Annotated in this window: 148 protein-coding genes, 16 tRNA genes, 1 rRNA gene and 2 pseudogenes; 41 read left to right on the forward strand and 126 right to left on the reverse strand. The window is 47.6% G+C overall.

Going from position 1 to position 182,126, the window contains the following annotated elements:
- Positions 1-127: 127 nt before the first annotated feature.
- The 9 genes from AC50X8_RS09845 to AC50X8_RS09885 form a co-directional block, all read right to left on the reverse strand.
- Positions 128-490 (reverse strand): hypothetical protein, encoded by a 363-nt coding sequence (locus tag AC50X8_RS09845; RefSeq protein WP_494879562.1) that lies wholly within the window; start codon positions 488-490, stop codon positions 128-130.
- Between the two features lie 16 nt (positions 491-506).
- Complete coding sequence (locus AC50X8_RS09850) at positions 507-836, reverse strand: hypothetical protein (RefSeq protein WP_494879564.1); 330 nt, start codon at positions 834-836, stop codon at positions 507-509.
- 136 nt (positions 837-972) lie between these two features.
- On the reverse strand, positions 973-2,043 hold the full coding sequence (gene bglB, locus AC50X8_RS09855; RefSeq protein ID WP_494879566.1) for a beta-galactosidase BglB: 1,071 nt from the start codon (positions 2,041-2,043) through the stop codon (positions 973-975).
- A 35-nt stretch (positions 2,044-2,078) separates the two neighbouring features.
- Entirely contained in the window at positions 2,079-4,634 is a 2,556-nt protein-coding gene (locus tag AC50X8_RS09860; RefSeq protein ID WP_494879568.1) for a hypothetical protein, read from the reverse strand.
- A gap of 5 nt (positions 4,635-4,639) precedes the next feature.
- A complete protein-coding gene (locus tag AC50X8_RS09865; protein ID WP_056041127.1) occupies positions 4,640-5,464 on the reverse strand; it encodes a carbohydrate ABC transporter permease in 825 nt (274 codons plus the stop codon).
- Entirely contained in the window at positions 5,464-6,369 is a 906-nt protein-coding gene (locus AC50X8_RS09870; RefSeq protein ID WP_494879570.1) for a carbohydrate ABC transporter permease, read from the reverse strand. Before AC50X8_RS09870 ends, AC50X8_RS09865 begins: the two co-directional genes overlap by 1 nt.
- A 96-nt stretch (positions 6,370-6,465) precedes the next feature.
- Positions 6,466-7,758, reverse strand: a complete 1,293-nt coding sequence (locus tag AC50X8_RS09875; RefSeq protein ID WP_494879572.1) for an ABC transporter substrate-binding protein — start codon at positions 7,756-7,758, stop codon at positions 6,466-6,468.
- Positions 7,759-7,795: 37 nt separating this feature from the next.
- The gene (locus tag AC50X8_RS09880) at positions 7,796-8,662 is read right to left on the reverse strand and encodes an AraC family transcriptional regulator (protein WP_056041471.1); all 867 of its coding nucleotides are present in this window, start codon (positions 8,660-8,662) and stop codon (positions 7,796-7,798) included.
- A gap of 247 nt (positions 8,663-8,909) precedes the next feature.
- The gene (locus AC50X8_RS09885) at positions 8,910-9,827 is read right to left on the reverse strand and encodes a ketopantoate reductase family protein (protein ID WP_494863312.1); all 918 of its coding nucleotides are present in this window, start codon (positions 9,825-9,827) and stop codon (positions 8,910-8,912) included.
- Positions 9,828-9,979: 152 nt separating this feature from the next.
- On the opposite strand from AC50X8_RS09885, the gene AC50X8_RS09890 reads away from it, so the two are divergent.
- Positions 9,980-10,534 (forward strand): TetR/AcrR family transcriptional regulator, encoded by a 555-nt coding sequence (locus AC50X8_RS09890; protein WP_056041116.1) that lies wholly within the window; start codon positions 9,980-9,982, stop codon positions 10,532-10,534.
- Positions 10,535-10,692: 158 nt separating this feature from the next.
- Here AC50X8_RS09890 and AC50X8_RS09895 read toward each other — a convergent pair whose 3' ends face one another.
- The 7 genes from AC50X8_RS09895 to AC50X8_RS09925 all read right to left on the reverse strand — a co-directional run bounded on the left by AC50X8_RS09895 (position 10,693) and on the right by AC50X8_RS09925 (position 14,671).
- Positions 10,693-11,094 carry a hypothetical protein gene (locus tag AC50X8_RS09895; RefSeq protein WP_494879573.1) on the reverse strand — a complete coding sequence of 134 codons (402 nt, stop codon included), beginning with the start codon at positions 11,092-11,094 and terminating at the stop codon, positions 10,693-10,695.
- A gap of 143 nt (positions 11,095-11,237) precedes the next feature.
- A complete protein-coding gene (locus tag AC50X8_RS09900) occupies positions 11,238-11,471 on the reverse strand; it encodes a pentapeptide repeat-containing protein (protein ID WP_056041105.1) in 234 nt (77 codons plus the stop codon).
- 198 nt (positions 11,472-11,669) lie between these two features.
- The gene (locus AC50X8_RS09905; protein WP_494879575.1) at positions 11,670-12,101 is read right to left on the reverse strand and encodes a hypothetical protein; all 432 of its coding nucleotides are present in this window, start codon (positions 12,099-12,101) and stop codon (positions 11,670-11,672) included.
- Positions 12,102-12,201: 100 nt separating this feature from the next.
- Entirely contained in the window at positions 12,202-12,552 is a 351-nt protein-coding gene (locus AC50X8_RS09910) for a hypothetical protein (protein ID WP_155973473.1), read from the reverse strand.
- 344 nt (positions 12,553-12,896) lie between these two features.
- Positions 12,897-13,430 (reverse strand): DUF2716 domain-containing protein, encoded by a 534-nt coding sequence (locus tag AC50X8_RS09915; RefSeq protein ID WP_494879577.1) that lies wholly within the window; start codon positions 13,428-13,430, stop codon positions 12,897-12,899.
- A 78-nt stretch (positions 13,431-13,508) separates the two neighbouring features.
- On the reverse strand, positions 13,509-14,189 hold the full coding sequence (locus tag AC50X8_RS09920) for a class I SAM-dependent methyltransferase (protein ID WP_056041098.1): 681 nt from the start codon (positions 14,187-14,189) through the stop codon (positions 13,509-13,511).
- A gap of 17 nt (positions 14,190-14,206) precedes the next feature.
- Positions 14,207-14,671, reverse strand: coding sequence for a hypothetical protein (locus tag AC50X8_RS09925; RefSeq protein ID WP_056041097.1), 465 nt, complete (start codon positions 14,669-14,671; stop codon positions 14,207-14,209).
- A 930-nt stretch (positions 14,672-15,601) separates the two neighbouring features.
- On the opposite strand from AC50X8_RS09925, the gene AC50X8_RS09930 reads away from it, so the two are divergent.
- On the forward strand, positions 15,602-17,056 hold the full coding sequence (locus AC50X8_RS09930) for a glycosyl hydrolase family 28 protein (protein ID WP_494863337.1): 1,455 nt from the start codon (positions 15,602-15,604) through the stop codon (positions 17,054-17,056).
- A 107-nt stretch (positions 17,057-17,163) separates the two neighbouring features.
- On the opposite strand, the gene AC50X8_RS09935 is transcribed toward AC50X8_RS09930, so the two are convergent.
- The 6 genes from AC50X8_RS09935 to AC50X8_RS09960 all read right to left on the reverse strand — a co-directional run bounded on the left by AC50X8_RS09935 (position 17,164) and on the right by AC50X8_RS09960 (position 26,318).
- On the reverse strand, positions 17,164-18,816 hold the full coding sequence (locus AC50X8_RS09935; protein WP_494879578.1) for an extracellular solute-binding protein: 1,653 nt from the start codon (positions 18,814-18,816) through the stop codon (positions 17,164-17,166).
- Positions 18,817-18,883: 67 nt separating this feature from the next.
- Positions 18,884-19,765 carry a carbohydrate ABC transporter permease gene (locus AC50X8_RS09940; RefSeq protein ID WP_430153717.1) on the reverse strand — a complete coding sequence of 294 codons (882 nt, stop codon included), beginning with the start codon at positions 19,763-19,765 and terminating at the stop codon, positions 18,884-18,886.
- A 29-nt stretch (positions 19,766-19,794) separates the two neighbouring features.
- Entirely contained in the window at positions 19,795-20,766 is a 972-nt protein-coding gene (locus AC50X8_RS09945; protein ID WP_494879579.1) for an ABC transporter permease, read from the reverse strand.
- 210 nt (positions 20,767-20,976) lie between these two features.
- Positions 20,977-22,590 (reverse strand): extracellular solute-binding protein, encoded by a 1,614-nt coding sequence (locus AC50X8_RS09950; protein ID WP_494879581.1) that lies wholly within the window; start codon positions 22,588-22,590, stop codon positions 20,977-20,979.
- A 38-nt stretch (positions 22,591-22,628) separates the two neighbouring features.
- The gene (locus AC50X8_RS09955; RefSeq protein ID WP_494879582.1) at positions 22,629-24,980 is read right to left on the reverse strand and encodes an AraC family transcriptional regulator; all 2,352 of its coding nucleotides are present in this window, start codon (positions 24,978-24,980) and stop codon (positions 22,629-22,631) included.
- 168 nt (positions 24,981-25,148) lie between these two features.
- On the reverse strand, positions 25,149-26,318 hold the full coding sequence (locus AC50X8_RS09960; RefSeq protein WP_494879583.1) for an MFS transporter: 1,170 nt from the start codon (positions 26,316-26,318) through the stop codon (positions 25,149-25,151).
- A 165-nt stretch (positions 26,319-26,483) separates the two neighbouring features.
- On the opposite strand from AC50X8_RS09960, the gene AC50X8_RS09965 reads away from it, so the two are divergent.
- A complete protein-coding gene (locus AC50X8_RS09965) occupies positions 26,484-27,224 on the forward strand; it encodes a MerR family transcriptional regulator (protein ID WP_494863345.1) in 741 nt (246 codons plus the stop codon).
- A 141-nt stretch (positions 27,225-27,365) separates the two neighbouring features.
- Here AC50X8_RS09965 and gnpA read toward each other — a convergent pair whose 3' ends face one another.
- The gene (gnpA, locus tag AC50X8_RS09970) at positions 27,366-29,531 is read right to left on the reverse strand and encodes a 1,3-beta-galactosyl-N-acetylhexosamine phosphorylase (RefSeq protein WP_494879585.1); all 2,166 of its coding nucleotides are present in this window, start codon (positions 29,529-29,531) and stop codon (positions 27,366-27,368) included.
- Positions 29,532-29,543: 12 nt separating this feature from the next.
- The gene (locus AC50X8_RS09975) at positions 29,544-30,563 is read right to left on the reverse strand and encodes a glycoside hydrolase family 88/105 protein (protein WP_056041078.1); all 1,020 of its coding nucleotides are present in this window, start codon (positions 30,561-30,563) and stop codon (positions 29,544-29,546) included.
- 210 nt (positions 30,564-30,773) lie between these two features.
- On the opposite strand from AC50X8_RS09975, the gene AC50X8_RS09980 reads away from it, so the two are divergent.
- Both AC50X8_RS09980 and AC50X8_RS09985 read left to right on the forward strand, forming a co-directional pair.
- Positions 30,774-31,736, forward strand: coding sequence for a helix-turn-helix domain-containing protein (locus tag AC50X8_RS09980; RefSeq protein WP_494879587.1), 963 nt, complete (start codon positions 30,774-30,776; stop codon positions 31,734-31,736).
- Between the two features lie 126 nt (positions 31,737-31,862).
- The gene (locus AC50X8_RS09985; protein WP_494879589.1) at positions 31,863-32,222 is read left to right on the forward strand and encodes a winged helix-turn-helix transcriptional regulator; all 360 of its coding nucleotides are present in this window, start codon (positions 31,863-31,865) and stop codon (positions 32,220-32,222) included.
- A 114-nt stretch (positions 32,223-32,336) separates the two neighbouring features.
- On the opposite strand, the gene AC50X8_RS09990 is transcribed toward AC50X8_RS09985, so the two are convergent.
- From AC50X8_RS09990 to AC50X8_RS10020, 7 genes are all read right to left on the reverse strand, one after another.
- The gene (locus tag AC50X8_RS09990) at positions 32,337-33,512 is read right to left on the reverse strand and encodes an MFS transporter (RefSeq protein ID WP_494879592.1); all 1,176 of its coding nucleotides are present in this window, start codon (positions 33,510-33,512) and stop codon (positions 32,337-32,339) included.
- Between the two features lie 331 nt (positions 33,513-33,843).
- On the reverse strand, positions 33,844-36,492 hold the full coding sequence (locus tag AC50X8_RS09995; protein ID WP_494879595.1) for a glycosylhydrolase-like jelly roll fold domain-containing protein: 2,649 nt from the start codon (positions 36,490-36,492) through the stop codon (positions 33,844-33,846).
- A gap of 57 nt (positions 36,493-36,549) precedes the next feature.
- Positions 36,550-38,121: a type 2 periplasmic-binding domain-containing protein gene (locus tag AC50X8_RS10000; protein ID WP_056041052.1), complete on the reverse strand. Its 1,572-nt coding sequence runs from the start codon at positions 38,119-38,121 to the stop codon at positions 36,550-36,552.
- Between the two features lie 65 nt (positions 38,122-38,186).
- A complete protein-coding gene (locus AC50X8_RS10005; protein ID WP_056041051.1) occupies positions 38,187-39,056 on the reverse strand; it encodes a carbohydrate ABC transporter permease in 870 nt (289 codons plus the stop codon).
- A gap of 2 nt (positions 39,057-39,058) precedes the next feature.
- Positions 39,059-39,964 carry an ABC transporter permease gene (locus tag AC50X8_RS10010; RefSeq protein ID WP_056041050.1) on the reverse strand — a complete coding sequence of 302 codons (906 nt, stop codon included), beginning with the start codon at positions 39,962-39,964 and terminating at the stop codon, positions 39,059-39,061.
- 151 nt (positions 39,965-40,115) lie between these two features.
- A complete protein-coding gene (locus AC50X8_RS10015) occupies positions 40,116-41,699 on the reverse strand; it encodes a helix-turn-helix domain-containing protein (protein WP_494879597.1) in 1,584 nt (527 codons plus the stop codon).
- A gap of 41 nt (positions 41,700-41,740) precedes the next feature.
- Complete coding sequence (locus AC50X8_RS10020) at positions 41,741-43,510, reverse strand: cache domain-containing sensor histidine kinase (RefSeq protein WP_494879599.1); 1,770 nt, start codon at positions 43,508-43,510, stop codon at positions 41,741-41,743.
- Between the two features lie 429 nt (positions 43,511-43,939).
- Here AC50X8_RS10020 and AC50X8_RS10025 point away from each other — a divergent pair, with 429 nt between their 5' ends.
- Entirely contained in the window at positions 43,940-44,515 is a 576-nt protein-coding gene (locus AC50X8_RS10025) for a chloramphenicol phosphotransferase CPT family protein (RefSeq protein ID WP_056041045.1), read from the forward strand.
- 54 nt (positions 44,516-44,569) lie between these two features.
- Here the strand turns inward: AC50X8_RS10025 and AC50X8_RS10030 are convergent, their stop codons facing one another.
- Positions 44,570-45,691 carry an NADH-dependent flavin oxidoreductase gene (locus AC50X8_RS10030; protein ID WP_056041464.1) on the reverse strand — a complete coding sequence of 374 codons (1,122 nt, stop codon included), beginning with the start codon at positions 45,689-45,691 and terminating at the stop codon, positions 44,570-44,572.
- 229 nt (positions 45,692-45,920) lie between these two features.
- On the opposite strand from AC50X8_RS10030, the gene AC50X8_RS10035 reads away from it, so the two are divergent.
- On the forward strand, positions 45,921-46,352 hold the full coding sequence (locus AC50X8_RS10035; RefSeq protein ID WP_056041044.1) for a MerR family transcriptional regulator: 432 nt from the start codon (positions 45,921-45,923) through the stop codon (positions 46,350-46,352).
- Positions 46,353-46,608: 256 nt separating this feature from the next.
- On the opposite strand, the gene AC50X8_RS10040 is transcribed toward AC50X8_RS10035, so the two are convergent.
- Positions 46,609-46,968, reverse strand: a complete 360-nt coding sequence (locus AC50X8_RS10040) for a hypothetical protein (protein WP_056041042.1) — start codon at positions 46,966-46,968, stop codon at positions 46,609-46,611.
- 661 nt (positions 46,969-47,629) lie between these two features.
- Between AC50X8_RS10040 and AC50X8_RS10045 the strand changes: the two genes are divergently transcribed.
- Entirely contained in the window at positions 47,630-47,866 is a 237-nt protein-coding gene (locus tag AC50X8_RS10045; RefSeq protein WP_494863366.1) for an RNA chaperone Hfq, read from the forward strand.
- An 806-nt stretch (positions 47,867-48,672) separates the two neighbouring features.
- Positions 48,673-50,943 carry a 5-methyltetrahydropteroyltriglutamate--homocysteine S-methyltransferase gene (gene metE / locus AC50X8_RS10050; protein ID WP_494879600.1) on the forward strand — a complete coding sequence of 757 codons (2,271 nt, stop codon included), beginning with the start codon at positions 48,673-48,675 and terminating at the stop codon, positions 50,941-50,943.
- Between the two features lie 20 nt (positions 50,944-50,963).
- Here metE and AC50X8_RS10055 read toward each other — a convergent pair whose 3' ends face one another.
- Together AC50X8_RS10055 and AC50X8_RS10060 are read right to left on the reverse strand one after the other, a co-directional pair.
- The gene (locus AC50X8_RS10055; RefSeq protein ID WP_056041035.1) at positions 50,964-51,905 is read right to left on the reverse strand and encodes a LysR family transcriptional regulator; all 942 of its coding nucleotides are present in this window, start codon (positions 51,903-51,905) and stop codon (positions 50,964-50,966) included.
- Positions 51,906-52,982: 1,077 nt separating this feature from the next.
- The gene (locus AC50X8_RS10060) at positions 52,983-57,818 is read right to left on the reverse strand and encodes a leucine-rich repeat protein (RefSeq protein WP_494879603.1); all 4,836 of its coding nucleotides are present in this window, start codon (positions 57,816-57,818) and stop codon (positions 52,983-52,985) included.
- 717 nt (positions 57,819-58,535) lie between these two features.
- Between AC50X8_RS10060 and AC50X8_RS10065 the strand changes: the two are divergent.
- Positions 58,536-59,291 (forward strand): annotated as a pseudogene (locus AC50X8_RS10065) (IS5 family transposase).
- 137 nt (positions 59,292-59,428) lie between these two features.
- Here the strand turns inward: AC50X8_RS10065 and AC50X8_RS10070 are convergent.
- On the reverse strand, positions 59,429-60,046 hold the full coding sequence (locus tag AC50X8_RS10070) for a TetR/AcrR family transcriptional regulator (RefSeq protein WP_056041024.1): 618 nt from the start codon (positions 60,044-60,046) through the stop codon (positions 59,429-59,431).
- Between the two features lie 395 nt (positions 60,047-60,441).
- On the opposite strand from AC50X8_RS10070, the gene AC50X8_RS10075 reads away from it, so the two are divergent.
- Both AC50X8_RS10075 and AC50X8_RS10080 read left to right on the forward strand, forming a co-directional pair.
- Entirely contained in the window at positions 60,442-61,374 is a 933-nt protein-coding gene (locus tag AC50X8_RS10075) for an alpha/beta hydrolase family protein (RefSeq protein ID WP_494863377.1), read from the forward strand.
- A gap of 170 nt (positions 61,375-61,544) precedes the next feature.
- Positions 61,545-62,642 (forward strand): annotated as a pseudogene (locus AC50X8_RS10080) (DHA2 family efflux MFS transporter permease subunit).
- Between the two features lie 207 nt (positions 62,643-62,849).
- On the opposite strand, the gene AC50X8_RS10085 reads toward AC50X8_RS10080, so the two are convergent.
- The 3 genes from AC50X8_RS10085 to AC50X8_RS10095 all read right to left on the reverse strand — a co-directional run bounded on the left by AC50X8_RS10085 (position 62,850) and on the right by AC50X8_RS10095 (position 65,048).
- Entirely contained in the window at positions 62,850-63,233 is a 384-nt protein-coding gene (locus tag AC50X8_RS10085) for a helix-turn-helix domain-containing protein (RefSeq protein WP_494879604.1), read from the reverse strand.
- Positions 63,234-63,521: 288 nt separating this feature from the next.
- Complete coding sequence (locus AC50X8_RS10090; protein ID WP_056041016.1) at positions 63,522-64,373, reverse strand: TrmH family RNA methyltransferase; 852 nt, start codon at positions 64,371-64,373, stop codon at positions 63,522-63,524.
- A 9-nt stretch (positions 64,374-64,382) separates the two neighbouring features.
- Positions 64,383-65,048 (reverse strand): potassium channel family protein, encoded by a 666-nt coding sequence (locus AC50X8_RS10095; RefSeq protein ID WP_056041014.1) that lies wholly within the window; start codon positions 65,046-65,048, stop codon positions 64,383-64,385.
- Between the two features lie 141 nt (positions 65,049-65,189).
- Between AC50X8_RS10095 and sspI the strand changes: the two genes are divergently transcribed.
- The gene (gene sspI, locus AC50X8_RS10100; RefSeq protein WP_081419058.1) at positions 65,190-65,474 is read left to right on the forward strand and encodes a small acid-soluble spore protein SspI; all 285 of its coding nucleotides are present in this window, start codon (positions 65,190-65,192) and stop codon (positions 65,472-65,474) included.
- Between the two features lie 6 nt (positions 65,475-65,480).
- On the opposite strand, the gene AC50X8_RS10105 is transcribed toward sspI, so the two are convergent.
- From AC50X8_RS10105 to AC50X8_RS10150, 10 genes are all read right to left on the reverse strand, one after another.
- Positions 65,481-66,740, reverse strand: coding sequence for an alpha-D-ribose 1-methylphosphonate 5-triphosphate diphosphatase (locus AC50X8_RS10105; RefSeq protein WP_494879605.1), 1,260 nt, complete (start codon positions 66,738-66,740; stop codon positions 65,481-65,483).
- A gap of 248 nt (positions 66,741-66,988) precedes the next feature.
- Positions 66,989-68,092: a M24 family metallopeptidase gene (locus tag AC50X8_RS10110; RefSeq protein WP_494879606.1), complete on the reverse strand. Its 1,104-nt coding sequence runs from the start codon at positions 68,090-68,092 to the stop codon at positions 66,989-66,991.
- A 245-nt stretch (positions 68,093-68,337) separates the two neighbouring features.
- A complete protein-coding gene (locus AC50X8_RS10115) occupies positions 68,338-69,441 on the reverse strand; it encodes a Gfo/Idh/MocA family protein (RefSeq protein WP_056041008.1) in 1,104 nt (367 codons plus the stop codon).
- Complete coding sequence (locus AC50X8_RS10120; RefSeq protein WP_494879608.1) at positions 69,434-70,135, reverse strand: ThuA domain-containing protein; 702 nt, start codon at positions 70,133-70,135, stop codon at positions 69,434-69,436. The genes AC50X8_RS10115 and AC50X8_RS10120 overlap by 8 nt, the downstream gene beginning before the upstream one ends.
- A gap of 18 nt (positions 70,136-70,153) precedes the next feature.
- Positions 70,154-71,320, reverse strand: a complete 1,167-nt coding sequence (locus tag AC50X8_RS10125; protein WP_056041004.1) for a Gfo/Idh/MocA family protein — start codon at positions 71,318-71,320, stop codon at positions 70,154-70,156.
- A gap of 20 nt (positions 71,321-71,340) precedes the next feature.
- Positions 71,341-72,369: a LacI family DNA-binding transcriptional regulator gene (locus AC50X8_RS10130; RefSeq protein ID WP_494879610.1), complete on the reverse strand. Its 1,029-nt coding sequence runs from the start codon at positions 72,367-72,369 to the stop codon at positions 71,341-71,343.
- 184 nt (positions 72,370-72,553) lie between these two features.
- On the reverse strand, positions 72,554-72,883 hold the full coding sequence (locus AC50X8_RS10135; RefSeq protein ID WP_056040999.1) for a hypothetical protein: 330 nt from the start codon (positions 72,881-72,883) through the stop codon (positions 72,554-72,556).
- A gap of 269 nt (positions 72,884-73,152) precedes the next feature.
- Complete coding sequence (locus tag AC50X8_RS10140; protein WP_056040997.1) at positions 73,153-74,739, reverse strand: peptide chain release factor 3; 1,587 nt, start codon at positions 74,737-74,739, stop codon at positions 73,153-73,155.
- Positions 74,740-74,886: 147 nt separating this feature from the next.
- On the reverse strand, positions 74,887-76,443 hold the full coding sequence (gene zwf, locus AC50X8_RS10145) for a glucose-6-phosphate dehydrogenase (RefSeq protein ID WP_056040996.1): 1,557 nt from the start codon (positions 76,441-76,443) through the stop codon (positions 74,887-74,889).
- Between the two features lie 143 nt (positions 76,444-76,586).
- Complete coding sequence (locus AC50X8_RS10150; protein WP_056040994.1) at positions 76,587-77,357, reverse strand: YwmB family TATA-box binding protein; 771 nt, start codon at positions 77,355-77,357, stop codon at positions 76,587-76,589.
- A gap of 311 nt (positions 77,358-77,668) precedes the next feature.
- On the opposite strand from AC50X8_RS10150, the gene AC50X8_RS10155 reads away from it, so the two are divergent.
- Positions 77,669-78,049, forward strand: coding sequence for a hypothetical protein (locus AC50X8_RS10155; RefSeq protein ID WP_494879614.1), 381 nt, complete (start codon positions 77,669-77,671; stop codon positions 78,047-78,049).
- Positions 78,050-78,140: 91 nt separating this feature from the next.
- Positions 78,141-78,824, forward strand: coding sequence for a hypothetical protein (locus tag AC50X8_RS10160; protein ID WP_099518984.1), 684 nt, complete (start codon positions 78,141-78,143; stop codon positions 78,822-78,824).
- A gap of 38 nt (positions 78,825-78,862) precedes the next feature.
- On the opposite strand, the gene AC50X8_RS10165 is transcribed toward AC50X8_RS10160, so the two are convergent.
- From AC50X8_RS10165 to AC50X8_RS10215, 11 genes are all read right to left on the reverse strand, one after another.
- On the reverse strand, positions 78,863-79,522 hold the full coding sequence (locus AC50X8_RS10165; RefSeq protein WP_056040989.1) for a response regulator: 660 nt from the start codon (positions 79,520-79,522) through the stop codon (positions 78,863-78,865).
- A 40-nt stretch (positions 79,523-79,562) separates the two neighbouring features.
- Entirely contained in the window at positions 79,563-80,648 is a 1,086-nt protein-coding gene (locus tag AC50X8_RS10170) for a sensor histidine kinase (RefSeq protein ID WP_494879618.1), read from the reverse strand.
- 79 nt (positions 80,649-80,727) lie between these two features.
- A complete protein-coding gene (locus AC50X8_RS10175) occupies positions 80,728-81,420 on the reverse strand; it encodes a PspA/IM30 family protein (protein ID WP_056040988.1) in 693 nt (230 codons plus the stop codon).
- A 2-nt stretch (positions 81,421-81,422) separates the two neighbouring features.
- Positions 81,423-81,920: a PspC domain-containing protein gene (locus AC50X8_RS10180; RefSeq protein ID WP_063892659.1), complete on the reverse strand. Its 498-nt coding sequence runs from the start codon at positions 81,918-81,920 to the stop codon at positions 81,423-81,425.
- A gap of 5 nt (positions 81,921-81,925) precedes the next feature.
- Positions 81,926-82,600 (reverse strand): PspA/IM30 family protein, encoded by a 675-nt coding sequence (locus AC50X8_RS10185; protein ID WP_046232873.1) that lies wholly within the window; start codon positions 82,598-82,600, stop codon positions 81,926-81,928.
- A gap of 33 nt (positions 82,601-82,633) precedes the next feature.
- A complete protein-coding gene (locus AC50X8_RS10190; RefSeq protein WP_056040985.1) occupies positions 82,634-82,930 on the reverse strand; it encodes a LiaF transmembrane domain-containing protein in 297 nt (98 codons plus the stop codon).
- Between the two features lie 413 nt (positions 82,931-83,343).
- On the reverse strand, positions 83,344-84,912 hold the full coding sequence (locus AC50X8_RS10195; RefSeq protein ID WP_494879619.1) for an ABC transporter substrate-binding protein: 1,569 nt from the start codon (positions 84,910-84,912) through the stop codon (positions 83,344-83,346).
- An 85-nt stretch (positions 84,913-84,997) separates the two neighbouring features.
- Positions 84,998-85,927, reverse strand: coding sequence for a carbohydrate ABC transporter permease (locus AC50X8_RS10200; protein WP_056040981.1), 930 nt, complete (start codon positions 85,925-85,927; stop codon positions 84,998-85,000).
- 32 nt (positions 85,928-85,959) lie between these two features.
- Complete coding sequence (locus AC50X8_RS10205) at positions 85,960-86,856, reverse strand: ABC transporter permease (RefSeq protein WP_494879620.1); 897 nt, start codon at positions 86,854-86,856, stop codon at positions 85,960-85,962.
- 120 nt (positions 86,857-86,976) lie between these two features.
- Positions 86,977-88,584 (reverse strand): helix-turn-helix domain-containing protein, encoded by a 1,608-nt coding sequence (locus tag AC50X8_RS10210; protein ID WP_056040977.1) that lies wholly within the window; start codon positions 88,582-88,584, stop codon positions 86,977-86,979.
- On the reverse strand, positions 88,577-90,340 hold the full coding sequence (locus AC50X8_RS10215; RefSeq protein ID WP_494879622.1) for a sensor histidine kinase: 1,764 nt from the start codon (positions 90,338-90,340) through the stop codon (positions 88,577-88,579). The genes AC50X8_RS10210 and AC50X8_RS10215 overlap by 8 nt, the downstream gene beginning before the upstream one ends.
- A gap of 280 nt (positions 90,341-90,620) precedes the next feature.
- Here AC50X8_RS10215 and AC50X8_RS10220 point away from each other — a divergent pair, with 280 nt between their 5' ends.
- Positions 90,621-92,132, forward strand: a complete 1,512-nt coding sequence (locus AC50X8_RS10220) for a methyl-accepting chemotaxis protein (protein ID WP_494879623.1) — start codon at positions 90,621-90,623, stop codon at positions 92,130-92,132.
- Positions 92,133-92,232: 100 nt separating this feature from the next.
- Here the strand turns inward: AC50X8_RS10220 and AC50X8_RS10225 are convergent, their stop codons facing one another.
- Positions 92,233-92,721: a SitI3 family protein gene (locus AC50X8_RS10225; RefSeq protein WP_494879624.1), complete on the reverse strand. Its 489-nt coding sequence runs from the start codon at positions 92,719-92,721 to the stop codon at positions 92,233-92,235.
- A gap of 209 nt (positions 92,722-92,930) precedes the next feature.
- On the opposite strand from AC50X8_RS10225, the gene AC50X8_RS10230 reads away from it, so the two are divergent.
- Positions 92,931-93,968 (forward strand): NAD(P)/FAD-dependent oxidoreductase, encoded by a 1,038-nt coding sequence (locus AC50X8_RS10230; protein WP_099518978.1) that lies wholly within the window; start codon positions 92,931-92,933, stop codon positions 93,966-93,968.
- Between the two features lie 109 nt (positions 93,969-94,077).
- Here the strand turns inward: AC50X8_RS10230 and AC50X8_RS10235 are convergent, their stop codons facing one another.
- Positions 94,078-94,455 carry a VOC family protein gene (locus AC50X8_RS10235; protein ID WP_494863408.1) on the reverse strand — a complete coding sequence of 126 codons (378 nt, stop codon included), beginning with the start codon at positions 94,453-94,455 and terminating at the stop codon, positions 94,078-94,080.
- Positions 94,456-94,662: 207 nt separating this feature from the next.
- On the opposite strand from AC50X8_RS10235, the gene AC50X8_RS10240 reads away from it, so the two are divergent.
- Entirely contained in the window at positions 94,663-95,148 is a 486-nt protein-coding gene (locus AC50X8_RS10240; protein ID WP_494863410.1) for an RNA polymerase sigma factor, read from the forward strand.
- Positions 95,148-95,819 (forward strand): zf-HC2 domain-containing protein, encoded by a 672-nt coding sequence (locus AC50X8_RS10245; protein WP_494863412.1) that lies wholly within the window; start codon positions 95,148-95,150, stop codon positions 95,817-95,819. The genes AC50X8_RS10240 and AC50X8_RS10245 overlap by 1 nt, the downstream gene beginning before the upstream one ends.
- A 165-nt stretch (positions 95,820-95,984) precedes the next feature.
- Here AC50X8_RS10245 and AC50X8_RS10250 read toward each other — a convergent pair whose 3' ends face one another.
- From AC50X8_RS10250 to AC50X8_RS10320, 15 genes are all read right to left on the reverse strand, one after another.
- On the reverse strand, positions 95,985-96,965 hold the full coding sequence (locus AC50X8_RS10250) for a cell wall hydrolase (protein WP_494879626.1): 981 nt from the start codon (positions 96,963-96,965) through the stop codon (positions 95,985-95,987).
- Between the two features lie 194 nt (positions 96,966-97,159).
- The gene (locus AC50X8_RS10255; protein WP_494879628.1) at positions 97,160-100,498 is read right to left on the reverse strand and encodes an ATP-binding protein; all 3,339 of its coding nucleotides are present in this window, start codon (positions 100,496-100,498) and stop codon (positions 97,160-97,162) included.
- 131 nt (positions 100,499-100,629) lie between these two features.
- Positions 100,630-101,622 (reverse strand): ABC transporter substrate-binding protein, encoded by a 993-nt coding sequence (locus AC50X8_RS10260; protein WP_494879630.1) that lies wholly within the window; start codon positions 101,620-101,622, stop codon positions 100,630-100,632.
- On the reverse strand, positions 101,619-101,843 hold the full coding sequence (locus AC50X8_RS10265) for a hypothetical protein (protein ID WP_056040954.1): 225 nt from the start codon (positions 101,841-101,843) through the stop codon (positions 101,619-101,621). Before AC50X8_RS10265 ends, AC50X8_RS10260 begins: the two co-directional genes overlap by 4 nt.
- A gap of 50 nt (positions 101,844-101,893) precedes the next feature.
- On the reverse strand, positions 101,894-102,625 hold the full coding sequence (locus AC50X8_RS10270; RefSeq protein WP_494879632.1) for an SDR family oxidoreductase: 732 nt from the start codon (positions 102,623-102,625) through the stop codon (positions 101,894-101,896).
- Between the two features lie 30 nt (positions 102,626-102,655).
- A complete protein-coding gene (locus AC50X8_RS10275; protein ID WP_494879634.1) occupies positions 102,656-103,399 on the reverse strand; it encodes an SDR family oxidoreductase in 744 nt (247 codons plus the stop codon).
- Positions 103,396-103,701, reverse strand: coding sequence for a phosphopantetheine-binding protein (locus tag AC50X8_RS10280; protein ID WP_056040947.1), 306 nt, complete (start codon positions 103,699-103,701; stop codon positions 103,396-103,398). Before AC50X8_RS10280 ends, AC50X8_RS10275 begins: the two co-directional genes overlap by 4 nt.
- A 67-nt stretch (positions 103,702-103,768) precedes the next feature.
- Positions 103,769-106,204 carry a beta-ketoacyl synthase N-terminal-like domain-containing protein gene (locus AC50X8_RS10285; protein WP_494879636.1) on the reverse strand — a complete coding sequence of 812 codons (2,436 nt, stop codon included), beginning with the start codon at positions 106,202-106,204 and terminating at the stop codon, positions 103,769-103,771.
- 18 nt (positions 106,205-106,222) lie between these two features.
- Positions 106,223-107,113: a GNAT family N-acetyltransferase gene (locus AC50X8_RS10290; protein WP_494879641.1), complete on the reverse strand. Its 891-nt coding sequence runs from the start codon at positions 107,111-107,113 to the stop codon at positions 106,223-106,225.
- Positions 107,100-108,350, reverse strand: a complete 1,251-nt coding sequence (locus tag AC50X8_RS10295) for a dicarboxylate/amino acid:cation symporter (RefSeq protein WP_494879644.1) — start codon at positions 108,348-108,350, stop codon at positions 107,100-107,102. Before AC50X8_RS10295 ends, AC50X8_RS10290 begins: the two co-directional genes overlap by 14 nt.
- A 195-nt stretch (positions 108,351-108,545) precedes the next feature.
- Positions 108,546-108,929: a hypothetical protein gene (locus AC50X8_RS10300; protein ID WP_056040939.1), complete on the reverse strand. Its 384-nt coding sequence runs from the start codon at positions 108,927-108,929 to the stop codon at positions 108,546-108,548.
- A gap of 102 nt (positions 108,930-109,031) precedes the next feature.
- Complete coding sequence (locus tag AC50X8_RS10305) at positions 109,032-111,950, reverse strand: NHLP bacteriocin export ABC transporter permease/ATPase subunit (RefSeq protein ID WP_494879646.1); 2,919 nt, start codon at positions 111,948-111,950, stop codon at positions 109,032-109,034.
- Between the two features lie 26 nt (positions 111,951-111,976).
- The gene (locus tag AC50X8_RS10310; RefSeq protein ID WP_494879647.1) at positions 111,977-114,133 is read right to left on the reverse strand and encodes an NHLP family bacteriocin export ABC transporter peptidase/permease/ATPase subunit; all 2,157 of its coding nucleotides are present in this window, start codon (positions 114,131-114,133) and stop codon (positions 111,977-111,979) included.
- 196 nt (positions 114,134-114,329) lie between these two features.
- Positions 114,330-115,289 (reverse strand): NHLP bacteriocin system secretion protein, encoded by a 960-nt coding sequence (locus AC50X8_RS10315; RefSeq protein WP_494879649.1) that lies wholly within the window; start codon positions 115,287-115,289, stop codon positions 114,330-114,332.
- A 42-nt stretch (positions 115,290-115,331) separates the two neighbouring features.
- Positions 115,332-116,522: an ABC transporter substrate-binding protein gene (locus AC50X8_RS10320; protein ID WP_494879651.1), complete on the reverse strand. Its 1,191-nt coding sequence runs from the start codon at positions 116,520-116,522 to the stop codon at positions 115,332-115,334.
- A gap of 282 nt (positions 116,523-116,804) precedes the next feature.
- Between AC50X8_RS10320 and AC50X8_RS10325 the strand changes: the two genes are divergently transcribed.
- The 5 genes from AC50X8_RS10325 to AC50X8_RS10345 all read left to right on the forward strand — a co-directional run bounded on the left by AC50X8_RS10325 (position 116,805) and on the right by AC50X8_RS10345 (position 120,933).
- On the forward strand, positions 116,805-117,524 hold the full coding sequence (locus tag AC50X8_RS10325; RefSeq protein WP_494863443.1) for a response regulator transcription factor: 720 nt from the start codon (positions 116,805-116,807) through the stop codon (positions 117,522-117,524).
- Between the two features lie 154 nt (positions 117,525-117,678).
- On the forward strand, positions 117,679-118,386 hold the full coding sequence (locus tag AC50X8_RS10330) for a glycosyltransferase family 2 protein (protein WP_494879653.1): 708 nt from the start codon (positions 117,679-117,681) through the stop codon (positions 118,384-118,386).
- An 8-nt stretch (positions 118,387-118,394) separates the two neighbouring features.
- Positions 118,395-119,450 carry a glycosyltransferase family 2 protein gene (locus AC50X8_RS10335; RefSeq protein WP_494879655.1) on the forward strand — a complete coding sequence of 352 codons (1,056 nt, stop codon included), beginning with the start codon at positions 118,395-118,397 and terminating at the stop codon, positions 119,448-119,450.
- Between the two features lie 63 nt (positions 119,451-119,513).
- Positions 119,514-119,834 carry an S-layer homology domain-containing protein gene (locus AC50X8_RS10340; protein ID WP_494879656.1) on the forward strand — a complete coding sequence of 107 codons (321 nt, stop codon included), beginning with the start codon at positions 119,514-119,516 and terminating at the stop codon, positions 119,832-119,834.
- A gap of 79 nt (positions 119,835-119,913) precedes the next feature.
- A complete protein-coding gene (locus tag AC50X8_RS10345; protein ID WP_494879657.1) occupies positions 119,914-120,933 on the forward strand; it encodes an S-layer homology domain-containing protein in 1,020 nt (339 codons plus the stop codon).
- Between the two features lie 102 nt (positions 120,934-121,035).
- On the opposite strand, the gene AC50X8_RS10350 is transcribed toward AC50X8_RS10345, so the two are convergent.
- The gene (locus AC50X8_RS10350) at positions 121,036-125,535 is read right to left on the reverse strand and encodes an invasin domain 3-containing protein (protein WP_494879659.1); all 4,500 of its coding nucleotides are present in this window, start codon (positions 125,533-125,535) and stop codon (positions 121,036-121,038) included.
- A 27-nt stretch (positions 125,536-125,562) separates the two neighbouring features.
- The gene (locus AC50X8_RS10355; RefSeq protein WP_494879661.1) at positions 125,563-125,760 is read right to left on the reverse strand and encodes a hypothetical protein; all 198 of its coding nucleotides are present in this window, start codon (positions 125,758-125,760) and stop codon (positions 125,563-125,565) included.
- 147 nt (positions 125,761-125,907) lie between these two features.
- Here AC50X8_RS10355 and AC50X8_RS10360 point away from each other — a divergent pair, with 147 nt between their 5' ends.
- The 3 genes from AC50X8_RS10360 to AC50X8_RS10370 are packed head-to-tail and all read left to right on the forward strand — an operon-like array spanning position 125,908 to position 131,299.
- Positions 125,908-130,389, forward strand: coding sequence for an AAA family ATPase (locus tag AC50X8_RS10360; RefSeq protein WP_494879662.1), 4,482 nt, complete (start codon positions 125,908-125,910; stop codon positions 130,387-130,389).
- Positions 130,390-130,448: 59 nt separating this feature from the next.
- On the forward strand, positions 130,449-131,045 hold the full coding sequence (locus tag AC50X8_RS10365; RefSeq protein ID WP_494879664.1) for an alpha/beta fold hydrolase: 597 nt from the start codon (positions 130,449-130,451) through the stop codon (positions 131,043-131,045).
- A gap of 17 nt (positions 131,046-131,062) precedes the next feature.
- On the forward strand, positions 131,063-131,299 hold the full coding sequence (locus AC50X8_RS10370) for an alpha/beta fold hydrolase (RefSeq protein WP_494879665.1): 237 nt from the start codon (positions 131,063-131,065) through the stop codon (positions 131,297-131,299).
- Between the two features lie 87 nt (positions 131,300-131,386).
- Here AC50X8_RS10370 and AC50X8_RS10375 read toward each other — a convergent pair whose 3' ends face one another.
- The 13 genes from AC50X8_RS10375 to AC50X8_RS10435 all read right to left on the reverse strand — a co-directional run bounded on the left by AC50X8_RS10375 (position 131,387) and on the right by AC50X8_RS10435 (position 148,768).
- Positions 131,387-132,394 carry a FecCD family ABC transporter permease gene (locus tag AC50X8_RS10375; RefSeq protein ID WP_494879667.1) on the reverse strand — a complete coding sequence of 336 codons (1,008 nt, stop codon included), beginning with the start codon at positions 132,392-132,394 and terminating at the stop codon, positions 131,387-131,389.
- A complete protein-coding gene (locus AC50X8_RS10380; protein ID WP_056040923.1) occupies positions 132,391-133,398 on the reverse strand; it encodes a FecCD family ABC transporter permease in 1,008 nt (335 codons plus the stop codon). Before AC50X8_RS10380 ends, AC50X8_RS10375 begins: the two co-directional genes overlap by 4 nt.
- Positions 133,399-133,431: 33 nt before the next feature.
- Positions 133,432-134,409 carry an iron-hydroxamate ABC transporter substrate-binding protein gene (locus tag AC50X8_RS10385; RefSeq protein WP_494879669.1) on the reverse strand — a complete coding sequence of 326 codons (978 nt, stop codon included), beginning with the start codon at positions 134,407-134,409 and terminating at the stop codon, positions 133,432-133,434.
- Between the two features lie 312 nt (positions 134,410-134,721).
- Positions 134,722-136,377 carry a helix-turn-helix domain-containing protein gene (locus AC50X8_RS10390; RefSeq protein WP_494879671.1) on the reverse strand — a complete coding sequence of 552 codons (1,656 nt, stop codon included), beginning with the start codon at positions 136,375-136,377 and terminating at the stop codon, positions 134,722-134,724.
- Between the two features lie 214 nt (positions 136,378-136,591).
- Positions 136,592-137,188 (reverse strand): 4Fe-4S single cluster domain-containing protein, encoded by a 597-nt coding sequence (locus tag AC50X8_RS10395; protein WP_494879673.1) that lies wholly within the window; start codon positions 137,186-137,188, stop codon positions 136,592-136,594.
- 79 nt (positions 137,189-137,267) lie between these two features.
- Positions 137,268-138,272, reverse strand: coding sequence for a helix-hairpin-helix domain-containing protein (locus AC50X8_RS10400; protein WP_494879674.1), 1,005 nt, complete (start codon positions 138,270-138,272; stop codon positions 137,268-137,270).
- 97 nt (positions 138,273-138,369) lie between these two features.
- Positions 138,370-139,113, reverse strand: a complete 744-nt coding sequence (locus AC50X8_RS10405) for a hypothetical protein (protein WP_494879675.1) — start codon at positions 139,111-139,113, stop codon at positions 138,370-138,372.
- Positions 139,114-139,124: 11 nt separating this feature from the next.
- Positions 139,125-139,349 carry a DUF2997 domain-containing protein gene (locus tag AC50X8_RS10410; protein ID WP_494879676.1) on the reverse strand — a complete coding sequence of 75 codons (225 nt, stop codon included), beginning with the start codon at positions 139,347-139,349 and terminating at the stop codon, positions 139,125-139,127.
- 27 nt (positions 139,350-139,376) lie between these two features.
- A complete protein-coding gene (locus tag AC50X8_RS10415; protein WP_494879677.1) occupies positions 139,377-141,041 on the reverse strand; it encodes an AAA family ATPase in 1,665 nt (554 codons plus the stop codon).
- Positions 141,042-141,331: 290 nt separating this feature from the next.
- Positions 141,332-144,802 carry an S-layer homology domain-containing protein gene (locus tag AC50X8_RS10420; RefSeq protein ID WP_494879678.1) on the reverse strand — a complete coding sequence of 1,157 codons (3,471 nt, stop codon included), beginning with the start codon at positions 144,800-144,802 and terminating at the stop codon, positions 141,332-141,334.
- A 206-nt stretch (positions 144,803-145,008) separates the two neighbouring features.
- Positions 145,009-146,187 (reverse strand): Ger(x)C family spore germination protein, encoded by a 1,179-nt coding sequence (locus AC50X8_RS10425; protein ID WP_494879679.1) that lies wholly within the window; start codon positions 146,185-146,187, stop codon positions 145,009-145,011.
- The gene (locus AC50X8_RS10430; protein WP_494879680.1) at positions 146,162-147,280 is read right to left on the reverse strand and encodes a GerAB/ArcD/ProY family transporter; all 1,119 of its coding nucleotides are present in this window, start codon (positions 147,278-147,280) and stop codon (positions 146,162-146,164) included. Before AC50X8_RS10430 ends, AC50X8_RS10425 begins: the two co-directional genes overlap by 26 nt.
- Before the next feature lie 18 nt (positions 147,281-147,298).
- Positions 147,299-148,768 carry a spore germination protein gene (locus AC50X8_RS10435; protein ID WP_494879681.1) on the reverse strand — a complete coding sequence of 490 codons (1,470 nt, stop codon included), beginning with the start codon at positions 148,766-148,768 and terminating at the stop codon, positions 147,299-147,301.
- A 201-nt stretch (positions 148,769-148,969) separates the two neighbouring features.
- Here AC50X8_RS10435 and AC50X8_RS10440 point away from each other — a divergent pair, with 201 nt between their 5' ends.
- Entirely contained in the window at positions 148,970-149,086 is a 117-nt protein-coding gene (locus tag AC50X8_RS10440; protein WP_081419046.1) for a ribosomal protein L7/L12, read from the forward strand.
- Between the two features lie 127 nt (positions 149,087-149,213).
- On the forward strand, positions 149,214-150,674 hold the full coding sequence (locus tag AC50X8_RS10445; protein WP_494879682.1) for an MFS transporter: 1,461 nt from the start codon (positions 149,214-149,216) through the stop codon (positions 150,672-150,674).
- 131 nt (positions 150,675-150,805) lie between these two features.
- On the opposite strand, the gene AC50X8_RS10450 is transcribed toward AC50X8_RS10445, so the two are convergent.
- The 4 genes from AC50X8_RS10450 to AC50X8_RS10465 form a co-directional block, all read right to left on the reverse strand.
- Positions 150,806-151,858 (reverse strand): NAD(P)/FAD-dependent oxidoreductase, encoded by a 1,053-nt coding sequence (locus AC50X8_RS10450; RefSeq protein ID WP_494879683.1) that lies wholly within the window; start codon positions 151,856-151,858, stop codon positions 150,806-150,808.
- Entirely contained in the window at positions 151,855-152,844 is a 990-nt protein-coding gene (locus AC50X8_RS10455; RefSeq protein WP_056040904.1) for an ABC transporter substrate-binding protein, read from the reverse strand. Before AC50X8_RS10455 ends, AC50X8_RS10450 begins: the two co-directional genes overlap by 4 nt.
- Positions 152,845-152,970: 126 nt before the next feature.
- Entirely contained in the window at positions 152,971-154,584 is a 1,614-nt protein-coding gene (locus AC50X8_RS10460; protein ID WP_494879684.1) for an AraC family transcriptional regulator, read from the reverse strand.
- A gap of 84 nt (positions 154,585-154,668) precedes the next feature.
- Positions 154,669-155,580 (reverse strand): NAD(P)-dependent alcohol dehydrogenase, encoded by a 912-nt coding sequence (locus AC50X8_RS10465; RefSeq protein ID WP_056041449.1) that lies wholly within the window; start codon positions 155,578-155,580, stop codon positions 154,669-154,671.
- A gap of 236 nt (positions 155,581-155,816) precedes the next feature.
- Between AC50X8_RS10465 and AC50X8_RS10470 the strand changes: the two genes are divergently transcribed.
- Genes AC50X8_RS10470 through AC50X8_RS10485 form a run of 4 tightly spaced genes read left to right on the forward strand, consistent with a single transcriptional unit; the run spans position 155,817 to position 158,366 of the window.
- Positions 155,817-156,263, forward strand: coding sequence for a MarR family winged helix-turn-helix transcriptional regulator (locus AC50X8_RS10470; RefSeq protein ID WP_494879685.1), 447 nt, complete (start codon positions 155,817-155,819; stop codon positions 156,261-156,263).
- A gap of 57 nt (positions 156,264-156,320) precedes the next feature.
- On the forward strand, positions 156,321-157,133 hold the full coding sequence (locus tag AC50X8_RS10475) for an NAD(P)H-binding protein (RefSeq protein WP_494879686.1): 813 nt from the start codon (positions 156,321-156,323) through the stop codon (positions 157,131-157,133).
- Between the two features lie 54 nt (positions 157,134-157,187).
- Entirely contained in the window at positions 157,188-157,769 is a 582-nt protein-coding gene (locus tag AC50X8_RS10480) for a Crp/Fnr family transcriptional regulator (protein WP_494879687.1), read from the forward strand.
- A gap of 57 nt (positions 157,770-157,826) precedes the next feature.
- Positions 157,827-158,366 (forward strand): SDR family oxidoreductase, encoded by a 540-nt coding sequence (locus AC50X8_RS10485; protein ID WP_056040898.1) that lies wholly within the window; start codon positions 157,827-157,829, stop codon positions 158,364-158,366.
- A gap of 164 nt (positions 158,367-158,530) precedes the next feature.
- Here the strand turns inward: AC50X8_RS10485 and AC50X8_RS10490 are convergent, their stop codons facing one another.
- Positions 158,531-161,281 carry a winged helix-turn-helix domain-containing protein gene (locus AC50X8_RS10490; RefSeq protein WP_494879688.1) on the reverse strand — a complete coding sequence of 917 codons (2,751 nt, stop codon included), beginning with the start codon at positions 161,279-161,281 and terminating at the stop codon, positions 158,531-158,533.
- A 215-nt stretch (positions 161,282-161,496) separates the two neighbouring features.
- On the opposite strand from AC50X8_RS10490, the gene AC50X8_RS10495 reads away from it, so the two are divergent.
- A complete protein-coding gene (locus AC50X8_RS10495) occupies positions 161,497-162,486 on the forward strand; it encodes an aldo/keto reductase family protein (RefSeq protein ID WP_494879689.1) in 990 nt (329 codons plus the stop codon).
- 47 nt (positions 162,487-162,533) lie between these two features.
- Here the strand turns inward: AC50X8_RS10495 and AC50X8_RS10500 are convergent, their stop codons facing one another.
- Positions 162,534-163,475: a helix-turn-helix transcriptional regulator gene (locus AC50X8_RS10500; protein WP_056040895.1), complete on the reverse strand. Its 942-nt coding sequence runs from the start codon at positions 163,473-163,475 to the stop codon at positions 162,534-162,536.
- Between the two features lie 108 nt (positions 163,476-163,583).
- Between AC50X8_RS10500 and AC50X8_RS10505 the strand changes: the two genes are divergently transcribed.
- On the forward strand, positions 163,584-164,399 hold the full coding sequence (locus AC50X8_RS10505; RefSeq protein ID WP_056040894.1) for an alpha/beta fold hydrolase: 816 nt from the start codon (positions 163,584-163,586) through the stop codon (positions 164,397-164,399).
- 13 nt (positions 164,400-164,412) lie between these two features.
- Here AC50X8_RS10505 and AC50X8_RS10510 read toward each other — a convergent pair whose 3' ends face one another.
- Positions 164,413-165,312 (reverse strand): LysR substrate-binding domain-containing protein, encoded by a 900-nt coding sequence (locus AC50X8_RS10510; protein ID WP_056040893.1) that lies wholly within the window; start codon positions 165,310-165,312, stop codon positions 164,413-164,415.
- A gap of 226 nt (positions 165,313-165,538) precedes the next feature.
- Here AC50X8_RS10510 and AC50X8_RS10515 point away from each other — a divergent pair, with 226 nt between their 5' ends.
- Positions 165,539-166,357 carry an arylamine N-acetyltransferase family protein gene (locus AC50X8_RS10515; RefSeq protein WP_056040892.1) on the forward strand — a complete coding sequence of 273 codons (819 nt, stop codon included), beginning with the start codon at positions 165,539-165,541 and terminating at the stop codon, positions 166,355-166,357.
- A 200-nt stretch (positions 166,358-166,557) separates the two neighbouring features.
- The gene (locus AC50X8_RS10520) at positions 166,558-167,205 is read left to right on the forward strand and encodes a hypothetical protein (RefSeq protein WP_056040891.1); all 648 of its coding nucleotides are present in this window, start codon (positions 166,558-166,560) and stop codon (positions 167,203-167,205) included.
- A 561-nt stretch (positions 167,206-167,766) separates the two neighbouring features.
- Here the strand turns inward: AC50X8_RS10520 and AC50X8_RS10525 are convergent.
- Both AC50X8_RS10525 and AC50X8_RS10530 read right to left on the reverse strand, forming a co-directional pair.
- On the reverse strand, positions 167,767-168,639 hold the full coding sequence (locus tag AC50X8_RS10525; protein ID WP_494879698.1) for a sugar phosphate isomerase/epimerase family protein: 873 nt from the start codon (positions 168,637-168,639) through the stop codon (positions 167,767-167,769).
- The gene (locus tag AC50X8_RS10530; RefSeq protein ID WP_494879690.1) at positions 168,617-169,426 is read right to left on the reverse strand and encodes a phytanoyl-CoA dioxygenase family protein; all 810 of its coding nucleotides are present in this window, start codon (positions 169,424-169,426) and stop codon (positions 168,617-168,619) included. Before AC50X8_RS10530 ends, AC50X8_RS10525 begins: the two co-directional genes overlap by 23 nt.
- 292 nt (positions 169,427-169,718) lie before the next feature.
- Here AC50X8_RS10530 and AC50X8_RS10535 point away from each other — a divergent pair, with 292 nt between their 5' ends.
- From AC50X8_RS10535 to AC50X8_RS10550, 4 genes are all read left to right on the forward strand, one after another.
- On the forward strand, positions 169,719-170,552 hold the full coding sequence (locus AC50X8_RS10535) for a helix-turn-helix domain-containing protein (protein ID WP_494879691.1): 834 nt from the start codon (positions 169,719-169,721) through the stop codon (positions 170,550-170,552).
- Positions 170,553-170,606: 54 nt separating this feature from the next.
- Positions 170,607-171,239, forward strand: coding sequence for a hypothetical protein (locus AC50X8_RS10540; RefSeq protein ID WP_494879692.1), 633 nt, complete (start codon positions 170,607-170,609; stop codon positions 171,237-171,239).
- An 84-nt stretch (positions 171,240-171,323) separates the two neighbouring features.
- The gene (locus AC50X8_RS10545; protein ID WP_494863488.1) at positions 171,324-171,995 is read left to right on the forward strand and encodes a nitroreductase family protein; all 672 of its coding nucleotides are present in this window, start codon (positions 171,324-171,326) and stop codon (positions 171,993-171,995) included.
- Between the two features lie 112 nt (positions 171,996-172,107).
- Positions 172,108-173,091, forward strand: a complete 984-nt coding sequence (locus AC50X8_RS10550; protein ID WP_056040883.1) for an aldo/keto reductase — start codon at positions 172,108-172,110, stop codon at positions 173,089-173,091.
- Here AC50X8_RS10550 and AC50X8_RS10555 read toward each other — a convergent pair.
- The 25 genes from AC50X8_RS10555 to AC50X8_RS10675 all read right to left on the reverse strand — a co-directional run.
- Positions 173,072-173,296 carry a hypothetical protein gene (locus AC50X8_RS10555; protein ID WP_494879693.1) on the reverse strand — a complete coding sequence of 75 codons (225 nt, stop codon included), beginning with the start codon at positions 173,294-173,296 and terminating at the stop codon, positions 173,072-173,074. The genes AC50X8_RS10550 and AC50X8_RS10555 overlap by 20 nt on opposite strands.
- A gap of 17 nt (positions 173,297-173,313) precedes the next feature.
- Positions 173,314-174,072 (reverse strand): Lrp/AsnC family transcriptional regulator, encoded by a 759-nt coding sequence (locus tag AC50X8_RS10560; RefSeq protein WP_494879694.1) that lies wholly within the window; start codon positions 174,070-174,072, stop codon positions 173,314-173,316.
- A gap of 66 nt (positions 174,073-174,138) precedes the next feature.
- On the reverse strand, positions 174,139-175,701 hold the full coding sequence (locus AC50X8_RS10565; RefSeq protein WP_327204949.1) for an ABC1 kinase family protein: 1,563 nt from the start codon (positions 175,699-175,701) through the stop codon (positions 174,139-174,141).
- 126 nt (positions 175,702-175,827) lie between these two features.
- Complete coding sequence (locus AC50X8_RS10570) at positions 175,828-176,130, reverse strand: phasin family protein (RefSeq protein WP_056040878.1); 303 nt, start codon at positions 176,128-176,130, stop codon at positions 175,828-175,830.
- A 295-nt stretch (positions 176,131-176,425) separates the two neighbouring features.
- Positions 176,426-177,178 carry an alpha/beta hydrolase fold domain-containing protein gene (locus tag AC50X8_RS10575; RefSeq protein ID WP_494863495.1) on the reverse strand — a complete coding sequence of 251 codons (753 nt, stop codon included), beginning with the start codon at positions 177,176-177,178 and terminating at the stop codon, positions 176,426-176,428.
- Between the two features lie 217 nt (positions 177,179-177,395).
- On the reverse strand, positions 177,396-178,322 hold the full coding sequence (locus AC50X8_RS10580) for a hypothetical protein (protein ID WP_494863497.1): 927 nt from the start codon (positions 178,320-178,322) through the stop codon (positions 177,396-177,398).
- A gap of 134 nt (positions 178,323-178,456) precedes the next feature.
- Positions 178,457-179,164, reverse strand: coding sequence for a DUF4352 domain-containing protein (locus AC50X8_RS10585; protein ID WP_494879695.1), 708 nt, complete (start codon positions 179,162-179,164; stop codon positions 178,457-178,459).
- Positions 179,165-179,596: 432 nt separating this feature from the next.
- Positions 179,597-180,196: a tyrosine-type recombinase/integrase gene (locus AC50X8_RS10590; RefSeq protein WP_494863501.1), complete on the reverse strand. Its 600-nt coding sequence runs from the start codon at positions 180,194-180,196 to the stop codon at positions 179,597-179,599.
- A 185-nt stretch (positions 180,197-180,381) separates the two neighbouring features.
- Positions 180,382-180,460, reverse strand: a tRNA-Leu gene (locus tag AC50X8_RS10595).
- A gap of 14 nt (positions 180,461-180,474) precedes the next feature.
- Positions 180,475-180,551 (reverse strand) — tRNA-Arg (locus AC50X8_RS10600).
- Positions 180,552-180,565: 14 nt separating this feature from the next.
- Positions 180,566-180,639, reverse strand: a tRNA-Cys gene (locus AC50X8_RS10605).
- A 7-nt stretch (positions 180,640-180,646) separates the two neighbouring features.
- Positions 180,647-180,721: transfer RNA gene (locus tag AC50X8_RS10610), tRNA-Gly, on the reverse strand.
- Positions 180,722-180,728: 7 nt separating this feature from the next.
- Positions 180,729-180,803 (reverse strand) — tRNA-Gln (locus tag AC50X8_RS10615).
- Between the two features lie 31 nt (positions 180,804-180,834).
- A tRNA-His gene (locus AC50X8_RS10620) sits at positions 180,835-180,910 on the reverse strand.
- 24 nt (positions 180,911-180,934) lie between these two features.
- A tRNA-Trp gene (locus tag AC50X8_RS10625) sits at positions 180,935-181,008 on the reverse strand.
- 9 nt (positions 181,009-181,017) lie between these two features.
- Positions 181,018-181,101 (reverse strand) — tRNA-Tyr (locus AC50X8_RS10630).
- A gap of 5 nt (positions 181,102-181,106) precedes the next feature.
- Positions 181,107-181,182 (reverse strand) — tRNA-Thr (locus AC50X8_RS10635).
- Positions 181,183-181,215: 33 nt separating this feature from the next.
- A tRNA-Phe gene (locus AC50X8_RS10640) sits at positions 181,216-181,291 on the reverse strand.
- 12 nt (positions 181,292-181,303) lie between these two features.
- Positions 181,304-181,380 (reverse strand) — tRNA-Asp (locus AC50X8_RS10645).
- Positions 181,381-181,415: 35 nt separating this feature from the next.
- Positions 181,416-181,492 (reverse strand) — tRNA-Met (locus AC50X8_RS10650).
- Positions 181,493-181,509: 17 nt separating this feature from the next.
- Positions 181,510-181,585 (reverse strand) — tRNA-Val (locus tag AC50X8_RS10655).
- A 71-nt stretch (positions 181,586-181,656) separates the two neighbouring features.
- Positions 181,657-181,731, reverse strand: a tRNA-Glu gene (locus AC50X8_RS10660).
- Positions 181,732-181,766: 35 nt separating this feature from the next.
- Positions 181,767-181,857, reverse strand: a tRNA-Ser gene (locus AC50X8_RS10665).
- Between the two features lie 4 nt (positions 181,858-181,861).
- A tRNA-Asn gene (locus AC50X8_RS10670) sits at positions 181,862-181,937 on the reverse strand.
- Between the two features lie 79 nt (positions 181,938-182,016).
- Positions 182,017-182,126, reverse strand: a 23S ribosomal RNA gene (locus tag AC50X8_RS10675); the annotation flags it as partial.

Raw genomic sequence — 182,126 nt, forward strand, 5'->3', positions numbered from 1 at the left:
ATGAAGTGAACATAGGAATCAAGCTTATTGTTTCCCGAATTATCTAATCGCAATTCAGCTTCATCGAATACCTCCAATACTCATGAATTTTAATCAATTGCGATTACGTTCTTGTTATTTACGAAAATTAATTAATACTCCATTCACTAATCCTGTTATATGAATACTTTAAAGAACGCTCATATTGAACTTGGCCATAATAAACTCTTACTTCCAGTTTTTCTGAAATTATTGTTCCTATTTCATCAATTGATTTATTTGTATTCTTTATTGCAAGGATCACCGGACATTCATATTCTCCTTGTTCCCAATTATGTTCTCTTGCAATATTAAAATAATATTTCGTATTTTGATCCGTTTGGGATTCACACCACTCCCATGTATCTTCATAATCCCGGTAATATTCAGGTAACGCTAGAGCAGTTTGAAGTAACTCCGTTATATCATTTAATTCCTTTTTAATAAAAAACCAAAATTGATTTTCTCTCATATTTTAATCACCTATTTCATTCATTGTCATTTTTGTGTTTATACCATTCCATAATCCTATTAAGAGTTTCATCAACTTTCTTCTGAAATCTCTCAACATATTCATCTTTTATTTCATTGGGATCAGACCCATACCATTCATAGCAATTAATTAATAGAGGACGGATTTCATTCAATTTATTTCCACAAAGTAAATTTTGCAATTCACTTGTTAAATTATCATGTTCATCTTCAGGGGCCCCACCCTTAATAAGTCCCAAGGGATCGTAGCTGTTTATTATTTCTCGTAGCTCTAAAAAATCAATTAGGTATTCTTTTGATTTATTCTTCTTTGGATTCTTATTCATTTTTTAATCACCTGGGCAATAAGTCATATATGAAATTTCGTCCCCATGACTTGGAATAATATTACTATAAAATCACACAAAAGGGGAGAATACAGGAACTTTCATTCCCATATCCTCCCCACAAGAGGCCTTGCTATTATTCGGCACCAGCAGCGTTCAATCCCTCTATCAGGATGAACAAAGCAAGCGCCTGTCCATAGCCCATCGGGCTAAGTGGAATGTCCTTATAGAACTGGGCATTCGTGCCGACAGGAGTTCCGTAGGACACCTGCTGTACAATTCCTTTTTCATCAATGTGCCGCAATACAGCTTCAAGTGCCTTCAAGCCTGTCTGACGATAGGCCTCATCCACGTAGCCATACCGGATTCCCTTGAGAATGCCGTAGCCAAACGCTGCTGTAGCCGAGGCTTCTTTGTAAGAGTCCGGATCATCCAGTACAGTGTGCCACATGCCATCCGCTTCCTGAAGCTTGCTCAGTGCTCTGATTTGAGCGGTCGCCGTATCCAGCAAATAGGCTTTCAGCCCTTCTTCTAGCGGCACAATATTAAGGAAATCAATAACTCCCGCCGTGTACCACGCATTGCCTCTGCCCCAATGGACAGCACCATAATTATGATTTTCGTTAAAATCCCAACCGTGATAGAATAATCCGGTTTTCTTATTATACAAATATTTGATATGCACAAGGAACTGTCGCTTGGCTTCTTCTACAAACTCAGGTTTGTTAAAGTAAACCCCTGCCTTCGCCAAAAATAGAACCGTCATGAAAAGGGTATCTATTAAAATTTGGCCATCATTGGCATCTCCAGTTATCATATGCTGAAATGCACCATCTCCCGTGCGAAGCAGCCCCTTCATAATCCAGCCGCTCCATTCCTCACAAACACGTTCATATTCCTTGTTCCCGGTAATCTCACAGAGCGAAATCAGCGTAAGGAGCGGGGCACATGTATTCACATTTTTTTCTGGCAATCCTTCCATCAGCCTGGCATTGTACCATGACTCCAGAAATTCCAGCACCTTGGCATCCTTCGTTGCCTCATAAAGCTGAAGAAAGCCATATAGACCGACACCTTGCGGCCATTCCCATAAGTGAATATCAATCAGTCCGATTGGAAACTGCTCATCCATTGCCGTGTTTTCCATGGACTCCATCGCATGGGATACCTTGCTTATTTTCTCCAGCAGCATCGTTCTGTTCAGCATGTTCGTATTCGCTCCTTTGCTTTGTTGCCCCAGGCTCAGTTCCCCATGTCCAGCAGCTGCAATTGTCCTCTCACGCCATAACCGCCGTGTATGATTTCCTCTCCTTCTATAAGGAAAGGCTTATCCATCCCCCATTGCATTTGACCATATATCGGGTCTGCTAGGGTAAGCGATAAGGTTTGACTGTCGAATTGCGGGCTTGCAGCTAACATTTGGTTTTTGAAATGGCTGAAACTACCGAACTGCTGCTCGCTGCCTGCCCTTATAATCCAGGCGTTGCGCAAGCCGTGCGAAATGAGCTCACGCTCTTTCGTCACCCCAGCTGTCTCCATAGCTGCCCCATTTGCCGCATAGATGGCTGCATATCCTTTATCCAGACGGGCAAAATGCCAGTTCCCCTCCCTTGTCCATTCCGTAAAGGAATAGGAAGGAAAATAAGCATGTGTCCAATCTGAGCTTCGATTAGTCGGAATGTCAAAAATCATGAGCGCTATGCTCTCATGCTGAACGACGTCGGGCAATATTCCATTGCCTGCCCAAAAACAAGGCCTGCCGTCTCCATGCTTATAGATTTCTGCCGGATGATTCACCCAAATTTGCGCCTCAGGAGACAATGATAAATGATTGACATGCTCCTGATAGCCTTGTTTGCCTGGACGAAACCGAATAATGGAAGATAAAGTGTACTCCGCAGTGCGATAGTGATAGAGCTGGGCATAACCGCCCTTGCCCTGCTGATTGGTGAACACTAATTGCTGATTTTCCCCGAGCAGCAGATGCTCCTGGTACGCTGCCGGTGGCATATAATCCGATAAACACAAGGCGACATTGCTAATTGAATAATTGTTTACATTGCCGACTCCATATCCAATCCAGCACATGGAGGTCGTTCCCGCTGCATAATGGCCCAACAATTCCTTCTCATAGCTGCGGCCGAAGGTTGTCGTCATCACTCCTCGATGCATTTGGACGGTAATATAATAGAATAAGAGGTCCATTGCCTGTTTCGCTTGTTCCCGGAGCCGGTCACTATGGGCAAATTCATAAATATGCAGCAGCCCTACCGCATCAATAGGAATATAGGCGCTGGAATTCCATTCTGCCAGTCCTTCGTCAAAAAAGCGCTCGAACCATAACGCAAGCCTCTGCTCTGCTTTTTGGCGGTGCACTTCACCGGATTCCCCGCTGTTGCCAAACGTTTCTTCCTCGAACAGCTGGCCCGCCAGCAGCTCATTGGTATGAAACAATAGGGCATGGTTTTCACTGAAAAACCACATCACATCATCGCCCGGCTCATCAATCCAATAGCGATAACCCAGAATGCTTGCTTTTACCCGATCCCAGAACGATTCGGTAAACAAACCGCTATTTCGCTCATCTCTCCAGAGGCGGAATAGCCCGACCAGGTAGAAGTCACTGCAATCCTTCCGCTGTTCTATCCCTTCCACCCCATCCAGCAAAATCTTCTCTGCTGTCTGGAGATCGCCTCCTGTTTTCAGCATGGCGATGGCCTTATGTATATTAGGACTCCCCTTCTCGGCCATACAGCGCAGAGCGAGAGATTTTCGAGCTTCTATATCCGCAGCCTTCTGAGCAGCCTCGTCATAGGCAGTATCATAGGATTGACAACCAAATTTCTTCGTCAGTACAACGTTTGAAACGGAAATGGTTAATGTGAAATAAACGTAATGATGGCCGATTTCATTCGTATGTGCCAAGGTCAGATCAGCTGCACCTTCAGCAATGCGTATCGTTTTATTTTCCGTCCCATCAAAAAAATTGCCATACAGTATATCTGCCTCTGTAACGATGTCAGGAAAGGGGAGCGGGAGCCGCAGCTTGATCTCCTCCCCTTTAAAAATATCCGAAGGAAAATAAGCCTGTTCAAGAGCTTGCTCTGCCGATTGCACAAGCTGCACCAGATCGGGAGCGATAGGCAAGGAAATAGCCAATTCCTCGCCGCCTTGATATTCCACTGCGAAAGCATACATCGTATCCCGTTCGGCAAGATCCTCCCAGCAGGCATAAATTTCATTGATTCCGGCCACAAGCTCTGCTTCAACGACGATTTCCTGCTCCTTGTTCCGGGTGAGCGGGGCAAAGTCTGCCACCAGCTGTCCATTAATCCACAGCGCCAAGCTGCCGTAGGTTCTCACCCGTAACGAGGCAGTATGGCTAGCAGGCGATACAAGCCGTGTAGCCGCATAGCTGCGAAGATGGGTCGGGACGAACCAAAATCCTGATTTCTCCACCCTCGGATTATTCCATGGCGAATACAGCTCCCAAGACCTCTCACCCTCTATTCCCTGCAGTCTGTCTCCTGGCATTGGAAACTTGCTCCATTGATCGAAGAAGCGACCCGGGGGCTGTATTCTCCGATTGTCTACAAATTCCTTGCGGCAAGGATTTTCATGAATGGCAAAACCCTCTATGAGCCAATCATTAATATCCCCCTCCATCGTTGTTGGAACAAATTTAACAGGCTTCGTGTAAATTCCGCTAATCAACCAATGATTAATCATTTGATTTTGCCCTAATTTCATGGGCTTATAATACAAGGCGTCAATTCCGCCAATTATGGTGTCAGACATTCTAATCATCCTTTCATACCTGAAGTAATCATGCCGCTAACAAAATAGCGCTGGAAAACGATAAAAACGACAAGCACTGGAATCATCGTGATGACGGACATGGCAAGCAAGCTTCCCCAATCCACGCTGTATTCTCCTATAAAATTAGACAGTGCCAGCTGGATCGTGTATTTAGCTGGATCACTAATTGCAATGAGCGGCCATAGGAAATCATCCCATCTCCACATAAAGGAGAAGATCGCCAGCACGGCAAGAATAGGCTTAGCCATGGGAAGAATAATGCTCCAGTAAATTTTCCACTCTCCTGCTCCATCCATCCGTGCAGCTTCCAGCAGCTCATCCGGTACCGTCAGCAAATACTGCCGCATCAGGAACACCCCTGTCGGGGTAGCCGCAGGCGGGATAATAATCGCAAGCATGCTGTTATACATGCCAAGTGCGCTCAGCACCTTGAATATCGGAATCATAATGACCTCGATTGGAATCATCAGGGTGGAGATAAAACCGATCAAAATGATAGAGCTCCCGCGAAAGCGGTACTTGGCCAATGCAAAGCCTGCCATGGAATTGATCAGCAGCAGGAGCAGCGTTGAAGTGAGCGTCACGATCGTACTATTTTTGAAATACAAGCCAAAATCGCCTTTGCTGAACGCCTCCTTGAAATGCTCGAAGGTTACCGGCTGCGGCCATAGTTTTGGAGGATAACTGTACAAATCGCTATTCGTTTTTAGAGCAGAAATGACGACCCATAATACCGGCAGCAGCCAAAATAATGCTGCTACACTTAACAGACTGTAGATGGCGATTTTGGTTAGAGGCCTAAGCTCCATTAGACAGCACCCCCTTTGGAAATACGGAATTGCAGGGCAGAAAACCCGCCGATAATGACAAATAACATCACGGACATCGCACTAGCCAAGCCAAGCTCCTGCTTCGTAAAGCCAATCTCATAAATGTATTGAACAATATAGGTCGTTTCTTTGCCCGGCCCGCCGCCTGTAAGCGCAAACATAAGCGGGAACGCTTTGAACGCATCAATCAGAGACAGCATGAATACGAGCAAACTAGTTGGCTTCAAGAGCGGGAGTGTAATATGGCGGAACACCTTTAGTCCCGTTGCCCCGTCCAATCGAGCAGCCTCATAATAATCCGTAGGTATCGCCTGCAAGCCCGCTATGAAAATGACCATGAAAAAGCCGGCCCGTGACCATACCGTCGCGATAATAACAGCCGCATTGGCCCAGAATGGCGAGGTTAAAAAGCCGACCGGCTCCACTCCGATCAGAGTAAGCATGTGGTTCAAAATGCCAAATGAATCTCCAAAAATCCACTTCCAGGTCAAACCTACTATGATAAAAGAAATCATCGTCGGCCAATAAAATATGGCTCTGAACAAGCCGCGCATTTTAATCTCACGCGCAAGCAGCATCGCAATGCCTAATGCCACTGCATAAATGAGCGGAACAACAATCGCCGCATAAATCCCCGTTCGTCCTATCGTCGACCAAAATTCCTTATCCCCAATAATTTTGATATAGTTGCCGAGTCCATTGAACTTCATTGGATTCAAGCCATCATAAACATGGAAAGAATAAAACAAGCCCAATAAGGAGGGAATTACGATAAAAACACCAAATATCAGGAGGTTGGGAAGAATAAACAGATAAGGAGCAATGGCGAGCTTCCTCGTCTGTCCTGTCTGCTTTTTACGGTTTAAACTTTGACCTCCGCTCATCTGCTTGCCCCTTCCATATGAATAAAATGAAAGGGCGGCCTGACAGAAATCGGTCCGCCACCCCTTTAGTAATACGATTTGTAGCCTTAGGCTCGCCTACTGGCTTCCAATAGCCTCGTTAATCAGCTTGGCTGTCTTGTCCATTGCTTCCTGAGCAGTTGCTTTATCCGACAGAACGTCAATAATATTATTTTTTAAGTCCGTCGAAATTTTGGAGATAAGCGTCTGTCTGGACCAGTCATTGGCTGCAAGCGGCGAAGTATTTTTGAGTTCATCCGAGAAGACCTCATACATTTCCTTGCCAAACTCATAATCCAGCACAGAGCTGTCCTTGCGAGGACTCATAAACAGTGACTCTTGATTATATTTAGAATTCACTTCTTTGGACGTCAAATAGTTAATAAAGGCTGCTGCCTCCTGCTCATTGCCACTGCCTTTGAAAGCCATAAGGAATTTCCCGCCTGGCACCGAGGAACGTTGTGTTCCTTTCGGCATATAGGTAACTCCCCATTCAAAATCAGTAATGTCCTTGTAATTGCTAATCATCCAGTTGCCAGCCCAGTGGGCAGCTACCGTCCCGGAACGGAACAAATTGTTAGGATTCTCCCCGCCGAGCCATACGGATTCCGGCATGATCCCATCCTTATGAAGCTGCTTAAAGAGCTCCATACTGCGAACTCCGGCTTCACTATTAATCGCTGCTGCGCTGCCATCTTCGGTCACAATGCTTCCGCCGTTCTGATACAGAAGGGTAGACCATCTATGCGGTGTGACATCCCAAACCATGCCATATCTTGCTCCGCCTTTGGCCATAACCTCTTTCAGTGCAGCGATATACTCATCCCACGTCCACACTTCCTCTGGGGAAGTCGGTACTTTGACGCCCGCTTTATCAAATAAGGTTTTGTTATAAATCAGCCCATTCGCTGTTACATCCATCGGGGCAGCGATCAGCTTGTCGTTAATCACATAATAAGGCTTAAGCGAATCAATAAATTGACCCTCGAACTGATCGGCACTTTCCACGTAAGGGGCAAGATCCACTGCCTGATTAGCGAACGATCCCGTATCCGTGATCCGACTCAGAGCAGGCGGCTTGCCGCCAGATATCATCGTTTTCAATTTTGTTTGAAGATCCTTGAAGCCGACTTCAATCAGATTGATTTTGACATTGGTATTGGACTGCTCGTATTCTTTAATAATCCCCTTGATGACTTCTCCTTCGTTCCCATCAGAGAACCACAAGAAATCTAGAGTAGCCTGCTTGGCCCCTCCGGTGCTATCGGTATTGACCGTGCTATTATCGGTATTGCCGCAAGCAGATAGCATAATGAGTGACATAATCAAAACCAGGCTAAAGCTGAGCTTGAAGTTCGTTCTTCGTTTCATACAAACATCTCCTTTGAAATGATTAATGAATTTCGCTTTAGTTAAGCACTTTATTTTTTCGGAATAGCTGTGGCGATGCACCAACATATTGTTTAAAAGCTCTACTAAAATATTCTGGTGTGTTGAAGCCCAGCGTTTCTGATATGGACAAAATCGGCTCATCCGTAGACAGCAGCAGCTTTTTGGCCTCAGCCACCCGTTTTCGTATCACGTAATTGCTCACTGTGTATCCCGTCGTCTCTTTAAAAGAGTGGCAAATGTAATATTTATTCAAATGAAGCATCTTGGACAGCTCATCCAAAGAAACATTTTCTGTATAATTTTGGTTCAAATAGTTAAGAACCCGGCTCACGCTTGTTTGCTTCTGAGTAGAAGATGGAATCTCATTCACCGACTGCTCCATTTTCATTTTCCGGTAGATACGCAGCAGCAATTGAGTCAGGCTCATTTTGACCATCATTTTATATCCTGTATTTCTGGCTTCCATCTCCTCCTTGATTCCTTTGAAAATGCTTTTGATCTGTTCACGCTCCTCCAAGGACCAGTGCACCAACAATCCATTAGGATGACGAAAGATAGACATCAGATTTTCGAGTTGGCTAACGCTGAGCATGTCCAAAAGCAACAATTCTGTAAAATTGACGAAGCTTCGCTTGTATACGATTTCTCTTGAGGGATTAATCCGGTGCGGCACCGCCCCTCTGAATACAAACATATCCCCAGGCGAAGGCTTATAGATTCGATCTCCGATTAAGAAGGTCGCATCCCCCTGTATAAAATAATGAATTTCATAACCGTTATGAGTATGAATAGGCCATTCATCCTGAAAATTATCCGCTTCTGACCGCACATAAACTTCATTTTCCTCCAAAGCAACATTCGTCGGGGTGTGGATGGATAGCACCAATAACTATCTCCCTTCTATGAATAGAATCAGCAATATTGATCAATAATTAAAAATGATAGCGCTTTATATTGAATTGTATCATAGTCATTTAAATAGAATCAGGACTATATTGCTGTATTGTTGATCAGAATTGTTGAAAATAATAATTAATGATTTCACAAATAAAAAGAAGACCGCATGCACAGCCCAGAGGCTGATCATGCGATCTATTAGGGAATGGTCAAATTTGACAATCCAATATCTGTTATCGTTCATATGGTGTGGATTCATTTTGACTTAAAAACTTCATTAAGTCGTTATTCAACTGTACAATTTCGTTGTTTGCATTACTCGCATAATCCGGCAACATCATATCCTTTACCATGTTCGTCCGTAACCATATCATAAAGAAAAAATCCAAAATCCAATCCGGACATCTAAGCAAAATTTTAATTTTAGACGGATCAAACGTAACACCAGCTTTTTGTACAGCCCTTAAATTCGCTTTCAGCGTGTATGTTATTTGATGTGCCGTTTTTCTGGTTCTAGCTGTTTTGGGGTCAATGATCTTATTATCACTTTTCAAAAAACTAAGCATTGCAATATCCGTTACGGCATGAGTTATTAAATACGCACTTATATCCTTATTTATTTCGTAAGGAAGTTTTGCTATTCTGAATAATCTTGCGAGTTTTTCTATACGTTCTGTCACTGCGCCATTAATTTCTCCGAACCTCGTAGCCGCTAATAACTTTGGTGGAATTCGAGCGTACAATATTCCATCTTTAATCTGTCCCCCAACGCCGGGGAAGCCTGGTAAAAGTCTATCCCCTACAATATCCATCCATGAAGAAAATCCAATTGGATTACTAATCATTGTAACAATATTTTTGCTTTGATTGTCTTTTAGTGCTAACAACGCTGATTCGGATCGATCGTAACGAACGGTAACGAAAATAAAATCATAAATATCACCATTTTCAAGCTCATCAATGACATTTACTTTTATAGATTTGACCACACCTTTTTCATTATATTTCAGGCCATTTTCTTTCAATGTATTAAATCGATTAGAACGTGCTAACATAGTAACGTCAAGCCCTGCTTCAATGAATTTAATTGCGTATATGCTCCCTATAACACCTGCACCAAAAATTAAAATTCTATTTTGTTTTACTGACATAAAAATCACCCCTATTTTTTAACCATTTTTTCTTGAATATCAGACAACATGTTGTATGATATAATCATAAATCTTTATGATGCCTTCATCAAACATCAGTTTTTTATGATTTGTCGGATGATATTCTTGTTCCCAATAGGAGACTAAAAAAAATGAAAAAGCAGCCCCAAATAACGGAAAAAACAAGACAAGTGTTTATAGATGTTTTTTGTGAGTTATATAGTCAAAAGCCTATTGAAAAAATCTCGATTCAAGAGATTGCGAATAAATCGGGATATAACCGCAGCACATTTTATCAATACTTTACTGATATTTACGATTTGTTAGACTTTGTTGAAAATGATTTATTGAACTACATAAAAGAAGAATTGGCTAATAATGAGCTTTCTACACATACTGCTGTTCAAAATCCGTTTCATTGCATGGAGAAAAGGGAGTATCTCTCGATTCTCAAAGCCCTCTTGGGCGATTATGGCAGTATTCGTTTTTTAGAACGCTTGAAAAGAGAAATCACCCTTGATAGCTTGGCATTAAACCTTCCGCAAAACAACGCCATAACGCCATACTTGATTGAGTTTCACATATCAACATCACTTTCTTTATTTCGTCTTTGGCTCCAGCGACAAAAGGATTTATCGCCAGAAGAATTTTTCGAGTTAGTGGAAAACCTATATACAAAGGGGGTAGCGCCATATTCTAAAAAATGAATCTACTTAGCCCATTCAATAAAATAACAGAGCAAAACCGCGTCAAAATAGTGGTCAGATCGTAGCGAGCGAGGAAAATTGATAGATGGGTGTCTGGTATTCCGCCATTATTAATGATCGTTTCTTCCCTTATGCTTACCAACATACACATCTTTCTTTTATGTTAACTTGTAATACTTACTGTAAAAATCAATTACTTTTTCTCTAGTCATGTAATCATCATTTGTTTCATATTGCTCTATGTATTCCAATATCTCTTTAGCTTTTGTCGTATTTAATTCTTTCAAAAAATGAATAGTCTCATTAAGTCCTGCACCCATTAGCAATTCTCCGTCAATATAGCAGCCTGCATCAAAATCTTTCATCTTAGCATTCCAGATTAGGAGAGTGTCCTCGGGATAACCAAAGGTAAAAAGCAAAATACAGAGCGTTTTCAAATACTCATGTTCTTCTGTATTAGAATCATTCGTTTCTTCGATTAGTAACGACCTAATTTCTTGTAAATTTTTTAGCTCTGGTTCTAACCCGAAGCGTTCTAATAAAATATCTTCCCTGTCCATCATAACCCTCCCCCGTATTTAGCCTATATCATTTTTTCTAAATCTTTTATTTCAAGAATCACGGAATGATAGTAATTTCCAACGAATCGTATGCTATCTCTCTTTGCCTTATTAAACACAGCCGAACATAACATATTTCCTGTTCATTCCGATTCTGTCAGATCCGCTTCCGTAAAATTACAGGTCTTCAGATTCGAATTTATAAATTTGCTGTTTTTTAAACTTGCATTTGAAAAATCAAGGGCAAATATGCACTCTATAAATGAGCATCCACTCAGATTATAGTTTTGAAGGCTCCCTTCTTCTACCTCTATCCCTGAAAAAGTCTTTTGACCAGCTTCAAGTAATTCTTTAAATTGATCGATAGTCAGTTCCATTTAAACAATCAACGCCTTTTGGGGTATATTTCTTGATACTTTTTAATCAGTGTCAGCCCTTTTTCACCAAACGTACTAGTTTAAACCCTGGTTGATTCAACTTCCATGCCAAAAGACGCTACCAGACCAAGAGCGAATGTCCACAGCGTGAATACTTTGTTAGCTTATGCTGTTGACCTCTTCATAAGCTAGCACTGATTAAATCCCTATTAAAGTAATAAATTCATTGATTTCAAGCTGAGATTCGATCCAATCAAGAAAATCTTTAAGCAATGAAATTATCTCATGCCTAATCATTTGAAACTCTTCTATTTTGCATGCTCTTAGAGTTCTTTCTTTATAGAATATTGAAATGTACTCTTCTAACTTTTCATCTTGATATTTGATTAAGAATTCATTTTGCTTCTTAACTTCATTCATAATTAATTTCCATTGACTTCTTTCTAAAACAAAACAGTTGAACGGTTCATATCCTTCGAAGCCCCTCTTTACTGCTACGACTATAAAACTGAAAGCATCATCGGTTAAGTATACTGACTCTGGCTTCAGATAACCACCACCAGTGTATCGTCTAGGAAATAGTTCAATGTAATTTAAATTTTCTAATTCATGTAATCTAAATAGCTTCATTGTAGTTACCCTCATGAGTAAATTATTTATTTGATAGTTTCTGATAGCGTTCGTGTAGTTACGACTCCAATAGATTTAAGGAACTAAATAGCATTCAAAATCATAACCTTTCTATATAATATCCATCACTTTCTACATGCTCATCAAATTCTTTATATATGGATTCAATGCTTGGAGCATCTTTTCCAAGACGAGATTCAAGTGACTCTAAAATATTGTTTAAATCCATATCACTAAATACATAATCCAGACCGAAATGATCTGGCAAATACACAATTTTTTCTTCTCTAAAATATTTTGCAAACTCGATACATATCTTTCTCAAAGTATCTCTCGTCTCTAAATGGGTTAAAAAATGATCCCAGTATCGATTTGCCCTAACACAACAAACCATATCTTTATTAAATGTAAGATCTATTAATCCATAGTCTATTTCAATATATTTCTCCATGAACACATTAATTTCTCCACTAGTTTCTCTTTCCTTTGTTTCAAAGTCATTTAAAAGATTTAAGTAAACAAAGCTATCTTTATTTTTAATATCTTGGTAAAGGGTCTTAAAATCTATATTTTGAGGAAATTGAATTAAAGCAGTAAAAATTACCCCATGAAATTACCTCCTAAATTGTTCACCACGATTGCATATAATTTTCTGAGATTCGCCACATCGAAAAACTTAGGGGATTGTTCGAATCTACATAGCTATCCAGCATACCGATTTCAGAAGCGAGATTAGTCTTGCAGATTATCAGGTTGAACCCGCTTCCTTGAAAATCTATTATAACTCTCCTGTTTTCAACCTTGTCTGATAACTTTATTAAATAATTTAGGTTTAATTCTTTCTACGGCCTTTAAAAATTCATTGCCAAAGATACAAATGGAATTCTCCCATGGGTGGCCTAAATACCCCCATGTCATAGTCTTGTTTAGGAAAAAATAATAGTCACCATTTGGATAAAGTGGTATAGGCCATTCACCCCATTCATTTTTTGTACTCTCTAAATGAGGGTTAAATAGATAAGAATCATGTTGCCAATCAAGTACATATATATATTCATACTCATCCGTGCATTCTAACATGGCATTGACAATACACTTTTCTAAATCCTTATAGCGAAATTCAAAACCATTACCATAAAGATGCGAAATATCATAAATAACAAACGGGCGTGGTGTAATAAATGTTGGTGAATTTTCTTTAAGGCCACCAGGCTTAAAATTGAAATCCTTAGAGAACTTATCCCAAACAACTCGATAAAGTTCCGAATCGAGTTCTATCCAATTTCCCAATGAAATCACCCACTTTGATAAACTTTCGACCTCTTGCATTTAACATGATTATTTTTATGAACCTAATAGTCTATGGTTTTAGAAAATGTCGCCATCTTCTTCAAGTAACTTACAACATTAAGGTTTGTTTGCTTTCCATATGTATTTATAATCTCGCAATCCAAGTTTTCCGTTAATTATATTCTGTTGAATCTTCAATTCTAGTTCCTTCTGTAATTCAGGCTTTGTATAATCTGGATTGCCGGGTATTCCTGAAATAAACTTAGCAAATTCAATCTCATTAGGGAAAAAGATAATCGCGCTATTAAACTCTTCGATTTCAATGTTTATGAATCCATTACTGTTTAATCTGTTTTTAACTGTGTCTAATGCTCCCGAGTGAATTCCGAATATCGCACCTCCAGAAAGAAGGATTCTACTATGATTTAATATAGAAGTTGGCCCTCTTCTGTCATAAATTAAATCAAATTGTTCATCCTTAAAAGGTAAGTCAGTTTTGGTCGTAGCATATACAAACCTTACATTATTCACTTTACTTTCTTCTGAAATTGTCTCAGCAATCTTTACCATTTCAACAGAGTTGTCAAATCCAATGATTGATTTAGCATGTCTCGACATCTTTAGTGTGAAATCCCCATGTCCGCACCCAGCATCTAAAACTGAATTAAAATTTGGCAACATGCCCCTCAGTCTCTCTTCAAAGATCTGTTCCGCTGAAATTCCTTCAATGGTAAATATCGCATTGTTTTTATAACCGCCATTTCTTCTAGCGATCATGTCGTACCACTCGGTGCCCATCGCTCAACCTCCCTGCGTTACTTCAATGAAATTCCAATCCCTATTTTATAAATATAATAACTATAAGAAGCTTCATGCTTCGTTCTTCCTATTACATAATCATTACTCATGATCAATTTCTTTAAAAGTTCAGGTACTTCAATATCCCATTCGATTTCTAATAGTTGTACTGGAAACTTACTATACGGATTTTTTGTATGCATAAATACTGCATCACTCGAACCAAATTCAGGATCAATATATATCCAAGCTTGAAAGTCGATTTCATTCCCGTCTGATTGTTCTTCAATTTGGTCTAACATATTTAAGTAATATTTAAAATGTCTCCTTCTATGCCTGATACTTTCATCCGTTATTCCTTTCCAGTCAAGGTGCATATGCCAGTGGTTATACCACGTTTCATCATCAAAATGAAATTGATGGGTAAAAATCAGTTTTTCTATCTTTCGATAATGCCGACGTAAACCACGGAATTTTTTCATATAATACCCCTCTATAATAACTGAACATTATGGTGTGCATTGGTTACATATGCTGCTGATTTCCAACTTCAGTAAATCATCATTACTCTCTTTTATTTTACTTTTTATCTCTGCCCTTGAGTACATGTTATATAATATATTCCTTATTTTCTTTTCATGTTTAATTTCACAACGGACTCCTAGTTTCACCATGTTATGCTGATCAGTGAAGTCATAATAAATATTGGTTATATAATTCCGTTATATCGAAACTTATATTTAGCTGTCTCATTAATTCTTCTAAAATAAACACCTCATATGTATCATCATTCAAATCAAAAAACGGTAGATATAAAGATTCTTAATTCCTTTCATTTTTTCATATAGTCAATTAATGGTTTTCTTAATTCCATATATGTTCGCACTTCCCCCCTCCTTCACCAATATTATTTACATGCTGAAGCTTGCTACTCAGTCCATCCATAAATCACCCTATTCAACATTATGAACTCCACTATTCATGTTGATTCGTAAGCCTAACTAAACACCCAATTTTATCCAATTTATCAAATAGCCCAATCGAATCCATTAATCCATGTATATAATAGATTACTAGCTGGAAAGGAGATGATTTGAATGGGATACGGATATGACAAAAAGAAAAAGGTTAAAGTAATTTTTGTTAAACCTGGTCAAAAAGTTCTTATTATCGGTAAGAAGCATTGGACAAAGAAAAATCATTGCTAAGCTTGTGGAGTGCTTGTTCATACAAGCGCTCTTACATACTCTTATATATAAACATCCCCATCCACTGTTCAACTCATCCTATAAATAATAAAACCCAAAATGATTAAAATTCATTGCTATCATTAACTTATGCAATTGTTAGCGGCCGCCCCATTATATTAACCTGAATACAGGCAATGACTATTTCGTATTTGGGAGGTACATATGAGTCAGACGATCATTTATCCAGCACCGGAAGGTGCCATTGGTTCAGATAACTATCGCGTTCGCGTACGGGAAATTGGAGGCGACTGGCAAGAGCTGTTCGTGTACGAAGTCAAGGTGGATATGCATAACGTTCGCAAAGCTTCCATGGCTTATTTTGATATGGAGGGCACGGTTGAGGTAGAAATCGACTGCTGCTTCACGCCTATAAGCAGCGTCATCGTACGCCCCCTATCGACAGGCATTCAGACTGAATATAGCAGCCATTCCATTCGCTTCACATTGGATCGACCTGAAAAGTTATCAATTGAGGTTAATGACGAGCGCTTCCGCAATTTGCATCTATTTGCCGGTAAGCCTGAGCTGGAGGCACCTAGGCCCGGAGATCCAGGCGTGCTCGTGCTGGAGAGAGCCGGGAAGCCCGCCATTCACCGAACAGAGGATATTTTAAAATTAGCCGAGACCCCGACAGCTGAGACGGGGCACGCGCCCGATGTCATTTATTTCGCTCCCGGTATGCATTATTTAGAAGAAACAATACTCCGCATTCCTTCAGGCAAAACAGTTTATATTGCCGGGGGTGCCATCGTTGTCGGCTCGCTCGTCTGCGAGCATGTTGAGAATGTAACCATTAGAGGAAGAGGCATCTTGGACCTGTCCGATTTCCATCGCTATTCGGCTTTCCGTGGCGTACGTATTGTATTCTCGCAAAAGATTCAGGTTGAGGGGCTTATTTTGCTCGATCCGCCCCATTACAGCATTTATATTGGAAAGTCCTCTCATATAAGCATTAGCAACTTCAAATCGTTCAGCACAAGAGGCTGGTCAGATGGCATCGATATGATGGCTAGCTCCGATATTGACATTGATGATGTTTTTCTGCGGACATCCGATGATTGCATCGCTATTTATGGCACTCGCTGGGATTATAAAGGAAATACGCGCCGCGTGCGTGTCCGCAATTCAGTGCTGTGGGCGGACGTCGCTCACCCGCTAATGATTGGGACCCATGGCGATCACCATCATGACGGAGATACGATTGAGGATATTACCTTTATGAATTTGGACATCCTTGAGCATCACGAGCCTCAAGAAAATTATTGGGGAGCGCTGGCCATTAATGCAGGAGATAAAAATATTGTTCGCCAAGTGCTGTACGATAATATCCGCGTCGAGCCATTCGAGCAAGGACAGCTGATTGACATTCGGGTCGTGCACAATGCTGATTATAATCCTGTACCTGGCAACCGTATCGAAAATATTACGTTCCGCAATGTCGCCTATAGTGGAGAGAATAGCAATCCCAATCGGATTTACGGTTTTGATGAACAAAGACCTGTCGAAAATATTACTTTTGTTAACCTCCGCATCAATAACCAATGGATTAGTGATGCTTCTAAGGGCCATTTTCGCATCAATGCATTTGCCAAGAACATTACGTTTTTGTCCGATTAATAGGAAACAGCCCCTTCGTCACCAAATGACGGAAGGGGCTGTTATTTGTGCTGCATTTCCCGTTACATCGAACATGTTGCCGCTATACGCAACATTGTTCCCTTTACTTATTTACCGCCTGCATCCAAATAAGCCTGCACTTGCTTGAGCACTTCCGCACGTACCGTTTCTAGTCCGGAATCGCGCATTTGTTTGTTTAAGCTTTGCGCCATTTCCAGCCAGTTTTTCTCGTATCCTACCTTGAGAATTTGCTCGACCTCATCAAATTTCGGCTTGATTTTGGCAAGCTCTGTCGCCACCGGCTTGGAATCGAAGATAAAGCCCGAAAGCGCAATTTGGAAGTAGTTTTTGTTATCAAGCGCATACTGCAAATAGTTCATCGTAGCCGGGTCCTGATCTGAATTCAGCCTCGATAAGCTCGGATTCCAGGTTAGCTCATACGGCTGGAATTGATATTTCGTCGTATTTGCCGTTGTTTTGTAGCCATTGTCGCCATCGGCTACCCAATGCTCGCCCTCAATGCCAAGCTCGAATAAATCATGATTGGCCTTGCTGCTGAACAGCCAATCAAAAAACTTCATTGTGCGATCAATATTTTTGGAGCTTGCCGGAATAACGACGCTGTTGTTCGCGCGGAAATCCGTACGAATAGCGCCTGGCTTCATATTGCGGACATCGTCGCTCTCATACACGAACGGCTCGATATCCAGCCCTGTACCGTATGCTTCTTGCAGCTTTTGACGATCTCTTGAAATGCCGCCAATCGTGCCTTCTCCAGCGCCGCCCTTATCTGAGACAACACCCGTTGCTGGAGCTAGAGCATCCTTGTTAATGTACTTGCTCCAGTCCACCCGCTTCTGGAAGTGGCCGTAAATCGAAGCATGCGTATTGAACGGCGCAGGGAAGCTCGCAAATTCCGAATCCGGATCACCCAATGTTGCGGCGCCGATAACCTTCTTGCCATCCTCCGACAGCGCGACACTGAATGGAATGCCTCCGGTAAAGGAATCGCTTCCAATCGCGGCTAGGCGAATATCGGTCCGCCCATTTTCGGATGGCGTGAACAGCTTATGAAAGCCTCGGCCTCCTAAGGCGAGTGGCGTATAGTCCGGCTTCTTTTCTTGAACCTGCTGAAGATAAACTTCTAATTCCTCCAACGTTGTAATCGGGCCGAGTCCCAATTCCTCGCGAATATCTTTGCGGATACTGATGACGTTAAGATCTGTATAGTAGTAAGTAAGCGGAATCGTATAAAGATGGCCATTAATTTTGTTCGCTTCAACGAACTCCGCAGGGAATGCCGCTTTCAGCCCTGGATATTCATCATTGTTAAAATATTGATCAAGCTCTGCATAATAGCCGAGGCTGACATGATTGTACAAATTCATCCACCCCGCATCAAACATGACGTCAACGGCTTCGCCTGTCGACATCTTCAATTGCATTTTTTGCCGATGATCCTGAGGCGTGTTGTATTCAAATTCAAGCTTCGTATTAAGCGAATCCTTGCTCACTTCTTCAAACTTAGCGAGAACCTTATCCAAATCCGCAGGCTTATCGCCGAATAGCATGAACTTCAAGGTCACCGGATCCGGTGCTGCCGCATCTGGGTTACTCGTACCTGCCGTCTCGCTGCTGCTTGGGGAAGGCTTCCCGCTCGCATTGCCGTTAGTTCCGGTGCTGCCGTTGTTTCCACTGCATGCCGCCATTAAAAATAGCACCATAACCAGCGTTGCCGCCATAAACATTTTTGCTTTCATTGTTTTTCCTCCCTTTTTTGTGCTGCTGAATCTATCTGCATCTATCTAAAATCATCCTGCGATGAGATTAGCCTTTGACTGAGCCAACGAGCAGCCCTTTTACAAAATATTTTTGCAAGAACGGATAGAGGAATATGATCGGGCCGATCGTCACGACTGTCGTTGCGAGCCTTGAGGTCAAAGTAGGGACAATATAGCCCGGAGCCGTTACGCCTGATGCAAGATTGTTGGCAAATGCCGCATTATCCAAAATTCGTTTAATCAAATATTGCAGCGGAAACAAATCTTCATTCGAAATGTAAAGCATCGCCTCAAACCATTTGTTCCAAAAGGCGAGCGCGTAGAACAGGCTGATCGTCGCAATAGCGGGCAAGGAGATCGGAATCATAATGCGGAACATAATATAAACATCATTGGCCCCGTCAATTTTGGCCGATTCGCCAATCGATTCATCAATGGAATTGAAGAAATTACGCATGAGGAACATATTCCATGGGTTAATAAGGGCGGGAATAATCAGCACCCAGATCGTATCCTTAAGCCCTAAATATTTGGAAATGAGCAGGTATGTAGCTACCAGACCGCCATGAAACAGCATCGTAAAAAAGACATAAAAGTTAATCGAATTGCGATATCTGAGCGATTTGACAGACAACGGGTAAGCAAGCGCACAGGTCACAATCATCGCCAATACGGTACCAACGACCGTCACAAAAATCGTAACGCCATAGGATTTATAAATTGTGCTGTCCTTAAGCAAAAGCTTATAAGCTTCTAGGGAAAATTCCTTCGGAAGCAGCGTAAATCCGTTTCTAATGATGGAGCCCTCCGTGGATAATGAACCGCTAATGACGGTCATAAACGGAATCAGGCATACGAGAGCAAATACCGTTATTCCGACATACATGAGCGATAGGAGCAGCCGGTCTCCAGCGCTTTCTTTTATCATGCTACGCCACACCTTTACTGATAGTTTTATTAGAAGAGCGCCGAATCAGGCGAAAATTTCCGTGCCAATTGGTTTACCGTTACGACCAGCACGAAGCCGACGATGGATTGAATGAGACCGACGGAGGCGGCCATGCTCACATTGCCCAAATCCACCAGTGCCCGATACACATAGGTGTCGATGACGTCGGTTGTCGGATAGAGCAGCGCATTTTTTCCTACGATCGCATAAATCATGCCGAAATCCCCGTAGAAAATGTTCCCCATGGCAAGCAGCAGCAGCAGCATGACCGTTGGCTTCACCATCGGCAGCGTAATATGGCGGATTTTGCCCCAGCGCGTGGCTCCGTCCATGGAAGCCGCTTCATAAATTTCCGGATTAATGCCCGATATCGTAGCCAGATACACGATTGAGCCAAAGCCTGCGGCATGCCACAGCTTGATGATGACGAGAATAAGCGGCCAATACGCAGCTGTGTTATAGAAGGCCAAGCCTTCTAAACCAAAATCCCTCAGAATTTGATTAATCAGCCCCTCTTTGTACAAGAGGAATGAGGTAGCAAAGGTCGCGACCACCGTCCAGGACAAAAAGTTCGGCAGGGTTACAATCGTTTGTGCGATCCGTTTAAAATATTTTCCTTTCAGCTCCGAGAAGATGATGGCGATGATTAATGAAGCAAGGGTGCCGAAGCCGATAAATAGGAAATTTAGAAACAGCGTATTAAAGACAACACGATACACATCGCTGGATTCCAGAAAAAACTGAAAGTTTTTAAAGCCAACGAATTCGCTTTTCAAAATCCCCTTTACCGGATTGTAATTTTGAAAGGCAATGACAATCCCGAACATCGGCAAATAGGAAAAGACAAACAACAGCAGAATGCCGGGCAGTGTTAACAAATACAGCAAATGATTTTTTCGAATCTCCTTAAAAAAAGAGGGCTTCTTGTTCAGTGTGATCCGCTTTATTGCTTGGTCTTGATGCGCTATGGAATTTTCCATGCTGAACCTCCTTTATCTGATTGTTGACTATGTAAGCTCCAACTGGCTCCTTTATTATTTCGTTTCGGGCTGTTCGAGGCTAGAATTCAATCTAGGGAAAACCATGTTTATTACCATTTATGAACTATCTAATCTCACTTTTTCTACCTAAAACGCACAAAAAAGGGCCGCCCCCGCCGTCATGAAATGACTTTGTGGGCTAGCCCTTATCTAGTGGCCACCGCTATCGATATATGCCTGTACCTGTTTTATAAACTCTGCCCGGATCTTCTCCAGTCCCAGCCTGCGAAGCTCGGCATTCAGCTTGCTTGCCTCTTCTCGCCAGCTCGGCTCAAGCCCGGCCTGCGTAATGAGATTAAAAGCATCGTAGCGCGGCTGCACTTTCGCGATTTCAATTTTCACCGGCTCGGGATTAAAGGTAAAGCCGCTTAAGGCTACCCGATAATAAGAATCCTCGCTCGCCTGATATTGCAAATATTGCAGCGTCTGCTCGTCATGATCAGCATTCAGACGGGATAATAACGGGTTAAGCGTCAATTCGTAGGCGGGAAACAAATAATCCTTCGCATACGGCGTCATCTCATACATATGGTCGCCCTTCTGGTTCCAGTGCAGCCCTTCAATACCTAGCTCGAATAGATCATGATTGGCCTCACTCTCGTACAGCCAATTCATAAATTTCATCGACTCCTCCTTATGCCTGGAAAAGATCGGGATGACGATATTATTCCACGCTTTATAGGAGGTTCCTATCGCCTTCGGCTGCATCGTGCGAGCCGCATCATTATAAACAAAAACCTCTAGATCCGCTTCCGGCACGGCTGCCTTCAGCCGCTGCTTGATTTTTGAAATGCCGCTTATGGCCCCTTCTCCCGCAGCCGCTTTCCCCGTAACGACCAGATCCTCTACATTGCTCAGCACATCCCTCGGAATGAAACGGCTGAATTCTACTCTCTTATCATTGTGGCTGTAGAAATAATCGGATTGATTAAACGGCGCAGGCAGCTTGGCGTAGTCCGCGTCTGGATCCCCTATTGTTGTTGCGCCTAAAACATGCTTGCCGTCGTCAGACAAAACTAAGTTAAATTCAACGCCCGTCCCATAAATCACATGAGGCACCGCTCGAAACCGGGTTTGCTTGTCATTAAAATTATAAAACATATCAAAAAATCCGCGATTGCCAATTCCAAACGGAATGATTTCCGGATTGTTTTGCTCAACCTTTTCCAAAAACACTTTGAACTGCTCCATGTTTTCAATCTGGGGCAGCCCGTATTTCTCCCTCAAATCCTTCCGAATGAAAATCGTGCCAAAATCCGCATAATTGCTCGTCAAAGGAATCGTATACAGGCGGCCATTGATCCGATTAGCATCCAAAACCGCTTGCGGGAACGCCTGCTTCAAGCCCGGGTACTTCTCATTCTGAAAGTAATCATCCAAGGGCTGGTAGTAGCCTTGTCCAATGTTTTGCTCCAAATTCATCCACGAAGCATCGAACAGCATATCAATCTGCTCGCCTGCCGCCATTTTCAATTTCATTTTCTGATTATAGGTATCGGCCATATCCCATGAAATGTCCAGCTTGATGTGAAGGGTATCTTTCGTTAAACGCTCGAATTCCGCCAAAATTTTGTCCATATCGGCTGGCTCGCTCCCAAAGAACATCACCTTTAAGGTGACGGGATCACCCGCTTTCTCTCCTTGCTTTGCTGTTGCATTCTTTAGGCTTTTGGCAGAGCTTCCTTGGCAGCCCGCTGCAAGAAGAAGACAGGCCAACACGAGTATAAGACCTAATCTATAATTTGATAAGTGACTTGCCTTCACGGCTAATCCCCCCATTCCACGCGAAATAAATGGCTGCATCAGCCCTCTTGCGTTTGGATATCCTTCAATTTATCGATTAATTGGTATTCCTTGCGAAAATGAATCGGCGACTTTCCGGTATACTTTTTAAACGCGGCATAAAAATGATTTTTACTAGTCAAGCCGATCATTTCACATATCGTTCCTGCCAAATGATCCGTTTCCAGCAACAGCTGCTTCGCCTTCTCAAATCGATAATCGGTCACATATTGGGTAATGGATTTGCCTGTGTGATCTTTAAATATTTTGCGGGCATAATTGGTAGATAAGCCTACTTGCTCCGCCAATCCTTCCACTGACAAATTCGGATTAGTATATTCCTGCTGAATGAGATCCGTAATGATCAAAACGACCTTCACGTTTTTCTGCGATGAATTTTGATCTCTCCGCTCCATGATTTGCCCACATACCGCCTGAAATTCGACTTCCATTTGTTCAATCGTTTCCTGCTTTCTTATTTTCTCCGGCAGGGCAGAGATGCCATTGTACATTAAATCCTCTTCGTTCAGCATGCCTTTGAAAATTCGGATCATGCTTCCGCATAGCTGGGACAGGAAAAACATAATTTCATCGTACGGATAACCCTTTAATTCATGAAAAAAATCGCCAATCGCCTGCTGGAGCTTCTCCCGCTCCCCCATCTTCAGACTGTCCGTTATCGCTTTCTCGAACGCGACAGGGTATTCATGCTCCTGCTGCTCATTAGCGCGAATAGCTTCAGACGTGATGAAAGCATGATGGCCGTAAATCAAACGATAACGGGACGCATGATAGGTCAAATTCCAGGAATGCGGAATTTCTTCTATCGTATGAACGACGCTGCCTACCGCAGCCGTCACACTGATTTTCAAATAAGAGGAAATGCTAGCCTGCACATCCTGAATCATTTTCAAAATAGCATGCTGCGTAATCTCGCTCTCGGATGACCAATGCAGCAGCATAACGATGCCATCATCCTGATCGTCAAACACAGCTGCTTGAAGCTGGCCTGCAATAATTTCCTCGGCAATATTCGCCGCAGCATACTTAATTAAGGACACATCCATTAAATCCATCCGTCCAAAATGCTGCTCGAAACCATCCAAGCGCAGCATGCACACCTGAAACCGGTCACCTTTAAAACGAATGCCCAGCTCTGAAAGCTGCTTGTCATGCACATGCGGAACGTACCCGCCTTTCACGACAAAGGTCAGCAGCTCCTTCCTTCTCGCAGGCTTATAACCCGAAATATTATGCTGCAAATCGCTCACTTTGCTTTCCAAATGCTGAAAGGATTTTGTTAAAAACTCATATTCATTAAGCTGTGCGCCATCACGCAGCTCTCCGAGAGAGGAGCCCACTCGTTTAATCAGCCGATGTATCGGGGTGTAGATTAAGCGAATAGAGAACAGCACCGTCAGCGCCGCAATCGCGATAAAAATAAAGGTCAGCCATACAATAAATTGCTTTAATTTATCTACCTTTGTGAGCAGGCTGTTTATTTCCGCCATGCCAATGAAGCTCCAGCCCAAAGAATCCGCTTTCATATATGAAATCAGATAGCTTTTGCCATCAATCTCTTCCCTCAATTCGCCTTTGTCGAATTTCGATTGAATCACTTTCTTAATATGCGCCTCGCTCCCCCAATTTTGGTTGATCAGGCTGGAATCAGAATGAGAGATAACGGTTCCTTCCTCGTTAATGATCATCGATTGAAGGGATTCATTGCCGATGCCCTTGGTGACTAGATTTTGCAGCGTCTGCTGGTCCAGATTTACAACAAACGTACTGTCCACGATTTCTTTGGTCGCATATTTGGAATAAACGAGCGAGATCAGGTTTTTATCTATTTTCAGATCCGATTTTAAGGCGACCAAATGGCGCGGTATAAAAATGCCCAGCTTGGACGTATTCGTATTTTTAATAATTTGGGTCATATCTTGATCATAAAAATCGTCTACGGTTTGCAGCATCGTCTCCGATGAGAAAACGGCATCATTTTCAAAATTATAAATATATATCGATTCAATTAAGGGGTTGGCTGCCTTTAAATCAATTAAATATTGATTAATTCGGTACGTATCCAAAACGGAGAATTGTTCCCCGTACAACCCGTTAATGATATGCTCATTGCCAATATAGACGGATGAAAAATAATGATAGGTCGATGAAAGCAGCACATTCGCCGTATTAAAGGATTGATTGTTCATCGTCTCCACCGAGTCGAAAATATCATCGGTCAAATTCCCGGTCACTTTATCGACGACAAGAAATGAAAAAATACCGATTAATATAAAACTGACGATTAAATAAGAGAAGATCATTTTTAACAACAACTTGCGCTGCTGCACGAATTGCTTTATCCCCCACATTGATTCCTTGCCCCCCTGCTTGCTCGATTCCAAAACTACGAATAATAATGATGATATCATGCACAGATAAGAGAAGGAACAAGCAGAGGGATGAACTTGAGGCCAGATCAGCCATGAATTTTAAAGAAAACTATGTAGGATGATGATATTTGCTGAATTAGTACTGCGTTATACAAGCTTATGCTTGTGAACTCTATTAACCATTTCTGAAGATGCAAACATAATACTAAACAGGATCAGCAAAATAATGGGTACCATGAACATACCGAATTGGCTTGCAATAATCCCCATTAATAATGGAATCAGAGTTGAACCCGTATAAGCGCTTGCCATTTCAAGTCCAATTACACTCGGAGAAGCTTTTTCCCCAAATCGTTCCGGTGTTGCATGAACAATACTAGGATAGATGGGTGCGCCACCTAGCCCTACTACAAACAAGGCTCCTGCAGCAACCCCGTATGGAACCGGTAAAATAAGAACCAGCAGTCCCGCGCAGCCAACTAATCCACCATATCTTATAAGGCTTTTACTTGATACATAAGTCGAGAGAAATCCTGAAAAGATACGTCCTATTATGATGCCAATATAAAATAAGGAGGACAGAGCCGCTGCTTTCCCAGGAGAAATCCCTTTACTAGCTATAAAAAAGGACGCCATCCATAGACCTGCGGCTGTTTCCGAGCCATTGTAACAAAGCATCGAAACCATGGACATTTTAACACCACGGATTCGCAAAGCCTCTCTGTTACTGACTGCTTTCTTTTCGTCGTCATTTCCTAGCTTTTTATTATCCAATATTCTCCACAAAGACAGCGATGCCAATAATATTACCACTATAACAGTAAGTAATATCGCTATCGTAACGTATCCTGCACGCCAGTCACCTCCATTATCAAGCGAAAATGACATAACAATAGGTCCCGACATGGCTCCAACTCCCCAGAAGCAATGCAGCCAGCTCATATGCTTGGCTTTGAAATGCAGCGCTACATAGTTACTTAATGCTGCATCTACAGAACCGGCGCCTAAGCCCAAAGGAATTGCAAGGAATATAAAGAATAAAAACTCGTTTGATAAAGAAAATCCAAATAAGGCGATCGTTGTTGATAGGATGCTGAATAAAGTTACCTTACCTGTGCCAAATCTATGCAACAATCTGCTTGCAAATAAACTGGATATAACCGTACAAAATGAGATCACTAACGATATATAACCTGCCATTTCTGTTCTGGCGCCAATATCGAGTTTCATAACTGACCAAGCACTGCCTAGCAAGGCGTCTGGCAATCCAAGACCTATAAATGCGAGATAAATAATAATTAGCAGTAACGTAACCATCGTTGCTCTCCCCCTGTGTTTCCTCTTTATCGATGCTTTACAAGTTCTCTAAGTAAATGCGCATATGAAAGTTTAGTTCTATTCGCCTTTCTAATATGCTACAATCAAAAATTATAAACTTTAAAGCAACTTTAAAGTCAATAACTTAAGTAAAGGAAATAATACATGGAACCATTAATAAAGATCAGCGATGTTTCGGAAGCTCTCGGTGTGCCTACATCAACTTTGAGGTTTTGGGATAAAGAGGGCCTGATTCGCTTTGAACGCAACGACGATAACAACTACCGGAATTTTTCATACCAAACGATGCTCGATATTTGTGATATTATTTTTTTCAGAAGTCTTGAGCTCCCCCTATCTACAATCAAAATCATCAATACCAAGAGTGCCGATGATTTAAACTTATTATTGAGAGAAACAAAGACTGAATTGGAACAGAAAATCGCCTATTTGCAGCAAGTGACCGAACGAATCGAAGCAAGAGAAAAAAAGCTCGAAAAATACCAGCATATGCAAGATCAACCACTACGCGTAATAAAAGCCAAGCTATCACCAGTCCGCTCTTTTAATTTTCAGGATAAAGAAATGGTGCAGTTGTATTTGGATGACCCTGGTCTATCGGCAGATATACTTGCTGGCCCTTTTAATGATTCAATGGTCTGCGGCATGTTTGTAGATTCAGAGGTGAAAAATATTATACGCGAAGGTGACGATGAAGAAAGAAATTATTTGCATGGATTGCTCTGGATGAACCGCGACAAACAAATGAATGCAGAGGAATTTTGGAGCACTTCACAACGTTTGGGGTACAAGCCAGGTCAGATTATTTGCAAATATCTTGTTTCAACCAAGGAAGAAGGACAAGAACTACGTAATTTTTTCGAAGCATGGCTAGAGATTGATTAATTCGTTTCCCTCTTGCCCGCATTACAGTCGTGCTACTCATGAGACGTGTATAGGAAGCAGAAAGCCGCTCCATTAGAGAGCGGCTTTCTGCATTTGATAACCTTTGACAGCCTTGCGGATTCATTAATTAATATTCTATGTTTATAAACCGCCAATCGTCATGATCGTCGTGTCATATGGAGCTAATTCAAGCGTCTGTTGTCCATATTCCGTATCAATTGTCGTGCTTTGAAGCTGATCGCTGTTGTTAATTACAACGAGTATTTTACTTTCCGGATAATATGCACACTCCGTATATAAGTTATCCGTCATGTATTTCGTTTCATTCAGCTCATTGCCGGCATAGCGGATCAGGTTCAGCAGCAATCGGGTATTTTCCAAGCTGAATTCGAACGAAGGAAGGTAGATTCCCTTGCCTTTGCCAAAAGCATGCGTAGACAGCGTGATTTGTCCGTCCGTTTCATGCGCAACCGCAGCTGACCCGTCGGTAAGATAGATGCCCTTCTTAGCTGCAATGCTAGCCCCAACAGGCACCAGTCCGTGCTCGTCACGAGCCTCGTAAGTCCATTTGCCATGAACGACTCTGGCGCCGGTATCCTCATCCAGACCGAGAATATGGGCCATTCTGAAAAAGCTGTCATACCCTTCAACCGCCGAAGGCTGGTTAACCCCGATAAACGTACCACCCTCATATACCCATTTGGTCAGCATGTCCACGCATTTGCTGTCGTTCCAGTGCTTTCCACCGCTCCATGCTGAACCGGCCGAGCCGGCATTAATCACCACATCATAGTCCTGTAGTTTTCCCTGGCGGATATCCTCAAAATCGATGAATCCGACCTCAACCGGCAAGCCAGATAACGCCTCATTGATATGAATCAGATCATGCATGTAGGTCTCATGGAAATGGCCGGACAAGGTCCACGATCGGAGCTTGCCCCAGCTGTGCAAAATCGCAACCTTCGTCTTGATCTGATACGGCTTGCCTTGCTGGTGCAGCTCTTTGATCTCCCTGAATTCATTGGCAATCTTCTCAATATAATCGCAGAATTCCGGGTAAGGCTCCACCAAATGCAAATATCCGCCCAATCCGATCCGATCAATTGGCTCTCTTAGCAGGGCGCGACGGATATTAATCCAGTACTTCTTGGCATCCAGCGTAGGATCGCCGCCCTCCATAAAGGTAGGCAGTCCGCCTAATCCGACCGGGAACAAATATGGATGCAGCCGGATTTCATGCGTGTCCACCTTTACCCCTGAACACATCCGTGCTTCATAACCCGAGAATACGCATTTGATCATGCCGTCGAAGCCAAACTCCGGAAAACGATCATTATATGGCTCCATGCCCACCCAGCTGTCATCATAGAAGACGTAAGCCAGCTTGCCATGCTTATGCACAATATCAATCAGCTGTTTGCTGAAGCCAATGACAAAATCATTAATAAATGCCATCCAGTCGAGCTTGCGCTGCTCCGCCGGAATATGACTGACGCGGTATTTGCCGCCATTTACAAAATCCTCGGCCGTCAGCGAATAACCATACTTTTTGGCGAACAGATCAAGCGCTTTGGCACTCACCGTGAAATCATAGGAGCCCCAATCCGAGAACAGATGGCGATTGCGCTCGCTGCTGCCCCAGATCCAGGCAAAATTATAAAATAAGGAGGTGAACCGGACTACCGTTGTTTCCTTATGCTGGGCGCACCAGTTTTCCATCCAGTCGAGCATATACTGCTGCGTTTCCAGATACATCGGATCAATCTGCATTAGATGCTCTTTGTCCCAGTTATTCGTGGTGTGATTGTACATGGAGATCTCTTCCCAGATCCGGTAGGCCATGAAGCTGACCGTGTATTTATGCCAAGGCACAATTCCGGTAAGCACCACATTCCCCGATTCGCGGTCATAATTCCACTGCTCTCTCGGAACCTCTTCCCCAGTCGTCCGGTCAACAATTTGCCAATATTTAAACGCCTCTTTGGAATCATTTACTCTGAACTGCTCAGCGAAAAAGTCCTCCATCAAATAAACGGATAAATAATCCTGCACCGCTACCTTCGGATTCGTTATTAAAAAACACTGCTGCAGCTTATCCAGATTTTGCGACGCCCACTCATTATGGTCTCTTACGATACAGATCGTCGAATAGATACCGTACCCTGCGTTAATAATCTCATCGGACAACTTCGTGCCGTCACTGTCACGAATGACATCGGCGCCCCAGCGCTCTGCTAATTCCAGAGTCAGTGCCTCATAACCAGCCTCACCCGGGAGGGTAAAGGCCCCCGTCGTTTTTTTCGACAAATGGATTCCCTCCTATTTGAGCATATCGGATAGAAAAGCGAGTGCTAAGCCTTGTCCCCAGCCCTGTGTCCAATCTTTTGGGATGTTGCGGTACCCTTCCCGGTCCTTCATGACTGCCGTTCCGCCAGATACAGAAAGTACCCGTCCATCCTCACTAATGTTTTCCATGATGCCTTTGAGGGCCTTCTGCACATATTTAGTGTGCAGCGGGTTGCCGTTATTGATCATCGCCGCCGCAATTCCGCTGGACGCAGATACCTCCTCATAGGATTCCACGTCATCGAGCAAGGTCCGCCACAAGCCGTTCTCCGTCTGCACTAGCTTCAGTGCGGCCAACTGATCCCGGAGCGAGCACTCCACGTCCATACACTGCGGATACAAATACCATTCCTTTAGCAGCGGCTTAACCTGCGACATCGTATAAGCACCCCAGGCATTTGCTCTCGCCCAGTAGAACCCAGACATATGATCCTGCTTCACATTATTGTAGCCATGGTACCAGAGGCCGGTGCTAGGGTTTTGCAGGTATTTAATATGCCAGTAATATTGATTCAGGGCATCCTGAATCATCGCCTGATCTTGCAGCTTGCTGCCTACCCGCAGCAGGAAAAATGCCGCCATAAACAGCGTGTCCGCCCAAGCCTGCTCCGGAAAATCGTTGGACACGGACACCGTATGCTGCAGCACATGATCTCCGAACCGCAGCGCACTATTTTGGAGATAATCCACCTTGCTCATCACAATATCCCAATATTTCTGGTTGCCGGTTTCTTCATACAACGTAATCAGCACATGGCCCATCGCACAGGTGTTGACCGTCCAGCTCGGCAAGCCCAGCTCAATATATTCATCCGCCCAACTGATAAGCGCATCCAAATACTCTTTATTTCCTGTTGCCTGGTAAGCTCTGGATACACCATAATAAGCTACTCCGCAAGGCCAGTCCCATGTTAAATCCATAGCTAGTGTTTTTCTCGTAACTTTGTCTATAACGCTTAAAATCTCTTCCCTGTCATAAGTAATTTGAAGCATATTAAATACCCCTCTCCTTCGCACATGTCTCCCAAAGGCGCCTGAGAGCCATCCGAGTTATTGTAAACGCTTTATAATCTCTATTGTAAGCATTAAAATAGTCTACATCTAAGCATATTCGTAGAAAAAATGTGCAATTTCGATCATTTATTTTTGTGCGCTCATTGAATTCGGCAGTGCTTTCACCTATAATCAACTCAAATTAACGTAATGGGAACGAGAGTGTGGAATATGCCTAGAAAAAAGAAGCCCGTCATCGAATACCGCCACTACAGCTTGCCGATCAACTTCCCTGTTCTGCTGTTAAGCGGGGAACGCTGGCGAATTTCGGATATCAAAAGCGAGCATCTTCATTTCCATAACCACTTGGAGATCGGTATTTGCCATTCGGATAGCGGCAGCATGGAGATCAAAGGAGAAACGGTACCTTTCAAGGCAGGCGATGTGACCTTCCTTCCCAGATATCTTCCCCACACCACGTATAGCTCGCCTAATGAAGCTAGTCTATGGTCCTATCTCTTTTTTTCACCGGAGGATCTGTTTCAGCAAACCTTTAAGAGTGCTTACAGCAGCTTCGAGCCGAACCTGTGGAGGGTCCAGGGAAAGCACTGTATTTTAAATAAGGAGCAGTATCCCAAAATCTATTCCCTTGCCACGTCGGTTGTAGAGGAATTGAAGCAGCAAAATCCGTACTATCAGGAAAGTGCCTACGGCTTATTGTTATCCCTTTACATAGAGCTCATTAGAATTCATTCCACGAATGAAATGCTGGCCGAACAAGAAACGGAGCAAGGTCTGAAGTGGGATTTTGTCATCTCTCCAGCACTGGAATATATCACGACAAACTATATGACCCCTATTACCATCGATTTTCTGGCCGATCTATGCCACTTAAGCACCACCCATTTCCGCAGAAAATTCCATGAAATCATGGGCAGCGCTCCTCTTGATTTTCTGAACAGCACCCGGATCGAAGAGGCCTGCAAGCTGTTGAAAAGCTCAGATTTTTCGATCCTTTCGATCTCCGAGCAGGTCGGCTTTCATTCCATTTCCAGCTTCAATCGCTGCTTCTCCAAGCTTATGGGAGCATCTCCAAAAGAATGGCGCAAAGGGGCGAAATCCGAAGCACAATCAGCAAAGGCGTCGATATTGGAATTTACGGGGTGGGTTTGAGGTGGTAGTAACAGGGGCAGGGTATCATGTGGTAAGCAGCATGATCCTTTCAATAAGAATGCATAATGATGTATTATAAAGTATGCATATTTATATCATATACTTACCAAAAGGAGAGTGTAGCTTGTGAGCGAAACCTATATTCCAACTGGCGTGAATCTAAAAGAAACTGGCTTTGGATACACGTTGTCCTTAATAGGCGGTAAATATAAAATGATCATTATGTATTGGCTGTCTGAAAATAAGGTAATGCGGTTTAATGAGCTGCAACGATCTATCGGTACCATTTCCTTTAAAACGCAAAGCATCATGTTAAAAGAGCTGGAGGCAGATGGGCTTATCATACGCAAGGAATATCCCCAAATACCTCCAAAAGTTGAATATTCATTATCTGAAAGTGGTCTTTCTCTCATTCCATTGTTAAATATGATGTGCGAGTGGGGGGAGAAAAACAGTTCGCCTGCTCTGGAGGCTGTACAGCGGTAGGCATAGTTGTTTTGTTTATATGACAAAGAAGTATCTCCTGAACAGGGAAATACTTCTTTTTTATAGCAGTCTTGCAGTTGGTTAAGCACCCCTCTTTTAGATATTAGTTTTTTTCTATATCTTTCTAAGTTCTGATGGAGTTTTAGAGCGGGTTACTCTTAAATATACCATAACGGTTGTTGCAGCGATGGCAATAACTGCAGCTCCAATCCAACTAATCAAAGCTAAGGAAGCTTGTTCCACGACAACGCCTCCAATTCCTGCACCAGCACCCATAGCAAGCTGTAAAACTGAAGTATTCATACTCACCATAATGCCTGAAGCAGCCGGAGCAAGCGTCATTAAGTGATATTGCTGAGTTGGACTTGTTGACCAAGCGGAGAGAGCCCAAAATATGAGTACAAGGAAAGCGATAGCAGGCCATTGGCCTGATAATGACAGTAGAACTAAGGCTACTGCATGCAGTACCATACTGACAAATAAAGTACGAGGGAATCCCCATTTATCTGTACTATAGCCGCCAAACTTTGAGCCGAATAAGCTGGCAATCCCGAAAGCGAATAAAGCAATGATGACTGTTTTACTGTTCATCCCTGTAACCGACAGCAGGAAGGGAGAAATGTAGGTGTAGACAATAGAATAACCAGAAATCCATAAGAAAGTGATCATTAGGGCTGCCATTATTTTCGGTTGCTTAATTAAAGCAAGCTGTTTGCGCAAGGGAACCGATTCATCGCCATTTGAGCGTGGGATGACTAAGAGTATAACGATCATCGCAAGAATACTAAGTGCACCGATTCCCCCGAAGATTAATCTCCAATCATAAACGGAAGCAATAACTCTGCCTAGCGGAACACCGATAATCAACGAGGTGCTAAAGCCCATAAGGAGCGTTGCAATTGCACTTCCTTGTTTATCAGGTGGAGTCATCTTGGTAGCGACAGTAAAGGAGGTTACAACGAATACTCCCATGCTTAGTGCAAGAATAACGCGTGAGACTATAAGAAATCCAAAGCCAGGTAAAACCACGGCGATAATATTTCCAATCACAAATACGCCAAGTGAATAAACTAAAAGCTTGCGCTGCTCCATTCGTGCTGTAAATGCGATAAGGAAAGGTGTTCCAAAAGCATAGGCGAGTGAAAAAACAGTAATGAGCTGACCAGCAGCAGCGACGGAGACATTAACGTCTCTTGCAACTGTGTCGAGAATCCCTGCTATGATATACTCGGATGTTCCAACCAAAAAGCTAACAGCAGCTAATAAATAAATTTTCCAGACATTTGACATAAAATTATCCCTCTTTCTTAATTTCAATATTTCCAGGCGTATAGAAATTATTTATTTCATGCTCTGAGTATAAAGATTGCACTATAAATATGTAAGTACGCACTTTTAGTACAGGTACTGTGTTAAAGGTTAGTGTCACCCTGAGCATATACACTAAATTAAGTTAACACCGTACCGGCATAACGATTGCTGAATCCATACTTTATGAATCTCAAAACCAATGAAAAGGGACCCCGGTTCAAAATTGATTTATTCGCGACAAAAAAGCAGAAGCCGCCTGTTATGCCAGGCGACTCCTGCTGCAAAAATATGGATTCCTTCATTAAATAAGTTAATCTTCTGACACATCCACCCGTACAGGCCCAATGAGCCCGCTCGGTTCCTGCTGCGAGAAAGCCGACAAGTAGTCGCGCTGGTCCTTCACGAGCGTATTCGTAACTTCAATGACAAGCTTATTTTTTCCTTTTTTCAGCAGACCGCCGATTTCTAGCTGGTAGGGTGGACATATACGCACGCCAGCTTGCTCTTCGTTTACCCATACTTCTGCCGTTTCATAGACTTCCCCAAGATTTAATAAGGCTTGATTCCAATGCTGCGTACATTCAAACACCGTTTCATAACGAAAGGTGCCGGAAAATCGCGGTAAATAATCTGGCTTGCTCATGTTTGTTAAAGCCGTCATTCTCCCCCATTCATTGAACGAAGGATAGTGCTCAGCATCAGCGGTGGAAATCGTCCATTCACCTGCTATATCCATTCCTGTTACGGTCCGCTGCTCTGGAAGCACGGTGAAGTCTCCAAGATCAGCCCCATGGAGAAGAACAATCGATTCATAGGGATGAAGCTCCAGCTGCACCGCTCCAGTCTCCCTGTTAGCCTTGCATTGAATCAACCGATTCAGAAAAGCATCATAGGCATATATTTCGCCTTGGACAGGCAACACAACTTCCGTAAAAATGCGTTGATGCGGGTGCTCGTTAAAAAACATGAATACAGCCAAATTTTCATGAACATAATGATAATTCCGTAGATATGGCTCGTAACTAGCAGCTTTCATATCGTAATACCCATCAGCCATTAATTGTTGGGCTAGTTGGTCTAATGCGACAAGCTTTACGTTCCGATGATGAGCAAGACTGGTTAGCTCGGCAGACACGTCACTGCCTTCGCTCGAGCGTGCAGGCCAGTCATCAATAAAGCGGACGGCAACACCTTGATCGGCGAACTGGACCAAACTCCGGATCATTGCCGCTGGCAGCGCCTCTGCATAAGGCACGATGAGGCAACGATAATCTTCCTGATTAATCAGCAGCCTGCTATCCTTTACACTCGCCGCCTCCACAAGAATATCAACGGGAACAACATCACAGTCGATCTGATTTTGCATCAATTGCTTGACTGGCTTATGAAAATACATCGCCTCCCCCGACCATTCGGCCTCAGCATGATAAACGACTGCTGCGGTCGCCACATGCCGCCCGCCTGAAATCAGGTGACTCATCCGATTCATATAATGATTCAGATGCTTATAATAGCGGTATTGCGGATTTTCCCCACCTGCATACAGATGCGGCGGGCAATCTGGATCCGGAAACGTTTTTTGACTGAATGCATGTGGAACAAAATAATTGACGCCACGAACGAGCATATGGTCAGTGAGCCATTTCATCAGCTTTAGCCCTTCTGCCCATCCATAGGCTCCATACAATTCGCACATCGTCCTTCCCTTTTTTTTCGGATCGATATGCCCCAGCGACACACCTAGCTTTGCGAGGCCATAGTGGAAAAATTCACTGTCTGTCTCCCCTGCCGGCCAGCGAAAAGACATTTCATCAAAGCCTGGAACGATCTGCCACAGCACCACATCGAGACCCGACATGTCCTGTCCCCAAAGCGAGCGGAAGAAGTGGCCTGCGCCGGAGCCAAGCCTTGCATGAACGTTGTTATCTTCCAGCACATGTCCAATGTATTCTACCCCGTGGGCTCTGCACCACTCTCCGATCTGGCTGCAGAAGCTTTCCCCGTAAAGCTTGCTGACGATATTCATATAAGCATACCGAACCATGCTCGACTTTTCCCCCGCCTCATGCCAGAGGAGATGCAGCTGCTTACGGTAATCCTCCCCCAACGCCTGTTCAAGCAGGGCCGGCATTTCATCGCTCCAAGGCAGGGAAACGCCTTGTTTTCCCAGCTTCGAATTGAAATCAAAGGTCGTCTTATCGTTGTAGAACCCGGGTTCATCTGAAAAAAATCCAGCAAAGGTATTTCCAAAATCTGCGTGATACCTATTGTAAAAAGCCTCATAAACCGTATCAAGCAAAATACGAACCGAATTCCGAACGAGCGGGTTTAGATAATCCTCCTGCGCCTTGCTGCCGCCATCCTTGTTTTCTGAAACGATGAATACCCGCCAATAGCCTTCAGGAATATCCCAGTACAGAATGCCGTCATGCACTAGCTCAGTTAAGTCTATGCATTCACTGGTTAACGTTTCATTGGTTGATGCTCGACGCACAGCGACTACGGAGGTGAGCTTGTTTTTGCCGGTCGCGTATTGGCTCTGCGAAATGGTGGGCCGAAGTCCGCTCATCAGTAATGTATCCAGCAGCAGAGAGGTGCCTTTGGCAGGACCGATGGTATCGATAAAACGTTCACCCAGGAACTTGCGATGAAGCTCCTCTGGAGCCTCCTTCACTTTGCCTGCCGCATGTCCGGTTGGAAAATGGTCGTCATCGAGCATCCACACCTTCATGTCGCGCTTTCGAGCTTCATCCATAATGATGTCCATGTCCGCCCACCACTTCGGCCCAAGGAAATCCGGATGAGGCCGTGCCTCTACACAAACAGCACCGATTCCAGCCTCATGAATACGTGCCATCTCTTCGCGAATCGCTTGCTCCTCCTCGCCATGCTGCCAGAGAAAGGGAAGGATATAATTATGTTCTCGACCCTCAAGCACTTCCTTCAAAAGATTGCTCATCCTAGCCTCCCTCCTGATTCAAAGCCTTTATCTTTAGTGGATTAATTTTTTACTGGATTACTTCTTTACTTTGGCATACCAGTCTCTGGCACGCTTCGTCACTTCTTCTCCACCCGATTTGTTCCACTTGTCTACGAATTCATCGAATTTGCTGATTGGGTATTGTCCAAGTATAATTTTGGCTGCATATTCCACGAACAGCGTCCGATTGTTAATATCCGGATAGCCCTCGTATACACTGGCAGACATGCCATCGCCGGCGATGACCTTGGCATATTTTTGAGCTTCCTGCATATTGCTAGTCACCTGATCGACGATCCACTTACTCTCTTCCGATGCGGTGCTTTCAAAAAGATCAATGGTAAAGTCAAGTGTCGACGAGCTTGAATATGGATTAAGAACTAGATTTTCCTGTGTACTCTTATCGTCCGGAAGCTTGACGGCTTTGCCGTCCTTCATTGTATAGTGCATGCCTTCCACACCGAGGTATAGCGCTTTAAAATTATTTTTGTCATACATATTGTTCAGCAGCTTTAAGGTAGCCATCAGTTTCTCTTCATCTTTATTGTTCTTCACGACCCATTGCGGGGGAGCAAATCTTTTCCCGGTGTAAAAGCCCTCATAACCTTCAACTTTAGGTACAGGGAGCACGGAAAATTCTGCTTTCACACCCGTATTTTTTTGCAGGTTTTCCAAATTGAGATTGAGCTGCTCCACCCAGTGGAAGTAGTTCCCGGCCTTATTGGACGTAATTTTCCCATCCCACTTTGCCTTGTCGTTCAGAAGCGTCTCCTTATCCAATAAGCCGTCCTTATACAGCTTGGCGATGAACTCTAAAGCGGCTTTCATATTCGGTGTTACGGCTGAATAAGTAAGCTCGCCATCGTACAGATCCCACTCCGGGTACCCTTCAAACATGGCCACACCGTACATCGCGAACAAGTGGTCCATCCAGCGAGCATCTTGACGGCCGCCAGTTGGAATCTCATCCTTCTGACCGTTGCCGTTAGGGTCCTGATCCCGGAACGCCTCAAGTACTTTGACGTACTCGTCTTGCGTTGTTGGCATCGGCAGGTTCAGCTTGTCGAGCCAATCCTGACGAATCATTCCCGCATATCTTCCGTAATCGACCGAGCCAGGGATGTAATAGATTTTCCCCTGACCGGTTGGATCATTGGCCTTGACAACATCCCACATTTCAGTTGGTATCGTTTCCCAAAGATTCGGGGCATATTTCGGCAATAGCTCTGTCAGGTCGGCAATTGCGCCATTTTTGGCCAAGCTGTCTTCCATGCCCTGTTGGGGAGTAAACAAATCTGGCATTTCGTTCGCCGCAATCTTCAAGTTCAGCTGATTCAGGTAATTCGTTCCACCGTTCCATTCCACATAAGGATGGATGACGCCTACGCCAAGCTTTTCCTTATAAAATTCATACAGCTGGCTGCCTTTGGTGATCGGCTTGTAACCGATGTTGGTGCCCCATACTTCAATATCGACTACCCCATCTGTACTGCTCGTTTGACTCTGGGCAGCATCATTCGAAGTGTTCGTGTTGCCGCCGCAGCCGTTTATAACCGTAACAGCCAAAATTCCCGCCGCTATCGTTAATCCCATTTTTTTAACGTTCATTTGTTTTCCCCCATATCTTTCCGTAATATGTTTAAGGCTGTTCGCCTAAAAACCTAAAAGGATGACTAGCCTTTTACCGAACCGATCATTGCCCCTTTAACAAAATACTTCTGTAAGAAAGGATACACCATAATGATCGGAAGGATAGCGAAGATAACCGTGGCCGCTCTTAAGGTTCGCTCGTTGTAGTTCAGATCAACCGTTGATGCAGCGCCCGCCATAATGACGTTATCGTCTGTAATAAACTGCCGAATCTTGATTTGCAGCGGAAACCAGTCGGTATTTTGCAGGAAAAGGAGCGGATGCTGGAACTGATTCCATAACACCACGCCGTAGAACAAAGCCAGTGTCGCAAGGACTGCTTTGGACAGTGGAAGCACCAATTGAAACAGCATCCGGAAATATCCACAGCCTTCAAGCAAGGCCGCTTCCTCCAGCTCCTTCGAAAATTGTTTAAAAAACGTTCTCATGATAATCAAATTAAAAGGATTCAGAATATGCGGTATGATGAGCACCAACGGATTATCATAAAGTCCTATGCCGCGAATCGTCAGGAAGTAAGGTACGATAGGGGCTTTGAAGATCATGGCGATTACGACGCTGATCATGATTACGGGCCCCCAGCGGAACTCCGACTTCGAAAGCGGGTAAGCAAGCAGCGCGGTCATCAGCAGCGCCAAAACCGTTCCAATCAACGTCGTGACCAGAGTTAGAAAAAACGATTTCCATAAGTCAGGACGATCGATAATATAACTCCACGAGTCGAAGGTAAACTGCTTCGGCCATAAGGTGACCAAATTCATATCCACAGCGTTTTTGGAGCTAAGCGAGGTAGATATGACAGACAACAGCGGGATGAGAGCTATGACGGACAGGAGGATGAGAACGATCGTAATGCCTGATACAAATATTTTTTCGCTTCTCGATTCGAACATGTCTACCAGAGCCCCCCATCCGATACTTTCTTCGACATTCGATTGAATATATACACCAGTATCAGTCCAATAATCGACTGGAATAATCCAACCGCCGTAGCGAAGCTGTACTGCGCTTGCTGAATGCCGGTCCGGAACACGTACGTATCCAGAATATCTCCTACGTTGTAGGTCATCGGGGTGATTAGATTATAGACCTGATCAAAGCCAAGATCCAAAAAGTTGCCGATTTCAAGCAGGAACAATACCAGTACGGTAGGCAGCAGCAGCGGGAATGTAATATGGCGAATTTGTCGGAATTTGGACGCCCCATCCATCATCGCGGATTCGTACAGTTGAGGGTCAATCGCACTGATCGCCGCTATATACACAACGGTTCCCCAGCCAGCATCCCTCCACATGGATGAAAGCACGTAAATGGGCCGGAAGTATTCGCTTTCCTGCATCGCCAGCAGAGGTTCAAAGCCGAACCAGCCGATAACGATGTTAAACAATCCGCTTAATGAAAAAAAATCGAAAACGATACCGGCAACGATAACCCAAGATAAAAAATGCGGAATATACAAAGCGGTCTGTATTCCTTTCTTGAGCGCCGATTTTCGAATTTCATTGATCATCAGCGCCAGAAGAACCGGCACCGGGAAAACCAGTGTGAGCTTGAGAAAACCTAATATCAGCGTGTTTCCGAACACTCGGGCAAAGTCAGGATGCTCCAGCAAAGTCTCAAAGTGCTTGAAGCCTACCCAAGGACTATCCATCAGCCCTTGAAACACCGAATAGTCCTTGAAGGCGATTACAGCACCAGCCAGTGGAATATATTTAAATATAATGAGAAAAACGATTCCCGGAATCGCCATCACATACAACGGCCAATACACCTTCATTCGATAAAATGCAACTTCTTTCAACTGATCACCCCCAATATCTCGTTGTTGTATTCGCTTACATGAATAATATACAACTAGGGGTTGTGTCTCTCAATTGGGCATTTTTAAGGATAAACAAGGGCATTTTTAAGGAAAATAGAAAACCACTCCTTCAGGGAGTGGCTAAATAAGGCTAGCTGCTTGGCAGCCGCTTGCGATATTCGCTTGGTTTGCAGCCCGTTAGTTTTTCAAAAAGCCGTGCAAAATGCTGCGTATCCGAGTAACCTACCCTTTGGCAAATTTCGTACACCTTTAAATCGGTTCTTTCAAGAAGCTCCTTTGCTTTACCGATGCGAATTCGGCTCAAAAAGCTTACATAGGTTTCTCCCGTCTTTTGTTTGAAAAACTGGCTTAAATAATAAGGGCTGATAAAAAAACGCGCAGACAAATCCGCAAGTGTAATCGGTTCATTATAATGGGCAGATACATATTCCTTCACCTCTGCAATAATATCCTTCTTCTTAGGTATGTTATGCTCCAGCTTGAACTCGATTATTTTTCTAATGGCTTGAACCATCCATTCCTCCAAGCATTCTAAGGTCCGAAATCGGGATATACCGTCCAATGACAAAATATGACGGCCCAAAAAATCATTTTGCTGCAGCTGCTGAAAGGACATTTTCCGAATGCTCGCTAACAGTATGTTCACACAATGCATCTGTAAATCAGCGGGGGTCATGCTTGGTTCGGAATCCATCAAGCGAAAAATATCGTGTATGATGCTTACACATTCCTTTTCATCCATGTTCTCAAGGGCCGCTTCCAGCTTGGCGATGCTCTCTTCTGGAACAGATTGAATCCTTCCTGACAGATTTGTAATATCAGTGAATGATATTACCGTGTTCGCTCCCTTGACGACTTTATAGCTTAGCGCATAGCGGGCTTCTTCAAAAGACTGGCTGATGCCAGCGGCCCTTTCCTGAATCGTTCCAACACCGATGGTCATAGAAAGCCCCAGCTTTAGGTTTACTTCCTCTTGGAGACGCTGCACCGCACGAAGCAGCTCCGTATAGCGGATAGGCCCTCCGTGAGCAACTACCACGGCAACCTGCGCACTTGTATAACGAAACCGATACACTCCGTCATACTGCTCAAGAGCCAGATCTATTTGACAGAGCACCTGCTGTAGACCGACTTCCTTTAGAGCATCGAATTTACGATCAAATTCAAGTACAAACCCCACGAACCCGTTTCCCTTTGTCGGGATTTGCGCCATTTCAAGCCACTCTTCCATAAGCTCCGTATTATCGCTGCCGACATCTAGGATATCCCGCAGAGCGTTCTCTTGAATAAGATGATGGACCTCCTGCTTCAAGTCAGCTACTTCCTGCCGCTTAGCCCGATCCGCACGAATCGCTTTCATGGCTTGATGAACGCAGCTTTGAAGCTCCTCTTCCTCGACCGGTTTATTGATATAGGCTTGTACGCCTAATTGCATACCTCTCCGTGCATATTCAAATTCAGCATATCCGCTTAAGAGAATAAATGTAGTCTGGCTGCCCTTGTCTTTCAGCCCTTTAATCATGTCGAGGCCGCTAACTTGAGGCATCCGAATATCCGTAATCACAATGTCCGGCTGCAATTCCTGAATTAAGCTTCCACCTTCCAAGCCATTATAGGCTACGCCGACCACTTCACATTCCGGGATATACCGGTTTATTAAGAGTTTGATGCCATCCACAATGCCTTTCTCGTCATCAACCAACACCAGCTTCATGCCAAAACCCCTCTCCTTCTATTTTGCTGCCGAACAATATCCTACCGTTTAGGAATTAATATTTCGACGATCGTTCCCCGATCAAGTCTCTGGCGAATCGTTAAATAATAATCAGCGCCATAATGGAGTTTAATACGCTCAGCTATATTTTTGAGGCCTATCCCGTTACCCTCCGATTCATCAGCTCCACCTAATTTATATTTGTCCGATTCAGCATACTCCAACAAGGCACGCAGCTCTTCTTGTTTCTCCAATGAAATACCGGCTGCATCATCCATTAACCGAATGAGCATTTCTCCTTCGTCCGTCCAGATGCCTTCAATCTCGATATTGATTATCCGGCTGTAGTCCTCAAATCCATGATTAATGCTATTTTCAACAATGGGCTGAAAAATGAGGGGAATGATGCTGCAATTCAGCATCTCTTCGGGCATTCTGATATCCAGTCTGAACCTATTATCGAATCGGATATTTTGCAGCTCTATATAGTTAGTGGTATATTCCAATTCATGCTTCACGCAGTGGTGCTTGCCTTCTTTGCTTAAAGCCAGCCGAAACATGCGCGCCAAAATTTTAATCATATTCGAGGTTTCCTCGTCCCCTTTAACGAGCGCCTTCATACGGATAGATTCCAACGTATTATAAAGGATGTGGGGATTGATCTGATTCTGGAGAGCCATGAATTTGGCCTGTCGCTGCTTGATCTCCGCAATATACACATCATTAATTAAGGTTCGAATCGTTATAATCATTTTGTTGTAGCTGTGCACCAAGCTGCCAATCTCATCGTTAGCCTGCTCTTTCTCTATGGGCAAATATTGGCCTACCTCTGCCTGCTTCATGCTTCTGCGGAGGGCTTTAATAGGCTTCGTAATCTTATAGCTCAAACTAAACGATATAAGAGTGATGACGAGACAGCTCATCAAAATGACCGACACCGTCACTCCCTTGATTTGATTGATGTTGTGGAGCAGCTTCGAGCGGGGAATTTCGGTTCTAATAAGCAAATTACCCTGCGTGGTGCTGCCCGTTAAAATAATGCTGTCATCGCTGCCATTATCCTGCAGAAGCTCTGTACCGGATTCAAGTACTTGCTGCCAGGATAAGCGGCCGCTGGCCGCATCGGAATGATAGACGATTTCATTTTGACTATTGCTTATGATGACGCTCATGCCGTATTTGTCCCGAGCCAAAACAAATTCATGATCAAGCCGCAGCAAAGTAAACGGGTCCAAATCTATGAGAAGAAGGCCTGCATAGGCTCCGTCCGAGCTGAACAATACCCGTCCGACCGTTACTACAGCTCCTGCCCCCTTATCCTCGTAATAAGAACGATCATGCAGCCCGGTAATAAAAAAAGTATCCTTTGTGCTGCTGAGCTGTTTATACCATTCACGGGACAACAAAATATCCTCTACCACTCTGCTAGTTGTAGTCGTATATTGATACACGTTAGTATCCCGGCTGATTAGCATCACGGTACTAATTTCTGGTTTGAGCAAGGCCACTCGCATTAATAGCCGCTGAACCTCCATTTTTTGAACGATTAATTCATCCATTGGCAAGCTTCGCTTATCTCCAATTCTGTAGATCAATTCATTGTCAACCAATACCGACTTGGTGACCTTGTCATATTCCCCCAGAAATTCGTTCAATGTCGTCTTGAGCTGCGACGTATAAAGAGAAGCAAATTCTTGAGAGGAATCCTCCAGCGCCCCCGCCGATTGACGAAATATGATAACGCTTACAAATACTAAAGGAATAACACAGGCCAGCAAATAGCCCATTAATAATTTGTATTGAAACCTCATGTTTTTTACTTTTAACCTTGCCCTTCGCATCCATCTCATATGCTCCATCCCCTAGCCCTTCCATGTCAAACACCTCGTCTAACTATTGTACATGCCGCGGTGCATAGACGCTACCGAAGAGCACCTGAACAAAAACTGGAACAGCTTTATATCCAATTACACGAAAATATACGTTAAAAATCGCAATTAATCAAAGGGGCATTTTTAGTTTTATGCAGGGGTATTTTTGTGGATTGGGCTGTAAAATCGGAAGGAGAAAGGTCTCTTTGGAGAAATACCAACTTTCAAATGGCGTATACGTTCTTTTATCAGTGATCGGAAATGGAATATAATGAGGTCGTAGCCTAAGCGATGGCGCGGGAGCAATGTGCTTTGTGAATATAACATTATCTGAAAAATACGCAAATCTTATATGTGAGGGTGATTCGTTTGAAGCAAGGAATCATTGTATTGATGAACGGAACTTCAAGTTCAGGAAAGACTAGTATTTCTATTGAACTGATGAATCAGAAAGAGATTCTTTTTCATCATTTATCAATAGATGATTTTATCAAGGATTTTTTTCGAAATAAATTTTCAGATATTGAACCTGCAAGAGAAGTAGATGAGCAAGTTATCGCACAAATCATGTTTGATCCCTTACTCTCAATGTACTATTCGACAATTAAATTGTTTTCAGAAATGGGCTTGAATGTAATAGTAGATACTGTAATCGACAATGACAAGCGGTTTAATGAGTCTCTTGATCTATTTTTCGACCAGCCTACGTTATTTATAGGTGTAATATGCTCGAAAGAAGAACTCATAAGAAGAGAGCAAGCAAGAGGAGATAGAAATATAGGACTAGCAGCTTCACAGTTCAGCAAAGTATATTGCATTAATGAATATGACCTCGAAGTAAATACAGAAGAAATGAATCCAATAGAATGTGCCGAAAAGATATTAAGTTTTATTAAGTCCAATAAGGAATACTCGGTATTTAAGAAATTAAGTAAAAGAAGCTAACGGATAGATTAGCTCAAGATAAATAAGAAAAGCAGCCCCTATGGGGCCACTTTTCTACTCAACGATATTAAACCATCCTGGCGCTGCTTGAATAACATTCCCAAGTTTTTCTGGAATATGAAGCTGGTCGAGTTTTGAAACGCTTAGTACGGAATCGACCTCAGCTTCACGTCCATTTTCAACCTTTTCAATCCAATCGGGGTTCATAATTAACGCATGCCCAATAGCGAATAACGGTAATCCTAATTCCATTGTTTTAAGAGCATCATCTGGTGAGATTATGGAACCGGCCGCCAACACAGGCACCTTACCGTTTACTCTTTCAAGAATCAATTCAAGCTTTGTTTTCTCATCTTGACTATCTATAGGCTTGGAAAACACATGATCTAATGAAGCATGTATATAATCTAAATTTTGTTCAACAAGGAAATCAATTAATTTATACGTGTCCTCCATACGTAATCCGTCCACTTTAGAGGATTCTTCAGGGGACAAACGATAGCCTAACATAAACGGTTTTGTAGCATGCTTTTCAATGACCTTTTTAATTTCTTCGATAATTGCCAATGGAAAACGCAATCGATTTTCAATGGTTCCTCCCCATTGGTCTGTCCTTTGATTGGTTGCAGGAGACCAGAAGTTTTGAATTAAAAATCCATGAGCCCCATGAATTTCGACGCCATCAAAGCCAGCTTCAATTGCTCTTCTCGTTGTATCGCCAAAAGCACGTATAGTCGACAGGATTTCCTCATGTGATAGCTCTCTTGTTTCTGCACTTGGGCCAAAAGGAGTAGCCTCCGGCTGATAGACACTCGCACTGACTGCATCCAATCCCGGCAAGGCTTTATCCCCTGCATGAAAAATCTGCAGCAAAGCAGGGGAACCTCCACTTTTGGCTGCATCCGCTAATTTTCGTAAACTTGGAATAAATTCATCGTTGTATCCAGCAAATTCATTCGTAAAACCTTGCCCATTAGGTGAAACATGAGTACAGCCAGTAATGACAAGCCCTACTCCATTTACTCTCTGTTTGTAATATTTCACCTCTTCATCTGAAATGGTAAGGTCGTCATTACTTGACCAAGTTGTCATAGGTGCCATAACGACTCTATTCTTGATTGTAATTCCGTTTCTGAACGTGAAGGATTCAAATAGCTTACTGTATTTTTGATTCATTTTAATAACCTCTCCATTCAATATTTTTCGACAGCGGCTTTGTCTAGTTGCTTTCCTACCTTTCTGGTCCATCGCCTCCTGTCATAAGTTCTGACTCAGTGTATTCTATTGACGTTAGGGCAAGTCAAGAATAAATTTTCATATGATTAAAACAAGATTTTTGGATTTTCAGAATTCTTTATGATATCTTTCTAGTTACAGTAACTGTAGCTAAAGGTGGGACAGATAAATGATGTATTCAATGAAATATGTAGTGGAGAAATTAAATATAACGGCAAAGACACTTAGATTTTATGAAGAGCAAGGAATACTGCCCAATGTATCTCGCAATGAGAACGGCCGCAGAGTTTATTCCGAACAACATCTAGATTGGGTTTCTTTTATTCGTTGTCTCAGAGAGACAGGAATGTCTCTTGCTAAGATAAAAGAATATAAGGATCTTTATGGAGCAGGAAATGCTACTTTCTTGGAAAGACAAGAAATGTTGGTGAAGCATAAATTGGAATTGCAGAAGAAAATGGAAGAAGACTTGAGGTGCTTGGAGGAAATAAACTATAAGATAGCCATGTATGAACTTCAGAAAGAAGAGGTTAGGAAAAATCCTAATCATAACTTTAAATGCCATGGTTTAGAGAATAAGGACGTGAACTCATATACTTAAGCTAACAGAGAACGTTAGCTGCACAACACAGCGGCATTCTATCGTGTAAAGTAGTCAATATAAAAAACAGTCCCGATTAAATATTGCTGCTCATCGGGACTGTTCAGGTTAGTTATTAAGTTGTCCTCGGGTCCCGCCGCCAATAGGCACAAAAAAAATCGTCGATAAAATTCTCCCCGACGCTCAACGCGGAGCTGCGCGTAGATTTGCGTGGTAGGGGGTTGTCATATAGAACATACTCAACAGCCAATGAACATTATGGTTTTAGCTTCGCAATAACAACGTAATAAGCAGATCTGGCTACGTTCGATGGATTCCATGCAGTGAAGAACCATGTGCTTTCTCCCGAGGAATAGTTATTGAGCAAATAACCTTGTTGTGTGCCAGTTAAAAACCAAGAACCACTAATAATGTTGTAGCTGTTTCCATTAACCGTATAGTTTCTAGAACTAAATGCAGGAATTGTCACTGGTGCAAAGGTAAACCGCGCAAAACCATCGCCAAGCTGCGTAATTCGAACGGCTTTTTTAATACTTACAACGAGACTTTTACGGCTTAAGATCTTCTTCCCCGACTTTAATGCTACCTTTTTGTTTCTCAAAGGTACTTTTCTCATAATCTATCATCTCCTTATTCAACATACTATAGATTATGAGATGAGAGATGATATGGAGTGGACGAAAGCATGATGTCAACTTGCTGAATTTTGATCCAATGGTCCGCCCAGCTTCAACATCCTGGAGATGTTCTGTACAGCAAAGCTAAGGTTATTGCTTCCTTGGCTCAAAGAAGCAAGAGAGATTTGTCAGTTAAACACGCTGAGTTACCCCTTTCACTGGCTTATCCAATACTGCTCCACCTTCTTTTGTTAGTGAGTATAAAGATAAAAACATACTTCAGTCCTAGTTGTACAAAAATAAGAATAAAATCGTTATTTCCCTACAACTCATGCTCGAACTATCCCCGTCGAATCCAAATACGGATTCGAGGTAAAATAAAGACTCCATTCACATATCGTTGCGTATATAGCCCAATGAATCATGAAACTTAAATCAATTGAGCTTACGATTTTGAACTATAATTTTGCCGTTAGTTCTTTAAAGCATAGCCCTGCATCAGCGGCAAAAAAATGTTTCAATCCTTAACAAAATTCTAAAAAAATAAAATACTTGATTTTCACCCTCTACTCATGCTGGTACTTGACAGGAGTGTGCTATATTAAAACAATCAACGTTCAAAAGTAATGAATTCTATATAAAGAGAGAGAGGAATTATTTATGAATAAAGCGTCTGTGCATACTGAATGCAGTCAAGATTGGCATCTTGATCACTTTGTGAAAAATGAGCTCGAATGCATGATCATCACAAAGAATGGCGTACATCTTAAAGGGGAAATTCAATTATTTGATAATTATGTTGTTTTAATTCGTGCATACAACGGGGTCCAGAGTGTGGTCTACAAACACGCAATATCTACAATCATGGCACAGCAACCAAATAAACAGGATGAATAAAGAATAACAGGAATTTGATCTTATTATTCAAATAACCAAGCTGCCGATTATAAATTATCATTTGATTGTAAACGCGAAAAACCCTGATAGATCAATGTTCTTGATCCTATCCGGGCATATTGTGAGTTATAACATCTTTTGAAACAAAAACAGCCCGTTTAAGGCTGTTTTTATATCATAAACTTGAGACAGTTTATATCGTTCGTTGAGATTAACCACTTAATTTTATATGAATTTCTGAGACAATACTTATTCTCTCTAAAAGACAGATTGAAAATCTTATTTCTAATTATTTTTTCTTTCTATTATTTATTTTGAAGATTGTCTTTCCAAGCTTATTCATGTATCTCTTTGTATTAGCATCATTAAATGAGATTTAATCATCATATCTTGTTTCATAGTCAAATAGTTTTAACCTGATGTTTTCAAATAGGATTACCTTTTCAATCTGTCGTCTTCTTTCCTTTTCGAGTTTTACTTGCACATCTCAATATTTCATAAAAACAGTATCCATTAAGGAATGCTGTTTTGGCCTCATATTCTTCCGCTCGTGCGCAAGTCGATCTTGTGCACGAGCGGGACTTTCAACTGCCGCGCGATCACATCGCCGCCTCCGCCGAACACCTTATGGCCGATATAGTTTGTTTATTGGACTTTTTTTACTTTTTAATCAATATATTGATTTAACAAACTTTTCGTTTTAGCCATAGTCAAAAACTATGCCAAGGCATAGTTTTTTTGTGTTTCCCGATAGCAGCTTCCGCGCTCTATACTAAAGCCAACATTTACTCAAGGAGCTGTTACAATTGAAAACATCCATTATCGGTTATCCACGTGTCGGCGCGCTCAGAGAGCTTAAATTCGCATCCGAAAAATACTTCAAAGGCGTACTTCCCGTCGAAGAACTGCAACAAACGGCGGCTCAGCTTAGATCGGCAAACTGGAAGCTTCAGCAGGAGAACGGCGTCGATTTCATTCCGTCCAACGATTTTTCCTTCTACGACGGACTGCTCGACACGGCTTGCTTGCTTGGGATCGTTCCGCAAAGATACCAAGAACTCGGCCTAAGCCCGCTGGAGACGTATTTCGCAATGGCGAGAGGCTATCAAGGCGAAAAAGGCGACGTTAAAGCGCTGGCAATGAAAAAATGGTTCAACACGAACTATCACTATATGGTTCCCGAAATCGATAACACGACCAGCATCCGTTTAGCCGGATCGAAGCTGTTCGACGAATTTACGGAAGCAAAACAGCTCGACATCGCAACCAAGCCTGTGCTAATCGGAGCATTCACCCTGCTCAAGCTCGCGAGATTCACCGGCTCGAAGAAAGCGAAGGATTTCGTGCCTGCGATTATCGAAGCTTATACGGCTGTCCTTAACCAATTGAACACTCTTGGCGCAGCATGGCTTCAACTGGATGAACCTGCACTGGTATCGGATTTGACTGCGGAAGATATCGCGCTGTTCACAGAGCTTTATAACGGTATCCTGTCCGCTAAAGGTAGCGTAAAAGTTGTCGCGCAAACGTATTTTGGAGACATTCGCGACTGCTATCAGGATCTTCAAGCGCTGCCGTTTGACGGGATCGGGATCGACTTCGTCGAGGGCAAGCAGTCTTTGGACCTCGTGCGCAAGCATGGCTTCGCAAATGACAAGGTGCTGTTCGCCGGCGTAATCAACGGCAAAAACATCTGGAAAAACCAATATAAGCAGACAATTGCCCTCGTTCACGAGATCGGCAAGCATGCAAGCCAAGTCGTGCTCGGCACTTCATGCTCGCTGCTTCATGTCCCATACACGATTAAGCACGAAACGAAGCTGACGGCGGCGAATAAGCAATATTTCGCGTTCGCGGAAGAAAAGCTGCGCGAGCTTGCAGAACTCAAGTCGATCCTGGAGCAAGCGAGCCATGAAGCATCCGCTTTTTATACGGAGAATGAGGAGCTGTTCCGTGCATCGCGCCTCACGAACGACAACTCGGTACAAAAGAGAGTGGCGGAATTGACGGACGCTGACTTCACGAGACTTCCTGCTTTCGCCGAGCGGGAAACGATTCAGAAAGCGAAATTCAATCTACCGCCGTTACCTACGACGACGATTGGTTCGTTCCCTCAGACGGCTGACGTCCGCGCGAACCGCGCAGCCTTCAAGAAAGGCAACATCACCGAGCAACAGTATAAGCAATTCAACTTTGACCGAATCGCAGAATGCATCGTGCAGCAGGAAGAAATCGGAATCGATGTCATTGTTCATGGCGAATACGAGCGAAACGACATGGTCGAATACTTTGGCGAATGCTTGGATGGCTTTATCTTCACTGAGAACGCTTGGGTGCAGTCTTACGGAACACGCTGCGTAAAACCCCCGGTTGTATGGGGCGACATTAGCCGCAGCAAGCCGATTACTGTAGAATACTCGGCGTTCGCTAAGAGCCGTACCAACAAGCTGGTCAAAGGCATGCTGACGGGTCCGGTAACGATCCTGAATTGGTCGTTCCCTCGCGAAGATATCAGCCTGAAGGAAAGCGCTCTTCAGATCGGTCTTGCGATTCGTGACGAAGTACTCGATCTCGAAGCCAACGACATCGAAATTATCCAGATCGACGAAGCCGCATTAAGAGAGAAGCTTCCGTTACGTCATTCCGACTGGCAGAGCGAGTACTTGAGCTGGGCGATTCCTGCCTTCAGACTCGTGCATAGCGGCGTCAAAGCCGAAACGCAAATTCATACTCATATGTGCTACAGCCAGTTCAACGATATCATTCGCGATATCGATGCTATGGACGCCGACGTCATTACGTTCGAAGCGTCGCGCTCAGACTTGGCCATCATCGACGCAATCAAAGAGTGCGGCTTCCGTACGGAAGTCGGCCCAGGCGTATACGACATCCATTCGCCTCGGATCCCAAGCGTCGAAGAGCTTAAACAAGGACTCGATCGCATGCTTGACAAGATAGAGGTCTCCAAGCTATGGGTTAACCCGGACTGCGGACTTAAAACTCGCGGTGTCACTGAAACGTGGGCCAGCTTGAAGAACCTTGTCCAAGCAGCCAAAGAAGTAAGAGCAACATTGTAATAACATACAAGAGGATGGGCTCAAGCGAGCTCATCCTCTTGTTTAATGATCGGATAGCCGAAATCCGTAATGACCGTTTTGAGCTTCAGAACGTAGGCGGCGGCCAGCTGGCTCAAACTCGCCTTCTGATTCACGATATAACCTACCTGTATGCTCTCGTCCGTACGAAGCCTTACGGATTTGATTTGCTCCCCGTTAAGATCCTTATTCAGTACGCCCGAGCTAATGGTATAGCCATTGAGTCCGATCAGCAGGTTGAATAGCGTGGCGCGGTCGCTGACCAGTATTTTCTTCTTGTACGTTCGGGTGCTGAGTATTTCTTCCGCGAAGTAAAAGGAATTATATTCGCCTTGCTCAAAGGCCAAACACGGGAAGTCATCCAAATCTTCGATGTCCAGCAGCTCCTTGGAGGCAAGTGGATGCTCCTCACTAATGAATACGTGCGCTTCCGCTTGGAACAGCGGATGAAATCGCAGCTCGTTGTCCTTTAATATCTTCTGAATCACCTTTCGGTTGAAGTCGCTCATATAGATGATTCCGAGCTCACTTCTCATATTCCGTACGTCTTCGATAATCTCGTGAGTGCGTGTTTCGCGTAACGTGCACTCGTACTCGTCCACATTAAGCTCCTTCAGCAGTCCGACGAAAGCCTGCACAGAGAAGGCGTAATGCTGTGTTGAGATCGAGAACAGCTTCTTCGAAGGCTTACGATTCATGTACCGCTGCTCGAGAAGCTCGGCTTGCTCCACGACTTGCCTAGCGTAGGATAAAAACTCCGCTCCGTCACTTGATAGTACGATTCCCTTGGACGATCGAAGGAAAATCTCAATACCGGCTTCCATCTCAATTTCTTTCACCGCGTTGGACAAGCTCGGCTGCGAAATAAACAGCCTCTTTGCCGCTTCGCTTATGGAACCGCTTCTAACGATGGTCAAAATATATTTTAATTGCTGCAAGGTCATTGGAATACTCCTTTAATCCAAAATTTAGCAAACTATCTCTGATACAGCAGAAAATTTTGATATTTACTCCCCACTAGATCGAGTACTTTTCATAACTTCCTTACATCGTAAACTGCCTATAAGAATAGAATATAGCATGATACCAATAAATTATACTTGGATATAGATTTAAGCTATAACCATGAAGGTCATGCCCCTTTTGTGAGTTGTAACTCACTTTGGCACTAAACTACTAGCTTTAAACGGCATTCTGTAACCTTCATTTGACACAAAATTTAATCATTTTTGGCACAAAGCGTTATTCTCTGTAATTAATTTCGGCACAATATTGGTGAAAAAAGCTTACACCTCCTAAATTATAAGTTTTTTTGTTGGCTGTCAGAAGCAAATTCTCTTGTAATTGTCTTATTTAAAGACCAATCGAGTACGTACTGTTCAGATAAAGAAAGTGAATGTGTTTCCTCTATGTGTGTTAAATACTGTTTTTTTCATCATGTGGTAAAATCCCACATGCCATAAGCATGGCTCTGCGACTCCAAGGATCTAACGTAGAGAATTGCTCCTTTATCTCTCTCCTCATGCCCCGCTGTTCTACCAAATGCTTTGAACTTTTTCGTAAAGCTGCCTACCGTGATACTCGATAAGACAGAGCAGATTGTCTCCGTTAAATACTTCAAAATCGAAAGGTACGGGTTTCTTGTAGAGGCAATCATCATATCTGTACTGACGAATGAAACTGAGCTGATGTTGAGGTGAGTCTCATTTAGAGCATGATTCAATCGCAATATAAAAACTTGGTAAGCCACCGTTATTTATGGAATGCATCATACAATCTTGATAAAACTTTGCACCATAATCTCCTCGCGCTTTTCAGTTTGAGCTATCTCTACTGCACTCGACTTATCATACTATTAATTGGAACTAAACTCCCGCTTGTTTGGAACGGATCAAGTTCTGGTCATCGCAAAATAACAAGAACTTGCTCCGAAACTACAACAGCCCGAAGATTTCGTGGATTTCATTTAGACCATTTTCTTGAGTATCTCGATTAATTGTGGATTGATTACTTTGCTTGATTTAATCGATAAAATGCACATATTGCAGGAACCTTTTCAGTATAACCGCTGCCTGCGCCCTCGTTACATACTCCCTTGGGGCAAAGCGTCCGTCTACCATCCCTTTCATAATGCCGTCTTCCGATGCTCGGACTACCGCAGCTTGCGCCCATGAAGAAATGGAGTCTCGGTCCGTGAAAGCATCCAGATGGCCTCCCTCTTGCCCTTCGCTACCGGTTCCATGGCTGGTGAAGGTTAAGGCGCCAGCAATCACTACGGCCATTTGCTCGCGGGTAATTGGGTCGTTAGGCGCAAAACGGCCGGCACCGATGCCGCTAATCAGCCCGCTATCCACCGCCGCATTTACTGCAGATGCATACCATGCGGATGCAAGGACATCCGCAAAACGATCACCGCCCTCGCTCTCCTTCACGGATAGCCCTAGCGCACGAACGAGCAAGGCTGAGAATTCCGCTCGTGTAATGGTTCCCTCTGAGTCAAAACGGTCGGCTGCCACACCGTTCACCAGCAGCTTGGACGCCAGATGCTCCACATCCGCTTTCGCCCAGTGTCCGGTTAAATCGGCGAACGTTCGGGCTTGCACATTTACGACTGTGTACAAGCTGTTATGTGGCACGTTCAGAATCGCTTCGTTAGTGCCGTCTGGACCGGTTCCCATCTTTGCCGGAACAAAAACGACGGTTCCGTTTTCCGGGATATACTGAACGGCAACCAGGTTACGGTTTGTGATCTCTCGGTCCAACTTAATGGTCCGGATCGAGTACGATCCGCCATAGTCGCTCACCTCCAACATTTGCCCGTTTGCTTCGACCATCACCTTGTAGTCAATGACGTCGGCGAAAACAGAAAAACCTTGGGAAACGCCGATCCGATCGATCTCTTGTCGAATATGCTCGCCAGCCAGCACCTGTATGATGTTTACGGTCAAATTCGATATTTCCGCGTCAAGACGCTCCGACAAGCCGATCAGATCGATCGCGCTTAACCGCAATTGGTAGCTAGAATCCTTCAACCTCACCTCAATAATTGTATTAGGATTAGCTTTGACCATATCCGCGATCCAGTCACCCTGAAACTGTGCCTGTACCGCTTGCTCCCGATTGCCGATTGTAATGCTGACAAACGGTTCCATCGCATCTTTCAGGAGTTCCAGCACTTGCTCCCTCGTCCGTTCGGGGAGGATGACTTGCTCGATCACCGTGCCGTCCGAACGCTTGACTTGTTTGATGTCGGATAGATCGACAAGAATTGTAATCCCGCCATTCGGATCTAACTTCACAGTCGTCCCCGATGTGACCGGTCGATTGCCGTTATCCGACGAAGACGGGGTGGATATCCCAGTAACAGTGATGGTTTTCACTACTTCATTGCCTGCTTCGTCTAGGGCATAAACGGTATAGTCGCCGTTGGCAGTAGTGGTGAATTGAGGTATGGCCAAAATATCGGTTCCTTTCGTTCCGCCGGCAAAATCAACCCCACTAAGACTTCCAGGCAGCCAACGGAGCTGTGTCAGCTCATTTCCCGCAGCTCCGCCGTACACGCTTGCCATCACACTGATCGCTTTACGTTCCGATCCGTTCGGCGCAACCGTCAGGGCAACTTCGGGCGGTATCGCCACGATACGTATTCCGTTCGCGTCCGGTGCTACGTAAGTTAGCGAAGCCGGGCGTCCGCTGGAGGTGCGAACGATGCTTGCACCGTTCGGGAGCTCCAATGATGCAGCAACTTTAATTCCGTCAACATCCGCGAGCCCAGCAGGAACTTCGAATTCGAAAGTAAGTTTTGTCACTGCCTCGCCGCGCACTCCCATATATGGGGCATATACCGTCTGAGTGGCGGAATTGTCTCCAACTATGATCGGAACGACCGGTGTCCCTATCACGGTTACTTCATATCCGTAAAATACCGTAAAGCGAAGCGTGTCGCTCGTTCCGTACAAATCATTGGCCGATGCGGTTAGCACCATCCCCACCCAAGCGGCTTCAAATACCGCCATAGCATCGTTCAAACTGACAATAGCTTCATCCAAACGAGTCTGAGATTGATTTTCCGCATCGTCGGCAATAGCCTGCGCTGCATCTATCGCGGTCTGCAGGGCAGCGCGGTCTCCTGCTGTAGTCTGCCCTACATCCGTACCTTCTGGATGATCCGTCAACGCCTGCTGCGCCGCCGTGATCGCCGCCCCCAGCGCCGTTGGAGCACCCGCTTGTATAACAGCGGTTTTAAAGACTTGAACCGCTGAATTTAACTGGTTAACAGCAGTATCCAGTTGATCCTGCGTGTAATTGCCCGCGTTATCGAGAATCTGCTGCGCCGCATCCATCGCAGTTTCGAGCGCGGTGCGAGTTCCTGCCGAAGTCTGCCCTACATCCGTACCTTGCGGATGATCCGTCAACGCCTGCTGCGCCGCCGTGATCGCCACGCCAAGCGCCGTCGGAATGCCCGTTTGAAGAACGGCGGCATTAAAGTTTTGAACCGCTGAATTTAACTGGTTAACTGCCGTATCCAGTTGATCCTGCGTGTAATTGCCCGCGTTATCAAGTATCTGCTGCGCCGCATTGGCTGCGGACTGCAATGCGGTGCGCGCCCCCGCTGACGCCTGCCCCACGTTCTCCCCTTGCGGATGATCCGTCAACGCCTGCTGCGCAACCGTGATCGCCACGCCCAGCGCCGTCGGAATGCCCGTTTGAAGAACGGCGGCATTAAAGACTTGAACCGCTGAATTTAACTGGTTAACTGCCGTATCCAGTTGATCCTGCGTGTAATTGCCTCCGTTATCAAGTATCTGCTGCGCCGCATTGGCTGCGGACTGCAGTGCGGTGCGCGTTCCCGCTGACACCTGCCCCACGTTCTCCCCTTGCGGATGATCCGTCAACGCCTGCTGCGCCGCCGCGATCGCCGCGTCCAGCGCCGTTGGAACACCCGCTTGTATAACAGCAGCATTAAAGACTTGAACCGCTGAATTTAATTGGTTAACAGCAGTATCCAGTTGATCCTGCGTGTAATTGCCTGCGTTATCGAGAATCTGCTGCGCCGCATCCATCGCAGTTTCGAGCGCGGTGCGAGTTCCTGCCGAAGTCTGCCCTACATCCGTACCTTGCGGATGATCCGTCAACGCCTGCTGCGCCGCTGTGATCGCCGCCCCCAGCGCCGTTGGAATGCCCGCTTGTATAACAGCGGCATTAAAGACTTGAACCGCTGAATTTAACTGGTTAACTGCCGTATCCAGTTGATCCTGCGTGTAATTGCCCGCGTTATCAAGTATCTGCTGCGCCGCATAGGACGCGGTCTGCAGTGCGGTGCGCGCCCCCGCTGACGCCTGCCCCACGTTCTCCCCTTGCGGATGATCCGTCAACGCCTGCTGCGCAACCGTGATCGCCACGCCAAGCGCCGTCTGAATGCCCGTTTGAAGAACGGCGGCATTAAAGACTTGAACCGCTGAATTTAACTGGTTAATAGCAGTATCCAGTTGATCCTGCGTGTAATTGCCTGCGTTATCGAGAATCTGCTGCGCCGCATTGGTTGCGGACTGCAGTGCGGTGCGCGTTCCCGCTGACACCTGCCCCACGTTCTCCCCTTGCGGATGATCCGTCAACGCCTGCTGCGCCGCCGTGATCGCCGCCCCCAGCGCCGTTGGAAAACCCGCTTGTATGACAGCAGCATTAAAGACTTGAACCGCTGAATTTAATTGGTTAACAGCAGTATCCAGTTGATCCTGCGTGTAATTGCCCGCGTTATTGAGAATCTGCTGTGCCGCATTGGTTGCGGACTGCAGTGCGGTGCGCGCCCCCACTGACGCCTGCCCCACGTTCTCCCCTTGCGGATGATCCGTCAACGCCTGCTGTGCCGCCGCGATCGCCGCTGCCAACGCCGCGGGATTGCCGGCCTGGACAATTTGCGCATTGAATGCCGCGATTGAAGAGGCCAGAGGAGTTGCGGCGTTAGCCAGGTCGGAGGCGATGGAGGCATTACCGATTCCGTCGATAAAAAGCATGGCTGCGTCATAGTCTGCCGATAAGTCGTTGTAGGCATTGGTCGAAACTTGTCCTACGCTGGTGCCTACCAGGTAACTTTTCAACAACGACTTGGCGCTAGAGACCGCTTGAAATAACGCCGTTCCGTCCACAAACGTATGTCCGTTGCTCGACGCATAAACGGCTACGGGAGAATTCGCAATTCCGAATATTTTCAGATTGCCCGGATTACCCGCAAATACACCTGTCCCAAAAGTTGTTGCATTGCCTAACACAGTTATGCTTGTTAAGTTGTTATTATAGAATGAACTACTGGCGACATTCGTTACGCTGGCCGGGATGACAAGTTTCGTAATGTGATTGGTGTCGAAAGCCCCGCCATTAATCGTCTTCAAATTTTCCGATAATTTAATCGATGTCAAATTATTCATATAAAAAGAATAGTTGCCGATCGTCGTCACACTATCTGGAAAAACGACTGTTGTAAGCGGATTGTTCTCGAATGCGCTGGCGCCGATCGTTAACAAACTGTCTGGAAGGTCTATGGAAGTGAGGCCAGTATAACGGAATCCATACGTTTGAATTACCTTCACGTTGTTCGGAATCACGACGCTCGTAATTTTAGGTTTGCCTGTACCGTATGTATCAAATGCTGATCTCCCAATTTCGGTTACCGTCGTACCCGCGTACTCAGCGGGAATAACCACATTCAGATCCGTACCCCTGTAGTCCGTGACCGTTGCGCCATTGGAACCGATTGTAAAAGTAAAATCGTTCTCAGCTGCATAAACAGGTAGAATCTGCGAGAATGAAGTCCCGAACGTAAATAATGCAATTAATAGACATAAGACTGATTTTTTCATGGTTTTTCTCCTTTACTATAACTTGAAGTGAGATGACGAAGAGTAGAAATTTGTCGGATGAGCGGGATAGGGATAGGTTTCTGCAACTGGATGGCAACTACATTTGATTATAAAGAAGGCTAATAAAAGAATAATGAAAAAATCAGCCAATTTCGCGCAGTATCAATACTTACGAGTTTTTGACGTTTTTGTAAAGTCGGTTTTGAAAAATGCCGTAATATCTAAAAGTGATATTGGAGGGTCTCTTGGGGTATTTTTGGCGAACGAACGAGAGGAAATCGGAGTCTGGATGGTCAGGCAAATTAGTGTCTCAACGAGGCGATGTGAAGCATACGGCAATCGGTTGCATGCTGTCGTCGATCCAGCCAACGCCAAATGACAAGAACTTGAGCGTATAACTAAAAAAGATCGTGATTTACGGACATTATTTAGAAAATATTCTTATCATCTGACAATGAGTCATGTGACTAGGTCAGGAATCTTTTTCTTTCCTCATGGAGGTAGAACAAGGAGCAAGATCACCGTGGATCTTGCTCCTTGTTTGTTGTGTTTTTGTCCGTTGAAAATAATATTATGTTGGTTATAAAAATATCCCGATGTACCAAGGCTTTAAGTCACATCGGGACTGACTAAGTTGTGACAAATTTACGTTCCTAGGACGTGTCTGAAAACTAAAGAACTTTGTGTTATGATTTGAGAAAAACGATTGGAGCATTAATCATGATACAAAGGCGGTATGAACTTAGCGATGAACAATGGGAACAAATTAAGGATATGTTCCCTCCCTATCAAACAGGACGTCCGTCAAAATTAAGCAATCGCATCATGTTTAATGCCATTCTTTGGATCGCTCGTAGCGGTGCTGCTTGGCGTGATTTGCCAGAAGAACGTTACGGTTCATGGAAAACAGTCTATAGTCGTTTCTGTAAATGGAGAGATACGATTACTTGTTGCTATCTTCCAAGCGCTTCAAGTAGAAGCGGATTTTGAAAACTTGAGCATTGATTCTACATCAGTTAAAGCCCATCAACACAGTGCCGGTGCTAAAAAAACGCAGAAGGACACGAAGTAAATCAGCACATTGGCATCATTCGTGGTGGAAAGACAACCAAACTTCATACTTTAGTCGATGGCTTAGGAAATCCCCTCGCTTTTCTTCTGACGGGTGGTCAAGTCTATGATTCCACTCCAGCGATAGATTTACTCCAAGAATTTAATATTACGGGAAGCCACATTCTTGGCGACAAAGCGTATGGCTCTGAAGCGATTCGGAATTGGATTACGGCCAGACAGGCATCCTATATCATTCCGCCTAAATCAAATAGTCGAAATCCATGGAAAGTGGATTGGTATTTGTACAAAGAACGACACTTAGTGGAGTGCTTTTTCAATAAAATCAAACATTTTCGCAATCTGACGCGGAAATGGTCAGGATCTAGCGTCGTAAGTTCGTTATGCTTGCGTAACTCTTAATCGAACTCTTTGTCCCCATGCTCGTCCGTACTCCCGTATCCCTTCATAGAGCGCATTAGCAAACCTTTACCGGTCAGGGGCCGTAAAGGTTCACTAATCAATTCATCGCAAACACAATCAAAAATCTTGTCGAGGTGTTAAAGGTTCGCACGGAAACGCAACCCATCGATGAGAAGAGAAACAATATTTTTTACATGCTCTATATCACCATTGTTGTTTACTGACGTACAAAGGCTCGCAACCGCCCACAACAATTCGTCTGGCGTAATTTCAGTACGTACTTCATTAGCAGTTGTTGCTCTTTCAATCAAAATCTTCAGAGCAGGGCTTAATTCCTCTACAAAACAGATAGGTAAAGTTTCGTATGCTGGATCGTTAGAATGTAGAGCTGCCGCGAGTCCACGTTTAGTCGCTATGAACTCCAAATAGCGCAACATCCATCGTTCCAGTGCCTCAACAGGTTTATATTTATCGGCTAAGTCTATCGCAGCATCTGCGCAAGCATCAATCTCCTGACGAAAAACAGCTTCAATTAAATCAGAGCGTTGTGGAAAATGACGGTAAACAGTTCCTACTCCAACGCCAGCCTTTTCCGCAATCTCTCGAACAGGAGCGTCTACCCCTGAAGTTGCAAACACTGTCATTGCTGTTTGGAGCAAAGCATTAATGTTGCGCTGTGCGTCGGCACGCACGTATCGAGTTGTTTGCTGTCGAGGCTCTAATCCATCACTTCGATCTTCCGTTTTATCGTTCATTTAAGTAATATCCCCCATTAGTAAGTTCTATATCCCAATAAATATAATATAACACTAAATTGACTGCACTGAATATTCTGATGTGCAACAGTCATGACCATTACTTCAAATAGTTTAAGAAATATTAATATATTCGAATTTGATAGTGATGAAGACCCACAAAGTGCCTTTCTCCACTTTTTTAATATTGTCGCATATTCAAAAACATCATGGGTAATAGAAACTCAATAATTAGTAACTATTTTTCATCAGAAGAGAATTTTCATAAACCTCTTGTAAACGGAACAATATTCCGTATATAATAGGAACGCAGTTCCGTTTATGCCCGACTATAGCAGAACAAAGGCGGATTCGCAAATATTAAAGATTAGAAGAGAAGGGAAGGAATATTTATTATGAAAATCAATATGAACGCACCCTCTACCATCGCCTCTGTGAAGTCGATAGTGCTAGAATCCCTAGGTCGTGGCGAGGATTTGTTAGTAAAAGTATCAGCGCCAACGACCGGTCGAGACTTACCTATCATTGTTTTCTCACATGGTTCTGGCTCATCGTTGGATGGTTACGGCCCCTTGGTTGACTTCTGGGCTGCACACGGCTTCGCGGTCATACAACCCACCCATCTCGACTCGAGGACAGCGGGTCTCCCTAAGGACGATCCCCGCATACCTGGGATCTGGCGTTCCCGAGTCGAAGACATGAAGCTGATTCTCGATCAGCTTGATCTTCTAGAATCTGCTGTTCCCGGTCTGAGCGGTCGCCTTGACCGAAGCCGCATCGCCACAGCCGGACACTCCTTCGGCGGCCAAACGGCGGGCAATCTTTTGGGTCTGCGAGTTCTCAACCCGAAGACCAAGAAGGAAGAGGACCTATCCGACTCGCGCATCAAAGCGGGTGTGCTGTTCGCCACCGCTGGGCAAGGTGGGGACAACCTGACACCGTTTGCGGCCGAGAAAATGCCGCACCTGAACGTGAGCTTCGAGCACATGACCACTCCTTCCCTTGTGATCATCGGGGACCAAGACTACATCCCGCAAAAGTATCAGCTGACCGTCCGCGGCCCGGAATGGATGGCAGACCCTTACTTCTTAAGCCCGGGAGCCGAGAGCCTGCTCACCCTCTTCGGTGCAGAACACTCACTTGGCGGAATCTCAGGTTACGAGGTTAAGGAAACAACGGATGAAAACCCAGAACAAGTCGCTTTGATCCAGCGGGTCACATGGGCTTATCTTCGTCATGCGCTCGATATTGAACATGACAGCTGGTCGGCAGTTAAAAAGTCCTTGTCAGAAGATAACAATCCAGTCGGTCGAATTGAATCCAAGTAAGTTCTAATAAGCCCTAGACTCGCTCCTTTACCAGCCTCTCACTGGCAAAGGAGCATAACTACTGTACGTCTATAATGTAAAGGATAATATACAGCAAGGGTGGCATGACATATATGGTAAATAAACGATCTGTCCAGCAAATCAATCGAATAGGCATCGTGGCAGTTCTCATGCTGGGAACGTTTATTGCAACTCTCAATCAAACGTTAATGACTACAGCGCTGCCACATCTCATGCAAAGTTTTCATATTACACAGAATACGGCGCAATGGCTAACCACGGCATTCATGTTAGTAAGTGGTATTATGATTCCGATAACAGCTTTTTTAATACAAAGATTCTCGACGCGATCATTATTTTTTACAGCTATGGGTCTCTTTGGGTTAGGTACTTTAATCTGTGCGACTGCTCCAGATTTCTCGTTCTTGTTGACTGGACGAATTGTCTAAGCTTTAGGCGCGGGTATTATCATGCCACTTCTATTTGTTATATTTCCAAAAGAACAACGGGGAACGGCTATGGGAATTTTCGGCCTCGTTATTGCATTTTCACCGGCAATTGGTCCATCCCTGTCCGGTTGGATTATTGACCATTATCAATGGAACGTGCTATTTGAAATCCTTTTACCGATTGTTCTATTCGTTTTGATTGCTGCTTATTTCATATTAAGGAATGTAACCGAAAGCACTTCTCCAAAGTTTGATATGTTGTCTATCATTTTATCTTCACTTGGCTTCGGTGGCTTGCTATACGGGTTTAGCATTGCGGGAACGGCTGGTTGGGGCAGTTACTCATTTATACTAACAATAATTGGTGCTTTGATCGTTCTAGTTTGGTTTATTATTCTACAATTAATATTAGAACGACCCATACTCGAGTTTAGAATATTCCAATACAAAGTATTTTCTTTGGCTATGACCCTTGTCGCTATTATTTTTATTGTTTTTATCGGTGGCATGACCATGCTACCTATCTACACACAAAAAATGCTGGGGTATTCCGCTTTGGAATCTGGATTGATGTTGATGCACGGCGGGATTGTCATGGGAATCCTGTCACCAGTCGCAGGAAGAATATATGACAGAGTTGGTCCTAAATGGCTTTCCATCTGCGGGCTAGGTATCGGAAATAAGTGCCCAGGTACTCCTGTTTATACGGTCAGCTCCATCGGCAAACACAATTTTAAGCCCTTTATAGTCGAATTCATTACCCAAAGTCTGGAATGTCTAATTTATTTATTTGATAGTGAACTCCCTCGTTCAGCATAGTTAGGCAATATTTAAACCTGCTCTTAAGACTATATTAACTTCATTATGCTTTAAATATAAGAAAAATAATTTTTTCCTAGTATATCCTCTAATGGAATACTTGACTGTGTTGTTGACGATTGATAAAAATTAATTTATGAACAGTAGTGCTTATATTTTCCTCTGAAGAAGTTAACAGCTGTCTTAAAACCGAGTCTACAAGGCAGATTAAAATTGCAATTTGTTATATTTATTAAGATCATTCACCTCTCTGCTCTTCATTAGTTTAAAATCGATGAAATCTAATATACTTCTTTGATCAATTATATTGAGCTTTCTATACATAGATAAAAGACTTCCTTCCTGTGCAGTAAGTGAAAATATGTTGTTCATCTCCTGTCGTTCATACGACTGTGAAGTTCCTTCAACTAACAACCAGTTCAAGTCAAAATCATATTTGGTTCTGATAGCAATTAAAGTATCGGCAGATGGTTTACTGATGCCTTTTTCTATCTCACTTAAATTACCCTGTGAGATTCCGAGGGCTGCTGAAAACTCAACTTGGCTTTGATTAAGTAATTTACGATAAGCTCTAATTTTTTCTCCGATCATAACAAGCTCACCCTTTCTTTACTGTTCCCCTAAACAATCGTGCAAAAACTAAATAAGCACCCGGATTGTCTCAATCTATAGTAAAAAAAATCATAGGGTCTAAAAAGGATATTTATTATCAATTATTTTCAAAATCCACAAAATCATTCACTAACAAAATGGCAGAAAACCCTTACGTATCAAGGACTTTTCTGCCACAAAGTTGTCTCACTATGATGTTATAAGAAGTCTCAAACTATCATATAATTAGTCTCAAAATATGTTATAACTCACAAATGACCTAGAAACTTAAGCATACCGTCTCTGCCTCATCGCCTCATGCAGCAGCACGGTTGCCGCCATCGCCACATTCAGCGATTCCGCCCGTCCGTGCATCGGAATAATGACCGTCTCATCGGCTGCCTCAAGCGAGCTTGCAGACAGCCCTTCCGACTCATTGCCGAGCAGCAGCCAAGTCGGTGCAGTCCAATCATACGAATAGCAAGTATGCGACGCTTCGAGGCTCGTCCCAACCAGCGCAAAGCCGCGATCCTGCGCCGCAGGCAGCAGCTCCGTCAAGTCCGCCTCTATAATCGGCAAATGAAATAGCGAGCCCATCGTGGAGCGCACCGTTTTCGGATTGTACAGATCAGCGCAGCCTTTGCCCAGCACGACGCCATTGGCTCCCACCGCATCCGCGCTGCGAATAATCGTCCCGACATTGCCAGGGTCCCTTACCCCATCCAGTACAACGACCAATCCGTTAGCTGAAAATAAAGCATCATCCGCTGCTTCCAGCTTGCGCACGACAGCAAAAACCGGCGGCGGCGTATCCGTCCCCGAGCATTTTGCCATAACCGGCCGCGCCGCCTGAATCCATTCGACGCTGGCACCTATTCCCGCACTCTCCGCAGCACTGCCCGCATATCCGCTTCCGCGGCCACCCTGCTCCGCCATCTTCCGCAGCTCCTCCGGCAAGCCGCGCTCCGCATCGTACATGACTGCTTCGATTGCCGCTCCAGCGGCGAAAGCTTCCTGCACCAAATGAACGCCTTCAATGATGAACTTGCCGAGGCGGTCGCGGTATTTTTTGTCCAGCAGGGAAGCCCACTGCTTGACACGGTCATTTTGAATCGAGGTTAAAAGGCTATGATTGTTCATATTTATTAGTCAACCTTCCGAATAGGCAATTTCTAAATTGGATAAGTCTGAATTTTTCCCTACAATAACTAAAATATCGATATCGCGAATGAGATCATCCGCATATGGCGCAATGTTCATATTTGAACCCGTCTTGATCGCCATAACGTTGCATTTGAACTTGGCGCGAATGTCGAGCTGCTTTAAGCTTTTGCCAATCATCGCTTCAGGCGCTTTAATTTCAATGATGCTGTAATCCTCGGAAATTTCAATGTAATCCAAAATGTTAGGCGAGATCAAATGATGCGCCACGCGCAGCCCCATATCCCGCTCTGGATATACAACCTTGTCTGCGCCGATTTTGCTAAGCACTTTGCCGTGCAGCTCATTTTGCGCCTTGACGATAATGACGCCAACACCCATATCCTTCAAGATGAGGGTTGTCAAAATACTCGACTGAATATCCTGCCCGATCGCCACGACCACGACATCAAAATTGCGAAGGCCCAGCGCCCGCATCGCTTCCTCGTCGGTGGAGTCGGCAATGACGGCATGCGTCACATGATTGACCGCGTCCTGTACGCGATCCTCGCTCGTATCAATCGCCAGCACCTCAAAGCCCATTTCGGTGAGCGATGATGCGACGCTAAGACCGAAGCGGCCTATGCCAATGACGGCGTATTGTTTTTTCGGCAAAACGCAACTCTCCCTTCCTTTATGTACGAAAATCTGCTATCGACCATTATAACACACGCACCCGTGCAGAATGAAAAAGTGCAGCTGCGGACATATTAATCAAGCACGCCAATTTGCAGGTTTTAAGGGACCTCGCTTACCATGCGCAGGACGACTGCGGTTGCGCGTAATAACGACGACTTGGAGGGAATCCGGTTGGATAATCTGGATTTGCGTCAAGCCATTATAAGGCGGGTACACGATAAGCCGCTCAATGAATTAACCGAAGTGATCGAAAGCTCGATTGGCAATGACGAGCGTGCGCTTCCCGGACTCGGCGTTTTGTTCGAAATGATTTGGAAGCAAATCGACGAGCAGGAACAAGCCCGTCTGGTAACAGCGCTGCATACGCAGCTAGCACGATTCGCCCAGCCCGCCACGAATTAAAATGCTTTAACGGGTCAACGCGGTATACACCGTTTTGCCGCCAACGATTGTCCGTTTGACCCATGGATGGCCTTCATAACGATCAACAATAACAAGGTCTGCCGCTTTGCCCCGTTCCAGCGAGCCAACTTCACTTGCTATACCCAGCGCTTCAGCTGGAGCGAGCGTAGCTGTGCGAACTGCTGCGGGCAAAGCGGCTATTCCTTCATCCGCCAGCTTAAAAATCGCATGCAGCAGCGCCGACGGATGATAATCTGAGCAAATGATGTCTGCCGCACCCACCCCAATCGCCTCAGCCGCCGATAGGTTTTTATCATGCGAGCCGCCGCGCACAATATTAGGCGCCCCTACACATACATGCAAGCCCTGCTGCACCGCATATAGAGCCGTTTCCAGCGTAATCGGAAATTCTGAAATACTGATGCCACAGCCCTTCAATTGATCGACTCGCTCGCTTGAATCATCATCATGCGAAGCGACCGATATGCCCCGCTGCACGGCCAGCTTCCCAAGCTCCTCTAATCCGGCCCAATCAATTTGGCGCCTATTTTCCATCAGCTCTGCTACGATGGCATTTACTTCATCGATGCTGACCGATTGATTTTTCATCACATAACGTTCGAACGAGCCTGGCTGCCTGTACTGCCCTTGGCCCGGCGAATGATCCATGAAGGACAAATAATCAATGGCACCTTCATCCACATAGCGCTTCACGATAGGCAAACCCGGCAAATACGAAATCTCGTATCTCAAATGAATTAGATTGCGCACGACAGAGCGCCGCTCGCGGTAGCTGCGAATGAGCTCCACCATCTGCGTCAGCAAATGCTCGCCCCTCAGACTAAGCCCAACGCCAAGCGATAACGAATGGTACATCGTCGTTATGCCATGCAGCGGAAGCTTGCGTTCAAATTCCAGCAGGGACATGCTTAGCGGGAACAGCGTATTTGGTCTGGGCTGCACCTCTTTTTCAATCGCATCACAGTGTATATCAATGAGTCCGGGCAGCACATAACAGCTATCCTCTTCAATGATTTCAAGCGCTGCGTAGCCGCTATTTCCTACACCTCGTCCATCATGTTCATGCTCACCAACATTTTCAGCAAAGTCGCCTTGCTGCGCTAGCCAGCTCTGTACCTGCTCTGCGCCAAGCAGCACTTCCTCTATGATGCCGTCCCTAACGATAACTGCCCCTTCCGCTACTGCATCCGGCAGCACGAGCTTCCCTTTAACCATCACAACCGATTGCCGCATCTCTGTCTTCATCTTGCACGCTCCCCTTTATAATTTTGCCAAAAATATAAAGTGATTATGTAGAAGCTACTAAGCTGTCAGACAAGCTTTATTAAAGCTTAACATACCATTTTTGCGTTCAATAACAAAGGGGTTGTCCCGTCCATATGCAAGATCAATTGCAAGATCAATCACCAGGTGAAAAATAACAAAAAACCTCCTGCCATTCAACATGGCAGGAGGTTCGTATAAATCGGTTCATACTCCGGCTGTATCGCAGATTACAAATGCTGAAGCTCCTTCGGAAAGCTCGTCAGCACCTGCGGCTTGCCATCATCAACGATATAAATATCGTCTTCGATGCGGACGCCGCCAACCCCCGGCACATAAACGCCCGGCTCTACGGTGAACAGCAGCCCCGTTTCAATCAGCGATTCATTGCTCCCGTGAACGGAAGGCAGCTCATGAATATCAATGCCGAAGCCATGCCCCACGCGGTGGGTGAAATATTCGCCATAGCCTCGTGAGGTAATGGCTTCGCGGGCAGCGCGATCGACTGCGGCAAGTGTCCTGCCAGCTTCTGCTGCCGCAATCCCTTGACGGTTCGCCGCCAGCACCGCATCATAAATACGCGCCTGCTCGGCTGTACCTTCACCGATCACAAAGGTGCGCGTAATGTCCGAGCAATAACCGCCCTTGTACACGCCCATATCAATGAGCAGAAAATCATTTTCCTTCAGCCGATATTCGCCCGACCGGCCATGCGGCAATGCGGAGCGAGCGCCGCCCAGCACACTCGTCTCAAATGCAGGCTTATCGCCGCCCAGCACCCGAAGCCGATATTCTATCTCGGCGTTCAGCTCAAGCTCCGATACGCCAACAGCCGCCTTGGCTGCCGCTTCCTGCAGCACCTTCTCCGCAATTACGACTGCGGCGCGCACAAGCTCGATTTCCTCCGGCGACTTGCGAAGGCGCAACCGCATCAGCAGCGGCTCCACATCCCGGAATGCGGCCTTAGGAAAAACTCCTGCCAGCTGTTCATAGGTTGCCACATTCAAGTGCCGCTTTTCTATGCCGATTGCAGCCGCACTATTATCCGCCTCTTTGCCCAGCAGCTCGTAGGCATTGTCCGTATCCGATATCGCGACCAGCTTCGATACCATCGCCGCCTCGCTCGCACTCTCCTGATCCAAAGCCGGGACAAACAGCGTATACGTCGACTCCTTCGGGTTAATGAGCAGTCCCATAAAACGCTCATGCGGGTCGCTATGAAAGCCCGTCAAATAAAAAATACTGCCCGGCGACGTAACGAGCGCAGCCTCGATTCCAGCAGCCGAAAGCTCGGCGATCAAGCTTGATTTTCTAAGCTCATAGGGGTTATACACGTTTCACTCTCCTCCTCCATCTAATGCACCAATTGCTAAATCCAATAGCTCTATCATACCTCAAATGAGCCTGAAACTGGAAGCGGACGATGCAAGACAAACGAGAGCCTTTTGTGAAAAATAGCGCGTTAACACCGGATAGCACCTCCCCCTTGCTAATCCAACGACCTGCATCTATAAGAAAAAGCCCGCCAACCCGCGATTTACGCGAATTAACGAGCCTGCTTCAACTGTCTATTGCCAGCCTATTTGTCCAGAGTATATTCCGCCAAACCGAGCGGAAATACCATTGGCTTCTCGCAGCTGCTTTGCATCACATAATGCTTGCCTTGCTCCGCCGCATCATGGAAGCCATGCATCGCTTCCAGCACATGGTAAGCAAGCTCGCCGTTTGCCCGGTGCTTGCGGCCCGTCAGAATGGCTTGCGCCATGTCGGCTGCGCCAATGCCTCTGCCATTTTCCGAATGGCCGTAAGCAAGTGGAATCGTCGACCATTCCGAAGCCCCGCCGCGGCGCAGCTTGATTTCCCCGCCGAAATTGTTCGGGTTCGTAACTTGAAGCGTGCCTTGGCTGCCGTACACCTCAATGAATGGCAGCGTGGAGCCGCCCTTCACATCAAAGCTAGTCAGCAGCGTCGCGATTGGCCCAGCGGCAAATTCCATAATGCCGGCCACATGCGTCGGCACTTCAACTTCAATTTTTTGCCCATGCTTCGGCGCGCTCGTAATCGTTCTCTCCGGGAAGGTAATGCGAGTCGAGCCCGTTACACGGGCAATCGGTCCTAGCATCGCAATTAGCGCCGTCAAATAATAAGGTCCCATATCGAACATGGGGCCGCCGCCTTGCTGGTAATAAAACTCGGGAGCCGGATGCCAGCTCTCATGTCCGCCGGACATCATAAAAGCGGTAGCGCCGATGGGCGTGCCAATCCAGCCGTCTTCAATAATTTTAATGCACGTCTGGAGTCCGCCGCCAAGGAACGTATCGGGCGCGCTGCCTACGAGCAGCCCTTTCGCCGCCGCCAGCTCCAGCACTTGCTTGCCCTCCTCGCGCGTAACCGCGAGCGGCTTCTCCACATACACATGCTTGCCAGCTTCCAGCGCCTGCAAGCACACTGGGGCATGCGCGGCTGGAATCGTTAGATTAATGACCAGCTGCACTTCCGGGTCCGCAAGCAGCTCAGCGACCGAGCAGCCGCGAATGCCATACTCCGCGCCTTTCTCCTTGGCGCGTTCTACATCGAGATCCGCACAAGCGACAATTTCCATGGAGCTGAATTTTGAACCATTTTCCAAATAAATACGGCTAATATTTCCTGTCCCGATGATCCCAACCTTGACTTTACTCATGTTTGCCTCCGTCTCTGCCTGCCGCAGCTGCTTTGCCTTCCGCACACCAGTTAAACCCGCGTCTCATCATTTCTTTAACAACTGGAATGTCTACAATATTAGCCTGGTGCCCAAGCGAATTATAGTAGACGCGGCCTACGCCCCAGCGCTTCGTCCAAGCGACCGGCATATCAACCGCTTTATTCAGCGCATGAGGACCGTCTGCAACGGGGAAGCGCGTCGTCGCCAGCACTTCAACCGCTGGGTCCACATGCATATAATACTGCTCGCTGCTTACTGTAAAATCCTCAATGCCATCGGTCAGCAGGCTGGACGTGTTGGTCACATTGACCACATATTCCACGCCGTCATTGCCGGGATGCGATACCCACTGGCCGCCCGTCATGAACTGCCATTCTACGCTTTCGCGGAAGGAGTCGCACATGCCGCCGTGGCAGCCGGCAAGGCCGACGCCGTTTTGAACCGCTTCGGACACATTTTTCAGCTGATCGCCCGTAATCTTTCCCATCGTCCATACCGGAACGATCAGGTCCAGCGCCTTCAGCTTCTCGCCATCCTCAAAAGCCTCCAGCGTATCCGAAACCTCAACCTCAAAGCCTTCTCCTGCAAGCACTGCTTCAAAAATAGCTGCTACCTCTTTAGGCTGATGTCCGTCCCAGCCGCCCCATACGATTAATGCCTTCGGTTTGCTCATCGTCTTATCGCATCTCCTCTATTTATACTCCGCCAGCTTCACCCAACGGCGCTCTGTAATGGACTGCTCAACTGCCTCTAGCACCTCTTGGCACCGAAGGCCATCGTGGAAATTCGGCACCGGTTGACGATCCTCGTGAATCGCCAGCATCAGCTCCTGCATTTCATGCGTGAACGTATGCTCATAGCCAATCGTATGTCCCGCCGGCCACCAGGCATCCATATAAGCATGAGCCGGATCGGTCGCCAGCACGCGGCGGAAGCCCTGAACGTCATCAGCATCGTCGGTAAAATAAACCTCCAGCTCATTCAGACGCTCGAAATCGAATTTGACACTGCCCTTGCTGCCGTTAATTTCGAAAGCATTGGTAGAGCGGTGACCTGCCGCGAAGCGCGTCGCTTCGAAGCTGCCGAGCGCACCATTTTCAAAACGAGTCATAAACAGCGTCGCATCATCCACCGTTACTTTGCCGCGAGCACCAGAAGCATCCCCTTTGGCGCTAAGCCCCGTCATTTCCGATGGCAGCGGGCGCTCCTTGATGAACGTTTCGCTCATGCCGATTACCTCGTCAAACTCGCCAACAAGGAAGCGCGCCAAGTCGATCAGATGAGCGCCAAGGTCGCCATGCGAGCCTGAGCCGGCGACTTCCTTCTGCAAGCGCCAGACGAGCGGGAATGAAGGATCAATGATCCAATCCTGAAGAAATACCGCACGGAAATGGTAGATTTCGCCCAATCGGCCATCGCTGACGAGCTTCTTCGCCAGCTGCACCGCTGGTGCAAACCGATAGTTAAAGCCAACCATATGCTTGATGCCAGCCTCTTCTGCCGCATCGAGCATTTCCTTCGCATCCGCTACATTGAGTGCCAGCGGCTTTTCGCAGAACAGATGCTTGCCAGCTGCGGCAGCCGCCAGCGCAATTTCCTTATGCGCATCGCTTGGCGCATTAATATCAATCACATCGATGTCGCTGCGTTCAATCAGCTTGCGCCAATCCGTCTCGGCGCTTTCCCAGCCGAACTGGCTTCTAGCTTGCTCCAGCGCCTCGGCGTTGCGCCCGCAAATCGCTTTCATCTCTGGCAGCGCTGGCGTCTTCGGAAAAAACATCGGCAAAGCCCGATAAGCATTGCTATGCGCTTTTCCCATAAACTTATAGCCGACCATTCCCACACGTACTTTCCCCATATCAATCTCCGCCTCCCGATTTATGAAGATGTTTCCCGCTTAATCAAATGCACAGGCAGCAGCCCTTCCTCCGTCTGCTCCAGCAATTCCTTCTCTGGAGCGAGCAGCCGCTGAGCTGCCCTTCTTCCCATTTCGTAAAAAGGTACCGCTACCGTCGTCAGCTTCGGGCTCACAATAACCGAGCCTTCCGAATCATCATAGCCGACGAGCTTCACATCAATCCCAGCCTCGATTCCATACGCGCGCAAGCCATCCATCAGGCCAATAGCCATCCGGTCATTAGCGGCAAAAACCGCATCCGCCTGGCCGCTGCGGATGAGCGCTGCGACAGCTTCCGCAGCTTCAACCCCACTCTTGCGGCTGTAATTGCCCAGCAGCGTCAATGACGGATCGTAAGCAAGTCCCGCATGTGCAAGCGCCTGCTTGTAGCCGGTCATTCGGTCCATACTGCTTGAAAACACATCTGGCCCATTGAGAAAAGCAATCCTTCGGCTCCCGCCGTCGATCAAATGCTTGACGGCCTCGTAGCTCCCCGCATGATGATCCGCATCGACGGACAAATATCCTTCCTCCGCGAATCGCTGGTTAACGAGGCAGAACGGATAACCCTTCTCCTGCAGCTCCGCAAGCGCTTTCTTCTCTTCCGGCACATTTTGAGCGCCGAGCACAATGCAGGCATCGATCTTCTGCGCCAGAAACAGCCTGGCATAATCACGCGAGCCGCTAGGCTCTCGAAAGATTAACAGCACATCATACCCATATTGCTTAGCCGCCTCGCCAATGCCGCTCAAAATTTCTGCAAAATAATACGTGGAAAACAAATGAACTTTAGGTACAAATGGCAAGATAACGCCCAAATTGCCGCTGCGGCTTCTAGCAAACTGCTGCGCCAGCGCACTTGGCACATAACCAAGCTGCTTTGCCGCATCCTCTACTCGAAGCCGAGTTTCTTCCCTGATAGGCCCAACCTTATTAAGCACTCTGGATACTGTGGCTTCGGATACGCCCGCAAGTGACGCAACTTCTTTTCTACTAACCAAAGCAAGCATCCTCCTGATTCTCAAGCAAATTCAATCAATGTACACGCGTACATTATTTCATGAAAGTGGAAGCTCGTCAATACTAAAAATAAAAGCATAAACAGCAAAGAGCAGTGCTGAACCCCGGAAGGCCTGCCCTGCTCTTTGCTGTTTGCTTCTTTGCTGTTCTCAACCGCTGCTTACAATGACTTCCTTAGAAGCTTGACGGCGGCGGAGGTGGCGAATACGACTGGTTGCGATCTGCCTTTGACGCACTAACAAGGAGCAAAACGCCTGTAATTAAATGCATGATCATGCCCACAATCGGAATAACCGCAATAACGGACGTCACAATACCCAAAATGCTGCCATGCTTATCGGCATTATGCTGCGAAGCCAGCACCAAGGTCACAATATGCAGAGCCAGCATTACAACTAACGGAATATAAGAAAGACCCATTACAATCAGGCCGCCCATAACTGGGACTCCTATAATAATTTCAAAAATTCCTGTAATCAACAATAACGTTTTTACATTGCTCATTTTCCTTCAACCCCCCACTTCGATGCAATCGTCACCATGCAAGGAAAACAAATACAAGCTTCCTTCTCATATACTCTCCTATTGTATTCCAATTCGACTAGGTTTGACAATGCTTTTCCACAAGGTGAAACGGCTGTCGCCGTCCTTTGGCGGTGCAGCGCGTTTCAGTCCGAGAAATATAAGCCATTAATAAGGGAGAAACTTATAAATGCTTATCTTTCAAAAAAAAACGCCAGAGCCGCTTGCCTGCCCTGGCGTTTCCAGCGCGATTAAGGCGCTGTTTCTAGAAATTTCGACGTAGGATTTTTGTCCATCGCCGTCCTCATCGCATATTCATTCTCGAACAAGACGACATAATTGCCCTTCTTATCTTGAACGAGCGTGGAGTTAATCCGGAATTTCGCCGGATCGATTTTGTCATCTACAATCCAGCGTGCAAACTGGAACGTCATGCGGTGCAACTGGATTTCGACGCCATACTCCGCACGCATCCGATATTCGAACACCTCAAACTGCAAGTGCCCAACGACGCCCAAAATCGTTTCATCAAAGCCGCCAACCGAACGGAACACCTGAATCGTGCCTTCCTCCGTCAGCTGGTCAACGCCTTTTTGATACTGCTTATGCTTCAAGGCATTTTTAACCGTTACTTTAGCAAAAATCTCTGGTGAGAACGTCGGCAGCTCATCAAATATGACTTCCGAGTTTTGCGACAGCGAATCGCCAATCCGGAAAATGCCCGGATCGAACAAGCCGATAATATCGCCCGGATAAGCCGTCTCCACTATGTCGCGATCCTGCGCCAAAAACTGCTGCGGCTGCGCCAGTTTAATATCTTTGCCCGCACGGACATGGCGAACGCTCATCCCACGCTCAAAGCGCCCGGAGCAAATGCGCAAAAAGGCAATCCGGTCGCGGTGGGCCGGGTTCATATTCGCTTGAATTTTAAAGACATAGCCCGAAAACTTCTCATTCGTCGGTTCAACCGGGCCGGATTTGCTCATGCGCTCTGTCGGTTTTGGCGCCAGCTCAAGGAAGTTATCCAGAAACGTTTGGACGCCGAAATTGTTAACCGCACTGCCGAAGAAAATCGGTGTCAGCTCGCCAGCGCGTACTTTCTCGATATCGAATTGATCGCCTGCTACATCAAGAAGCTCAAGATCCTGCACGAGTTGATCATGCAAATAGTCGCCTGCCATCTCGCGAATAATCGGATCGTTGTAATCATCCGTTTTCCGAACTTCAATCGTGCTGTGGTCATTGCCTTGGAACAGCTCGACCTGGTTTTTCATCCGGTCATAAACGCCGCAAAGCTCGCGGCCCATGCCAATCGGCCAGTTCATTGGAACCGAACGGATGCCAAGCACACGCTCCAGCTCCTCCATCAGTTCAAACGGACTTTGTCCTTCACGGTCCAGCTTGTTGATGAAGGTAAAAATCGGAATGCCGCGTTTACGGCAAACTTGGAACAGCTTGATCGTCTGGGCCTCGACACCTTTGGCAACGTCAATCAGCATGACCGCGCTATCCGCTGCTGTCAGCGTCCGGTACGTATCCTCACTGAAATCCTGGTGGCCAGGCGTATCCAAAATGTTGACCCGATGGCCGTCGTAATCGAATTGCATGACGCTGGAAGTAACGGAGATTCCACGCTGCTTCTCAATTTCCATCCAGTCGGAGGTCGCATGGCGGCTTGCTTTCCGCGCCTTAACGGAGCCTGCCAGACGAATAGCTCCTCCGAACAGGAGGAGCTTCTCGGTTAGCGTCGTTTTTCCCGCATCCGGGTGAGAGATAATCGCAAAGGTGCGGCGCTTATCGACTTCCAGCTGCAATTCATTGCTTAGCGTTTTGCTCATTGCTTGCCTTCCCTTCATTCATACAGCGCACGGCCTAAAGGCGGTGCGCTGTGGAATATCTTCATTTGAAATTATGCGAAATTGACGCCCAGCCTGCTGCTTGGAGACTGCGAAGAAATAAAGTACCGCTAATTTCCTCGCAGCTGCTTACTTGCCGCTGTTCGTAATCCAGATCACTTTGTCTTCGTCCTGTCCATTGACCGGCCACCAGTGGAAGCCATCCTCTGCAAGCAGCTTATCTGCCGCTTCCGGACCCCATGAGCCAGCAGAATAAGACCCAAGATCCTTTTTGTCCTCGCCCCATGCTTGAGCGATTTTGTCAACAAACTCCCATGCCTGCGCTACTTCATCCCAACGGGTGAAGTAAGTGGAATCGCCGCGCACCGCATCGTGGATCAGACGCTCATACGCTTCCGGCGTATTCAAGCCGATTTGGCAGCTTTGGCAAAATTCCATAGCCACGGGCTGTACCGAATTGTCGGCACCAGGTGTCTTGGCATTGACTTTAATATAAATGCCCTCCATCGGGTTAACCCGAATGACGAGCAAATTCGGCGCAAGATCATGACGCTGCGCGAACAAAACGTTTTGCGGCATCGACTTGAATTCAATAACAACCTCAGTCGTCTTCACCGGCAGGCGTTTGCCTGTACGGATATAGAACGGAACGCCAGCCCAACGGAAGTTGTCTACCGCTACTTTAGCAGCGAAATACGTTTCCGTCGTCGATTCCGGATTAACGGAATCCTCTTGGCGATAACCGGCCAATTCCTTGCCGCGAGCCGAGCCTTCGCTGTATTGGGCGCGAACGACGTTTTTGCGAACCTCATCGCTGGATTTGTAGTTGCGCAGCGAGCGCAGCACTTTCACCTTCTCATCGCGAATATCTTCGCCATGCAGACGGCTAGGCGGCTCCATTGCAATCATCGTGAGCATTTGGAGCATATGGTTTTGGCCCATGTCTCTTAATGCACCGGATTTGTCATAATAACCGCCGCGATCCTCTACGCCAACCGTTTCCGACAGCGTAATTTGCACATTGGCGATATGATTATTATTCCACAACGGCTCAAAAAATGCATTAGCAAAACGGATAACCTGAATATTTTGCACCATTTCTTTACCCAAGTAGTGGTCAATGCGGAAAATTTCCTCTTCCTTGAACACTTGGCTCAGCTGGTCATTCAGCTTTTGTGCGGATGGAAGATCGTAGCCGAAAGGCTTCTCAATAACGACGCGGCTCCAGCCTTTGCACTCAAGCAGCCCGCCGTCGCGCAGGTTGAAGGACACCGGTCCGAACAGCGCAGGCGCAAGTGCTAAGTAGAATAAGCGGTTGCCTGGAATATCAAATTTCGCTTCCAGCTGCTCCGAAAGCTTGCTCAGCTCGCGGAAGCCGTCCACCGTGTTAATATCCAGCGACATATATTCGAAATGCTCGGCAAAACGATTCCATAGCTCGGCATCATCCGCCTTGTAACGGCAAAATTCCACAATGGAATCATAAACGTCCGAACGGAACTGCTCGTTCGTGCGAGGTCTGCGGGCAAGGCCTACGACTGCAAATTTTTCAGACAATTTTCCTTCTTTATATAAGCTGAACAGGGCAGGGAACAATTTGCGCTTAGCTAAATCGCCTGTTGCTCCAAACAAATAATATACGGCGCCTTGCGGCGATAGCGTTTCGGGATTCGTATTTTGCTCCATATTCCTCATTCTTTCCTATGAATTTTTATACGTCTTTGCATGGTATGTAGTTTAACATATTAATCCTGAAACTGCTACGCAATCCACCATAAAAAAAACTAATAACGATCGTTATTTCTCCTGATTCCATCACAATATTTCATCTATTGCGAAGCGCTGTAATCTCCCGAAATCAGCGGGATTCCAATGACGACCTCCAGCTGTCCCGTATCCGTTCCTTTATGCACGGCAACCTGCATATTCGCCTCCTTGCCGCCAGTCTTTACAGAAGCTTTAAGCCCTCCAGTAAAAAAGCTTTCGCTCACCGTCCCGGCATCATCATACCGCTCCACCTGTTCAGCGGCTGCAAGCTGCGCAAGCCTCTCTGCAACATTATTATATTCTGTCAAGCCTCTGATGGTTATTCCTCCATCATAAGAAATATTTGTCCTTCTCATAGCAGACTCGATATGATCTATAGCTGAAAGCAGCTTATGCTGATCCGCTTGTTTGCTTGATTCGGTGGAAAAAAGCAGCAGCATCTGCTGTTTCCCTTCCCCGGCTGACGCCGTCACGCTCATAGACAGCTTGCCGCCTACTTCCGGCAGCAGCGTGCTCAGCTCCCCTTCCGCATCGCCCTCGTAGCGTGGAAACAGCTGCTCCCGCAGTTTAGCCGCCTCTCCGCTCGCATACCAGCGCAGCGTCCAGCCTGCTCCGGGCGCCCCGGACTTCAGCAGCCCATCGCTCCAGCTCCACATTTGCTTAACGTCATGCTGAAGCAAGCTGCCCTCCGCTTTCCCCTGCGTTGTCAGCTTGTCCTGATTAACGAGCGCCCATACCGCGCCAAAAAGCAATACCATTGCTGCTGCCAGCACGCCGATTCGGCTGCGCCGTTTTATTTTATCCGGTTCCGTGTACCTGTTCAGCTTTGCCATCGAACACATCAGCCTCCTTGGTCTACATAGCCTTCCAAATCATGGATAACGCTTCCATTTTACATGAAATTCCATGAAAGAACAGGAGCAATATATTTATTTTTGCTTGTGTTCCTTTGAGCCTCTAGCCTTACATTTCCGCTTGCCGCTTATTTAAAAACGCGATTGCTGTTTGAATTAGGCAGAAAAAGGTGAATTTACTGTAGATAGGCTGCTTTCTTCGCTCATCTGGGTAAACATCCATACACATCCGCCTGTAGGTGAATATACTGCTTGCAAAAGCATAAAGCCCAATAGGAGGTTACTCGTATATGGAACAAATTTATCCGCTTGAAGAAGGCGTCATATCGCGTTTTTGCGGAATGCCCGTTTGCATTGTGACCCATGACGGCGCAAGGCATTTCGGCGTGTTAAGCCACTGCCGAGGCGGCAAGCTTACGCTAAATGAACAACCGGGCGCACAGATGCTGGCCGAAGCCGAATCCCCTAAAGCCGATAAGGCCAAAGGCAAAAACAAAGGCAAAGCAGGCAAAGCAAGCAAAGCAAGCAAAACAGCCAAAGAAAAAGTCGCTCAAACCCAAGCTTATCCTTATGATCCCTACTATTATAATTACCCGGGGTATAACTGGCCGTATGGCGGCGCGTTCGCTATTGACCTTGCCCTAATTGCCTTTTTGTTCCTGCTCATTTAATAAGCCAGCTTTCGACAGCGATTTTCAGCAGTATTTGCAGCTGTCATCCTTTATGCTAACTACAGGAAACCGATTGAAGGAGGTTATTGAAATGTCCATCCGCCCTATCGAACGTACGAACCGGAGAGCCATCTTCGAGCCTATACAGCGCATCACGCCTTATGCCAGTTATCCCTACAGGGACATGGAGTTTCAACGGCCTCCCGAGCATGATTTTGACTGGAATGATCCTTATCGCGAAGCTGCCGGCCATGCGGCCGTCTGGCTCGAACAATATAGACAAGCCCACAAAGAGGTGCAAGTCATTGCACTCAAAATCCGCAATGATTTCAACGAGCGCTGCCTTGTCGAACAGCTGACGAAGCTGACGGGCGTCATGAATCGCCTGCAGCAAGCTTTTGTACAGGTAGCCCGCTACATTAAGCCATCGCTGTGGGATCGTGCGCAGCAGGCCATGAACCATCATGCGGCGGAGCTGGTTGGCTTTATACGGGACGACATCACAAGCCGCTGGATGCTGCGTCCTGCCATTGCCGCTTCCATCTACCGCGAGTACCCGCTGTCAGGCCAGCATTTGTATCGCCAGCTTCTAGGCCCCTACGGGCTAATGACGACGCTGCTGCAGGCCTTGTCGCTCGGCGGCGACGAAATCCGGACAACCGATCTCTTGAAAAATAGTGCCGAGCGTACGCAGCCATACGCCACTTACTACAGCTCGATGAAAATGCATTATCCGCTTCCCCCAAGCGGCCTGCTGCTGAACGATGAAGGCTAACCAATAACTTTCAAAAAAATAAGCAAGGAAATTGCCTCCTATTCGGCAATTCCTTGCTTATGTGCGTATATGGCAGCCTGTGTCCGGTCATCTACGTTAAGCTTATTGAAAATGTTCGTAATATGAAACTTCACGGTTTTCACCCCAATGAACAGCTCATCCGCGATTTCCTGATTCGACATCCCCTGTGCGACCCGCTTCAGCACATCCATCTCGCGGTCGGTCAAATCATCATGCAGCGGAGCTACGACGGGCTGCTTAGGCTGGCGCATGCGGCTCATCATCTTGGCCGCTACTTGCGATTCCAGTACCGATTGCCCGCGTGCGGCCGCACGGATCGCATCCGCTATTTCGTTTGCTCTAGATGTTTTCAATAAATAACTGAACGCACCCGCTTCAATGACCGGATACAGCTTGCTGTCATCGAGATAGCTCGTCAGAACGATGACCTTGCAATCCGGGTACAATTCCAGCAGCTTCGCTGTTGTCTCCACGCCATCCATGCCATCCATCACCAAATCCATCAGCACAACATCCGGCTTATACGATTGGGCCATACGAATACCGTCATACCCGTTGCTTGCTTCTCCGACTACTTCTATGCCTTCTTCCGTATCCAATACGGCAGCAAGGCCGATTCTCACCATCTCGTGATCATCTACCAGCAGCACTTTTACGGGTGCAGCTAATTGTTCCATCGACTCCACACGGCTCCCCCACTTTCGTCCTTTTCACTGTTTACCCATTTATATCCAGCGGCACCGTAATATGAATCAGTGTGCCCTCCCCAGGGCGTGATGACATATACAGCTTGCCGCGCAGCTCATTAACCCGCTCCTCCATCGTGAGCAAGCCATAGGAGGTTTTCTTCTTCTGCTCCAGATCAAAGCCCACACCGCTATCTTGCAGCAGCATGCATACGGCTCCATCCTCCCGATAAAGCTTTATGTTCATTGTATCCGCTTTGGCATGTCTAAGTGTATTGGACAATGCCTCCTGCGCAATGCGGAACAAATGATCCTCCGCCGCTGGCTTCATCGTTATGGAATCATCCAACGACAAATCAATCGTCATCGGCACTTTTTCCTTAAGCTCACCAACAAGCAGCGTCAGTGCTTGAGCGAGATTTTTCCCATCGAGGTGTACAGGCCGCAAATGGAGCAGCAGCGCTCTCATCTCCGACTGGGCCACGGAGGCCATCTCTTCAATCAGCTGCACCTGCCGGCGCGCCCGTTCCCAATCGCGCTCAATCGTCCGGCTGACCGCCGTCGCCGTCATCGAAATTGCGAATAACTGCTGGCTGACCGCATCATGAAGCTCGCGCGCAAGCCGCTGGCGTTCTTCAATAACTGCAGAAAATTTAACCTTCTCCGTCCATACATCATCCTGCTCTTCCCGTTGTATGCTTTCCGAGTGTTCATCATGCTCCGCCGAATCAATCGTCACCGGATAGCTGCGTTTGCGCTGCTGCTCGGTCAACCGCTTAATGACCTCACGCAGCTTCGAATTTTGCAAATAATTGTTCAAAGCAACAAGTGCCATTGCTGCTCCAGTAATCGCGAGCCCAATAACCGCCCATTTCGCCTGCAGCGTAAATAAATTCACATAACCGATGCCTTGCAGCATAATGACTGCGAGGCTAAGTATAATAAGAAGCCATAGGAGCGACTCCGTTAAGTTTTTGCGCCGATTGGCTGCATCCCGCCCATTGCGCTGGCCGCCCAGCTTCTGTTGATGATGGCCTGGGTATGGTAACGGCGGCCTTTGATCCTGTTGCTGCGGCGCAATAGGCTGATCTCCTTGCAAGGGCTTCTCTTCGGCCAACCTGCTCACTCCTTAAACGACAAGCAAGAAGGAGCAGACCGGTTGCCCGGTCCGCTCTCTTCTCATCCTGCGGGTTGTATTATTCCTGTGGTGCTTTATCGAGCTTCAGCTTGTTTTTGAGCGCATCCAGCTGCTCATCCACTTTAAGCTGTTTTTCGGCTTCTACTGCATTAAATGGTGCAGCCGTACCGCTGTAGGAATACGGTGTGCGCAATACATCCGCTTCCGCTTCCATTTGCAAAATTTTCTCTTCCATACGGTTGAAGCCTCTGGAAGCTGTACCTTTGTCAATTGTATTCGTAGTTGTCAATTGAGCAATATGCTTTTGCGCTTTTGCGACTTGAGCACGGGATGCCAGCTCATTGCGTTTGTTGCGAAGCTGATAAAACTCGTCTTTCAGCGCATGCAGCTGCTGAGTCAGCTCCTCTGCTTGCGATTTGGATTGAGCATACAGATCCGTGTACTCAATTACTTTTTGATCGAAGAACAATTTTTCTTCCAGCAATTTGCGGGCAAGCTGCTCTTGATCATTGCGGATTGCCGCTTCTGCTTTCGACTCACGGTCAGCCGTGCTGCGAACAGCTTCCTCCAAACGCTGCTTCATACGGCGCTCGTTGGCGATTTGCTTCGCTACTGTAACCTCTGCCGAATGAATTTCCGCTTCCATGTCACGCAGGTACTGATTGAGCATCACAACCGGATCCTCCATTTTGTCCAATACCTCATTCACCGATGCTTTCGTCATATCTTTCATTCTTTTGAAGATTCCCATAATTATAACTCTCCCTTCTCGTGTTTGGCTAATTTTGCGCGTAACTCATCGATTTCTTTACGAAGTGCCTTTTTCTCCAAATCCTCAAACATGCTGTCAAATTGCGACGAGGATGGGTTTGGTGGCGTCTGCCCAGTTTGACCGTTCCATTGCTGCTGTGGCCCTTTGGTGAACGAGCCTTGGAATTGCGAACCGAAGTTTTGGTTTCCACCAGCACCGCCGCTGCCATAACCGTAGCCATTGCCTTGCGATCCTTGACCGCCATTGCCGTAACCGTTGCCGAATCCATTTCCAAACCCGCCATTGTTATAATAAGGCGGCTCTTTCGGAACGACCAGACCAGCCAGTAAGTAGATAAAAATAACGATTCCGCTCGAGAATATGGTCACTACGATGAGTAAAATTCTGAGCAGTGTTGCATCTATATTGTAGGCTTCGGCAATCCCGCCGCATAAGCCGAATAGTTTGCTGTCTCGTGACGAACGGTATAGTTTCTTCAAATCAATCAGCCCTCCTTCTGCAGCTTCCTTTTGAGCTGCTCCAACTCTTGCTCGATTGCCGATTGAATCGAATGGCCTGCTTCAGTAGCGAACTCTCTGCCCATCCGGCGCAAATCATGCAGGCTCTTCGCTTCCAGCTCCATGTTGCTGATGCTGTCTTCGAGCCTTCTGAACATGCTGCCCGGCTGTGCGCCTTGCTCGCCAATTCCGCTAAACCTTGCATTCATTCGCTGCTGCAACCTTAGCGATTCCATTCTTGCTGCATAATATTCACGTCTATCATAAACCGATTGGTATTCACTGCGCATTTCACGAAGCTGTTCTTCAAGGCCGAGCGTATTCAACCTGCTTTGCTCGTACAAATCGCGGTATTGCGCTGCGCGCTCCTCGCTGCTTGCCTTCTCGTGAAGCGCCAGCCTTGCCAGCTGCTCCTCGCCTGCCTTCAAGGCAGTCATCGCTTGCTGTTCACGCTTTTCCTTCTGCTGCTCAGCTTGCAGCCATTGGATCTTCAAGTGGTTGGTGTGCCCTGTATATTGCTCATACAAGCGTTCCGCCTGCAAAATATCTTCCCTTGTCGACCAGAGAAACTGGTCAATCAGCTTAACGGGGTCCTCTGCTTTTTCCAATCGTTCATTTAGTGTGGCGACCGTGATGTCGCGAACTCTACGCATAATGCTCATTGGCTTCCCTCCTTAATCTCCATCTATATTTGATTAGTAACCGCGATAGCTGCTTTTTTTCAGAAGCGAAACGCCGTAAACGACGAGTCCAACAGCCAAGACCAGCAGGATCAAGCCTGAAAATTTTGAGAAAACACCGAGTGCACCGATCGTTATGAGAATGCCGCCGATCCATTTCTTATTGTTGCTCCAGCCAAGAACACCTAGGCCGATCAGAATGAAAGGGAACAGGAAGCCGATTAATCCACCAAGATGTACGCCGAGAAATTTGAGAACGATGAAGCTTCCTACTATCGCTAGGATAACACCAAGCAGTTTTTGATTTGCCATTTGTTTGTCACCGCCTTCCGTGTTGTGAATTGTGAAATGCCGCAAACCCAATCGTTTGTTAGTTCCTTGTACTTCTTGCTTTGTTTCGCTTGTTTCATTTGCTTCGTTTATTGCGGTGTTGCTTATGTACTTATTGTAGGTTGTTTTGCATGTTTCTAAAATGGACCTGCGGCTGTTTTTGCACTAGACCTTGGTCGGGGAGGCATGCCGTACCGCAGTCTTAGTGCGGTTTTTTATGTGAAAACAAGCGGGCAGCCCCCTCTACCTGAGGAGGCTGCCCGCTCGCTTGAATTACGTTGTCTACCGGTATTTTTTTAAATATAGGAAAGGATATCGTAACGCTATCCTTTCTCTATATTTCTCAGATTGAAACGCGCCGCGCCGCCAGAGGACGGCTTTCGGCCGTTTCACCTTTATTTGCTAGCTAAAAACTTGTCAAACTGGCTTTGCTTCTCAGCAATGATTTTCTCAATGCCTGCGGATTTCAGCTTCGCTGTATATTCCGGCAGTACTTTATCCACATCGACCGAACCTGTTTCGAGTGCCGTCAAATACTGTTTGTCGACGTTGACAACTGCGCCGATCTCCGCTTTCAGAGACTCGCCGTCAAAGACGAAGCCAAGGCCAGGAGAAACTTTGGCATTTTGGTTAAACTCTCTGAATTTTTCCCACTTGTTCGGGTCCTCAGTTTCCCATACATAGTTCAGGAACTGGCTGCCGAACATCCAAGCTGCGCCTGGGTTGTAGTTTTTCGTATTATCAGTGGACTTAATCACTTCATCGCTAACCTTCGTATAATGGTCATTCTCGATACCGAAGTTAAGCAGATTGTTGACATATTTGTCCGAGTGAAGCAAATTGATGAACATCATAGCGCGAGCAGGATCCTCCGAAGTGGAAGAAATACCTAGCATAGAGCCAGCTGTTTCCGAAGTCGCAATCGTCTTCGTGTTCAGTTCCAGCTGAGCAAGCTTGCCAGTCATTCCTGTCTGGTTCTCAAGCTCTTTATCTTTGCCTGGCTTCAGCGACGAAGTCATCGAGAATACATTGCCTGCTTTCATAGCATCGTAGTTCATCGTTTGGTTCGTTGCTGCGTCGCTGTTAATGTAGCCTTTTTTGAAATAGTCGCGAGTCAGCTTAAGCGTATCGACATAACGCGCTACATCATAGTTCGCTTTAACCGTCGTGCCATCTTCATCTTTCAAAATAATGCCCGGGATCGACGTATCGCCCAGCGCGTCATAATTGCCGAAATAATGCGAGTTGAACGTCTCGCCGTCTTTCAAATAAAGCGGAGTCAATTCCGGATGCTTCTCTTTTACAACTTTGTATACGTTGTCAAGATCAGCAATCGTTTTTACTGCCGTCATATCGATGCCAAGCTCATCGGCAATGTCTTTGCGGTAAATGATGCCGCCTTGCGCCGCAAGCTCTTTATTCGTTGGAACGCCATAGTTTTTGCCGTTGATTTTCGCGCCTTCCAAAAATACAGGATCAAGCGTTTTCAAAATATCTTGGCCATTTTCCTTGAGCAGATCGCCCAAATCGAGGAATGCGCCTTTTGCAACGTTAACGGCATGCTTATTCCATTGCGCGGTGAAAATAATATCAACCTTTTGGCGCGAAGCGATCATGAGATTGATTTTATCATCCCACGGACCCCAATCGATGGGCATTAAATCAATGGAAGCATTGATTTTATCCTTCAAATATTCATTCAGCTTCGCTTCCACTTTCGCTTCATCTGCCTGTGGTGCTCCTGTGTACACGAGTTTAATCGTATACGGCTCCAGGCCCGCAGCTCCATTGTCAGCTGGTGTTGCCGCCTCGGATGCAGCTGGGCTTGCCGCTGCTTCCCCTGCATTGCTTGGTGAAGCATTTCCATTCGTCGCACCACTGCCGCCGGAACAAGCATTCAGCAATAAAGCAAAAGTGAGCATCGTGGTGGTAACGCCAAGCACTCCCTTATTTGTTCTAATCATATCCCCATTGACCTCCCCAAAATGATAAATCTATGCTTGCACCGGCATTGATCCGGTAACAGCCCTTAGCAGGCAGAGCCTGCCGTCAGCCTTTTACAGCGCCGACGGTCAAACCCTTTACAAAATACTTCTGGAAGAACGGATAAGCGAATACGATCGGTCCAATACCCATAATCGCCATAGCCATACGCACCGTTTCATTCGGGAAGGAGACTTGGCCTCCCGCTGCGGCAATGGCCGATGCCGCGTTGCTGTTGCTCGCCAGAAACTGAATGTTGAGCAGCATTTTGTACATGAGATATTGGATGCTCAGCGTCTTGTCATCGGTAATAAAGACGAGGCTGAGGAACCAATCGTTCCAGTAGTTGACGGTGCTGAAAAGCGCAACGGTTGCCAGCACGGGCAGTGAAAGCGGCGTGACGATACGGAAGAAAATCAGCATCTCGCTCGCTCCGTCGATTTTGGCTGCTTCGAGAATGGCTACTGGAATCGTCGACTGGAAAAACGTGCGAATGACGAGCACGAAAAACGCAGAAACGAGCAGCGGCAGCACAAGTGCCCAAATGTTGTCCCTCAGATTCAGCATGTTCACGTAGACAAGATACCAAGGCACCAGCCCGCCGTTGAACAGCATCGTGAAGAAAATAAAGAAGGTGAAAAACTTGCGGTGCGGAAAGTCCGTCCGCGAAATCGGATACGCATACAGCGCCATAATAATGAGGCTGAGAATGGTACCGGCAATCGTTACGAAAATCGTAACGCCGTAAGAGCGCAAAATTTGCTGCCAATCGGTAAAGAGAAACTTATAAGCGGTAAAATCGATTTGACTTGGAATGAAGCTGTAGCCTTTCGTCAGCACATCCTGCTCATTCGATAGCGATACCATGACGATCAGAAGAATCGGCAGCAGACAAGCGATCGTATACAGCATAAAACCAATGTTGATGATCGTGTTCGCTGTAGGCGAAATCGCGTTGAACGGGTTCGAGCCCGATTTGCTCATTTCAGTTTGCATAAGGTTTGTTTCCTCCCATTTTTATCCATACTCTAAAACAATGCGCTGTCCTTGTCGACTCGGCGAACGAACCAGTTCGACAGGAATACGAGTATGAAGCCGACCAATGATTGATACAGCCCCGCTGCTGACGATAAGCCAATATCGCCCATTGCAATAAAGGTGCGGTAAACGTACGTGTCGATAACGTTCGTTACTGGGAACAAAGGACCCGACTCGCGCGGCACTTGGAAGAACAAACCGAAATCCGCATAAAATACCCGTCCAATTTGCAGCAGCGTTAGTACGATAATAGTTGGCATAAGCAGCGGAATCGTCACACTTTTGATTTGCTGCCATTTGCTGGCGCCGTCAATCGTTGCCGCTTCGTAATATTCGTCGTCAATGCCAATAATAGCCGCCAAATAAAGCACGGTGTAATAGCCGACATTTTTCCACGTATTAATAATTGGCAGCAGGAACGGCCATATTTTCGTCTCGAAATACCATTGAAGCGGCTCTAGTCCCAGCCATTTCATAATGGAGGTATTGACGAAGCCATGCGTATCATGCAGGAATCCGTATACCAAATAGCTGACTACGACCATCGATAAAAAATAAGCAAGGAAAATGACGGCTTGATGAAACTTAGCCATCAGCTTGTTTTTCATCTCATTGAGCATAATCGCAAATGCGACCGGCACAATCATATTCAGAATAATGAACGAAATGTTGTAAAGCAGCGTGTTTCTCGTAATAATCCAGGCGTCTGATGTTTTAAACAAATACTTGAAATTGTCGAACCAGACCCAAGGACTATTAATGATCCCATCAGTGTAATTGACGTTTTTGAATGCGATGACGGTTCCTAGCATCGGAATATAGTTGTTGAAAATCAAAAACAATACTCCGGGAGCCATCATGACATAGAAGATCCAATATCTTCTCATGTTGGTAGCGAGCGTCATATTTTCATCCTTTCTCCATCCCTCTCTATGTTTAAATTGTAATGAAAAACGGAGCCTCTCATCTATCGGCTCCGTGACTGTATTAACGCTATAATGACTTATTTAAATATGCTGCACCTTTTTGCGGTATTCCTGCGGGGTGAGACCCGTCTCTTTCTTAAACAGCTTGGAAAAATGGGAAAAGTTCGAATAGCCGATCATGACCGCAATATCGCTGATTTTCGTATTCGTCTTCTCCAGCTCTTCCCGGGCGCGGGCGATGCGCATTCTGACGAGATAATCTGTCAGCGAATGCCCCGTTTCCCGTCGAAACAGCCGGGACAAATACGCCGGATTCAAATAGACGGCTTCCGCCGCATGCTCGCGGCTGAACTGCTCATCCAAATGCTCCTCCATATAACGCTGCACCTTGGCTACGACCTGCGATACGTCCTTGCCCGCCGTTCCGGCATAGTCCGTTAGCTGCATGCATACTTGATGCGTCCAGCTGCGCATGCGCGGCAGCGACTTCATTACTTGCTCGCCCGCCTCCCATTCGCGCTTTGCGAATACGTCGGTTATAGCGACCCCCTGCTTGCTTAGCCACTGGAATACCATATTCATAAAGCCGAAATAAAACGAAGCCAGCTGCGTATAATCGCCGTTGTTGTGCTGCAAATGATCAAAATGCTCGTCAATGCGCAGCAGCAGTTCCGCTCGCTTGCCCGGTGCAAGCAGCATCGCCCAATCGGTGAAGGGCAGCGGCTGTGAAGCTGTCGATACGCTCGAAGTCTGAATGCTATGGCTGCTTTCGTGTATAACGGCGCAGGCCGCATTTACATTGCTGCGCTCCAGATCAAGCAGCCGCTGCACGCTGCCGCGAAGCTGCTGGGCCACCGTCGCGGCGCCGATATAGCAAGACAGCTGGCAATGCAGCAAGCCCCGTGCCTGCTGGATGAAATTTTTGCAGCGAGCAGCAATCGCCTGCTCGTCCTCCTCATTACTATAGAAGAGAGCGTACAAAATGCCGTTTCCGTCGTGCACAATATGCCCGGGCTTGCCGCCCAGCACGAGCTCGGCCGCGGCATTTTTCACCCCGTAGGTCATAATTTCCTCATCGCGCGCCGACCATTCCTCTCGCCAATGCTCGATGCTGATCAGCACCGCACGTATTTCACTATCCGCACGCAGCGGTATGCCGTACGTTTCCATCGAAGAATCCAGATGCACAGGGGCAGCCGAAACCCGGTAATGCAGCATATCCTGCCAAAAACGCTCAATAAGTGCTGGCCGCTGCTTGTTCCACTGCTCATAATAATGGCTGTAGGTGCTGCGGATTTCTTCAAGCTCCTCCAGCTCCACAACCTTCTCAATCGCGTTATGAATGCAGGTTTTCAGCACCTCATGATCGACCGGCTTCAGCAAATAATCGAAGCAATCCAGTTGCACCGCCTGCTGCGCGTATTTGAAATCGGCATGGCCTGTCAAAAACACGGTGACGGAGGATGGGGAATGCTCATTGACCCACTCCAATAGCTGAATGCCGTTCAAATCAGGCATATCAATATCCGACAGCACGATGTGCACCTTCTCCTGCAGCAGCACTTCTTTGGCTTCCTCCGCATCGCAGGCGGTAAACAGCTGACCTATCGGCACATCCGACCAATTAATGCCCTGCACTATGCCGCGAACGGCAATATCCTCATCATCTACTACTAGCAAATTATACATTCGAAATTAGCTCCTCTTCCCCTACCGGGAATCGAATGGTAACGGCAGCGCCGCCTTCTTCTACATTTTTGAACGTAATGGCTGCCCGTTCGCTATAAATTAATTGCAGCCGATGGATGACATTCATAATGCCGAGCCTGCTCGTCTCGCCTTCGATAAGCGGAATTTTGCGCTGCAGCTTGTCCAGCACCGGCTCCGAGAAGCCCGTTCCGTTATCGGTAATCGTCAAATAAAATCCGCCATCCTTTTGCGCCTCCACCCCAATATGTATGATGAATGGCTTGCGGCGGTTTTTGAACCCATGAATAATGGCATTTTCCACAAAAGGCTGCACCGTCAGCGCCGCGACCTTGTAGTTTCTCACAAATTCCGGCACGTCATATGTAAATTGCAGCTTGTCCGGGAAGCGCATTTTCTGAATCGTAATGTAATTGTCGATATGATCCAGCTCCTCGCTGAGCAAAATCATGTCGCGGTTTGACCGCATAATAAAGCGGAAATAATCGGCAAGATGCAGGGACATTTTTTTCACCGATTCCGTATCGCCAAGCGCCGCTAAATTATAAACAATGTTCAGGCTGTTCATATAAAAATGCGGGTTGATTTGCGCTTGAAGCTGCCGCAGCTCCCCCTGCTTGACGCGCAGCTGCTCCTCGTAAACGTCGATTTTGAGCGTCGTAATTTGCTCCGCCATTTTGTTGAAGGTGTTGCCGAGAAAAGCGAACTCCAGCGATTGCCCCGACTGCTTCGCCGCAAGGCGGACATCGAGCTGGCCGATGGCGATTTTTTTCATTCCGAGCATGAGCTCGCGCAGCGGCTTAAACAGCATATTTCGCATAAACAGCAAATAAATGCCCAGCAGCAGCAGAAAGCCAAACGGCGCAAGCAAAGCTGCATTTTGGAAAAAAATGAGGCTTTTCAGCAGCGTCTGCTCTGGAACCAGCACCCTATAGGAGATATTCGCCAAGCTGCTGTTGCGGTTCAACACCAAATACGATTGCTTCGTATCGGGATCGACGACCGAATTGAGCGACTCCTCCCCAGGAGCCAGTTGCCCATTCAGAAGCCGCGGCGCTTGCTCCGTCAGTGCCTGGGCGGACTGATCGCCTTCACGCAAATAAATGCCGTTGTTCCCGATGTCGCCATCGCTCCATTGAATCGCCAGCAGCCGCTCCAAATCCATCACCCGAATGATGCCGCCGACGTAAAGCCCATCTCTGACCTCAATAAAGTTAATGAGAAAATAATGCCCGGGAATACGTTCGTCGTATTTGACCTCCCACGTTTCGGGATCATTGAGTAGCGCTTGTCCTCCCTTCGTCAACTGCACCATATTTTGCTTAATGATTTGCCGCGCATCCTCATACACCGCATTGTCTGTGCCAAATATGATGTCATGATCGTGATAGACGAAAATGCTGTCCAGTAGGCTGTACACGCCAACGTCCCGGTTCAGCTTAGAATCGATCTGCACCTTGGTGAGCATATACCAGTCGCTGTCCATCGGAAACGAGGTGAGGAGGCCAACATCGGAATCCAGCACCGACATCTGGTACAAATATTCATTGATCTCTTCCAAGTTATGATCCATCTGCCCGCCAAAAATATCGAGCGTATTGCGATAAGTCTCCGAAACCTTCTCCCGCACAATTGTTTTCGCATACATATTGTTGATGAGCATGTATACGACAATAGGGAGCATAACGCCCATAAAGCCGATGATCAGCTTCGTTTTAATCGATTGCCCAAACCTCATAGGCCGAAATCCTCCCAAATTAATCTACTAATTACTCCTATATTACCATTGAAAGGCTTTTCTTTGAATCATAATCTATGAGTTTAGCAGCGGTCATTCTCCCTTCAAAGTGCCGTCTAGCGGACGGTTATCATTCGTTTTTGCCGTTTAGGAAAAAAGACGCAATTTAAACCTATGAAAGTTTGTCGAACGCTGTAGAAATATAGCATTTTAAGTGTTATCGTGGAGTTAACCTGGGACTTTATAAAAAAGTTTCGCAAATGAAAAGGGGGACAACCTTATGTTTCTCAAGGATGCTCAATCTAAGGCCATGACAGCCTTGCTAGAAGAAGCCAAAAAACGCTCCGAGCTATTTTCACAGCATGATTTTTCTCCATTTGCCCTGCCTGCTGTCCATTCAGACGCAACGAAAGCCATTGTACAGCATTTTAATGCCGCCCTTCAGATGGTGACCCAGCAGGCCGCAGATGCGGAGCTTCGTTTACAGCTTGTAACGGAGGCTATCCAAGTTGGACTATGGGATATGCAGGTCATTGCCGGAGATCCGGTCAATCCGAAAAACACGTTTATTTGGAGCGATGCGCTGCGCAAAATGCTAGGCTATCAGAATGAAGCTGATTTTCCGAATATACTGGACAGCTGGTCGTCCAAGCTGCACAAAGATGATCATGATTGGGTACTTGCTGCCTTTGCCGACCACTTGAACGATCGAACGGGGACAGTCCCTTACGATTTGGAATACCGTTTGCTGCTGAAAAATGGTCAATATCGCTGGTTCCGTGCAACGGGCACGACGGTAAGAGACTCGAAGGGTGTTCCGCTCCGCGTAGCTGGCGCTTTATTCGATATCCATGACAAGAAAATGAAGGATCAGGAAACAGCGGCTCTCGTTACGCGCTACGATCTGATTAACCGTGCCCTAGTCGAAGCCCCATGGGATATGACGGTTGTAGCTGGCGACGTGGTTAATCCAAATAATGAATTTTGGTGGTCGCCCCAATTCCGCAAAACGCTCGGCTTTCAAGACGAAAGTGATTTCCCTAACGTATTCAGCAGCTGGAGCAGCAGGCTTCATCCTGATGATGCGGAACGGACAATTAAAGGATTTGCGGACCATATGAACGATTACAGTGGTAAAACGCCATATGACCTGGACTATCGCCTAAAGTTAAAAAATGGCGAATATCGCTGGTTCCATGCAGGCGGCGAAACGATCCGGGACTCCAAAGGCGTTCCGCTTCGCGTTGCCGGCACGATTCGGGATATTACATATGAGAAAAATAAAGATGATGTCGTCAAGCTGTTGAATGAGAAAACCGAGCAGCTTTCGCAATCAATTATGGATATGGTCAAAGGCATTAACAATGTAACGACCCAGGCGCAGGAGCTCGCCGTTGCCCAAGAGCAATCGACCGAAGCAGCCAATCATGCCAAAAATAGTGCTGATGAGACGAAAAACATTTCTAATTTTATTAAAGAAATCGCAAATCAGACGAATCTATTGGGCCTCAATGCTGCGATTGAGGCAGCGCGTGCCGGAGAGCTCGGCCAAGGGTTCTCCGTCGTCGCCAATGAAGTGCGCAAGCTTGCCGTCCACAGCGCCGATGCAACGGTCAATATCGAAAACAGCTTGAACACGATGAAGGATTATATCGAGGAAATTCTCCAGCACATTCACAACATGGCCAGCTTAACGCAGACGCAGGCTGCCCTAACCGAGCAAGTCAACGCCTCCATGGATGAAATTAATGACATGTCGCAATCGCTGGTCGATATTGCGAAGACGTTGTAGGTACTGAGTCTTTAATGAAGAAAAAGACGATTGCCTCTCCTTTTTTAGAAGGGGCAATCGTCTTTCTTCTATTATAATAATTCAAACTTAATTGAACAGCTTATATATGCACCACAGCTCTAAACGGCTGGTACTCCATCGTACCAATAACAGCTTTCACGCTATCATGCTTCCAGAAGCCAAAATCATTATTGACGTAGAAGGCGTTATTTTTCCGATAAAAAATTTCTGAATCACTGAATGTCAGGAGGGCATCCGAGCCCGCCATATCAAGTAGGCTGAACACCATTTGGAGCATCAATTCGCAAGCCTCCGGCTCTGTATCGTACGAATTGTACAGCTTAAAGCTCACATGCTGCTGGTACATAAATTCGTCTTCCAAATAGTCGGAATCCCATCCAAATGACATATCGAGCGTATCGATAACCGTCATCGAAAACCCGATTCTTTCATTAAACTCATCCACCCGAAAACCACCCGCAAGCGGAACCAGTTGCTCGGTCACAAAACCCAGTTGCTTAAAAACCTTTGTCACCATCGACTGTGTCAATGACCGCTCCTCAAACATTAAGGAATATTGCAGTGCCATAAATTCCCCTCCGCCTTATTGATATCAGCATCCTACATGAATCATAGCAAATAGCTCTGAACGGATTCTGACCGGATACTGACCGGAGCGTTAATCGGAAAAATTTTCTTTTTTGCCATATGCCAATTGTTGACGCCCCCCTTATTCTCCTTTACTATAGAAAATAGTGAGTTGATAATGATTTTCATTATAATTGGAGGCTAGCTCAAATGTCTGAATCCTTGGAATTATTTGATGTAACGATTATTGGTGGAGGCCCTGCGGGCATGTACACTGCTTTCTATAGCGGAATGCGCGATTTGAAAACCAAGCTGATTGAAGCTCAAAATGAGCTTGGCGGCTTTCTGCACACATACCCGGAGAAAATGATTTGGGACGTCGGCGGCATTCCACCGATGCGTTGTGACAAGCTGATTGCTTGGCTGGAGCAGCAGGCGCGCACGTTTGACCCTACTCTCGTATTCAACCAAAAAATCGTCGGCGTCGTCAAGCAAGAGGATGGCAACTTCCTTCTTACCTCGACAACTGGCGAGCAGCATCTATCGCGTACGGTCATTGTGACCGTAGGCCGCGGCATTACGCAAATTCAGAAGCTTGATATTCAGGGTGCTGACCGCTACGAGGTGACGAATCTGCATTACACCATTCAAGAGCTGATCTCCTTCCGTGGAAAAAGAGTGCTGATCTCCGGTGGCGGCAATTCCGCCGTCGATTGGGCGAATGAGCTTACGGGCATTGGGGCAGAGGTTATCGTTATTCACCGCCGTGACCAATTCAAAGCGATGGAGAAGCATGTCGCGGATATGATGGCAACTGCTGATGTACGTACGCCTTATTTCGTCAGCCAGCTGAATGGGCAAGGGGAGACGATTCACAGCGTTACGATTACCCATGCCGAGACGGGCGAATCCGAGGTGCTTGATGTTGATGCGGTAGTCGTCAACCATGGCTATACGAGCGACTACGGCCCGATTGCAGAGTGGGGCATTGAGCTGGGCGAATGGGCAATCAACGTCAGCAACCGTCTGGCGACGAATGTGCCGGGCATTTTCGCAGCTGGCGACTGCGTCCATTATGACAGCAAGGTCAGGCTGATTGCCGGAACGTTTACCGATGCTGTGCTTGCCCTGAACAGCGCCAAACTGTACATGGAGCCGGAAGCGGATCAATACGCCTACGTGTCCTCCCATAATGTGCGCTTCAAAGAACGTAATAAGCAGCTGCATATCGCATCTATTAAAGCATAAAGCTGTCCATACCATAAACTGAATCATATTGTTTGCTCAGCCCCTATCCGGCTCGTTTCCCGGATAGGGGCTTTTGCGTATAGACGACTTCCTTCGGCTTATTGAATGCTTAGGAGAGCCACTCTAGAAACTCAAGGCGGTTGCCAAATGGATCGTTTAAATAGAAGCGTTTGACCCCTTCATCTGCCCTAGCCTCGTCGTCGATTACCTGGATATGATGCTGAAGCAAATGCTCGCGCAATTCATCTAGGCTCTGTACGTGAAAGGCAGGATGGGCTTTCGTTGCCGGAACAAAATCCCGCTGTACCCCAATGTGTACTTGATGGGTGCCGCATTCAAACCAGACCCCGCCACGTTTTTTCAGCATTTCCGGCTTTGGAATTTCCGTCCACCCCAATATGCCGTTAAAAAAGCTCCTTGCCTCTGTTTCGCAGCCTTCCGGAGCTGCCAGCTGAACATGATCAATACCATAGAAATGATAAGCCATATATTCCGCCTCCTGTTTCATATAGTGAAACATAGTTTCATTTTATGACTCTATTTTAAATCCATTCCCCATAAAAATCCAGCCTTTTTCACTTTGATGCAGTAAACTAAATTATCATAGCCATGCTTTCAATCGGTTTAAAAAATATTGCAGGGCATCTGTAACGAAATCCAATGTTCATGCACTTATAGGGTAGGAGGTGTAGAAATGGAAAGCATGGAGCAGCTCTATAGCACGTACGCGCAAACGGTTTATAAATATTTGTACAGCTTGACGCAAAATGCCGATTTGTCGGAGGAGCTGACGCAGGAGACCTTTTATCAAGCGATGAAGGGGATCCACAACTTTCGCGGCGATTGCAAAATGTCGGTCTGGTTATGCCAAATCGCTAAGCGCGCGTGGTATAGGGAGCTTAATAAAAACAAAAAGATGCCATCCGTTTCCTTGGATGCATGTGATATTCCTGTTTCTATGGGGCAGCAGGTCGAAGCAGATATTTTACATAAGGAAGATAAGCTCTCCTTGTTTCGCATGCTGCATCAATTGGATGCAACAACGAAAGAAGTGATGTACTTGCGGCTTTCCGGCGAATTAAGCTTTGCCGAGATCGGAGAAATTTTGGAAAAAAGCGAAGCTTGGGCCAGAGTAACCTTTTACCGGGGCAAGCAAAAAATGATGAAAGGGAGCGTATAATGGGACAACAATTAAATTGCCATATTGTGCAGGATTTGCTGCCCAACTATATCGAAGGGCTGACAAGCGAAGATACGAATGAAGCCATCCAACAGCATCTCGCTTCGTGCAGCGATTGCAGGCAGGTGCTCGACAGCATGATGACGGAGACCGAGGGCTTTCAGGCGGCCCCACAGAAACAGATCAATTTTCTAAAAAAAATCAAACGAAGACAATGGGTCATAGCTGGCATCAGCGTCTGTATTGCCGTTATTATTTTGCTGACAGCCCTCTATTTTTTTGGCATGAGGAATTTTGCTATAGCCAGCAAGGATATTGCCATCAGCGAAGTCTATCAAATGAAGGATGGCTCCATTCATTACCGAATGACAGCCAATGTGAATGGCTATCTAAGCAACGTAGGCGGACTAACCGATACCAATAGAGAAGTACACAAAATTAATGAGCGTAGGCGTTTCTTTTCTAAACAGGATAAAAAGCCTGAAATATTGCCCGAATATTGGTCTTCACTGGACAGCCCCGATCCTACGCAAGAGAAAACAATTATTTACTACGAAGGCAAGGACGAAAACGACCGTCTCATTATTTGGGAAAAAGGCATGGCTATTCCTAAAGCAACTGCCGAGCAAGAAGCTGACTATAAACGTATGAATCCCAAGCCGGCTTCCTAGGTCCATACAGCAAGGTGAAACGGCTGGCGCCTTCCTTTGGCGGCGCGGCGCGTTTCAGTCCGAGAAATATAGAGAAAGGATGGGAACATCATATCCTTTCCTATATTTCAAAAAAGTCCGTTACGGCTCACTACGCCATAACGGACTTCTCTATATGTGTCGTTCCTATTTTGCGAAGCTATGATTGCCGATTGTCGTAATGACTTCTAGGCTATCCCAGAACGCGCCTTGGGATATATTAGGGTTAAAGAAGTAGATGGCGTTTTGCACATTGTTTTTGCCGTTGAGCGCTTCCTTAGCTGCGCGCAGGGAGCCTTCATTGGGCTTGCTTTTATCAAGGAGGCCATTGTGGGCTGGCGGGAACTGTCTGCCGGAATAAATCACTTCACGAATCGTATTCGGAAAACGGGAGTCCTTCACTCTATTCAAAATAACATTCGCCAAGGCAAGCTGCCCTTGATACGACTCATAGCCTGATTCAACCATTGTAATCTTGGCAAGCAGCGTCAAATCTGCTTCTGTGAACGGGTCAGCTGCGTGATCGAAAATCGAAGGAATGACCACCTTCAGCTTCGTACCTGCTTTAAGCTTGGTCTTGCTATCCAGTCCGTTGCGCTTAAGCAGCTCCGACTTGCTGCTGCTCGTTTCCTTGCTAATCTCGTCTATACCGTATTTGTCTGTTACTACTGCTGGCTTCACAGTAGCAAGCTCAATATCGCCTGACTGTGCATTCACTTGCAAATCGGCATGCAGCATTTCGGCTAATTGGCGCAGGGACGCATACAGTCTACCTTCCTTGAAAACGGGAGCCGCATCCATCACATAGCGCTCATCGTTGAAATAGACAACAGGCACTTCGTTTCCGAGTACGATTTTATCATTCAATGCCGTGTTTATCGTTACTTCCTCATTGTCGCTATCCCAGCTCGACTTGGCACTGAACAATTCAGCGATGCGGGCCACAGGCACATACAATCTTCCATCCAGAATAAACGTAGAATCATTCAGCACTACTTGCTTGCCGTCGAGTTTAATCTTCGCGTCATCCGCGGCCGAAGCGCTTGCCAAGGGCCCGATGCATAGCAGAAGCATTCCCAAAACCATAGCGAATATTAGCCGTTTAACCGGCCTGCTTTCTTTAATCATACGTACCTCCCAGAATATTGTGGTCGTATTTCATTTGAAGAGATGACAGCAAACCGTCGCAACTCCTCAGTTAAAACACGGCCCTAGCTGGAGCAATCTCCCAGCATTCTTTCTCTGGGCAAAATTATAACACAGCTAAATAGGTCTGTAGGATTAACATTTTCACAGAAATAATAAAAAGCTTGTTCCACCCGCTATTCAAAAACGTACAGCGGAAGCGTGAAATAGAAGGTGCTTCCTACTCCCAGCGTGCTCTCCACATGAATTTCTCCCTCATGATAGTGGACGATTTCTTTGGCAATCGCAAGGCCAATTCCGCTCCCCTGAACCGCCTGCCGATCATGCTTTTCCCGAAAGAAGCGGTCAAATACAAACGGCAGCGACTCCTTCTGCATGCCTGCCCCATTATCCTGAACACGTATGGTGAGCTGGCCGACGGAATCGTCATCGCCTGCCCATTCTTCGATCGCACAATGTATGCGAATTTGCCCTTCCGCCCCCGTGTGCTGAATCGCATTAAACACAAGGTTGGTCAGCACCTGCGTAATTCGGTCCATATCCACAACTACATGGTATTCAGCCAATTTAGCCGAATCGAATGCCAGCTGAAAATCATATTGCAGCCCGGCGCGCACGACATCGAGCATGAATTTATCCTCGATTTTCGCCACCAGCTCCTGCAGCGTCATCATGAGAAAGATCATTTCGGATTTGCCTGATTCCAGCCGCGACAGCTCGAATAAATCATGGATTAAACGGTTTAGACCGAGCGCTTTGACCAAAACCATCTGTAAATATCTTTTTTTATCCGCTTCCTGCTCCACCAGTCCAGATACGATCGCCTCCACATAGCCTTGAATCGCCGTCATCGGCGTACGAAGCTCATGGGAAATATCGCTGAGCAGCCGCCTGCGTGACAGCTCCAGCCGGCTTAAATCTTTGTTTTTGCGCTCCAATTCCACCGTTCGCTCATGAATGCGATGCTCCAGATTCGTGTTCAGCTCGGAAAGCTGCTCGTTTAGCTCTGCAAGCTGCTGCGCATTCAGGCTCACTTCCTGAACGGACCTTTTTAACAGCAGCAGCGTACGAACGCGGCTTACGAGCTCATTGCGCCCAATCGGCTTCGAAATATAATCATTTGCTCCGGCGCTGAAGCAGGCCTTAATCGTATGATCCCTGCTGCTTGCTGTCATAATTAATATAGGCAGCTCAATTAAATTGTACTTTTCTCTAATCAGACCGCACAGCTCATAACCGGACATGCCAACCATCATTAAATCGGCAATAACCAAATCCACCTCATGCAGCTCATCCATGCGAGCCAGCACCTCAGCGCCGCTAGTCGCGGTCTCGAATACGCATGGCAGCGGTGCCAGCTGTTGAATGACCACTTGCAAATTCACTGGTTCATCATCCACAATAAGCACGCGATAAGGACGCTGTACAGACAGCTCTGCATCGCTTCTATCCCCTGCTGGAGCGTATAGGGATGCTGCCATCGATTCAGCATCACCCATGAGCGCCTGCCTGCCCGTCTCCTTCTGCGTCATCAACGTTCCAGCCGAACGATTTACCGGCTGATGAAAAATCGTGAAGCTGAATAGAGAGCCCTGCCCCACCTTCGACCATACTGTAATTTCCCCGCCATGCAGTTCGACAAGCTGCTTCGTAATTTTAAGTCCAAGACCTGCTCCCGTATCATCAATGGATTCAAGCTTCTCAAACGGATTGAAAATGATTTCAAACTTGTCTTCTGCTATGCCGATGCCGGTATCCTCGACGTGAATTTCCACATAGTCGCGGTAATGCTGTGCGCTTATCGTTACATATCCCGATGGCGTATACTTGATCGCATTGCCTATTAAATTAAACAAAATTTGCTGCATCCGGTTTTCATCGGCATAAATAGGCGGAAAATCCGTGCCAATTTGATTAAGGAGCACTAGATCTCTGCCCGTCACCAGCGGCTTGACGACGGTCAGCACAACCTGCGCCAGCTGATGCAAATCGATTTTTGCAATATGAAGGCGCATATCATTATTTTTTAATAGAGCGTAATCCAAAATATCATTAATCAAATAGGACATGCGCTGCCCGCTCGATACAATCATATTCAAATGCACACGCTGGCTGTCCTCCATCCGATCATGCATGCTGTAAAGCAGCGACTGCGCCAGCCCAATAATGCCGTTAAGCGGTGTACGAAGCTCATGAGAGGTGTTGGCCAAAAACTCATCCTTTACCTTATCCAGATCTAGCAAGCGGGCAGATAAGCGCTCATTCGTTTTAATGGCATTGGAAAATTTGATCGACACAATAATGGATAAGCAAATAATTAAAAACAGCAGCCCATATGGAAAATAGATGCCCGTTCTAATCGTGTCATTGCTCATCAAAATATCGTTGACGACCGTAATAAAAAAGACGACGGTGCCCGTCAACATCAAATTTGCGCCTGACAGCCTGCCAATGGCAGCCTTAAATACATACTGAATGAGCACAAAACCAATCCCAATCGCATAAACCTGCATGACAACGGCCAGCTTCGTAAATATTTGAACCGGCGTCACCACAATAAACAAGGTGAGCAGCATGCCTGGAATCCACAGTATATTGCGCATTCGTTTTGTCATTTGGCGTGGAAAGCTGTAATAGAAAAACAGCACAAACAGCGGGGCGCTCCCGAGAAAGCCTAAATATTCGATTTTCACTAAAACATTATCGTTTAAGCTTTGAAATAAGACGGATAACGTGTATTGGGATTGGGAGCTATTTTTCATAGCCAGCAAAATGCAAATGAGGCCAAAAAACAAAGATTCCCAATTTTTACGCAAGAGGATAAACAAAACGATGTGGTAGAGCCCCATAATGAGCATGCAGCCTATTAACATGCTTTCGAACACAAGCTTCTTTTTCATATACGAATGGAGGCTGTCGTATTCTCCCAAAGTTAAAGAAGCAAACAGGCCTGCTTTGCGCTGCGTGTAGTTGGACACTTGAATGACAATGTCTGCCTGCGTCTGTCCTACCTCCAACCGAAGTACTGACGGCATCATATACGGTGTCGCCTCTGCCTCGCTTCGACCAACAACTCCGCTTTCAGAAACGAGCCTCCCATTGATCCACATGCGGTGGGCGGAGGTTATCCCTTTAGCAACCAGGCCCAGCTCGGTGTCCGTCTTCGGCAATTTTATGACAAGATGATAGGTGGCATAGCCCTTGCTTGTGTGCTTTTGTCCGTCAACTTCATGCTTGCTCCATGAGCTGGGCACTTTTATGTAGCCAGCCTCGCCGACATTCCCCGCTGTAAAATCATCAGGCTCCAACAGCTGATTCCAGTAAAATTCCCACTCGCCGTCGAGCGAGCTGCCATTACCCGCAATCTGATCCTGTGCTGTAATCGACAGCTTCCCCCTGCTCGCTTCTGGTTTATCCTTATCCAAAGCAGAATTAAAAGTCATCAGTATGATGAATATAAATGCAGCCAGCGCTATCGGAACGAAAAAATAGAGGAAAGGCACACGTTTCTTCATGGAAGCTTCACCGCTGATTACCCCTTTTTATTACAAAATAAGATGGCAGGAGCAGTAACGCTCGCCTCTGCATCATACCATATCCTTTTTTTAGAATATAAGAATCTATAAGTTTCATACTTGTAATGGGCTTATATCTCAAAGTTTTCAAGCCGTTTTTGAATTTCCTTCTGCTCCATATGGAGATAGGTGTTAATCCACTGGTGGAGATGATAACGCTGCGGATCGACGGCAATGGCAATATCATCATCGTGATCATCCAATTGCACGAATTGCAGCTGGAGCGAATACGAAGGGTATTTTTTCAAATAACGGGAAATTTCAAAGGCATCATAAACGGCTGCTAGCACATCCCCTTGCCTTACGCCATCAAACAGCTCGGCCGAATTCGGATAGCTCGCCTGGCTTTGATTTGGAAAAAGCTCCTGGGCAAAGCCCGCATAAGAGGTGCCTCCGACAATGCCCACCTGCTCCCCGCGGCCTTGGATGAGGGCAAGCGGATCAGCAGCATCGCCTTTTTCAGTAATTGCGGCAAGCTGCATACGGTTAATCAACAGCGCTTGTTTCAAATTCAAATAGGCATCGGAAAATAATACCCGCTTCGCCCGCTCCAAGGTAATGCTCAGCTTGGAAACGCCGATATCCGCCTCCCCTTGGGATACTTGATTAATAACTTCATTGAATGAATCAGCTGTTCGTATAAATGCTGCTTGTACGCCAAGCTTAAGAGCGATGTCGTTTGCAAGCTCAACATCGCTTCCGCGGAGCACTCCCTGATCATCTACATAAAAAAACGGATAGCGGTCCTCCTGATAGAGGGCTACCCTCAGCTTGCCTCTGCTCAAAATGTCCCGGATGTCCTCCGGGTAAGTCTTTAATTGCTCCTCTGTGTAAACCGGAAGCTCCACTTTACTTCCAGCATTCTCCCCCACCTCCGCTTTAGCAGCCGGAACGGCAGAACTTGCGGGAGATGGGCTGAAGGCGGCTGGATTTGCTGCATGAGCTTGTTTTTCTGATTCCAATTGATAGGCCTGCTGTGACGTGCTTGCACATGATGCTGTAATAAAGCCTATTGCCAACACCAAAAACAAGCAGAAGGCCAAGCGATCGTATTTGCCGATCATTGCTGGCCATCCTCCCCTCCATGCGAAACTTGAGTTTTGCGAAAGCATACTGCGCATACGGTCATGTCATACACAGCGATACGAACATGGCAAAGCTTGCAGCGTGGAATCGAGACGGTCGCCAAGCCTCCAACTACCTCTTCCAGCTCCTCCTCCAACAGCTCATCAGCCTGCCCATTTTCCTTTTTCTGATCGTTCTCGGCCTGCTGCTGATCCCCCATATGCCCCGCCTCTTTCAAAGGTTACCTTAAGCCGCGTCCTCATATCCTTGCTAGAGAACAGACTGAATACCGTAACCCCATGTCGTATTTTGACCGCTCATGCCATGACCGTAATCAAGAAGCAGGCCGAGCCCGTGGGCGAGCTCTTCCAATTCCGGCACTGGCGGTTTTAATGCATAAATATCAAACGGCTTGCGATTACTTCGACCAGCGGCCGCTTGCTTCTCCCTGCGAAAATACCCAAATGTCAGCGCATTTACACTGACGCGAAACGGCGACAGCTCCTTGGCGAAGCTTTTGACAAAAGCGAGCGCTCCCTGGTTATATACCGGGGACGAAGGAAAGCCGTCGTAATGCAGCGAATCTGCCAGCATCGGCACGATGATCTGCCCCCGCTGCTTGCGGGCCATCACGCTTCCCGCCGCCCGGCTGTACAAAAACAGCTCGCTCAGAAGGCTGTAGCTTTTCAAGGCGAACTCGGCGGGATCATGCTGCAGCGCCTCCAGCTCGTCCACCCAATCATGGCCATGAATATACAGGTCAAGCCCTTGCATCTGCTCGGCTATGCCCGCAATAGCCGACTCGACTGCTTTCATTTGGACGTCCGGCGCAACAATCGTCTGACATTGTTCCTGCAACGGAGGCGGCAGCTCTGCCTTAAACTGCTCCGCCTGCTCAGGCGTCTGGAAGCTCGCCGCAACCCGGATGCCCCGCTGCAGCAAATATAGCGCTATCGCTGTGCCCGAAGCACTTTCGGCATGATGCAAAAATGCGGTTTTCATCATCAATTCCCCCTTCTAACCCAATCCAGCTTAACGCAAAAAGCCGCCATCTATCTTCAACGTTTGACCTGCATGATAGCTTGATAGAGGTCCCGCCAAATACATAACCGCTTCGGCTACCTCCTCAGCTGAGCCAAGCCTCCCGGCTGCCGTATGCTTTAAAAAATCAGCCATTTTCTCCGCTGGCACTCCTTGGGCCATTTCGGTCTCAATCATGCCTGGCGCAATAGCGCTAACTTGAATGTTTCGCGAGGCGTAAAGCCGGGCATACAGCTTCGTTAAGCCCATAATCGCGCCTTTGGAAGTGGCGTAATTCGTCTGGGCTTCGCGTCCGTAAATGCCGCTGACGGACACCATATTAATAATGGTGCCCTTCCCAAGGCGCAGCATATAGCTGACCGCCTCCTGCGAGCAGCAGCAGGTGCCGATAAAATTCGTATCCAGCACCTCATTCCACTGCTGCTCTTCCATAAATAACGCCATTTGATCATTCGTACGTCCTGCATTGTTGACCAGCACATCCAGACTGCCATACGTATCGAAAACGTCCTTCATTACATTTGCTACAAAATGATGATCGCTGACAGAGCCTTTGTACAAACTAATTCGTCCGCCAGCTTCCTCGGCATCGCCCCGCAGCTGCTCCGCCGCTTCATCATCCCGCACATAAATGCCGGCAACGACAGCTCCTTCTGCAAGGAATCGCAGGGCGATGGCCCGGCCAATGCCTCGTGTTACGCCAGTAATCAAAATGACGTGATCACGAAAGATCATGGCCCTTCGGTCCCCTTCTGCTGGCTGGCCATAATCAGCTCGGCTATGGACTGGACATTTTTCAAATGAATTTTTAATTCATCAGCTGGAATTTGCTCCACCATTACCCCGTACAATTCTTCCATGCCTACCATTACCTCGAACGCTTCTACCGAATCCAGGCCCAGCCCATCGCCGAATAAAATCAAATCGTCCGTAATTTCCTCCGCTGTAATATCCTCAAGCTTAAGCCTGTCAATTAACAGCTGTTGCTTAATCGTCTGTTTAATCGTTTCCATGTCTAAAATTTGCTCTACGCTCATACGTATGCGCCTCCTTGGTATTAAGCTTTTTTATAGCGTGAAAATAGCTGCCGCGTGCCAGTGCCTGTCAATCGTTCCATGCGCTTAGAACTGCCGCGCAGTAGCTGCCGTTGACCGTCGAGCTTATCGCTAACACATGCTGAAGCTGAGCCGTTTGCTGCGGCATACCCAGATGGGCATAGGCGCCGCTCGCCACTTCACTTGCGGCTTTGCCGCTCACAAGCTCCGCAGCCGCAGCAAGATGCAGCATCGAGCTGTAGGATTCGCCGAAGCCGGCGCATTCATTGAAGCTGATAATGGGCGGCGTCTGGCCATGGGCGGCCAATGAAGATAAAGCGCGATGCTCGCCTTCTGTTTCATCAGGCCTGCCGACCGTATTCAGCAAAATCAGGTCAAGCTGTGCCATGCCAATTTTCGCTTCATTTAATGCTTCGGTTACCGCATTGCAAAGCGTCGCTTCCTGCTGAGAAGCATTTGCCGCTGTTCCAAAGGCGGTGCCAAAGCCGCTTAATTCCGCATAAATGCCGGTCTGCCTTTGCCTCGCTTGCTCCAGATCACAAAGCACCATACAGACGCTGCCCTCTACCATCCGAAAACGGCTCGCCTGCAAGCCTTTCGCACGGTCAATGTTGCTCGACAGCGCCGAGCGTTCATCTCCCGCTCCAATAAGGCAGGAGGACAACGTACGCTCGCGGATTTTGCCAGCAGCATACAGCGCTGCCGTCAGGCCCTCATTTCCTCCCGTGCTGAATGAGCTGTTGAAGCCCAGCAGCTTCAGCTTCTCCGCCGTCTGCCCGGCAATTGAATTAATGACCGTATGCGGAAAATAAATGCTGCTCGCATATTCCGGCCCTTTCACAAATACCGACTCCAAATATTGCGAAATGCTATCTGTACTGCCCCGGGCTGTGCCAAAAATAAAGCCGAGCTCTTCCTTCTCCGCCTCGGTTATTTGCGCGTCCCCCAGTGCAGCAAGTGCTGCTCCGATCGTATTTTGCGACAGCTGATTCATTCGGCGCTCATATTTGCTTTTGTCATACTCCTTCAGGGAAAAAGAGAATGCGCCGACTGCTTCTGAGGAAGCGTCCTCTGCAAGCCCATTCAGGATGCTGCCCTGATGAATATGGCCGCCTCCAACAGCGCCAAGCCCGGTAATGACAACCCGCCGCTTGGCGAGCTGGGCTATGCTTTCCGTATGCAGTATCGCTGCTTCACTCAAATTATCCGTCCGCAGCACTAATGAAACGTTGTGTCCGCCAAAGGCGGCATTATTGCTGACGATATACTTTGGACGCATCGGGCGCATGCTGTGCTGAATAATATCCGCCTCTTCGCAGCCTTCGCGCGCCGTATCAAAATGCAGCGTTGCCGGCACATAGCCTTGCTTGATCGCATAAAGCGAAGTGACAAGCTCAAGGGCAGCAGCGGTACCTAGGCTGTGCCCAAAATACGCTTTGCTTGAGCTGACCGGAATGGTCAGCTGCTCGCCAAAGCTGCGTTTCAAACCGCTAATTTCCGCGCGGTCATTCGCCTGCGTTCCGGTGCCATGCGCGTTCACGTATTCAATATCCTGTTTGGCAACCTGCGCAAGGCTCAGGGCCATATCTACCGCCCGCTGCATCCCTGCGCCTTCCGGATGCGGAGCCGTCATATGATGGGCATCATTGCTCAGCCCATAGGCACATAGCTCCGCATAGATGGTCGCTCCGCGCGCAGCGGCGGCATCCATCCGCTCCAGCACGACAAATGCTGCGCCTTCGCCCAGATTAAGGCCAAAGCGGCTGCCAAACGGCGAGGATGGCAGCGGATTAAGCGCCCGGAGTACATTAAATCCGGCATATACACTATGCGACAGCGGATCTGAACCGCCTGCGAGCATGACATCGGCATATCCCCAGCGAATCATATCGCTGGCATAGCCGATTGCATTGCCACTAGCGGCACATGCCGTATTTAACGTCGCCACCGGTCCCTGTACGCCCAGCAGCCGCGCAGTATCATCCCCCTGCTGATAAAACGGATAATTAGCTGTATTTTCCTCATCCAGCGCCGACAAATCCCACTGCTTCTCCAGCGATAATATGCCGCCATTGCACGTTCCAAGCGCCAGCCCAATTCTTGAGGCTGGGATCTGATGATCAGCAGCAGTTGCAGTTGCAGCGACATCTGCTGCATCCACTACATCTGCTTGCACTGCGGCATCTCCTTGAGTAATGACAAGGCCGCTGTTATGGAGCGCCTGCTTCGCAGCCGCAATGGCATACCGCGCGCACCAGTCCATCGACTGATTCGCCGTATGTGCAAGTGCCGATTCCCGCCACGATTCTTCCAATTGTCCGGCAAGCGAGCTTAACAATGTGTCCGTCTTAAAACGGGTAACTGTCCCAATTCCTGTCTCTGACGCGAGCATTCGCTCAAAGACGGCCTGCGGCTCATTGCCCAGCGCGCACAATACGCCTATACCTGTTACCGCAATACGATGGGTGCGTTCATTGTCCTTCATGTTCATTCCCCCAAATCCCTACTTCAATGGCAAATAACTAATCCGCTTCTCGCTCGTCTTCCATGAATAAGGCGCAAGCCATTGCTGCGCGAGCTTCATCATGACAGGGGTCCCTCGGTTCACTGTAAAAATGCCGTAGGGAATGCCCGCTTCCAATTGAAGGCGGATCGACCTCGCCAGCATATGGAAAGCTAGACCTATCTGCTGATATTCCGGCGAAATGTATACCGCATCGTACAATATCGTCTCTTCGTTCAGCCGGTACGTCATCGACCAGCCCTTAATGCCCTGCTCCGAGCGTAACCCAAGGCTGTTGCATGGCTCCAAAGGCGCAAAAGTTTTGAACGGCGACAGGAAATCTGGAAATACAGCTGCCGCTGCTTCAATCGATTGCTTTAGTTCCTGTTCCTTCTTGTCTGCCCACAGAAACAGCTCCAGGCCGCTTGGCAAAGGCCGTTCCCGAAGCCAGCCTGCGCGTGCGATATCGCTATTAATATGGAAAACAACCGCTTCGCATAATGGCTGTGTCCAGCCTTCTTTTTGCAGCCATGCTTCTATCGACTCTGTAGAGGACTTTCCGGAATAATAGTAGGTTTCCAGGCTTTCGAGCTGCTTCTCAAGGCATAGGCTTCGCACTTCTCTCATCAGGAGTGAGGCGATTCCTTTCCTGCGCCATGGTTTTGCGACGAACAAGCATTGCAGCATCGCATGCCGCGCCCCAGCTCCTTCACGCAGTTCCAGCACAGCCAAACCAACCGGAGCATCTGCCACTTCCGCCCCAATGAGCATAAAGCGGCTTCGTCCCTCATCGCTCCTCGTACTCTGCTCCAATTGCAAATAAAGCCACTGAAACATGAGCGGCTTGTATTTCAAGCTGTCAGCAGGCGTTAATCTCTTAATCTTGTACATGAGGTTCCTTTCTCGCTGACAGAAGTGAAGCCGTTGCGCAATTAATCGAGACGTTGGCTGCCGTAATAATAGGGTCGATAATCGGGTTGATCGCCAGCAATAAAATGATCGTCACTTCAGCCGGAAGCTTCAGCATCCCTGCTATAATGGCGATCATGCCAATGGATACGACGCCCGGCGAACCTGCTCCTGCGATAGAAGTCAGCACAGCTCCGACCAGCACCAGCATCCACTGCATCATCGTAAAGTCGTATTCATACAATTGAGCGGTAAATGCAATGCCCAGCGTATAGACAAGCACCATGCTGTAACGGCACATAATCATGCCGATCGGTACAACCAGTTGAATCGCATGCGGCTGCAGCTGCAGCTCTTTGCTTAAAGCATGCATGCAGGATGGAACGGTAGCAATGCTGTTTCGCGTGCCAAATGCTAAAATAAGCGACTCCTTCAAAGCGCTGATGACCACCTTGACCGGCTGGCGCAATTGCATTGATAATGCGGCGACGGAGACGATAATTAAAACGACGCTAACGAGATAAAACATCATAATCAGCTTGAGCATGGCGGGCAAAATGTCCAAGTTCAACGTGGCAAACTGACCCGCCATCATGCAAAACAAAGCAAACGGCAGCGCGTACATCGACCAGGAAATCGCCTTTTGAAAAGCACGGAACAGCACATCCGCCAGCTGCAGCACATCTTCCCCTTGCCTCGTTCGCATCATGCCAACGGCTACGCCGACGATAACGGAGAAAAACAAAATTTGCAGCGTATTGTTTTCCATCAGTGCTGTAAAAATATTAGACGGGATCATATCGAGCAAAAACAGCAAAATCCCTTGCGATTTCTCTTCTTCCACTGGGGCTCCATTTGTACTGGAATCATTAACAATCGCACCCAACACCTGCTTCGATTGCTCGGGCAAGCCTGCCCCCGGATGTCCGATTTCCCCAAATACCAGCCCGAATACACCGGAAATGACGAGTGCAGCGGCATAGACGAGGCACATGCGTCCAATCGTTTTCATGGCGCCGCTTTTGATGAATAAGCTGCCGATGCTGGAAATAATGGCGGTCATCATAATCGGAATGACACACATTTTCAGGAAGGATAAATAAAGATCGCCGAAATCCGCTACAGAATGAGCGATACTTGGCGCATAGAGGCCAGTAGCTATACCCGACACCATGCACAGCATAATCATCCAGAAAGACTTGATCCATTTGAATGACAAAACAGACACAACCGACACACAAGCACCCTCTTGTTAGGCATTGCGACGAAGCAGCCTCCGCTGGAAACCGCGGGCAATCGCTGGCAAGCAGCTGTCCCTCTCATCGCTTCTCTATAAATTTGGAGTGACATCGTGCCTGAAAGGCGGATATCACTCCAATGCAAGCTCTATTTAAGTATGAAAGGAATAAAAGAATTAAGCATTTCTGATTTGGTCAGCTGTTGCATTACCGATATTTTCGCCAACGCGGATTGCTGTGTTAGCTGCATTTTCGGCAATCGAGCCTACGCCATTAAAGAAATCATTAGCTCCCGATTTGCTGCCGCCAGCAACGGATTCCAGTTCTGTTTCTGTCAGTTCATCAGCCGCGCCGCGTACTTCCGGCAGTACGATTGTCGCGTGGTAGCCAGTTGCATCAACGATGTTGATTTTAAATTCTTGTGGAACCTCATGTCCTGTTGCTGCTTTAATTGCTGCGTAGATGTCGCTTACTGCAAGCGCGCGGAATTCTGCATCCGAATTCGCTTTCGTGATTACTGCATTTACCGTATCCGTAACTTGCTGTTCATTCCAACTCATGATTTAATTCCTCCAATAAATGTAGTTTTGTTTCTTACAGGTATTAGAATAACAGCCCAGCTTCAATCTGCTCTCAACTCTCGTTCAATTTTAGTTCAATTGTTACGCCAATTGGCGGCTGGCAAGCTCCGCGAACAGGCCTTGCTGCTGCAGCAGCTCCTCATAAGTGCCGGATTGAATAATTCGCCCTTTATCAAACACATAAATGTGATCAGCCTGCGTAATCGTGCTCAAACGATGGGCAATGACGATCCTCGTCACCTGCAATTTGGTCAAGCTTTGGCTGACGATGCTTTGCGTCCGGTTGTCCAGCGCGCTCGTAGCCTCGTCAAAAAAGAGAATTTTCGGCCGCTTGGCGATCGCTCTCGCAATCATTAGGCGCTGGCGCTGCCCGCCGGAAAGCGTGCCCCCTCCTTCGGATATAACCGTATGCATCGCCATCGGCATGCTGCGGATATCGTCATCAAAGCCCGCCATCTCCGCTGCTTCCCAAGCATCCTGAAGCGTCAAATCGGAGGTGCCAATAATATTGGTGAAAATATCGCCGGACATCAGCTTGCTGTTTTGCAAAACAACGCCAAACTGGCTCCTCAGCAGCCCCACATCAAGCGAGCGCAAATCCTGTCCGTCAAAATAAACCGAGCCGCCTTGAGGCTGCTCAAAACCAAGCAATAGCCGCATAAGCGTGGACTTGCCGCAGCCGGAAGCACCGACGAAGGCGACATACTGCCCTGCTTTAATGTTCATCGACAGATCATTCAGCACAAGCGGCTGATCCTCAGCATAGCGAAACTGGATATGGCGAATTTCAATCGCCCCGCTCACTTCGCCCGGATCTTCCAGCTGATCATGCATTTCGGGCAGCGTCCTTAAAATCGGCTTCGCCCGCTCATACAGCGGCACGATATGCACGACCGACAGCAGCGCGGAAGCCATCGCCAGCATAACCATTAGAAAGCTGGAGAAGGCGGAGAAGAAAGCGATAAATTGTCCCGCCGACAGCGCGGAATTGCTGGAAACGACCAAATAAAACAACACCATGGAGGTGACCAAGGGGAAAAAGGATTGAAACACGCTGGAGTAGTTATCCAGCATTCTAACCTTGAAGGACAATTTCTTTTGCTCCGCAAACGCTCTTGCCCATAAGAAGAAAGCGCGGTTTTCCGCCGCCGCCATGCGAAATTTGCTAATGCCGTTCAGCAGCTGGAGCACCGTGCCGGAAATACGTCCTTGAATATCCAGCAGCCTGCGCTGGTAACGAATTTGCAGCAAGCCAATGGTAACCGTAAACGTCATGGAAATGAGCACAAGACCCCCGGCCACTAAAGCAAGACTCGGGCTGTAACGAAACAGCAGCGCATATTGAAAAATAGAAAATACACCCGTCAGCAGCGAGCCCAAAACCGCCCCTGATAAAAGCTGCCTGATCGTATTTATGCTGCTCGCTCTCGATGCCAAATCGCCCGCGGTATAGTTGCGGAAAAAGGATACCGGCAAATTCAGCAGCCGATCCCAAATCGCCGCTTGAATCGAGCTTTCTACCCGTCCCTCCATTCGCATCGAAGCGAGCGACCCCGCCAGCCGGAACAAGGCAATCGACAGGACGGCAGAGACGAGAATCAGCGCCATCTGGACGAGCGGTCCGCGATAAGATTCCGGTATAATCGTATCTACCAATATGCCGGTAGCAACCGGCAGCATAATGCCTAGCAAGCCGGCTAACGCACCCATGAGCAGAACCATAATGAGATCCCGCCGAATCGAATGATGCGTGCCAAACTGCAAAATGTCTTTTATGCCGAGCACACGAGCTGGAAACGTTCGATAAAACATATAAGCCATCGGCTCAAGGCCCGCCGCCATATCGGCATGAACGATGCCTTTTTCGCCGCTAAGCGGATTTTCCCACGTGTAGGAGCCGGCAGAAGCCGGAATCAGGGCAACGGGCTCGCGGGATAGTTCCATGAAAGCGACCAGCGGCCCATTATCCTCCTTCCACCATTCCCCTTTGAGCACGACCTTGCGGGAGCGGACGCCAGAAGCTTCGGCCATTTCCTGAATAGGCGAACGCTGCGACTGCTTCTTAAGCTTTCTGCCTACAGGTTTAATGACGATGCTGGCATATTCGCCGACGACGCGGCAGGCCATAAATAGCGGATCGGTTGAATGGAAAGCAGCAGCTCGCTGATCTTCCGGTCCTGTAACGGCAAGCAAGCGCTTGAGCGCATGATCCATTAGCGAATCGTCATGCTCTGTTCGCCGAAGCAGGCGTTCATGCTCCTGCAGCCGCTCCTTCGTCAACAGCACAGCCAAGCGGCTTGCGATTAATTGATGAAACGCATATAAACCTTGCAGCTGCTGATCATTTTGCAGCCATTCAAGCGTGCTCCGCAATTCGAGCTCCGCAGCCTGCTTCGTTTCCAGCCAGCTGGAGGAGGTCACGGGTATGTAATAGGGCTCCTCCGCTGTAATCGGATGTTCGGATACCCAGTAAACGACGCCGTCACGTATTTTCACCCATACCGTTTGCAGAGACCGCCAGGTTTGATCGGGTGCCAGCTCAAGGTGCTCGCTTTGCTCCAGCAGCTCAAACTCCGGCGGGGCATTCCGCACACTCAGCGCCGCTGACCAGCAGCCTACCCATTGATCAATTAAAGGGGCAAGCTGCCCATCACTCAGCCTGTATTCCGCCCTATGGCTCATGAATATATCCCGGTTCATTTGCGATACCTTCGTGCCCAAGGATGCTGTCAGCAGCAAGCCCGCTTTCTCTACCCCTGCATAATCCTCAAAACCGAATAGGAGAGCCCCTTCCTCCAAACTGAATAAATAGCGCCGCTTGTTTCTCGTCCCGCCATTTTCAAGCTCAAGGGTCACGGCGAAAATATCCACATAACCGGAATCGACGTACCATACATCATTTTGATCGGTTATTAGGATCGGTCTGTTGCCTTCCACCTCATGACAGGCACCGTATTCTTCAAAAAATGAATGCAGGTTGAATTTTATTGCTTCAGCCACTTTTCCACCTCCTTTTCGCACCATGTCTATTGATTTTGAATGAGACGGGTATAATAGCCATTTCGTTCCATGAGAGAAGTATGCGTGCCCCGTTCGATGATCTTTCCGCGCTCCAGTACAACGATTTCATCTGCGTCCCGAATCGTGCTGAGTCGGTGGGCCACCGTAATACAGGTCAAGCCTCTGCGCCTCAGACTATCGTCTACCTTTTTCTCCGTTGCCGGATCCAGCGCGCTTGTCGCCTCATCCAAAATAACAATCGATGGATTGCCAGCCAGCGCCCTTGCAATTTCCAGACGCTGGCGCTGCCCCCCGCTGAAATTGCCGCCATTTTCCGAAATCATATGCTCATAACCGCCGCTGCGCTCCGCAATATGATCATGGATCACCGCATCCTTTGCAGCCCGAACAACGTCTATCTCCGGTATGGTAGAATCCCAAAAGGTAATATTCTCTTTAATCGTTCCTTCCAGCAGCACAATGTCCTGATCGACAACGGCAAGCGAATTGCCCATCCGATTGCGGGAAATTTCATCGCGTTTTAACCCGTCGAAGCGGATATCGCCGTCCCACGGTTCATAAATGCCGGCAATCAGCTTCGCAATCGTCGATTTTCCGCTGCCGGAGCCGCCAACCAATGCGACCTTCATTCCCGGCTGAATCGATAAATTAAACCGGTCAATCAGCGGACCTTCCAGCTTGCTGTAGCCATACGTCAAATTGCTAATTTCAATTTGCCCCGATAGCTTCGCCATATCAGGCGACTCAGAAGCCTGCTCCTGATTTTGCTGCATTTGTCTATCAATCGGATATTGCAGCACATCATCCAGCCGCTTCATGCTTCCTCCCGCTTCTTGAATCGTGCCCGCCAGCGCAACCATTTCGTTGACCGGCTGACTGAAGCTTGCGGCAAGACTTTGGAAGGCGACCAGCGAGCCGATGGTCAGCGCCCCATCCATAACCTGAAAGCCGCCGAGAAACAAAATCGCAATGGCGCTTAGACTCGTCAGCAAAGCAGGAACGGCCATTAGAAACTGATTCGACACCCCGAATTGCTGGGTGGAATTAAGCAGCTTCGCCTGGTAGCCCGACCATTTGACGAAAAAATCCGCCTCGGAGCTGTTCGATTTCAACGTCTCAATGACTTGAAGTCCATTCATGGATACGCCTTGCATCTTGCCAGCCTCCTGCAGCAGGCGCAAATTTTGATCGTTGCGTTTGCGAGTAATAAACCGCATGAACACAAGGTTAAGCAGGGAAGCCCCGATAGCGATGCCGGTCAACACTATGCTGTATTGCAGCATCAGCAGCAAATAAAATACAATCATGACGCAGTTGAGCGCCGCTACAGCAAGCTGCCCGGAAAGCAGTTGGGCAACGCGGTCGTTAATGGCAACTCTTGCCGCAATATCTCCACTGAACCGCTGGGAGAAAAACTCAATCGGCAGCCGCAGCACATGCCAGAAAAAACGGCTGGATGAGCTTAGAGCAAGCTTCATTTCCAGCCTGAGCAAGTAATAGCGCTGCAGCCACGTCAGAAACGCCCGGAGCAAAGCGGTCAGCCCCATGCCGATAAGCAGCGGGAACAGCCAATTTTTCAAATTGCCCAGCAATACTTGGTCAATAAACACCTTACTGAACACCGGAATAACTAGGCCCGGCAATACGAGAAATAATCCTGCCACTATGGCGAAGATGAGCGCCTTTTCCGACCCTTTGACTCGGCTGGATAGCGAGCTCAGCACACTTGGCGCTTTCCCTTGACGGACATACGTAGGGGATGGCTTAATTGCAATGGCAACGCCGGTAAAGGATTGGTCAAACTCCTCGAATGTGATTTCACGGGGACCCGTGACCGGATCATTCAAAAACACACGATCGTTATGAATGCCCTCCAGTACAAGGAAATGATTGAAATTCCAGTGGATGATCAGCGGCCATTCCATCGTTTTTAGATCTTCCGGATTTTTGCGATACCCTTTCGCTTCCATGCCGTATTGGCGCGCTGCCTTGAGCACATTGCTGGCCTTGCTTCCATCCCGGGAGACACCGCAGGCAATCCGCAGCTCCTCAAGCGGAATGAAGCTCTTGTAATAAGCGAGCACGATAGCAAGTGAAGCCGCTCCGCACTCTACGGCCTCCATTTGCAATACGGTTGGCGTCTTTACTCTTTTTGAGGCCACGAATCCGCTCTCCTCCGTTAGGCGTGGTTAAAAGAGGCTGCGCTGCATGAAAAGATAGGGCCTCCGATCGCCATTAGCCTTGCATTTCTATGAATAAACCCGTGTCCGGGGAAATTCAAGGCTAAAAGCGAACACTTGCGTTTCTCCAGCCCAAACTTTTCATTCCGCTGCGCCTTTTTCACCGCTCCCTTCTTAATTATTTAAAATATGGAATGACGGTCGCAATTGGGCGCTGCGAGCTGACCGTGATAGAACCATCGACCATCATGCCGCTGTTCAGCCGAACGGGCGGACCTTGCTCCGTCGTCCAGTTGTACCCGCTTGCCATCTCGGAATTAGGGGCAAGATTGACGCGAATTTCAAGCGATACGCCCTGCGACGCCATTTGCTGTACAAGCCCTTCATTGCCCAGCGTAGACATCATTCCCTGCACCGTTACTGGAAACTCGGATACCGAGACGACCTGCCCAATCAGTGAGCCAAACTCTTCGCGGTTAATCGAGCCTGGCGAGACGCGCACCTCCATGCCCGGAAGCAGCTGCCGTCCCTGACTGACCGGCACATACAGTACGGCAATTAACTCATCCGTCTGCACGCCATACGTTTCGAGCCTGATAATATCGGAGCCATCCCCAATGTAATTGCCCGTCTTCACCAACACTTCTTTCACTTTGCCAGTATACGGGCTTATCACTCTTGTGCTGTATTCATAGCCAAGCTGTTGCTGCTCCAGCTGCTGCTTCAGGGTTTTAAGCTCCGCTACACGGCCTGCCCTGTCTTCAGCTGCCGCCCCTTCAAGGCTCGCAATGGCAAGCTTAGTCTGCTTAATTTGCTCCAGCAGCTCCGGCTGCTCCATCCGGCCGATGACCTCGCCTTGCTTCACCGTGTCATTTTCGACCACACGAATATCAGACATCGCTCCTGCCGCAGAGGCATGAACCGTTTTCAGTCCGCCTGGGCGAATGAGTACACCCGGCCCATCCGCTTTGACGGTCATCGTGCCGAATATCCCCCAATACAAGGCGGCGACAATGAGCAAGCCTACACCCGTGAGCATAAGCCAGCCGCGAGGCGAGGTTACCCGAACCAAATTGTCGAGCTGCTCCGGGGAAGACAGCCGCTCAAGTGCCACTTTACGAAAAACATGATTATTCATCGCTACCTCCCAAATGTTGAAGCCTAGCATTGTCACATTGCCTTATAACGGATTCGGAATGAGCACCTCATCCAGACGCTTGAAGGTTCCTGCTTCCAGCTTTTTCATAACAATGCTCATGCCCTGTACGTCGCCTTGGGCATCGAAGGAATGCTGGCCTGTGACCCCTTCCCAGCCCTTCAGCTCGGACAGCGCGGCAGCTATCGCTTTCGGGCTGCGGGAGCCCGCTTTCTCGATGCCGTCAGCAAGCAGCCTCAGCGAATCGTAGGCCTGTGCAGCCCATTTGCCCGGCTCCTTCCCATATTTGTCGATATACTGCTGCCGGAAGCTTTGATTAAGCTCGGAAGGTCCAAGCTCATAATAAACGGAAGCGACAATCGTTCCTTCCACCGCTTCACCCGCTTTGGCAAATTCCGCCGAATCCAGCGCATCGCCGCCAATGACGGGAATATCCATGCCAGCTGCGCGAATGGCTTTTACGAAGGAGATTCCTTCGCTTGCCCTCGCGGCTACCATGATAAGATCGCTATCTAGCGTTTTCCATTTATCGACAATACGCATAATATCAGCCGTATCCTTATAGCCTGATAGACGGTCAACGACGCGAAGCCCAGACTGGGATGCCTGATCTTCGAAAGCATTCGCCAGTCCTCTACCATACTCGTCATCCGTATAATAAATCGCTATATTACGGTGCTTCGTTCCACCAGCGTACATGGCAAGCGCCTGTCCTAGCTGATTATCATTAGGAATATTGCGGAAAATATAAGAGCTGTTCACATCAGTGAGCTTCGGTGATGTCGATGCCGGAGTCAGCAGCACAATGCCCGCATGCGCATAAATGCGTGACGCTGGTACCGTGACGGAAGAACCACGATGACCGATGACCGCACTGACAGCAGGATTATCCGCAAATTGCTGCGCAATCGCCATGCCTTTTGTCGTAGAGGCATCATCATCCATTTCCATCAGCTTGATTTTCTTCCCGCCCAGAATGCCTTCCTGATTGATTTGCTCAAGCGCCAGCTGAAGCCCTTCATGAAATTGATCGTTCTGCTGCTCAAATGGCCATACCGCTCCAATGACCACCTCGTTAGACGAGCCGCTAAGCGCCCGCTCCCGAGCTTGATCGGGTCCCGAGGCCGAAGCGCATCCGCTTATCGTCAGCGCGATTCCGAGCAGTGCGATTTTCCATAACAGCCCCTTTCGGCGTGTTCCCCCAATAACATTCACTAGGCTATCTCCCTTCAAAACTAAACCTGACTAAACCTTTATACCTATCAAGTCCTACTGCCCTACATTATAAAATAGCCCAAAATGTTAAACCATCAATTCAAAGTCAAGATAACCTCAATTTCATTTAAAATCTGATTTATCCAATCGACATATTTTTGCGAACATGAGATACTTAAAACAGGATAATTTTGAGACTTTCGGCAGGGTATGCCGCTGCTAGAGAAGAGAAATCTACTCGCTCGCAACCAGCAAGCTATACAAGAGGAGAATGGCTATCTTATGTCTTCAAAGAATACGATTTTGATCGTGGATGACGATCATGAAATTAATGAATTGCTGACCATGTCTCTGAAAAGGGAAGGGTTTCATACGCTCTCTGCCTACAATGGGGTGGATGCCCTTAGAGCCGCGCAGGAGCATGCTCCTGATCTGGTGCTGCTCGATGTGCTGCTGCCAGGCATGGACGGTTTTCAAATTTGCAGCGAAATTCGCAAAACGAGCAATGTGCCGATTTTGTTCGTCAGCTGCAAGGATGAGGATATTGATAAAGTGCTGGGGCTTGGCCTTGGAGGGGATGACTTCATTTCGAAGCCGTTTAGCCCGATTGAGCTAATCGCCAGAGTTAAAGCACATATCCGAAGAAGCAATTTGCTGCATAAGCACGAAGAGGTATCCGATAAAACGTTAAAATTTGATCAATTGCTCATTGATCCTGCCACCCACCTTGTGCTCGTGGACAACAAGCCCGTTTCCCTATCGGCCAAGGAATTCAAGCTGCTGTTCCATCTCGCTAAAAATCCAAATCGGGTATACAAAAACGAACAGCTCTTCTCGCTGCTCTGGGATGATGTTCATATGGGAGATACGCATACCGTCATGGTACATATTTATAATTTGCGAAAAAAACTGGAGAAAAATCCAGCAAAGCCGCATTATATCCGCACCATTCGCGGCGTCGGCTATAAGTTCAACGACAAGCCTGCCGAAGCCAATGAGTAAATGGGATGGCATCGGTTCCATTTTTATTCATCCCGCAGTATAAATTCCCTCTCATTTAATCTAAAAGCCCAATATTATTTCATTGTTGGATATGGTAGAATTCATAACATATAAGTGAAAGAAGCCATTTTCGTCTATTACACAGGGGGCTGCAATGAGCGTTTCCATTATTGTCTTTGCCGAGCGAATGAACAGGCTCCATTTTTGTATCCAAAGCATTCAATTGCATACAGCTTATCCTTATGAGCTGATTGTAATCAATGAGCTGGATGACCCTTCCGGACTTGAGCGATATAAGGGCATGCCGGGATTTCGCTGCTTAACTTGGCCTGACTCACTCAGCGCTGCCGAAGGGTTCCAAATCGGAGCTTCCCTGGCTGAAGGCGAATTATTAGTATTTATGCATGATTATATCGCGGTGACCAGCCAGTGGCTGGCCGATCTTGCTGGGTGTCTGGAAGATAACCGCAGCCTTGCGGTTATTAGTCCTATGATGAATGACATAACCGGGGAGCAGCGGCTGGAATACGATTACTCTGATATCGCCTCGCTTTATACGCTGGCAAAAGGAAGACGTGCGCTTCGTTCACGCGGAATCCGCAAAGTGGACACGCTGGCGGGACCCTTGCTCGTCATACGCAAGAGCGCCTTCATCGAAATGCGCGGTTTTTATTTTCAGCCTGAACAGGGCAGCCTTGCTTTTTCAACTGTTGGCCTAGATGCCATTCCGGCTGGCTACGAGCTGGCTACGAGCTGGCTGTCGCCCAAGATTGCACGGTCATTAATCTTCTCCCTACTGAACACGACGATCATAAACCACCTCAGACCCACCCTCCAATTCTCAATCGTCCCTTTACCGTAAGCCTATGCATGATTGTAAAAAATGAAGAGCAGACCCTTGCGCGCTGCTTGTCCAGCGTCAATGTGGCCGTCGATGAAATTATTATCGTCGATACAGGCTCAATCGATAAAACCAAAGCCATCGCTAGTGATTTTACCGATAGCATCTATGATTTTGCCTGGGTGAATGATTTTGCCAAGGCGCGTAATTATGCTTTCAGCAAGGCGAAGATGGACTACATTTTTTGGCTGGATGCTGACGATGTGCTGCTGCCTGAGGATACCCAGCTGCTGCTGCAAACCTTGTCCGAGCTGACTTCAGATGTGGATGCCGTGTCCATGCCGTATCATCTTTCGTTTGATGATGACGGCAATGTTTCCAGCAGCTTGCGCCGCAACCGTATCGTGAGAAGAGAACGAGGCTTCCAATGGATTGGACAAGTTCACGAATATTTGGCCGTACATGGAGAAATCCGTAAGTCTGATGCGGCCGTTACCCATCGACGCGAGCATTCCCAGTCCATGCGCAATCTGCTCATTTATGAGGAGCGGGAGCAGAGCGGGGAACGCTTTTCGGCACGCGATCTTTTTTATTATGGAAATGAGCTGAAAGATCACAAGCTGTGGGATCGCGCCATATCCCAGTACAAAAAGATGCTGGACCAAGGAGAAGGCTGGCAGGACGATAACATCGCTGCATGCGGAAACGCTGCGGATGCTTTTCATGCTGTGGGGAAGCTGGGCGAAGCACGAAAAATGGTGCTGCAATCCTTCACCTATGCCTCACCCAGACCGGAAAACTGCTGCCGCCTCGGTTTTTATCATATGGAGGAGGGTGACTATGCCGGGGCTATCTCGTGGTACAAGCAGGCGCTGCACATCCCTTCCTTCCTTCAAACCAATTCGCTTCAGGCACACGGCTGCCGGACTTGGGTGCCTCACTTGCAGCTATGCGTATGCTACGATCGTTTAAATATGCCGGAGCTAGCGCGGATGCATAACGAGGAGGCCGCTGTATTTGTTCCGAATAATGAAAGCGTATTGCGGAACAGGCTCTATTTTGCTGAACACTTAGTTAGTCATTAGCTTCCGTTGAATAACCAATTTACATATAAGCAGGACATTATACGAAAATGAGGGTGAGTTAAAATGAATGACCGTTTGTTGAAGAAGGAAATGCGCAAATACCACAAAGCGGCGCAGCAGAGCAATTCATTACGTCAAAGCGCTTCCAAGGTTTTACTCGCTTTAGGAGCTGTAGGCTCCATGACTGGCACGGTATCGGGACTTGGCATTTCTGGTGTCCATGCAGCAGCAGCTGAGCCTTTCCGGTTCAGCGATGTCCCGCAAAGCTCATGGGCTTACCCGGCGGTCATGAAGCTAAGCGCGATGGGAATTATCAGCAAGCGCAGCGAAGTCTCCGCTTTCAGCCAGCCTATGGGCTCAGGATTGGATTGCTTTAGCTATTGAACAAGGTATTATTGTACCAGAGGAAGAGAAGGCGGCCTCCGAAACTTGGGGCAAAACGAATGTCTCCCGCGAGTGGTTGATGAAAGTGATTGTCCGGGCACTCGGCCAAGAAGCATCAGCCATTAAGCTTGCAAGCAGCAAGCCCTCCTTTGTTGACGCTAAAAAAATATCTCCTGCCTATTTGGGTTATGTAAATGCCGCCATTAAACTTGGTGTTGCAAGTGGGTATGCAGATCGTACCTTCCGTCCGGAAATCAGCGTTACTCGACTAGAAATGGCTGCTATCGCAGCAAACGCCGAGCTTTATGCGAACCAGACCGATAAAGTCGTCCGCGGCATGCTCGTCCGTTTATCTGCGAACGATATCACTTTATTTTCCGACAGTGGCGAATCCATTCATTTTGAAATCAATGCAGGCACGGTTGTACAGGGCACGCAGCTTCAGCCCGGACAGATGATTGCGGTCGTCTATACGGGAGAAACTGCCTTCTATGTGGAACCGAGCGCCAGCCTGTCTTTCATCGAAAGACAAAATCAACAGGCGCAGCAGGATTGGCTGAAATCTATTTTTGAAGGCATTGTCGTTTTTGATGCCAGCCAAGCTGCTACTTATGAGAAATATCAAGTAGTTACTTATAGCGGCAGCACCTATGTGGTGGTGAAATCTCCACCCGCCGGGCTGCCGAACAGCTCAGCTGATTATATGGTTCTTGCAGCCGCAGGAGCGAATGGCTCATCAGGAGGTGCAGGCGCGGCCGGTGCAACAGGTGCTACTGGGGCGGCAGGGATAACGGGTGCTACTGGCGTTACAGGGGCTATCGGAGCTACTGGAGCTCAGGGCGTTCAGGGTAATACTGGTGCTACAGGAGCTACTGGTGCTCAGGGCGTTCAGGGTAATACTGGTGCTACAGGAGCTACTGGTGCTCAAGGAGTTACTGGCGCCACTGGAGTTACTGGTGCTCAGGGCATTCAAGGCGTTACTGGCAATACCGGCGCTACTGGAGCAACTGGGGCTACCGGTGCCACTGGACCGACTGGTGCTCAGGGCATTCAAGGAGTTACTGGCGCTACCGGCGCTACAGGAGCTACAGGTTCTTAACGTTTTTATGTATCGTTTCAAGTGATATCGCGGTGTCGACTATAAAATGCGAAAAGACACTGCCTTGCTTGGCAGTGTCTTTTCGCATTTTTCTACTTAAAATTAATCGTTGATTAGCTCTGCTTGCAGCAGCATTCGATAAATCAGCACGGTCGTCTCAGCGCGTGTCAATAATTTTTTCGGCTGCAGCTTATTGCCATAGCCCTTTACCAGACCTTCCTTAATAGCAATCTGTATCGCTTCGCGCGCCCACTCCCCAATTTGATTAACGTCAGCGTATTCGGATAAATCCACTGTTGTATTGTCATTTATTGCAAGCGAAGCCCCTTCTGCCAGTCTCAGCGCACGAACGATGATGACAATAGCTTCTTGCCTCGATACCTGCTCGTTTGGCCTGAACGTTCTGTCTTTAAACCCGTCCATAATACCATAGGCCTTTACAGAAGCTACAGCGCCACTATACCAGCTCGACTCATTTACGTCGTGGAAGTCCGTATGATTTCCTACGTTCGGCAAACCTAATGCTCTTGCAAGCAATCCGGCTATTTCAGCACGGGTAATGGCAGCTTCCGGATTAAAATGGCTTTCATCCTGGCCATTAACAATCATTCTGCTGTTCATGCTGGAAATTTCTGCAGCAGCCCAATGTCCTTGAATGTCCACTAAATCGGATTTTTTGAGTGCGAGTGCATAGGTACTGTTCGTAAACCCTTGAATAATGGCAGCCTGTCGTCCATTCAGCTCCATAAACACCGTTGGTGCTGGATGTACGCCAAGCGTCTCATCCCACACTACTGCTGTTGAGGCCATTCCGGAATCATTCTTTGGCAAATAAATGACCCTCTCCACATAGCGATTGAAGCTGGAAAGCTCTTTTGGCCCGCTTGGGGCGATCAGTTCAATTTTAAACTGGAGGGGATTTCCCACGAGCTGAAAGCCGCCCTTTTCCGCTTCTTGCTGGAAGCCGGCTAACGTTTTACTTTTTTCAATACCAATCATAATGCGAATATCAGTTGCACTGCTCCAACCGTATTCCTTGCTTGTCAGCTCGGCCATAGGCAAACGATACTGTCCGTACTTCGTCATCAATGTAACGCTCGAAGCCTTTTGGGAGAGCATGACCGCTGCATCAGCCGTAAGCTGCAAGCTGACTTGGTCCGCCTCATTTTCGATGAAAATAGAGATCGTCTGCTCTGGCGAAGAGGACAATGAATCCGTCGCCTTACTGATGGTAACAGCATCCAATTTGGCATTGATACGCTTTGCCCCGTTTGCTTCCATCTGGAGCGAAGCCGCACCCGCTATTTCTTTATCATTAATTCGAATTACAATCGACGTATCCGCTGCAGAAGCAGTCGTACTGGAGGTGCCGCCTGAATTGGAATTAGCGGCTGCTGCGCGGTTTACGTTGAGCTTATAGTTTTTAATCGTGCCATCCTGCGCCTCGATCCGAACCTCAAACGTATTGTTACCCGTAGCAAGCGAATATTCATCGGTTGCCGTGCCACTCGTCACCTGTGTACCGTTTACGTAAACTTCGGAATAGGCATTTGACGTGGTCAGTGTCATGTTCAAACCAGCTGTCGACTGACTCACATTGACAGTATAATCCGTAATGGCCGGATCAAAATTGAAGCTCACCGCGCCTTCAGCTCCCGCTAATTCCCATTCCGACAAATCCGCATTGCTGCTTAAAGGAACGATATTTTGAATGTTAATCGTAGCAACAGCAGCATTTCCTGTGGTATCCAGGGCGTAGACAGAATATACTCCGTTCGTCTGTACGGTAAATGGATCCGTTATTTCCGTGCCATCCGTTTCAAAATAGGAGACATTGCGACTTCCTTCCGCCCATTTTATCGAAGCGATGTGGTTGAATTCCCCTATAGCTGCTGCCGACGTATGAACAGTCACCGTTCCAAAAGTTGCTGCAGTTGGGTCTGCTTGCAGTGCAATAGTTGGAGGCTGATCATAGACGAATGATACCTCTACAGTTTGGTCCAGCGTAACTCCGCTCTCCTCTTCTTCGGCAAAATAAGTAACGTCCTCTGAGGCTGTATTACTCACCGCAAAGACAGCAATTCCATTTGAATCGGTCACTACAGCAGGCTGAGCAATTATGGAGTGCCCGCCACTTGCTTGAAGCCGCACCGTTTGCCCCACTATCGGATGGTTATGATCATCCAGCAGCTTCACGGAAATCAAGGCGCTGTTGCTGCCGTCTGCCCGAACCACTGCCGCACTTGCGGTGACGGTTGATTGGGAGGGGCTTACCTCCCCGGCGATGAACTCGATTTCTTCGCTCATCCGTATCGTCTGCCCATCCACAGTTGCGCTCACAATCGCTTGACCCAACGTATTCGGAGCAGTCAGCGTTGCTGTATACGTGCCGTCTCCGTTATCCGTCACTGCACTAACAGTACCCAGCGTCGTAGCAATCGTTACCGTCGCTCCACCGGATGTCAAACTGTTCTCCCGTGCGTCGCTCAGACTTACATGAATCGTTGTCTGGCTTGCTCCGTCAGCGGTTAGGGACCCATCTGACACTTGAATTCTGCTAGTTAATACGGATGGAGCTCCTGGAACAAACGATACGCTTGCCGTATCGGCAAGCGCCAGACCGCCAACTTTGGCGCTCACAATAGCGGTGCTTGCTGTTGATGACGCAGTCAGCAGCGCCGTATACGTTCCGTCACTATTATCCGTAACGACACCTACGGTACCCCGCGTCGAAGCAATCGTAATCACTGCCCCTCCGCTCGTCAAGGTATTGCCCTGCGCATCCTTCAGCTTAACGCTTATCGTCGTCTGGCTCACGCCATCTGCGGTCAAGGATGCATCCGCCGCCTCCACAGTGCTCATTGCCGTTGAAGCGGCACCGACTACAAACTGCACGATCGCTGTTGACGCTATCAACTGGCCTCCAACAGTTGCACTGACGGTCGCGCTGTCTATTGTTGCTGAAGCTGTCAATGTCGCCGAATAAGTTCCGTCTCCGTTATCGGTTACGGGGCTTACCGTCCCCTTAGTCGCAGCAATCGTTACCGCTGCCCCTCCGCTCGTCAAAGCATTGCCCTGCGCATCCTTCAGCTTCACGCTGATCGTCGTCTGGCTCGTGCCATCGGCGGTCAAGGACGCATCCGCCACCTCCACTGTGCTCGTCGCCGTTGAAGCAGCTCCGGCCACAAACTGCACGCTCACTGTTGACGTGATCGATTGACCGCCAACGGTTGCGCTGACGGTCGCGGTACCTACCGTTGTCGAAGCTGTCAGTGTCGCTGAATAAGTTCCGTCTCCGTTATCGGTTACGGAGCCCACGTTCCCCCGCGTCGAAGCAATCGTTACCACTGCTCCTCCGCTCGTCAAAGCATTGCCCTGCGCGTCTTTCAGCTTCACGCTTATCGTTGTCTGGCTCACACCATCGGCAGTCAAGGTCGCATCTGCTGACTCCACAGTGCTTGTCGCCGTTGAAGCAGCTTCAGCCACAAACTGCACGCTCGCTGTTGACGTGATCGATTGACCGCCAACGGTTGCGCTGATGGTCGCGCTACCTACTGTCACAGGAGCAGTTAAACTTGCCGTATAGGTCCCATTTCCGTTATCCGTTACAGCGCTTACCGTTCCCTTCGATGCAGCAATCGTTACTGCTGCTCCTCCACTCGTCAAGGCATTGCCATACACATCTTTCAGCTTCACACTTATAGTCGTCTGGCTCGTACCATTAGCCGTTAGCGTTGCAACACTCGTTTCAACCGTGCTTTGCGACGCAGACGGCGCACCTGCCACAAACTGCACACTCGCTGTTGATGGTATTGCTTGACCGCCTACGGTCGCGCTCACGGTCGCACTGCCCGTTGTTGTCGGCGCAGTCAAAGTCGCCGAATACGTCCCGTCCCCATTATCCGTTACGGCGCTTACGGTTCCCTTCGTCGCCGTAATCGCAACCGTCTCCCCTCCCGTTGTCATTGCCGTTCCTTGCGCATCTTTCAACTGCACGCTCACGGTTGTCTGGCTTGTGCCGTCGGCAGCAAGGCTCGCCTGACCGCTTGAAACGGTGCTCAAGGCCGGAGAGAGCGAATAGTCTGGGACCATGTATGTTTTAAAAGAAAAATCACGGCTGCTGGCAATAGAATAACCTCTTGTATAAGTATCAGTAGAGCTGTTATACCATCCAAAACCCGAGCCGCCTGCATATTCCGTAGTAACAACCATTCGATACATCGTTTCCTTTGTTAAATAAATCGATGTCCCGGAAAAATCAACTGCGTTCCAGTCTGACCCCGTTGCTGCTAATTGTGCAGATCCAAGCGGGGTTGACAGGTTGCCTTCCTTATAGATGCTAATGATAAGAGCCCCAGGAGAACCAAAGGAACCAGAAAGATTTAAATGAATGGCATCAAGGTATCCCGTTACCGCTGGGGTAAAGGTTTGATAGCGCGGGTTCACAGCATCTACCCATATATTCCCATACACAACTAAACTCTCCTGATCCAATACTGCAGTTCCCGCCGCCTCAGCTAAGCGTACAGATGGCAGCTCCAGTAAAAGTACAACTGCAAGAAATACAGCAATCCATCGTTTATTCCATTTCCATGCTTTCATCATAATCCCCCAATAAATAAATTCATTCTAACTGTTAAAAAAAGTAATTCCGCCAACTACTAAAGCCACCGCAAAAAAAACAACGCTATACCACTTCGTAAACCTCCAACTCGTACCATCGCCATCCCACCATATTTTCGCTAAAATTACGATTCCCAAAATGATGGTGCTGACAAAAGCAATGAGGGCATCCGTCATCGTCTGTTCACCCCAGCCTCTCTCCATGTTCTATGTATGTACCAAATTAATGTAAAAACCGCTATAACCCTATACCTCTTAAGGAGTATTTTCACTGAAATCACACGTAAACGGCGCACGATTTATTATAATAGAAGGAATGAAAGAGTAATTTGACGCCAGAGGTGTTAGGTAATGACAGGAATGCAGCCTTTCGATGATACAACCGGCCAATTGGAGCCAAGTCTAGCTCCCGCCGCGATGCCACTTAGACAATTTATGGGGGAAGGAAGGGGGATGCCTCCTGAGACTTTTCTGCCTTTGGCGAAAGCGCTTGTGGCAAGCATAGGGGAGCTCCATCAGCAGCATATGATTCATCTTGATTTGCGGCCGGAGAGAATAACGATTTTTCCTAATAAAAATAGTGCTGCCGTTAATGATCGCGGATTTGCCGTACAGCGCACCGCCGACCGCTATGTTCGCCCGGCCGGACATTTGATCTCCGAACCGTCACTGGCCTACTGCTCGCCGGAAAACACCGGGCGCATGCAGCGGGCGGTCGACGAGCGAAGCGATCTTTATTCTCTGGGCGTCATTTTTTACGAAATGCTGGCAAGCCGCCTGCCCTTCGTCGCAGACAATTCGCTTGAATGGGTGTATATGCATTTGGTACAGAGCCCTCCGCCAATAATGGATCAGCAGCAGGCTTGGCCTGATGGGCTGGAAGCAATTATTATGAAGCTGCTTGAAAAAAATCCAGACAAACGCTATCCCAATTTCTCCCTCCTGCTCGCTGATTTGGACAAAGTTGGCCACTCCCAGCCTGCTTTTATACTGGAGCCCGGCTTTCACGGCAGGGAGTATGAGCTTTCAATACTCACTCAGGCTTTCTATTCCGCCTGCTTCGGTTCCACAGAATTAGTCTATATTTCGGGTGAAGCCGGTATTGGCAAAACCGCCCTCATCGATGAAGTATTTCGCAAACAGCTGCACACACAGGATTTTTTCTACATAACAGGGAAGTTTGAGCAGCTTGCGAATGAAAGCCCCTATCATCCGATTATTCAGGCGTTTCGCGGACTTATTCGCCACTTGCTTGGTGAGCACAAGGATAAGTCTGAACAATGGAAGCTTCGGCTGCGGGAGGCACTGGGGGCAGGTGTCGGCGTCATTACCGCCATAATCCCTGAGGCCGCCCTGCTGCTGGGCGATGTGCCTGTGGCGGAGGAGCTGCCTGCCCATGAATCGCATAAACGCTTCATATACGTTTTTCGCAAATTTGTGCAGGCTTTAGCTTCAAAAGAGCAGCCCATTGTGCTGTTTATAGATGATTTGCAATGGGCAAATTTATCGTCGCTGCAGCTTATTCATGCTCTAGTCTGCGATCCGGAATGCCAGTACCTGCTCTTTGTATGTGCGTATCGCCATCTGGAAACCGATCGCAGCAAGCTGCCCGGATATGAGCCGGATGGGAGTGTCTCGGAGCAAGCGGTCGTTCGCCATCTTCATCTGGCGCCGCTCGATATTGAGCCAATTCAGCAGTTTGTCATGGAGGCGCTGAACAGCCCAGCCGAGACAACCTTGTCTTTAACGGAGCTGCTTTATCATAAATCTGGCGGCAATCCCTTTCACTTCAAGCAAATTTTGCTTCGCATGCAGGATGACGGCAGTTTAAGGTATAACTACGATAAACGCAGCTGGCAATGGGATTGGGAGCAAATAATCGAGCAGGAGCCCAGCTTTGCCATTCATGATCTGATGGCGTATAGATTGAACAGACTGTCTTCCACGGCGCAGAAGCTGCTCCAAATCGCATCCTGTGTAGGAAGCACCTTTTCGCCGCATGTCATTGCACAGGTCGCCCGACAGAATATTGAGGCGCTGTCCTCGGAATGGCCCGCTATTGAGGCTGAAGGAATCATCCTTCCCGTTCAAAAGCAGCAATATCGTTTTGCCCACGACAGTATTCAGAAGCTGATTTACAGCCAATTGGACGATTCAGCGAAGCAGGAACTGCATATCCAAATCGGCCGTTTTTTGAACAGGCAGCACGAGGCTGCATCGGAAGCTGCAATCGAGGAGCATGCGTTTGATGCTGTCAATCATTTGAACAGGGGCGCGAAGCTCATCTTAGACCCGGATGAAAGGCTTCAGCTCGTGAGGCTGAATTTAGAGGCAGGAACACGGGCCAAAGCCTCCTCCGCCCATGATGTAGCCTTAGGCTATTTTCACAAAGGGGTCGTGCTGCTGAACGAAGACGATTGGGAGGCGTCCTTTGAGCTTTGTTTTGACCTCTATGCCCAAAAAGCGGAATGTGAATATATGTGCGGCCATTATGAGCAATCTGGCGCCGACATCGATCTGCTGCTTAGCTATGCACGCAATCCGGCTGAACGAAGCAGCGTATTTATGATTCGAATTATGCAATATATCAATCAGGGCAAATATTTGGAAGGCACCGCTCTCGGCCTGCAAAGCTTGAGGGAGCATCACATTATCATTGATCCTAATCCTGGAAGCCAAATGCTTATGATTGAAGGCTTGCGAATTGAAATGCTGCTGCGCAACCGCTATGACAAGCTTGCCCAGCTGAAGGAAATGACTGATGCGGACCGGATCGCAGCGATGAATTTGATTTTTGCGATGGTGCCCTCTACCTTCTTTACGAATAAAAAAGTATATTTTCTGCTCATATGCCGGGCGATCCAGCTGTCGCTTAAACATGGGAACACACCTGTTTCCGCTGCTGCCTATTCGGCTTACGGCATGATTTTGGGCATTTCAATGGGGAAATTCAACAAGGGCTATGCCATTGGCAAGGTAGGCGTGGAGCTTTCCGAGCGATACAATATCTCTTCCGTTAAAAGCAAAACCTATACGATCTACGGCGGAGTATTGTGCCAATTTGCCGGCAAGGCTGGGGAAGGCGATTTTTATGTATCCCAAGCGATGCGTCTAGGTATGGACTCTGGCGATTATGTGTTTGCCAGCTATGCGATCGGAGCCCATATCAATGCCCTGTACGCAAGAGCGCCGCTAAGCGAATTAAATCGGAGAATAGCCGACTATATGGTTGTACTGGATACGACGAAGGATGAATTCGTACGGCAAAATTTTTACCTTTATCAGCAGTTTTTTCTCGCGCTGCAAGGCCGAACGAATGCGCCGGACTCCTTCAGCGGACCTGGCTTTGATGAAGAGCAATTTTTAACGCAAATTCGCCGTGAGGAGACGGCAGCTACTACCTTATTTCAATTCAGCTCTTACAAAACGCAGCTTTGCTGCCTTCTGGGGCGCTATGACGATGCGATTCAATGGGCCAGCCAAGCGAAGACGCATGAAGCCTACGCCACGCATTTGCCCCATTTGCCGGAATGCCTGTTTTATGAATCGCTAGCTATCATGGCGGCCTATCCCGATCTGCGCAAACACCCGGCTATGAGAAATAGCCTGCTGCGCAATCTTGGCCATTTGCGAAAATGGGCCCTATGGAGTCCGGATTTTTATCAGGCAAGATCCGACATTCTTTATGCAGAATATGCTCGCGTCTGCAATAAGCGAAGCGAGGCAGAGGAGCTTTATGACAAAGCGCTGCGCCAGGCCAGAGAGGTGAGCGATATTCAAGCGATCAGCCTAGCAGCCGAGCTCGCAGCGAACTACTATATGGCTCAAGCTAAGATCAAGACGGCTTTATTTTATTTGCAGACCGCACACGACGGGTATATGCAGTGGGAAGTGTACGTAAAATCTAAGCATTTGGAGGAGCAGCTGCTTAGCTTGCGGCGGCAAGAGCAGACACAAGCAGATTCCGCTTCTGCACGAATGTCCTTATACGCCCTGCCTGCCGATACGGATAGGAGCCAGAAGGAGCAGCCAGCTGCTCCAGCCTACTTCCACAGCAATGAAACGCTGGCAACGGAAAGCCTTGATCTCGCCGCCATATTGCAAACCACGCAAGCGATAGCGAACCCGCTCGATATGGACGCCGTGCTTGCGGAAATCATGAGAACGATATTGAGGCACGCTGGCGCAAGCAAGGGAGCCTTGCTAACAGGCAGCCATGATGTCCTTTCTGTTCAGGTTTATGCCGCCTCGGAGGAGCAGACTGTCCCGTCCCCTTTTGAGCTGAAGGACAGCTCCCTGCTGCCAGAAGGCATTATCCGCTATGTGCTTCGTACACAGGAGAAGGTTCATTATGCCGGAGCCGAAGAAAGCTGGCTTATCCATAACCCTTATATGGGAAAGCATCGGCCCCAGTCGGTTATATGCATCCCCGTTGCTGTTCACGGCACCATGCTCGGCGTGCTTTATCTTGAAAATAAGCTGGCAAGCGGCGTGTTCACAGCTGAACGCATACCGGTATTGCTCGCTATAGCCTCTTACGGTCTACTAATGTGTGTTCTGCAAAGCTTGCCGGAGCAACCCGAGCTTCAGGCCAGCAAGGAAACCGATGATATGCAGCCGCCTCCCAGCTTGATTGCAGAGCCGCTTACGGAGCGCGAGCTCGAGGTGCTTGCCCTGCTTGCCTCAGGCTTATCCAATAAAGAGATTGCCGAGCATCTCATTATCGCCCTAAGCACGGTAAAGGTGCATGTAAAAAATATTTTTGCTAAACTCAAGGTCAATCGGCGCACAAAAGCAGTCGCTCAGGCGAAGGAGATGAAGCTGCTCAGCTAATGCTGTCAGCCCTATCCTACTTTTCGCAAATGTAATCGGCTCACCAAATGGAGGTATTCATGAACATGATCCCTACACCCCCACATTCATTTGGATCAAGTGCATATGTCACCACTGGCGATGGACGCAAGCTGCATTATATGGTCAAAGGAAGCGGCAAGGTGACGGTCGTTTTTGAATCAGGAATGGGATTTTCCCGTTCGACCTGGGGCCTCGTTCAACCAATCGTTGCCAAGCATGCCCGCGCCGTCGTTTATGACCGTGCGGGCAGCGGACGCAGCGATGCCGATACGGCTCCCCGCACGCTTCATAGACTCGCCGATGACCTCGGCATTTTGCTCGAAGCGCTTGGTCCCGGCCCCTTTATTCTCGTGGGCCACAGCTGGGGCGGCCCGATCGTTCGCGCCGCAGCAGCGGCAAATCCTTCACGCATACGCGGTATTGTATTGGTCGACCAGTCCGACGAAAATTGCGCGATGTACTTCGGCAAAGCTGTGGCTAAACGGTTTGCGATGAGCCGAGTGCTATTTCCGCTATTGGCGCGGCTCGGTCTATATCGCCTGCTTGGCAGCCGCCCCGGCAGCGTGCAGCCTGCCGATGTAGCAGCAGATCATCGTTTACGATTGCGGCTGCGAGCACGCTGGCGGCTGAACTAACGCCATTTCTGGACGATTTGGCCTCGCTTCGCACCACGCCTCCAGCGCTTGGCGATTTGGAGGTGTGCGTCATTTCGGGAACGAAGCCGATACGCTCGGAACAAAAAATAAGAACGGCTATTATAGCTGCCCATCGCGAAACCGCAGCTACCTTGCCGGGCGGCAGATTTGTCGAAGCTCCCCATTCCGGCCATCTCGTCATGTTTACCGATCCAGCTATTATCATTGAAGAAATTTTGAAGATGAATGTGTAAATGAATTTGAATGGATTCATGCAGAAAAAGCCCTGCACCAGTGGAACTTCTTCCACATGGGGCAGGGCTTTTCGTGCTGAAGCCACGCTATTTTTTCAACAGCAAATATGCAAAATACGGTACGCCGATCAACGATACCATAATGCCAGCCGGGATACCATCAGGATCGACAATGTTGCGGCCAATCGTATCCGAGAGCAGCAGCAGCAACCCGCCGAGCAGCACAGCGACCGGAATAAACAGCTGATTGCGCGGACCAACCAGCGTCTTTGCAATATGCGGAGCCATTAGCCCCACGAAAGCGATGCCGCCCGTCACAGATACCGCAGCAGCAGCAGAGGCTACGGCAGTGACAATCAGCATGAGACGCTCACGTTCAAGATTCAAGCCGACACCCCGCGCCGACTCCTCGTTCAAGCTGAGCAGATTGAGCCGCTGAGCTTTATACAGAGTGAATGGAATAAGCAGGATGAGCCAAGGAAGCAGCGCCCAAATAAACGGCCAATCCGTTCCCCATATGTTTCCTGCCAGCCACTTGGATATAAAATCGACCTTGGAGCGTTCCGCTGCGGAAATGATGACGATCATAATACCCGACAGCGCCAGAGAAAAACCGACGCCGACCAGCACCAGACGTATCGGATCAAGACCGCGGCTTCTGCTGTACGAGAAAGCATAGATTAATGCAGCCGTGAGCATTGCCCCGATAAAGGCAACTACCGGCAAAACATAAACAAACGATCCTACGCTCACCGGAACATATAGAAAGAAAATCGCAATGCCTACGCCTGCCCCGGAATTAATGCCGATAATGCCCGGGTCCGCCAATTCGTTGCGGGTTACGCTCTGCAAAATCGAACCGGATAAAGCGAGCGCCATTCCTGAAAGCAAGGTAATAAAGATGCGAGGCAGCCGTACCGAAAACAGCACAAACTCCTCTTTAAACGTGCCTTGCCCAAGCAAAACGGGAAGCAGCCGGTCAAAGGACAGAGATGCATAGCCTAAGCCCATGCTCACCACCGCAACCACAGCGATTAACCCTAAGCCGACAAGCAAAATCAAACGTTGTTTACGAGCTAGTGTACGTGGAATCATGAGAAAGCTTTGCCTCCTTTACGCACGACAATGAGGAAAAAAGGCAAGCCCACCATCGCCACAATCGCGGCCATTGGCGTCTCATAAGGCGCATTAATGGTGCGGGCAAGCGTATCGGCAAGCAGCATAAAGGATGCGCCTGTAAATACCGAAATCGGCATGATATACCGATAGTCGGTTCCAACAACCAAGCGAACGATATGGGGAATCATTAAGCCTACGAAAGCAATGTTCCCAACCAGCGCAACCGCTGCCCCCGTAAGCATAATGATAAGAACAAACAAAATCGCTTTGATTTGTACAAGCTTTTGCCCGAGTCCCACCGCCACATCATCGCTTAGGCTCAAAATTGTCAGCTGGCTCGAGAGCATAAGCGCTACCAGTATGCCGATCAAAATAACCGGAGCGATCGCTTGAAGCTGTCCCCAAGTCGTGCCAATCAAGCCGCCAGCCGTCCACATGGACACATCCTTGGATATTTTGAAGGCTAGGCTGATACCGCTTGAAATGGCGTAGAGAAAAGCTGAAATCGCCGCGCCCGCCAGCACAATCCGCATGGGAGACAGGCTCCCCCGGCGCATAGAGCTAAGGATGAGCACTAAAGCGGCCCCCAAAGCAGCGCCTAAAAAGCAGGCGATCATCATGCCGAAGTAACCTAGCCCTGGCAAAAATATAAAGGTCAGCGCCAGCCCCATGTTCGCGCCCGAGGTTAAACCCAGCAAGCCCGGATCAGCAAGCGGATTGCGGGTTATTCCTTGCATGATCGCGCCAGATACAGCAAAAGCCGCTCCAACCAAAATAGCAGCCAGCTCGCGCGGCACCCGAATTTCACGCAGGACGAGAAGGTTGTCGCCCTTGGAATCGGATGTCAGAGCGAGCCATAAGTCCTGCAAATGAATTTCCTTTGCTCCTAATAGAAGCGAAAGAATGAAGCAAACGACCAGCAGCAGTGTGCTGCCGGCCAGCTTCCAGGAAAACGAAATTGCGCCTTGTTTCTTTTTCAATTCAATCTCATCTTTTCTTCAAATGGGATAGGATTATTGGCCGAGAAAGCTTTGTTTGAAAAACGCAAGCTGATACTCCAAGCTCAATGGATCGTTGAAATAAAACCCTTTCGCATCGACCTCGAAGACGTGGTTGTTGACGACGGCAGGGACGCTTTTGTAAATTTCGGTATTTTGGAACGAATTGTCTTCATCCGCATTTTTACTAAAAATGACGTAATCGCCCATATAGTCCTTCAGAACTTCGGTCGACACGGCGAAATAACCGTCTGTTTTCGTGCCTTCCTTCACTTTTTCCGGCATGCCAAGACCAAGATCGCCATAAAGCAGCTCGGTGCCGCGGCCAAAATTGTAGCCGTAAACGTAAAGCTGCTTATTGAACGTTTCGATAACCGAAACCGTCACATTGTCGCCGACCTTCGCTCTAATTTCTTCGCCCGCTTTTTTCGTTCTTGCGGAAAAATCTTCGACCCAGGCTTGCGCTTCTTTTTCTTTATTCAGCAATTTGCCGACTTCAAGCTGCTGCGTCAAATAATCGACCTTGTTGTACGTAAAAGTAACCGTAGGCGCGATTTGCTTGAATTTATCAATATTTTTAATGTCGGAAAGCCCGATAATCAGATCAGGCTGCAGCTCGATGATTTTTTCAATACTTTCGTCGGAAACCGCCTCAACATCCTTTAACTTCTCTTCAAAATTCGGGTTCGCCTTGGACATTTCATCCGCACCGACTAAAGGCACACCCAGAGCCATGACGTTGCCCGTCAAAAATCTCGTCAGCACGACGACGCGCTGCGGATTTGTCGGCACCTCGACTGGACCATTTTCAGATTGATATGTAAACGTTGCAGATTCCGCCTCTGCCGAAGGTGCAGCTGACGCGCTAGTATTACCCGTATTGCTGCTGTTTCCCGCATTTCCGGCAGCTCCGGCATTACCCGCTTGATTTCCGCTGCAAGCGCTAAGTGCAACCGCCATAAGAAGTAGAAGCGGAATAAAAAGCTTTTTCATAAGATGACTCTCTCCCTTTTTTAAAATATAAGAATGTATATAATTTTTTCTATCCTTTCTCTATATTTTTCTCGGACTGAAACGCGCTGCACCGCCAAAGGACGGCGACAGCCGTTTCACCTTGAAATATAGGAAAGTATACTATTTCGCCATCCTTTCTCTATATTTCTCGGACTGAAACGCGCCGCGCTGCCAAAGGACGGCGACAGCCGTTTCACCTTGTGATTATGAAAATCATTCGCATTCGCTTTCATCATTATAGAGGCCACCTATGCGCCAAGCCATGCCTTTTTGTTTGAAAAATCACTTGGACTATTCGCCGCCCGTAAATAGGGCTACGGCACGTCCAAGCTGCAGCCGAATGGAAATCGGATTGTACGGCACCCACTCATCCTTATCCAGCACATGTACTTTATTTTGCTTCACTGCGGGAAGGCTGAGCCAATACGGCGACTCAAACGTTTTCTGAGCATGGAGTGTTGAGCCCTTCTCATCTGGAAACGCAATGACAAAGATCCGGTCCCCCGCATATTCCGCAAGCTCCGCTGCCTCAATCGGCACAGAATGAAATTGCTCCCCCAGCTTGTCCATCTCCTCCGCAATCCGGGCAGGCGGCCGCAGGCCTAGAGATTGATACAGCACATATCCTACATTTCGCGCCCCATATATGAGCAGCCTCTCCGGCTTAATGACTAGTATTGTGATGATCTCGCGCGCGGCGGGACTTTGCTGGACGAGAGCACGCGCCTCCTGCTCCTCCCGCTCAAACGTATGCAGCCACTGCTCGGCCGCACTTACTCGCTGCACCGCTTGGGCAATGAGCCGCAAATGCTCCTTCCACCCCATGTCCATCCATGAAATTTCCACGACAGGCGCTATCGCCCGCAGCTGCTCGGGCCTCAGCCCATATTGCTGCAAATGCTGCTTCGCAGCAATAATGAGCTCCACCTTCGCATCCAGCAATACCGATTTCACCTGTTCAGGCGAGCTCTCGGCATGAATGAAGCGCATCGTTTGCGGAGGCGGCATATCTGCGGTGCTCACATATTCGCTGCTTTCCGTAATCGTAACGGCAGGCTCCAGCCCAAGCAGCATTAAATGGCTGGCGTAAGGAAGGAGCAGCACGGCTACATGCTGCAAAGAGTCTCGGCTATACCCTGAAGGAGCAGCACCCGTCTGCTGCTTGAAGCGCCGGCTCAAATAAAACTCATCATGGTAGCCTACCTTAAGCGCAATTTCCCTAAGCGTGCCCGAACCGTTAATTAGCAGCTCCTTGGCGCGGTGGACGCGCAGCCGTGACAAATATTCATTAGGCGAAAAGCCGTTAAGCTGCTTAAACAAGGTCGAATAATGCGACGGACTGACCCCAGCCATTGCCGCCAGCTGCTCACGTGTTATTTTTTCATTAAAATGGTTTTCTAAATATGCGACGCTTCGCTCCATTGACGGTTTGTCGCTCGTTGCATATTTGGCGTCCATCCGCTCCAGCAAGTACAGCAGAATTTGGTGAAATAAAATTTGATTTTGCATATGACGCACCTCATGTGCAGGCAGCCGATGGACATACAGCTCCTCCATCTGCGAGACAATCGCAGGCGCATGAGGAATAAACAGGCTATTCAGGCCACCAGCTACCTCGCTTTTCCGTACGATTGCACCCGCGGCTAAAGTACGCTGCTGCTCGATTGTGCCAATTACCAGCTTATAGGCATGCAGCGGCTGCACCGCGCTAGTCACTAAAGACACATGGGTTTGCGCGGGGAGAACGATAACACTGCCTTCCGTCAGCTCATACGTCTGATCGTTCATCGTGAGCGTGCCTTTGCCGCTGGCGATCGCCAGGAGCGAGGCTGCATTCTCGTTTATTTTATACATGGGCATATTTGAAGTGCTGTACAGCGAATGAATGCTGGCAGCCGCATATAGTGGAAAATGAGACTCCGCCCACTCCAACTCAACATGAATCATCCTTACAGCCCCCGATGTGATCTATTTATGGACCTTCTATTTATACTAACCACTATTATCCCGATTATATAAAAAAATAGCTATAGCCTTGAAAATTTATAAGCATAGTGAAAAAGAGATGCTGCTTCGCGCATATTTTATGCTTTTGCATACAAAAAAAACGCTCGGGACACCAAGCGTTACGAAATTGTACAATATTAAGTTTATTAAGCGCTCACAGATCCAGATCCAATAAAGCCCTTAAATCCTTCAGCTCTGCCAAGCCATTGATCATCACTCTGCCATCTGGCGTAATGCGTACTTCCAGCCGGTTTGGAATGTCTGTTAATTTTTCTTTGAGGTCGATGTAGCGATCAGTGAGAAAATGGTAGCGTTGATTGGCCGAGCCGACCCACGGCCTGCTCGTATCGAGGCGTTCCCGTTCGAATGGCCCGTCAATGAGCAAGTCGGTAACTGCAAGCAGCTCCTGCCAATCCGCCCTGCCGGCACTCCGTAAATTTTCCACTAAATAACCGGTAAAGGTCATCACCGACAAGCCGTATGCCCGCAAAATACGGGCAAGCCGCGCTAATTCGCCCGCCTGCTCGAACGGCTCTCCTCCCAGAAAGGTAATTCCCTCTACTTCGGGTCCATTTAATATTTGTGCTGCGAGCTGTTCAACCTCCATCGTCATGCCGCCGTCTTCCGGCCATGTGAACGGTACAGCGCAGCCAGGGCAATGAATCGGGCAGCCTTGCACTTGAAGGCAGGCACGGATTCCGGGCCCCTCAACGGCTGTCGAGGGAAGAAAGCGATGAACGCGCAGCACCATTAGCGCAGCTCCAAGCGGCTAACGGCAAAAGGGTTCTTTTGCATCAAATCAAGCTCTGCCATTATTCTTGTTCCTCCCTTTAATAATCCACGATCCGCCCTGTACTTTTATTTATACGTTGCTGCAAAGGACGAAATATGGTCATTAGACGTATACGTTCAACATGATGCGGTTTTAAGTCCAACAGCTGGCCTAATTGTTCTACATTCTCAAAGCCGCCATTCCGATCTCGTTCTTGCATAATACGCTTGGCAGCTATAATACCAATGGTTGGAAGATCAAGCAGCTGCTCCATCGAAGCCCTGTTGACATCAATTCGCTCGGATGACTCATTGCCACCCAGCAACGCATCTGCATCTAGCGCCTTGTCCACTTCTGCATCTAAATCCGGTACTGGAGCTTGGGATACGGTTATTGGCATCGGAGCAACCAGAGCGGGCATGAATAAAGGGATTAGCTCCTTATGCTTCAATAGGGGTACCCACTGCGCCATCCCTGGCTTCCATACAAATATTTCTGTCAGCTGCAGCTGTTTTTCTTCTATTATATTTTTCAGTGCGAAGGCGCTATAGGGTCCGTACTGCTCGCCAGCGGCGCCTACCATCCACACCTCACCCGGATCAGAGAGCAGGGAGGAGCTGACTTCACTTCCTGTCAACAAAGAAGGATCGGCTTCTCTTCCAATGTAGGATTGCAACCGCTGAAGCAGTTGGATGAGATCATCCAGCTTGATTGCTTCTCCCAATACACTATAAATATCCCCCCTGCCAAACTCCATCTCATACTTGCTGATCTTTTTTATTCTGGCATGAAGAAACTCCGTCCAGCTTAAGCTAGATCGATGGGATTTGACGGTCCAATCATTTCTCCAGTACACGCCATTAAGACCAATCGCCATGCCTCGTTTACAGCTTCCAAAAACAGTCGTATCCATAAGTGCAATCACATACTCATTAGCCGGGATTGGAATATGAGTACGGGCATTCTTTAATTTTTTCTCAGGAATCATCTCTGCGACATAATAGCTTACCCCGGAATACCCTGCGCAAATATCGATTAGATGATTTATGACTATATCTCTCAAGCTAGTCACCTCCTAACATTCACCCGAAAAACCGCTTGCCTGTCAATGATTCATAACGAAGGGTACTAACTCCCTCTGCTGATAAAAAGGCACCCTATCACCTCTCAACATTCAGTGTAATCACAATCGAGTTGTCCTCCAGCACTTGTTCACTTTCAACCGTCATCTTTTTTTCAGCTGCACGCTGCATTAGCTTTTGATAAACCATATCCTGCAAGCAGCGCTTGTAATCCTCATCCACATCTGATAAATATTCATATATCGTTTTTAAGTCTGGCGGGTTTTGAATTTCTACTTGAAATGGATGGTCATCGAACTGGCGAAAGGTCAGCACCGATTGCTCCACCTTGCAAATAATAGCGCCGTCTTGACGAAGCGGATTGACTCCAAACTCTTTAAGGGTACGAAACAATAGCTCGCCGTCGCGGAAATTTGTTGGATATGAAGGCAGCTGTGCTGCTGGAGCCAATTGGATGGGTCTCGCTGAATAACCAACAGCGGTGGAATCAAATACATTGCGGCCTGCGCCATAGTTGATGCTGTGCATAAACGACTCAATCATTTCTCTTGAATCCAACTTTGTAAATATGGCATGCCATTTTCCATCCACATGCTCCCAGGTAATAAATTGCTTGTCCCCGTCGATATGAGTTTTAATAATACCGAGCCACTTCTCCGCATCATAACCTGCTTTCCGTACAGTCCGCACAAGCTCCAATTCATTTCGAAAGTTGGTCGGCTCCTTCACCTGCATCGAATTTGCAAAATTTTCAAAGTTTTTCTTCCCCATGACAATCCGCAATGTTAATGCAACAGGGATAAGCGCGAGAGAAACTGACATCTATATACCCCCTATTTCGATTTATTTTGCTCTGTCGAATGGATTTGATTTTGCTGAATGACTGCCTGTTCCGACTCATAATATTCGGCTGTATATTCGGAGTCTATCGTTTCTGCATCCAGCAGCTGCTCAAGAATGCTAATGTAGTCGGTGCATCCTTTTCCCTTTATCCCCATTACGTCCGCTTCAATTCTACCGTCGGGGTAAATGCGGACGCGAATTTGTTTGGATGGCATACTACCAGCCTCCTTCTCGTATCGATCTTAAAAATCTATCGCTCTGCCGCCTCGTTTCAGCTTTACATCCTCTTCCTTCGGTTCAGGCGTTTCCGGCTTGTCCAGCTCCAGCCTGTATTCCTCCCGGTCCTCTTGCGGAGTTGCGGCAACGGCGCGGACATTCGCCCATTCCCGTATGCCTTGAATTTGTTCGGCTTGCGTGACCGATAGCGGCACCATCGTTTGAATCGATTTCTTGAAATCTTCAAACTGAATGCTTCGATCCTCTGAAAAAGCCTCAAACATCGCACTAATGACAATCTGCTCCACTTCTGCCCCAACATACCCCTCGGTCATGCTGGCTAAAAGGTCAAGATGCTCATCCGTCAGCTGAAAGTCGCCCACCGATTTGGGAGATTTAAGTCTTTTCACAATATGCAGCCTGAAAATATCTTTCCGTTCTTTATAGGTAGGAATATCCACGAAAAAAATTTCGTCAAAACGGCCCTTCCTCAGCATTTCTGCAGGCAGTGCATGAATGTTGTTAGCAGTGGCGATGACGAACACCGGCTTTGTTTTCTCCTGCATCCATGTCAGAAAGGTGCCAAATACACGATTCGATGTCCCGCTGTCGCCGCTCCCCGTCATGCCGCTAAACCCTTTTTCAATTTCATCAATCCAAAGGATAGACGGAGAAATCGCCTCGACCGTTTTAATCGCTTTGCGCATATTTTCCTCACTGCTGCCAACAATGCCGCTGAATATTTGTCCTACGTCCAGACGCAGCAGCGGCAGCTTCCACATGGCGCTGATCGCTTTGGCAATTAAGCTTTTTCCACAGCCAGGCACGCCTGTAATCAGCACGCCCTTCGGTGCAGGCAGCCCATATTCTGCGGCCGAATCCAGCCAAGATTTATTGCGCTTCAGCAGCCAACGCTTTAAATTTTCCAGCCCGCCAACGTCCTCGATTTTCAAATCCGATTTGATGAATTCCAAAATCTCGGATTTTTTTATAATTTGGCGTTTCTCTTCCAAAATAATTTCCACATCATGCTTATCGAGCTTGCCGTCCTCAACCATGGCCAGAGCAAAAGCATTTTCCGCCTCATGCAGCGTTAAACCAAGCGCCGCCTTCGCCAGACGTTCCACGTCTTCCATCGTTAAATCGATTATTATGCGTCCGCTAGCCTGATTAGCCTCGACCATTTCGATCAGCATGCTTTTCATTTCAACAAAGGTCGGCAATTCAAAATCAACAATCGTAATTTCCTTTTGCAGATCCGAAGGCAGGGTGAGCGTCGGGCTCAGGATGATAACATTTTTCGGATTGATGCTCCTCTTCAATGCCGGAATGAGATCTCGAATTTTACGTATAACCTGATTGTCGGCCGGTTTTCCCCCACCACCTAGAAATACATGAAAATCTTTAAGGACAAATACAGCCGGTTCCTCGTACGCTTCAATCATTTCCAGACAGCGCAGCGCAGATTTGGATTCCTCCCGGCCACGCTGGCCCTCTTCAGCTAGACCATCTGTCATGCTCCATATAAATACTTTACGAACCGTTTTAATTAAAGCTTCATTTTTCACAGCGGAATCAATCACCGATAAGGCGCGTTCCTCTTCCCAAGTTGGGATGTATATGAACGGAAATCGTGCTCGCATTAAGTTCGACAAATGCTTTTTGAACTCTAATAATGATGTTTCTCCCATATGTTTACTGGCCCCTCTATGAAACTAGGATACTATTTTTACAAAACATTCTATACAAGCGTAAACGGCCGAAAGCCGTCCTCTGGCGGTAAAGCTAACGTTTCGCGGTGAAATATAAGCGGAGTATAAGGGGGAAACTTATAAATGCTTATATTTTAAAAAAGTTCGACATAATTCGTCTTATTTCCTGCCCTGCTGGGCGTTTCGCTTCATTTAAAAAAGCAAAAAACACCTGCAAGTTACAGGTGCCTTTTGCCTAGTCGTTATCTATGAAACATATGAGAATCGTATTAGCCGATAAATCCTACTGCTTGCAAAAATCTATTCAGCATCACTGCCGCCTGCGCTCTAGTTGCAAAGTCTTTAGGCGCGAATGTTTGGTCGGCCATTCCGGTAATTATCCCTGCTTTAGCTGTCTCGGCAACTGCGGTCTCAGCCCACGGGGAGATCAGATCCTGATCGGCAAATGCAGCCTGCGCCCCGCTATCTACTGGCTCAGTTCCGTCTTTGGAGACAATCGTCAATGCTCTGGCAATCATAACCGCCATCTGTTCCCGGCTGATCTGCTCATTGGGCCCAAAGCGCTCAGTGGTTAGTCCTTGAACAAGTCCAGCTCTTACTGCTGCTTCTACCGCAGAAGCATACCATGCAGTCGGGGCTATATCCGTAAAACCTTTATACTCGGAGTCATGCTTTAAAGAGATTCCCATTCCGCGCACGAGTAAAGAAGCAAATTCAGCCCGCGTAATGCTGTCATTCGGAGCGAAACGCTCAGCGGAAATGCCATTAACAATGAACCTGGCAGCAAGCTGCTCAACCTCTGCTTTCGCCCAGTGTCCTTGCATGTCGGCAAAAGAAGGAGCGTCCTTCCTGATTACAGCATAGATGCTATGATGAGGAGTTCTCATGACGGCCTGCTTGCTGCCGTTGTTTCTTTCGCCCAATTGGGTTGGAATATATGAAACCTGTCTAGTCGCAGGATCATAATGCACGGCAAAAACCAAATCTCCCGCGGCTGCCTGATCAATTACAATGGCTTGAACCATATACGTTCCACCAAAATCGCTAATGTCAACCGTCTGCCCGTTCGCTTCAGCCATTACTTTGAAATCAACGACGCTGCCTAGCAGACTGAACCCTTTGTCATTTCCAACCCGCACAAGCTCATTGCGCACAGTATCGCTGACTTGCTCCATCGTCGAATTGATTTTCAAATCGGATACGGAAACGTCAAGCCGCTTCGCCAGCTTCTCCAGATCAAGCACGCTAGCCTTAAGCTGCATGCTGGAGCCTTTTAATTCGACCTCGATTACGGCATTCGGGAAAGTCTTCCCAATAGCTGCAATCGATGAAGCTGGAAGCTGAACCTGTACGGCGCTTTCCTTATTGTCGATTCTAATTATAATAATTGGATTCGCTGGGTCCTTTAACTGGCCAGCAACCTGATTCAAAATACTTTCCGGGACCATCAGCTTTTGAACATTCGTTCCATCCGGTTTCTTCTCGGTTACCAGTACAGAAGGATCAACAATGACCACAACTCTGCCTGACGAATCCGTCACAATTTGATAGTTAGGCCGTACATTAGAAGAAGTCGAAGCTGGATTTGGTGACGGAATCGGTGTGGCCGTTGGGCTCGGACTTGGTGTAGCACTTGGTGTAGCACTTGGTGTCGGTGTCGGTGTCGGTGTCGGTGTCGGTGTCGGTGTTGGGCTTGGCGTAGAATCGCCTACCGTTATCGTCAGCGTCTGAGCTGCTCCTCCACTAAACATAAATGTCAGGCTCGTTGTACCGACCGGCTGCGACATCATATATGCCTTCAGAATCGTTACTGTGCTGCCTGTTACAGTATAATCCGTTCCTAGAACGAGCGCCGCTGCGCCGTTAGCAACGCTGCTAAGCGTGTTGCCGTTCAGCGTCAGCCCCGTTGCCACGTCAACATTTGCCACTGCTCCCGTGTATTTATCAAAGCTGGCAGCCACAGGGCTGATGAGGCTGTCATTCGGTAGTGGAACAATGTTCGCAACCTCCATTTTTCTCACCGTTTCATTGCCTGCCAAATCCTTGGCGTAAACCGTATAGCTGCCATTGCTGGCCACATCAAAGCTTCCAGCAGCCAATAGGTCGGTTCCAGCACCCGCAAATGCGGCCGCACCATGATCGCCCGGAAGCCATTTCAAGCTGTGCAGCGAATTGCCAATACCATAGGTTGACGTGGTGACGTTCAGCGTTACCGGATCATTCGTCTGTGCGGTCGTTGATGGCGTTATAGAAATAACTGGCGCATCTGGCATCGTTACCTGAAAGGCCAAATTATTCGTTGATCTCGCTAAATAATAGTCATCACCTGCATAATGTACAGTGAAGGTATGAGTTCTCGGCTGCAGTGACGAAACCGTTAAGGTTGCCGTTCCGTTCGCAGCAAGTGAAGAGGAGCCCAGCAGCAAGCCCCCGTCCCTGAACTCAACGTTCCCTGTCGGAATGTCAAGATCACCAGTAAGGGAAGCGGTCAAAGTAATCGGCTGGAGATAGGTAGACGATGCTACCGACGTTTGCAGCGTTATCGCAGGCTGCAGAAATATTTTCACAGGCGTTGCTTGCGACCCGGTGCCATTTCCCCCATCACCAAGCATATATTCACTTCCCCACGACCATAATCGGCCATCTTGGTCAAGCCCATACGATACATCAAAACCGGCAGTTAGAGAGACAAATTGAAAAGACGTACCATTATCCGATACGGCTACTTTATGGGGAGCGGAATTTAATGTTGTGCCGTCTCCAAGCTGCCCGGCAGCATTCAATCCCCATGTCCACATATCACCGTTTTCATCGAGCGCCAGAACATGCTTGTTGCCTCCTGAAACTTGTGTGAACTTCACCGGGTTCCCGTTGTCTAGCACCGGATTTTTCTCTGGGAACCATCTATCGCTGGAGATTTGTCCATCACCAAGCTGCCCTTGATCATTTCCTCCCCAGGTCCATACGTTGCCGATGCTGTCGATGGAAAGCATCAGAAACGTACCCGTACCATAGCCTGCTCCGACTGCGATGGATTGAAATTCGGCTTCCAACGCGCCATCCATCACCCCTAATGGCGTGGGCATATACTGGCCATGGAAAATCTCCCAAATATGCTGCGTCGAATCGATTGCGATTCCGTTCTCCTCATTTCCCTCCAGCGTTTCAAAAACGACAGGGTCTCCGTTGCCGTCCGTCAATTCCCTTTTAGTAGGGACATAAGGATCAGGCGTCCACGTTCTGAAACCCCATATCCAAAGCGTTCCATTGCTATCTAACGCAAGCGAAGTAGTGCGCAGGGAGGCGATTTTCTTAAAGGTGACAGCTGTACCGCCGTCCATCACTTCAACCTTTGTCCAGACCATCGTACTCGCAGTCCCAGCGCCAAGTCCCAATTGGCCATCTCCATTATCTCCTGTCGACCACAGCTGCCCGCTCGTGTCCAAGGCAAGTGCGGAATTGAAGCCTGGCTTCACTTCCTTGAACGTCACAGTTGCGCCATTATCCATGACCGTAATCTTTTTCGGAGTATGCGAGGAAACGTTTGTCCCGTCTCCAAATTGACCAGATATGTTGCTGCCCCAAGCCCAGATTTGACCACTTGCATCCAGCGCCATTGTGGTGCCCAGTTGTGAAGCAACGGATGTAAACATCGTCCCCGCTGCAGATGCTTTTGGTGGCAGCAGCATCGGATATACAAATAGAATGACAACCATTATTGCAGCAAGCCATCTTTTCACAAAAATCCCCCTCAATTATATCGCTATACTGTATCGCTTAAAATAATGATAGATTCTGGCGCTTTAGGCACCATTACATTAAGCTAAATTATATTATTCTTAACAATTCTACCATAAAGTAATAGTAGGATTTATATTTTTTTATTCTATCCATTCCAATGTAAATACCGCGCTGTCGACTATTTTCTCCTAGTCTTCAACGCGGTCTAATTTCGCTTCGTTCCTCTTGTGCCAAACTCCTGAATATCAACTTCCACCACAATAGAAACAGGCATTCGACTAAAGCGATCCTCCCAGCCATCCTTCACCCGTTTCCATACCGCCGGCTTCTTAATGCTGAGGTGCTTGCCGAAACCCGCTACATCAACCTTGTACTGGCGCTGCGTCTTGGCGAGCGCTTTTTCCGCCATTTGCTTAATCATGACCGCCGTAGCCTTCTCTGCACGATTGATGAAATCAGCATCAAATGCGTCGCCAGGAAATGCCCAATCCTCCCGCAGCTTGCCCGTTGTCTTAATCTTCACCTGAAAAGAAATTTCGTCCCCCTGGACGATCGGCTGAATGCTGGACGTCATCTTCCGCACCTCATAACCAAGCATGGCGCCGCTGTCCGGCTCAATCCCCTCCACAATGCCATTAGAGTGATTGTTGCCAAGCAGCCAGTTCAGCCCCACCGTCTCGATTTCACTGAGAAAGCCGATCATCCGGGCTGTTGTCCCCCTAATGACTGCTGCGCTCGTGAGCTTCGCCCCTTCTGGCGAGTTGCCTGCGCCTTGAATGACAAAGCTGGACTGCCCGGTCAGATGCTCCGACATATTGCCAAGCGTTAGCGCCGGAGGAATACGCAGCGTCTTGCGATAATTGTCCGTTAGCTCGCGCAGCTCCAAAGCCGGGGTTTTCGTACTCTTCTGCTGTTGATAAATATCGCTCGCCTTTCCGTGAGAAATGACGACGCGGATGGAACGCCGTGTTTCGGTATTGCGCAGAAAAAAGTTAATGACATTTTTCAGATCAAGCTCCCGAGCCGCTTTCTCGCTAATAACAATGACTTGCAGATGCTCATAATTAGGTGGCCTTGCAGATCGGGTAGACAGCTCTCTAATGTTATCGAAGACGATTGGCCCAGCGCTGGACATGTTGACGTAATCCTTCTGCACCTTGCTGCTGGTGCTTTCCGAAAACTGGTTGGGCAGGGCAAATTGATGGGTCATGGCGATGATCGGCCTGGCCCCTTCCTCTTGTCCAGCTGGAAAATCAATGCCGACTCCAAGCGCAATGCCCGTTTCCTCAATTTCATTACGATCCCAGCAGCCCGTCAGCAGCAAAGGGATGACGAGCATGAGCAGCACAACAGACCTATTACGCGCGCTTATTTTTAGTTCCATGCCCCACCCTCCTCACCGCCGCCACTATAAAAAAAATAATGGGAATGGTGCCGAACATAAAAAACGAAGCATAACCGATATAGTCGCCAAGCTTAAACAGCTTGTTCAAATTGCTTGGCCAAATGGCAATCAAAAAAATACAAGGCAAAGACAAATAGGCGAATAGCTGAAATTTTTTGCCCGTTAGCTGTCCAAACCCCAAGCTTCCTCCATAATGGTACATCACGAAGGCTGTAAACATCGATATAACCCACAAGACGGTAAACAAAGATTCGAATCGCTCGAAAAAACCGCCGGGCAGCTCAATGTTCATTGCGACTGACATCGTTGGCCACGTTACGGTCTGCACCTCCTCCACCGTTAAGGAGCCAATCGCAACAGCAACAACCAGCGTATATAGCACCGCTGTCAAGCCGATTCCGGCGAAGGTTGCCTTGAGCGCCTTGCGGGCATCCGTCATGAAGGCCGTCACGAACAGCATCACTTCAAACCCGCTGTAGGATAAAATCGATGGCTCAATTCCTTTCAGCACCGGCGCAATGCCTTCCCCCAATACCGGGCGCAAATTGTCCAGCTCAAAGTCACCGAAGCTGAAAACGATAAAAGCAACCATAATCAGGACAATGATCGGCAAAAAAATCTCGATAAGCTGCGCGATCGCGTTGATTCCCGCTGTCGTCATATAAATGGCAACCCCCATAAACGTGAGCATGATAATGGCGATCGGCGTTTTATCCAGCAAATACATGCGCACCACCTCCCCCATGACACGCAGCAAGTAGCCAGCGGAAAAAATATAATACAGGCACATCATAGCCCCAACGCAGGAACTGATCCATTTTCCAATAATTTCCTGGCTGTATTGATAATAGGTTTTGCCGGGAAAGCGCTGGCTAAGCTTTACAATAATGAAGCCGAACATCATAGCCAATATGCCGCTAAGCAGAACAGACAGCCATCCGTCGGGCGTTCCCACACTTTTGCCAACGCTTTGCGGCAGCACGAGAATGCCTGTGCCGATCATTGCTTTCGCCGTCATCATCGCGGCTTGAGTAGCGGTAATCGATTCCTTGCTCCTATCCTTTGTCTTCATGCTGCATTCCCCTTGTCTCTATTTCTGCCGCTTATCGTCCTGAGGGCTGACCATGGCGGGACGCCGTTTCAACATATGGAGCGGAAAACGGAGGAAAAGGTCCTTCCACTGCGAAGGGCGCGCTGGCACAAACGGCGAGAGGTAAGGAACGCCGAAGCTTTTAAGCCTGGTCATATGAACGGTAATCAAAATATAAAACAAAATGACCCCATAAAGGCCCAGTACCGCAGCCGCCATCATCATGCCAAAGCGCAAAATGCGAATCGCCAGACCCGCCCCATACTGTGGAAAAGCAAACGAGGATATCGCCGTCAGCGCCACGACGATAACCATAATCGGACTGACAATTGCAGCTTGTACCGCGGCTTGACCAATGACAAGTCCTCCGACGATGCCAACCGCTTGTCCAATCGGCTTTGGCAGCCGCAGCCCCGCCTCGCGCAAAATTTCAAGCGTAATTTCCATAATGAGCGCTTCTACAATTGAGGGAAACGGCACGCCCTCTCTGCCTGCAGCAATCGATATGGCCAGCTTGGTTGGAATAAGTCCATGGTTATAGGAAATAAGAGCAATATACAGCGAAGGCAGGAACAGAGCGATAAAAGCTGCTCCATAACGCAGCAGCCGAATGAGCGAGGAAGGCAGCCAGCGCTCATAATAATCCTCTGGCGAGCTCATCATCATCGCAAACGTTACGGGCACAATGAGGGCAATAGGGGTTCCATCGATTAGAATAGCAACCCGGCCTTCCATTAAAGCACCCGCCACCCGGTCAGGCCGTTCGGTATTTTGCACCTGAGGAAATGGCGACATCACATTGTCTTCAACGAGCTGCTCGATATAACCGGATTCCAGCACCTCATCAATATCAATTTGCTTCAGCCTGCTTCTCGTTTCCTCCACCAACGCTTCATCTGTGAGCCCTTTCATGTACAGTAAAGCGATATCGGTCTGGGAGCGCCTGCCGATTTTGTACATGTCCATCGTGAAGCTCGGGTCTTTGATACGGCGGCGGAGCATGGCTGTATTGCTGCGCAACGTTTCGGTGAAGCCGTCCCGCGGGCCGCGCACGACCGCTTCCGAAACCGGCTCCTCAATCGAGCGGCGCTCCCAGCCATGAGTGTCAATGACGAGCGCCGTATCTGTCCCATCCAAAAGCAATACGGTGTTGCCAGACAACACCTCCATGACACAAGCATCAAGTTGATTTTGCGCCTTCACCTCGCCTGCCGAAATAATCGCCTCGGCTACCGTCGCCCTTCTGTCATATCCGGCAGCGTTTTTCTCCAGATGCAAAAGCGGCTTGAGCACTTGTTCATGAATCATCGGCTTATCGACCAAGCCATCGATATAGATAAGCGCAGCCTGAAAGCCCAAACGGCCCATCATGAACGAGCGAATAACCACGTCTGGACTGTGCCCGATGCGCTTTCTCATTTCCTTCACATTATGGTGAAGCTCTTCGAACAGCTTCGTGTCATTCGTCATGATGGGCCACCCCCTTATGCTGCAAATATCCGAGAATAATCGAAGTTAGCTTTACCCAATAAGTGGATTTTGATGCAAGTGAATGGAGCTAAGCACAGCCCCCTTTCTAAAAGCAAGAGCAGGCCAAATGTTATGTTATAATGAACCATCATATAAGATACATTTTCCAATCAAGCAGCAAATATAGATGAACGATTGCTTATGCTGATCGCCGCAGAAAAAAGGATTCAAGCGATCAAGGAATACCGGGAAGTAAGCGGTGTTGGCCTCAAGGAAGCCAAAAATTATGTGGATGATTTGGAGCGGAGGCAGCGTTGACCCGCTTTGAGTTGCCTCTTGTACTCCTCTTTTCCAATTTTGAATCTTTAGTGTCTATCCTATTTCACTACTCATAAAGTGATAGAATAGAGTATTCCTTTCAAAATATAAATGAGGAGCAAAACAAGTGCGGTCACATCCAATTTATTTTTTACGTATAGCCGGTTTGCTAGATGGTATTTCTTTATTAGTGTTGCTAGGCATCGCGATGCCCTTGAAATATATTTGGGGGTTCGATAAAGCCGTAACGATAGTAGGGAGCATTCACGGGGGGATATTCTGTTTATATGCAGCAGCTATCCTTTATGCCGCGATTCGGGTGAAGTGGAGCCTGCTTTGGTCTGCCGCAGCTGCCATCGCCGCTTTTGTGCCATTCGGCAACTTTGTGCTGGACCGGAAGCTGAAGAAGGTGCAGGCCAATTATAGCTTACGGACTTTCAACTATGCGGTGCTCGTATACAGCATTGTGTTTTTTTCCTTTTTCGATTTATTTTCCCAGCTTCCGGTCATGAGTACGTTTGCAGCCTCTGTCGGCGCCAGCTCATTTATTGTAGGCTTTGTCATCGGGCTGTATTCGTTATCCAATACGCTCGGCAATATTTTATCGGGGATTATGACGGACCGGATCGGGCCCTTCAAGATTTTAATGGTGGGGCTGGTGCTATCCAGCAGCGCTCTGCTGCTCTATCATTTTGTAGAAGAACCGTTATTATTGATCATCGTCCGAATCATTCACGGTTTTGTTGCCGGATTAATTGTTCCCGCAGCATTTACCTTTTCGGCAAACACGACGATTAATGGCCAGCAAGGGAAAAAAGTCGCTTTCACCGGCACATTCGTTGGGCTGGCCGCCATTATCGGGCCTGCTTTCAGCGGCATTATGGCCAGCAAAACGTCCGTCCCCTTCGTGTTCACCTGCGTCGCCGTGATGGGGTTTGCCCTTGCCATCTTATCGGCCATTTTTCTCAGCAAATATAAAATTGCCAAAAAAGAGAAGGACGACGCTGCCTCTTCGCCAGCAAGCTCGATTTTTAATGCTGGCGTGATCAAAGCGTATGGCGGTGCTTTCTTCTTAATGTTCTCCCAAGGCGTTATCGCTTATTTGCTGCCATTGCACGTGCAGTCTTTAGGATATGATTCGAGGTTAAGCGGCACTTTAATGAGCACGTTTGGCATTATTGCGGTACTCATCTTTGTCCTTCCGACCAATCGTATTTTTGACCGCGTTGCCCCAGCCAAAACGATGGCGCTCGGCATAGGCTTAATGGGATTAAGCCAGCTGCTCATTAGCCAATCGACGACGACTCTTACTCTATATGGCGTGCTCGGTTTATATGGGATCGGCTTTGCCTTCCTGTTTCCATCGATTAATACGATGCTGATTAATGCAACGCCAGCAGAGCTGCGCGGGAAAGCATACGGTTATTTTTATGCCTGTTTCTCCTTAGGGGTAGTTGTAGGCTCTTCCTTGTTAGGCTGGCTGCCCTTCAATACGCTTCAAGGGTTTATGTTTACTGGCGTTGTCCTGCTGCTGTTTGCCGCTTTTGTAGCGTTGAATGGGAAAAAAGATCGTGCTCTCAGTTACTAGCGACAGGTTTTCGGATGTTGGATGATCGGATGTTCAGATGTTGGCTAAACCCAAAAAATCGTTTTCTCACAAAAGGGATGCATTCGCCGCCCAGCTGTGAAAAAACGATTTTTTTATGGGATCCCTATTTTCTATTCGTGCTCTTTATTCAGAAGGGCTTTATTCCGCTCATTAAACTTTGCGTTATGTGAAGAAACATAGGCCATAGAAGGCGCTTTCGGCTCCAAATAAAGCTTGGCCCCATTCACGGCAATCGCCGCATCATTAAAAGCTCCGGCAATTAAATGCAGCTTATTGGGAAAGCTCGCTGTATCTCCCGCTGCAAAAATGCCCGGCAAATTCGTTCCCATTTTCTCATCGACTGCAATACTCCATTGCCCCATATCTAGGCCCCAGTCTACAATTGGTCCAAAATCGCTGAGCTGGCCATGATTGACGATGACGGCATCGACGTCTAAGCGCTGCGTATCCTCCATCAACGCGCCATCTCCATCTGTACGTGCAATAGTGACCGCTTCAATCGCATCACCATTGCCATGCAATTGCGCAATTGCAAATGGCTTGAATACGTTAATCGAAGACTCCTCTACGTATCTCGCATTTTTCTCATGTCCACCCAGTCGCTCGCGGCGATGCACCACTGTAACGCTGGCAGCAATAGACTCAAGCTCCATCGCCCAATCCACCGCTGTATCGCCACCACCGGAGAGCAGCACGCGTTTGCCTTGAAAGCTTTGCAAATCCGTCACCGTATAATGCAAGTTCGTCACCTCGAAGCGGCTCGCTCCTTCCAGTTCCAGCTTCGCAACTTTGGCGACTCCGTAACCAAGCGCTAAAATAAGCGTACGCGTATGATGCTGTTCCCCCGTATCCGAAGTAACGATCATCGTCCCGTCTTCCAGCCGTTCGAGGTTCGTAATTTGCTGGCCGAGCACAATGGTTGGTTCAAAGGTTTGCGCTTGCTCGATAAGCTGAGCAATCAAATGCTCGCAACGGGTAGGCTTCAGCCCGCCGACATCCCAAATCATTTTTTCCGGGTAAATCAACAGCCTTCCGCCAAGCTCCTCCTTCGCCTCGATCAGCTTCGTCTTCATATCCCGCATCCCGCTATAAAAAGCGGCATACAAGCCCGCCGGCCCGCCGCCGATAATCGTTACATCATATAACTCCAGTTCCGTTGTCATTCTTTATCGCCTTCCCCAGTCAGTATGCGAACAGCATCATCAACCGTGACGTTAATCGAAATAGGGTCATAAGCAAACCACTTGTCAGCTTGAATTTTGTATACTTTGTTGTTTTTCACTGCCGGAAGATTAGCCCAGATGGCCGATTTCTGCAATTCATTATACTGGCTGTCGGCTTCTTCATCGGAAACGAGGACAAAAATACGATCTGCTGCATATTCCGGAATTTTCTCCAGCGATACATCCTCCGTGCTCGTGAAGTTTGGATTTTGTTCCATCGCTTGTTTGATCAGCGGCGTTGGCGTCAATTCCAAGCTGTGATACAGAGCATAACCAATATCGCGTCCGCCATATGCCCGAATGGATTTGCCAAAAAAGCGGATAATGGCTACCGTTTCCTCTTGGGATATATGCCCCTTTATCGCTTCTCTTGCTTTAGCCGCATTGGCGTCCATTTCCTGAATAAAGGCTTCCGCCTCGGCATCCTTGCCCAAAAGTGCCGCAATGGAGCGCAGTTTCGTTGCGACATCGTCGGTACTCCACGAAATGACGACAGTAGGGGCGATTTTGGAATAATCTGCATATTCAATATTGTCAAAATCCGTTGCGATAATTAAATCTGGCTCTAAAGCAGCGATGGCCTCCAAATTCGGCGGGAAATCGCCGATACCCGCAATTCCTTCCGAATACGGAGCCAGATTGGGGCTTGCTTTCCCGAGCTGGCGTTCCACTGCACCAACGGGCTTAATGCCGAGTGCTGCCAATTCACCAAGATAGTAGGTTGCTACAACCCGCTGGGGGTTAACGGGTATTTCCACCTCGCCATTTACGGTTGTCACCTTTCGGGTTTGTGCTTCCTCTACTGGAGCCGCCGCCTCCGCAGTTTGTGCAGGCTTGCTCTGATTAGCCGCCCCGCTCTGTCCACATGCCGATACTGCCATCATAATAACCAGCAGGCTGGCGATGAAAATCATTTTTGTGCGCATCTCTCATGTTCCCCTCTATGTTTGTGATATCGATAATCATTATTAATTATAGGGAGGAATAAGGAGCGTCGCTATATCCAATTATTAAAAGCTGCTGGTCATATTGTTAACGAGCTATGCTGCTCATTAAAACAATGGCATCACTTTCGTAAGTTGATTAGCGATATGAACGGGATCATAGTGCAGCCACTCGCGGTAATCCAAATAAATAACCGGTCTCTCATTTTTCAGCTCAAACTGCCGCCAATGCTCATTCATTCGCAGCAAATCATTTTGCTCGCCCACATCGGGCACCAAAATAATAAAATTGATATCGCCAGCAAAATCAGCCATTTGGCGCATTGAAATTTCCATGCTATGAAAGTTAGGATCTTGGGCCAAACGCTGCTGTATAACCGGATGCGGCAGCAGGCCGAGAAATTCATAAAAAATGCATCCGGCATCCCTTATGCCATATAAGTAGCAGCGGTTATTTTCGATTTTGAATAGGCTGACCGTCGCATTGGGAGCAATCCTGTCTTGCAGCTTCTCCCGCAGCCTTTTTGCCTGCTGATCCAACACTTCGATATAACGTATCGCTTCGGCTTCCTTTGCAACTAGGCGTGCAATCCATTTCAAATGCTCACGCCAGCTCAAACTTAGCCAAGGGATATGAACAACTGGCGCCAGCGAGCGAAATCTCTCCTGAACGCTCTCCATGCTGCTCGTTACAATAAGCTGGGGCTTGCTTATTTCCAGCCATTTTTTTTGGCTTTCCATAGAGGCAAGCATGGGAAGCTCCGTCACCTTAGCACGAACGTCTAACGGGATAACCTCATGGCTGCTGCTGCTGAAGCGGGCGATGCTTGGCACTACCCCAAGGGCAATAAAATGGTAGGTATACGGATACTCAAGGGAGGCGATACGCTCAGGTACAAAAGCTTGCTTATACATCGTAGGGCTCATCCCTTGCACCTTGCGAAATCGCTTGCTCATATACCAGGCATCACGAAAACCGGATCGATGCGCCAATTCATCAAGCTTGCTTTTATGCCCGTGCTCCTGCAGCAGCAGCTCCGATACACGATGCACGCGAAGCCGTTCCAATAAATCAGAAGGGCTGAGCCCCGACACCTTTTTGCATAATACGGAGAAGTAGGTGCTGGAAATTCCAGCTTTTTCAGCTAATAGTTCTCTCGTCAGCGCTTCGGTGTAGTGCGACTCCATATAACGCAAAGCGGCCAAAACCGACTGCTCGGTTGTCCAGCGCTCATCATGGCCCGCTTGATGATCCTTTACCCACCAAAGCATCATCTGCTGAATGAGCATATGTGCCGTTAAGCTGCGCTGTGGCACTTCAGGATGTGTGATTGCAGTCGAAAATAGCTGCTCTGCCAGTGCAATAAGCTCGCTTGCATTGGGTGCGTGATTGTACATATGCAAATAAATAGCCCCCGCTTCCGCTAAGCTGCCATCCTGTGCTGGCATCCTAATAGATAAGGGCATAAATTCTATAAAAAAGACCCGGCATTCTCCATTTTCGGTTTCTGTTTGCAATATGCAGTCTCCTGGGCTGCCTAAAATAGCCGTACCCGAGGCCAGCTCCATTCGGCCATGCTCCATGCTCACAGCTCCAGCCCCTGCCATGCCAATCAGCATCCAATGAAAATGGGTTTGAAATAAGTACTCAGGCTGATTCGGACTGCAAGCCAGTTGTTGAATCGATTTAAACGCATATAGCACATTCTGCTCCGTTTCCATAGCCTTCCCCTTCCTTTTTACCAATGTACAAGGAATAGGGAAGTAAAACAACTGCTTTGCCGCGCTTAGTTAGCGTTCTTCCTCCTACTGCACGGCAATGACCACATTGCCTTTTTTATGCCCTTGATCCACATAGCGATGCGCCTCGGCGATTTGCTCTAGCGGGTAGCTTCGGTCAATTACGCCTTTGAGCTCGCCGCGCTCAATCAGCTCCTTCAGAAACAGCAAATCCTCCACAAACACCTTCGCGACGCCCTGTCCCTCCACCGTTAAAAATGTCCCGTTCGGCGCCAGCGCCTTGCGGGCATGTGCTTTCGTGGTTTTGCCCACCGCATCTAAGATGATATCGTAACGCTCGCCTGTTTCCGCAAAATTATGCAGCGTATAATCAATAACATGATCTGCGCCGAGTGCCCCTACCCATTCCACATTAGAGGTGCTGCATACGCCCGTAACGTCTGCTCCAAAATGCTTGGCAAGCTGGACTGCGGCAGCGCCTACTGACCCGGAAGCTCCATAAATCAGCACCTTTTGGCCGCTTTGCAAAGGCCCCTTGCGAAAAAAATGCAGCGCCGTCGTTCCGCCGAATAGAACAGCAGCGGCTTCTTCATAAGAAATATTGGCTGGCTTATGCGTGACCAGGTCCTTTTCCGAGAGACAGACATATTCGGCGTAGGCGCCAAAACGCATGCCCGTGAACGCGTAAACGGAATCGCCTATGTTGAATTTTTTGACATCCTTGCCGACCGCTTCAACCTCTCCCGTAAGCTCCACGCCTAAAATCGGCTGTCTTGGTTTAGTTATTCCGAGGAAGAGCCGCATGGGGAGCCGATATAAAAATGGACTTTTAAAGCCGCGAACTCGGCAATCCCCGGATGTAACAGAGGTCGCATGCACCTTGATTAAAATTTCATCGTCCTGCGGAGCCGGCTTATTCACTTCTTTGACCTGTAAAACCTCCGGTGCTCCATACTTTGTGCAAAATACAGCTTTCATCGTTTTCGTTGCGTTCAACGGTTTCATATAGATATCCTCCTGCGTGCATTTATATGCCATAAGTATAGAGGCAGGGAAGAACAGCAAGTAGCTACTTAAGTATGGTTTTGAAAATGGCGCTGGCGACACGATTCCCTTATCGGTTTAGCCTGACTCCCCTTTTATTGACATCTATCATTCGATATAGTATGTTTTATTTAGTTAAGCACTTAACCATATTCCTTGAAGGTGATACTATGAAAGACTTGCAGCAATATGTACTCGATTTGCCGCTTCATAATTCGGTGTTTTTTTCAATGGTTGAAACAACGGCGAGGCTAGTCGAGGTATCGGAGAAATATTGGCAATCCAAAGGACTTAATGGAGCCAGAATGCGTCTTTTAGTTGAAATCATGAAAGCAGGAGGCACCATCCTTCCCTCCAAGCTTGCAGCCAAAATCGGCGTCACCAAATCGAATATCAGCCTGCTGCTCATACCAATGGAGAGTGATGGGTACATTCGCCGGGAGCCTCATCCCAAGGATGGCCGAAAATCCGTCATCTCGATAACCAATGAGGGGCAGAGCCTGCTGCTGCAATATTTGCCCGAGAACCGACAAGGAATTGCCGAAAAAATGCAAGCGCTGGAGGAGCATGAATTACATCAGCTTTTAGCTTTATTAACGAAGTTGAAAAAGGGCTAAAGCTCTTTTTACCCATTTAGTTAAGGACTTAACTTTCTGTAGGAGAGGGTGGTATTTTTGTCAATCGTCATAACAGGAGCAAGCGGCAAGCTGGGGACTCTCATTTTAAATCAACTGCTCCACAAAGTTCCAATGAACCAGATCATTGCTTGCGTTCGATCTCGCGAAACGGCCAGGCCCTATGAGGAGCTGGGGATTACGGTACGTTACTGCGATTATGATCGCCCCGATTCTCTTGAATCCGCCTTCGCAGGCGCATCCAAGCTGCTATTCATTTCGAGCTCCCATCCTGATGATTCGATTCGTATGCGCCAGCATACCCAAGTGATTGAAGCAGCCAAAAAATCAAAGGTCGAGCAGCTGCTCTATACCAGCTTTGCTTTTCCGGAAAAAGGCTCGATTCCGCTCCCTCACTTGCATTTAGCTACCGAGCATGCCATTCAAGCCACGGGTATCCCCTATACTTTTTTACGGAATGCCTTATATATCGATTTTATTGATACCCTTGATTTAAAGACGGCTATAGAACGCGGAGAATTGCGTGTGCCTCCCGGAGATTGGCTGTTTAATTCCATTCCTCGGCAAGATATTGCTCTAGCCGCTGCGGCCGTTCTTGCTGAACCCGGCCATTTGAACAAAACCTACGAGCTTACGGCATCCAGCCCATGGTCGTTCAGCGATTTGACTGCTGCGATGGCCGAGCTTGCCCGCAAGCCTATTTCCTTGCAAGAAGACGCCACCATTCAAAATTGGATATACGGCTTTCTCCGCAAAATCGATGCTTCATCCACCTCCAATGATTTGGAGCAGCTAATCGGTCGTCCGTCCACCTCATTAAAAGAAAGCATAAAACCATTTATCTCTTTATAGCTTTATATGATCGCTGTATACAATCATTCCATTTTAGTAAGGAGCCATTTCTTTATGACGCATAGGTGGGAAGCTATATTTACCAAGCTGCAACAAATTTCGCCTATTCCTGAAGAGGAAGAGCAAGCCTTCAAGCGGTTAGCCGTGCACAAATCCATTGCAAAAAACAGCCATTTTATTCGAGAAGGAGAACAGGCAGACTGCATCGGTATATGCGTCAGCGGATTGTTTCGATTGTACTATACAACGCCTGACGGAGTGGAGTTCAATAAAAGCTTTTGCGCTAAAAATGATTTTATCGCGGCTTACAGCTCTTTGCTGGAGAACGTCCCTGCTTATTTTTCCATACAGGCGTTGATGGATAGCGAATTAATGATTATTCCGTATAAGGATTTTCAATCGTTGTATGACCGTCATATTTGTTGGGAACGGCTGGGGCGAGCTTTAATCGAGCAGTTATATGTAAAAAAAGAAAGGCGCGAGCGCGAGCTGCTTTTTCTGTCCGCTGAAGCAAGATACCGCATTTTTCTTGAGCAATACGCGTTAGAAGCCAAGCATGTTCCGCAGTATCATGTGGCCTCCTATCTGGGAATTACCCCTGTCGCCCTAAGCCGAATTCGCCGAAAATTAACCTAGGTTAATGAAAAGCTCCCCTCCTTGCTCTACAGTTGAGGAAAGAAAGGGGAGATTTTTTTGAAGCGATCCGGGCATACCATTCTCATTACCGGCGGGGCCTCAGGCATTGGGCTAGCTTTAGCTGAGCAATTCATCCGGCATAATAATCACGTCATCGTTGCCGGCAGGGATGAGCGCAAATTGCTAGAAATGAAAGCAACCTATGCGAGCATCACTACCTATGCTTGTCATATTGAGGTCGAAGAACAGCTAAATGCGCTTGTGGCGCAGCTGTACAATAACCATCCAGAGCTGGACGTTGTTATTAACAATGCCGGAATACAATATAACTATTCCTTATTGGAGGCGCAGCCTGCTTCTAAGCAAATAAAGGAAGAAATCGCGATCAATTTGACCGCACCTATTGTTCTTGCCTCCAAGCTGCTGCCGCTGCTTGCCCGCCAGCATGAAGCCGCAATTGTTAACGTTTCATCTGGTTTAGGCCTCGTTCCGAAAAAATCTGCTCCCGTTTATTGCGCGACGAAGGCGGGGTTGCATCTATTTTCCAAATCCCTCCGCTATCAGCTGGGAAAAACAAAATATCGCCAGATGAGTTAGCTTCGCAATTTATGGATTATTTTCAAAATAACCGCTTGGAGGTGCCGATTGGCAAAGTGAAATGGCTAAAGACTATCCAGCGCTGGTTCCCGTCGCTTGCCGAGCGCATATTGAAAAATAGTTAGCTGCTTTAGCGGCATTACCCCACACGATTTTATTTTTCATTAAAATATTCCTAACTCGCGGGCGCGTGCTACCGCTTCAGTTCGCCGCTTGACCTGCAGCTTGTCGAATATGTTGCGGTTATGGCCTTTGACTGAGCTTAGGGCGAGAAATAGCCGTTCGCTAATCTGACGGTTCGAGAGCCCTTGCTCAATCAACTGCAGCACCTCCAGCTCTCTTCCAGTTAATGGCTCAATAAGCGGCTCAGAGGCGTGTTTCAGCCGTGGCTTCAGCCGGTCTTTGCCTTCTGGACCTTCTGGACCATTTTGGCCTAATGGGCTTGCGTGACTTAGCTTGCCTATTTTCTCCTCGGCTTCACATGCAGCGAGCACCTGATTCCGATAGCTTGAGCCAGCTCCTCGGGCAACGATCTCTCGCAGCAGCTTGCGAATGGGCAGCCCTTCATCGACAAAAACGCGAATGAAGCCGCCGGGCTCAGCAAGCACCAGCGCTTCGGCCAACATAGCTGTGGCTTTGACCTTATCGCCATGTTCATACCAAGCGGCGGCTTGTGCCACACTTGCCTTGAGCCGTTCATACGGCAGCTCCTTCGCTTCCGCGTGCTCCCGCCACAGCTTTAAAATCGCAAGCGCAGCGGCTGGATTCCCTTGCGCTAATTCACACTTTGCCTCGCTGATCGCCAGCTCATTTTTTGCCGCAAGCTGGGCGGCCGCTTCGGTGCTGCCTTGGCGAAGCAGCACTAGCACCTGCACCTCTGCAATGGCCGGCATTTGCAAAGCATGCTGCTGCTGGCGTGCTGCATGGTCCGCCTTTGCCAGCAGTGCAGCCGCACCGCCGACGTCTCCTCTCGCCAGCAGCAGGCGTACAAGAAATACCTCAGCCTCAATGGCACGGTCTGTATGCTCCAGCTGCTGCGTGAGTGGAAGGGCTATTTGGGCATACTGCTCAGCGGCATTCAGCTCATTCCATTGGTAATAAATGCGGGCTAAGCCCAAATAGGCTACGCCTGCTGCGGGCAGCGGCGGCTCTCCCGCCAACTCAAGCGCGTGACGATAAGTCCCTGCCGCCGTATCAAGCAAATTTTCCGCTTCTTGAATGCTTGCAAGGCCAATCGCCGCCATAAACGAAATGATGACATGCCCAATCCGCTCGCTGCTGGCCAACGCTTCAGCATAAGCCCTGCCCGCAGCGCCATATTCTCCCTGAAGCTGATACGCATAGCCGAGCGTCCAGGTCGTAGCTGTGCGAACAGAGTGATTATCCGGATGCAAATAATCGAGCGCACGCCGCGAATGAGCCAAAATCATGTCTGGCTGGTGCTTGCTCACCGCAAGCGTGGCGCGAATCGATGCTGTATGACCGATCCAATCACGGGTGTTCGCATCTTGGCAGGCGTCCGCTTGCAAAAGCTGTTCAGCAGCTAGCAGCTTCTGTTCAACACCGCTTAATTGTCCCGTCATCAGCAGCGCCGAAGCATAGAGCACGAATAGGGAAGGACGTGCCACAAACTCCTTTTCCGGCAGCGAATCCAGCCATTTCAGCGCAGGAGTGACCATCCCTCGAAAAATAAGGGAGACGCCATCTCCCTCCAGCAGTCTGGCAGCACCTTCAATGTCCTGAGCGGCTGCTGCATGGTGAAAGGCTTCCAGCACAAAGCCATTTAGCTCATACCACTTGCTCGCACGCCGATGCGATTCATTTACGCCCTCGCCTACCGCATCCACAGATGAGCTCCCTTGCTGCTTCTGGGCAAGCCGCTGCCGCAGCAAATCGCCAAACAGATGATGATAGCGGTACCAGCGCCGCTCATTATCCAGCGGGACGATAAACAGATTAGCACGCTCCAAATATTCTAAAGTCGTTTGCCCATTTGCTTGGTAATCGCCTTTGGGATTGGTTTCGGATAATAAGCCCCATTCCCCGTTTTCTGGGCGAAGCACAGCATCGCAAAGCGGACCACAAAAACGGTCGAGCATGGAGGTGCCCAATAAAAAATGATGAATGGCTGCAGGCTGCTGCTGCAGCACTTCTTCAACCAAATAATCCAGCACAAACGGGTGGCTGCCCGTAAATGAGTGAATAAAGCTGGACGTATCCGCTTGCCCCTGCATGGAGAGTCCGGCGAGCTGCATTCCTGCAACCCAGCCTTCTGTGCGATTCTCCAGCATGGCTATATGTTCGGTCGTCAGGCTCAGACCCATCACCCGTTCAAAAAATTCGCTTGCCTCGGGCAGCGTAAAGCGCAAATCAGCAGCGCGCACCTCGGTTAGCTGGTCCCGCACACGCAGGCGGGCCACAGGCAAGTGATGAAGCTCACGGGTGACAATTACAAGATGCATGGGTGGCGGCAAGTGTTCAAGAAGAAGAGTGATAGCTTGATAAATCGACTTATTTTCTAATTTATGAAAATCATCAAGTACAACCAGGAATGGGTGAGTAATCGAGGCGATTTCGCTCAGCAGCGCCTTGACCAACGTTTCAATGGGCAGCGGCTGGGGAGCTTGGAGCAGCTTTAGCAGGCCAACGCCAAAATTCGGCGCGACCGTCATCAAAGCAGCGTGCAAATAAAGCATAAAAGTGAGCGGATCGTCGTCCCCTTCATCCAGTGAAAGCCAGCACGCGGGCCTTCCGCAGCTTCTGATCCAATCGCTGGCGAGCGTTGTTTTGCCAAAACCGGCAGAGGCCGAGATGACCGTCAGCTTGCGGTGCAAGCCTTCATTCAACCGTTCAATTAGACGGGGGCGCAGCACAGCGTTCGAGCGCGGCACCGGTATATATAGTTTTGTAGACAATATTGGGGTTATCATAGCTCAATTATAATAATCGCATTCCTGCATCGTCAATCCAATAGATGATAGATGTTTGCTGTGCCAAGCCCGTAAGCTGGTCCTGCCGGAACGCAACGCTCCTGTTATATTTTTTTCGAATCAAAACAAAGGGAAAGTCATATTTCACCTATTTATGCAGGTTTGCTACGATTGCAGCAAGATGTAAAGGAGGCTTAACAATGAACTATCGAAAATTAGGATCCAGCGGCCTAGTCGTAAGTGAATTGGCTTTAGGGAACTGGATTACTCATGGGGCACAAGTAGATAATGAGACGGCTAGCGCCTGTGTTCATGCTGCATGGGATGCGGGGATTACGACGTTCGACACAGCGGATGTTTATTCGGAGACGAGGGCAGAAGCGGTGCTCGGACAAGCTCTGAAAGGCATTCGCCGAGAAAGCATCGAGCTGTGCACCAAAGTGTATCATCCAACAGGAACGGGCCCTAACGACAGAGGTCTGTCTCGTAAACATATAATGGAGGCTTGCCATGCTTCTCTAAACCGCTTGCAGACGGATTACATCGATGTCTATTATGCCCATCGCTTTGATCCGGAAGTATCGCTCGAAGAAACCTTTCTTGCTTTTTCGGACTTGGTGCGCCAAGGCAAAGTGTTATATGTAGGCGTCAGCGAGTGGACAGCCGAGCAGATTAGCAAAGGTGCTGCACTTGCCAGGGAGCTGCGTGTTCCATTGGTGGCCAGCCAGCCCCAATATTCCATGTTATGGCGCGTGATTGAAGCGGAGGTCGTTCAAGCCAGCGAGCGGGAAGGCATCGGACAGGTCGTCTGGTCCCCTCTTGCCCAAGGCATTCTTACGGGGAAATATTCGCTGGGTAAGCCATTTCCGCAAGGGTCGCGTGCAGCGACGTCGGCGGGTGCTCCCTTTTTCGAGAAATTAGCAGGCCAATGGCTGCGCACTGAAGTTTTGCAGGCGGTATCCAAGCTCTCCACTACTGCAAAAGAAGCCGGACTGACATTGCCACAGCTTGCCATCGCTTGGGTGCTGCAAAATCCACAAGTATCGGCCGCAATTATTGGAGCTTCGAATCCTGGGCAAATTCAAGAAAACGTCAAAGCCGCAGGCATTCGACTTGCTCCTGATTTGCTCAAGCAAATCGATGTGATACTAGAGGGGCTAATTGAGCGCGACCCTTCAAAAACCGGTTGAACTTGTTCTGGTTACTGGCTATATAAGTTGAACTAGGAAAGCTCATTTTAATCATATTTGGCCATCAGCTCAGATAAGGTTCTTTTTATACAATCCAACAGCTCTGGCGAATTTTTAATCGTCACAACATGTCCCAAGCTGATGAAAAACTTTGCAAAAAACAGCAGGTCACCTCTCGGGATACTGCCCTCGAGCCAGCCGGTTCCATCGCTTCGAATATGAAGCTTGGGTTCCGGCCAAGGCTCTCCCTCGCACATCTGCACCCCCTCTTTCGTAAGTTCGGCATAAAGTGCCACAGCATCCTGCTCTATTACGCCCTTCGCTTGTCTATTTTCAAGGTGAACATGCCTAAAATCCCGCGGTTCTGCTGTTGAAGCAGCCACAGCAACCATTCGGTCACAGCGAAACAAACGGAAGTCATCGCTCTGGAAGCAATAGGCGAGGCAGTACCATAAACCGTTCCTTGTATAGATGCCAATCGGCTGTACCTCGCGGCTTGTTCGTTTTTCCGAGGACTCGTAATCAATGAGCAGCACTTGCTGCTGGATAGCTGCATCCAGCAGAATCGATAAATACGGGGATTGGGCCTGCCTCGCAGGAGATACAAAATCAACGCGGCTCTTCATTTGATCAATGCGGTCCCGGGTATCCTGCGCCATATAATGATAAAATTTTCGCAATGCCGAAGAAGCATCAGCTTCAAATGGAAGCGATGAATAGTGGCGAAGGGCATGAATGGAGAAAAAGATAGCGACGGCTTCCTCCTCGGAGAAGGCAATCGGCGGCAAAATTCTTTCCTTCAGCACACGGTAGCCGCCATGAGGCCCCACCTCCGAATATAACGGCACCCCTAATTCGCTCAATTCCTGCAAATCTCTTAATATCGTTCTTTGCGAGACGCCAAACTCTTGAGCAAGCTCCTTTACGGTAAACTTGCGTTTGTGATTGACAGCCATCATTAATTCCATAAGTCTTTTGGATTTAGACATCCTAACACTCCGATTATTTAATTATGACAATAGTTGTCACTATTATCTGTTATCGTTGATATGAAATCAAGTGGACTGCTATCCAAAAGAATACGAGGAGGATATAGCATGCAACATTTTCAGGACAAGGATACGGCGGCAAGAAAATATTTCAAATCGGGCAATCATACGCTCTCTTATCTCGACTTTGGCGGAGAGAGCCGCCATATACTGCTCACCTTGCATGGGCATATGAATGATGCTAGAACCTATTCGGAGCTGGCGTCCAAATGCACGGATTGGCGAGTTATTGGTTTAGACCAACGTGGACATGGCTGGAGTGAGCATCCTCAGGATAAGGATTATTCAAGGGAAAGCTATTTGGAGGATATTTTGAACCTGATTCGCATAGAGCTAGGCGGACAACCGGTCACCCTATTGGGCCATTCCTTAGGCGGAGTTAACGCTTATCAGTTTGCCGCACGCTACCCCGAGCTTGTCCATGCTGTTATTGTCGAGGACATCGGTGTCGAAATTAACGCCGACTTGTCCTTTGCCGAGACACTTCCCACGCGCTCCTCATCCCTGCAGGAACTGAGAAGATCACTTGAGCTTGCCGGCATTAAGGCAATTGATTACTTCTCAGAAAGTGTGTTTGAGGATGAAAGAGGTTGGGGATTCCGCTGCGATTTAAAAGGAATGCTCATTTCTCAGCAAAACTTAAATGGGGCTTGGTGGGACGACTGGCTAGCCTCCCGTTGTCCTATTTTGCTTATTCATGGCAAAAAAAGCTTCGTATTAAACGCAGACCAAGCCGAACTGATGGTATCTCGAAGACCAAATACAACACTTGAAGTTTTTGAAAAATGTGGCCACGGTGTCCATTCGGATGATCCGCATCGTTTTTATCAAGTAGTCAGCGAGTTCCTAGCCAAAGTGTTCTAAGCTTATGCTCCACTTACATGGATTCCGTTTCTATCGGGGCCACTTCTTCCATTGTCCGATGAAAGGCCGATAAGGCAGCCTTGTTCACGTCGGTTCTCCAAGCGGTATAGAGGGGAACTGGCGGGACACTTTCTTTAAAAGGACGATAGACGACGCCGCTGCGCTGAAAGACAGCTACAGAAGACGGAACGATAGAAACGCCTAAATTCGCAGCCACCAAATTGACGATTGTATACATCTGGGTCGCTTCCTGTACGACGTTTGGATAAATGCCGTGCTTCGCACAAAAGCCTGTAATGAGATCATGAAAAGAGGCGCCGAGCTTTCGCGGAAACAATATAAACGGCTCTGATTCTAAATCATGGATAGAAATTTCCGTAAGCTTCGCTAATGGATGCTCTTCAGGCAATACGGCAACAAGCGACTCGCTTGCTAGCGTACGATAGCTAATATGCTGAGCCGGTTCGATAAAACGCAGAAACCCGATATGAATCGTTCCGTCACGCAGTGCCAACCATTGCTCAGCAGACGTCATTTCGCATAAAGTAAGCTTGATTCTCGGATATTGGTTCCTGAACGCTTTCAAAATATGTACCAAGCTCTCACCTGCCGCTGAATCCACAAAGCCAATGACCAGTTGTCCGATAATGCCTTGGCTGGTTAACTGAGTCGTTTTAATGGATTGCTCCAATTGGGCTAATATCATTTTGGATTCCTCTAAAAAAACGGCTCCCGCTGGCGTAAGCCGAACTTGCCTCTTGTCGCGTTCCAGCAGCTTTACGCCAATTTCCTCTTCCAGCTCCTTCATTTGCTGGCTTAGGGGCGGCTGCGTCATATTCAACTTTTGTGCGGCACGGCTGAAATGAAGCTCCTCCGCCACAGCAATAAAGTATTGCAGCTTACGAATATCCACTGGCTTTCCCTCCCCTGCTCTAACTCATCTATTAACCTATAAGTATAAGGACATTTCTGGCCCAATGCGAATCCCGAAAAAACTGTATCCATACAGTTTGCAGCATTCCACATTGTTCAGGCCGCGATTTCGGTTTATCCTTTAAATAACGGATTAAGGCTCGTGAGCCTATTCCCACCTTTCCAAGCTGCGCTGCGGCTTGAGAAATCTTTTGGAGGCGCGGACAATGAACGAACTGAACGCTTTATTTCGCAAAAAAGTAGGGATTCCAGAAAGCGAGGTTATTCCTTTCGATCGCTTAGCCTACGTGCTTGAGAGATTGGCAAAAACCGTACCTTTTGAAAATTTAAATATAATTAGAAAAAGCAACGCTGTTATAACGAAAGAATATGTCATTCAAAAAATTCTAAAGGATCAAGAAGGCGGGCTTTGCTACGAAATAAATGCGCTGCTTTATCTTTTTTTGATCGAAAATGGATTTGACGCTGTTTTGACGCGCGGGGTTGTCTACAATCATGATACGCAAGCGTATTTCACGCTGGGAAGGACGCATTTAACGACTCTGCTTACTCATGAGGAGCAAACCTATCTTTTAGATTCGGGATTTGGAGGAAATTTGCCGTTAAAGCCTGTTCCTTTAACAGGTGAAACGATCACGTCGAGCAATGGCCAATTTCGCATAAAAAAAGAAGATAGCGAGCATGGAGACTACCTTCTTGAAATGAAGCTGAAGCATAAGGATACCGATTGGAAAGTCGGCTATGCCTTCGATTCTCAAAAGCAGCTGACTGACTTAACGGAATGTAATGCCATCCGCCATATTGTATACGAACATCCAGAATCCCGATTTAATAAGCATCCATTGATCACACAAATAACAGATGATGGAAGCGTAACTTTGACCGATACTTCTTTAACACAATGGAAGGACGGCGTTTTAACAAAAGAGCAGATCGATATGGGGGACTACGAAAGGCTGCTGAAGCAGCATTTTGGAATGTCGAGCAAAGGAAGCGGTTATGGCCCGAGCTTGGAGAAGCGGTGATTGAGGAAAAATGATGGATTGTTCATTTGAAAGGCTCACGATATAATAATAGCATATAGGCCGTGAAGAACACGCCGCTTCCATACATTGAACATCCTGATTGAGTAATTGGGATGGTCTGTATGGAGGCGGCTTTTGTTTTTAATGCGGAGAGTTACAAATAGACAAATCTAATTCAAGCAAAAAGGAGGAAAAACACCATGCCGCGTTTTGAGCAGCAATATCTTGATTGGATGCAGGATAATCTTGAAAATGAAACCAACCCTCGCAGGCTGGAGCTTCTTCATAAAGGGCTCGGTCATGGTACGCAAGAGTTCCTTCGGCACGTGTGGTTTCCCGCTGTCGGTCATTTTAATCACTTGCATCCTGAGTGGGAGGTGCGTGATTTCAGCAATGGCTACCGTTATCTGGATCTTGCCTATATGCCCGGTGGTGCAAAAGGCGGAATAGAAATCCAAGGGTATGGCCCCCATGCTAGAGATCTTGATGTAAGACGCTTCAAGGATTTATGTCGCCGCCATTGCCTGCTGTCACTGGATGGGTGGACGTTTCTTCCCATTGCTTATCCTTCAATCGTAGATGAGCCAAAACAGTGCCAACAGCTCGTTCTAGCTTTTATCGGGAAATTTATTGCCTCCGACGTACCTTCGACATTATCCTGGCTTGAAGCTGAAACCGTTCGGTTTGCTCGCCGCCTTTTGCGTCCAATATCCCCTTTGGAGCTCGCCAGCCATCTTAGGGTAAGTGACCGACAGGCCAGACGTATCTTGCATGAACTAGTTAAGCTTCAAATAATGGACATAGCAAGCGGCCAACTGCGCGCCCGTACTTACAAGCTTCGCTTTTAATTAAAAAATAAGCAGGACGAGGTATCATCCTGAATTTGGCGGACTCAGGAGCCGCTATTTGTTAAAATCAACGGTTTATTAAGGTGCTCGCGGACTCAGGAGCAGTTAATAGCTGCAAATTGCTAGTATTTACTTGATTATTCAGGCAATAACGGCATTCCTGTCCGCATACGCGCCCAAATGAATAAAATCGCAGAAATAGCGGATCTACAGTCCTCGAACCAAATTCAGAGTGATTCATTTTACTGAAGGAGGATTGTTATTCCAAACAACAACCTCTACCTGCACCTTGAGCATATTAGACAGTTGAGCATCGCTGAACCCAACAAGCCGCCTTTGGAAACCAATCTATCCATGTAGGATATTTCTCGAAAAGTAGGCAATGGGTTCTCTGCTGTTTATTCTATCGGTGCACTTCACAAGCAAACATATGATTCAACTTCTTCATCATTAACAATAAGGTAAAAAAACAGCATACAAAAAGCGTCAGTACAGCAGGTATTTCTACTTGTACCAACGCTTTTTCACTATATTGCTGCAGCAACACGCTGCACCCTAGACTCAATCTAATGAATTCCACAGCCTGCGCGCCCGTTCGGCATACAGCAGCGATTCACGCCAGCGATCGCTTAGCTCAGCCGTTGTCCTCTCGCCTGTACCCTCACCTGTGTGGCCGGTCATCGCATAAGGCGGCGGCCCCAGCTCGCAGACGAACGGAAAGCTGTCCCCTGGCTGCGAACGCAGGAGCCATTGTTCCATCCCTTTGCGCCACCAGCGCTCAAAAAGCGGCAGCATCACCTTCGCCTCTTCATGCTCCATGCCGATTTGGATTTGCTCCCCATTCGAGATACGGGCATGAATACTGCTTGTATGCACGAGCAGTTGCTGGAGCAGCTCCTCGGCCTCAGGCCGAACGCTCCGCATTTCGCCAGCCAGCACATAATGGGAAAAATCAATCGTCAGATCCAGCTGCCCCAAATCTCGCACATAGCGGGCAGTCCGAATTAAATCCTGCGTAATCGTTCCCCGATGGGTCTCGACATAAACCGGAATACCCGCTTGACGGGCCAGCTCCTTAATCGCGCCAAGCAAGCTTTCGGCTTCTATTCCCGTTACGAATGGCGTCATGACCTGTGCGTTAATGAAAGAAATGCCGCCAAAGCGCACCGCTTTTTCCAAAAAGCTTTCCATATCCGCTGCGCTTGCAGGATATGCATTAACACTCAGCTCAAGCTGATGCTGCGCCAGCAGCTCCTTCCACTCCCCTACCTGCTCCGGCTCTGGAATAAAACCATTAAGGCCGTCGAATCCGGCGCCTGCAATGCGCCTTATTTTCTCCGCTGTCGTATCAGCTGCAAAATCAGGCACCTGCTCCATGCCCCACCAGGACATCTGGACGCTGAGCTTCCGGTCAATGCGGGTAATTGGCTTCATATTCAATGCCGCACGGCCCCCCGTCAGGATTGTTCTCACGATCGATCATGCTGCCATCCGCACGATACAGCGGGCGGTAAAAATGGCTAATATGCGTCGCAGATTCATTCGCATAATGGCATATAAAGGCGCGCCGGAACCGATCCTTCGTTTTGTTGCGGTACGACCCATGAATAAGATTGCCGTTAAAAAACAATGTATCTCCCCGCTCCATCCTTGCTGGAACCGGCTTATTATCCTTCGGCGGTTTTACAAAATGCCTTGTAAACGACTCCGTCACATCCGCCTCCTCCGGGCAGGACAGCTCATAATCATGCGTCTTCGGCACGACGAGCATGCCGCCATTTTCCTCATCCGCCGCATCAATCGCCGTCCATGCCGCAATACAATTGCCCGGCTCCACCTTCAAATAAAAATTATCCTGATGCAGCGCCTGCCCCCGCGAGCCAGGCGGCTTGTAATAGAACATGCTTTGCGCGGCGATAGGCTCTTCTTCATATAAATCCCTCAATACATCCATCACCGGCTGGTGCAGCATATACTTTTTTGCCGTCTCATTGAAGCGGTGGGGATGCATGACCCGAGGATAACGCTTCAGCGGATCGGTCGCCTCCTCGCTCAGATCAGGCTCAAAATAACCGGGAACGCTTTGCTTGCTAATCCCTTCAAAGGTTGAATCGATTTCGGCAAGCTCCTGCTCGCTGTATAAATTTTTGACGATTACATACCCGTCACGACGGTATTGCTCCAGCTGTTCAGCCGTTAATGTCAGGGCACCAAATGTCATAAGGCCTCGCTCCTTTTTCACATAGCGGCACTGTGGCGTGCCTGATTTTTAAGGTTTAATGGGTGCTGCTTGATAAATCAAGTATAGGGCGAGAGCGCTATATGAAGGAATCAACAATCATACTGAAAACTACATCAATTATGCTATTTTAAAAATAACAGCGTATATGCCCTTTTTTTCCTCCGCTTCATTTGCGCTCTACTAGCTGGTTTTCAGAGCAATAGCCAAGACGACAGCAAAAAGGTAAACTAATTGTATTCTGCAAGGCTGTTTTGGAAAGGATGGAGCCGCCATGAAGCGAAACGATTGGGACAGACGCCAGAGCAAGGACGCTGCCGAGCAGTCCGTTATTTTTGCAGGCCATTTTTCGGAAAACGATCATTATCATACGGTGCGGCCACATGGCAGAAGCGACTGGCTTATGTTTTATACGCTGCAAGGTGAAGGCTTTGCACTGACCGCTGCTTCGCGCCAGCGCTGCTTGCCGGGCGAGCTGACGCTCATTCGGCCAAGCTGCATGCATGAATATGGAACAGCCGCGGGCAAAACGTGGCAGTTTGTGTGGGTTCATTTTCCCGATGTGATAGCTGAAACAGGCCTGCTCCCCGCCACCGATCTGATTTCGTGTCCGATTCGCCAGCCCTCAGCGGGCAAGCGAATTTATCGGGCTTTTCGGCGGATATTGACCGACTCGCTGGCAAGCAGCCTGTATGGCGAATCATTATGCGAAAATGCGCTGCGCGAAATTTTGCTGCTGCTGGCCCAGCAGATGAACAGTACGGCGGATGCCCGTATTGAAGAAGCGATGCATTTGCTCGCCGTTCATATGACTCAGCCGCTTTCTATTGGAGAGCTGGCTCATACGATTGGGCTTTCTCCGTCCAGATTGTCCCATCTATTCAAGGCTTCAACCGGCTATTCGATCATCGATATGCATAACCGGATGCGTGTTCGCCAAGCTGCCCTGCTGCTGGAGCATACGAAGCGGAGCGCTTCTGAAATCGCTTTTGACGTAGGCTACCAAAATTATAATCACTTTGCGGTGCAATTTAGCAAGGTTTATGGCATTTCCCCACGCGCTTACCGCAACTGGAAACAAACGCCTGATCATTTGGCACAACAATAAGTGGAAACCAAACTCTTAGAAATGGTAAAATAGGAACAGGGAAGGAGGTCAACTATGACCACGGAAAACGAAGTAAGCGAAGAGGAACAACAAAGCGAGAACCCACAAGAGCAAGAAGCGAAACAAATTATTTTGGCGGTATATGCTCGCACGCTCCAAATGCTTCAAGCCGAGTTTGAAACCTATCAGGTTGAGGGACAGATTACTAACAATCCCAACTACGGGCCCCTGTTTGCCTACCGCTTGAAAGAAGCGGATACCGATAAGGAATATGCTTGCGGCTTTTTCATTAATGAACTGCTTGAAAAGCATAAGGATGCTGAGAGGGCAAGCCAATGGCTCGCTTCCTTCTATATCGATATGATTGACAGCGGTATCAGCAAGCCGCTTCAGACACCTCCTCAGTCCGAAGACGAAGCCAAGAAGCTGATCGATGAATATATCGTGCCGCATTGCGCGAAGTCGGTTCGGGAAGAATTTAGTCCTGAGCAGGTTTATGTCGATTTGGACATGAATGAGCAAATTGGGCCGGTTATTGAAGCCGGATTCCCATCCATTACGGAAGGCAACAATGTATGTGCGATGCCTTTCGCCTACTTGCTCACGCTTCATTTAATGAATCGCGACCCAGCAGATCCGCTCGTTCAAGGCCTGTACAAAATCCGTGAAGAGAACGGTTTGGAATAACAATTGACAAACGGCTCTGCCGACAATTATACTGTACATAAAAATAGTACAGTTCATCGTTCTCTTTTGGCAGCTTCATGCCGAATGGTGAACGCATTTGATCTGCGAAGAGGAGTGTCACCCTTGTCTAATTCCGAAAGTTCATTCAGCACGGTTATCCGCGAGCGCCGTTCGGTTCGCAAATACGATCCAACTGTTAAAATGACGCAGGAAGAAATTCACGATATTATCGCTGACGCGGTTCTTGCGCCATCCGGAAGCAACCTGCAGCCTTGGCGTTTTCTAGTTATTACGGATCAGGAAACGAAGCAAAAGCTGCTTCCTATTGCTTTCAACCAAGAGCAAATTGTAACTTCTTCTGCGGTCATTGCCGTTATGGCCGATTTGGAGTTTTATAAGCATGCCGAGCGCATCTATGAAAAATCAATTGAAGCTGGCTATATGACTCGTGAAGCTGCCGACAAGCTCAGAACAAATATGACAGGCTTCTATTCTAATGCTCCTGCTGAACGTCTGCTCTCCTCTGTACTCGTTGACGGCGGACTTGTGTCGATGCAGCTGATGCTGGCTGCGCGTGCCAAAGGCTTCGATACCGTACCGATGGCTGGTTACGACGTAGCGAAATTCCGTGAGCTGATGAATGTGCCTGACCAATATACGAATGTCATGCTGATTGCCCTTGGCAAAGCATCAGAGGCTGGTCACCCGACTACCCGTCTGGATGTTAATGACGTTACACATTGGAATCATTTCTAAATCAATTAGCAAAAGACCGTTTTCCACTAGAGCTGCCTAGCGACGCCTCTTATGGAAAATGGTTTTTTTTCAAATCGAGCGATTTCCTAATTCGAAAGGGGCTTAATGGAACATGGAATATACGAAACTAGGACGAACAGGCCTTGAAATATCACGGCTTGCGCTTGGCTGTATGACCTATGGGGCTCCTGATCGCGGGACGCATCCTTGGTCGTTAGGTGAGGATGCGAGCAGAACGTATATTAAGCAGGCGCTTGAGCTGGGCTTTAATTTTTTTGATACAGCAAACGTTTATTCAGATGGGACAAGCGAGGAAATCGTCGGCCGGGCGTTAAAAGATTTCGCGAGCCGCGACGACGTCGTAATCGCAACCAAGGTTCACGGCCGGATGCGCCCCGGCGCTAATGGCGCAGGCCTCTCGCGCAAAGCCATTATGGCGGAGGTTGATCACAGCTTGAGGCGGCTTGGCACCAACTATATCGATTTGTATCAAATCCATCGCTTTGACAATGGTACGCCGATTGAAGAAACGATGGAAGCGCTCCACGATATTGTAAAGGCCGGAAAAGCCCGCTATATCGGCGCGTCCTCCATGTATGCCTGGCAGTTTATGAAAATGCAGCAGGCTGCGGAGCGGAACGGCTGGACCCGCTTCGTCTCGATGCAAAACTATGTCAATCTGCTTTACCGCGAAGAGGAACGGGAAATGCTTCCCCTTTGCAAAGCGGACGGTATCGGTGTCATTCCTTGGAGCCCGCTTGCCCGCGGCCGCCTGACCCGTGATTGGGAGCAAGAGAGCGAACGCTCAAGGACAGATGAGTTCGGCAAAACCTTGTATGTCCAAACCGCAGAAGCCGATCGGAAAATCGTAGATAAAGTAGCTGAAATCGCTGGCAAACGTGAAATCCCTAGAGCGCAGGTCGCGCTTGCCTGGGTGCTGCAAAAAGACTCGATTACCGCTCCAATCGTCGGTGCAACGAAGCCCCATCATTTGACGGATGCTGTAGCTGCCCTGGATGTTAAATTAACAGCTGAGGAAATCGCCGCCTTGGAGGAGCCTTACGTTCCCCATCCCGTTATGGGCGGTCTAAGCTGACGTCAGCTTGGTTATTAGCTGCTCCATACTCTTTATAGCCCCAGTTACCTTCTATGCAAAAATAGCCCAGCAAACGCCGCCTGATGCGGGCAGTATGGCACTTTATCACGCCATATTGCTCCGCATCAGGCGGCATTTCTGAGTTCAGGGGATAATGGCTGTTTAAAATTAGTATCGAAATATCGTCGCCGTAGCTCTCGAACAATTATGCAGCTGTTTGCATTAAGCCAGTGACTCCTTGACGAACTCGGACAATAATTTTTGTTCTTTATTAGAGAGATTCTGGATCATATTAACGAACTCCGACACCAGCTCCGTAATCTCTTTACCCAGCTCCTCTTGAACGGTTTGGATGACCGTACCCAGAACCGTTCCAACAAATACGAGCAGCCCGGAATGGTCATTCGGCGTTTTATTAACAAGCAGTCGAATGACACTCTCCGACTTGCCTCCAAGTTTCTTTAAATAGGCTAGCAGCAGCCCAATAATGTAGCCGCAAAATTCAATATGGGTCGCTTTGTTAGGAATGCCATCCAATATTTTTCTAAGCAGCTCATTGATGTTCATATGATTCTTGCCGCTGAGCAATTGCTTAATCGTACTTGCAGTTGCCTCCCAGTCTCCAGGATTAACTAAGTCAGAACGCTCCTGGTGAAAAAGCTCCGCCGCCTTGACTGTCGGTGCAAACACAACCTGTGACCTTCCTGTTTCTTTTTCATTTACCTCATAGCTGCGCGATACAAAACCCATCTTCTCTATTTCCTTCAGCATGTCATAGGCTGTCCATTTGCTTACGCCTAGGGCTTTTGCTAACGTCTCATAATGTATCGGTAATGAAGTGCTTTGATACAATTCCATGAGCTGGTCTAGAAATTGTAATCGGCGTTTCGTAAGCCCCATAAATCCACCCCTATTTTCAGCCAGCAGCTGGTTGCCTCTTGTCTGTCTACCTTTGGCTGGTTTGCGGCTTAATGTTAACATCCCCTCTCAGTTCCGTCAACAAGCGTTCCAAGGCAACAGCTTGCCGTTATTTGGATCATCCTGTTGTCAGAAACGCCCAGAACGGATAATCGCATAGATCAGCCAAATAAACATAGCCAAGGTAACACCGAAGCCGATTTCTATAATAGGCAGTCCCCAAAACAGCGTTTGGGAGTGGTTTAAGGCTGCACCGACAATTAAGCCAACCATCACTAAACTAAGCGCAAGCAAGACAATACTGAAAGACAGCTGGTTGCTGATCCGATCCATTTTTTTCATGAGCGTGTCGAGCTGAGGTGATTCCACTTCCATCCGTAGTTTTCCCTTCCGTACGACGAGAGAAAGCTGTTTCAAAGTGACCGGAATGTCGCTGATCAGCTTAAAATAATCTGGTGCTTCTTCCAGCAGCCCTCTCCATATCTCCCTTGGGTCCAATTGCTCTACAAATAGTTTTTTTCCGAATGGCTCAGCAATATCAAAAATTTTAATTTCCGGATCGAGCGCAACTGCCACCCCTTCCATCGTTAGCAAGGATTTTCCGAGCAGCGTTAATTCCGATGGAATCCGAATATGATGCCGGTTGGCAACCATAAATAAATCTCCAATAGCTGTTCCAAGGCTTATCTGATTGAGCGGCACCTGATAATACTTCTCCCTCATTTCATCCACATCGGCATATAATTTACTCTGATCCACCTCATCCGGAATAACTCCCATATACGAAATGGCTCGAATGACACCTTTAGAGCTTTGATTGCGCAGGGCGATTACAAGCGAAGCAAAATGCTTTTTTGTACCGGGAGATAGCCGCCCTACCATTCCAAAATCAATCAGGGCCAGTCGGCCGTCAGGAAGTGCCATGACATTGCCAGGATGCGGATCTCCATGGAAGAAGCCATCGACTAGAACCTGATGAAAAATCGCCGTTGCCAGCCGCTCCGCAAGCCGTTTATTGTCTAATCCCATTCGTTTAAGCTGCTGCCGATCCGAAAGCTTCACTCCGTTTACATAGTCTGTCGTCATTACACGCTTCGTACAATATTCCCAATGCACCGAAGGTACAAAAATGTACGGCAGCTTCTTACTATAGGCAATAAATTTCTCTGCACTATGCGCCTCCATTGTATAGTCCATTTCCTGACGGAGCGCTTTGCTCAGTTCCTCAACAATCTCAATTAATCGATAGTGCTGGGCAAATTCAAAAGCACCTTCACCCAATTTAGCCACATCCGCTAATATATTCAAATCTGTTTCAACCAGCTTTTGAATGCCTGGACGCTGAACCTTAACGACAACCTCTGCTCCATCCCGCAGCGTAGCGCGATGAACTTGGCCAATAGAGGCCGCTGCAATCGGTGTAATGGAAAAGTTCAGAAACAAATTTTCAATCGTATCACCAAGCTCCGCTTCAATAATTTGGGTTACTTCCTCATATGGAAATGCAGACACATGGTCCTGCAAACGTTCCAATTCAACCAAAATATTTGCCGGAATTAAATCTGGCCGCGTGCTTGCAATTTGCCCCAGCTTAACAAAGGTTGGACCTAATTCCTCCAGCAATGTCCGAATGCGTTCGCCAACACTTCTAGTTTGTATCTCTTCCTGCTCCGGTTTGCGTATAAACCTCAATCTATCCCTGGCTCCGATACCATCTGATACGTATCCCAGCCCGTTTCGTGCTATCGCAGTAACAATTGTCCGATAACGCTGTAACTGCCTAATCCTTTTTCCATGCTGCAATCGTGTAGCCTCCTGTCAATCCGCGCTTTGCTCTTTCTGCTCAAGTGCATCCAACCGTTTTTCAATTCGCTCGATATCCTCGCGGGTAGCTATTTTCCCTTCACTTAAAATAGCTCTTACTCGTTCCTGCGCCATGGCTTCAATTTGCTCACGCAGCTCTTCTCCTTTTTGAACAAGTGTATGGGTTAAGGTTTTGGATTCTTCTTTACTAACCTGTCCTTTCTGCACCAATTCATCAATCGTTTTTTCCACCTGCTCCTTGCCGGTAACAGCGATCCCCATTGCCAGTGACATAGCTTTGCTTATTGTATCTTTCATCTTCAAACAGCTCCTTTGCTTTTATAGGTTATAAAATACACAAAAAACCAAAAAACTATACAAAAAAATAGGCAACCTGCCGCACAGGCCCAATTGCTTTTGCCACTTATAGTGAAACTATTTGCAGACGAGTTTTTTGGTTTTTTGTGTCTACAGATTACCATTAAAATAATAAATCGTCAAATCAATACCAGCTCCCCATGAAGCCAAGCTAACTGCCTTGCCATGGGCAACTGATACTATGAATGGCCATGCATGTACTAGGTCATGATTCAGTTTCGGGGTATGAGAGATATTATATGTGAGCTCTTAAAAAGTTATAAACAATATCCAGGATTTCTTTTGTCCAAAAACCTCTACCGTGTCCGGCGCCCTTTACTTTATAAAAAGTTACGTCATGTTGTGTTTCCTTTAACGCCTCATAGATCAAAACACTTTGGTTAAAGGGGACCGTATCGTCCTTGTCGCCATGCATAATCAAAAATGGAGGTAACATCTTATCCTTAGAAATATAAATGATAGGATTAGTCAATCGAGCTTTTTCCTTATTTTCCTGGATTGGAGCGCCGATAAGTGTAGATGCAGGCGATTCCGGCGCGTCATGGTCTGTATTGCTGGGATACTTGCTCATCTGCAACATATCAGAAGCACCATAAAAGTTGACCACAGCCTTTACCTCACTGGTCTGGTCTTGATAAAAATCCGTTTCAAATTCCTTTACACCTTCACTGATACCAACCATAGAGGCCAGAAGTCCTCCTGAAGAATCTCCCCATACAGCAACTCTTTCAATATCAACCTTATATTTTTCATGATTTGCTTTCAGATATCGGATAGCCGTCTTTACGTCCTGAATTTGGGCTGGAAATTTCGCTTCAAGAGAGTGCCTGTACTCCACACTGGCAACAACAAAGCCTATTAAGTTCGTTCCGCATCCGGATAAAAAGACATCCGAATACGGGATGATATAACATATAGAAGGACGCGTGGGCTTAAAACATAAGAGATAAGAGCCGCAAATGGTCCGCCGCGCCCTCCGATTCCTCACCGTCCTGTCGCCGCTAATTGCGCACCTACATTTTCACCGTGTTTTCACGGCGATTTAGGCGTCCGGAGCGTCCATTGGTGTTAGCGGAGCCTCGCGTAGTTAGGACGGCTAAGTCCACGGTAAAACTACGGTGAAAAGTATATGGCGTGATTTTGGCGGTGATGGAAGGCGAAAGGTCAGAACTGGGAATTACGTAGTATACAAATAGTGCAAACGATTATGAGGCGCGCCAATAGAGTGACTCCACTTGTGCGCGCTCTACGAACGCCTCCATACCGTCGATTAAGTCACGTCTGCCTGCACGTTTAAGTAGCGGGTAGAGTACAGATACGTGGCGAACGGGAACTCCGGAGACATTAAGCGGTTCTAACGATCCCCTCGCGTAATAAATGCGCAGCGAGTCCGTATGTGTGCGATATTTCTCGATCGTATTGCAACGCTTGTCACGTATTGTTTCGCGACTTAGCTTCGCATCAACCCATACTCGTCCGTTAACTACGAAGTCCGGCAAGCATCCGTTAAGGCGAAAGTCTTCGTTTACGGCTTCGCGTCCATATATAGCTACCAGGACTGCGAATAGCTTCCGCTCGAAGTTGAGTCCCATTCGTGCAGCTTTACCGCTATGTCCCCGGCTAACGAATCGGTCGTACGGCGTTTTGTACGCGGATAATAGCTGCTTGAATGTTCCGTACTTCCTTATAATGTGGTAACGTAAATGCGGGAATTGCTGCGCTAATCCTTCAGCGGAAATTCCATCGAACGGAAAGCGATCGCGATACATCTCATCAATTGCATCAGTCCATAGTGCATCTACAACCGATCTACTAATTCGGGCGAATTCCGTTTCAGATAAAGCGTACAAATCGCGTATAAACGCCGCCTGATGTTTATTTGTTACGACGTTGTAGTTATCCGTAATTTCATAGCATCGCGCTAACTCTAATTCCGTAGGAACGCCGTTAGGAGCGTAAATTCCATATTCAACAAGCCCTTGTCGATAGCTTCCGAATGTACGTACGAACCTTTTCCGGATAGCATCGTATTTCAACTCCGTATAATGCTGCCGAATTTTCGTAACGTCTATATCCGCGTCGATCATTTCATCGATTAACTGGAATAGCGCCTCTTTCTGCGTATTAGGCATACCGCAGCTACCTCCTTCGTTATTTCGTCTTATACCTACGTAGTCGTTCGCCGATTCACTTTCGCACACTTTCCGTAAAATAAAAAAAAATAAGCGGCCACTCCCCGTAAGGAATGACCGCTGTTTTGTATTTGTTATTGGAGCGAATAGTCGATCGTTGTCGTTGCTTTGAGCGCTACCCCGTCCGCAATAGAGAGGCGCAGACCACTTACGTCTTTCGGAGTTTCAAACACTACCGCGCGCTTACGTGTGAGGCCTGGATTTACCGTTTCGTATACGAGGTCTTCCGTTTCGCCTTTACGTATGTAGAAGACGCCGTCATACGTCCCGTAGGTCTTACCGTCAGCATCCGATAGTTGGAACATACTTGCGCTAATGTCGCGCGGGTCGCTGTCGTTGTTAGTAATTGATACAGTTATAATAACGAACTGATCCTCCGTTGATTCTCCGCCAAATTCAGACGCCGTCTTCAGACCGCTAACCGTTACGTCGAATTTACCTACCGTTGCTTTTTCGCCGACACTCGGCAGCTTAGGCGTAGGAGCTGGCGTGCTAGATGCGGTCGCTTCACTCGGTGACGCGAACATTATAGACTGCGAGCTAGGGCTGGGACTTTCGGGCGTATGCCGTTGCTGGTAGACCGGTGCGGTTGATTTAGAAACAACCTCCGGCTTACTACCTTCGTTTAAATTTCCGTAAGATATCACAAATACAAACATACAAACAAATACGATAAACCCTTTTTGCCAGCGCGTGTATTTCGGTATGATTTTTGGAAAGATGAATGCGACTGCAAAAATAACACCTACAATAATTGATGCGAAAAATAACGCTCCAAGCATAATAGTCCCCCTGCGATTTCCTTTTTAGGTAATACGTATATTATCGAAGAAGGACGTAGCTTTTCCAATTAAAACATTTTCTCGATCGGACTGAATTTACGGTGTTTATCATGCACCTCACGGCTGAATAAATTAACATAGGTACGTACTTGATCAAGGGTAGCATGTCCCAACACAGTTTGAAGCGCAAACACGTCTGCTCCGTTCTGTACGCTCATCTTCGCAAAAGTGTGACGGAATTGTGTGTGGGCTACATCGAACGTCTGTAAGGCCCGCTCTGCGTCCGTAGAATGCGACTTGTTCCTGCACCTGCCGCCTTGTTACCGGAGTGTTGTCTATTGTAACAAAGAGTGAATCATGCTCAAGTTGGCCTCGTAGCGCTACGTACTTCGAAAGTTGTTTCTTCATCAGCGCTTGAATAGGTACAAGCCGCTACTTGTTATTTTTACCGTTTACTAGTATGGTGCCGTCTTTCCAGCGGATATCACTCAACACTAAGTCCTCTAATTCCCTTAAGCGTATCCCCGTCTCCAAAAACAACATCATCACCGTAAGGTCGCGTACACCGACGAAGGTCTTCTGGTCTGGCTGCGCAAAGAGACGGTGTATTTGTTCGATTGAAAACGTCTTAATAATTGTATTCTTTTGATTCAGCAACTTTACGCGGGCCATCGGCGAACGTAGCAGATAGCTTTCTTTCACAAGGAAATTAAAAAGGGTCCGAATAGCTCTCAGCACACAGTTAATCGACGTCGCTTTCTGCTCTTCGTCAAGGAGGTATAGGATTACGTTCGTTTTAATTATCTCCTCCGTAACCTTATTCGGATCGGTAGACACTTTTTGTTCGTCGAGTATCCGTTTAAATTTGCCGAGTTCCTGGCGGTAAAACCCGATTGTATGCTTACTGATATTACGTATCTTCCCGTCGCGTAAAAATAAATCGACGGCGCTGTCCCAGTCGTCCACCGCGTATATAGGCGCATGATTCGGCAGCAAGTCCGTTTGATCTAACGCGTTCTTTCGTCTAGCCATTTCGTAATTCCTCCGTCGCGATATTCGTCGAGGGATACGCTGGAGTCTACGATAAATACGATTAAAGTCGTGTGCGTTGCGTCATATCACCGCGCTTTATTATCGCGCATTACTAAACGCAAAAACGCCGACTGCACATGCGCGCAATCAGCGTTTAAATCACCGTAAAACCTTCGTTTCTTATATGCCGGCGAGAGGACTCGAACCTCCACGGTTTCCCTCACGATTTTGAGTCGCGCGCGTCTGCCATTCCGCCACGCCGGCGTTTTAAAGAATAATGGCGTGCCCTAAGAGATTCGAACTCCTGGCCTTTTGATTCGTAGTCAAACGCTCTATCCAGCTGAGCTAAGGGCACACACTATGAAATTGTGGAGGCGCCACCCAGACTCGAACTGGGGGTAGAGCTTTTGCAGAGCTCTGCCTTACCACTTGGCTATGGCGCCATAAAGATGGAGCGGACGACGAGATTCGAACTCGCGACCCTCGCCTTGGCAAGGCGATGCTCTACCACTGAGCCACGTCCGCAAAAGAATGGCTGGGGATTCAGGGATCGAACCTGAGAATGACGGAGTCAAAGTCCGTTGCCTTACCGCTTGGCTAATCCCCAACAATTAAGTATTTTTTAGTTTGAACAATAATGGGGCGGACGAGGGGAATTGAACCCCCGAATGTCGGATCCACAAACCGATGCGTTAACCACTTCGCCACGACCGCCATATTATATTGTTCAGTTTTGATTGGCAGGGGCAGCAGGAATTGAACCCACACCAACGGTTTTGGAGACCGTTGTTCTACCCTTAAACTATGCCCCTAAGGTAAACTGGTGGAGGATGATGGATTCGAACCACCGAACCCGAAGGAACAGATTTACAGTCTGCCGCGTTTAGCCACTTCGCTAATCCTCCATGAATGGTGCCGTCGAGAGGACTTGAACCCCCAACCTACTGATTACAAGTCAGTTGCTCTACCAATTGAGCTACAACGGCATGGTACAAACTTTTGTTTACCAATCATCTTAATGGTGGCTCGGGACGGAATCGAACCGCCGACACGAGGATTTTCAGTCCTCTGCTCTACCGACTGAGCTACCGAGCCAGATGTTTTAAATGGCGGAGCTGACGAGATTCGAACTCGCGGTCTCCTGCGTGACAGGCAGGCATGTTAGGCCTCTACACCACAGCTCCACATCATATTCTCGGATCATTCCGAAGGTAAAGTTTGGTTGCGGGGGCAGGATTTGAACCTGCGGCCTTCGGGTTATGAGCCCGACGAGCTACCGGGCTGCTCCACCCCGCGTCATCGTAAAAGCAATATGGTGGAGGCTGAGGGGATCGAACCCCCGACCCTCTGCTTGTAAGGCAGATGCTCTCCCAGCTGAGCTAAGCCTCCGTGTTGATTAAGCGACTTTTATATCTTACCACTTTTTCGAGCATTTTGCAAGTGTTTTTTTAAAGTTTTTTTGGTGACCCGTAGGGGACTCGAACCCCTGTTACCTCCGTGAAAGGGAGGTGTCTTAACCACTTGACCAACGGGCCATGTTAAAATTCTACCAACATACTTTAAGTAAATATGGCAGAGAGGAAGGGATTCGAACCCTCGAGACCCGGTTAGAGCCTACACGATTTCCAATCGTGCTCCTTCGACCACTCGGACACCTCTCTATAATGGCTCCCCGAACAGGACTCGAACCTGTGACAACTCGATTAACAGTCGAGTGCTCTACCAACTGAGCTATCAGGGAATATAAAACGTTACTTACAAGGTATTGCTACCCTGAAAACTGGATGCGAAAGACAAAGTCTGAAACTTTAGCGTGTTGTTAGGATAAGCCCTCGACCGATTAGTATTCGTCAGCTGCACGCATTGCTGCGCTTCCACCCCGAACCTATCAACCTCGTCGTCTTCAAGGGGTCTTACTAAATTGGGAAAT

The sequence above is a fragment of the Paenibacillus sp. JT22N15 genome, assembly GCF_059383755.1.

Excerpts from the sequence above, each read along its gene's own strand:
- AC50X8_RS09980 (WP_494879587.1), top strand. The coding sequence starts at position 30,774 with ATGGGAACGAGAGTGTGGAATATGCCTAGAAAAAAGAAGCCCGTCATC.
- AC50X8_RS10035 (WP_056041044.1), top strand. The coding sequence starts at position 45,921 with ATGATGTATTCAATGAAATATGTAGTGGAGAAATTAAATATAACGGCA.
- AC50X8_RS10530 (WP_494879690.1), bottom strand. The coding sequence starts at position 169,426 with ATGACATTTGGTGCCCTGACATTAACGGCTGAACAGCTGGAGCAATAC.
- AC50X8_RS09935 (WP_494879578.1), bottom strand. The coding sequence starts at position 18,816 with ATGAAAGCAAAAATGTTTATGGCGGCAACGCTGGTTATGGTGCTATTT.
- AC50X8_RS10470 (WP_494879685.1), top strand. The coding sequence starts at position 155,817 with ATGAAAGACTTGCAGCAATATGTACTCGATTTGCCGCTTCATAATTCG.
- AC50X8_RS10160 (WP_099518984.1), top strand. The coding sequence starts at position 78,141 with ATGTCCATCCGCCCTATCGAACGTACGAACCGGAGAGCCATCTTCGAG.
- AC50X8_RS10390 (WP_494879671.1), bottom strand. The coding sequence starts at position 136,377 with ATGATTCATGTTGAGTTGGAGTGGGCGGAGTCTCATTTTCCACTATAT.
- AC50X8_RS09905 (WP_494879575.1), bottom strand. The coding sequence starts at position 12,101 with ATGAAGCTATTTAGATTACATGAATTAGAAAATTTAAATTACATTGAA.
- AC50X8_RS10290 (WP_494879641.1), bottom strand. The coding sequence starts at position 107,113 with ATGTACAAGATTAAGAGATTAACGCCTGCTGACAGCTTGAAATACAAG.
- AC50X8_RS10190 (WP_056040985.1), bottom strand. The coding sequence starts at position 82,930 with ATGGCAAATCAAAAACTGCTTGGTGTTATCCTAGCGATAGTAGGAAGC.
- AC50X8_RS09870 (WP_494879570.1), bottom strand. The coding sequence starts at position 6,369 with ATGAGCGGAGGTCAAAGTTTAAACCGTAAAAAGCAGACAGGACAGACG.
- AC50X8_RS10480 (WP_494879687.1), top strand. The coding sequence starts at position 157,188 with ATGACGCATAGGTGGGAAGCTATATTTACCAAGCTGCAACAAATTTCG.
- AC50X8_RS10450 (WP_494879683.1), bottom strand. The coding sequence starts at position 151,858 with ATGACAACGGAACTGGAGTTATATGATGTAACGATTATCGGCGGCGGG.
- AC50X8_RS10345 (WP_494879657.1), top strand. The coding sequence starts at position 119,914 with ATGAAAGTGATTGTCCGGGCACTCGGCCAAGAAGCATCAGCCATTAAG.
- AC50X8_RS09925 (WP_056041097.1), bottom strand. The coding sequence starts at position 14,671 with ATGAAAAAATTCCGTGGTTTACGTCGGCATTATCGAAAGATAGAAAAA.
- AC50X8_RS10425 (WP_494879679.1), bottom strand. The coding sequence starts at position 146,187 with ATGGAACTAAAAATAAGCGCGCGTAATAGGTCTGTTGTGCTGCTCATG.
- AC50X8_RS10330 (WP_494879653.1), top strand. The coding sequence starts at position 117,679 with ATGAGCGTTTCCATTATTGTCTTTGCCGAGCGAATGAACAGGCTCCAT.
- AC50X8_RS09845 (WP_494879562.1), bottom strand. The coding sequence starts at position 490 with ATGAGAGAAAATCAATTTTGGTTTTTTATTAAAAAGGAATTAAATGAT.
- AC50X8_RS09850 (WP_494879564.1), bottom strand. The coding sequence starts at position 836 with ATGAATAAGAATCCAAAGAAGAATAAATCAAAAGAATACCTAATTGAT.
- AC50X8_RS10265 (WP_056040954.1), bottom strand. The coding sequence starts at position 101,843 with ATGGGGGATCAGCAGCAGGCCGAGAACGATCAGAAAAAGGAAAATGGG.
- AC50X8_RS10070 (WP_056041024.1), bottom strand. The coding sequence starts at position 60,046 with ATGAACGATAAAACGGAAGATCGAAGTGATGGATTAGAGCCTCGACAG.
- AC50X8_RS10360 (WP_494879662.1), top strand. The coding sequence starts at position 125,908 with ATGACAGGAATGCAGCCTTTCGATGATACAACCGGCCAATTGGAGCCA.
- AC50X8_RS10245 (WP_494863412.1), top strand. The coding sequence starts at position 95,148 with ATGGGACAACAATTAAATTGCCATATTGTGCAGGATTTGCTGCCCAAC.
- AC50X8_RS10020 (WP_494879599.1), bottom strand. The coding sequence starts at position 43,510 with ATGAGGTTTCAATACAAATTATTAATGGGCTATTTGCTGGCCTGTGTT.
- AC50X8_RS09955 (WP_494879582.1), bottom strand. The coding sequence starts at position 24,980 with ATGTGGGGGATAAAGCAATTCGTGCAGCAGCGCAAGTTGTTGTTAAAA.
- AC50X8_RS10185 (WP_046232873.1), bottom strand. The coding sequence starts at position 82,600 with ATGAGCATTATGCGTAGAGTTCGCGACATCACGGTCGCCACACTAAAT.
- AC50X8_RS10210 (WP_056040977.1), bottom strand. The coding sequence starts at position 88,584 with ATGTATAATTTGCTAGTAGTAGATGATGAGGATATTGCCGTTCGCGGC.
- AC50X8_RS10335 (WP_494879655.1), top strand. The coding sequence starts at position 118,395 with ATGATTGTAAAAAATGAAGAGCAGACCCTTGCGCGCTGCTTGTCCAGC.
- AC50X8_RS10315 (WP_494879649.1), bottom strand. The coding sequence starts at position 115,289 with ATGAATAATCATGTTTTTCGTAAAGTGGCACTTGAGCGGCTGTCTTCC.
- AC50X8_RS10220 (WP_494879623.1), top strand. The coding sequence starts at position 90,621 with ATGTTTCTCAAGGATGCTCAATCTAAGGCCATGACAGCCTTGCTAGAA.
- AC50X8_RS10115 (WP_056041008.1), bottom strand. The coding sequence starts at position 69,441 with ATGAGTAAAGTCAAGGTTGGGATCATCGGGACAGGAAATATTAGCCGT.
- AC50X8_RS10350 (WP_494879659.1), bottom strand. The coding sequence starts at position 125,535 with ATGAAAGCATGGAAATGGAATAAACGATGGATTGCTGTATTTCTTGCA.
- AC50X8_RS09910 (WP_155973473.1), bottom strand. The coding sequence starts at position 12,552 with ATGGAGAAATATATTGAAATAGACTATGGATTAATAGATCTTACATTT.
- AC50X8_RS09995 (WP_494879595.1), bottom strand. The coding sequence starts at position 36,492 with ATGAGCAATCTTTTGAAGGAAGTGCTTGAGGGTCGAGAACATAATTAT.
- AC50X8_RS10500 (WP_056040895.1), bottom strand. The coding sequence starts at position 163,475 with ATGTCTAAATCCAAAAGACTTATGGAATTAATGATGGCTGTCAATCAC.
- AC50X8_RS10300 (WP_056040939.1), bottom strand. The coding sequence starts at position 108,929 with ATGAGTTGGAATGAACAGCAAGTTACGGATACGGTAAATGCAGTAATC.
- AC50X8_RS10250 (WP_494879626.1), bottom strand. The coding sequence starts at position 96,965 with ATGATTAAAGAAAGCAGGCCGGTTAAACGGCTAATATTCGCTATGGTT.
- AC50X8_RS10440 (WP_081419046.1), top strand. The coding sequence starts at position 148,970 with ATGCTGATCGCCGCAGAAAAAAGGATTCAAGCGATCAAGGAATACCGG.
- AC50X8_RS10355 (WP_494879661.1), bottom strand. The coding sequence starts at position 125,760 with ATGGAGAGAGGCTGGGGTGAACAGACGATGACGGATGCCCTCATTGCT.
- AC50X8_RS10525 (WP_494879698.1), bottom strand. The coding sequence starts at position 168,639 with ATGAAGCCAATTACCCGCATTGACCGGAAGCTCAGCGTCCAGATGTCC.
- AC50X8_RS10235 (WP_494863408.1), bottom strand. The coding sequence starts at position 94,455 with ATGGCTTATCATTTCTATGGTATTGATCATGTTCAGCTGGCAGCTCCG.
- bglB (WP_494879566.1), bottom strand. The coding sequence starts at position 2,043 with ATGCTGAACAGAACGATGCTGCTGGAGAAAATAAGCAAGGTATCCCAT.
- AC50X8_RS10165 (WP_056040989.1), bottom strand. The coding sequence starts at position 79,522 with ATGGAACAATTAGCTGCACCCGTAAAAGTGCTGCTGGTAGATGATCAC.
- AC50X8_RS10150 (WP_056040994.1), bottom strand. The coding sequence starts at position 77,357 with ATGGCAAAGCTGAACAGGTACACGGAACCGGATAAAATAAAACGGCGC.
- AC50X8_RS09940 (WP_430153717.1), bottom strand. The coding sequence starts at position 19,765 with ATGATAAAAGAAAGCGCTGGAGACCGGCTGCTCCTATCGCTCATGTAT.
- AC50X8_RS10270 (WP_494879632.1), bottom strand. The coding sequence starts at position 102,625 with ATGAAAACCGCATTTTTGCATCATGCCGAAAGTGCTTCGGGCACAGCG.
- AC50X8_RS10015 (WP_494879597.1), bottom strand. The coding sequence starts at position 41,699 with ATGAAGCTGGTGTTGGTTGATGACGAGAAAGGCATTGTGGATGGCATC.
- AC50X8_RS10045 (WP_494863366.1), top strand. The coding sequence starts at position 47,630 with ATGAATAAAGCGTCTGTGCATACTGAATGCAGTCAAGATTGGCATCTT.
- AC50X8_RS10560 (WP_494879694.1), bottom strand. The coding sequence starts at position 174,072 with ATGTTAACATTAAGCCGCAAACCAGCCAAAGGTAGACAGACAAGAGGC.
- sspI (WP_081419058.1), top strand. The coding sequence starts at position 65,190 with ATGCGCAGGACGACTGCGGTTGCGCGTAATAACGACGACTTGGAGGGA.
- AC50X8_RS09960 (WP_494879583.1), bottom strand. The coding sequence starts at position 26,318 with ATGGTTACGTTACTGCTAATTATTATTTATCTCGCATTTATAGGTCTT.
- AC50X8_RS10090 (WP_056041016.1), bottom strand. The coding sequence starts at position 64,373 with ATGAACAATCATAGCCTTTTAACCTCGATTCAAAATGACCGTGTCAAG.
- AC50X8_RS10085 (WP_494879604.1), bottom strand. The coding sequence starts at position 63,233 with ATGATCGGAGAAAAAATTAGAGCTTATCGTAAATTACTTAATCAAAGC.
- AC50X8_RS10225 (WP_494879624.1), bottom strand. The coding sequence starts at position 92,721 with ATGGCACTGCAATATTCCTTAATGTTTGAGGAGCGGTCATTGACACAG.
- AC50X8_RS09875 (WP_494879572.1), bottom strand. The coding sequence starts at position 7,758 with ATGAAACGAAGAACGAACTTCAAGCTCAGCTTTAGCCTGGTTTTGATT.
- AC50X8_RS10505 (WP_056040894.1), top strand. The coding sequence starts at position 163,584 with ATGCAACATTTTCAGGACAAGGATACGGCGGCAAGAAAATATTTCAAA.
- AC50X8_RS10520 (WP_056040891.1), top strand. The coding sequence starts at position 166,558 with ATGCCGCGTTTTGAGCAGCAATATCTTGATTGGATGCAGGATAATCTT.
- AC50X8_RS09915 (WP_494879577.1), bottom strand. The coding sequence starts at position 13,430 with ATGCAAGAGGTCGAAAGTTTATCAAAGTGGGTGATTTCATTGGGAAAT.
- AC50X8_RS10155 (WP_494879614.1), top strand. The coding sequence starts at position 77,669 with ATGGAACAAATTTATCCGCTTGAAGAAGGCGTCATATCGCGTTTTTGC.
- AC50X8_RS10570 (WP_056040878.1), bottom strand. The coding sequence starts at position 176,130 with ATGAAAGATACAATAAGCAAAGCTATGTCACTGGCAATGGGGATCGCT.
- AC50X8_RS10405 (WP_494879675.1), bottom strand. The coding sequence starts at position 139,113 with ATGTCAGTTTCTCTCGCGCTTATCCCTGTTGCATTAACATTGCGGATT.
- AC50X8_RS10120 (WP_494879608.1), bottom strand. The coding sequence starts at position 70,135 with ATGAGCAAACCGAAGGCATTAATCGTATGGGGCGGCTGGGACGGACAT.
- AC50X8_RS10280 (WP_056040947.1), bottom strand. The coding sequence starts at position 103,701 with ATGAGCGTAGAGCAAATTTTAGACATGGAAACGATTAAACAGACGATT.
- AC50X8_RS10215 (WP_494879622.1), bottom strand. The coding sequence starts at position 90,340 with ATGAGGTTTGGGCAATCGATTAAAACGAAGCTGATCATCGGCTTTATG.
- AC50X8_RS10550 (WP_056040883.1), top strand. The coding sequence starts at position 172,108 with ATGGAATATACGAAACTAGGACGAACAGGCCTTGAAATATCACGGCTT.
- AC50X8_RS09975 (WP_056041078.1), bottom strand. The coding sequence starts at position 30,563 with ATGCTTCAAATTACTTATGACAGGGAAGAGATTTTAAGCGTTATAGAC.
- AC50X8_RS10375 (WP_494879667.1), bottom strand. The coding sequence starts at position 132,394 with ATGATTCCACGTACACTAGCTCGTAAACAACGTTTGATTTTGCTTGTC.
- AC50X8_RS09920 (WP_056041098.1), bottom strand. The coding sequence starts at position 14,189 with ATGGGCACCGAGTGGTACGACATGATCGCTAGAAGAAATGGCGGTTAT.
- AC50X8_RS09885 (WP_494863312.1), bottom strand. The coding sequence starts at position 9,827 with ATGTCAGTAAAACAAAATAGAATTTTAATTTTTGGTGCAGGTGTTATA.
- AC50X8_RS10535 (WP_494879691.1), top strand. The coding sequence starts at position 169,719 with ATGAAGCGAAACGATTGGGACAGACGCCAGAGCAAGGACGCTGCCGAG.
- AC50X8_RS10125 (WP_056041004.1), bottom strand. The coding sequence starts at position 71,320 with ATGGGGAAAGTACGTGTGGGAATGGTCGGCTATAAGTTTATGGGAAAA.
- AC50X8_RS10365 (WP_494879664.1), top strand. The coding sequence starts at position 130,449 with ATGAACATGATCCCTACACCCCCACATTCATTTGGATCAAGTGCATAT.
- AC50X8_RS09930 (WP_494863337.1), top strand. The coding sequence starts at position 15,602 with ATGAGTCAGACGATCATTTATCCAGCACCGGAAGGTGCCATTGGTTCA.
- AC50X8_RS10075 (WP_494863377.1), top strand. The coding sequence starts at position 60,442 with ATGAAAATCAATATGAACGCACCCTCTACCATCGCCTCTGTGAAGTCG.
- AC50X8_RS10590 (WP_494863501.1), bottom strand. The coding sequence starts at position 180,196 with ATGGCTAGACGAAAGAACGCGTTAGATCAAACGGACTTGCTGCCGAAT.
- AC50X8_RS09945 (WP_494879579.1), bottom strand. The coding sequence starts at position 20,766 with ATGGAAAATTCCATAGCGCATCAAGACCAAGCAATAAAGCGGATCACA.
- AC50X8_RS10580 (WP_494863497.1), bottom strand. The coding sequence starts at position 178,322 with ATGCCTAATACGCAGAAAGAGGCGCTATTCCAGTTAATCGATGAAATG.
- AC50X8_RS10545 (WP_494863488.1), top strand. The coding sequence starts at position 171,324 with ATGGTGAACGCATTTGATCTGCGAAGAGGAGTGTCACCCTTGTCTAAT.
- AC50X8_RS10540 (WP_494879692.1), top strand. The coding sequence starts at position 170,607 with ATGACCACGGAAAACGAAGTAAGCGAAGAGGAACAACAAAGCGAGAAC.
- AC50X8_RS10460 (WP_494879684.1), bottom strand. The coding sequence starts at position 154,584 with ATGGAAACGGAGCAGAATGTGCTATATGCGTTTAAATCGATTCAACAA.
- AC50X8_RS10005 (WP_056041051.1), bottom strand. The coding sequence starts at position 39,056 with ATGTTCGAATCGAGAAGCGAAAAAATATTTGTATCAGGCATTACGATC.
- AC50X8_RS09895 (WP_494879573.1), bottom strand. The coding sequence starts at position 11,094 with ATGGACAGGGAAGATATTTTATTAGAACGCTTCGGGTTAGAACCAGAG.
- AC50X8_RS10105 (WP_494879605.1), bottom strand. The coding sequence starts at position 66,740 with ATGAAGACAGAGATGCGGCAATCGGTTGTGATGGTTAAAGGGAAGCTC.
- AC50X8_RS10175 (WP_056040988.1), bottom strand. The coding sequence starts at position 81,420 with ATGGGAATCTTCAAAAGAATGAAAGATATGACGAAAGCATCGGTGAAT.
- AC50X8_RS10395 (WP_494879673.1), bottom strand. The coding sequence starts at position 137,188 with ATGGTGCTGCGCGTTCATCGCTTTCTTCCCTCGACAGCCGTTGAGGGG.
- AC50X8_RS10130 (WP_494879610.1), bottom strand. The coding sequence starts at position 72,369 with ATGCTTGCTTTGGTTAGTAGAAAAGAAGTTGCGTCACTTGCGGGCGTA.
- AC50X8_RS10515 (WP_056040892.1), top strand. The coding sequence starts at position 165,539 with ATGAACGAACTGAACGCTTTATTTCGCAAAAAAGTAGGGATTCCAGAA.
- AC50X8_RS09990 (WP_494879592.1), bottom strand. The coding sequence starts at position 33,512 with ATGTCAAATGTCTGGAAAATTTATTTATTAGCTGCTGTTAGCTTTTTG.
- AC50X8_RS10255 (WP_494879628.1), bottom strand. The coding sequence starts at position 100,498 with ATGAAGAAACGTGTGCCTTTCCTCTATTTTTTCGTTCCGATAGCGCTG.
- AC50X8_RS10135 (WP_056040999.1), bottom strand. The coding sequence starts at position 72,883 with ATGAGCAATGTAAAAACGTTATTGTTGATTACAGGAATTTTTGAAATT.
- AC50X8_RS10340 (WP_494879656.1), top strand. The coding sequence starts at position 119,514 with ATGAATGACCGTTTGTTGAAGAAGGAAATGCGCAAATACCACAAAGCG.
- AC50X8_RS09865 (WP_056041127.1), bottom strand. The coding sequence starts at position 5,464 with ATGGAGCTTAGGCCTCTAACCAAAATCGCCATCTACAGTCTGTTAAGT.
- AC50X8_RS10585 (WP_494879695.1), bottom strand. The coding sequence starts at position 179,164 with ATGCTTGGAGCGTTATTTTTCGCATCAATTATTGTAGGTGTTATTTTT.
- AC50X8_RS09900 (WP_056041105.1), bottom strand. The coding sequence starts at position 11,471 with ATGGAACTGACTATCGATCAATTTAAAGAATTACTTGAAGCTGGTCAA.
- AC50X8_RS09890 (WP_056041116.1), top strand. The coding sequence starts at position 9,980 with ATGAAAAAGCAGCCCCAAATAACGGAAAAAACAAGACAAGTGTTTATA.
- AC50X8_RS10205 (WP_494879620.1), bottom strand. The coding sequence starts at position 86,856 with ATGAGAAGATATTGGATCTTCTATGTCATGATGGCTCCCGGAGTATTG.
- AC50X8_RS10430 (WP_494879680.1), bottom strand. The coding sequence starts at position 147,280 with ATGAAGACAAAGGATAGGAGCAAGGAATCGATTACCGCTACTCAAGCC.
- AC50X8_RS09965 (WP_494863345.1), top strand. The coding sequence starts at position 26,484 with ATGGAACCATTAATAAAGATCAGCGATGTTTCGGAAGCTCTCGGTGTG.
- AC50X8_RS10325 (WP_494863443.1), top strand. The coding sequence starts at position 116,805 with ATGTCTTCAAAGAATACGATTTTGATCGTGGATGACGATCATGAAATT.
- AC50X8_RS10275 (WP_494879634.1), bottom strand. The coding sequence starts at position 103,399 with ATGATCTTTCGTGATCACGTCATTTTGATTACTGGCGTAACACGAGGC.
- AC50X8_RS10285 (WP_494879636.1), bottom strand. The coding sequence starts at position 106,204 with ATGAAGGACAATGAACGCACCCATCGTATTGCGGTAACAGGTATAGGC.
- AC50X8_RS10230 (WP_099518978.1), top strand. The coding sequence starts at position 92,931 with ATGTCTGAATCCTTGGAATTATTTGATGTAACGATTATTGGTGGAGGC.
- AC50X8_RS10240 (WP_494863410.1), top strand. The coding sequence starts at position 94,663 with ATGGAAAGCATGGAGCAGCTCTATAGCACGTACGCGCAAACGGTTTAT.
- AC50X8_RS10455 (WP_056040904.1), bottom strand. The coding sequence starts at position 152,844 with ATGCGCACAAAAATGATTTTCATCGCCAGCCTGCTGGTTATTATGATG.
- AC50X8_RS10435 (WP_494879681.1), bottom strand. The coding sequence starts at position 148,768 with ATGACGAATGACACGAAGCTGTTCGAAGAGCTTCACCATAATGTGAAG.
- AC50X8_RS10385 (WP_494879669.1), bottom strand. The coding sequence starts at position 134,409 with ATGAAAAAGCTTTTTATTCCGCTTCTACTTCTTATGGCGGTTGCACTT.
- AC50X8_RS10495 (WP_494879689.1), top strand. The coding sequence starts at position 161,497 with ATGAACTATCGAAAATTAGGATCCAGCGGCCTAGTCGTAAGTGAATTG.
- AC50X8_RS10030 (WP_056041464.1), bottom strand. The coding sequence starts at position 45,691 with ATGAATCAAAAATACAGTAAGCTATTTGAATCCTTCACGTTCAGAAAC.
- AC50X8_RS10060 (WP_494879603.1), bottom strand. The coding sequence starts at position 57,818 with ATGAAAAAATCAGTCTTATGTCTATTAATTGCATTATTTACGTTCGGG.
- zwf (WP_056040996.1), bottom strand. The coding sequence starts at position 76,443 with ATGGAGCAAAATACGAATCCCGAAACGCTATCGCCGCAAGGCGCCGTA.
- AC50X8_RS10000 (WP_056041052.1), bottom strand. The coding sequence starts at position 38,121 with ATGAACGTTAAAAAAATGGGATTAACGATAGCGGCGGGAATTTTGGCT.
- AC50X8_RS10465 (WP_056041449.1), bottom strand. The coding sequence starts at position 155,580 with ATGAAAGCTGTATTTTGCACAAAGTATGGAGCACCGGAGGTTTTACAG.
- AC50X8_RS10260 (WP_494879630.1), bottom strand. The coding sequence starts at position 101,622 with ATGATCGGCAAATACGATCGCTTGGCCTTCTGCTTGTTTTTGGTGTTG.
- AC50X8_RS10055 (WP_056041035.1), bottom strand. The coding sequence starts at position 51,905 with ATGACCTTGCAGCAATTAAAATATATTTTGACCATCGTTAGAAGCGGT.
- AC50X8_RS10410 (WP_494879676.1), bottom strand. The coding sequence starts at position 139,349 with ATGCCATCCAAACAAATTCGCGTCCGCATTTACCCCGACGGTAGAATT.
- AC50X8_RS09860 (WP_494879568.1), bottom strand. The coding sequence starts at position 4,634 with ATGTCTGACACCATAATTGGCGGAATTGACGCCTTGTATTATAAGCCC.
- AC50X8_RS10415 (WP_494879677.1), bottom strand. The coding sequence starts at position 141,041 with ATGGGAGAAACATCATTATTAGAGTTCAAAAAGCATTTGTCGAACTTA.
- AC50X8_RS10140 (WP_056040997.1), bottom strand. The coding sequence starts at position 74,739 with ATGAGCAAAACGCTAAGCAATGAATTGCAGCTGGAAGTCGATAAGCGC.
- AC50X8_RS10040 (WP_056041042.1), bottom strand. The coding sequence starts at position 46,968 with ATGAGAAAAGTACCTTTGAGAAACAAAAAGGTAGCATTAAAGTCGGGG.
- AC50X8_RS10200 (WP_056040981.1), bottom strand. The coding sequence starts at position 85,927 with ATGCAAACTGAAATGAGCAAATCGGGCTCGAACCCGTTCAACGCGATT.
- AC50X8_RS10195 (WP_494879619.1), bottom strand. The coding sequence starts at position 84,912 with ATGATTAGAACAAATAAGGGAGTGCTTGGCGTTACCACCACGATGCTC.